The sequence below is a fragment of the Microbacterium sp. SORGH_AS_0969 genome, from assembly GCF_030818255.1.
In the GTDB taxonomy this organism is placed as follows: Bacteria; Actinomycetota; Actinomycetes; order Actinomycetales; family Microbacteriaceae; genus Microbacterium.
Genome location: NZ_JAUTAG010000001.1, coordinates 3709721 through 3939785 on the forward strand (window position 1 = coordinate 3709721; position 230065 = coordinate 3939785).

204 protein-coding genes, 1 tRNA gene and 9 pseudogenes (1 of these 214 only partly in view) are annotated in these 230065 nt (G+C 69.9%); 76 read left to right on the forward strand and 138 right to left on the reverse strand.

The features are described from left to right. Together QE388_RS17430 and QE388_RS17435 are read right to left on the reverse strand one after the other, a co-directional pair. A protein-coding gene (locus tag QE388_RS17430) for a 1-acyl-sn-glycerol-3-phosphate acyltransferase (protein ID WP_058596022.1) crosses the window boundary here: on the reverse strand, positions 1–125 show its 5' portion. Its footprint begins 589 nt before the window's first position; 125 of the gene's 714 nt are visible here — the first part of the coding sequence; it begins with the start codon at positions 123–125; the stop codon falls past the left edge of the window. 2 nt (positions 126–127) lie between these two features. After that, entirely contained in the window at positions 128–1063 is a 936-nt protein-coding gene (locus QE388_RS17435; protein ID WP_307386762.1) for an ROK family glucokinase, read from the reverse strand. 155 nt (positions 1064–1218) lie between these two features. Here QE388_RS17435 and QE388_RS17440 point away from each other — a divergent pair, with 155 nt between their 5' ends. Then, positions 1219–3045, forward strand: a complete 1827-nt coding sequence (locus tag QE388_RS17440) for a long-chain fatty acid--CoA ligase (protein ID WP_307386764.1) — start codon at positions 1219–1221, stop codon at positions 3043–3045. Positions 3046–3188: 143 nt separating this feature from the next. Here QE388_RS17440 and QE388_RS17445 read toward each other — a convergent pair whose 3' ends face one another. The 3 genes and pseudogenes from QE388_RS17445 to QE388_RS17455 form a co-directional block, all read right to left on the reverse strand. Then, complete coding sequence (locus tag QE388_RS17445; protein WP_058596025.1) at positions 3189–3680, reverse strand: peptide deformylase; 492 nt, start codon at positions 3678–3680, stop codon at positions 3189–3191. Then, positions 3677–6292 (reverse strand): MinD/ParA family protein, encoded by a 2616-nt coding sequence (locus QE388_RS17450; protein ID WP_307386766.1) that lies wholly within the window; start codon positions 6290–6292, stop codon positions 3677–3679. The genes QE388_RS17445 and QE388_RS17450 overlap by 4 nt, the downstream gene beginning before the upstream one ends. 46 nt (positions 6293–6338) lie before the next feature. Next, positions 6339–9747, reverse strand: a pseudogene (locus QE388_RS17455) (pyruvate carboxylase). Between the two features lie 68 nt (positions 9748–9815). Here QE388_RS17455 and QE388_RS17460 point away from each other — a divergent pair. Beyond that, on the forward strand, positions 9816–10628 hold the full coding sequence (locus QE388_RS17460; RefSeq protein ID WP_275798199.1) for a ParA family protein: 813 nt from the start codon (positions 9816–9818) through the stop codon (positions 10626–10628). A 285-nt stretch (positions 10629–10913) separates the two neighbouring features. Here QE388_RS17460 and QE388_RS17465 read toward each other — a convergent pair whose 3' ends face one another. The 3 genes from QE388_RS17465 to QE388_RS17475 form a co-directional block, all read right to left on the reverse strand. Continuing rightward, positions 10914–11459, reverse strand: a complete 546-nt coding sequence (locus QE388_RS17465) for a MerR family transcriptional regulator (RefSeq protein WP_013583216.1) — start codon at positions 11457–11459, stop codon at positions 10914–10916. Positions 11460–11555: 96 nt separating this feature from the next. Continuing rightward, positions 11556–12242, reverse strand: coding sequence for a MerR family transcriptional regulator (locus QE388_RS17470; protein ID WP_275798195.1), 687 nt, complete (start codon positions 12240–12242; stop codon positions 11556–11558). Then, the gene (locus tag QE388_RS17475; RefSeq protein ID WP_058596047.1) at positions 12242–12736 is read right to left on the reverse strand and encodes an FHA domain-containing protein; all 495 of its coding nucleotides are present in this window, start codon (positions 12734–12736) and stop codon (positions 12242–12244) included. Before QE388_RS17475 ends, QE388_RS17470 begins: the two co-directional genes overlap by 1 nt. 356 nt (positions 12737–13092) lie before the next feature. On the opposite strand from QE388_RS17475, the gene QE388_RS17480 reads away from it, so the two are divergent. The 6 genes from QE388_RS17480 (at position 13093) to QE388_RS17505 (ending at position 20785) form a co-directional block, all read left to right on the forward strand. Beyond that, complete coding sequence (locus QE388_RS17480) at positions 13093–13740, forward strand: copper resistance CopC family protein (RefSeq protein WP_307386768.1); 648 nt, start codon at positions 13093–13095, stop codon at positions 13738–13740. Positions 13741–13749: 9 nt separating this feature from the next. Next, positions 13750–15147, forward strand: coding sequence for a dihydrolipoyl dehydrogenase (gene lpdA / locus QE388_RS17485; protein WP_307386770.1), 1398 nt, complete (start codon positions 13750–13752; stop codon positions 15145–15147). A gap of 416 nt (positions 15148–15563) precedes the next feature. Next, the gene (locus tag QE388_RS17490) at positions 15564–17195 is read left to right on the forward strand and encodes a DUF6119 family protein (protein WP_307386772.1); all 1632 of its coding nucleotides are present in this window, start codon (positions 15564–15566) and stop codon (positions 17193–17195) included. A 10-nt stretch (positions 17196–17205) separates the two neighbouring features. After that, positions 17206–18378, forward strand: coding sequence for a hypothetical protein (locus QE388_RS17495; protein ID WP_307386774.1), 1173 nt, complete (start codon positions 17206–17208; stop codon positions 18376–18378). Beyond that, positions 18375–18815, forward strand: coding sequence for a hypothetical protein (locus QE388_RS17500; protein WP_307386776.1), 441 nt, complete (start codon positions 18375–18377; stop codon positions 18813–18815). Before QE388_RS17495 ends, QE388_RS17500 begins: the two co-directional genes overlap by 4 nt. Before the next feature lie 152 nt (positions 18816–18967). Further along, positions 18968–20785, forward strand: a complete 1818-nt coding sequence (locus QE388_RS17505; protein WP_307386778.1) for an ATP-dependent endonuclease — start codon at positions 18968–18970, stop codon at positions 20783–20785. 339 nt (positions 20786–21124) lie between these two features. On the opposite strand, the gene QE388_RS17510 is transcribed toward QE388_RS17505, so the two are convergent. The 5 genes from QE388_RS17510 to QE388_RS17530 form a co-directional block, all read right to left on the reverse strand. Next, positions 21125–21343, reverse strand: coding sequence for a hypothetical protein (locus QE388_RS17510; protein WP_307386780.1), 219 nt, complete (start codon positions 21341–21343; stop codon positions 21125–21127). Positions 21344–21381: 38 nt separating this feature from the next. Then, on the reverse strand, positions 21382–22308 hold the full coding sequence (locus QE388_RS17515) for an Abi family protein (RefSeq protein WP_307386782.1): 927 nt from the start codon (positions 22306–22308) through the stop codon (positions 21382–21384). 118 nt (positions 22309–22426) lie between these two features. Continuing rightward, positions 22427–23203, reverse strand: a complete 777-nt coding sequence (locus QE388_RS17520; protein ID WP_307386784.1) for a YfbU family protein — start codon at positions 23201–23203, stop codon at positions 22427–22429. A gap of 405 nt (positions 23204–23608) precedes the next feature. Further along, the gene (locus tag QE388_RS17525) at positions 23609–24253 is read right to left on the reverse strand and encodes a CYTH domain-containing protein (RefSeq protein WP_307386786.1); all 645 of its coding nucleotides are present in this window, start codon (positions 24251–24253) and stop codon (positions 23609–23611) included. Then, positions 24250–24477, reverse strand: a complete 228-nt coding sequence (locus tag QE388_RS17530) for a hypothetical protein (protein ID WP_058596033.1) — start codon at positions 24475–24477, stop codon at positions 24250–24252. The genes QE388_RS17525 and QE388_RS17530 overlap by 4 nt, the downstream gene beginning before the upstream one ends. Before the next feature lie 68 nt (positions 24478–24545). Here QE388_RS17530 and QE388_RS17535 point away from each other — a divergent pair, with 68 nt between their 5' ends. Further along, the gene (locus tag QE388_RS17535; RefSeq protein ID WP_307386788.1) at positions 24546–25301 is read left to right on the forward strand and encodes a glutamine amidotransferase; all 756 of its coding nucleotides are present in this window, start codon (positions 24546–24548) and stop codon (positions 25299–25301) included. A gap of 166 nt (positions 25302–25467) precedes the next feature. Here QE388_RS17535 and QE388_RS17540 read toward each other — a convergent pair whose 3' ends face one another. From QE388_RS17540 to QE388_RS17565, 6 genes are all read right to left on the reverse strand, one after another. Then, positions 25468–26181: an NAD(P)H-hydrate epimerase gene (locus QE388_RS17540; protein WP_307386790.1), complete on the reverse strand. Its 714-nt coding sequence runs from the start codon at positions 26179–26181 to the stop codon at positions 25468–25470. Continuing rightward, positions 26174–27238, reverse strand: coding sequence for a YhjD/YihY/BrkB family envelope integrity protein (locus QE388_RS17545; RefSeq protein ID WP_275798182.1), 1065 nt, complete (start codon positions 27236–27238; stop codon positions 26174–26176). The genes QE388_RS17540 and QE388_RS17545 overlap by 8 nt, the downstream gene beginning before the upstream one ends. Before the next feature lie 96 nt (positions 27239–27334). Next, positions 27335–27793, reverse strand: a complete 459-nt coding sequence (locus tag QE388_RS17550) for an A24 family peptidase (RefSeq protein WP_275798180.1) — start codon at positions 27791–27793, stop codon at positions 27335–27337. An 8-nt stretch (positions 27794–27801) separates the two neighbouring features. Next, the gene (locus QE388_RS17555; RefSeq protein WP_275798179.1) at positions 27802–28098 is read right to left on the reverse strand and encodes a DUF1905 domain-containing protein; all 297 of its coding nucleotides are present in this window, start codon (positions 28096–28098) and stop codon (positions 27802–27804) included. 27 nt (positions 28099–28125) lie between these two features. Continuing rightward, entirely contained in the window at positions 28126–28548 is a 423-nt protein-coding gene (locus tag QE388_RS17560) for a DUF2809 domain-containing protein (RefSeq protein ID WP_275798177.1), read from the reverse strand. Beyond that, the gene (locus QE388_RS17565; protein WP_275798175.1) at positions 28545–29111 is read right to left on the reverse strand and encodes a mismatch-specific DNA-glycosylase; all 567 of its coding nucleotides are present in this window, start codon (positions 29109–29111) and stop codon (positions 28545–28547) included. The genes QE388_RS17560 and QE388_RS17565 overlap by 4 nt, the downstream gene beginning before the upstream one ends. Before the next feature lie 57 nt (positions 29112–29168). Here QE388_RS17565 and QE388_RS17570 point away from each other — a divergent pair, with 57 nt between their 5' ends. Then, positions 29169–29966, forward strand: a complete 798-nt coding sequence (locus QE388_RS17570; RefSeq protein ID WP_307386794.1) for an alpha/beta fold hydrolase — start codon at positions 29169–29171, stop codon at positions 29964–29966. A gap of 69 nt (positions 29967–30035) precedes the next feature. On the opposite strand, the gene QE388_RS17575 is transcribed toward QE388_RS17570, so the two are convergent. From QE388_RS17575 to QE388_RS17585, 3 genes are all read right to left on the reverse strand, one after another. Continuing rightward, a complete protein-coding gene (locus tag QE388_RS17575) occupies positions 30036–32093 on the reverse strand; it encodes a glycosyltransferase family 39 protein (protein ID WP_307386796.1) in 2058 nt (685 codons plus the stop codon). 152 nt (positions 32094–32245) lie between these two features. Continuing rightward, a complete protein-coding gene (locus QE388_RS17580; protein WP_307386798.1) occupies positions 32246–33937 on the reverse strand; it encodes a cellulase family glycosylhydrolase in 1692 nt (563 codons plus the stop codon). A gap of 44 nt (positions 33938–33981) precedes the next feature. Then, complete coding sequence (locus QE388_RS17585) at positions 33982–35601, reverse strand: PucR family transcriptional regulator (RefSeq protein WP_307386799.1); 1620 nt, start codon at positions 35599–35601, stop codon at positions 33982–33984. Between the two features lie 96 nt (positions 35602–35697). Here QE388_RS17585 and QE388_RS17590 point away from each other — a divergent pair, with 96 nt between their 5' ends. The 7 genes and pseudogenes from QE388_RS17590 (at position 35698) to QE388_RS17620 (ending at position 44400) form a co-directional block, all read left to right on the forward strand. Beyond that, positions 35698–37185: a CoA-acylating methylmalonate-semialdehyde dehydrogenase gene (locus QE388_RS17590; RefSeq protein WP_275798167.1), complete on the forward strand. Its 1488-nt coding sequence runs from the start codon at positions 35698–35700 to the stop codon at positions 37183–37185. 18 nt (positions 37186–37203) lie between these two features. Beyond that, complete coding sequence (locus QE388_RS17595; RefSeq protein WP_307386801.1) at positions 37204–38565, forward strand: aspartate aminotransferase family protein; 1362 nt, start codon at positions 37204–37206, stop codon at positions 38563–38565. Beyond that, positions 38562–39986 (forward strand): aminobutyraldehyde dehydrogenase, encoded by a 1425-nt coding sequence (locus tag QE388_RS17600; RefSeq protein ID WP_307386802.1) that lies wholly within the window; start codon positions 38562–38564, stop codon positions 39984–39986. The genes QE388_RS17595 and QE388_RS17600 overlap by 4 nt, the downstream gene beginning before the upstream one ends. A 148-nt stretch (positions 39987–40134) precedes the next feature. Then, complete coding sequence (locus QE388_RS17605; protein ID WP_013583237.1) at positions 40135–40605, forward strand: Lrp/AsnC family transcriptional regulator; 471 nt, start codon at positions 40135–40137, stop codon at positions 40603–40605. Next, the gene (locus QE388_RS17610) at positions 40602–41996 is read left to right on the forward strand and encodes an aspartate aminotransferase family protein (RefSeq protein WP_307386805.1); all 1395 of its coding nucleotides are present in this window, start codon (positions 40602–40604) and stop codon (positions 41994–41996) included. Before QE388_RS17605 ends, QE388_RS17610 begins: the two co-directional genes overlap by 4 nt. Before the next feature lie 281 nt (positions 41997–42277). Further along, positions 42278–43633: pseudogene (locus tag QE388_RS17615) on the forward strand (APC family permease); the annotation flags it as partial. 218 nt (positions 43634–43851) lie between these two features. Further along, a complete protein-coding gene (locus tag QE388_RS17620) occupies positions 43852–44400 on the forward strand; it encodes a hypothetical protein (RefSeq protein WP_307386808.1) in 549 nt (182 codons plus the stop codon). A 78-nt stretch (positions 44401–44478) separates the two neighbouring features. Here QE388_RS17620 and QE388_RS17625 read toward each other — a convergent pair whose 3' ends face one another. The 5 genes from QE388_RS17625 to QE388_RS17645 all read right to left on the reverse strand — a co-directional run bounded on the left by QE388_RS17625 (position 44479) and on the right by QE388_RS17645 (position 50365). Continuing rightward, the gene (locus QE388_RS17625) at positions 44479–45072 is read right to left on the reverse strand and encodes a helix-turn-helix domain-containing protein (protein WP_058598183.1); all 594 of its coding nucleotides are present in this window, start codon (positions 45070–45072) and stop codon (positions 44479–44481) included. Between the two features lie 61 nt (positions 45073–45133). Beyond that, positions 45134–46759: an ABC transporter ATP-binding protein gene (locus QE388_RS17630; RefSeq protein ID WP_307386810.1), complete on the reverse strand. Its 1626-nt coding sequence runs from the start codon at positions 46757–46759 to the stop codon at positions 45134–45136. Positions 46760–46807: 48 nt separating this feature from the next. Then, positions 46808–47785 carry an ABC transporter permease gene (locus QE388_RS17635; protein ID WP_307386812.1) on the reverse strand — a complete coding sequence of 326 codons (978 nt, stop codon included), beginning with the start codon at positions 47783–47785 and terminating at the stop codon, positions 46808–46810. Next, on the reverse strand, positions 47782–48747 hold the full coding sequence (locus tag QE388_RS17640; protein WP_275800161.1) for an ABC transporter permease: 966 nt from the start codon (positions 48745–48747) through the stop codon (positions 47782–47784). The genes QE388_RS17635 and QE388_RS17640 overlap by 4 nt, the downstream gene beginning before the upstream one ends. Positions 48748–48835: 88 nt before the next feature. Then, the gene (locus QE388_RS17645) at positions 48836–50365 is read right to left on the reverse strand and encodes an ABC transporter substrate-binding protein (protein ID WP_307386814.1); all 1530 of its coding nucleotides are present in this window, start codon (positions 50363–50365) and stop codon (positions 48836–48838) included. Positions 50366–50525: 160 nt separating this feature from the next. On the opposite strand from QE388_RS17645, the gene QE388_RS17650 reads away from it, so the two are divergent. From QE388_RS17650 to QE388_RS17670, 5 genes are all read left to right on the forward strand, one after another. After that, positions 50526–51149, forward strand: coding sequence for a DUF1028 domain-containing protein (locus QE388_RS17650; protein ID WP_307386816.1), 624 nt, complete (start codon positions 50526–50528; stop codon positions 51147–51149). A 99-nt stretch (positions 51150–51248) separates the two neighbouring features. Then, on the forward strand, positions 51249–53225 hold the full coding sequence (locus tag QE388_RS17655; protein ID WP_307386818.1) for a glycosyltransferase family 39 protein: 1977 nt from the start codon (positions 51249–51251) through the stop codon (positions 53223–53225). A gap of 52 nt (positions 53226–53277) precedes the next feature. Continuing rightward, positions 53278–54756: a DUF3375 domain-containing protein gene (locus tag QE388_RS17660; protein ID WP_307386820.1), complete on the forward strand. Its 1479-nt coding sequence runs from the start codon at positions 53278–53280 to the stop codon at positions 54754–54756. Then, on the forward strand, positions 54749–55513 hold the full coding sequence (locus QE388_RS17665; protein WP_373426629.1) for a DUF4194 domain-containing protein: 765 nt from the start codon (positions 54749–54751) through the stop codon (positions 55511–55513). The genes QE388_RS17660 and QE388_RS17665 overlap by 8 nt, the downstream gene beginning before the upstream one ends. Next, positions 55510–58860 carry an ATP-binding protein gene (locus QE388_RS17670; RefSeq protein WP_307386822.1) on the forward strand — a complete coding sequence of 1117 codons (3351 nt, stop codon included), beginning with the start codon at positions 55510–55512 and terminating at the stop codon, positions 58858–58860. Before QE388_RS17665 ends, QE388_RS17670 begins: the two co-directional genes overlap by 4 nt. Before the next feature lie 52 nt (positions 58861–58912). Here the strand turns inward: QE388_RS17670 and QE388_RS17675 are convergent, their stop codons facing one another. Further along, positions 58913–59599 carry a hypothetical protein gene (locus QE388_RS17675; protein ID WP_307386824.1) on the reverse strand — a complete coding sequence of 229 codons (687 nt, stop codon included), beginning with the start codon at positions 59597–59599 and terminating at the stop codon, positions 58913–58915. A gap of 78 nt (positions 59600–59677) precedes the next feature. Here QE388_RS17675 and QE388_RS17680 point away from each other — a divergent pair, with 78 nt between their 5' ends. From QE388_RS17680 to QE388_RS17695, 4 genes are read left to right on the forward strand one after another with little or no spacing between them, the layout of a single operon-like run. Then, on the forward strand, positions 59678–61129 hold the full coding sequence (locus QE388_RS17680) for a DUF3375 domain-containing protein (protein ID WP_307386827.1): 1452 nt from the start codon (positions 59678–59680) through the stop codon (positions 61127–61129). Beyond that, positions 61126–61818 carry a DUF4194 domain-containing protein gene (locus QE388_RS17685; protein WP_275800147.1) on the forward strand — a complete coding sequence of 231 codons (693 nt, stop codon included), beginning with the start codon at positions 61126–61128 and terminating at the stop codon, positions 61816–61818. Before QE388_RS17680 ends, QE388_RS17685 begins: the two co-directional genes overlap by 4 nt. Before the next feature lie 5 nt (positions 61819–61823). Next, positions 61824–65165, forward strand: coding sequence for an ATP-binding protein (locus QE388_RS17690; RefSeq protein WP_307387177.1), 3342 nt, complete (start codon positions 61824–61826; stop codon positions 65163–65165). Beyond that, positions 65162–66295, forward strand: coding sequence for a Wadjet anti-phage system protein JetD domain-containing protein (locus QE388_RS17695; RefSeq protein WP_275800145.1), 1134 nt, complete (start codon positions 65162–65164; stop codon positions 66293–66295). The genes QE388_RS17690 and QE388_RS17695 overlap by 4 nt, the downstream gene beginning before the upstream one ends. Positions 66296–66657: 362 nt before the next feature. Here the strand turns inward: QE388_RS17695 and QE388_RS17700 are convergent, their stop codons facing one another. Then, entirely contained in the window at positions 66658–68484 is a 1827-nt protein-coding gene (locus tag QE388_RS17700; protein WP_307386830.1) for an HNH endonuclease signature motif containing protein, read from the reverse strand. A gap of 259 nt (positions 68485–68743) precedes the next feature. Between QE388_RS17700 and QE388_RS17705 the strand changes: the two genes are divergently transcribed. Next, complete coding sequence (locus tag QE388_RS17705; protein WP_307386832.1) at positions 68744–69136, forward strand: DUF3021 domain-containing protein; 393 nt, start codon at positions 68744–68746, stop codon at positions 69134–69136. A 34-nt stretch (positions 69137–69170) separates the two neighbouring features. Here QE388_RS17705 and QE388_RS17710 read toward each other — a convergent pair whose 3' ends face one another. Next, positions 69171–69494 carry a hypothetical protein gene (locus QE388_RS17710; protein ID WP_307386833.1) on the reverse strand — a complete coding sequence of 108 codons (324 nt, stop codon included), beginning with the start codon at positions 69492–69494 and terminating at the stop codon, positions 69171–69173. Between the two features lie 19 nt (positions 69495–69513). Between QE388_RS17710 and QE388_RS17715 the strand changes: the two genes are divergently transcribed. From QE388_RS17715 to QE388_RS17730, 4 genes are all read left to right on the forward strand, one after another. Beyond that, positions 69514–70977, forward strand: a complete 1464-nt coding sequence (locus QE388_RS17715; protein WP_307386835.1) for a PLP-dependent aminotransferase family protein — start codon at positions 69514–69516, stop codon at positions 70975–70977. Between the two features lie 213 nt (positions 70978–71190). After that, positions 71191–72951, forward strand: coding sequence for a Na+/H+ antiporter (locus QE388_RS17720; protein WP_275800136.1), 1761 nt, complete (start codon positions 71191–71193; stop codon positions 72949–72951). Positions 72952–73347: 396 nt separating this feature from the next. After that, on the forward strand, positions 73348–74394 hold the full coding sequence (locus QE388_RS17725; RefSeq protein WP_275800135.1) for an alpha/beta hydrolase: 1047 nt from the start codon (positions 73348–73350) through the stop codon (positions 74392–74394). 79 nt (positions 74395–74473) lie between these two features. Continuing rightward, the gene (locus tag QE388_RS17730) at positions 74474–75421 is read left to right on the forward strand and encodes a hypothetical protein (RefSeq protein ID WP_275800134.1); all 948 of its coding nucleotides are present in this window, start codon (positions 74474–74476) and stop codon (positions 75419–75421) included. Here the strand turns inward: QE388_RS17730 and QE388_RS17735 are convergent. From QE388_RS17735 to QE388_RS17755, 5 genes are all read right to left on the reverse strand, one after another. Next, positions 75363–76394, reverse strand: a complete 1032-nt coding sequence (locus tag QE388_RS17735) for a branched-chain amino acid ABC transporter permease (RefSeq protein ID WP_307386839.1) — start codon at positions 76392–76394, stop codon at positions 75363–75365. The two genes, QE388_RS17730 and QE388_RS17735, sit on opposite strands and share 59 nt — an antisense overlap. Then, a complete protein-coding gene (locus QE388_RS17740) occupies positions 76391–77245 on the reverse strand; it encodes a branched-chain amino acid ABC transporter permease (protein WP_058594834.1) in 855 nt (284 codons plus the stop codon). The genes QE388_RS17735 and QE388_RS17740 overlap by 4 nt, the downstream gene beginning before the upstream one ends. A 76-nt stretch (positions 77246–77321) precedes the next feature. Beyond that, positions 77322–77999: an ABC transporter ATP-binding protein gene (locus tag QE388_RS17745; RefSeq protein ID WP_307386841.1), complete on the reverse strand. Its 678-nt coding sequence runs from the start codon at positions 77997–77999 to the stop codon at positions 77322–77324. Then, positions 77996–78838, reverse strand: coding sequence for an ABC transporter ATP-binding protein (locus QE388_RS17750; RefSeq protein ID WP_307386843.1), 843 nt, complete (start codon positions 78836–78838; stop codon positions 77996–77998). Before QE388_RS17750 ends, QE388_RS17745 begins: the two co-directional genes overlap by 4 nt. After that, positions 78835–80031, reverse strand: a complete 1197-nt coding sequence (locus QE388_RS17755) for an ABC transporter substrate-binding protein (RefSeq protein WP_307386844.1) — start codon at positions 80029–80031, stop codon at positions 78835–78837. Before QE388_RS17755 ends, QE388_RS17750 begins: the two co-directional genes overlap by 4 nt. Positions 80032–80216: 185 nt before the next feature. On the opposite strand from QE388_RS17755, the gene QE388_RS17760 reads away from it, so the two are divergent. From QE388_RS17760 to QE388_RS17800, 9 genes are all read left to right on the forward strand, one after another. Continuing rightward, on the forward strand, positions 80217–82451 hold the full coding sequence (locus QE388_RS17760; protein WP_307386846.1) for a LuxR C-terminal-related transcriptional regulator: 2235 nt from the start codon (positions 80217–80219) through the stop codon (positions 82449–82451). A 302-nt stretch (positions 82452–82753) separates the two neighbouring features. Continuing rightward, the gene (locus QE388_RS17765; protein ID WP_307386848.1) at positions 82754–83470 is read left to right on the forward strand and encodes an alpha/beta hydrolase; all 717 of its coding nucleotides are present in this window, start codon (positions 82754–82756) and stop codon (positions 83468–83470) included. After that, a complete protein-coding gene (locus tag QE388_RS17770; protein WP_307386849.1) occupies positions 83467–84933 on the forward strand; it encodes an aldehyde dehydrogenase in 1467 nt (488 codons plus the stop codon). Before QE388_RS17765 ends, QE388_RS17770 begins: the two co-directional genes overlap by 4 nt. Next, a complete protein-coding gene (locus tag QE388_RS17775) occupies positions 84930–86054 on the forward strand; it encodes an NAD(P)-dependent alcohol dehydrogenase (RefSeq protein WP_307386850.1) in 1125 nt (374 codons plus the stop codon). Before QE388_RS17770 ends, QE388_RS17775 begins: the two co-directional genes overlap by 4 nt. Before the next feature lie 186 nt (positions 86055–86240). Beyond that, complete coding sequence (locus tag QE388_RS17780) at positions 86241–87170, forward strand: iron-siderophore ABC transporter substrate-binding protein (protein ID WP_307386852.1); 930 nt, start codon at positions 86241–86243, stop codon at positions 87168–87170. Then, positions 87167–88213: an iron ABC transporter permease gene (locus QE388_RS17785; protein WP_307386853.1), complete on the forward strand. Its 1047-nt coding sequence runs from the start codon at positions 87167–87169 to the stop codon at positions 88211–88213. Before QE388_RS17780 ends, QE388_RS17785 begins: the two co-directional genes overlap by 4 nt. Next, a complete protein-coding gene (locus QE388_RS17790; protein WP_307386855.1) occupies positions 88210–89244 on the forward strand; it encodes an iron chelate uptake ABC transporter family permease subunit in 1035 nt (344 codons plus the stop codon). Before QE388_RS17785 ends, QE388_RS17790 begins: the two co-directional genes overlap by 4 nt. After that, positions 89237–90070, forward strand: a complete 834-nt coding sequence (locus QE388_RS17795) for an ABC transporter ATP-binding protein (protein ID WP_307386857.1) — start codon at positions 89237–89239, stop codon at positions 90068–90070. Before QE388_RS17790 ends, QE388_RS17795 begins: the two co-directional genes overlap by 8 nt. Continuing rightward, positions 90067–91017 carry a siderophore-interacting protein gene (locus tag QE388_RS17800; RefSeq protein WP_307386859.1) on the forward strand — a complete coding sequence of 317 codons (951 nt, stop codon included), beginning with the start codon at positions 90067–90069 and terminating at the stop codon, positions 91015–91017. Before QE388_RS17795 ends, QE388_RS17800 begins: the two co-directional genes overlap by 4 nt. A gap of 165 nt (positions 91018–91182) precedes the next feature. On the opposite strand, the gene QE388_RS17805 is transcribed toward QE388_RS17800, so the two are convergent. The 4 genes from QE388_RS17805 to poxB form a co-directional block, all read right to left on the reverse strand. Then, positions 91183–93060: an amidase family protein gene (locus QE388_RS17805; RefSeq protein WP_307386861.1), complete on the reverse strand. Its 1878-nt coding sequence runs from the start codon at positions 93058–93060 to the stop codon at positions 91183–91185. Next, complete coding sequence (locus tag QE388_RS17810; RefSeq protein WP_307386862.1) at positions 93057–94181, reverse strand: cohesin domain-containing protein; 1125 nt, start codon at positions 94179–94181, stop codon at positions 93057–93059. Before QE388_RS17810 ends, QE388_RS17805 begins: the two co-directional genes overlap by 4 nt. A gap of 117 nt (positions 94182–94298) precedes the next feature. Further along, positions 94299–94952, reverse strand: coding sequence for a hypothetical protein (locus QE388_RS17815; protein WP_307386864.1), 654 nt, complete (start codon positions 94950–94952; stop codon positions 94299–94301). 191 nt (positions 94953–95143) lie between these two features. Continuing rightward, positions 95144–96868, reverse strand: a complete 1725-nt coding sequence (gene poxB / locus QE388_RS17820; protein WP_307386866.1) for a ubiquinone-dependent pyruvate dehydrogenase — start codon at positions 96866–96868, stop codon at positions 95144–95146. A gap of 102 nt (positions 96869–96970) precedes the next feature. Here poxB and QE388_RS17825 point away from each other — a divergent pair, with 102 nt between their 5' ends. Continuing rightward, the gene (locus QE388_RS17825) at positions 96971–97870 is read left to right on the forward strand and encodes a hypothetical protein (RefSeq protein WP_307386868.1); all 900 of its coding nucleotides are present in this window, start codon (positions 96971–96973) and stop codon (positions 97868–97870) included. Here the strand turns inward: QE388_RS17825 and QE388_RS17830 are convergent. Both QE388_RS17830 and QE388_RS17835 read right to left on the reverse strand, forming a co-directional pair. Then, positions 97867–98391, reverse strand: a complete 525-nt coding sequence (locus QE388_RS17830; RefSeq protein ID WP_307386870.1) for a helix-turn-helix transcriptional regulator — start codon at positions 98389–98391, stop codon at positions 97867–97869. The genes QE388_RS17825 and QE388_RS17830 overlap by 4 nt on opposite strands. An 83-nt stretch (positions 98392–98474) precedes the next feature. After that, positions 98475–98804, reverse strand: a pseudogene (locus QE388_RS17835) (AraC family ligand binding domain-containing protein); the annotation flags it as partial. Here QE388_RS17835 and QE388_RS17840 point away from each other — a divergent pair. After that, on the forward strand, positions 98692–99126 hold the full coding sequence (locus QE388_RS17840; protein ID WP_307386872.1) for a DUF2000 family protein: 435 nt from the start codon (positions 98692–98694) through the stop codon (positions 99124–99126). The pseudogene QE388_RS17835 and the gene QE388_RS17840 sit on opposite strands and share 113 nt — an antisense overlap. 53 nt (positions 99127–99179) lie before the next feature. Here QE388_RS17840 and QE388_RS17845 read toward each other — a convergent pair whose 3' ends face one another. Further along, positions 99180–99845 (reverse strand): response regulator transcription factor, encoded by a 666-nt coding sequence (locus tag QE388_RS17845; RefSeq protein WP_307386873.1) that lies wholly within the window; start codon positions 99843–99845, stop codon positions 99180–99182. Continuing rightward, positions 99842–101101 (reverse strand): sensor histidine kinase, encoded by a 1260-nt coding sequence (locus QE388_RS17850; protein WP_307386874.1) that lies wholly within the window; start codon positions 101099–101101, stop codon positions 99842–99844. The genes QE388_RS17845 and QE388_RS17850 overlap by 4 nt, the downstream gene beginning before the upstream one ends. Before the next feature lie 132 nt (positions 101102–101233). Between QE388_RS17850 and QE388_RS17855 the strand changes: the two genes are divergently transcribed. Further along, a complete protein-coding gene (locus QE388_RS17855) occupies positions 101234–101941 on the forward strand; it encodes an ABC transporter ATP-binding protein (protein ID WP_275800108.1) in 708 nt (235 codons plus the stop codon). Continuing rightward, positions 101938–103233 carry an ABC transporter permease gene (locus tag QE388_RS17860; RefSeq protein WP_307386877.1) on the forward strand — a complete coding sequence of 432 codons (1296 nt, stop codon included), beginning with the start codon at positions 101938–101940 and terminating at the stop codon, positions 103231–103233. Before QE388_RS17855 ends, QE388_RS17860 begins: the two co-directional genes overlap by 4 nt. A 70-nt stretch (positions 103234–103303) precedes the next feature. Here QE388_RS17860 and QE388_RS17865 read toward each other — a convergent pair whose 3' ends face one another. Both QE388_RS17865 and QE388_RS17870 read right to left on the reverse strand, forming a co-directional pair. Next, on the reverse strand, positions 103304–103657 hold the full coding sequence (locus QE388_RS17865; RefSeq protein WP_275800106.1) for a YnfA family protein: 354 nt from the start codon (positions 103655–103657) through the stop codon (positions 103304–103306). Between the two features lie 7 nt (positions 103658–103664). Then, positions 103665–104654: a hypothetical protein gene (locus QE388_RS17870; RefSeq protein WP_307386879.1), complete on the reverse strand. Its 990-nt coding sequence runs from the start codon at positions 104652–104654 to the stop codon at positions 103665–103667. Between the two features lie 89 nt (positions 104655–104743). Between QE388_RS17870 and QE388_RS17875 the strand changes: the two genes are divergently transcribed. Continuing rightward, a complete protein-coding gene (locus QE388_RS17875; RefSeq protein WP_275800104.1) occupies positions 104744–105766 on the forward strand; it encodes a putative zinc-binding metallopeptidase in 1023 nt (340 codons plus the stop codon). A gap of 30 nt (positions 105767–105796) precedes the next feature. Here the strand turns inward: QE388_RS17875 and QE388_RS17880 are convergent, their stop codons facing one another. The 4 genes from QE388_RS17880 to QE388_RS17895 form a co-directional block, all read right to left on the reverse strand. Further along, positions 105797–106453, reverse strand: a complete 657-nt coding sequence (locus QE388_RS17880; protein WP_307386881.1) for a response regulator transcription factor — start codon at positions 106451–106453, stop codon at positions 105797–105799. After that, a complete protein-coding gene (locus QE388_RS17885) occupies positions 106450–107607 on the reverse strand; it encodes a sensor histidine kinase (protein ID WP_307386883.1) in 1158 nt (385 codons plus the stop codon). The genes QE388_RS17880 and QE388_RS17885 overlap by 4 nt, the downstream gene beginning before the upstream one ends. 7 nt (positions 107608–107614) lie before the next feature. Beyond that, a complete protein-coding gene (locus tag QE388_RS17890) occupies positions 107615–108145 on the reverse strand; it encodes a hypothetical protein (protein ID WP_307386885.1) in 531 nt (176 codons plus the stop codon). A 71-nt stretch (positions 108146–108216) separates the two neighbouring features. Continuing rightward, positions 108217–108885 (reverse strand): FadR/GntR family transcriptional regulator, encoded by a 669-nt coding sequence (locus QE388_RS17895; protein WP_307386887.1) that lies wholly within the window; start codon positions 108883–108885, stop codon positions 108217–108219. A 165-nt stretch (positions 108886–109050) separates the two neighbouring features. Here QE388_RS17895 and QE388_RS17900 point away from each other — a divergent pair, with 165 nt between their 5' ends. After that, the gene (locus tag QE388_RS17900) at positions 109051–110751 is read left to right on the forward strand and encodes a 2-isopropylmalate synthase (protein WP_307386888.1); all 1701 of its coding nucleotides are present in this window, start codon (positions 109051–109053) and stop codon (positions 110749–110751) included. 22 nt (positions 110752–110773) lie between these two features. After that, positions 110774–113494, forward strand: a complete 2721-nt coding sequence (locus QE388_RS17905; RefSeq protein WP_307386890.1) for a hypothetical protein — start codon at positions 110774–110776, stop codon at positions 113492–113494. Between the two features lie 64 nt (positions 113495–113558). Here the strand turns inward: QE388_RS17905 and QE388_RS17910 are convergent, their stop codons facing one another. Next, entirely contained in the window at positions 113559–114530 is a 972-nt protein-coding gene (locus QE388_RS17910) for an acyltransferase family protein (RefSeq protein ID WP_307386892.1), read from the reverse strand. A 218-nt stretch (positions 114531–114748) separates the two neighbouring features. Next, the gene (locus QE388_RS17915) at positions 114749–115156 is read right to left on the reverse strand and encodes a MarR family transcriptional regulator (RefSeq protein WP_307386894.1); all 408 of its coding nucleotides are present in this window, start codon (positions 115154–115156) and stop codon (positions 114749–114751) included. A gap of 223 nt (positions 115157–115379) precedes the next feature. On the opposite strand from QE388_RS17915, the gene QE388_RS17920 reads away from it, so the two are divergent. Next, positions 115380–115994 (forward strand): hypothetical protein, encoded by a 615-nt coding sequence (locus QE388_RS17920; protein WP_307386896.1) that lies wholly within the window; start codon positions 115380–115382, stop codon positions 115992–115994. A 157-nt stretch (positions 115995–116151) separates the two neighbouring features. Continuing rightward, positions 116152–117048, forward strand: coding sequence for a signal peptidase I (locus QE388_RS17925; protein ID WP_307387179.1), 897 nt, complete (start codon positions 116152–116154; stop codon positions 117046–117048). A 21-nt stretch (positions 117049–117069) separates the two neighbouring features. Here QE388_RS17925 and QE388_RS17930 read toward each other — a convergent pair whose 3' ends face one another. The 5 genes from QE388_RS17930 to QE388_RS17950 all read right to left on the reverse strand — a co-directional run bounded on the left by QE388_RS17930 (position 117070) and on the right by QE388_RS17950 (position 120491). Continuing rightward, on the reverse strand, positions 117070–117249 hold the full coding sequence (locus QE388_RS17930; RefSeq protein WP_275798581.1) for a chemotaxis protein CheY: 180 nt from the start codon (positions 117247–117249) through the stop codon (positions 117070–117072). Positions 117250–117655: 406 nt separating this feature from the next. After that, positions 117656–118003 (reverse strand): nuclear transport factor 2 family protein, encoded by a 348-nt coding sequence (locus QE388_RS17935; RefSeq protein ID WP_275798579.1) that lies wholly within the window; start codon positions 118001–118003, stop codon positions 117656–117658. Further along, positions 118000–118902 (reverse strand): SDR family oxidoreductase, encoded by a 903-nt coding sequence (locus QE388_RS17940; protein ID WP_307386899.1) that lies wholly within the window; start codon positions 118900–118902, stop codon positions 118000–118002. Before QE388_RS17940 ends, QE388_RS17935 begins: the two co-directional genes overlap by 4 nt. Positions 118903–118997: 95 nt before the next feature. Continuing rightward, positions 118998–119738, reverse strand: a complete 741-nt coding sequence (locus tag QE388_RS17945; RefSeq protein ID WP_307386901.1) for an SDR family oxidoreductase — start codon at positions 119736–119738, stop codon at positions 118998–119000. 78 nt (positions 119739–119816) lie between these two features. Further along, complete coding sequence (locus QE388_RS17950; RefSeq protein ID WP_307386903.1) at positions 119817–120491, reverse strand: TetR/AcrR family transcriptional regulator; 675 nt, start codon at positions 120489–120491, stop codon at positions 119817–119819. 393 nt (positions 120492–120884) lie between these two features. Between QE388_RS17950 and QE388_RS17955 the strand changes: the two genes are divergently transcribed. After that, a complete protein-coding gene (locus tag QE388_RS17955) occupies positions 120885–121562 on the forward strand; it encodes a TetR/AcrR family transcriptional regulator (RefSeq protein WP_307386905.1) in 678 nt (225 codons plus the stop codon). Positions 121563–121770: 208 nt separating this feature from the next. Then, positions 121771–122910: pseudogene (locus QE388_RS17960) on the forward strand (MMPL family transporter); the annotation flags it as partial. Positions 122911–122961: 51 nt separating this feature from the next. On the opposite strand, the gene QE388_RS17965 reads toward QE388_RS17960, so the two are convergent. The 8 genes from QE388_RS17965 to QE388_RS18000 form a co-directional block, all read right to left on the reverse strand. Further along, entirely contained in the window at positions 122962–124368 is a 1407-nt protein-coding gene (locus tag QE388_RS17965; RefSeq protein ID WP_307386906.1) for a DUF2079 domain-containing protein, read from the reverse strand. Then, the gene (locus QE388_RS17970; protein ID WP_275798571.1) at positions 124365–126386 is read right to left on the reverse strand and encodes an ATP-binding cassette domain-containing protein; all 2022 of its coding nucleotides are present in this window, start codon (positions 126384–126386) and stop codon (positions 124365–124367) included. The genes QE388_RS17965 and QE388_RS17970 overlap by 4 nt, the downstream gene beginning before the upstream one ends. After that, positions 126367–127566 (reverse strand): peptidoglycan-binding domain-containing protein, encoded by a 1200-nt coding sequence (locus QE388_RS17975; RefSeq protein WP_307386908.1) that lies wholly within the window; start codon positions 127564–127566, stop codon positions 126367–126369. Before QE388_RS17975 ends, QE388_RS17970 begins: the two co-directional genes overlap by 20 nt. A 117-nt stretch (positions 127567–127683) precedes the next feature. Continuing rightward, positions 127684–128607 carry a hypothetical protein gene (locus QE388_RS17980; protein WP_275798567.1) on the reverse strand — a complete coding sequence of 308 codons (924 nt, stop codon included), beginning with the start codon at positions 128605–128607 and terminating at the stop codon, positions 127684–127686. A 116-nt stretch (positions 128608–128723) separates the two neighbouring features. Beyond that, entirely contained in the window at positions 128724–129869 is a 1146-nt protein-coding gene (locus QE388_RS17985) for a hypothetical protein (RefSeq protein ID WP_275798565.1), read from the reverse strand. After that, positions 129844–130446 (reverse strand): RNA polymerase sigma factor, encoded by a 603-nt coding sequence (locus QE388_RS17990; RefSeq protein ID WP_307386910.1) that lies wholly within the window; start codon positions 130444–130446, stop codon positions 129844–129846. The genes QE388_RS17985 and QE388_RS17990 overlap by 26 nt, the downstream gene beginning before the upstream one ends. 354 nt (positions 130447–130800) lie before the next feature. Continuing rightward, entirely contained in the window at positions 130801–130959 is a 159-nt protein-coding gene (locus QE388_RS17995; RefSeq protein ID WP_275798562.1) for a hypothetical protein, read from the reverse strand. A gap of 130 nt (positions 130960–131089) precedes the next feature. Next, positions 131090–131163, reverse strand: a tRNA-Pro gene (locus tag QE388_RS18000). A gap of 243 nt (positions 131164–131406) precedes the next feature. On the opposite strand from QE388_RS18000, the gene QE388_RS18005 reads away from it, so the two are divergent. Beyond that, entirely contained in the window at positions 131407–131985 is a 579-nt protein-coding gene (locus QE388_RS18005) for a GNAT family N-acetyltransferase (RefSeq protein ID WP_275797285.1), read from the forward strand. 42 nt (positions 131986–132027) lie between these two features. Then, entirely contained in the window at positions 132028–132411 is a 384-nt protein-coding gene (locus tag QE388_RS18010; RefSeq protein WP_307386912.1) for an RNA-binding S4 domain-containing protein, read from the forward strand. A gap of 178 nt (positions 132412–132589) precedes the next feature. Here QE388_RS18010 and QE388_RS18015 read toward each other — a convergent pair whose 3' ends face one another. From QE388_RS18015 to infC, 30 genes and pseudogenes are all read right to left on the reverse strand, one after another. Next, entirely contained in the window at positions 132590–133492 is a 903-nt protein-coding gene (locus QE388_RS18015; RefSeq protein ID WP_307386913.1) for an NUDIX domain-containing protein, read from the reverse strand. A gap of 610 nt (positions 133493–134102) precedes the next feature. Beyond that, on the reverse strand, positions 134103–134237 hold the full coding sequence (locus QE388_RS18020) for a DUF805 domain-containing protein (RefSeq protein WP_307386915.1): 135 nt from the start codon (positions 134235–134237) through the stop codon (positions 134103–134105). A 94-nt stretch (positions 134238–134331) separates the two neighbouring features. Beyond that, positions 134332–134547 (reverse strand): annotated as a pseudogene (locus QE388_RS18025) (DUF805 domain-containing protein); the annotation flags it as partial. 175 nt (positions 134548–134722) lie between these two features. Further along, positions 134723–136246 (reverse strand): ribosome biogenesis GTPase Der, encoded by a 1524-nt coding sequence (gene der, locus QE388_RS18030; RefSeq protein ID WP_058594874.1) that lies wholly within the window; start codon positions 136244–136246, stop codon positions 134723–134725. Continuing rightward, positions 136236–136973, reverse strand: a complete 738-nt coding sequence (cmk, locus tag QE388_RS18035) for a (d)CMP kinase (RefSeq protein ID WP_307386918.1) — start codon at positions 136971–136973, stop codon at positions 136236–136238. Before cmk ends, der begins: the two co-directional genes overlap by 11 nt. Further along, positions 136966–138099, reverse strand: coding sequence for a prephenate dehydrogenase (locus QE388_RS18040; RefSeq protein WP_058594876.1), 1134 nt, complete (start codon positions 138097–138099; stop codon positions 136966–136968). The genes cmk and QE388_RS18040 overlap by 8 nt, the downstream gene beginning before the upstream one ends. Before the next feature lie 52 nt (positions 138100–138151). After that, complete coding sequence (locus tag QE388_RS18045) at positions 138152–138955, reverse strand: pseudouridine synthase (protein WP_307386919.1); 804 nt, start codon at positions 138953–138955, stop codon at positions 138152–138154. Beyond that, positions 138952–139557, reverse strand: a complete 606-nt coding sequence (gene scpB / locus QE388_RS18050) for an SMC-Scp complex subunit ScpB (RefSeq protein WP_307386921.1) — start codon at positions 139555–139557, stop codon at positions 138952–138954. The genes QE388_RS18045 and scpB overlap by 4 nt, the downstream gene beginning before the upstream one ends. Continuing rightward, positions 139547–140509, reverse strand: coding sequence for a ScpA family protein (locus tag QE388_RS18055; protein WP_307386923.1), 963 nt, complete (start codon positions 140507–140509; stop codon positions 139547–139549). Before QE388_RS18055 ends, scpB begins: the two co-directional genes overlap by 11 nt. Then, entirely contained in the window at positions 140493–141395 is a 903-nt protein-coding gene (locus tag QE388_RS18060; RefSeq protein ID WP_307386925.1) for a ParA family protein, read from the reverse strand. Before QE388_RS18060 ends, QE388_RS18055 begins: the two co-directional genes overlap by 17 nt. Positions 141396–141610: 215 nt before the next feature. Further along, a complete protein-coding gene (locus tag QE388_RS18065; protein ID WP_307386927.1) occupies positions 141611–142390 on the reverse strand; it encodes a DUF4184 family protein in 780 nt (259 codons plus the stop codon). A gap of 1 nt (position 142391) precedes the next feature. Beyond that, on the reverse strand, positions 142392–143705 hold the full coding sequence (gene tyrS / locus QE388_RS18070) for a tyrosine--tRNA ligase (protein WP_275797733.1): 1314 nt from the start codon (positions 143703–143705) through the stop codon (positions 142392–142394). 90 nt (positions 143706–143795) lie between these two features. Beyond that, entirely contained in the window at positions 143796–144299 is a 504-nt protein-coding gene (locus QE388_RS18075; protein WP_275797731.1) for a Pycsar system effector family protein, read from the reverse strand. Positions 144300–144376: 77 nt separating this feature from the next. Further along, the gene (argH, locus tag QE388_RS18080) at positions 144377–145807 is read right to left on the reverse strand and encodes an argininosuccinate lyase (protein ID WP_307386929.1); all 1431 of its coding nucleotides are present in this window, start codon (positions 145805–145807) and stop codon (positions 144377–144379) included. Positions 145808–145865: 58 nt separating this feature from the next. Continuing rightward, positions 145866–146987, reverse strand: a complete 1122-nt coding sequence (locus tag QE388_RS18085; protein ID WP_307386931.1) for a heparan-alpha-glucosaminide N-acetyltransferase domain-containing protein — start codon at positions 146985–146987, stop codon at positions 145866–145868. Beyond that, positions 146966–147889 (reverse strand): ornithine carbamoyltransferase, encoded by a 924-nt coding sequence (gene argF, locus QE388_RS18090; protein ID WP_307386933.1) that lies wholly within the window; start codon positions 147887–147889, stop codon positions 146966–146968. Before argF ends, QE388_RS18085 begins: the two co-directional genes overlap by 22 nt. Next, complete coding sequence (locus QE388_RS18095; RefSeq protein ID WP_307386935.1) at positions 147886–149103, reverse strand: acetylornithine transaminase; 1218 nt, start codon at positions 149101–149103, stop codon at positions 147886–147888. Before QE388_RS18095 ends, argF begins: the two co-directional genes overlap by 4 nt. Continuing rightward, a complete protein-coding gene (argB, locus tag QE388_RS18100) occupies positions 149100–150002 on the reverse strand; it encodes an acetylglutamate kinase (RefSeq protein WP_058594888.1) in 903 nt (300 codons plus the stop codon). The genes QE388_RS18095 and argB overlap by 4 nt, the downstream gene beginning before the upstream one ends. After that, on the reverse strand, positions 149999–151156 hold the full coding sequence (gene argJ, locus QE388_RS18105; protein ID WP_275797721.1) for a bifunctional glutamate N-acetyltransferase/amino-acid acetyltransferase ArgJ: 1158 nt from the start codon (positions 151154–151156) through the stop codon (positions 149999–150001). Before argJ ends, argB begins: the two co-directional genes overlap by 4 nt. Continuing rightward, positions 151153–152202, reverse strand: coding sequence for an N-acetyl-gamma-glutamyl-phosphate reductase (argC, locus tag QE388_RS18110; protein WP_307386937.1), 1050 nt, complete (start codon positions 152200–152202; stop codon positions 151153–151155). The genes argJ and argC overlap by 4 nt, the downstream gene beginning before the upstream one ends. 510 nt (positions 152203–152712) lie before the next feature. Next, a pseudogene (gene pheT / locus QE388_RS18115) lies at positions 152713–155224 on the reverse strand (phenylalanine--tRNA ligase subunit beta). Further along, positions 155224–156264, reverse strand: coding sequence for a phenylalanine--tRNA ligase subunit alpha (pheS, locus tag QE388_RS18120; RefSeq protein WP_307386939.1), 1041 nt, complete (start codon positions 156262–156264; stop codon positions 155224–155226). The pseudogene pheT and the gene pheS overlap by 1 nt, the downstream one beginning before the upstream one ends. Positions 156265–156313: 49 nt before the next feature. Then, the gene (locus QE388_RS18125; RefSeq protein WP_307386941.1) at positions 156314–157228 is read right to left on the reverse strand and encodes an amino acid ABC transporter permease; all 915 of its coding nucleotides are present in this window, start codon (positions 157226–157228) and stop codon (positions 156314–156316) included. Beyond that, positions 157225–157875 (reverse strand): amino acid ABC transporter permease, encoded by a 651-nt coding sequence (locus QE388_RS18130; protein ID WP_275797748.1) that lies wholly within the window; start codon positions 157873–157875, stop codon positions 157225–157227. The genes QE388_RS18125 and QE388_RS18130 overlap by 4 nt, the downstream gene beginning before the upstream one ends. Positions 157876–157957: 82 nt before the next feature. Further along, entirely contained in the window at positions 157958–158878 is a 921-nt protein-coding gene (locus tag QE388_RS18135) for a glutamate ABC transporter substrate-binding protein (RefSeq protein WP_307386944.1), read from the reverse strand. 125 nt (positions 158879–159003) lie between these two features. Next, the gene (locus tag QE388_RS18140) at positions 159004–159765 is read right to left on the reverse strand and encodes an amino acid ABC transporter ATP-binding protein (RefSeq protein WP_307386946.1); all 762 of its coding nucleotides are present in this window, start codon (positions 159763–159765) and stop codon (positions 159004–159006) included. Positions 159766–159853: 88 nt separating this feature from the next. Continuing rightward, the gene (locus QE388_RS18145) at positions 159854–160651 is read right to left on the reverse strand and encodes an RNA methyltransferase (RefSeq protein ID WP_275799187.1); all 798 of its coding nucleotides are present in this window, start codon (positions 160649–160651) and stop codon (positions 159854–159856) included. A 103-nt stretch (positions 160652–160754) separates the two neighbouring features. Then, a complete protein-coding gene (gene rplT / locus QE388_RS18150; RefSeq protein WP_013583374.1) occupies positions 160755–161138 on the reverse strand; it encodes a 50S ribosomal protein L20 in 384 nt (127 codons plus the stop codon). A 29-nt stretch (positions 161139–161167) separates the two neighbouring features. Beyond that, positions 161168–161362, reverse strand: a complete 195-nt coding sequence (gene rpmI / locus QE388_RS18155; protein ID WP_058232311.1) for a 50S ribosomal protein L35 — start codon at positions 161360–161362, stop codon at positions 161168–161170. A 48-nt stretch (positions 161363–161410) separates the two neighbouring features. Further along, entirely contained in the window at positions 161411–162076 is a 666-nt protein-coding gene (gene infC, locus QE388_RS18160; protein WP_108317775.1) for a translation initiation factor IF-3, read from the reverse strand. A 207-nt stretch (positions 162077–162283) separates the two neighbouring features. On the opposite strand from infC, the gene QE388_RS18165 reads away from it, so the two are divergent. After that, positions 162284–162709 (forward strand): DUF1844 domain-containing protein, encoded by a 426-nt coding sequence (locus QE388_RS18165; protein WP_373426630.1) that lies wholly within the window; start codon positions 162284–162286, stop codon positions 162707–162709. Positions 162710–163090: 381 nt separating this feature from the next. On the opposite strand, the gene QE388_RS18170 is transcribed toward QE388_RS18165, so the two are convergent. The 6 genes from QE388_RS18170 to QE388_RS18195 are packed head-to-tail and all read right to left on the reverse strand — an operon-like array spanning position 163091 to position 167419. Then, entirely contained in the window at positions 163091–163909 is an 819-nt protein-coding gene (locus QE388_RS18170; protein ID WP_275799183.1) for an SseB family protein, read from the reverse strand. Next, the gene (priA, locus tag QE388_RS18175; RefSeq protein ID WP_058615273.1) at positions 163893–164639 is read right to left on the reverse strand and encodes a bifunctional 1-(5-phosphoribosyl)-5-((5-phosphoribosylamino)methylideneamino)imidazole-4-carboxamide isomerase/phosphoribosylanthranilate isomerase PriA; all 747 of its coding nucleotides are present in this window, start codon (positions 164637–164639) and stop codon (positions 163893–163895) included. Before priA ends, QE388_RS18170 begins: the two co-directional genes overlap by 17 nt. Positions 164640–164685: 46 nt before the next feature. After that, complete coding sequence (gene hisH, locus QE388_RS18180) at positions 164686–165336, reverse strand: imidazole glycerol phosphate synthase subunit HisH (protein ID WP_058615274.1); 651 nt, start codon at positions 165334–165336, stop codon at positions 164686–164688. Beyond that, on the reverse strand, positions 165333–165947 hold the full coding sequence (gene hisB / locus QE388_RS18185) for an imidazoleglycerol-phosphate dehydratase HisB (protein ID WP_058594902.1): 615 nt from the start codon (positions 165945–165947) through the stop codon (positions 165333–165335). The genes hisH and hisB overlap by 4 nt, the downstream gene beginning before the upstream one ends. Further along, positions 165944–167029: a histidinol-phosphate transaminase gene (locus QE388_RS18190; RefSeq protein WP_307386953.1), complete on the reverse strand. Its 1086-nt coding sequence runs from the start codon at positions 167027–167029 to the stop codon at positions 165944–165946. Before QE388_RS18190 ends, hisB begins: the two co-directional genes overlap by 4 nt. Before the next feature lie 39 nt (positions 167030–167068). Next, positions 167069–167419: a LysM peptidoglycan-binding domain-containing protein gene (locus QE388_RS18195; protein WP_307386955.1), complete on the reverse strand. Its 351-nt coding sequence runs from the start codon at positions 167417–167419 to the stop codon at positions 167069–167071. Between the two features lie 258 nt (positions 167420–167677). On the opposite strand from QE388_RS18195, the gene lexA reads away from it, so the two are divergent. The 5 genes from lexA (at position 167678) to QE388_RS18220 (ending at position 172488) form a co-directional block, all read left to right on the forward strand. Then, the gene (gene lexA, locus QE388_RS18200) at positions 167678–168367 is read left to right on the forward strand and encodes a transcriptional repressor LexA (protein ID WP_013583385.1); all 690 of its coding nucleotides are present in this window, start codon (positions 167678–167680) and stop codon (positions 168365–168367) included. Between the two features lie 83 nt (positions 168368–168450). Further along, the gene (locus QE388_RS18205) at positions 168451–169494 is read left to right on the forward strand and encodes a hypothetical protein (RefSeq protein WP_307386957.1); all 1044 of its coding nucleotides are present in this window, start codon (positions 168451–168453) and stop codon (positions 169492–169494) included. Positions 169495–169521: 27 nt separating this feature from the next. Continuing rightward, positions 169522–170550, forward strand: a complete 1029-nt coding sequence (locus QE388_RS18210; RefSeq protein WP_275798646.1) for a hypothetical protein — start codon at positions 169522–169524, stop codon at positions 170548–170550. A 44-nt stretch (positions 170551–170594) separates the two neighbouring features. After that, positions 170595–171299, forward strand: coding sequence for a hypothetical protein (locus QE388_RS18215; protein WP_307386959.1), 705 nt, complete (start codon positions 170595–170597; stop codon positions 171297–171299). 94 nt (positions 171300–171393) lie between these two features. Continuing rightward, positions 171394–172488: a S9 family peptidase gene (locus QE388_RS18220; RefSeq protein ID WP_307386960.1), complete on the forward strand. Its 1095-nt coding sequence runs from the start codon at positions 171394–171396 to the stop codon at positions 172486–172488. Between the two features lie 224 nt (positions 172489–172712). Here the strand turns inward: QE388_RS18220 and hflX are convergent, their stop codons facing one another. Further along, complete coding sequence (gene hflX, locus QE388_RS18225) at positions 172713–174230, reverse strand: GTPase HflX (RefSeq protein WP_275798650.1); 1518 nt, start codon at positions 174228–174230, stop codon at positions 172713–172715. A gap of 88 nt (positions 174231–174318) precedes the next feature. On the opposite strand from hflX, the gene QE388_RS18230 reads away from it, so the two are divergent. Then, complete coding sequence (locus tag QE388_RS18230) at positions 174319–174963, forward strand: class I SAM-dependent methyltransferase (protein ID WP_275798652.1); 645 nt, start codon at positions 174319–174321, stop codon at positions 174961–174963. 148 nt (positions 174964–175111) lie between these two features. On the opposite strand, the gene dapF is transcribed toward QE388_RS18230, so the two are convergent. The 4 genes from dapF to miaB are packed head-to-tail and all read right to left on the reverse strand — an operon-like array spanning position 175112 to position 178945. Next, positions 175112–175966 (reverse strand): diaminopimelate epimerase, encoded by an 855-nt coding sequence (gene dapF, locus QE388_RS18235; RefSeq protein WP_275798654.1) that lies wholly within the window; start codon positions 175964–175966, stop codon positions 175112–175114. Between the two features lie 56 nt (positions 175967–176022). Continuing rightward, positions 176023–176475 (reverse strand): GNAT family acetyltransferase, encoded by a 453-nt coding sequence (locus tag QE388_RS18240; RefSeq protein ID WP_275798655.1) that lies wholly within the window; start codon positions 176473–176475, stop codon positions 176023–176025. Continuing rightward, positions 176472–177401 carry a tRNA (adenosine(37)-N6)-dimethylallyltransferase MiaA gene (gene miaA / locus QE388_RS18245; RefSeq protein WP_307386963.1) on the reverse strand — a complete coding sequence of 310 codons (930 nt, stop codon included), beginning with the start codon at positions 177399–177401 and terminating at the stop codon, positions 176472–176474. The genes QE388_RS18240 and miaA overlap by 4 nt, the downstream gene beginning before the upstream one ends. Continuing rightward, on the reverse strand, positions 177398–178945 hold the full coding sequence (miaB, locus tag QE388_RS18250) for a tRNA (N6-isopentenyl adenosine(37)-C2)-methylthiotransferase MiaB (protein ID WP_307386965.1): 1548 nt from the start codon (positions 178943–178945) through the stop codon (positions 177398–177400). Before miaB ends, miaA begins: the two co-directional genes overlap by 4 nt. 178 nt (positions 178946–179123) lie before the next feature. On the opposite strand from miaB, the gene QE388_RS18255 reads away from it, so the two are divergent. Further along, positions 179124–181712: a helix-turn-helix transcriptional regulator gene (locus tag QE388_RS18255; RefSeq protein ID WP_307386967.1), complete on the forward strand. Its 2589-nt coding sequence runs from the start codon at positions 179124–179126 to the stop codon at positions 181710–181712. A 318-nt stretch (positions 181713–182030) separates the two neighbouring features. Here the strand turns inward: QE388_RS18255 and QE388_RS18260 are convergent, their stop codons facing one another. The 11 genes from QE388_RS18260 to QE388_RS18310 all read right to left on the reverse strand — a co-directional run bounded on the left by QE388_RS18260 (position 182031) and on the right by QE388_RS18310 (position 193136). Beyond that, the gene (locus QE388_RS18260; RefSeq protein WP_307386969.1) at positions 182031–182888 is read right to left on the reverse strand and encodes a regulatory protein RecX; all 858 of its coding nucleotides are present in this window, start codon (positions 182886–182888) and stop codon (positions 182031–182033) included. After that, positions 182888–183943, reverse strand: a complete 1056-nt coding sequence (recA, locus tag QE388_RS18265) for a recombinase RecA (protein ID WP_058594916.1) — start codon at positions 183941–183943, stop codon at positions 182888–182890. Before recA ends, QE388_RS18260 begins: the two co-directional genes overlap by 1 nt. A 323-nt stretch (positions 183944–184266) precedes the next feature. Next, the gene (locus QE388_RS18270; RefSeq protein ID WP_275796363.1) at positions 184267–184491 is read right to left on the reverse strand and encodes a DUF3046 domain-containing protein; all 225 of its coding nucleotides are present in this window, start codon (positions 184489–184491) and stop codon (positions 184267–184269) included. 18 nt (positions 184492–184509) lie between these two features. After that, the gene (locus QE388_RS18275) at positions 184510–184818 is read right to left on the reverse strand and encodes a helix-turn-helix domain-containing protein (RefSeq protein WP_058594918.1); all 309 of its coding nucleotides are present in this window, start codon (positions 184816–184818) and stop codon (positions 184510–184512) included. 151 nt (positions 184819–184969) lie between these two features. Then, complete coding sequence (locus tag QE388_RS18280) at positions 184970–185497, reverse strand: CinA family protein (RefSeq protein WP_275796365.1); 528 nt, start codon at positions 185495–185497, stop codon at positions 184970–184972. Further along, entirely contained in the window at positions 185494–186081 is a 588-nt protein-coding gene (gene pgsA / locus QE388_RS18285; RefSeq protein ID WP_307386970.1) for a CDP-diacylglycerol--glycerol-3-phosphate 3-phosphatidyltransferase, read from the reverse strand. Before pgsA ends, QE388_RS18280 begins: the two co-directional genes overlap by 4 nt. Continuing rightward, the gene (locus QE388_RS18290; RefSeq protein WP_307386972.1) at positions 186081–188813 is read right to left on the reverse strand and encodes a DNA translocase FtsK; all 2733 of its coding nucleotides are present in this window, start codon (positions 188811–188813) and stop codon (positions 186081–186083) included. The genes pgsA and QE388_RS18290 overlap by 1 nt, the downstream gene beginning before the upstream one ends. 50 nt (positions 188814–188863) lie before the next feature. Beyond that, complete coding sequence (locus tag QE388_RS18295; protein WP_275796371.1) at positions 188864–189355, reverse strand: GNAT family N-acetyltransferase; 492 nt, start codon at positions 189353–189355, stop codon at positions 188864–188866. A 62-nt stretch (positions 189356–189417) separates the two neighbouring features. Next, positions 189418–191094, reverse strand: coding sequence for a ribonuclease J (locus QE388_RS18300; RefSeq protein WP_275796373.1), 1677 nt, complete (start codon positions 191092–191094; stop codon positions 189418–189420). Between the two features lie 107 nt (positions 191095–191201). Next, a complete protein-coding gene (gene dapA, locus QE388_RS18305; RefSeq protein WP_275796375.1) occupies positions 191202–192179 on the reverse strand; it encodes a 4-hydroxy-tetrahydrodipicolinate synthase in 978 nt (325 codons plus the stop codon). A gap of 108 nt (positions 192180–192287) precedes the next feature. Then, positions 192288–193136: an endonuclease domain-containing protein gene (locus QE388_RS18310; RefSeq protein WP_307386975.1), complete on the reverse strand. Its 849-nt coding sequence runs from the start codon at positions 193134–193136 to the stop codon at positions 192288–192290. 213 nt (positions 193137–193349) lie between these two features. On the opposite strand from QE388_RS18310, the gene QE388_RS18315 reads away from it, so the two are divergent. Beyond that, on the forward strand, positions 193350–193886 hold the full coding sequence (locus QE388_RS18315) for an NUDIX hydrolase (RefSeq protein ID WP_307386977.1): 537 nt from the start codon (positions 193350–193352) through the stop codon (positions 193884–193886). Between the two features lie 6 nt (positions 193887–193892). Here the strand turns inward: QE388_RS18315 and QE388_RS18320 are convergent, their stop codons facing one another. The 3 genes from QE388_RS18320 to QE388_RS18330 are packed head-to-tail and all read right to left on the reverse strand — an operon-like array spanning position 193893 to position 195953. Further along, positions 193893–194645 (reverse strand): SDR family oxidoreductase, encoded by a 753-nt coding sequence (locus tag QE388_RS18320; RefSeq protein WP_307386979.1) that lies wholly within the window; start codon positions 194643–194645, stop codon positions 193893–193895. 1 nt (position 194646) lies between these two features. Beyond that, complete coding sequence (locus QE388_RS18325; protein WP_307386981.1) at positions 194647–195147, reverse strand: dihydrofolate reductase; 501 nt, start codon at positions 195145–195147, stop codon at positions 194647–194649. Continuing rightward, entirely contained in the window at positions 195144–195953 is an 810-nt protein-coding gene (locus QE388_RS18330) for a thymidylate synthase (protein WP_307386983.1), read from the reverse strand. Before QE388_RS18330 ends, QE388_RS18325 begins: the two co-directional genes overlap by 4 nt. A gap of 155 nt (positions 195954–196108) precedes the next feature. On the opposite strand from QE388_RS18330, the gene QE388_RS18335 reads away from it, so the two are divergent. The 4 genes and pseudogenes from QE388_RS18335 (at position 196109) to QE388_RS18350 (ending at position 198503) form a co-directional block, all read left to right on the forward strand. After that, the gene (locus QE388_RS18335; RefSeq protein WP_307386985.1) at positions 196109–196546 is read left to right on the forward strand and encodes a thioredoxin family protein; all 438 of its coding nucleotides are present in this window, start codon (positions 196109–196111) and stop codon (positions 196544–196546) included. Beyond that, a pseudogene (locus QE388_RS18340) lies at positions 196539–197037 on the forward strand (DUF4395 domain-containing protein). Before QE388_RS18335 ends, QE388_RS18340 begins: the two are co-directional and overlap by 8 nt. A 133-nt stretch (positions 197038–197170) precedes the next feature. Next, the gene (locus QE388_RS18345) at positions 197171–197596 is read left to right on the forward strand and encodes an OsmC family peroxiredoxin (RefSeq protein WP_058594930.1); all 426 of its coding nucleotides are present in this window, start codon (positions 197171–197173) and stop codon (positions 197594–197596) included. Then, complete coding sequence (locus QE388_RS18350; protein WP_307386987.1) at positions 197589–198503, forward strand: TIGR01777 family oxidoreductase; 915 nt, start codon at positions 197589–197591, stop codon at positions 198501–198503. Before QE388_RS18345 ends, QE388_RS18350 begins: the two co-directional genes overlap by 8 nt. A gap of 10 nt (positions 198504–198513) precedes the next feature. Here the strand turns inward: QE388_RS18350 and QE388_RS18355 are convergent, their stop codons facing one another. Further along, positions 198514–198966, reverse strand: a complete 453-nt coding sequence (locus tag QE388_RS18355) for a hypothetical protein (RefSeq protein ID WP_307386989.1) — start codon at positions 198964–198966, stop codon at positions 198514–198516. Next, the gene (gene dapB / locus QE388_RS18360) at positions 198963–199775 is read right to left on the reverse strand and encodes a 4-hydroxy-tetrahydrodipicolinate reductase (RefSeq protein WP_275796390.1); all 813 of its coding nucleotides are present in this window, start codon (positions 199773–199775) and stop codon (positions 198963–198965) included. Before dapB ends, QE388_RS18355 begins: the two co-directional genes overlap by 4 nt. A gap of 156 nt (positions 199776–199931) precedes the next feature. Here dapB and QE388_RS18365 point away from each other — a divergent pair, with 156 nt between their 5' ends. Continuing rightward, positions 199932–200567: a class I SAM-dependent methyltransferase gene (locus tag QE388_RS18365; protein WP_307386992.1), complete on the forward strand. Its 636-nt coding sequence runs from the start codon at positions 199932–199934 to the stop codon at positions 200565–200567. Between the two features lie 24 nt (positions 200568–200591). On the opposite strand, the gene QE388_RS18370 is transcribed toward QE388_RS18365, so the two are convergent. The 3 genes from QE388_RS18370 to QE388_RS18380 form a co-directional block, all read right to left on the reverse strand. Beyond that, a complete protein-coding gene (locus QE388_RS18370; protein WP_058594935.1) occupies positions 200592–201194 on the reverse strand; it encodes a histidine phosphatase family protein in 603 nt (200 codons plus the stop codon). Between the two features lie 90 nt (positions 201195–201284). Further along, positions 201285–202310 carry an aldo/keto reductase gene (locus QE388_RS18375; protein WP_275796393.1) on the reverse strand — a complete coding sequence of 342 codons (1026 nt, stop codon included), beginning with the start codon at positions 202308–202310 and terminating at the stop codon, positions 201285–201287. Positions 202311–202509: 199 nt separating this feature from the next. Continuing rightward, entirely contained in the window at positions 202510–204807 is a 2298-nt protein-coding gene (locus QE388_RS18380) for a polyribonucleotide nucleotidyltransferase (RefSeq protein ID WP_058594937.1), read from the reverse strand. Between the two features lie 304 nt (positions 204808–205111). On the opposite strand from QE388_RS18380, the gene QE388_RS18385 reads away from it, so the two are divergent. Then, a complete protein-coding gene (locus QE388_RS18385; protein WP_307386995.1) occupies positions 205112–206371 on the forward strand; it encodes a hypothetical protein in 1260 nt (419 codons plus the stop codon). A 140-nt stretch (positions 206372–206511) separates the two neighbouring features. Here QE388_RS18385 and QE388_RS18390 read toward each other — a convergent pair whose 3' ends face one another. Next, complete coding sequence (locus tag QE388_RS18390; RefSeq protein ID WP_275796399.1) at positions 206512–208476, reverse strand: glycosyltransferase; 1965 nt, start codon at positions 208474–208476, stop codon at positions 206512–206514. A gap of 133 nt (positions 208477–208609) precedes the next feature. On the opposite strand from QE388_RS18390, the gene QE388_RS18395 reads away from it, so the two are divergent. Beyond that, the gene (locus QE388_RS18395) at positions 208610–209248 is read left to right on the forward strand and encodes a DedA family protein (RefSeq protein ID WP_307386996.1); all 639 of its coding nucleotides are present in this window, start codon (positions 208610–208612) and stop codon (positions 209246–209248) included. Between the two features lie 13 nt (positions 209249–209261). Here the strand turns inward: QE388_RS18395 and QE388_RS18400 are convergent, their stop codons facing one another. The 3 genes from QE388_RS18400 to QE388_RS18410 all read right to left on the reverse strand — a co-directional run bounded on the left by QE388_RS18400 (position 209262) and on the right by QE388_RS18410 (position 212822). Then, on the reverse strand, positions 209262–210962 hold the full coding sequence (locus QE388_RS18400) for a VWA domain-containing protein (protein ID WP_307386998.1): 1701 nt from the start codon (positions 210960–210962) through the stop codon (positions 209262–209264). 121 nt (positions 210963–211083) lie between these two features. Further along, a complete protein-coding gene (locus QE388_RS18405; protein ID WP_275796405.1) occupies positions 211084–212019 on the reverse strand; it encodes an ATP-binding protein in 936 nt (311 codons plus the stop codon). 41 nt (positions 212020–212060) lie between these two features. After that, a complete protein-coding gene (locus QE388_RS18410; RefSeq protein WP_275796407.1) occupies positions 212061–212822 on the reverse strand; it encodes a fructosamine kinase family protein in 762 nt (253 codons plus the stop codon). A gap of 46 nt (positions 212823–212868) precedes the next feature. Between QE388_RS18410 and QE388_RS18415 the strand changes: the two genes are divergently transcribed. Continuing rightward, positions 212869–213651, forward strand: coding sequence for a DNA/RNA non-specific endonuclease (locus tag QE388_RS18415; RefSeq protein WP_307386999.1), 783 nt, complete (start codon positions 212869–212871; stop codon positions 213649–213651). A 236-nt stretch (positions 213652–213887) separates the two neighbouring features. Here the strand turns inward: QE388_RS18415 and QE388_RS18420 are convergent, their stop codons facing one another. From QE388_RS18420 to QE388_RS18430, 3 genes are all read right to left on the reverse strand, one after another. Then, positions 213888–214490: a bifunctional 2-polyprenyl-6-hydroxyphenol methylase/3-demethylubiquinol 3-O-methyltransferase UbiG gene (locus tag QE388_RS18420; protein ID WP_275798737.1), complete on the reverse strand. Its 603-nt coding sequence runs from the start codon at positions 214488–214490 to the stop codon at positions 213888–213890. Positions 214491–214678: 188 nt separating this feature from the next. After that, positions 214679–215323 (reverse strand): CE1759 family FMN reductase, encoded by a 645-nt coding sequence (locus tag QE388_RS18425; protein WP_307387001.1) that lies wholly within the window; start codon positions 215321–215323, stop codon positions 214679–214681. A gap of 1 nt (position 215324) precedes the next feature. Further along, entirely contained in the window at positions 215325–216530 is a 1206-nt protein-coding gene (locus QE388_RS18430; RefSeq protein WP_373426652.1) for an LLM class flavin-dependent oxidoreductase, read from the reverse strand. Between the two features lie 161 nt (positions 216531–216691). Between QE388_RS18430 and QE388_RS18435 the strand changes: the two genes are divergently transcribed. Then, complete coding sequence (locus tag QE388_RS18435; protein WP_307387005.1) at positions 216692–217777, forward strand: acyltransferase family protein; 1086 nt, start codon at positions 216692–216694, stop codon at positions 217775–217777. 306 nt (positions 217778–218083) lie between these two features. Here the strand turns inward: QE388_RS18435 and efeB are convergent, their stop codons facing one another. The 3 genes and pseudogenes from efeB to efeU form a co-directional block, all read right to left on the reverse strand. Continuing rightward, the gene (gene efeB / locus QE388_RS18440) at positions 218084–219418 is read right to left on the reverse strand and encodes an iron uptake transporter deferrochelatase/peroxidase subunit (protein WP_307387007.1); all 1335 of its coding nucleotides are present in this window, start codon (positions 219416–219418) and stop codon (positions 218084–218086) included. 2 nt (positions 219419–219420) lie between these two features. Further along, positions 219421–220652 (reverse strand): annotated as a pseudogene (gene efeO, locus QE388_RS18445) (iron uptake system protein EfeO). Beyond that, the gene (gene efeU / locus QE388_RS18450; protein WP_307387009.1) at positions 220649–221755 is read right to left on the reverse strand and encodes an iron uptake transporter permease EfeU; all 1107 of its coding nucleotides are present in this window, start codon (positions 221753–221755) and stop codon (positions 220649–220651) included. Before efeU ends, efeO begins: the two are co-directional and overlap by 4 nt. Positions 221756–222042: 287 nt before the next feature. On the opposite strand from efeU, the gene QE388_RS18455 reads away from it, so the two are divergent. Beyond that, complete coding sequence (locus QE388_RS18455) at positions 222043–223059, forward strand: isopenicillin N synthase family oxygenase (protein WP_307387010.1); 1017 nt, start codon at positions 222043–222045, stop codon at positions 223057–223059. Positions 223060–223300: 241 nt separating this feature from the next. Here QE388_RS18455 and rpsO read toward each other — a convergent pair whose 3' ends face one another. Further along, a complete protein-coding gene (gene rpsO / locus QE388_RS18460) occupies positions 223301–223570 on the reverse strand; it encodes a 30S ribosomal protein S15 (RefSeq protein WP_013583433.1) in 270 nt (89 codons plus the stop codon). Between the two features lie 281 nt (positions 223571–223851). On the opposite strand from rpsO, the gene QE388_RS18465 reads away from it, so the two are divergent. From QE388_RS18465 to QE388_RS18475, 3 genes and pseudogenes are all read left to right on the forward strand, one after another. After that, on the forward strand, positions 223852–224073 hold the full coding sequence (locus QE388_RS18465; RefSeq protein WP_307387011.1) for a DUF167 domain-containing protein: 222 nt from the start codon (positions 223852–223854) through the stop codon (positions 224071–224073). Further along, positions 224070–225375 (forward strand): annotated as a pseudogene (locus QE388_RS18470) (MFS transporter). Before QE388_RS18465 ends, QE388_RS18470 begins: the two are co-directional and overlap by 4 nt. Before the next feature lie 213 nt (positions 225376–225588). Further along, a complete protein-coding gene (locus tag QE388_RS18475) occupies positions 225589–226506 on the forward strand; it encodes a DMT family transporter (RefSeq protein ID WP_307387013.1) in 918 nt (305 codons plus the stop codon). 67 nt (positions 226507–226573) lie between these two features. Here the strand turns inward: QE388_RS18475 and QE388_RS18480 are convergent, their stop codons facing one another. The 3 genes from QE388_RS18480 to QE388_RS18490 form a co-directional block, all read right to left on the reverse strand. After that, complete coding sequence (locus QE388_RS18480; protein WP_307387015.1) at positions 226574–227134, reverse strand: YceI family protein; 561 nt, start codon at positions 227132–227134, stop codon at positions 226574–226576. Between the two features lie 141 nt (positions 227135–227275). Continuing rightward, complete coding sequence (locus QE388_RS18485; protein ID WP_013583439.1) at positions 227276–227641, reverse strand: FKBP-type peptidyl-prolyl cis-trans isomerase; 366 nt, start codon at positions 227639–227641, stop codon at positions 227276–227278. Positions 227642–227841: 200 nt separating this feature from the next. Further along, positions 227842–229002, reverse strand: coding sequence for a PrsW family intramembrane metalloprotease (locus QE388_RS18490; RefSeq protein ID WP_307387016.1), 1161 nt, complete (start codon positions 229000–229002; stop codon positions 227842–227844). An 83-nt stretch (positions 229003–229085) separates the two neighbouring features. Between QE388_RS18490 and QE388_RS18495 the strand changes: the two genes are divergently transcribed. Continuing rightward, positions 229086–229952: a fumarylacetoacetate hydrolase family protein gene (locus QE388_RS18495; protein WP_307387017.1), complete on the forward strand. Its 867-nt coding sequence runs from the start codon at positions 229086–229088 to the stop codon at positions 229950–229952. Positions 229953–230065: the final 113 nt, after the last annotated feature.

A 230065-nucleotide genomic window follows, 5' to 3' on the forward strand; every position in this document is an offset into this window, starting at 1 on the left:
AGGTGGTTGCTCGCCAGGATCGCCGCGCCCTCGCGCGGGATGTTCCGCCGACCCACGAGCCACGGACGGAACACGGCCTTGATGACCGGTCCGATCACGACGTACTTCATGAGCCAGTAGAACATCGTCAGCGCTCCTTGCCCGCCAGGTCTGCGACGCCGATGAGGCCGGCGTCATTGCCCAGTCGCGCGATCGTGAACTCGGCCACCGGACGTTCACCGTACCCCGGGAGCGAGGTCTCGTACGCGAGCTTCACGGGTGCGAGAAGATCTTCCCCGAGCTGCGCCACGCCGCCGCCGATCACGAACAGTTCCGGATCGAGCACGGCCTGGAATCCTCCGCAGGCCTCGCCGAGCGCGGTGGCGACGCGGCGCAGGGCTTCGAGGGCCCCGGGGTCGCCCGCGAGCACCAACCGCGAGATGGCGGTACCAGGGATGGCACCCTTCTCGTCGCGCACGGCGGCCAGGGCAGCGCCGACACCACCCTCGTCGGCGATGGCGTTCGCTTCGCGCTGCAGGGCGCGGCCGGACGCGTACTGCTCGAGGCATCCGTTCTGTCCGCACCCGCACGGGTGGCCGCCGCGGATGAAGCGCATGTGACCGAGCTCGGCGCCGATGCCGTGACCGCCGCGGAACAGTTCGCCGTCGGTGACGACCGCCCCGCCGACGCCGGTGCCCATGGTCAGCATGACCATGTCGCGGACGCCTCGGCCCGCCCCGAAGCGATACTCGCCCCAGCCGGCCGCGTTGGCGTCGTTCTCGATGGTGACCGGGGCGTGGAGGCGATCCTCGAGGCGGGCGCGCAGCGGTTCGTTGCGCCAGTCGATGTTGGGGGCGTAGATGACGGTGCTGCGGTCCGAGCTGATGAAACCGGCAGCCGCGACACCGATCGCGTGGATCTCGTGGGTCCGGCGCAGGTGCTCGGCCATGTCGACGACGGCATCCACCAGTGCGGCGGGATCGATGGGGGTGTCCACCCGGAGCTTCTCGACGATCGTTCCGTCGTCGGCGACGACGCCGCCCGCGATCTTGGTACCCCCGATGTCGATGCCGACGTTCTGCACCGTGCTCCCCTCCGGCCTGCCACCCGGCGCGGCCCGGAGAAGTCTAGCCACCCCGTGGAACACATGCCGGACCGGGCGTCTGCCGCGGACCGGCGAAACCGTCCGGATAGACTCGATGCACCGATCGACATTTTTCCGGTACCGAAGGAGTTGCCGTGATCCAGTTCGACCTTCCCCCCGTCGTCGAAGCAGACCCGGATGCCAACGCGTCCGACCTGCTGGCCGACCGTGTCCGGGCGACCCCCGACCGGCCGCTGTTCGCCGTGCCCGATGCCGACGGATGGCGCGACATCACCGCCGCGGAATTCGAGCGGCAGGTCATCGCGCTGGCCAAGGGCTTCGTCGCGGCGGGAGTCCAGCCCGGCGAGAAGGTGGCGTTCATCGCGCGCACCACGTACGACTGGACGCTCGTCGACTTCGCGCTGTTCTACGCCGGAGCGATCATGGTGCCGGTCTACGAGACGAGCTCGCCGTCGCAGATCTCGTGGATCGTCTCGGACTCGGGAGCGATCGCCGCCGTGGTGGAGTCGGCCGAGCACGCCGCACGGCTCGACGAGGTGCGCAGCGACCTCCCGCTCGTGCGCGAGGTCTGGGAGATGCACACGGGTGCGCTCGACGCCCTGGTCGCGAACGGCACCCACATCACCGACGAAGAGATCGAGCGCCGCCGCCACCTCGCCAAGGCGTCCGACGTGGCGACTTTGATCTACACCTCCGGATCGACCGGTCGCCCCAAGGGCTGCGTCCTCGTGCACAGCAACTTCGTGGAGCTCGCGCGCAACTCGGCCAAGGCCCTGCACGAGGTCGTCGAGACGCCCGGGGCCTCGACCCTGCTGTTCATCACGACCGCGCACGTGTTCGCGCGCTTCATCTCGCTGCTGAACGTGCACGCGGGTGTCAAGACCGGGCATCAGCCCGACACGAAGCAGCTCCTTCCCGCGCTCGGCACGTTCAAGCCCACGTTCCTCCTCGCCGTCCCGCGCGTCTTCGAGAAGGTGTACAACTCGGCCGAGCAGAAGGCCGAAGCAGGCGGCAAGGGCAAGATCTTCCGCGCCGCCGCCGACGCCGCGATCGAGCATTCGCAACGTCTGCAGGACGGGAAGTCCATCCCGCTGCTGCTCAAGATCAAATTCGCCCTGTTCGACAAGCTCGTCTACTCGAAGCTTCGGGATGCCATGGGCGGACGCGTCGTGTACGCGGTGTCGGGGTCGGCTCCTCTGGGGCCCCGTCTCGGTCACTTCTTCCGCAGCCTCGGCGTCGTGATCCTCGAGGGGTACGGCCTCACCGAGACGACGGCCCCAGCGACGGTCAACCTCGCCACCAAATCGAAGATCGGCACCGTCGGTCCCGTCCTGCCGGGTGTCGGCATCCGTCTCGCCGACGACGGCGAGATCCAGGTGCGCGGGGTGAACGTGTTCCGCGAGTACTGGCAGAACCCCGAAGCCACGGCCGAGGCCTTCGACGGCGAATGGTTCAAGACGGGCGACATCGGTGCGTTCGACAGCGACGGCTTCCTCGCCATCACCGGACGCAAGAAGGAGATCATCGTCACCGCCGGCGGCAAGAACGTCGCCCCCGCGGCCCTCGAGGACCCCATCCGCGCCAACCCGATCGTCGGTCAGGTCGTCGTGGTCGGCGACCACAAGCCGTTCATCTCGGCCCTGGTGACGCTCGACCCCGAGATGCTGCCGACGTGGCTCGCGAACAACGGGCTGCCGGCCGACATGTCACTCGCGGACGCGGCGACCAACGAGAAGGTGCGCGCCGAGGTGCAGGGCGCGATCGACCGCGCGAACACGCGCGTCTCGCGCGCGGAGTCGATCCGCAAGTTCACGATCCTGCCCACCGAGTGGACCGAAGCCAGCGGGCATCTCACCCCCAAGATGAGCATCAAGCGCAATGTCATCGTGAAGGACTACGCCGACGCCATCGAAGACATCTACGCGGTGCCGATCAACACCACCAACGTCTCGCTGCCCTGAGGCGACGACGAACGGCCCGGTCCCCACGTGGGGCCGGGCCGTTTCGCTGCGCCGAGAACAGGGGATGCCGCGGGAACAGGGGAGTCCGCGACGAAACGGCCTGTCCCCGTGGCATCCCCTGCTCTCATGACAGGGTCGACCGGTCAGAACCAGTCGCTCTCGCGGATCTGGCGCATGGCTTCACGCCGTGTCTCGGCGGGAAGACGCGAGAGGTACAGCATGCCGTCGAGGTGGTCGGTCTCGTGCTGGAGCGCTTGCGCCAGCAAGCCCTCGCCCTCGAGCACGACCTCGTTGCCGTCGAGATCGATGCCGACGACCTTCGCCCACGGGTAGCGCGTCGCCTCGTGCCAGAGCCCCGGGACGGAGAGGCATCCCTCCCCCACGAGCTGCGGCTCGCCGCGGGTCTCGACTAGCACGGGGTTCAGCACGTAACCGATGTCGCCGTCGATGTTGTAGCTGAACGCGCGCAGCCCCACACCGATCTGCGGGGCGGCGACTCCGGCGCGCCCAGGGGGCTCGACGGTGTCGAGGAGGTCGCGGACGAGCGCATGGATGCCGTCGTCGATCGTCTCGATCGTCGCGCTCGGCGCGCGCAGGACCGGATCGCCGAACAGGCGGATGGGCCGAACGGTCATGCTGCCGCCACCGGGGCGCGCAGGCCCTCCACGACGGCCGCGGCCAGTTCGCGGGCGGCCAGACGGGTCTCGGGCTGAAGATCGCGGAACGAGATCGCACTGCCGGCCGCGATCCGGGGGTCGTACGGCATCCGGATGACCGTCTGCACGCGCGTGCGGAAGTGCGCTTCGAGCTCGCTTTCGCGCACGAGCGGCGTGCCGGGTCGAGCGGAGTTCAGGACCACGACGGCCGAGCGCACGCGATCCGCGTAGCCGTTGGTCTCGAGCCAGGTCAGGGTCTCGGAGGCCAGCCGCGCCTCGTCGACCGACAGTCCGGCCACGACGACGAGGGAGTCCGCGCGCTCGAGCGTCGCCTCCATCACCGAGTGGACGATGCCCGTGCCGGTGTCGGTCAGCACGATCGAGTAGTAGTGCGCGGCGACGTCGGCGACCTGACGGTAGTCGTCGTCGCTGAAAGCCTCGGACACCCGAGGATCGGAATCGGATGCCAGGACGTCGAGGCGCGTGGCATCCCGAGCCACGATCGACGACACGTCGTGGTAGCCGTCGACCTCGTCGTGCGCGCGCACGAGATCTCGCACCGTGCGGCCGTTCGGTCGGCCCACGCGGTCCGCGAGCGTCCCGCGGTCGGGGTTGGCGTCGACGGCGATGACACGGTCGTCTCTCGCGTCGGCGAGCGCCATTCCCAGGAGCGAGGTGACCGTGGTCTTGCCCACGCCGCCCTTGCGGGAGAGGACCGGAACGAAGCGGGCGCCTCCCGCAAGCGGTGCGGCGATGCGACGGTCGAGCTCTTTGCGCTCGCGGGCGCGGCGGCCGTCACCGAGGTTGATGCGGTGACCGGACATCGAATACACGAGTTGCTGCCACAACCCCTCGGGCTCGGGCCGGGCGACCTGACGCGGGTCGAGGAGACGGTCGGCGGTGAGCAGATCGGGGCTCTCTCGCGCGTCGTCGATCGAGCTCAGCCGCTTCGACGCGAGCGTCAGGTCGGAACCCGGGGTCCGGACGCGCTCGGTCGCGTGCGCGCGGTCGACGCGGGCCGCCTCATCTGCCTGGTGGATCTCACGCCGGGTGAGGGGCACGGTGCCGATCGTTCCCGTCGCCGCGCGCTCCGCACGGGTGCGGGGGACGGAGCCGGTCGTGATCGGGACCGCGCTGGTCGTGGGGGTCGCACCGGTGGCCGGAGCCGCGGCGGGCGCGGTCTCCGCGCTCGGGACGGCACCGGAAGCCTGCTCGGCGTCGAGATCATCGCGCTCCGGGGAGTCGGCCGCGACCGCTCGCGCGGCGTCGGCCTCCGGAACCGCGTTCGCCTCGGTTGGGCTCGCGTCGGACTCGCTCATGTCGACCTCGTTCCGTTCGGGCTCATCCGTGGCGGGTTCGTCAGTCTCGGACTCGGCGGTCTCGAGCTCGGGGTTCTCGAAATCGGGGTTCTCGAGCTCGGGGTTCTCGAGCTCGGGGTTCTCGAGCTCGGGGTTCTCGAGCTCATCCGCCGCTGGCTCGACGTCGACGACCTCCGCGTCGTCGTGCTCACGTTCACCCCGCTCCGGCTCAGCCGGATCGAGGTCCGAGTGCTCGTGTTCGAGGTGCTCCGGTTCGAGGTGCTCCGGTTCGAGGTGCTCCGGTTCGAGGTGCTCGGGTTCGAGGTCGTCCTCGTCCCCGGCGTTGAAGCCGTCGGCGTGGGCGGCCTCGATGGACTCCGCCTCCGCGAACTCCACCCCTGCCGGCTCGGTCTCCGCGCGATCGGTCTCCGTGCTGTCGGAGTTCTCCGCCTCCGGAGCCTCCGACTCGGCCGGCTCCTGCTCGGCGGGCTCCCGCGCGACGAACTCCTCGTCGGAAGCGTCCTCGGCGGCGAGATCATCAGCGAGATCCTCGGCGAGCTCTTCGACGGTGGCATTCTCGACGGCGAGGTCATCGACAAAGAGGTCGTCCGAGGCGACATCGTCGGAGGCGAGGTCGTCGGAGGCGTCCTCCGGGGCGAACTCCCCCTCGGGCTGAGATCCCGCGTCCTCCGGCTCGAACACGTCGGTCGACAGCACGAGCTGCTGCGGGTCGGGCGTCGGGTCGAACGCGTCGGTCGACAGGATCACCTGCGGTTCGACGCGCTCGTCATCGAACGCCGGAACGAACACCTCGTCGCGCGGGGCGGACGCGACAGGCTCGTCGGACTCCTCCGTCGGCGACTCAGCGACGATCTCGGCGTCGTGCACCTCGAGGTCGTCGTCGTTCTCGGCATCCGCGTCGTCATGGGGTTCGAGGATGATGTCACCGGTCGCGAGATGCTCCACGTGCGCGTCGTCGTGCTCCGACGGCCGCGGGTCGACCTGCGGCTCGGGAACGTGGGTGAGAGCGGGCGCCTCAGCCCCGCTGTCGAGGGTGAACGGGGAGCCGATGTTCTCGAACATGCGGATCTCGGCTTCGTCGACCGGCACCTCATCTTCGACCACATCGTCGTCGATGTCGTCTTCGTCGGAGGTCACGGGCAGGTCGACACTGACCTGCGCGATGTGTCCGCCGAGGATGGTGATGCTGGCTGTGTCGAGATTCCCGCTCTCGTCGAGGACGCCGTGCTCGGCGTTCTCGTCGGGGTTCGCGTCGGTGCGGTCGGGGGTCACTGCAGTCTCCAAACGGGAAGAGGGCGCGAAAGCGCCCCCTCCCAGGTTACTGCGCGGGGCGGATTACCAGCAAAAGGTCTCCCGCTTCCACCTGCTGTGTGCTAGCGATCGCAACCCGCTCGACGACCCCGTCGACGGGCGAGGTGATCGCGGCCTCCATCTTCATCGCCTCGATGGATGCCACGGCCTGACCGGCCGCGACACGGTCGCCCGGAGCCGCCTTCAGCGTCACCACGCCCGAGAACGGGGCGGCGACCTGACCGGGATTGGAGGTGTCGGCCTTCTCGGCCTGACGGGCCTCGACGTCGATCGATCGGTCCCGGACGAACACGGGGCGGAGCTGTCCGTTCAGGGTCGTCATGACGGTGCGCAGGCCCTTGTCGTCGGCTTCGCCCACCGCCTCGAGCCCCACGAACAGCTGGACGCCGCGCTCGATCTCGACCGTGTGCTCGCCGCCCGCGCGCAGCCCGTAGAGGTAGTCGGCGGTGTCGAGCACGCTGAGGTCGCCGTAGGCGTCGCGGGTTTCCTCGAACGTGCGGGTGGGCCCCGGGAACAGGAGCCGGTTCAGGCGCGCGCGCCGCTCGGCGGACTCCCCCGCCAGGGCCGTCGCGTCGTCGTCGGTGAGCGGGGTCACCCCGATCTTCGCGTCTCGCCCGGCGAGCACCTTCGAGCGGAACGGCTCGGGCCAGCCCCCGGGGAGGTCGCCCAGCTCCCCCGCCATGAACGACACGACCGAGTCGGGCACGTCGTACTTCTGCGGGTTCTGCTCGAAGTCCGCCGGGTCGGCCTTGACCGCCGCGAGATGCAGCGCGAGGTCGCCCACCACCTTCGACGACGGCGTGACCTTGGGCACCCGGCCGAGGATGCGGTCCGCGGCCGCGTACATGTCCTCGATGAGTTCGAAGTCGTCGGCCAAGCCGAGGGCGATCGCCTGCTGCCGCAGGTTCGACAACTGCCCGCCCGGGATCTCGTGCCGGTACACGCGACCGGTGGGACCCGCGAGGCCCGACTCGAACGGACGGTACAGGTGGCGGACGGCCTCCCAGTACGGCTCGAGGTCGCTGACCGCGGACAGGTCGAGCCCGGTGTCCCGCTCGGTGTGGGCGAGGGCTGCGACAAGGGCGGACAGCGACGGTTGGCTCGTGGTGCCCGCCATGGGTGCGGCGGCCGCGTCGACGGCATCCGCCCCCGCCGCCGAGGCGGCCAGCAGGGTCGCGAGCTGTCCTCCCGCGGTGTCGTGCGTGTGCACGTGTACCGGCAGGTCGAAGCGCTCGCGCAGCGCCGACACGAGCTTCGCCGCCGCGGCCGGGCGGAGCAGACCCGCCATGTCTTTGATCGCGAGGATGTGCGCTCCCGCGTCGACGATCTGCTCGGCCAGGGCCAGGTAGTAGTCGAGCGTGTACAGCTTCTCGGCCGGATCGAGCAGGTCGCCGGTGTAGCAGACGGCCACCTCGGCGACCGCGGTGCCGGTGTTCAGCACCGCGTCGATCGCGGGACGCATCTGCGAGACGTCGTTGAGGGCGTCGAAGATGCGAAAGATGTCGACTCCGGATGCCGCCGCCTCGGCAACGAAGGCATCCGTCACCTCCGTCGGGTACGGGGTGTAGCCGACCGTGTTGCGGCCGCGGAGGAGCATCTGGAGCGCGACGTTCGGCAGGGCTTCGCGCAGCGCGTCGAGCCGCTCCCACGGGTCTTCGCCGAGGAAGCGCAGAGCGACGTCGTAGGTCGCCCCTCCCCACGCCTCGACCGAGAGCAGACCGGGTGTCATGCGGGCGACGTACGGCGCCACGCGCACGAGATCGCGGGTACGGACGCGGGTCGCGAGCAGCGACTGGTGGGCGTCGCGGAAGGTGGTCTCGGTGACCGCGAGGGCGGTCTGCTCGCGCAGGGCCTTCGCGAAGCCCGCAGGACCGAGCTCCTGCAGGCGCTGGCGCGATCCCGCGGGGGCCGGAGCCACGAGGTCGATCGCGGGGAGCTTGGCACCCGGGTCGACGGAGAGCGGGTTCTCACCGTTCGGACGGTTGACGGTCGTGTCGACGAGCCACGACAGGATCTTGGTGCCGCGGTCCTTCGACTCGCGCCCGCGCAGCAGCTCGGGACGCTCGTCGATGAACGAGGTGCTGAGGTCGCCGGCGACGAAGGCCGGATCGTCGAGGACGGCCTGCAGGAACGGGATGTTCGTCGAGACGCCGCGGATCCGGAACTCCGCCAGCGCGCGGCGGGCTCGGGCGACCGCCGCGGGGAAGTCGCGCCCACGGCACGACAGCTTCGACAGCATCGAATCGAAGTGCGGGCTGACCTGCGAGCCCGCGGCCGTCGTGCCGCCGTCGAGGCGGATGCCGGCACCACCGGGCGAGCGGTACGTGGTGATCTTGCCCGTGTCGGGGCGGAAGCCCTGCGTCGGGTCCTCCGTCGTGATGCGGCATTGGAGGGCAGCGCCACGCAGGTGGATGTCGCCCTGCTCGAGGTGCAGGTCGGCGAGCGTCGCCCCCGCGGCGATGCGCATCTGCGACTGCACGAGGTCGACGTCGGTAACCTCCTCGGTCACCGTGTGCTCGACCTGGATGCGGGGGTTCATCTCGATGAAGACCACCTCTCCCGCTCGGGGTCCCGCGGTCTCGAGGAGGAACTCGACCGTTCCCGCGTTCTGGTAGCCGATCGACCGCGCGAAGGCGACCGCGTAGCGGTGCAGATCCTGACGGATCGCGTCGTCGAGGTTCGGAGCCGGCGCGATCTCAATGACCTTCTGGTGGCGCCGCTGCACCGAGCAGTCGCGCTCGAAGAGGTGGACCGTCTCGCCCGTGGCATCCGCGAGGATCTGCACCTCGACGTGACGCGGGCGCTGCACGGCCTGCTCGAGGAACATGCGCGGGTCGCCGAACGCGCTCTGGGCCTCCCGCATCGCCTCGGCGAGGGCCGGGGCGAGTTCGCCGAGCGTCTCGACGCGACGCATGCCGCGGCCTCCCCCCGCCGGCGACGGCCTTGGCGAAGAGCGGGAACCCGATCTCTTCCGCCTGCGCCAGCAGCGCGTCGATGTCGTCGGAGGCCGGCGTCGAGCGGAGCACCGGGACGCCCGCGGCGATCGCGTGCTCCTTCGCGGTGACCTTGTTGCCCGCCATGGAGAGCACCTTCGCAGGTGGGCCGATGAACGTGATGCCGTGCGCGGCCGCCTTCTCGGCGAGCTCCGGGTTCTCGGACAGGAAGCCGTAGCCGGGGTAGATGGCATCCGCTCCGCACTCCCGAGCGACCCGGATGATCTCGTCGACGTCGAGGTACGCGCGGACGGGGTGACCGCGCTCACCGATCTGGTAAGCCTCGTCGGCCTTCAGGCGGTGCAGCGAGGCGCGATCCTCGTACGAATAGACCGCGACCGTGCGCGCACCGACCTCGTAGGCGGCGCGGAACGCGCGGATCGCGATCTCCCCGCGATTGGCGACCAGGATCTTCGAGAACATGCGCACCTCACGTCAAGCTGGGGGAGCTGAATGTGCTCACAGCCTAGGGGACGGTAACGTAGACCCTCGTGCACGTACTCTCCGTCAGCTCTTTGAAAGGCGGGGTCGGCAAGACGACCGTGACGCTCGGGCTGGCTTCCGCCGCCTTCGCACGTGGCGTTCGCACTCTTGTCGTCGACCTCGACCCCCAGTCCGACGTGTCGACCGGCATGGACATCTCGGTCGCCGGCCGGCTCAACATCGCCGATGTCTTGGCGAACCCGAAAGAGAAGGTCGTCCGCCAGGCCATCACCACCAGCGGGTGGGCGAAGGTCCACCCGGGCACGATCGACGTTCTCATCGGCAGCCCCTCGGCGATCAACTTCGACGGCCCGCATCCGAGCGTCCGCGACGTGTGGAAGCTCGAGGAGGCCCTCGCCACCATCGAGAGCGAGTACGACCTCGTCCTCATCGACTGCGCTCCCTCCCTCAATGCCCTCACGCGCACCGCGTGGGCGGCGAGCGACCGCGTCATCGTCGTGACCGAACCGGGTCTGTTCTCCGTCGCCGCCGCCGACCGCGCCCTGCGCGCGATCGAAGAGATCCGTCGCGGCCTCTCGCCCCGCCTGCAGCCCCTCGGCGTGGTCGTCAACCGCGTGCGCCCGCAGTCGATCGAGCACCAGTTCCGCATCAAGGAGCTGCGCGACATGTTCGGCCCGCTGGTGCTCAACCCGCAGCTGCCCGAGCGAACCTCGCTCCAGCAGGCGCAGGGTGCCGCGAAGCCGCTTCACGTGTGGCCCGGAGACTCGGCGCAAGAGCTCGCCGCCGACTTCGACGCACTGCTGGACCGGATCGTCCGCACCGGTCGCATCCCGGTCGAGGGCGACGCCTCGCAGGCCTGACTCACGCTTCTCTCAGACGCCGCTCCGCTGCCCCGCAGTCGGGCGGCGTCTTCCGTTCGCGCCCGAGCCCCTGGCGCGGGCCCGGGTCCCTGAGCCTGTCGAAGGGCCGCCATCCGTTTCAAGCGCGCGGCAGACCCAGGTCCCTGAGCCTGTCGAAGGGCCCGAGGCCCGTCGCGGTACCGGTGGCTTCGACAAGCTCAGCCACCTCCGCTCCCCCACCCCGGGACGCTTCACAAAGGAGAACCCCGGATGCCACGGCACCCGGGGTTCGAGAAATCGTCGGTGTCAGGCCGTGCGTGCGGCGCGACGCGCGGCGAGTTCGTCGACCGTGTCGGCGGACGCGGCCTCGAAGTCGACGAGAGTCGACTCGACCTCGCGCAGGACCTTGCCGACGGCGATACCGAAGACGCCCTGACCGCGGCTGACGAGGTCGATGACCTCGTCGTTCGAGGTGCACAGGTACACCGAGGCGCCGTCGCTCATGAGCGTCGTTCCGGCGAGGTCGCGGATGCCCGCGGCACGGAGCTGGTCGACGGCCGTGCGGATCTGCTGGAGCGAGATGCCGGTGTCGAGGAGGCGCTTGACGAGCTTGAGCACGAGGATGTCGCGGAAGCCGTAGAGACGCTGCGATCCGGAACCGCTCGCTCCGCGGACGGTGGGAACGACGAGCTCGGTACGAGCCCAGTAGTCGAGCTGACGGTACGTGATGCCGGCGGCGCGAGCGGCGACCGCTCCGCGGTATCCGGTGTCGTCGTCCATCTCGGGCAGACCGTCGGTGAAGAGGAGCTCGGTGGCGAACCGGGGTTCACCGACTGTGTCGCCAGCGGTCATGCTCGCGTCCCTCCTCATCGGCTCGATATCCCCACGCTAGATCAGCCATGCGCCCGCGGCAATGACATCCGGTCGGAGCGCTTCGGCGTGTCGCGCTCAGGACAGCATCCGGTCGATCGCGTCGCGCACGAAGAGGCTCCGCACCTCGTCGAGACGCGCGGCGAGTTCGGGCGCGAGTTCGCTCGCACGGGCCCGGGATGCCGCGTCGGGGCGTCGCAGGAGCGCGGACAGCGCGGACTCGACGAGGGCGGCCTCACGCTCGGCGCTCTGGCGCAGAGAACGCACGTGGCGCGGCTCGATGCCGTGCCGATCGAGCGCGACGAGGGTACGCAGGAGCGAGACCGTCTGCTCGGGATACGACTCGGCGGCCGTGATCACGCCGGTGCTGATCGCGTCGTTGAGAAGCTGCGGGCCGGCTCCTGCCGTCGCGAGCAGCTCGTCGCGGCGATAGCGGCGGGGCGTCGCGGTCATCGACGGCATCGAGGTCGGCGGCGCGGGGTTTCGCCCGGCGTCGAGGTCGGCGAGATAGTCGCGGATCACCGCGAGGGGAAGGTAGTGATCGCGCTGGAGCGTCAGCGCCATGCGGAGCCGCTCGAGGTCGGCCGCGGAGAACTTGCGATAGCCCGACTCGGTCCGCGTGGGCGACACGATGCCCTGCACCTCGAGGAAGCGCAGCTTGCTCGAGGTGAGCGCCGGGAAGTCCGGCGTGAGGCGCGCCAGCACCTGGCCGATGCTCAGCAGCCCCGAGGCCGCCGGACGACCGCGGGCGGGGGCTGCCGCCATCAGTTGTCTGCCGGCGGCAGATCGACGGGCGAGACGAAGAAGTTGAGACGGAACTTGCCGATGCGCACCTCGGCGCCGTTGGCGAGCACCGAGCGGTCGACGCGCTCACCGTTGACGTAGCTGCCGTTCAGCGACCGCTGGTCGACGATCTCGAACGAGGTGCCCGAACGCGTGATCTCGGCGTGACGGCGCGAGACCGTGACGTCGTCGAAGAAGATGTCGGCCTCGGGGTGACGCCCGACCGTCGTGACGTCGGTGTCGAGCAGGTAGCGTGCACCGGTCGTCGGGCCCGAGCGGACGATGAGGAGAGCGACGCGCGACGGCAGGGCGTCGATCGCCTCCAGTTCGGCCTCGTTGAGGTCGGCACCGAAGGGGACGAAGGACAGATCGGCGTCGTGGCCGAACGTCTGCGTCGTGTCGTGCGACCGCTCCGACGCGGGGGCGTCGGCCGCGCGACGGATGTCGTCGCGCTCGAATCTGCGTGTCTCGTCCACGGCTTCTCCTTCTTCTTCACCATCACCGATCGATCCGACGTGAACGGTCGAATCGACCTCGCGCGGTCGTGGTGGGGGCTTCGTCTGTGCTGTTGTCTCGACACCGAGCATCGCTGTTCGGGTTGTGCCGATCGCCCGACGGGACACTCGAACCTACCGATCACACGTCCGCCGTGTCGAGTCCGTTGCCCCGCTCCGCCCTGACGCACCGTGAAACGATGCGCGCCGAGGCTGAACGCGGACAGTCGAACAACACCAATTCTTTCACCTCGCCACCCTCTCGTCGTCCCCCGCGCGTCCGTCACGTCTGGGAACGCGCGCGAGCCCCGTGTCTTGCCTGTCGTTAGGGTCGAAGAGTGACATCTTCCGCACCCCGCCATCGCGTGTCCGCCTTCTTCGCGAGCCTGCTGGTCGCTCTCGTCGCCCTTCTCGTGCTCCCGGCGAGCCCCGCGTTCGCCCACGACGAGCTGGTGTCGACCGACCCGCCCGCCGACGCGGTGCTCGACGCGCTTCCGGAACAGATCACGTTCACCTACAGCGCCGACATCCTCACCGAACAGGGCACGGCGGTCGTCGAGGTCACCGACGCCTCCGGCGCCTCGCTCACGGAAGGCACGCCGGTCGTCTCGGGCACCGACGTGACGCAGACGCTGGCGGGCTCGGCATCCGGTGCCGTCACCGTGAAGTGGCGCGTCGTCTCGAGCGACGGCCACCCGATCGACGGCACCTTCTCGTTCACCGTGAACGCGGCGACCCCCACACCGACGGCGACCACGTCGACGCCCACCGCGACCCCGACCGAGTCGGCGACGACGGCCCCGGCGACGGCGACCCCGGATGCCACGGCGACACCGTCCGAGACCACGTCGAGCGCGTCTCCCCTGCCGTGGATCCTCCTCGTGGTGGCGCTCGTGATCGTCGCCGGAGCGATCGTGTGGCTCTTCGTCGCGAGAGGGCGGGGCGGGTCGTCGGGAGGCGGTTCCACGGGCACCGCCGGACGATAGGATTTCCTCATGCCTCATTACGATCTGGTCATTCTTGGTGCGGGTCCCGGCGGGTACGTGGCTGCGGTGCGCGGCGCGCAGCTCGGGCTGTCGGTCGCGATCGTCGAAGAGAAGTACTGGGGCGGTGTGTGCCTGAACGTGGGCTGCATCCCCTCCAAGGCGCTGCTGCGCAACGCCGACCTCGCGCACACCTTCCACGCGAAGGCCGACCTGTTCGGCATCTCGGGTGATGTCACCTTCGACTTCGGCAAGGCCTTCGACCGCTCGCGGTCGGTGGCGGCCGGCCACGTCAAGGGCATCCACTACCTGATGAAGAAGAACAAGGTCACCGAGTACGAGGGCCGCGGATACTTCGCCGCCGACCACACGCTCGACGTGACCCTGACCGACGGCTCCAAGGAGCAGGTCACCTTCGACAACGTGATCATCGCCACCGGGTCGACCGTCCGCCTCCTTCCCGGCGTCACCCTGAGCGAGAACGTCGTGACCTACGAGGAGCAGATCCTCAACCGCGAACTCCCCGCCTCGATCGTCATCGTCGGCGCCGGCGCGATCGGCATGGAGTTCGCCTACGTCATGACGAACTACGGCGTGAAGGTCACGATCATCGAGTTCCTCGACCGCGCCCTCCCCAACGAGGACGCCGAGGTCTCGAAGGAGATCCAGAAGCAGTACAAGGGCTACGGCGTCGACATCCTCACCTCGACCAAGGTCGAGTCGGTCACCGACCACGGCGACAAGGTCACCGTCGCGTACACCGCGAAGGACGGCTCGCAGGGCTCCATCGACGCCGACCGCGTGCTCATGTCGATCGGTTTCGCCCCCAAGGTCGAGGGCTTCGGCCTCGAGAACACGGGTGTGAAGCTGACCGAGCGCGGCGCGATCGACATCGACGACCACATGCGCACCAACGTGCCGCACATCTACTCGATCGGCGACGTCACCGCGAAGCTGCAGCTCGCCCACGTCGCCGAGGCGCAGGGCGTCGTCGCCGCCGAGACCATCGCGGGTGCCGAGACCCAGACCCTCGGCGACTACCGCAACATGCCGCGCGCCACCTTCTGCAACCCGCAGGTCGCCTCCTTCGGCCTCACGGAGCAGCAGGCGCGCGACGCCGGCCACGACATCAAGGTCGCGAAGTTCCCCTTCTCGGCCAACGGCAAGGCGAACGGCCTCGGCGAGCCCGTGGGCTTCGTCAAGCTCATCGCCGACGCCGAGACGCTCGAGCTCATCGGCGGCCACCTCATCGGTCCGGATGTCTCCGAGCTCCTGCCTGAGCTGACCCTCGCACAGAAGTGGGACCTCACCGCTCTCGAAGCGGCCCGCAACGTGCACACCCACCCGACGCTGTCGGAGGGCCTTCAGGAGGCGTTCCACGGTCTCGTGGGGCACATGATCAACCTCTGAGATACAGCAAGTTCTTGTGACCCATCAGGCCTCCGGTTTCGGCCCTTGACCAGGAATTGTTTGAAGCGGAGGCCAGAGTAGAATCTGAGAACTACGCTCTAAGCTACGCTCTGGATTCCACCTTTCGATCCGCGGAGCGGCGCGAAAATGACCCCCGAGGCAGTGCCTCGGGGGTCATTTTTTCTCGCGACGCTGCCCTGTGACTTCTGAGTGCTACCGTGTCGCCACTCTCGGTTTCTATCTCGGACCTCGACCGAGCTGCTATCTGCGCGGCTTTTCAGACCGAGCGCCAGACGATCCCACGGGCTCAGATGACGCGGTCATACTGGAGCCGTGGGCCGCGCTTGATGCGCGACTCGCCCTGCTCGAGTCGCGTGGTTCCGCGATGGCCGGCATACCCCGTGATAGCAAGGGATATGGTCCAGCTCGCCGCGACGAAGCGCACGACTCTCTACAGGATGCTCGAGGGAGGCACGCTCGAGACGGCGCTGACCGAATCCCGACGAGAATCTGATGACGATTTCACCGTCACAGACCTCGTGATCGAGAAGCGTCCCGCCCGGCTGGTCGCGGGATCGATCACCACGAGGGCGAAGTGGGCGACGGACCTGAAGCTCCTCACCGGTCAGTCGGTATCGCTCTCGAACAGCTCCCCAGGTGCCGCGCTCTTGATCCAAGATGCAGGCGAGGTGGTCTGGGCTGTCACGTGGGGAACTGGTTTCCACTTCCTGGATTCAGAGCAGATCGACTTCGGTTTCGGAGCCGGGATCGTCGCCCGTTCCGCGCTTCCCGCTGAGGTGAAGTCACTGACGAAAACGATTCTTGATCACCGCGCCCGCGTCGATCGCAGCTCTATGCCGAACGGCAGCACCATTCGGGACCTTGGCGTCGACGGGTACGGCGAGGTCGTCACCCGAATCGAAGCTAAGGCCGTCATCGCCGACCTTACCGTCGGAGATAAGGTGATCCAGCTCCGAGCCGCTGACTCCTTGAATGTCCCCCTCGCCAAATCACCCGAGCGGCTGATGGCCGACCTCGAAGTGCTCCATGAACTCTCCCTACGTCAAATCCTCCCGGGTCTTGAGAGCCTCGAACAACTGATCGCGCTCAAGCCGAAGGACAGTCGAGTGCCGGCGTTGGATCAGAAGCTTGTTGAAGCACTCAAGGTGAACGGATCCCATCGCCTCGGTATCGCTTGGCCACATGAACGCCTCGACGTCTACGGGCCCGTGATGAGCGTCAAGGTCACCGGCTTCGGAGACCGTGAACGGCGCGTTTCAGAGCAGGCACCAGAAATCAGCGACGTCCTCGCCTGGTTCGCTGAAATCCCCGCCGAAGAGGTTCTTGACCGCCTGAAGGCCGTCCGGGTTGAGCTACACAGTGAGGCCGACCCCCAAGGGCACACGCTCGCGGCTACCCCCGTACCCCTCCGCCGCTGGCTCGCTTTCGAGGTCGAGGACGGTAACCAGCGCTTCTGCCTGCACGACGGCAGTTGGTATCGGATGGATGACCAGTACCTTGCGCGGATCGACGCACGGGTGAATGAGATCCTCGCCGAGCCGGCATCACTGCAGCTGCCACCGTGGGGCTCGGAGTATGAGGACAAGTACAACCAGAAGACAGCCAAGGCGCTGGCGGGCTACTGCCTGGATCGCAAGCTGATCACAACTCCCCTGCACTCGCGAGGCGGTATTGAGCCGTGCGATGTGTTCGTTCCGCCAGGCATCTTGATTCATGTCAAGCGCGGCCGAAGCTCTGCAGATTTGAGTCACCTTCTCGCGCAGGGTCTCGTCTCCACCGACGCCCTTGCCCGCGACGAGAACGCGCGTGCCGCATGGCGCGCGCGGATCGAAGAGGAAAGCGGCGGCACGGTCAAGAACGCCGAGCTCAAAGAAGTGGTCCTGGCGATCGGCAGTGAGCACCCCGTCACTGTCGACACGCTGTTCACGTTCACCAAGGTCAACCTCGTGAAGCAGTTCGATGCGCTTCGCTACCTGGGAGTTCAGGTGCACGTAACAACCGTGAGCCCCCCCACGGCACATCCGTGAGGGGTTAGACATGGATGTGCTGCTCTACGGCGAACGTATTCCGATCGATCGAGCGGTCTTTGTCGAGCTGCTCGAGAACTCCGTCGTAAGCGGTCGGGCTCCGTATTATCGTGCGCTCGAACGGGACGAGATCAGTTACACCGAACTCTTGGAACTCGCACGGAAAGCAGAGGTGCCGCACCCGCTGTTCTTCGCCCCGCTCGCACTCGTCCAGACCCAGGTCCGGACGAAGACCGAGAAGCTGCTACAGGGCGTCGCTCCCGACACGTTCACGGTCAACACGAGGACCGCGATCAAGCTCCGGGACGTAGAGCTCATCATCAAGGACCTTCTCCGAAAGCAGTCACTCGCGAAGAAGCATGACCCCTCTCTTGTCAAGAACAAGGTTGTCGGACTCCTGCGGCGACCTAGCGCGACCGTGCGTGAGGATGCGGACAGGCTCGTCGCCGCGCTCGGCCTCGATATCGATGAGCTCCGACGTGCAAGGACGAAGGAAATCGCGCTCGAAATGCTCATCGAGCGCGTGGAAGCCAACCAGGTCCTCGTCTCACGCAGCGTGCGCGGCTACATGCCGCAGATCCTCGACGGCGTGCACTTCAGCGGCATGACTGTCCGGGATCCGAAGGTGCCGTACATCTTTCTCACCGGCGGCGACCACGGCGACTTCCAAGAGCCCCCGGGCCGGCAAATCTTCACCCTGATGCTCATGGTTGTGCTGGTCGCGCGCGGAATCTTCGCTCCCGTGACCTACGACGCGAACAGCAACGCACCGAACGCCGGTCGCGAGTACGACATCGTCGGCGAGATCCTCATGCCCTCCCACGAACTTCAAGCCGTCAACCTCGATAACCTCGACGCCGTGAAGTCCGCGGCGGAAGTTTTCAAGGTCACTCCGAGCGCTATGGCAGTGCGCGGAATGCGCCTCGGAAAGCTCAGTGTCGAAGGTAGCCTCGACTACCTCGGAGAACTCGAAACCGAGTTCCGAGCCCGCCCGAAGCCGGGCCCACGCAGCCGCCCGAAGCCCGTGAACGCGATTCGGAAATACAGCGGCCGCGCTCTCACGGCACGGATGCTCCGCGCTGTCGAGGAACGGCGGCTCTCAGAACGCGAGTTCTGCCGTGTTGTCTGCCTAAACCGTCTCTCCCCTAGCGACCTCGGCGAACTGAAGGCAGCGCTCCGATGAACGAAGAGCTATACCTCCTCGACAATAACGTCCTCTCACACCTAACCCAGGCACAGCGCGCGAGCGCATTCTTTCACGAACGCTGCTTCCTCCCTTCTGAGATCGTCCACGAAGCCGAGGGCTATCCTGACGCTGCCTCGTTCAAGGACGTCGAGTATCCAACGACAGCGAACGTCCTGAAGCATCTCGGCGCGGTGATGGCAAGCGTCTCAGCCGACGACACGGCACTCGTGAACCTCTATGCGAACAAGGGCGCTGCCGACCCTATGCTCATTGCTTGCGCTCTCGACGGCATCGAGGAAGCGGCCACGCTCCTTTGGGGACCGACCTGGGTAGTCGTGTCGAATGACAACGCGGTGCGCGCGAAAGCCGCCGAGTTCCGCGTCGAGTCCCGCACTAGGGAGGAGTTCCAAGCCTGGACAGCGGGTGAATGGTAGATGGTCGACGGTAACGAGATCAGAGGTAGCACTTGGCGGCGGTTCGCTCTCTGCTCCGTTGCTCGACGCCTTAGACGGGCATCGTGCCGCAACCTGCCTGCGCCACGCACGGAAAATGGCGAATGTCCTGGTCTCATCGATAGGTTGAGGCAGTGCACATAGACCGAGTAGACGTCGAGCGATTCCTCGGATTCGAGCACCTGAGTATCGAAGTCGATCCTCAATTGCAGCTCATCGCCGGGCCCAACAACGCTGGCAAATCCTCGCTTCTACGCATTCTCGAGACATTCTTCTCCGATCCGGGCAAGGACGACCTGCAGCGACTGAAGCCTCTGCACGAGTATTACGTCCATGGCGGTCCGCGGATGATGTCGAGCATCCAGGTGCAGTTCACCGGACTCGACGAGAACGAGGCCGAGTACTTCGCGGACGCCGTCACGAAGGGCGTCTTCGCGATCAAGATCTTGTGCTCGCGCGCTGGGAACATCACTTACCAGACGAGCCGCAAGTCCACCCGCGCACGCGAATTCTACGAGCGGGTACTGGAGTCGTTCAGCTTCGTGAAGATCCCATCCGTCCGCGTCAGCGAAGCCGACCAGAGCGAGCGCGACCAGTCGCTGGTGCGGCTCTACGAGACGCTCGAGGGCGTCCTCGTGCGGTCGGGCGGCTCGAGGCGGACGCAGCTTCAGAAGGACTTCGAGGACGTGATCGCACCGGTGGAGACGCTCGTCCACAAAGTGCTGAGCGAATCCGTCGAAGCCGTGGCCTCGGAGCTCCCGTTCCGCGAACGCGAGCTCGGGATCAAGCTGCCCGACTCCCGTCATGCCCTGCGGGGAATGCTGCAGCAGGCAGTCATCACGAGCCGCGACGAGATCGAGGTGTCGATCGCGGAGCGCGGCACTGGCTTCCAATCCGCGATGGTGCTCGGCATCCTTCGCTACGTCGCGTCGCGCAGCAAGCAGTCGTCGGGAAAGGTCGTGTTTGTCATCGAGGAACCTGAAGCGTTCCTCCATCCGCAGACGCAGCGTGCGATGGCGAAGATTCTCCGGGACATCTCCAAGGACGCGCAGCTCCTCGTGACCACCCACAGCCCAGTGCTGGTGGACTCCTTCTCTGTCAGCCGGATTGTCCGGATGCCATTGAGCCCGAGCGGGATGACGTACTCCGCCAAGCGCCGAGACTTCTCCGCCGCCGACGAAGGCCGCCTCACTCGGTACTGCGATGCGACCAACAGCGAGCTCGTGTTCGCGAACGCCGTCGTCATCGTCGAGGGGTACGGCGACAAGCTGGTGATCGACTACCTGCTGGAACGGATCACCGGATGCTCCGGCGGCCACTACGCGATGGGCATCGCCGTCATCGAGGCGTCGAGCATCGACACGATCCCGCATCTCCTTCATCTCGCGCAGATATTCGGCGTCCGCGCGTACGTCGTCACCGACAAGGACGGCGTCCACAAGGCCGGCGGGAACGGGAAGCGGAAGCTGCTCGAGATGTTGAAGGCGAAGGAGCGCAGGCCGACCCAGGACGAGCTGCGGACGATCCACCAGTTGGCAGACGAGAACGTCACGAGCCTGACGGCTGCCCTGACCCAGCAACACGAGTTGAACACTGCGCTCCAGCCGTGGGACGCGTTCGTACTGTCGTCGGATCTGGAGGGTCTCCTTCTCGACACGATCGGACAACAGGGCCTCGCGGCGATGCTCGGGCCGATCGGCGAGAAGCAGATCGACAAGGCGATGTCGGAGCGCTTCGCGACCGGCGCTCAGGGGAAGGAAGACCTGGCGTCCTGGATGGGTTCCAAGGGCTGGAACTCCACCCGCAAAGTCTCAGCGAAGGCCAAGCCGCACCTACCCGTTGTGCTGCTCCGGGAGCATCTGAGTTCGCGTTCCTCGGTGCCCCGGGCGCTCCGCCCGCTGGACGACTGGCTGCGCGGCATCGTCTCCGAGCAGGAGCGGTCGCCACTCTGAACCGAGCAGGCCGACTGCACGCCGTACCGGAGGAGCGCACGATCCTCGCGGCACACGTGCTCTCCGCTGCGAAGCGATGTGTAGTCGGGCCCTCTGAGACTTTCGGGAACCGTCCAGGAGCTCTTGATCATCGCGGGTCTGACCGACATCCTCGCCCGGCTCGTACTTGAGGCGATAGCGAATCCGCGCCCCGGCATGGAAGGCAACGAGCGTCACACGTAGGACGTGCTCGATTAAGGTCTTGAGCGCGACGTCGGCGTGCAGCAGATCCGACACCTTTAGTAACGCGCCGCCGGGCAGCGTGATAGACGTGTATTCGGTGACCGGGCGTTTGGAGGTTCAAATCCGATCCCCGCTGATGATCTGACGCAAACGACGGCGAACGTCGTCCTCATATTGGATTTCACCGTGCGCCTCCGTGCAAACCGACAGTCCCTCGCAGTGCCCTCGCGTCTTGCCAACGGCCCACTCGCGGTAGGCGTCAAGGTCGGCCAACATGATCTGAGCGAGCTGCTGCTCGGTGAAGCCGAGGACGCAAGCAGGGTCCGGAAGCGCCATGACACCATCCTCTCGCGACGTTGCCACGGCCGCACTTTCTACATGGCCCACAGTCGACTCGCGATCTGCCAGTCGCGCCCTGCACCCAGATGCGATAGAGGAAGCAGCGTCACGTGCGGATAGGTCTGCACCACAGCCGGCAGCATCCGCATCCTGCCGAGGTCAAGTCGGTCAAGAAGGAACTGGATGAGCGTCAGCTGACCGAATGTACGATTCCATTCGGTCGTCGCCGAGTCAAGGTCAGGATAGACGCCGACTCTGGGTAGCTTCGGCGTCAACGTGTGGACACGGTTGAAGAGCCGACCGTGATGAGCGCACGTGTTCCGTACGAGGTTCAGCGACTTCAACCAGCTCGTCAGCTGCGGAGCGCGAAGTCCGCACGCATCAGCGACCGCGTCTTGAACGCTTCGTGGCGCGTAACCGTAGAGGTAGGTCAGCGATCCCCAGTCCAACAACTCAACGGCAGCCCACACGGGAAGCGTTCCACCGTACTTGAGATGATGATGCGCGACGAAGTCCTCGCGCGACTGTCCGAGTTCCGCTTCGTAGTTCCTGCGCCAACGGCTGTACGAATCGCTCTGATCTCCAGCACGGTTGCGCGCGGTCGGGCCGAGGAGCGTCGGCTCGAGATGCGCGCGCGGATCAATCCGTCCTAGCTCATGGCCCAGCAACGCGCGGATCGCGAGCTCGATCGGCGCAAGCACCGAGAAGGTCGCAGCACGAAGTCGAGCGTCAAAGTCGTAGAGAGCGACAACGTCCTCCAACCGAGTACCGGGGTAGAAGTCATCACCGCGACCATCCGGGGTCTTCTGCCGAAACGGATACCAGTAGCCACTTAGGCGGTAATAGTTGATCCGCTGGAGGACCCCGGCGGCAACGTCATGGTCGCCAACGTCCATGCCACGTTCCGCGAGTAGCGCAACCTGATCCTCGTAGCTTCGGTACGCCTTCACCTCGTCGTGCATGCCGACCGTCCATGCAAAATGAAGACCGGCCCTGGACCTACCGAGGTAGGCGGAACCGGTCGTGATGGTGCAAGAATACCACGACGCGATGCAGAGACGCCTCCCCCAGATGTCACAGTCAGTCCTCCGCTTTCCGGCGGTTCGACGGGTGCGTCTGCGCCTCCTTGATCTGCACGAGTTCGTCATGCGACAGCAGGTAGCTGTCTCGCCGATAGCCGCGCTCCCGACCGTCCATGATGCGCCGGTACTCCGCCAGCATCCGGTCATACACCCCGAGCATGCGCGCGTGGGAGTTCCCGTTGTCGTGCCGCTCGAGCTGAGGTCGGAGTTCCTCCCACTTACGCTCGTCGCTCATGAGGAACCGAACGTAGCTCGCCATATGCCCTTCGAGGGCATCGTTATGGTCGAAGCCTGCGAACTCAAGATCCTCGCGGAGCTCGTCATCGATCGGCGTACCCGCTTCCGCGAGATGCTCGACGCTGTAGGTGATGATCCGAAACATATCGAGGACATCGACGACGCGCTCGCAATCGCGCTTCGACAGTTCCGTGCTGAAGCCTGCTGTCGTGAACCAGTACTGCCCGGTGTAGCCCTCCTCGAGGATCTTCGCGCGCATGATCTGGTAGTCGAAGTCACAATCCTCGTCATGGCCGTTCTCCGGCACCACGTGCGCCAGGATGCGATGAATCCCCGCGAGGACCTGCCGCTCAAACAGATTCATTGACTCCGGCGCAGGCTCATCTCCATGCTCGACAGTCGCCGCCGTCCCCACCGGAATGATCGCAGCCATAAGCAGGTCCCGAACATACTCACTGATGGTCACCCCCTCGTCATCCGCCTTGCCCTTCAGGATGTCGCGAACGTAGTCCTCGACCCTGATGTTCAAAACAGCCATAACCCCTCCCGTAAGCTCGTATGACACTTACTATACGCGCGTCATACATATTCATCTACCCAGCCTCCCTCGCGCGTCCTTCTGGTCCTGCGAGGGGTCCTCGGCGGGCTCAGAAAACTACGCGCTGGACTACGCTCTAGCCCAGTAATCCCGAGTGATCTGCAGCAATCCCCAGTCATCTCGACGCGTCATCTCCGAGGAACCGAGACAGGGCCGAGAACCGCGGAATCTCGCGGATGCCCCAAGACGTCCGCGTCGTTCCGCGGTACTCACGGATGACGTGCGGATAGGGCACGGACACAAGGACCACAGAAGATCAACTTCTGATCGCCGACACGAAAAGGCCCGTCCGGTTCTCCCGGCGGGCCTTTTCGTTTTCGTTGCCCCGGATGGGGGCTCGGGTTCTCAGTGGCCGAGCGTGCGGGCCAACTTGGATCCGGATGCCGCGGGGCGACCTCCCGAGGCGAACACCGCCGCGTCGACCGCGGCGAAGAACGCCGCGCGACCGTCGTCGTCGGACGGCCCGGCGGGGCCGAGCTCGACCTCCCACTCACGCCACGCGGATTCGACGCCACGACGCTCGTCCGTCGCACGGACGCGATCATCGACGAACTCGGCGACCTCTCCCCCGTCGGCGTCGAGGAGCGCATACGCCGTGCGGTGATTCCGCACCCGCGCGAGCGGCGTGAACGGCGGCGCGGCGATCGAGGCGACGGCATCCTGAACCGCCGGAGGCACGACCGGCTCGGCGTCGGGATCGACGTCGGCACCGAGGGGCCACTGCGTCTCGGTGCGTCCCCCGGCCCGCGCGGGACCCTTCACGTGCCACCCGGCGTCGGGACCTCCGAAGCGCCGCCGCACCGCGACGCCCGCGCGAGCGAGATCGGCCGCGGGGGTGTCGAGATACCGCGCGTCGAGGTCACGCGGCTCGGGCTCGCCGACGCGCGCGACGCCGGGAAGCTCCGACCAGTCGGGAAGCGGGGTGGTCTCGTCGACGTCGTACTTCGACTCGACCTCGACGCTCGAGGCCCCGTGGGAGCCTGCGCTCAATCGTCGCGCCCGTCGACGTCGGGGTTGATGTCTTCGGTCTCTTCGACGAAGGCGAAGACGGCCTGGGTGGGACCGTCGGACTCGCCCGTGTGCTCGAGGCCACCCTCGCGGCGGTAGACCAGCTGGCCCTCGCTGTAGGGCATGATCAGCGTGTCGTCGGACTCGTTCTCGAGCGGGAGCACCTGCCCGTCGAGCGGGCCTCCGGTCAGTCGTGCAATAGCCATGTCGTCAGCGTAGACCGCCCCTCCGACACCGCCGGGCACCTTGACAGGGCTGGCCTAGAATCGCTCGGGTGACGACGACGGACCTGCCCGGGGAGCGACCGTTCGTCCTGCTCGCCACCCGCGCCGAAGACCGCCCGGCCGACGAGGAGTACGCCCTCTTCCTGCGCTACACCGGTCTCCCGCCCGAGCGGCTGCTGCGCGTCCGTCTGGAGCGCGACGCCATGCCCGACCTCGACCTCGACGAGATCTCGGGCATCCTCGTCGGCGGCAGCCCGTTCAACGCGTCGGACCCTCTCGAGAAGAAGTCGGCGGTCCAACGTCGGGTCGAGGCCGAGATGGCCGCGCTCGTCGACGACGTGGTCGCGCGCGATCTCCCCTTCCTGGGCGCGTGCTACGGCGTGGGGACGCTGGGGACCTACCTGGATGCCGACATCGACGGCACCTACGCGGAACCGATCAGCGTGGTCGACGTGACCCTGACCGACGCCGGTCGCGCGGATCCCCTCGCCGCCGGGATGCCCCGGACCTTCGCGGCGTTCGTCGGCCACAAGGAGGCCATCACGACGCTGCCGTCGCGGGCGACCCTGCTGGCATCGTCGCCGACGTGCCCGGTGCAGATGTTCCGGGTGGGCGAGAACGTCTACGCGACGCAGTTCCACCCCGAGCTCGACGTCGACGGGATCGTCACGCGCATCCACGCGTACGCCGCGTTCGGATACTTCGCCGCCGACGAGCTCGACCTCACGCTCGCGGCGGTGCGGCGCGCTCCCGTCCACGCTCCGTCGCGCCTGCTCCGCACGTTCGTGGAGCGCTACGCGCGCTGACGGGCGTCCGGGTGGTGGTCCCGGGAGGATGTTCTCACCGGGTGCGGTGGCAGGACGGCCAGTCAGGGGCCATGAGACTGCATCGCGCTGACACCCCCCCTGCACGATGTCGCCGAGATGTCAGCTGCGTGCAGTCTCGCGGCGTGGAGTGAGCGCCGGGCGCGCGTCAGGCCCGCGTGCGCGGGTCCTCCCGGACCACCTCGATCGCGGCGGTCACGGCGGGGTGCGCACGCCGCAGATAGGGCTCGAGACCGAGGTCGACGAGGTGCACGCGGCCGGCGAGCCCGGGTCCGCGCCCGCGCACGAGGCCGGCCTTGAGGGCACCGAACGTGACCGTGACATCGGCGGGGAGGACGATGGCATCCGCGGTCCCGTCGTCGGGGTCGAGCCCGCTCGGCACGTCGACGGCGACGACCCGCGGGCGGTCCGGAAGCGCGAGGAGGCGCTCGACGAGGGCGCGGGCGCTCCCCCGCAGCCGCCGGTCGGCGAGACGCCCGATGCCCAGGATGCCGTCGAGGACGAGGGCGTACTCATCCACGTGGGTGGAGGCCTCCGACACGGAGACGACGCGCGCCCCGGCGGCCACCGCCGTGTCGAGTGCTTCGCGGTGGACGCGGTTGCGGACGAGGACGACGTCGACGCGGTCCGCCGCCTGAAGGAGGTCAGCGGCGGCGAAGAGCGCATCTCCCCCGTTGTCTCCCGCGCCCGCGAGGACGAGGACCGCACCCGGGGCGACACGGAGTTCGGCGATCGCGACGTCGGCGAGAGCCCGGGCCGCCCAGCGCATGAGGGGACGTCCCTCAGCCAGAAGAGGGGCCTCGGCAGCACGGACGGCGTCGGCGGTGTAAGCCGCGACCCGCGCGGGCGCGGACTCAGCCACGGGATGCCGCCCGCTCGGCGTCGTCTTCACGATCCGCCGCGGCGGGGTCGTTCTTCGCGAGCGTCTCGCGTTCCTTGGCCTCCGCCTCGCGGGCGGCCTCCAACTCGCCCGTGGCGGCCTGCACCGCTTTCTCGGCTCGGCGGACGCGGAACTGGATCAACGTGGTCGCGCCGTACTTCGCTCGGACCCGGTCGTGGTCTTCTTCGGTGGCGACGGTGATCCAGGCTCCGGCGATGAGGATGACCTGACTCGAGAGGTTGAGCCACAGCAGGAGCGCGATGAGCGAGGCGAACGTGGTCAGCAGCGGGTTGTTGCCCGCCCCGCCGACGAACAGACCCGACAGCTGCTGCAGCACGACCAGGCCGACGCCTCCGAGCAGCGCCCCTCGCCACAGCGTGCGGCGACGGGTCTTCACGCCCGCCAGCACGGCGAAAGCGACCGCCACCGCGGCGGTGTCGAGCGCCAAGACGACGATCGTCGAGAGCGCCCACGTCAACACGGCGGTCACCCACGAGTCGGCGGAGATGCCGAGGAGGCCGCGCACGAAGGTGAGACCGGCCGTCGCGAGGAACGTCACGAGGGCGGCCCCCACGAGCGCGATGCCGATGCCGACGGCGACGGCGAGATTACGCACGATGACGAGGACGGGCAGAGTGTCATCGGTGGTCACTCCCGCGATCTGGCGGAGGGCCGTGCGCAGGGAGCCGATCGCGCCGATCGCCGCGCCGAGCAGACCGATCGTCGCGATCACACCCGCGATGGTGAACTCCGTCGGCGCTTTGATCGCGCTGACGTCGAGCAGCCCGTCGGTGCCCACCAGCCCGGGCACGACGTTGTTCACCGACCGCTCGAGCGCCGCGAGGCCCTCGGGGTTCCCCGAGAGCCAGATCGCGGCGGCCGAGAAGCCGAGCAACACCGCGGCGAACAGGCTGAAGAGGGTGCGATAGGTGACGCTGTCGGCGAGCGTGGGCCCCCGCGCGCCCGAATAGACGAGGAAGGCGCGCACGAGGCGGAGCGACAGAGCCCACGCGGTGACGCGACGGATGAGGTCGGCCATGGCCCCAGCGTAACGAGGCGAACCACCTTGCTCATCGGGGGTTGACCGCCGCGCCCGACGCCGACAAACCTCGCTCCCGCCCGCCGATCTTCGCCCTCACAGCCCCGCGATCACCCGCCACCACGCGCCGAACAGCAGGAACGGCCCGAACGCGATCGACCGACCTCGCGCTCCGGCGAGGAGAACTCCGGCGGCGCCGATCCCACCCGCGAGGAAGGCGAGGGCGATTCCGGATGCCACGGCCTCGAGGCCGTGCCACCCGAGCACCGCCCCGCAGAGGGCCGCCAGCTTGACGTCTCCCCCGCCGAATGCCGCCGGCCGCGCGAGGTGCATCGCGAGACATCCCGCGAACGCGCTGAGGGCGCCGGCGGCGATCCCCACAAGTCGTGCGGGCTCGCCGATCGCGACCGCGGCCCCGCCCAGCAACACCACCACCGCGGCGCCGCCCGGCACCAGGATCGCGTCGGGGAGGCGTCGGGTCCGCGCGTCGACCATCGCGAGCACCACGCTGAGACCGGCGAACACCGACAGAGCGGCGACCAGAGGCCATGGCATCCGGTGCCTCAGGCGTCGAGCACGAGAAGGTCGACGAGGACGATGTCGCCGGGAGAGATGCCCTCGGCGTCGCGCACGGCGCGTTTGAGGGGAAGCACGTAGACCCCGTCGGCCTGGGGGAAGATCGACGTGCGGAAGACCGAGTCGCCGATCGTCGCGTCGACGCGGACACCGCCGAAGCCTCGGCGGAAGGTCTGCGTCTCGCGGATGTCGTCGCTCAGGTCGGGCGGAAGGGCCACGAAGTACCAGTCGCTGTCGGTGCGGGCCTCCCACCGGTAGACATCGCCCTCGAAACGCACGATCATGTGGTTCTCCTTCCGTCGCTGGTCACCCTACGGGGAACCTCCGACGCCGGCTCGGCGGTCTCCCCTGTGCAGGAGGAGTGCGCTCGCGCCCGCGTCGATCGTCAGCGCGATGGCGGCGGCGAGCAGGTACACCGCCAGGTCGCGAGGGTCGAAGCCGCTCCCGAGAACGAGCGCCGCGGGCGGGAATCGCCCGGCAAGATCCGCCGGCACCCCGGTGAGCTGAAGGAACTCGACGCCCACGCTCCAGGCGGCCGCCACCACCCCGAGGAGGCCTCGACGAGCGCCCGGCCACACCAGCACCAACGCGGTGTAGACGGCCACGGCGTACAGCGCGTCTCCGGAGATGTCGGACAGGTCGGAGTCGGGAAGTCCGCGCGCGACCACCAGCCCCAGGGCGACGACCACGACGAGCGCCACCGCCGCCGCGGACCGTCGTCGCCCGAGTGTCACGCGAGAACCCCCGCCGCGCGCGCGGGCTCGGCGTACGCGCGCGCGAGGGTCGCGACGGTGTCGTGGGCGTTCAGACCGCTCGGGTTGGGCAGGACCCACGTGGGAACTCCGGCGATCTCGTCGTCCTGCCGCCCCGCGACGGCTCTCGGGCGCTGGAAGCCCTCGCGGTACGCCGTCAGCCCGACCACCGCGATCGCACGCGGACGCCACGCGGCCACCCGCTCCGTCAGCGCCGCCGCGCCCGCTCGCAGTTCCTCGCGCGACAGCTCGTCGGCGCGCGCCGTCGCCCGGGCGACGAGGTTCGACACGCCGAGCCCGGCGCCGAGGATCATGCTCCGGTCCGCGTCGCTCAGCGGCTCCGCGTACCGCGGGAGGCGCGGCAGGATCCCCGCCTCGACGAGCGCCGGCCAGAAGCGATTGCCCGGCCGCGAGAAGGGTGTGCCGGTCGCCGCCGTCCACAGGCCCGGGTTGATCCCGACGAAGAGCAGCCGGACCCCGGGCTCGACGAGGTCGGGGATCGTGGCATCCCGGAACGACTCCAGCTCGGCGCGCGTGTACCCCATGAGACCACTATGACCACTACTTCGGTCACGACCGGCTCATCTGCCAGGATCGGAGGAATGGATGCCGTGCCCGCGCTCACCGAGGTCCCCGCGCCGCAGTTCGTCATCGTCGGCGACAACGTCCGGCTGGCGACGTACACGTGGGGCGACCCCGACGCGGACGCCGTGCTGTGCGTCCACGGCTTCGGGTCGAGCACGCGCGACAACTGGGTCAACACGGGGTGGGTGCGCGACCTCTTGCGCGCCGGATTCCGTGTCGTCGCCGTGGATCAGCGCGGCCACGGTGCGAGCGACAAGCCGCACGACGCCGCGTCGTACACGATGCCGACGCTGGTGAGCGACCTCGTCGCGGTCCTCGACACCTACCTGCTCGACTCGGTTCGCTACCTCGGCTATTCACTCGGTGGCCGGGTGGGGTGGCAGCTGGCCGTCGACGCGCCCGAGCACGTCGAGCGGGCGGTGCTCGGTGGCATCCCGGACGGTCGTCCGCTGGCGCGGTTGAAGGTCGACCAGGCACGCGCGTTCCTCGACCACGGCACGCCGGTGGAGGATGCCACCACCCTGCGCTACGTCTCGCTCGCCGAACGCGTACCCGGCAACGACCTGCGGGCCCTCGTCGCGATCGCGGAGGGGATGCGGCTCGGCGAGACCGACCCCGACCCCGCGTCGCCGCCGCAGCAACCGGTGCTCATCGCGACCGGCACCGAGGATCCGATCCACGATCAGTCGCAGCACCTCGCCTCCCTCCTGCCGCACGGCGAGTTCGCCGACATCCCCGGCCGTCATCACGTGAATGCGCCGGGGGCACGGACCTTCCGCGAGGCCGGGGTGGAGTTCCTCTCGCGCGAAAGCTGACGCGCCGTCGCGCCCGCGAAGCGCGGGAGCGATCGCCCCCGGTCGCCCCAGCAGGAGCGTGCCCGCTCGTCACCCGCAGTCGTACACCGTGCCGGGTGCGGACGCGTCGACCGTGCAGTTCTGCTCTACCCACTGGCGGATCTGCGCCGAGGCCGTGTCGCTGCTCGCCGAGCGGGCGGAGCCGGCCGCGCCTCCGCCGGCGGCGCTTCCCGTTCCGCCGAAGCCTGTCCCCCCGAATCCCGTCGCGCCGCCGCCCGCCCCGCGGTCCTCGCCGCCGATGACGTAGCGGAGCTCGCCGGACTGAACGAGCGAGATGAACCTGTCGAGCGTCGGGACGTCGTCGCTACCGTTGAACCCCCCGATCGGAAGGATCGACGCACCGTCGGTCGCGAGGATGAGGGATGCCGCCTGCTGGGCACCGAAGGTGGCCGCGACGTAGGTCGATCCCGTGTCGCGCGCCTCCAGCCACGCGACGAGCTCGCTGTCGGCGCCTTGGGTCATGCCCTGCCGGCCGCCGGCGCCGGGCATGGTGCCGTTTCGTCCGCTCCCCGGCGCGGTGCCCGAGCCACCCGGCGCGAAGCCGGACCGGGGACCGCTCTGACCGCCGCCCCGGCCGCCGGCCTGCGCACCGCCCGGGAACGAGCCGCCGTCGGTGCGGGTGCCCGTTCCCTGTCCGCCGGGTCCCCGACCCGTTCCGCCGAAGCCCCCGGCCGACATCTCGGATACCCCGCCGGCGACGGGGTTGATCGAACTCGGGTGGGCGATCGTGACCGCCGACCACACGGTCGGCGTGAGCAGGAGCCCCACGATCATCGCTACCGCGGTGATCACGCGCGCGCGGTGGCGCGAGAGGAGCAGCACGATGGCCGCCGCGGCGGCCGCGGCCTGAGCCAGCGACACGGGGACGCTGTAGCCGCCGTACGAGAAGCCGACGATCACCGCGGTGAGCCCCGCGACTCCGACGATCGCGATCTGCGGCCAGACTGTGCCCGTCCGATGAGCGGCGGTGAGCGCGACGGCGACGACGAGAGCGAGCGGAACAGCGAGGGCCGCCGTGTAGAACTGGTGCATTCCGGCCACGGTCGAGAACATCGCCGCGAAGGTGAGCGTCCAGATCGTCAGCAGGACGGTGAGCGGCCGCGGGAAGCGGAGGATCCAGAGCACCACGATGCCGATCAGCGCTGCCGGTATCAACCAGGCGATCTGCCCGGCCAATTGCGCGTTGAACAAGCGCAGGATGCCCGGGTCGCCGGAGAAGGGCGGCGTGAAGGACTCGTAGGTCGTGCTGTCGGCCGTCGCGCCGAAGCGCCCCAGGCCGTTGTACCCGAAGACCATCTCCCACGGGTTGTCGCCGATCGTGCTGCCGATGTAGGGCCGGCTGCCGGAGGGGATGAGCGAGACGATCGCCACCCACCAGAGCGACGTCGCGAGGCTGACCGCTCCCGCGACGACGAGGTGCACGAGGCGCCGCCCCCACGCCTGACGGGTGCAGAGGTAGGCCGCCGCGAGCGCGGGCCAGACCGCCCACGCCTCGAGCATGTAGAACTGGAACGACAGGCCGATGAAGGCTCCCGCAGCGACCAGCCACCCGACGCTCTTCGTCTGGACCGCCCGCACCGACGCCCACGCCGTCAACGACAGGCCGAGGACGAAGAATGACTCGGGCTGATTGGACCGCGAGACGGCGACGAGGATCGGGGTGACGGCGACGATCGCCCCGGCGAGAAGACCCGCGCGGATCCCCGCGAGGCGCCTGGCCGTGACGGCGGTGATGAGCGCGGCGGCCGTGGCGGCGAGCGCGTTGGGCAGGATGACCGTCCACGCCGAGTACCCGAAGACCCGCACGAACAGCGCGGGGATCCAGAACGAGCCGGGGATCTTGTCGAGGGTGACCGTGCCCGCGGGGTCCACGGCGCCGAAGAAGAAGTTCGACCATGACCGGCTCATGGACAGCGCGATCGACGCGTAGTACTCGGAGGGTGCGCCCGCCCATACCTGCCATCCGCTGAGGAAGAGTGCGAGGGCCCCGACCCCGATCACGCCCCACATCCAGGTCCGCCGGCGAGGGGCGGGCGGAGCCTCGGCCTCGCGGGGCGGGGCAGAGATCGAGTCGAGGGTGGCGGTCATGTCGGGATGGTAGGCAGGCGTTCACTCACGGTTGCTTCAGCGCACCTATGAGCCAGGCGTGTATCAGGCCGCGGCGGCTGAACCGGCGTCGCCGTCTCCGTGCTCCCGTCCGCACGCCCGTCCGTGCGCGACGCGCCGCCGGACGGGGACGGTCACGAAGCGGCGACCGACAGCTTCGGCGACGACGGCGCTTTCGTCGCCACGGCCTGAAGCCCCACGCGCACCGTCTGCCCCGGCGCGAGGGTCGACGCCCAGTCGGCACTCTGGCACGTGACCGTCGTGCCGGAGAGGCGGCAGCTCATGCCCCAGGCGTTCGACACCGAGGTCGTCCCGGGAGCCTCGAACGAGACCTGCCAGCGCGAGACGGGGCCCGTCGCCGTCACCTCGACCTCGGCGACGTAGCCCTCGCCCCACGCGCTCTGCGGGAGCCACGACGCCGTGATGCGTGCCGGCCGGGGCGAGGCGGATGCCGGAGGCTGGGGGCTCGAGGTCGGCTTCGGCGTGGTCGTGGGCTTCGGCGTGGCCGTGGGCTTCGGCGTCGCGGTCGGCTTCGGGGTCGACGTCGGCTTCGGCGTGACCGTCGGCTTCGGCGTCGCAGTCGGCTTCGGCGTCGCGGTCGGCTTCGGGGTCGACGTCGGCTTCGGCGTGACCGTCGGCTTCGGCGTCGACGTCGGTTTCGGGGTGGACGCGGGCGACGGGGTCAGAATGGGCCGGAGTGCGGCGAGCTTGGCCGTCTGCCACGTCCGCCAGTCGTCGGTGACGAGGCCGCCGGTGTCGCCGCTGTTCGGGTTGAACGACCAGTAGGCGTAGCTCATCTTCGTCTTGGCGAGATAAGCGACGAGGGTCTTCAGCCAGGCCCGATCGCTCTCGGTCTCGAGTTTCGTGCCGAACTCACCGAGCAGCACCGGCGCGATGTTCTGGCGCACGAGGTAACCCCAGTTGGCATCCCAGATCCCCTCGAGATTGTCGGGGTAGTTCGGTGCCGAGAACCACGGCTGCTGGTGCACCGTGGCCGGGTAGTCGTGCGGGGAGTACACGACGCGGTTCTTCACCGAGAGCGTGACCGGGGCCGAGCGGACGTCCTTGAGACCGCCGCCCCACCAGGTCGCCGTGCCGTCGCCCTGGTTCTCGACGCCCTCCACGATGATCAGCAGCTTCGGGTTGACCGACAGGACGGCGTTGCCGGCCCGCGTGGCCGCGGCGCGCCAGCCGCGGGACGCGTCGCCGCAGTTCCAGCAGGCCGGACCGTGCGGCTCGTTGTGCAGGTCGGCGCCGATCACGGCGGGCTCGTTCTTGTAGCGCGCCGCGAGCATCTTCCAGTCGTCGATCCAGCGCTTCTCGCTGTACTGAGAGGTGTACCAGAGCTCGCTCTGTGCGCCCGAGTCGGGGCGGTGACGATCGAGGATCACCGACAGGCCGTGCGCCTTCGCCCGGGCGATGACGGTGTCCATGAGCTTCAACGGCGACAGCGAGACCAGTCCGGGATTGACCGCCGCGTTGATGGAGTTCGAGCTCTTCGCCGCGAGGCACTCGTTCGAGAACGGAAGTCGGATGGTGTTGAAACCCATCGCCGCGATGGCATCCAGTCCCTCGTCGAGCGAGATCGACCAGAGCCCGTGCGGGGCGCAGGTGGACGTCTCCATCCCGAACCACGCCGTCGCCTTGATCACGTAGGGCGAACCGGAGGCCGTGACGATCGTCGACCCCTTGGTCGACAGCCACCCGGGCACCGACGCCGCGGTCGCCGACGGCACGACGGCACCCGCGATCATCATCGTCGCCGCCGCCGCGACGGCGGCGAGTCGCGCTCCCGCGCGCCGCCACCGCATGGTCGTCTTCCGCACCCTTGGCCCCCGCCTTTCCGGCACATCCTATGTCGTCCCGAGGGTCACGAGGCGTGCGCGCGATGCACGGCGACGGCGAGGTGGAGGGCGGCGAGCACCTCACCGTCGTCGAGGCGCACTCCGAGGATCTCTTCGAGGGCGTCGAGACGCTGGTAGAAGACCGACCGCGACACGTGCGCCGCGGTCGCCGCCGCCGTGCGATTGCCGGGGTGGGCCACCACCGCGGCGAGGGCGTCGAGGAGATCGTCCCGTCGCGCGGCGGGAAGGTCGAGGAGGGGCGCGAGCATCGACTCGGCGTGGGCGAGCAGGCGATGGTCGCCCCGCAGCGCCGCCACGAACCGTCGAAGCGGATGCCGCCGCACCCACATCACGCCCGACTCGCCCATCTCCCCCGACTCGGCGAGGTCGAGAGCCTCGTGCGCCGAATCGAGCGTCCGGACGAGCATGTCCTCGGGGGCGGCCGGATCGACCCGCGGTCCCACGACCAGGCGCACCCGACCGCCGGTGCGCAGTGCCGCGAGGAAGCGGTCGACCGTCGCCCCCGCGAGAGTGGTCGTGGACGGGAGGGCCAGGAGCACCGGCATCCATCCCTCGGCCGGCTCGTCGGCGCGGCGTGGGGTGCCGCAGAGGGCGCGCGCGCAGACCTCGGCCGCCGCGGCTTCGATGGTGGCTGCGCCGGCCCCGCTCACGGCGAGGCCCAGCATCGCCATCCCCTCCGACAGCAGCCCGGCAGCCGAGAGTCGCACCGCGGCCTCGGGGAGGGATCCGTAGCGGTCGGCGACGAGATCGTCGACGAGGCGGCGGCGCCCGAGATGCACCCAGTCCTCGCCCGCGGGGTCGGCGAGCCGCCCCAGAGCGAGAGCGGTGGCCCCCTGCTCGAGCACCGCGAGGCGTCCGGCCGGGTGGGCGGGACCCGCCAGGGCGACGAGCGAACCCCAGCGCGTGCCGCGCGCCTGCACGGGAACGATGGTGCGGGAATCGTCGGGAACGCGTCCGGACAGCCGCGAGCGTTCCTGCCACCCCTCGAGAACGACGTGGTCGGCGCCCGCGAGGTCGGCGACGACCACCTCGTGCGCGAGCGACTCGAGGATCACCGGAGCGCGCAGGGTGCGCGCGAGGCGCTCCACCACGTAATCGGCGGGCGCACCGCGGAGGGCGAGGTCGGTGAACAGGCTCCGCACCTCGTCGCGGGCGCGGAGGGCCGCCGTCTGATCGTCGATGATCCGTCGGTGCACCTGCTCGGTGACGGCGACGAACTTGACCTCGCGGTGCAGGGCGATGAGCACGAGACCGGCGGAGCGCGCCGCGTCCACGACGACCGCCGGCACGTAGCGATAGTGCGCCCCCAACTCGATGACGATGCCCACCAACCCTGCCGCCGCGAAATCCGCGACGAGGGCGCGCAGGTCGTCGGGGTGCTCGGGCCACGCGGAGGCCGTGGTGAGCAGCAGCTCTCCCCCGTCCAGCAGGCGACCGACTCCGGGGCTGTCCGAGACGTGCACCCAGCGGACCCGTGAGCCGAGGGCCTCTTCTCCGGCCAGCACCTCCGGCATCCCCTGGGCGAGACCCGGCATGTCCAGAGCCTCGGCGAGCGTCGGGAGACCGGAGTCCTCGACGACCGGACGATTTGTCCGATGGATCTCGGATTCGCGACGATCAGACACGTGCGTTCCCTCCACGGCACCCGAAGAATCAATCTCACACACCCTAATGCGCGCCCGGTCGGAGTGTCCGGGATCGCTCAGCCGAGGAGGATACGCATGACCCTGATCCGCCACCACATCGCCGGAGCCGCGCACGGTACCGACGCACGGACGGGAAACGTCTTCGACCCCGCGACCGGTCAGGTGCAGGCGCGCGTCGCGTTCGCCACCACCGCCGAGGTCGACGAGGCCATCGCCGCCGCGAAGGCGGCGCTCCCCGCGTGGCGGGCGACGAGTCTGATCAAGCGCGCCGACGTGTTCTTCCGCCTCCGCCACCTCCTCGTCGAGCGCACCGACGAGCTCGCGGCGATCATCACCGCCGAACACGGCAAAGTGCTCTCGGATGCCAAGGGCGAGATCAGCCGCGGCATCGAGAACGTCGAGTTCGCCGCCGGTCTCGTGCACCTGCTCAAGGGCGAGCACGCCGAGCAGGTCAGCCGCGGCGTCGACGTGCACTCGGTGAAGCAGCCGGTGGGCGTGGTGGCGGCCATCACCCCGTTCAACTTCCCGGTCATGGTGCCGCTGTGGATGACGGCATCCGCCATCGCCTGCGGCAACACGGTCGTGCTGAAGCCGAGCGAGAAGGACCCGTCGGCGTCGCTGTTCCTCGCGAAGCTGTTCGAGGAGGCCGGGCTTCCCGCCGGTGTGCTGAACGTCGTGCACGGCGACAAGGTCGCCGTCGACGCGCTCCTGGACTCCCCCGACGTCCGCGCCGTGAGCTTCGTCGGCTCCACGCCGATCGCGAAGTCCATCTACTCGCGCGCCGCCGAGAACGGCAAGCGCGTGCAGGCCCTCGGCGGCGCGAAGAACCACATGGTCGTCATGCCCGACGCCGACCTCGACTCCGCCGCCGACGCCGCCGTCTCGGCCGCCTACGGCTCCGCCGGCGAGCGCTGCATGGCCGTGTCGGTGCTGGTCGCGGTGGGCGACGACGTCGCCGACTCGCTGGTGGAGAAGGTGGCATCCCGCATCGAGGGCCTCAAGATCGGACCCGGGACGGATGCCGCGAGCGAGATGGGTCCGCTCATCACGCGCGAGCAGCGCGACAAGGTCGCCTCGTACGTCACGGGAGCGGCGGCCGAGGGCGCCGAGGTCGTCGTCGACGGAACGACGCAGCAGTTCGAGGGCGACGGCTTCTTCATCGGCGTCTCGCTCGTGGACCGCGTGGCCCCCGGCATGAAGGTGTACGACGACGAGATCTTCGGACCCGTGCTCTCGGTGGTGCGCGTCAAGACGTACGACGAGGCCGTGGAGCTCATCAACTCCAGCCCCTTCGCCAACGGCACCGCCGTCTTCACGCGCGACGGCGGCACCGCCCGCCAGTTCGAGTTCGACATCGAGGTCGGTATGGTCGGCGTGAACGTGCCGATCCCGGTTCCGGTCGGGGCGTTCTCGTTCGGCGGCTGGCGCAACTCGCTCTTCGGCGACTCACACATCTACGGGCCGGAATCGATCCACTTCTACACCCGCAGCAAGGTCGTGACAACGCGCTGGCCCGACCCGAGCGAGAGCCAGATCAGCCTCGGGTTCCCGAGCAACCACTGAGCGCGGAAAGGTACAGCCATGACCCTCACCTCCCCCGACCTCGACACCGACGCCCGGGTCCGCGCGAACGACCGCGGCCACGTCTTCCACTCCTGGAGCGCCCAGGCGCTCATCGACCCGCTGCCGGTCGCGGGAGGTTCGGGCGCGACGTTCTGGGACTACGCCGGCAACAGCTACCTCGACTTCTCGTCGCAGCTGGTGAACCTCAACCTCGGGCACCAGCATCCCGATCTCGTCGCCGCGATCCAGCGGCAGGCGGGCGAGCTCGCCACCATCCAGCCCGCGATGGCGAACGACGTGCGCGGCGAACTCGCCCGGCGCATCGCCGAGGTCGCCCCCGAGGGCATGTCGAAGGTCTTCTTCACCAACGGCGGGGCGGATGCCAACGAGAACGCGGTCCGCATGGCGCGGCTGGTCACGGGCAAGCGCAAGGTGCTCGCGATGTACCGCAGCTACCACGGCAACACCTCCACCGCGATCACCCTGACCGGTGACCCGCGCCGCTGGGCGAACGAGCCCGCCGACGCCTCGGTCGTGCACTTCTTCGGTCCGTACGCCTACCGCTCCGCGTTTCACGCGGCGGACGAGGCCGAGGAGACGGCCCGGGCACTGGAGCACCTCGAGCAGACGATCATCCTCGAGGGGGCGTCGACGATCGGCGCGATCATCCTCGAGACCGTGGTCGGCACGAACGGTGTGCTCGTGCCGCCGCCGGGTTACCTGCCCGGCGTCCGCGCCCTGTGCGACAAGTACGGCATCGTCTACATCGCCGACGAGGTCATGGTCGGCTTCGGGCGCATCGGCGAGTGGTTCGCGGTCGACGCGTTCGACGTGGTCCCCGACCTCATCACCTTCGCCAAGGGCGTGAACTCGGGCTACGTCCCGCTCGGTGGCGTCGTCATCTCCGACGCGATCGCGGCGCACTTCGACACCGTGGCCTTCCCCGGCGGCCTCACCTACTCGGGTCACCCGCTCGCGTGCGCGCCCGGCGTGGCCACGTTCGAGGTGTTCCGGCGCGACGGGATCCTCGAGCGGGTGCGGGACCTCGGCGAACGCGTCGTCGAACCGCGTCTGCGGGCCATGGCCGAACGGCATCCGTCCGTCGGAGAGGTTCGCGGGCGCGGGCTCTTCTGGGCGATCGAACTCGTGCGCGATCGCGAGACGCGTGAGCCGCTCGTCCCCTTCAACGCGGCGGGGCCCTCGGCGGCGCCCATGACGGCGTTCGCGGCGGCGTGCAAGAAGGCGGGCCTCTGGCCGTTCACGCACTTCAACCGCGTGCACGTCGCCCCTCCCCTCGTCATCACGGAGGAGGAGCTGGTCCGCGGCCTCGACATCATCGACGAGGCGCTCACGGTGGCCGACGAGGCAGCGGCATCGTGAGAGTGCTCCACAACGTGATCGGCGGCGAGTCGGTCGCATCCGAGGGCACCCTGCTCGACCTCATCAGCCCGGTCACGGGCGAGGTCTACGCGCAGGCCCCGGTCTCGACGGACGAGGAGGTGGATGCCGCCGTCGCCGCCGCCGCGGCCGCGTTCCCGGCGTGGAAGCGCGCGACGCCGGCCCAACGTCAGCTCGCGCTGTTCCGCCTCGCGGACGCTCTCGAGGCCCGCGCGGAGGAGTTCGCCGATCTCGAGTCGGAGGACACCGGGAAGCCGCGCGCCACCCTCGTCGCCGACGAGATCGTGCAGTCGGTCGACCAGCTGCGCTTCTTCGCGGGTGCCGCTCGCGAGCTGAACGGTCGAGCCGCAGCGGAGTACGCCGAGGGATTCACCTCGTACGTGCGGCGCGAGCCGATCGGCGTCGTGGCGCAGGTGACGCCGTGGAACTATCCGCTGAACATGGCCGTATGGAAGATCGGCCCCGCGATCGCCGCCGGCAACACGGTGGTGCTCAAGCCCAGCGAGACGACCCCGCAGACCACGGTGCTGCTGGCCGAGATCGCCGCGGAGATCCTGCCGCCGGGGGTCTTCAACGTCGTCCTCGGCGACCGCGACACCGGCCGGGCGCTCGTCGAGCATCCGACGCCGCAGCTCGTCGCGATCACCGGGTCCGTCCGCGCCGGGATGCAGGTCGCGGCCTCGGCCGCACAGGGCCTCAAGCGCGTGCACCTCGAGCTCGGCGGCAAGGCGCCCGCGATCGTCTTTCCGGACGCCGACCTCGAGGCCGCGGCATCCGGAATCGCCGAGGCCGCGTTCTTCAACGCCGGACAGGACTGCACGGCGGCCACGCGCCTGCTCGTGCACTCGTCGCTGCACGATGCGTTCGTGGAGCGCCTCGTCGCGTATGTCGAGCAGAACGTCCGCGTCGGAGCCCCGGACGATCCGGACGCGTTCTTCGGGCCGGTGAACAACCCCGACCAGCTGGCGCGCGTGGAGGGCTTCATCGATCGACTCCCCGCGCACGCGCGGGTCGCGACCGGCGGTACGCGCGTCGGCAACACCGGATGCTTCTTCGCGCCGACCGTCGTCACGGGTCTTCGTCAGGACGACGAACTCGTGCAGCAGGAGGTCTTCGGGCCTGTTCTCGCGGTGCAGTCGTTCGAGACCGAGGAGGAGGCTCTCGAGCTCGCGAACGGCGTGCCGTACGCCCTCGCCGCCTCGGTCTGGACGCGCGACAACGGCCGTTCGCTGCGGTTGAGTCGCGACCTCGACTTCGGGTGCGTCTGGATCAACGCGCACATCCCGTTCGTCTCGGACATGCCGCACGGCGGGTTCAAGCACTCCGGATACGGCAAAGACCTGTCGATCTACGGCTTCGAGGACTACACGCGTCTCAAGCACGTCATGGCGAGCTTGGCGTAGGGGCGCACGGGGTCGGGCGGATTCGCCCGGCCCCTTTTGCGTACCCGCGCGCGGCGGCTCCGCACGACGGTTTCCGTTGTGTTTCCGCGCTTTAAATTCCGAATTCATCATTGATATCCCCCTCGTCCCGCTGATACCGTCGCCCATCATGAGTTCCGCGACTGATCGCAGCGTCACCCTCGACCGCGTGTCGAAGGCGATCGTCGAGCAGTTGCAGGAAGACGGGCGGCGTTCCTACGCCGAGATCGGCAAAGCCGTCGGTCTCAGCGAGACCGCCACGCGACAGCGCGTGCAGAAGCTGCAGGATGCCGGCATCCTGCAGATCGTCGCCGTCACCGATCCGCTGCAACTCGGCTTCGCCCGCCAGGCGATGATCGGCGTGCGGGTGTCGGGAGACACCCGCGTCGTCGCGGCCGAGATGGCGGAACTGCCGGGCGTGACCTACGTGGTCTCCACCGCAGGGTCGTTCGATCTGCTCGTCGAGGTCGTCTGCGAGAGCGACGACGACCTCATCGATCTGCTGAACGACCGCGTCCGCGCCCTGCCCGACGTCGTCTCGACCGAGACGTTCGTCTACCTCAAGCTCCACCGACAGCTCTACAACTGGGGAACACGATGACCCTTCTCGACACCGACCACGACGCGGCCCTCCAGGCGAAGGCCCGCGACCATCTCTGGATGCACTTCTCCCGTCAGTCGGTGATGACCGACGGGCCCGGCGTGCCGATCATCGTCAAGGGCGAGGGTCACCACATCTTCGACTCCACCGGCAAGCGCTACATCGACGGGCTCGCGGGCCTGTTCGTCGTCAACGCCGGGCACGGACGCCGCCGCATCGCGCAGGCGGCGGCGAAGCAGGCCGAGGAGCTCGCGTTCTTCCCGCTCTGGTCGTACGCGCACCCCGCCGCGATCGAGCTCGCCGAGCGACTGGCGAACCTCGCCCCGGGCGACCTCAACCACGTCTTCTTCTCCACCGGCGGCGGCGAGGCGGTCGAGACCGCGTTCAAGCTCGCCAAGCAGTACTGGAAGACGCAGGGCAAGCCCACCAAGCACAAGGTCATCTCGCGCGCGATCGCCTACCACGGCACGACCCAGGGAGCCCTCGCGATCACCGGGCTGCCGGTGATGAAGCACATGTTCGAGCCGGTCACCCCCGGCGGCTTCCGGGTGTCGAACACGAACTACTACCGCGCCGAGGAGTCCGGTTTCGGCGGCGGGACCCCCGAGGAGTTCGGCCTGTGGGCCGCGGACCGCATCGAGCAGATGATCCAGTTCGAGGGGCCCGAGACCGTCGCCGCGGTCTTCCTCGAGCCCGTGCAGAACGCGGGCGGATGCTTCCCCGCCCCGGCCGGCTACTTCCAGCGGGTGCGCGAGATCTGCGACAGATACGACGTGCTGCTCGTCTCCGACGAGGTCATCTGCGCCTTCGGCCGCCTGGGCCACTACTTCGGCGCCTCGGCGTACGACTACCAGCCCGACATGATCACGTTCGCCAAGGCCGTGACCAGCGGATACTCCCCTCTCGGCGGCACGATCATCAGCGACCGGATCTACGAGCCCTTCGCCCACGGCGACGCCTCGTTCCCGCACGGCTACACCTTCGGCGGGCACCCCGTCTCGGCCGCAGTGGCGCTCGAGAACCTCGACGTGTTCGAGGAAGAGGGGCTGCTGGAGAACGTGCGGACGAACTCGCCGCTGTTCCGCTCCACGCTCGAGCAGCTGCTCGACCTGCCCATCGTCGGCGACGTGCGCGGCGACGGCTACTTCTTCGGCATCGAACTCGTCAAGGACAAGGCGACGAAAGAGACCTTCGACGACGACGAGTCCGAACGGCTGCTGCGCGGCTTCCTGTCGAAGGCCCTGTTCGACGCGGGCCTGTACTGCCGCGCCGACGACCGGGGCGACCCCGTCATCCAGCTCGCCCCTCCTCTGACCCTCGGCCCCGCCGAGTTCACCGAGATCGAGCAGATCCTCCGCTCGGTCCTCACCGAGGCGTCGAACCGCCTCTGACCCCGACAGGGATGCCGACGCCACCCCTGTCGGCATCCCCTCCGCTCCGGCGGCAGCACCCCGCCGCACACCCCCGACGACACCGACCCACGCTTCCCCGGCACCACCCTCGCCGACACCCCCGCTCCCACCCCGAGCGGTGCTCCCGATGCTGTACCCGACACCATCTCCGGTCACGACCGCGTCGTGACCCGCACCCTCTTGGAGGAGCCACGAACGACAACCTCGGTGCCGCGACGGCACCCGCGAACTCGGGCGCGAAGCTCGCCCGCACCCTCGGTCTCTGGTCGATCGTCGGCCTGGGCCTGGGCTACATGACCCCGACCGTCGTCTTCGACACCTTCGGCCTCGTCGCCGAGAAGACGAACAACGTCGTGCCCGCCGCGTACGCGGTGGCGCTCGTCGTGCTCGTGTTCACCGCGATCAGCTACGGGAAGATGGTCCGCGTCATCCCCAGCGCCGGCTCCGCGTACACGTACGCGCGCGAGTCGATCCACCCCGGCGTCGGCTTCGTCGTCGGCTGGACCGCACTCATCGACTACATGCTGCTGCCCATGGTGAACGCGCTGATCCTGCGCAGTTACATGGAGGCGCTGTTCCCCGACGTCCCGGGCTGGATCTGGGTCGTCGTGTTCACCGCCGGCGTGACCGGCGTCATCTACCTCACGATGCGCGGCACCTCGAACGTCAACATGATCCTGCTGGTGTTCTCGATCCTCGTGATGACGGTCTTCGTGGTCATGGTGTTCGTGCAGCTCGTCGGCGGCGCGGGAGCCGGCACCGCGGTTTCGCTCGCTCCCTTCGCCCACAGCGAGGTGCAGTTCGGCGCAGTCCTGGCCGGAGCGACCGTCGTCTGCTTCTCGTTCATCGGGTTCGACGCGGTGTCGATGTATTCGGAGGAAGCGAAGACGCCGAGGATCATGCCCCGCGCGATCCTGCTCACGCTCATCGCGGGTGGCGTCATCTTCCTCGTCGCGGCGTACTTCACCCAGTTGCGCTTCCCCGACTCGACCGCTTTCCCGCAGGAGGCGATCGAGGACAGCACCCTGCCCGAGATCGGCGTGCAGGTCGGTGGCCCCGTGCTGCAGGCCGTGCTGACCGCGGCCGGGTTCGCGGCGACGCTCGCGTCGTGGCTGGCCTCGCACGCGTCGGTCTCGCGCATGCTCATGGTGATGGGCCGCAACAACGTGCTCCCCCGCCGGATCTTCGGGTTCATCAACCCCAAGACGCACACCCCCACGGTCTCGATCGTCATCGTGGGCGTGGTGAGCCTGCTGGCGATCGCGTTCACGCTCGAGCAGATCGCGGCGTACATCAACTATGGCGCCCTGGTCGCGTTCTCGTTCGTGAACATCTCGGTCATCGCGTGGTTCGCGATCCGCAAGGGCCTGCGCAAGACGCCCGGCGACGTCATCCGATACATCGTGATGCCCGGTATCGGTCTGCTGCTGACGGCCCTGCTGTGGGTGAACCTGGACATGCATGCCCTCATCGGCGGTCTCATCTGGACCGCTCTCGGCGTCGTGTACCTCGTGATCCTCACGCGCGGCTTCCGTCGTCCGATCGCCTCGTTCGACGAGAACCAGCCGGTCACCGGGGTCAACAAGACGCTCCCCGGTCCGCATTCGGAGATCTGAAGCCAGGGCCTGACAACCGCGCTGGCAACCGCGTCGGCCGCGACATCCCTCACACGGGGTGTCGCGGCCGACGCTGTTCCGCGCTCCGGAGATCCCGCCCGCCCGAGGCGCGGTGCGCGCCGCAGCACGGTCGACCGGAGAGTCGGTTCCGGAACGCGGGACGCGGGCGAGGGGCCGGCGACCCGCCGCGGGCCTGCGCCCGAGGGTACGCTGCGTCGATGCGCATGATCGACGGCTCCCACCGGACCACGTGGACCATCGACGTCGGCGGGCTCAGCCGTGACGCTTTGATCGAGCGACTCGACGCCCACGGCATCCATCGCAATCCCTTTGCGGAAACCCTCCTCGCGGATGCCGTCTTCGACGACGCCGCGCGCGAGACGGTCACGGTGGTCGAGAGATCCGTCGCCGACCTGGGATTTCCGGACGGCGCGACCCTGCCGCAGGTCTTCGACGCAGCCGCCCGGCACGGTCTCGGGCTCTGTCCGCCGGGCGCCGCGCCGTACCTGCGCCTGGCCACCCTCGATCAGGCGAGCGCTCCCGACAGCATCCTGAGTACCGGCCGCGCACCGACGGGTTCCGTGAACGTCGCCTCCCCCGTGCTGCGCGCCGACCACGACTACCCCAAGGGCTTCTACCTGCGCGTCATCGGGGGGTCCCCTGGCTTCGCGGGTACCGCTGCGACGACGAGCACGTGCTGTCGCCGGGCGATCGCTTCGCGTTCCGGGTGCCCGCGGGCGAGCCAAACTCCTGAGTTCTGTGCCTGAGCAGTGCGCCGGAGCCCGTGGAGAGGGCAGCGCGCACGATATCTCAGGAGTTTCGCACGCCCGGGCGGGCGCACGAGCTCACCGCTCGAACGGGGTGACCGCGCCCAGCACCACCGTCTCGGCGTCGTGGCCGTTCGCCCACCAGTGCGGCTCGGAACAGCCGTAGGTGACGGTGTCGCCCGCGTGGAGTTCGACCCGGCGGTCGGCCTGACAGACCACGAGCACGCCGGACTCGACCGTGACCGTCTCGGTGCCGATGTGGCGGAACGGACTCGCCTCGTTCGAGAACCCGACGGGCAGCGTCGAGCGGATCAGCTGCAGCATCGACTCCCCGCGCGGCGTCAGGAGCTCGCGGACGGCGCGCTGCGAGGCCGGGGCGTCGACGGCGACCGGCATGATGTGACGCTTCGCGCGGGTGACCACGGCCAGCGGCACGGCCGGTTCGTCGAGAAGCTGGGCGACCGGGATGCCGAGAGCCCCGGCGAGCCGTTGAAGCGACTGCAGCGAGGGGTTGCCGAGTCCGCGCTCGAGCTGGCTGACCAGGCCGAAGCTCACGCCGGCCTTCTCGGACAGAGCCTGAACGCTCAGGCCGAGGCGCTTGCGGGCATCTCGCACCGCGGCCCCGAGGGTCTCGACGGTGCGCTGCTCATCGGCATCCGTGGCTCTGGTCATGACCGTGTCAGCGTATCGAGATCAGGGCTGATCGGCGCCGTACCCTCGGGTCTCCCGCGCGTCACGCGCGCGCCCTCGGGCCGTCGGGCGGCACCGCGGCGAGGAGCGCGCGCGTGTACTCCTCACGGGGGTGCGCGAACAGCTCGGGCGCGGGCGCCGCTTCGACGACCCGGCCGCCGCGCAGCACCACGACGTCGTGACTCATCTGCTGCACGATCGCGAGGTCGTGCGCGATGAAGAGATACGTCAGCCCCTGCTCGACCTGCAGCCGCCGCAGGAGCGCGAGCACGCGCGCCTGCACCGACACATCGAGGGATGCCGTCGCCTCGTCGAGGATGACCAGCTCGGGCTCGAGCGCGAGAGCGCGCGCGATGGACACGCGCTGACGCTGCCCGCCGGACAGCTCGTGCGGGAAGCGCGCCGCGAAGGCGGGATCGAGGTCGACGAGCTCGAGCAGCTCTCGCACGCGCGCGGAGCGCGACGCGGCCGTCCCTCCGCCGAGGCGATGCACGCGCAGGGGTTCCGCGATCGCGTCGGCGATCGTGCGACGCGGATCGATCGAGGCGAAGGGGTCCTGGAAGACCATCGCGATGCGCCGACGCTCGCGACGCGGGGCGCGCAGCGCGTCGCGCACGCCCTCGCCGGTGGCATCCGCCAGGGTCGCCGTCCCCGCGTGGGGGGCGACGAGTCCGGTGAGCGCGTTCGCGATCGTCGACTTGCCCGAGCCCGACTCGCCCACGAGCGCGAGGGTCGTCCCACGGCGCACGGTGAACGAGACGTCGTCGACCGCGTGAACCGTGCGGCGGCCCGCGGGGGTCTGCACGGCGAAGCGCACGTCGAGATTCTCGACGGCGAGGAGCGGCCGCGCCGAGGGCTCGGGCGCGGGTCCCGCACCGGCGACCACGCGGGGTCGTGCCCCGAGCAGCTCTCGCGTGTAGGCGTGTTGCGGATCGGCATACACGTCGGCGAGGGGGCGCTGCTCGACGGCCTCGCCGTGGCGCAGCACGATCACGTCGTCGGCCACCTGCCCGATGACCCCGAGGTCGTGGCTGATCCACACGACCGCGGTGCCGCGATCGCGCTGCAACTGCTGCACGAGGTCGATGATCTGCGCCTGCGTGGTCACGTCGAGAGCCGTCGTGGGCTCGTCGGCGACCAGCAGGGCGGGATCGCACGCGAGCGCGATCGCGATCATGACGCGCTGGCGCTGCCCGCCCGAGAACTGGTGCGGATACGCCTCCACCCGCGACGCCGGATCCGGGATGCCGACGGCCTCGAGCAGCGAGATCGCCCGGGTGTGCGCGGCCCGGCGGGTGAGTCCGCGATGCGCCTCGAGCGACTCCGCGATCTGCCGGCCCGCCGTGAGGAAGGGGTTCAACGACGTCGAGGGGTCTTGGAAGACAAAGCCGACGGCGTCGCCGTGCACCGACCGGAGGGTGCGGTCGGTCGCTCCGACGAGTTCGACGCCTGGGGCATCCGGACTCGTCCGCAGAATGCTCGAGCCGGACACGCGGCGCCCCGGGGCGTCGATGAGCCCGGTCGCGGCGAGGACGGTCATGGACTTGCCCGAGCCCGACTCGCCGACGATGCCGAGCGTCTGCTCGCGCTCGACCGAGAAGTCGAGTCCCCGAACGATGGGGTTCTCGCCGATCGACACGCGGAGGTCGCGGACGCTGAGAACGGTCATCGCGAGCCCCCCTGAGCGGTGTGTGTCTCGCCGATCGCGACCCGCAGATCACGCACATTCAGAACGGTCATCGCGGATCTCCTGAGTGGTCGGGGCCGGGTCGGCGAGAGGGAGTTTCCTGCGCCGCCGCTCCCCGTGGCGCGCCTCGATGATCGTGCGCTGGCGCGGGTCGAGGCCGTCGCGCAGCCCGTCGCCGAGCAGGTTGAAGGCCAGGGCCGTCACGAAGATCGCCGCACCCGGGAACACGCTCATCCACCACGCCTGCGAGAGGAAGCCCTGCGCGGTGAACAGCATCCCTCCCCACGACGGCGCCGGCGGCTGGATGCCGAGCCCGAGGAACGACAGGGCGGCCTCGGACAGGATCGCGAACGCCAGGGAGAGCGAGGTCTGCACCACGATCGGCCCGCCGATGTTCGGCAGCACATGGCGGACGAGGATGACGGGAGCCGGGGTGCCCATCGTGCGCGACACCTGGACGAACGGCGAGGTCCGCAACGACAGCGTGCTCGCGCGGGCGACGCGGGCGAAGATCGGCGTGTAGACGACACCGATCGCGATGGTCGTCGTGAGCATGCCCGGCTCGAAGATCGCGATGATCGCGAGGGCCAGGAGCAGCACCGGGAAGGCGAACATCACGTCGACCACGCGCATGAGGGTCGCGTCGACCCAGCCGCCGGCGTAACCGGCCACGACACCGAGCGCGAGACCGAGCACGAGAGCGATGACCACCGCGATCGCCGCGATCGTGAGCGAGGTGGACCCCGCGAGCAGCACGCGCGAGAAGACGTCGCGGCCGAGCTCGTCGGTGCCGAACCAGTGGGCGGCGCTCGGCGGGGTCAGGGCGTTCGCCACGTCGATCTGGTTGACGCCGTACGGCGCGATCCACGGGGCGAGCACGGACGCCGCGACCACGACGGTCAGCACGACCGCGGCGGCCACGGTGAGCGGATTGGATGCCAGAAGGCGCCACGAGCGGACGCGCGGGCGCCCGACGGCGGGGGCGACGGGGGGTTCGGTGACACTCATGCGGCTCGGATCCTCGGGTCGACGACGGCGTAGAGCACGTCCACGATCAGGTTGACGACGATGAACATGACGGCCACGAGGAGCACCGCGCCCTGGATGAGCGGGTAGTCGCGCGCGGCGACGGCGTCGTACACGAGCCGGCCGAGACCGGGCCACGCGAAGACGACCTCGACCACGATGACGCCGCCGAGGATGGTCGCGAGCTGGATGCCGGCGATGGTGAGCACCGGGACGAGGGCCCCGCGCACGATGTGGCGCGAGACGACGACTCGACGGGGAAGGCCTTTCGAGACCGCGGTGCGGATGTAGCCCGAGGAGGCGACGTCGATCACGGCCGCGCGGATGTAGCGCGTCATGATGGCGCCCGCGACGAGGCCGACGGTGACGCCCGGCAGGGTCACCTGCCGGAGCCACCCGGCCGGGTCGTCCGCGAAAGCGACGTAGCCGCTGGCGGGGAGGAGGCCCAGCGTGACGGAGAACAGCGAGATGAGCAGCATCCCGAGCCAGAAGTCGGGGATCGAGACGCCGAACTGGCTGCTGAGGCGCACGATGACGTCGCTCACGCGTCCCTCGCGCAGCGCGGAGGAGATGCCGGCGGGGATCGAGATGATCAGGGCGACGACGAGTCCGACGAGCGCGAGGGAAATCGTCGCCGGGAGGCGCTGCAGGAGCGTCGTCGTCACGGGCTGCCCGTTGCGGAAGCTCACACCGAGGTCGCCCGTGACGGCGTGCGCGAGATAGGAGAAGAACTGCTCGGGGAGCGAACGGTCCAAGCCCGAGGCGGCGCGCAGCGCCTCGTACGCCTCGGGCGTGTAGCGGGTGCCGAGGGCGAGACGCACGGGGTCGCCGGGAACGAGGTGCACGAGCGCGAAAACGACGATGAGGACGCCGAGCAGCACGATGGCCGACGAGAGCAGACGTGCGCCGAGGAAGCGCACCAGCTGGGCGGGGGCGACCCTCATGAAAACCTCCTTGCTCGGCGCCGGGCGGCGACGGCGGTCTGGGGCGTGACCGCGGGGGCACCGGCATCCGGCACCCCCGCGGCGTGCATCACTTGTCGACGCTCGTGCCGGCGAAGCGGATCGCCCGGTCGGCGCGGGTCTCGTACCCCGAGACCTTCGGCGACCACAGCTGCGTCACCGAGGGGTTGTAGAGGTAGATGTAGCTGGCCTTGTCGGCGATGATCGTCGCGGCCTGCGCGTAGAGGTCCTTGCGCTTGTCCTTGTCGGTCTCGACGCGGCCCGCGTCGAGCAGCTTGTCGACCTCGGGGTCCGAGAACTTCTGCACGTTGCTGGCACCGCCGGTGTGGTGCTGCGAGTAGTAGAAGTCGTCGGGGTCGATGTTGCCGAGCCAGCCCATCATGAGCATGTCGAAGTTGCCGGAGTTCTGCTCGTCGAGCCAGGTCGAGAAGTCGGGCTGACGGATCGAGACCTGGATGCCGAGCGGCTCGAGGTTCGCGGCGATGATCTGCGCGGCCGTGATCGTCTCGGGGTAGTCGCTGGTGGCGAGCAGGTCGAGGGTGCCACCGGTGAAGCCGGCCTCCGCCATCAGCGCCTTCGCCTTGTCGATGTCGGTGGAGTACTGGTCGTACTCGGTGTACCAGAAGCTCTGCTTCGGGATGGCGAGCTGGTTCTTCTCGGCGGTGCCGTAGCTGACGGCCTGGACGATGGCATCCCGATCGATGGCGTAGGCGATCGCCTGGCGCACCCGGACGTCGTTCCACGGGGCCTTGGCCTCGTTGAGCGCGAGGTACCAGTAGTCGCTCGACGGCGTCTGGCCGAGGGTGACCGAGCTGTCGCTCGAGAGCTGCTCGACCTGCTGCGGGGGCACGACGTCGGTCCAGTCGATGTCACCGGCCTTCAGGGATGCCAGGGCCGTGGCGGGCTCGGAGATGAAGCGGTACTCCACTCCCCCGAGCTTCGGCGCGCCGCCCCAGTAGTCGGGGTTGGCCTTCAGGGTGATGTGGTCGCCGGCGACGTAGTCGCTGACCGAGAACGGTCCGGTTCCGACGGGCTTGGTGGTGATGTCGCCGGATTCGACGTTGCTCTTCTCGACGATCGCCATTCCCTTGAAGCCGCCGAGGTTCGACAGGAGGTTCGGGGTGGGCTGCGAGACGGTGATCACGACCGTCTTGTCGTCGGGGGCGCTGACGTCGCTGACGGTCGAGAACTTCCACGCGTTGGCGAGCTTCTCGTCGATGATGCGGCGGTACGAGTACACGACGTCTTCGCTGGTGAGGTCCGAGCCGTCCTGGAATTTCACGCCGTCGCGCAGGGTGAACGTCCAGGTGAGCTGGTCGTCGCTGGTCTCCCAGCTCTCGGCGAGCGCGGGCTGCATCTCGAGGTTGGCGTCGGGCTGGACGAGCGTGTCGTAGACGTTCTCGAGCACCTCGAACGCGAAGTACGACGTCGTCTTCTGAGGGTCGAGCTGGTCGGGCTCGCCACCGATCGCGGCGACGAGGGTCTGACCGGATGCGGAACCGGAGTCGCCGAGGTCGACGCTCTGGCCCGCGGAACAACCGGCGAGGGCGAGGACCGCGGCGAGCGCGCCGGCGATGCCGAGAGTGGTGCGCGATGTCATGTGATTGCCAATCGGGTGGGCGGGTCATCATTTAGATGATGTTTCGATCAGTATGTGCAAGCATGGGGGCGGGCACAAGCCCGGGGCGGCCTCGAAACACGATCTTCACAAAGCCGCTCCGACCCGACCGCCCGCCCTTCGTCGACCCCCGGGAGCGCACATGACCTTCACCGTCCTCGCCCGTGACACCCGTCGCGGCCTGATCGGTGCCGCGACGGCCAGTCGCTCCCTCGCCGTGGGGGCGTCGGTGATCGCCGTGGATCCGGCCGTCGGAGTCGCGGCCAGCCAGGCCTGGACCAACCGCTCGCTGCGGGGGCGCCTGCTGACCGCGATGAGAGAGGGGCGCACGGCCGTCGAAGCCGTGGCATCCGTCCCCTCCTGGGATGACGGACACGCCCTCCGGCAGGTCGCGGCTCTCGCGTGGGACGCGCCCGGGGCGGCTCGCTCGGGTGAGTCGATCACGGCCTGGGCGGGGCAGGCGAGGGCGACGGATGCCGTGTTCGTCGGCAATCTGCTGACCGGGCCCGAGGTTCTCCAGGCGATGAACGATGCCTGGGTCCGCGGTGAAGGCGACTTCGCGGACCGACTGATCGAGGTGCTCCGGGCCGGGGAGGCCGCCGGTGGCGACGCGCGCGGCCGGCAGAGCTGCGCGCTCCTGATCGCATCGCCCGAGGACACCGTCCTCGACCTCCGCGTCGACGACCACGACGAACCGCTCGCCGAGCTGGCGCGGCTGCGGACCCTGTCGATGATCCCCGTCGAAATTCCGAGCGCTGCCCGCTGAGCGGGATCACGCGGACCTGGACATCTCCACCCGCACATCACGGCGAGCTCATAGCCCGCTGCTATGCCGACACGGATACGCGGGGCGATGCTGTGGGGCGTGACCGAACCCCTCCCGCTCGCGCGCTGGTGGCGCGAACCCCTCTGGGCGAAGGGCGTGCTGGCCGCGATCCTCGCCGGCAGTGCCCTGTTGATGACCTGGAACCTCGCCCGCGGCGGCGACTTCGCCTTCTACGAGGCCGCGGCCCGATCGATGTCGGAGTCGTGGCGCGCCCTGCTGTTCGGCGCTTTCGACCCGGCAGGGACGGTCACGCTCGACAAGCTCGCGGGCTTCGCCGTGCCCCAGGCCATCGCGATCCACCTCTTCGGCATGTCGACCTCGGCCGTCGCGCTCCCCCAGGCGATCGAGGGTCTGGTCACCGTGATGGCCTGCGCGGTGATGGGCCTGCGCTGGGGAGGGACGGGAGCGGGACTCGTCGCCGCTCTCGCGGCCGCGTCGACGCCGATCTTCGTGTCGATGTTCGGCCACCCGATGGAGGACGGCCTGCTCACGATGGCGCTCGCGGTGGCCCTGGTGTGGTGGCAGCGCGCGATGCTCACCGCGCGGTGGTGGCCGCTCGTGATCGCGGCGGTCTTCGTCGGGGTGGGGTTCCAGGCCAAGATGATGTCGGCCTGGTTCGTCCTTCCCGCCCTCGTGGTGGGGACCGTCATCGCGACGCCCACGATCCGGCGGGGACTGGCCCGCGCCTCAGCGCTGGTCGGCGCGAGCGTGCTGGCCTCGATCGCGTGGATCGCCGCAATCGCCCTCACCCCGGCCGGAGCGCGCCCCTACATCGACGGCTCGACCGACAACGACGTCTTCGCGATGGTCTTCGGATACAACGGCCTCGACCGCTTCGTTCCGGGTGCCGTGCCGGGCTCGGTCGGCGGCCCGACCGGAGGCGGGCTCGGCGAGGGTCTCAGCGCGCTCGGTCGCGCGGTCAGCGCGCACGCGGGCGCCGCCGACGGGGGATCGTCTCCCACGAAGCTGCTCGAGATGCCGCTGGTGACGCAGATCGGCTGGCTGTATCCCGCGGCCCTGGTCGGTCTGGCTCTCGCTCTCTGGCGATTCTGGCCGCGGCGCGCGCGCCCCGGTGATCGAGCGCGCTTCGCGCTCGTCGTCGTCGCGGGTCTGTGGCTGACCACCTCGGCGGTGGTCCTGTCGGCCACGAGAGTGCCGCACACCGCCTACGTCGCGGCCCTCGGCGTGCCGCTCGTGCTGCTGACCGCGATGGCGTGGAGCGAGGGCGGCCGCCTGCTCCGCTCGCCGCGGCGCCGGGATCGACTGGTGCTTCCGGCACTCCTCGTCGCGCAGGGTGCCTGGTGGAGCGTGCTGGCCCGCGAGGCGCAGCTCCCCGAGGCCTTCGCGACGGGCGCGGGCGTCGTCCTCGTCGCCGGCGTGGTGCTGGGCGTGATCGGAGCGTGGCCGCGTCGCACCCGTCCGGCGCTCGCGCGCGCGCTTCCCGCCGTCCTCGCCCTGGCGCTGCTGTGCGCCCCGATCGCGGCGAGCCTGCAGGTGCTCGACGCGAACCGCGACGGGAGCGGCGGCGACGCGTACGTCGGGATCGCCCCGCGCTCCGACCACGCCACGGAGCCGTTCGCGATCTCGCCGCCGGCGTTCTGGGGCGGCACCCCGCAGATCTCGTCGGCGGTGGCGCAGCTCGCGGCCGCCGCGCGCGCGGACGGCGGCGGCGCCGACGGCGCGCCGCTCCTCGTGAGCGACAGCTGGTCCGTGTCGGCGCAGATCATCGACGCCACGGGTGCCAGCGTTCTGACCGACGGCGGATACTCCGGTCGCGTGCCCGTGTTCACGGCATCCGCTCTCCAGTCGATGGAGCGGTCGGGTCACGTCCACCTGTTCGCCGTGTCGTCGGGGGCGTCGAAGAGGGATCCGGTCCGCGAGGTGGCGACGGAGCCCGGATGCCACGAGGTCAAGGCGTGGCAGCTGGGCGACCCGGGCAAGGCGGGAGACACCGCGCACGGGTCGAGCAAGCCGGGGAGTGTCGCGCTGTATTCCTGCGGGGGCGGGGCGACGTGAGCTCCCGCCGGCGGGATCGGTCGCGAGTCTCCGCGCCGGTAGACTCCCCTCAGTGACCACCACCCGCACCGAAGCCGCGTACCTGCGCTCGGTGACGGCGTTCAAGAACCCGACGCTCGACCTCCTGCACGGGCGTTTCGCGCCCTTCGTCGTCGCCGTCCTGTCGGTCGTCTTCACCCCCGATCGTCCGGCCGTCGCCGTCGCCGACGCGCACGTCGAGGTCGCCGAGGCGATCGACGAGTTGCGCGCCGCGGGATACGACACCGACGACGACCGCCGGATCCCTGCCGGGTCGGCGCGCGACATCTGTCGCGGGTGGGTGCGCGTGGGGTGGCTGGGGCTGCAGATCGAGGACGACGTCGAGGTCTACCGCCTCTCGGCGCACGCGGTCGGGGCGCTCGAGATCGCCGGGCGCGCGGGCGGCGGCCGGGCGCGGGTGTCGCGCTCGCGCGTGCGCACCCTGCTCGACGCGGTCGAGCGGCTCGCGCGCGACGCCGAGAGCGATCCCGCTCGCCGCCGCGAAGCCCTGCTCGAAGAGCGGGCGGCCCTGGATGCCGAGATCGCCGCCCTCGACGAGGGCATCGTCGAGCCGCTCGACGACGACCATCTGCTCGAGGAAGCCGAGAACGTCATCCACCTCGCGCGCGAGCTCCCCGCGGACTTCTCGCGCGTCGCGGAGTCGATCGCCGCGATGCAGCGCGACGTCGTCGCCGAACTCCGCCGCGACGTGCGCCCGACGGGTGAGGTGCTGCGGGAGTACCTGGAACGCGGCCGGCAGGTGATGCAGGCGACCCCCGAGGGCCGCGCGTTCCAGGGCGCGCTCCGCCTGATCGGCGACCCCGAGAACATCGACGACCTGACCGACCAGCTCCACGCCGTGCTCGCGCAGCCCTTCTCGCGGCTCATGACCCCGGAACAGCGCGGAGAACTGGATGCCATCGCCCGCCGCGTCGAAGCGGGTGTGCAGGAGGTGCTCACGGCGCAACGGCGCGCCTCGCACGTCATCACCGCCCAGGTGCGCACCCACGACCCGACCATCCGCGACCGCCAGGTCGACGACCTGCTGCGCGGCGTGATGGCGGGGCTGCACCGCTGGAGCCAGACCCGCTCCCCCGGCCGCGTCGAGCCGGTCCGGACCCTCCCGCTCGCCGACGTCGGGCATCTGCGCCAGTCGATCAGCGACGTCCGGCCTCCCGGGGCGCCCGAGCCCCTGGCATCCGAGACCCCCGATGTCGAGTTCGTCGACGCCGACACGCGTGCGTGGGGCGGGCCGCACTACGCCGAGCTCGAGGAGTACGTCGCGCGCCTGGGCGACGGCTTCGACCTCGCCGACGCCTTCGAGGGCGCGGATGCCGAGACCCGGCGCCCCGTCGACCTCGTGGGTCTGCTCGAGATCGTGCACCGCCGTGGTCTGACCGAGACCGACGACGTCTCGATCGTCGAGGCCGTGCGCCCCGACGGAACGACCCGGCGTTTCGCGTTCGGGGCGGTCCGGGCAGGAAACAGGAGAGAACAGGATGCCGATGAGTGACGTGAGCACCTCGAACGCACCGACGGCGGCTGCGACCGACCGAGGCGGCGACGGCGAGTTCGAGGCATCCACTCCCGCCTTCATCGCCCCCGTCGCGATGGAGAACGACCCCGACGCGCTCTTCGCCGGCGACCGCGGCACGCTCGACGCCGACGTGCGGCGCGTGCTCGTGCGGATCCTGCAGCGCCGGTTCCTGCTCGCCGAGAGCTCGCCCACCGAGTGGAAGCTGCTGCTCGAGCACCAGCAGATGATCGAGTCGCGCCTGAACGACCTGTTCGTGCGGCTGGTCGTCGACCACGCGCGCGGCGTGGCGTACAAGGAGCAGGTGCGCAGCGACGAGGTCGACGTGCCGATCCTGCTGAAGGACGAGGCCTACTCGCGCGCCGAGACGCTCGTGCTCGTGTACCTGCGGACGGTGTTCCAGCGCGAGACGACCGCGGGCACGGCATCCGCCCGCGTCGATGTCGAAGAGGTCGAACAGACCGTGCTCACGTACTTCAGCGAGACCGACGGCACCCGCGCGAGCCAGCAGCGCGCGGTGCGCACGGCGATCGCGCGCCTGGATCGCGAGGGGATCATCGAGGAGGAGTCCGAGGGGCGCTACCGCATCGGATCTCTTATTGAGGTGGTGCTGAGCGCAGAGGTCTTGCGGGAGCTTCAGCGCTGGCTCGACGAGCAAACTCAGGATGCCGAGGCACCGGCGGTGCGCGAGCGCGAGGTCGTGGCATCCGGGGCTTCCGAAGGAGACTCACTGTGACCATGCTCGAGACCCTCTTCGGACTCATCCCGGCTGCGTCCCGCGGTCAGCAGTGGGTCGCCGAAGACCTGCAGCTGATCAACTGGGGCGGCTACGACGGCACGCACCGGGTGCGCTTCGCGCCGACCGCGACGCTGCTGTGCGGCGGGTCGGGGTCGGGCAAGTCGACGCTCATGGACGCGTACGTCGCGCTCATGATGCCGCACACGACTCCCTTCAACGGCGCGTCGAACGGGGCTGTTGTGGGGCGTCCGCGCGGGCAGGAGCAGCGCAACATCCTGTCGTACGGGCGCGGGAAGCTCGACGAGTCGCGCACCGACGAGGGCACGAAGGTGCGGGTGCTGCGCGGCGACGGCGTCGACACGTGGACCGCGATCGCGATGACGTGGGCCGACCACGACGGCGCCCGGTTCACGGCGGTGCGCGCGTGGTACATCCCGGCGGCGGCGCGGACGCTCGACGACGCCGTGAAGGTGCGCGCGACCGTGCACGGCGCGTTCGACCTGCGTCAGCTCGAGCGAGCGGCGCAGAGCCACCTGTCGGATGCCGCGGTGCGGGCGACGGGACTCGACACCCTCGCGACCGACCGCGAGTTCTCGGCGCGGTTGCACGCCGTGCTCGGGATCGGCGCGGCGGGCGCGGGGACGAAGGCGATGAGCCTGCTCGCGCGTATTCAGGCGGGGCAGCAGATCACCACCGTCGACGACCTGTACAAGCGCATGGTGCTCGAAGAGCCCGAGACCCTCGCGGTCGCGGAGGCGGTCGTGTCGCACTTCGACGGACTCGAGTCGACGCGCACCCGCATGCTCGAGGCACGCCAGCAGGTGCGCGCGCTGCAGCCGATCCGCGGGATGAAGACGCGGATCGACGAGGCGGCGGAGCGGTTGCGCCTCATCGAGGCGCTCGGCCGGTTCAGCGACCCGGAGTCGCGCGCGTCGTTGTGGCGCGCGCAGCGGCGGGTCGACCTGCTCGGCGCGGTCGAAGACGAGCTGCGCGAGCGCACGCACGCCACCGATGCGCTGGTGCGCGAGCGGCAGGCGCTGGCCGACGCGGCCGAGGCCGAGCGCGAGGGGCTCGGCGACGTGCTGCGCGCGGCAGGCGGCGACCGGTTGGAGGCCGCCCAGCGGGAGCTCCGCGGTCTCGAGCGCCGCCTCGCCGGGATGAAGCGCGATCGTGAGCGGTTCGAGGCGGCACTGGCCGTGCTGTCGGTCGAGGTCACGACCGAGAAGCAGTTCACCGCCCTCGTCGACGAAGCCCGCCGCACCCTCGGAGACGCGGATGCCAAGAGCGCTGTGCGCGAGGCATTCGTCGCCGCCAGCAGCGCGCACACGGACGCTCGCCAGAAGCTCGCGGCGCTCGAGGCCGAGCACCGGCGCACGCAGACCCGCGACGACAACATCCCCCCGCGACTGCACGAGGCGCGCGAAGCACTGGCGGAGGCGGCGGGTCTCACCGCGGCCGAACTGCCCTTCGTCGCCGAGCTCGTCGACGTCCGCACCGAGTTCGAGCCGTGGCGCGGGGCGTTCACGCTGGCCCTCGGCGGTTTCGCGACGACCCTTCTCGTGGATGCCGCGCACCTGGCATCCTTCCGCTCCGCGATCGACGGCGTGCGCCTCTCGGAGCGTCTGCGGTTCGAGGGCGTGTCGACCGGGATGCCCGAGCCCACGGGTCTCGACCCCGCGACGCTCCCCGGGCGCCTGGAGTACCGCCGCTCCCCCTTCACGGGCTGGCTGCAGGACCGGCTCGAACAGCAGTTCGCGTTCGTGTGCGTGGACAGCGCCTCCGAGCTCACCGGGCATCGCATGGCGTTGACGATCTCGGGGCAGACGAGCCAGGGCGCTCGCGGGGCTCACGGTGGGTCTTCCCGCCACAGCATCCTCGGGTTCTCGAGCCGCGTGCGCCTCACCGAGCTGGGCGAGCAGATCGTCACCGTCCGCCGCGAGCTCACGGCCGCGAAAGCCGCGGTCGACGAGGCCGCCGCCGCGCTCGATGCGTTCGACGAGCGGCGGAGCGCTCTCGAGAAGATCGCGGACCTGTCGTGGGACCAGGTGGACGTGGCATCCGTCGAGCGCGACCTGGAGCGCTGGAACGAGACGATCGTCGAGATCACCGCCGGAAACCCGCGCATCGCCGAGCTGCAGGAGCAGATCTCGGGCGCGAAGGCCCGCGTCGCGCGACTGCGGGAGGAGATCGGCGGAGCAAAGACCGAGCAGCAGGCGCTCGCGGCGCGGTGGGCGGAGATCACGGACGATGTGGACAGCGCTCATGAGCGGCTCGAACGCGCAGAGGACGCCGAGATGGAGCTGTCGGCGGACGAAGCCGCGTACCTCGACGGGTTGTTCGTCGCCCCGTCGAACGATGCCTCGCCGTCGCAACTGCTCGCGCGCTTCGACGCCGCGCTGGAGTCCGCGTCGAAGCGTCTCCTCGAAGAACAGCGCACCGCGCAGGAGACCCTCGCGGATCAGCGCGAGAGCCTCCGGCGCACTCTCACCGCGTTCACCGACCGGTGGCCGAGTCCGAACCTGCTCGCCGATCCCGACGAGTCGCTCGGTGATTTCGAGCGGATCCTCGCCGACCTCGAGGCGAGCGGTCTGCACGAGCTCGAAGCGGAGTGGCGCGACTCGCTGCTGCGCCTGTCGGGCAACGACCTGACGAACCTCGATTCGGCGCTGACGCGCGCCCTGCGCGAGATCCGCGAACGCATCGCCCCGATCAACGACATCATGCAGGACCTGCCGTTCTACGACGACGAGCACCGGCTGCAGATCGTGCCGCGCGAGAACCAGTCGGAAGTCCGTCGCCGGTTCCGTCGCGAGCTGCGCGACGTGCGGGCCGCGATCGACGCCGCGTCATCGGACGAGGAGCGTGAGGCCGTGTACGGGCGGATGGCGCGACTGATCAACCGCATCCGGCCCACGGCTCCCGATTTCGCCGACCTCGTCGACGTGCGGAACCACGTGCGCGTGAGCGCCGAACGCTTCCGCGCCGACACGGGCGAGCACGTCGCCCTGTACGACCACATCGGCGAGAAGTCCGGTGGGGAGTCGCAGGAGCTCATCGCGTTCATCGTCGGCGCGGCCCTGCGGTACCAGCTCGGGGATGCCGGGGCCGAGCGCCCGCGGTATGCCCCGGTGTTCCTCGACGAGGCGCTCATCAAAGCCGACGCGCACTTCACCAAGCGTGCGATCGGCGCGTGGCGGGGCCTCGGGTTCCAGCTCGTCATCGGCGCGCCCAACGACAAGTACAGCGCGATCGAGCCGCACGTGGACGTCGAGTACGACATCCTCAAGGACACGCGGGGGCGGTCGTGGGCGAAGGCGAAGGTGGGGGTGGCGGCGGACGCGTGACGCTCGGGCCGGGCCTGCGGTCGCGGCCGAGAACGCGGGTCTGCCGGCGTGCTCACATCGTCATGAGCGTCGCCAGCGAGAGCAGATACCCCACGAGCAGCGAGACCACCCACGCCGTCGCGGCCGCGAAGTGCCAGTTCTGGCGTTCCTGCATTTCGAGACGGCGCGGGTCGTCCGCGGGCAAACTCCGAAGCGCTCGCTGGGTGAAGATGAACGCGGGGGCCGCAAGCGCGAGGATCACGACCGTCGCGATGAGCTGGAGAAGAAGCCCGTTCTCGCGCGGGCCGATTGCGACGCTCGCTCCGGCCGATGCGACGGCGCTCACGATATCGAGGGGGCCGCTCAGGGCGATGATGCCGATGGCGCCGACGACGACGATCACGGAACGGACGACCGCCTCCCCAGCCGTCGGCGCGGGGGAAGCACCCCCGCCCTGACGGCTCCACAGCTCGCGCCGGAGCCGTCGAAGGGCAAGGGGCCACACGATGACGCCGGTGATCGCGGCGAGGATCCACGCCAGCACCTGGGTCGACGACATCTCGAACCCCCACGCGTCGACGAGGAAGACGCCGCCGATCCACGCGAACAGTGCGGCCGGGATGCCGATGAAGACCACGAGGAGGGTGATGAGCAGCCGGGTGCGGCCCGGGAGCTGGTCGGGTCCGATGGCCCCGGTGCGGGCGGGGCGGGAATGGCCGGAAGGATGTGCCGCGCGCTGGGTGTCGCGCTCGAAGCTCATAGGGAAAGGGTAGCCAGTCGCTCTCGAGGGCAACCTCGTGGGAAGAGCCATGTCGGCGGTCTGATGAAGAATGTCCTCATGTCCGCCGTCGTCTCAACCCTCGAGCTCGCGCCATTGATGAAGCGCGACGTGGCGTGGCAACTCATCCGCGCCGACCTCGCGCCCGTGATCGCCGGCCTGCTCGGCACCCATCTCGGAGGACAGACGCGCCGGGTCGACGCCGAAGAGCTCTACGAGCGGCTCGACGACGATCTCGAACAGCTGCGTATGCACGGCCTGAGCCTGCCGCTCAGCGGACAGGGGTATTGCGCGCAGTGGCGAGCCGCCGGTTTCCTCCTTCGTCGCCCCGCAGTCGATGCGCGCGGCGAGACCCTCGAGCTGTCACCCGATGCCATTGCGGCGGTGCGCTTCCTTCAGGGACGCGCTGCTCCCCGATCCGCCGCAACGGAGTCACGGCTGGCGAGCATCGCCGCGCAAGTTCGCCGTCTTGCCATCGACACCGATCCCGACGCGGCTGCACGTATTTCGCTGCTCGAAGATGAGAAGGACGCGATCGACCGGCGCATCGCCGCCCTGCGCTCCGGCGACGACAGCACCCTCGATACCGACCGTGCGCTCGAGCGCACCCGCGACCTGTTGGCGCAGGCGGCCGACGTGCCCGACGACTTCGCCCGTGTGCGCACTGAGTTCGAGACGCTCAACACATCTCTTCGGGCACGGGTCGTCGAATCCGACGGTTCACAGGCGGCCGTGATCGACGAGGTCTTTCTCGGCATCGACCACATTGCCGACTCCGACGCCGGGCGCAGTTTCGCCGCCTTCTCGCGTCTCGTGCTCGACCCCGCGTTGAGCGCCGCGTTCGAATCCGACGTCCGCCGCGTCCTGGAGCGCGACTTCGCGCAACAGCTCACCCGCGACGAGCGGCACACCCTTCGCACTTTCCTCACGACGCTGAAAGCGCGTAGCGCCGAGATCCACGACGTCATCACGCTGTTCGCTCGTGCGCTCAGACGATACGTCCAGTCACAGGACTACCAGCGCGACCGCGTGCTGCGAGGGATGCTTCGAGAGGCGATGCACGCCGGCGTCGCCGCGTCCGCTGGGATCAAGCCGTGGCATCACACGCGCTTGCACCTCGATCTGTCGGCCGTCACGCTGTCGAGCGCCGCGACCGTCGATCTTCACGATCCGGCCGAGTTCACTGCCATCGACGTCATCGAGCACCACTCGGCCGAGATCGCCGACCTCGAGGAGTTGCGCGCGCTCGCCCGCGAGACCGAGATCGACTTCGACGAGCTGACACGTCACGTCAACGACGTGCTGGCAGAGAGCGATTCCTGCACCGTCGCCCAGGTTCTCGCGCGCTTTCCCGCCTCGCAAGGCGTCGGGAGCGTGGTCGGCCTCCTTTCTCTCGCCGCCGAGCAGGGAACCGTCGACAAGACCTATGAGGCGCTCACGTGGCGCGGCCTCGACGGAGTGGACCGCACAGCCGTCGTCGCGACGCATCGATTCACAGGGAGGCTCGTATGAGCACAACGGACATCGAAGACGCCGCCGAGACGGCGCCGTCCGTGGAGGTGTGGCCAGGCGACCCCGGTGAGTTGCCCGAGCGCACCCGGCGGGTGCTCCTTCGGCTGATCCGCGGCCCGTACCTCTCCGGCGCCCGAGAACCGCAGCTCTGGTCCGTCCTTCTCAGCGATGAGAGCGTGTTGCGTTCTCGCGTTGCCGAACTGTTCCTCGAACTCGTCATCGACCGCGACAACGAGTTCGCCTTCGTGCGCAACGCACCCGCCGAAGACGCTCCGAAGGCCGTCCGGTCGGAGCGGCTCACCTTTCTCGACACGGCGATGCTGCTGATACTCCGACAAACGCTGCTGAGCGAAGAGGGCCGAGGACGAGTCATCGTCGGGCAGAGCGAGATCTTCGAACAGTTGACGGTGTATCGCACACCCGACCGGGACGAGAAAGACTTCCTCAGCCGACTCAACTCGTCGTGGCACAAGATGCAGAACAAGCTGCGCGTGCTGCATCCGGTCGGCACCGACCGAGCCGAGATCTCACCGGTGCTCCGACTGATCGTCGATGCCGATCAGGTTCGCGCCATCACGGCAGAGTACCAACGGATCGCGGACGAAGACGGCTCAACCATCAGCCAACCCGACCGGGACGACATCGAGTCCGGCGACGCTGTCGATGAGGCTGAGGAGACAGACGAGTGACGACGATGACCTTCCCCGACGAGATAGCCGAAGATACGGAACCGACCGATCAATGGCGCTTGTCACGCGTCGAACTCGTCAACTGGGGCACCCTTCGCGGATTCGTCACGATCGACGTCGCGCGCCGAGGACATCTCTTCACCGGCGCGTCAGGATCGGGAAAGTCGTCGTTGCTGGATGCCATTGCCACCGTGCTCACCCCCGACAAATGGCTCCGGCTGAACGCTGCCGCCCAAGACGGGAACTCTCGTCTGAGCGACCGCAGTCTCATGAGCTACGTTCGCGGAGCGTGGACGAAGGAAGCACACGACAGCGCGGATCGCGCCACCACCACCTACCTCCGGCCGCGCGCCACCTGGAGCGGCATCCTGCTCCGATACGAGAACCCCGCCAGCGACCCTGTCACCCTCGCACGTGTGTTCCACGCGCCGGGTGCGAGAATTGAAGCGGGGGCTCTCAAAGACGCTCGACTCTTCATACGTGACGATGTCGACCTCATGGCGCTGAAGCCGCACGTCGAAGCAGGAATCGATGCACGACGCATGGCGAAAGCGTTCCCCGAAGCGCTCATCACGACGGGTGGGCGGCATGGGCGCTTCCACGATCGCATCGTGCGGCAGTTCGGCTTTCGCAGCGACGCCACGTTGCACCTTCTCCACAAGACCCAGTCAGCCAAGAACCTCGGCACGCTGGATGCCCTCTTCCGCGGATTCATGTTGGATGCGCCAGAGACATTCGCTCGCGCCGACAATGCGGTCGAACAGTTCGTCGAACTTGATCGAGCGCACGCGCACGTCGTCGATCTTCGCCGACAGGCGGATGCACTGCGCCGCATTGACGAGACCATCACCGCGTACGACTCCGCATCGGCGGAGGTCGCCCGCGCGGTGGGTCTGCTCGACGCCGTCGAACCGCACACCTCCGCGCTCAAGCTCCGGCTTGCTCGCGAGGCTCTGGGACCCGCGCGCGCGGGTCTGGCGCGTGTCGTTGCATCCCTCGGGGACGCCAAGAGGGAGCGCGACCTCGCGGCCGATGCCCTGGCTTCCGCTGACGCACGTGTGCGCGAGGAAGGGGGGACTCGGGTCGAGGTGCTTCAGATGCGCCTTGACGCTGCGATTCACCACGAACGAACCGTGGAGCGTCAACGTTCGCTCCTCGAAAGCGACCTCGCGCAGATCGGCGCTCCGGTTCCCGAAGACGCGGGGCAGTTCGCCGAACTGATCTCGGTCGCCGCGAGCGAAGCCGATCACAACATCCCCGCGGTCGCGCACGAGGTTCGGGATGCCGCCAGCGAGGCACGTAAAGCGCTCGCCCGGATCGACGACCAGCTCGCCGCACTCCGCGAGAATCGCAGCAATATCGACCCCCGGCTTCTCGGCGCGCGCAGATATCTCGCGCACACGCTCGGGGTGCCCGAGTCGAGTCTGCCGTTCGTGGCTGAGCTCGTGTCAGTGGCGCCCGAGCACGCGGCCTGGCGCGGCGCCATCGAACGCGCCCTGGCGCCAGTTGCGACCACGATGCTCGTCGGCGACGAACGGCTGGCCGAGGTGCGACGAGCGGTGAACACGAGGTACCTCGGCGTGCGTCTCGTCATCGAAGCCGTACCGCCGTCCGTCGAGGAACCCCGCCGTCCGCGGGAACCGAGGTCGCTCGTCCACCGAGTCGTCGTCGCTGACACCGCGTTTCGCACCTTCGTGCTCCGCCGCATCGTCACCGACTTCGACTACGCGTGCGTCGACCACCCCGACGATCTCGACGGCGTGCAGCTCGGTGTGACCATCGTCGGTCTACTCAAACGCTCGTCTCGTCGGTATGAGAAAGACGATCGCTCCTCCGTCGACGATCCCGCGCGCTGGGTGCTCGGCGGAGACACCGAGGCACGGCTCGATGCGCTGCTGAGCCAGCGCCGCGACGCGACAGAGGCGATGAAGACGGCGACAGCCGCAGACGCTCGCGCCGACGCCGCGCGTGAGGCCGCTCTCGCTCGACGCGAGGTCTTCCGCCGAGTGAGCGGCCACGCGTGGGAACACATCGATGTCGCGGGAGCTGCCGCGCTCGCGGCTGCTCGCCGGGCGGAGCTCGACGCCCTGACGGCGGCCTCGTCCTCGCTGAGCGCGGCGCAGGAGACGCGAGATCGAGAAGCGGCGCGACTCGAGACGGCGACGGCCGAGTTCGAAAGGCTGCTCCGCGCCGAGGGCAGCGCGCGCGATGCGCTCGATCGGCTGGAGGGCCAGCTCGCCGATCTCGAACGCTCGTCTCCTCCACCCGTAGACGAGAAGTCAACCGGCGTTCTCGACGAGCGGTTTCGAGCGGCGCGGCGATCGCTCACGCTGGACACGATTGATGAGGTCGCCCGCGCTGTGCAGACCGCACTCGCTCGAGAGAAGGACGCCGCGACGCGACGCGAGAGCGATGCGGCGGCATCCTTCGCCGGGCGGGCGGCCCAGTTTCACGCGAAGTGGGCTGCAGCGGCCGCGGAGCTCACGACCGAGATCGGTGATCGGTACGGCTACCGGGAACTTCTGGAAGGGATTCTCGCCCGCGGACTGCCCGAGAAGGAAGGCGAGTTCCGGCGTCTGCTCCGCGAGAGAACCCGTGATGTCGTCGCTCACCTTCTCGCTGATCTCCGCGATGCGCCGGGACTCGTGCGGGAGCGGACCCTCCCCGTCAATGCCTCCCTCGGACGCTCTCCCTTCGAGGGAACCGACCGTTTTCTCGAGATCGACGTGCGAACGAGTCGCACACCCGAGGTCGAGGAGTTCCTCGCCGATCTTCGCCGCGTCGTCGAGGGCAACTGGGCCGACGAGTCGACCACGGGAGCCGAGGAGCGATTCGCCGTTCTGCAGCGTGTGATCGGTCGCCTCGGTTCCAAGGACCGCGTGGACCTCGACTGGCGTGCCCGGGTGCTGGACACCCGGTTGCACGTCTCCTTCCTCGCCCGCGAGAAAGATCCGACTGGTCGCGTCGTTCGTGTGTACGACTCTGCGGAGGGGCTCTCCGGCGGGCAGAGGCAGAAGCTCGTCATCTTCTGCCTCGCTGCGGCCCTTCGGTATCAGCTCACGGACGACGAGTCCGATGTTCCGCGATTCGGCTCGATCGTTCTCGATGAGGCCTTCGACAAAGCCGACAGCCGGTACACCCGCAATGCGATGAATGTTTTCCGCGCGTTCGGCTTCCATATGATTCTCGCGACTCCGCAGAAGCTTCTGCAGACGCTCGAACCATACGTCGGGGCGATCACCGCCGTCTCGAATCCGGAACGCAACAGCACACGCCTGGCGAATGTCGTCTTCAACGAGGCCCCCCAGGGCGGGACGGCCATCGCCGAAGAGGGTGACCGGCCATGACCTCTCCCGTGTCGGTATCCGGTGCCCGCGATCGAGCTCGCCGACTGTACGACCGTGACGCGCGCGACTGGGCAGCGACCGGGCGCGCCGACGTCGTTCTCGACATGCCGTTGCATCCGCCGACCGAGCGGGCCGCGCTCGCCGATCTCGATTCAGCGCGGCTCTGGGTAGACGACTGGCGGCAATGCGAGAGGTCGTCGACGGTCACCGTGTCGTGGAGCACGCGCGTATGGTCGCGCGTGGGCTCACAGTCGGTTCCTGATCGGCTTCGGGTCGAAGGACCGAGCGCGATCGCGATGTTCGCTGGGAGGAAGAGCGACTGGACACGACTGTCCGGGCGTCTCGGAGTACTGCGTGATCTCGTCGGATCCGCGTCCGCCTCGACACTCAGGTCACACGCACGCGACATCGATTCGCTGGACGACGCAGACTTCGCGCGGTTGACGGATGTCGTGACGTGGCTGCGCCTGCATCCCGTGTCCGGACGACGCGTACGGGAACTGCCGATCCGAGGCATTCATACGAAATGGATCGAGAGGCGCCGATCGCTTCTCGAAGCGCTCCACCGCTCCGGAACCGGGGAGAGCGGACTCGGTCTGCACGAGCCGGAGCCACTCGTGCGCATGAGAGTTCTCGACCCCACGCTCGCCGTCGGCGGACTCACCGATGTCTCGGCTCCGGTCAGTGATCTCGCCAAGCTCGATCTGCGGCCCGAACGGATCTTCGTGTTCGAGAACCTGGCGACGGTGCTGGCGATGCCGCCCGTCGCCGGCGCGGTCGTCCTTCACGGCGGGGGCCACCGTGTCGAGCCCGTCGCCCACCTACCGTGGGCTCGCACGGTGACGTACTGGGGTGACCTCGATTCGCACGGGTTCGCCATTTTGCATCGGCTACGTGCGCACGGGGTGACAGCGACGTCGATACTGATGGACACCGACACCCTGCTGGCTCACCAGGACATGTGGGGTTCCGATGCCGAACCGAACGTCTCGGTTCTCTCGCTCCTTACCCCCGACGAGAGCTCGACACTACGCATTCTCAGCAGCGCCGGCAACGTCCGACTCGAGCAAGAGAGAATCCCCTGGGACTACGCCATTGAGGCCCTGACCAACGGCCCGTCACGTTCGTAACAAGCATTTGGGAGAGCCTGAGCGAGCGGGTTTGGCTTCGTCTTTCTGGAGGCTCCACCCTCGGGCGACGGAAGGCACCCGATGGCTGCAGTCATGTGCGTGACGGCGAGGCCTGACTCGCTCGCTCCCGCATCAACAAGCGAGGAATGACGGCGTTCTCTATGTCGACCGGCAACCGGGCACGCGTCGGCGTGATACCGCCGCGTGGAACGTCAGCGCGCTGAGGAGTCGACGAGGCGAGCAAACGTGGCGATTTAAGGTCCGAATTACTGTTCTCTCGCCGCCGGGTGGCAAGGCGAAGGACCTCAGAACCAGCCCTCGTCCTACGGGATGCCGTCGGCCCACTTGCACGCATCGGACCATCAGAAGGGCGGCGGGTCTTCGGCGACCTCGGCACCCAGCGGAGACGTCCACCGCATCTCGCCCGTGTCGGGGTCGCGGGACGGGGCCCACCGCGACTCGTGCCGCAGACGATGGTGATGTCGGCACTCGGGGGCGAGATTCTCGTCGTCGGTCGCGCCGCCCTCGCTCCACGCGGTCAGGTGATCGAGGTCGCAGTCGCGAGCGGGCCGACCGCACCCGGGGAACACACACGTCGGCGAGGTGACGCCCAACCATCTCCGCAACGCGGTGGGAACGCGATACGTCGATCGGTCGAGCGCGACCGGTGCACCCGTGAGCGGGTGGGTGAGAACGCGTACCCACGAGCTCGCCTCGCCGGCGAGGCGACGAGCGGTGTCGAGGTCGATCGGGCCGTAGCCGTCGAGCGTCGCGGGCTCGGCGCCCGCGCCGAGCAGCGTGAGCGCGGGAACGGTCACGACGACGCCGGGCCGACGATCCGGGCGCGCGATGGGTGGGAACGTCGTCGTCGGTGAGCCGTGGACGGACGCGGAGCGAACTGCGCTGGGTGTCGAGATGCGGGAGACCGTGGGAGCGTCCGCGGCAGGCGCAGAACCACCGGCGGACAGAGAACCACCGGCAGACGGGGCACCCGCCGTGGTCGGGGCACCGGCCGTGAGCAGATCCGCGACAGCGTCCGCGCGCAGCTGCGCGAGAGTGCGCTCTTCGTCGGGCGCGACGCGAAGGTGACGCGCGATACGGTCGACACGCGTCAGAGCGTCGTAGGCCCGATCCGCCGGGAGCAGGGCAGTCAAGGTCGCCATGCCGTCGAGCTCGGGACTCACCCACACCCCGCGATCGCGAGCCGCCCGGCGATGACGGGCCTCGATCGACTCGCTGTGCACCCGCTCTCGAAGCGCTCGAGCCGCAGCCGTGAAGCGCGCGGGCGGAAGCCGGAGCGCACGATCGAGAGCGCCCTCGTCGAACGCGCGCCACGATTCGTGATGCTCGGGCGGGGTCGACGTGGTGCCGTCGGCCGCGTCCGCGGTCTCGTCGGGGAGCATCGTGACGCCTTCGAGGAGCCCGTCACCTGCACCTCCGTCACCAGGATCTCCGCCAGGGGGTGCACCGTCGCTGGAGAAACGGTCGCCTTGGTGCAACGGATCGCCCGGGCCCTCGGCATCCGGAACCTGCACATCAGCGCCGGTCGACGACGCGTCGCAGGGTTCTGCGGGCAGCGACGTCGCCAACCGGGCCGCCTCAACCGCGTGCCGCTCGGAGAGCAGGCCGTCTGAGAAGGCGTTCCACACCTCGGGGCATCGGGTCTGAAGCATCTCGGCGTGGGCCGCTCGCGTGCGAACGGTCTGCTCGGACAGCCGGAGGCGCGTAGCGATCTCGGCGACGGCGGCACGCTCCGCCATGTCGCGCCGGTCGCGACGCACGGCGGCGACCGAGCGCCGCCGGGGGTCGCTCCACTCGAGGTCGAGCGTCGGGTCGGGACCGACCCACGGAACCGGATCTTGCCGCGCCGCTCGCGAGAGCGTGGCGATCAGACGGTACTCCGCGGCCGTAGCGCGGTGGCGTTGGCGGGCCTGGCGCTTCAGTTCGTCGAGGAGCTCGGTGGGGCTGAGGTCGTCCCGCCCCGCGTCCGATCCGCGGTCGAGACCGTCGAGGTCGCCCGATCCTGTGGTCCGGACCGCACCGGAAAAGGGATCAGGATCGAACAGACCCTGTTCGATCGCCCACGCGGAGTGAGCGTCGGCGAGCAGGTCGTCGTCGCTCGGCCACGGCACGCCCCACGGCGAGACGACCGAGCTCGGCCGGTCGTTTGCGGGTGCCGTGACGTCCATGATGCAACGCTAGCGAGGGGGTCCGACATCGGCCGGGCGCCCGGATTCGAGCGCGCCCGAGGTCGTCGAAGGAGCGGATGCCGACGGCTCGCGCTCCGAGCATCACGCACGAAGCGGATGCCGACAACAAGCCAAACCCCACCACCCACGCCGCACCGACACCGAACATCGATGCCGCTGACACACCCCACCCCGGTCACACCGCGCCGCGCGGGGCTCCCACCGCGGGGCCGGATCCCTCGTTCCCTCAGCTGGCCCCATGAAACTGCTCGGCGCTGTGCTCCTCCGAGCGGGTATCCCCCTCGTCACCATGACCACGATCGGCATCGCACTCCTCGCCCAGGGGAAGCCCGACGACGGACGCGCGACGCTCGCGGTCGGCGTCATCGCGGCCGCCGTGTCGGGGGCGTCCGTGATCTACCAGGTCGAGACGTGGAGCATGCGCACGCAGACCCTCGTGCATTTCCTGGTCATGACCGTGACGGTGCTGCCCGCGCTGCTGCTGAGCGGGTGGTTCCCGCTCGACACCGGGTGGCACTACCTCGGCGTGGTCGCGGTGTTCTTCGGGACCGGCATCCTGCTCTGGGCGTTCTTCTTCGTGCTTTTCACGAAGATCCTGCCGAGGCGCCGCACCCCGCCGGCGTCCACCTAGACGGGAGCCCGTGCCGGCGCTTCGCCCGCGCGCCTCACGCGGGAACGAGAACCTCCCCCTCGGCCACGGCAGACGTCTCACGGTCGCGAACCGCGAGCACCTCGCCCAGCACCCGCTCCCCCACGCTCGGGTCCGCCGCCACCCGCGCGGCCAGCGCCCGCACATGCACGACGACGCGAGTCGCCGCGAGCGCCGAACAGGGGTGCAGCGCGCGGTCCACGGCATCCAGAATCCCGAGGAGACGCTCGTCGTGGCACCGGTCGTCCGACGCGGCGATCCACTCGAGCACGTCGGCGATGGTCCAATCCGGGGTCAGTGGACTGACAAATGCGGATTCGGGAGAGTCGAAGCGGGTCATTGGCCCACAATCGGGGTTTATGACCCTCGTTGACAGAGCCACTTCCGGTCTGGTGGACCATCGCACAGCCATTGTCTCGGCGGAGCGCCTGGCGGTTCGGCTCGGGCGCTGGGCGACGACCGACGCGACCCTGAGCGCCAGCCTCGCCGAGGCGATCGCTCGCCTGGTCCGCGAGGGTGAGCTCCGCGGCGGCGACCGCCTTCCGTCCGAGCGGACGCTCGCCGCCACCATCGCCGTCTCACGCGGAACCGTGGTCAGCGCCTACGCGCGCCTGTACGACGAGGGCATCCTCGACCGTCGCCAGGGCAGCGGAACGCGCGTCGCCGGCGCCGCTCCCCTCGCCGCGCGCCAAGCAGCCGGGCGCGGCGAGGCGCTCTACGCGACCCTGCCGTCGAGTATCAACCTGCTGCGTGCGGTGCCCGCGATCTCGCCGCGCGCGGTCGGCATCGTCCAGCGTCATCGACCCGTGCTCGACGCCACGACCGTCGAGGCCGACCCCGCGGGGCTCCCGGATCTGCGCGCCGCGATCGCCCTCGCGATGACCGAAGACGGGACCCCGACGACACCGGCGCAGGTGCTTGTGACGCACGGGGGGCAACAGGCCCTCAGCCTGCTCGTCGACGAGGTCGTCTCCCCCGGCGACACCGTGCTCACCGAGGAGGTCGCCTGGCCCGGACTCACGGATGCCGTACGCCGACGCGGCGGCCACGTCCACGGCATCCGGCTCACTCCCGACGGGATCGACGTCGAGGCGCTCGAGATGGCGATCGTGGTGCGTCGCCCCGTGCTCATCGCCCTGAACCCCCACAACCACAACCCGACCGGGATGCAGACGAGTCCGGCCGTCCGTCAGCGGGTCGCCGACCTCGCCGCCGATCACGGCGTGACCGTGGTCGAGGACCGGGTGCTCGCGCACGTGTCGTTCGACGGCATCACGCCGCCGTCGCTGGCGGCCCTCCGGCCCGACGCACCGATCATCGTCGTCGAATCACTGTCGAAGTGGGCGTGGGAGGGGCTGCGGGTCGGATGGCTGCGCGCAGACCCGGTGCTCGTGCGGCGACTGCGCGGCCTCCGCCAGAGCACCGATCTCTCGACCAGTGTTCCCGCGCAGATGCTGGCCCTCGACCTGCTCGCCGAGGCTCCCGCCCTGCGCCGCGACGTCGCGACGGTGCACCGTGACGCCGCCGTCACGACGGGGCGGCTGCTCCAGGCGCATCTCCCCGACTGGCGGTGGCGACCTCCGCGCGGCGGACTGTGCATCTGGGCGCAGCTGCCCGCGGGCTCCGCGGCGGCCTTCTCCCGCCACGCGGCCGGGTTCGGGGTCTCGGTCGCGGGATCGGCGCAGTTCACCTCGGATATGGATGCCGACGACCACATCCGCCTCCCGGTGACCCCGGAAGCGCACGTGCTCGAGGCCGGCCTGCAACGGCTCGGCGAGGCATGGCGGGCGTACGGGGCGTCGCTGTCGCGGGAGGTCTCCTGAGGGCGTCTCCGAAACGGCCGTGGACGTCACCGAGCGTCCGCGGGGAGAACGCCTTCGTGGGCGGTGACGGGAAATCTTCTGCACGCGGGCCCCGTCCCGTCCTGCACAGGAGGCCCGGACGCGATGCTGTCCGCAGCTCGCGAAAAGAGCGACGGGAATGTCCTGGCCCCTCTCTACGCTGTCTGCTGAAGGGCACGGCGGAAGGCGGTAACAATGCAAGGACTCGAGGTCACGGTCCTGCTCGGACTCGCGATGCTGGTGGGGACGATCCTCGCGCCGCGTCTACGGGTGGCGACGCCGCTCGTCCTCCTCGTCATCGGGCTCGCGCTGGGGTTCATCCCCGAGCTGCGCGCGATCGAGCTCCCGCCCGAGACCGTGCTGCTGCTCTTCCTTCCCGTCATGCTGTTCCGCGAGGCGTGGACCACGTCACTGCGCTCGGTTCGCCGATCGTTGCGGTACATCATCCCGATGAGCACGCTGCTGGTGGTGGCATCCGCCTTCGCCGTCGCGGGTGTCGCGACCTGGATGGGCGTGCCGTGGGAGGCCGCGCTCGTCATCGGCGCGGCGGTCGCGCCGCCCGACGCGACGGCGGTCGCCGCCCTCGGGCGGCTGCTCCCTCAGAAGACCTTCATGAAGCTGAAGGCCGAGAGCCTCACCAATGACGGCACGGCCCTCGTCCTGTACGCGATCGCGGTGTCACTGCTGCTCGGCGGCCAGGTCACCCCGTGGTCGATCACCGGAATGGTGCTGCTGTCGTACCTCGGCGGCGCGGCCGCGGGCATCGCCGTCGCCGCTCTGGCCTACTTCGCCCTGCGGCGCATGCAGTCCACTCTCACCATCAACCTCACGATGCTGCTCGTGCCGTTCGTGTCGTTCCTGGTCGCGGAGCTGATCGACGCGTCCGGGGTGCTCGCGGTCGTCTTCGCGGGCCTCATCGTGGCCTGGGTCTCGCCCCGGATCACCACGGCGATGTCTCGTCGAGCCGCGGATGCCACGTGGCCCTTCGGCGTCTACCTGCTCAACGGTGCGCTGTTCGTGTTGATCGGCCTCGAGGTCCAGCTCGTCCTGCACGAGATCTCGCCCTCCGAGATCGGCATCCTGTCGCTGATCACGGTGGCGGCCTGGATCGCGCTCTTCCTCGTGCGCTATCTGTTCCAGTGGCTGTTCAGCCCCTTCTCGCGCCCCGCGGCCGGGTCGACGCGTTCGCTCCGACACCGTTCCCGGATGGTCAGCACCGTCGCCGGCTTCCGTGGCGCCGTCTCGCTCGCGATCGCACTCTCGGTGCCCATCACGACCGAGAGCGGCGCGCCGGTCGCCGGACGCGACGCGGTGGTGTTCGTCACGGCGGGGGTCATCGTCCTCACACTCCTTGTGCAGGGGCCCCTGCTTCCCGTGGTCATCCGCTGGGCGAAGCTCCCGAACGACGATGCCGCGATCGAAGAGTACGAGCTCGCCGAGCGCGCGATCTCGGGAGCGGCGCTCGCCGCCCTCGACGACCTCGCCGTCGAGCACGGCATCAGCGATCGGGTGCGTGACCGCGCTCGCCGCGAGGGATACGAGCGCCTCGAGCTCGCCAACGCCCGCGCCGTCGCCCGCCAGCGCGCGATCGAGGAGCGCGATCTGGCCGAGCTCGACGCCTCTCTCGACTCCTCGGTCGACGACGACGGCGGCGGTTCGACCTCGTCGACGATGGGACCGGTTCCTCCCGCCGGCACCGACGACGAAGGGCGACGCACCCTCGGCGGGCTCGAGATGATCGCCGTGAGCGACGACATCGACGTGACCCAGCGCTCCCCGCTCATCCGGCACAAGGAGGCGACCCGGCTGCGCCTGGCGATCCTCGACCGCAAGCGAGAGGTGCTCCTGCGGCTGCGACGCGAAGGCACGATCGACGACCTCGTCGCGCGGAAGATCCTCGCCAACCTCGACCTCGAAGAGATCCGCACGCGCGGGATCGAGAAGGCGAGCGACTGAGCGGGATGCCGTGGGTCGGGAGTCCGCCGGTGATCGCGGGCGCCCCGGGGGCGCATCGGGGCGGGGCGTGCGGGCGGGCCGGGACGGCACGTGCGGCCGGGGCGCGTACGGGCGGGGCGCGTACGGGCGGGGCGCGTGCGGGCGGGGCGCGTACGGGCGGGGCGCGTGCGGGCGGGGCGCGTGCGGGCGGGGCGCGTACGGGCGGGGCGCGTGCGGGCGGGGCGCGTACGGGCGGGCCGGGGACTCACCGGCGGCGCTCGGCATCCGGACACCCGCATACCCGCCACCTGTCGGCCCGCCCCCGGTGATCTTCCGCCGCGTGGCGGGGCACCGGGCGCACCGCCGCGCGCACAATCGAGACGGACGCGACGAGGCGTCCCCGACGAAGGAGTCATCATGACCCGCGAATCGCATCCCGAGGAATCGGCTGCCGGCGTCATCACTGCCACCGACGGCCACCTGGCCACCCTCGCCGTCGACGGCATCCCGAACCGCCCTCCCTTCGATCCCGAACTCGAGACGATGCTGGGGGTGATCTCGCAGATGGTGCCCCCGACGCTGACCGCCGAGATGGTGCCGGTGATGCGCTCGGCGAGCGTGCCGGGGATGCCGACCCGCGACGAGATCCTCGACACCGCCGACCTGCAGTCCCGCGACGTGACCATCCCCGGCTACGAGGGCGCGGAGATCGTCGTCTCGATCGTCGAGGCGAAAGGACGCACCGGACACGGCCCCGGGATCTTCCACACGCACGGCGGCGGCATGATCTTCGGCGATCGTTTCACCGGCGTCGAGGGCTTCGCCGAATGGCTGCACCGCTACAACGCCGTCATGGTGACCGTCGAGTACCGACTGGCACCCGAGTTCCCCGACCCGTATCCGGTCGAGGACTGCTATGCGGGACTCGTCTGGACGGCCGCGCACGCGGAGGAGCTCGGCATCGAGCACGAGCGGCTCCTCATCGCGGGCGGCAGCGCCGGCGGCGGGCTCGCAGCGGGGGTCGCCCTGCTCGCGCGCGACCGGCGGGGACCCCACCTCATCGGCCAGATGCTGATGTATCCGATGCTCGACGACCGCGACGCGACCGTCTCGACGCATCAGATCCAGGGCGTGGGCGTGTGGGATCGCGCGAGCAACCTGCTCGGGTGGAACGCGCTCCTCGGCGAGCGTCGCGGCACCGACGGGGTGTCGATCTACGCGGCTCCCGCACGGGCGACCGACCTGTCGGACCTCCCTCCCGCGTTCATCGACTGCGGCAGCGCGGAGGTGTTCCGCGACGAGGACGTCGCCTATGCGTCGGCCATCTGGGCGGCGGGAGGCCGGGCCGAACTGCACGTCTGGCCCGGGGGCTTCCACGCCTTCGAGGGATTCGCCCCGCAGGCGGCCCTCTCCCACGACGCCGTCGAGGCGCGGGACCGGTGGATCCGTCGGCTGCTGGGGTGAGGCGGACGCGCGGGCGGCGGGGCGATCCCGCGCCCTATGCTGTGTGCGACACGGCCGCGCGGGACGAAGGAGTGACGCCATGCAGGAACTCGCGGGACGCCTGAGAGTCCTCGATCCCGCGGCGAGCGAGTCGGTGAAGATCATCGACTACTTCGACTCCCTCATCGCCGGCGGCGCGGGCGTGGAGTCGGTGGTCCGGGCGGCCGCGATCCTCGGCGGGACGACCGCGGGAGCCCGCGTGCGCGGTCGCCTGCTCGGCATCGACGCCGACGGCGCGCGGATCACCCCGACCCCGCCCGCGTCCCTGTCGGACACGGACGCCCCGTGCGTCTGGCTCCAGCGCGACACCGGGTCGGCCGTCAACGACGCGATGATCGTCGATCGCGCGCAGGTCGCCCTCGCGATCATCACCGCCCGCGCCGACCCGACCACCGGCGCGGTCGAGCGCGTGATCGACGCCGGCGTCTCGCGCGTGGATCGCGAAGCGGCCGCGCATCGCCTCCGCCTCGACGGGGAGGTCCGCGTCGTGGCCGCGCCGCCCCACTCGCGGCACGTGACCACGGCCTCCACCGTGCTCGCCACCGCGGAGGGCGCGGTCTGGATCGGCCTCGGCGAGGTCGTCCCGCCCGAGGGGCCCGTGGGCACGAGTGTCGCGCGCGATCTCGACGACCTCCCCCGCGCCTGCGCCGACGCCCGCCTCGCCCTGCGGCTGGCCGACGACAGGCATCGCGTGGTCGATGCGGGCGAGCTCGGCGTTCTCGTCGAGCTCGCCCGCGCGTTCCATCCGTCGGGTCCACGGCATCCGGATCTCGCCGCGCTCGACGCCCTCGACGCCCGGACGCTCGAGGCGCTCGATGTGGTCGTCGACAGCGAGAGCATCCGCGCCGCGGCGACCCGGCTCTCGCTGCACCACAGCAGCCTGCAGTCCCGGCACGAGAGCTGGACCCGGCAGCTCGGCTACGACCCGCTCACCCCGCGCGGTCGTGCGCGGTTCCTCGCGGCGCGGATGCTACAGCGGTTGGGGTGAGGGGAGCCCGCGCTCCCGCCGGTACCCCGTGGCGCCGCGCCCGCAGCCCCGCGAGCGTCGGCACGATCCCCCGCGGCACGAACAGCAGGAAGACCACCAGCACGATCCCGTACCCGGCGTACTGCAGGATCGGCCCGGCCGCCGCCGGCATCCCGGGCGTCGCGCTCAGCGCGCTCAGCACCTGCAGCCACAGACTCAGCGCGAGGGTCCCCACGACCCCGCCCCACACCGACCCGAGACCTCCCACGACCGCCATCACGACGTACCCGAACGAGACGAACGGCGGGTAGGTGTCCTGGCTGACGTACGGGGTGAAGAACGCTCCCAGCGCCCCCGCGAACCCCGCGAATCCGCCCGCCACCGCGAACACGGTGAGCTTGCTGCGCAGGATCGGCACCCCGCTCGACGCGGCCGCCGACTCGCTCCCGGCGAGCGCACGGATCCCCCGACCGAAGCGCGACCGGACGAGGTTGTGGCAGACCAGCAGCGCCGCGGCGAGCGCGGCCAGCGCGACGTACGAGTACACGCGCTGATCGGTGACGACGAGACCCCCGACCGAGAGCGGAGGGATGCCGAAGATCCCGACGCCCGCGCCGAACAGGGGCGCTGTGGCCATGACCGTCTGGATGATCAGCAGCACCGCGAGCGAGCCGAACGCGAGGTAGTGCCCGCGCAACCGCAGCAGTGGCCAGCCCACGAGAGCGGCGACGAGCGCCCCGAGCACGGGAGCGGCGACGAGCGCGACGAGGGGCGGGATGCCGAGGGTCACCGTCCCGACCGCGACGGTGAGTCCGCCCACGGCGACGAAAGCGCCCTGGCCGAGCGAGGCCTGACCGGCGTAGCCCATGAACAGAGACAGCCCCGTGACGACGAGCGCGGTCAGCGCGGTCTGCACGAAGAACGTCTGGTCGGTCAGCAGCAGCGGAGCGATGGCGGCGGCGATCGCGGCCAGCGCGATGACGATGCGGGTCATTTCGCCTCCTCGGCGGTGAACGAACGCGACCGGGCGATCATGATGACGAGCATCATGATGAGCGCGATCTGGGTCTGGTACGAGCCGTTCGCGTAGCCCGCGACGAGCTGCCCGGTCACCCCCAGGACGAGGGCGCCGACGAACGTCATCCACGGGCTCCGGAGCCCCCCGAACACGGCGGCGGCGAGCGCGCTGAGCACGAACGGCAGGTCGGAGGTCACCGACACCGCCGTGGTGGGCGCGATCAGCACCCCGGCGAGACCGCCGAGCACTCCCGCGATCGTGAACGACAGCAGGCCCATCACGCGGGTGTCGATCCCGACGAGTCGGGCCGCCCGGGGATTGGATGCCGCGGCCGTGAGCGCGCGACCGATGTCGGTGCGCGTGAACAGCAGACTCATCGCGGCGAGCGTCACGACGGCCACCGCGAGGGTCAGCAGCCGCTGCGTCTCGATCTCGGCACCGAACAGCCGGACAGTGCCCGAGATCCCCGCGGGCGAGACGGGGTTCTGCCCCCAGACGGCGATGATGACGGCAGCGGCGACCAGCGACATCCCCAGCGTGATCAGCAGCGACGTCATCGGGTGCGTGCCGGGCTTGCCGATCGCGACGGCCCCCACGACGAAGCCGATGAGACCGACGACGACCACCGCCGCGAGCTCGGAGAGTCCGGGCGGGAGCCCGAGCTGACGGAAGGTCTGCGAGAGGAACGCACCGAAGACGACGAAGGAGCCCTGCGCGAAGTTCAGCACGTGGGTCACGCGGTAGACGACGACGATGCCGCTGCCGACGAGAGCGAACGACCCCGCGAGGGCGAGACCGCTGAGCAGGTAGGTGGCGAGATCGCTCACGAGATCACATCCTGACGTGTGATCGGGGAGGAGAACGGGGCGGGGACGGCCCGCTCCCCCGTGCTGGGCGGGCGATTCATGGTCTGTTCTCCTGTTCGTCGAAACCGCCGAGATACGCGGCGCGCACCGCGGGAGCGGCGGCGAGCTGCGCCGTCGGCCCCTCGGCGACGATGCGCCCGGCATCCAGCACGTACGCCCGGGAGCAGAGGCCGAACGCGAGGCCCACCTCCTGCTCGATGAGCAGCACCGCGGTGCCGCGATCGGCGTTGAGGGCGGCGAGGTGCCGCACGAGGTCGGCCGCGATCAGCGGCGCGAGCCCGAGCGACAACTCGTCGACGACGAGCAGGTCGGGCTCGGCCATGAGCGCCCGCCCCACGGCGACCATCTGCTGCTGACCGCCCGAGAGCGTGTCAGCGCGCTGGCGGCGGAGGCGCTGCAGGTCGGGCAGCAGTTCGTACACGGCATCCGTCCGCCGAGACCGCCGCCGCCACGCGCCGAGGCGCAGGTTGTCGTCGACGCTGAGGTCTCCGAACATCTGGCGTCCCTCGGGTACCTGAGCGACCGTCCCCGACACGCGGACGCTTCCGGATGCCGGACGCACGAGACCGCTGACGGCGTTGACGAGCGAGGTCTTTCCCGCGCCGTTCGGCCCGACCAACGCGACGAGCTCGCCCGCGTCGACACGCAGCGAGACGCCGTCCAGAGCCGTCGCCGAGCCATAGCGCACGACGAGGTCGTTCACCTCGAGCATCATGCTGCGGCCTCGCTGCCCAGGTAGGCGGCGATCACCGCGGGGTCGCGGCGGATCTCTTCCGGCGTCCCCTCCGCGATCAGGCGGCCCAGGTCCAACACGGCGATCCGGTCGGCCAGGGCCGTGACCATCGCCACGTCGTGCTCGATGAGCAGGATCGTCGTGCCGTCGCCGTGCAGCTCGCGGATGAGACCGCGGAGGTCGTCACGCTCGTCGGCGCGCAGGCCCGAGGCCGGCTCGTCCAGGAGCAGCACCCGCGGGCGCGCGGTCAGGGCTCGCGCGACCTGCAGTCGGCGCTGCTGCCCGAGCGGGAGCTGCTCGGCACCCCGACCCGCCCAGTCGGCGAGTCCGACGCGGGCGAGGGACTCCTCGGCATCCGCCCTGATCTCCCTCTCCTCGCGGCGGTGACGGGGCGAACGCACGGCGGCATCGAGAGCCCCCGACCGGGTGCGGGCGTGCGCTCCGACGGCGACGTTCTCGAGCACGGTCATGCCCGGGAAGAGGCGCGCGCCCTGGAAGACGATCGCGATGCCGCGCCGGGCGCGACGGTGCGGGGGCAGGCGATCGACGCGTTCGCCATCGAGGCGGATGACGCCCTCCTGGGCGCGCACGTGTCCGCTGATCAGACCGAACAGGGTGGACTTGCCGGCCCCGTTCGGTCCGATCACGCCGCGGAGCTCGCCCGGAGCGATCCGGAACGAGATGTCGCGGTTGGCGTAGACCCCGCCGAACCGGCGGGAGAGGCCCGCCAGCTCGAGTCCGGCGGAGGTGTTCTCGGCGGAGGAGTTCTCGACGGACCCGTGGGTCGTCGAGCCGACTCCGGTGGGTGTGGGCGTGCTCACTGCGGGAGCTCGGTCGCGAACTGCTTCGTCGCGGCCTCGGTCGGGACCCATTTGCCGCCCTTCGCCTCGAAGATCGCGAGCGAGGTCGCATCGAGTCCCATGTGGTCGGTGGGGCTGTACGTGTAGCGCCCGTTCGAGGTCAGCAGGTCGGTCTTCTCGAGAGCGTCGCGGATCTTCTGCCGATCGGTCGAGTCGGCCGCGTCGATCGCGGCGGCGAGGAGCTCGACGCCCGATGCCCCACCGAACGCGAACTCGGGCGGGTACGCCCCGTTGTTGGCATCCATCCAGGGCTTCGCGACCGCCATGACCTTGGTCTTGTACGCGCCCTCGGGCAACGCGTCGCCGCCCAGGGCGATGGTCGCCGCGGCCTTCACGCCTTCGGCGGCGTCTCCCGCGGGCTGGAGGTACAGGTCCGATGCCTCGGCGCCGGTGAAGTAGGTCGCGATGCCCTTGCCCGCGATCTGCTTCGTGATGATCACGGGAGCGGGGCCCGCGCCCCAGACGACGAACGCGTCGGGCTTCGCCGAGACGACCTTCGTGATGAGCGGGGTGAAGTCGGTCGCGGTCTGGTCGTACGACTCGTCGAGTACGACGTCGATCCCGGCCTCTTTCGCGTACTCCGCCGTGGCCTTGTCGCCGTTGCCGCCGTACAGGTCACCGCCGGTGTAGCCGATCGCGAGGGTCTTCACCCCCTGGCTGACCCAGTAGTCGACGAGCGCCCGCGCGTACACCGCCGGGATGGGCGGCGACGTGAACGCGTACGGGTTGCTGCCGTCGGCGAAGGCGTCGACCGGTCCGAGGGCGATCGTCGGGATCTTCGCGGACTGCGCGGTGCTGCCCACGGCGGTCGCGGCCGAGACGAAGCTGCTCGCGAGCATCGCCGAGTACGAGGGATCGGATGCCAACTGGTTGAACTGCTTGACCGATTCGGTCACGTCGGCCTTGTCGTCGACGACCGTCAGCTCGACCTGGCGCCCGTCGATGCCGCCGGCGGCGTTGAGATCGGCGACGACGCGCTCGGCCGCTTCCTTGTCGCCCTGACCGAGGGCCGAGAGGAAGCCGGTGAGCGGCACGACCATGCCGATCTTGACGGGTCCGGACCCGTTGCCCGAGGCGGTGGAGCCCCCTCCCGAACAGGCGGTGAGGGCGAGGACGAGAGCGGCTGTGGCGACCATGGGGACGGTTCTGCGCATGGACTTCTCCTGGTTCGTCGTTGAACACATCGTTGGACGAGAGGACCCGATGGGCCCGGCGCCATTGTTCGGGGGACGACGACGGTCCCGTCTATCCGTGAAATCACGTAATCCGCGCGGAAAGCATTCCGGTGAATCGACCGCCGACCGATAATGAGAGCTCCCGGACGCAAGGAAGCTCCCCCGTGATCAGAGAGCCGCGCAGCGAATTCGTCGGGCGTCGGCGCGAATTGGACGCCCTCGCCGACGCGCTCGAACGCACGCGCCTCATCACGCTCACCGGTGTCGGCGGGGTGGGCAAGACACGTCTCGCCGTGCGACTCGCCAACGCGCACGCGCGACGCACGTCGACGAACGTCTACTTCGTCGGTCTCGACGCGGTGAGCGATCCACGGCGGGTGGTCGCCGCGATCGCGCAGTCCCTGCCCTTCGGCGATCTGTCGGCCCGCGAGCCGCTCGAGTTCATCGTCGACGTGCTGAGCGATGAGACCGCCCTCCTCGTGCTCGACAACTGCGAGCACGTCATCGACGCCGCCGCCTCCGTCGCCGACGAGCTCCTCGACGCGCTGCCGAACGTGACGATCGTGGCCACGAGCCGTCGGCGCCTCGACGTCGACGGGGAGCAGGTCTTCCCTGTCCCTCCGCTGGGGACCGAGACCGCGGGAGACGAGCCCGCCGAAGCGGTGGAGCTCTTGGTGGCGCGCGCCCGCGCCGCGGACGCGGGATTCCGCCTCTCACCCGCCGACCACGCCGTCGCCGCCCAGCTGTGTCAGGCGCTCGACGGACTGCCGCTCGCGATCGAACTCGCCGCCGGACGCCTGCGCACCCTCTCCGTCGCGGATCTCGCCCGTCGCCTGTCGCAGCGTTTCACCCTGTTGCGAGCGGGGTCCCGGGCCCCGGTCTCCCGTCAACGGACCCTCCGTGCGGTCGTCGACTGGAGCCACGAGCTGTGCACACCGCCCGAGCGCGCGCTCTGGGCGGCGCTGAGCGTGTTCGCGGGCCCGTTCGACCTCCCCGCGGCGGCGGCCGTCGCGGGCGGCGACGAAGCCGCGACCGTCGAGACCCTCGAGCAGTTGATCGACCAGTCGCTCGTCGAAGCCGACCGTGAGACCGGCCGGTTCCACCTCCTCGAGACGATCCGCGGCTACGGGCGCGACCGCGCCGAGGAGTCGGGGGAACAACCCGATCTCGTGCGCCGGCACCTCGAGTACTACCGCGGGCTCGCGCGCCTCGCGCGCACGCACTGGTACGGGCCGGCTCAGCGGCGGATCCTGGCCGGTCAACGTGCCGACCGCGCCGAACTGGATGCCGCCCTGCGCACGGCCGCGGCGAGCGACACCGACATCGCGCTCGAGCTGTTCTCCGACCTCCGCTACCACTGGGCGGTGGGGGGATTCCTCTCGGAGGGGCGGCGATGGAGCCGCCGGCTCCTGCGTCTCGTCGGCGGCTCTGCGTCGCGGCGGACGCCCGCCCTGCTCGTGGCGACCTGGATCTGCGTCCTCCAGGGCGCGCTCGACGAGGCGCGAACCCACCTCGACGAAGCGCGGGGGCTCCTGCCGTCACTGTCTCCGACCGAACAGGAGCAGTGCGAGGTGGAGCTTCGCCGATTGAGCGGGACGCGCGCGCTCTTCGCGGGCGAAAGCGACCTCGCGCGCGAGGAGTTGAGCCGGTCGATCCGGCTCGCCCGCTCGATCGGCCGACCCGAAGAGGCGCTGCTCGCGCAGTTCCAGCTGACCGTCGCCCTCGTGCAGGGCGAGCTCCCCGACACTCTCGGTCCCGCGCGCGAGGCGCTGCGCCACGCCACCGAGATCGGCGAGCGATGGATCCGATCGCTCTCCCTGTGGGCCATCGGCCTCGCTCTCTATGCCGACGGCGAGCTCGACGACGCCGAGCGCCATGCGCGCGAGGCACTCGCGATGGAGGAGGGGATCGACGACCCCGTCGGCGACTGCCTCGTGCTGGAGCTGCTGAGCTGGATCGACGCCGCGCGGTCCCCCACCGAACGCACGGCCGTCCTTCTGGGGGCCGCGCGGGCCTGGTGGCGCCGCATCGACTCGGGTATCGCCGTGCACGGGCCCCAGATGCTCGCGCAGCACGACCGCTGCGTCGCGGTCGTGCGCCAGCGGCTCGGCGAAGAGGCCTTCCAGCGGCTCTCGGCGGTCGGCGAACGACTGTCGCCCGCCGAGGCCGCCGCCTTCGCCGGAGCTCCCGGGCGACCGGCCGCGGGCCTGAGCGCCCGCGAGAGCGAGGTGGCCGCCGGCATCCACGAGGGCCTCAGCAATCGCGAGATCGCCGAACGGCTGGTGCTGAGCGTGCGGACGGTCGACACGCACGTGCAAAGAATTCTCGGCAAGCTCGGCTTCACCTCGCGCGCGCAGATCGCGGCCTGGTATCAGTCGACGCTGGTGAGCGTGCCGTAGAGCGCCGTAGCGCGCCCGGAGGCTTCGACGAGCTCAGCCACCTCCGCCGCACCCCACGTCCTCCAGCCCGCACCCCAGGTCCCCGGAGCCCGCAATCCAGGTCCCTGAGCCTGTCGAAGGGACCGGAGGCTTCGACACGCTCAGCCACCTCCGCCGCGACGGAGGCCGCAACCCAGGTCCCTGAGCCTGTCGAAGGGACCGGAAGCCCCGCGTTCGGTAGTCCTACGGATACCGCCCCGCCCGAGCGCGACGGACACTGGCGAAGACGACGCCGAGGTCGTCCCCGTCCGAGGAGCGCACGCATGACCCCTTCCCCTCCCCGCATCCTTCTGGTCCACGGCGCCTGGGCCGGGCCCTGGGTGTTCGACCGTCTCGCCGCCGAGCTGAGCGCACGCGGCTTCGCCGTCGACACGGTGACCCTGCCGAGCATCGGCAGCACGGCCGACCTGTACGCCGACGCGGCCGCGATCACGGCCGCCCTCGACGCGGCCGACGGCCCCGTCACCCTGATCGCGCATTCCTATGGCGGGATCCCCACCACCCAGGCCGGCGACCACCCGTCGGTCGAGCGCATCGTCTACGTCGCCGCCTTCGCCCTCGACGAGGGCGAGACCCTCCAGCAGGCGGTCGGCGGTGGCATCCCGGACTTCTGGGGGATCGCCGACGGCATGGTCTCGATGGGACGCACGCGCGAGGAGCGCATCGCGATGATCGCCGCCGACCTTCCCGCGGGCATCCCCGACACGGTCGCGGCCGAGCTCGCCGACACGTTCCGGCCGCAGTCGCTCACCGCCTTCACCTCGCCCGTAACGCGCGTCGCCTGGCGCGCGAAGCCGACGACCTACGTGCTCACCGAGCGCGACGAGCTCGTGCCGCCCGCCTTCCAGGAGCACCTCGTCGCGCGCAGCGGCGCCCAGGTCGTGCGCGTCGACACCGGCCACACGCCCTTCGAAGACGACCCGGTGTGGTTCGCGGGCGTTCTGGCCGACATCGTGACCCCCGCGGAGGTGGCGCGATGAGCCTCACGGTCACGACCGCGCCCGGCCGCCTCTTCATCGACGGACGGTGGACGGATGCCGCGGACGGCGGCCGCATGGACGTCATCGCCCCGTCCACCGGCGAGAAGATCACCGACGTCGCGCGCGGCACGACCGCTGACGTCGACGCCGCCGTCGCCGCCGCCCGACGCGCCTTCGACGAGGGCCCCTGGCCGCGGATGTCGAGCCGCGAACGAGCCCGCATCCTCCAGCGGGCCTACGCGCTCATGCGGGAGCGCAGCGAAGAGCTCGCGCACGCCGAGAGCCTCGACGTCGGCAAGCCCATCACCTTCGCCCGCGTCGTCGACGTCAACAACGCCGCCGAGCTGTACGAGTACTACGCCGCTCTCGGCCATCGCCTCGACGGCGACGTCCGCGAGATCACCGCCGACGCCCACGCCTACGTGCGTACCGAGCCGCTCGGCGTGGTCGCCGCGATCACGCCGTTCAACTTCCCGCTGATCCTGTCGAGCACGAAGATCGCCCCCGCCCTCGTGGCGGGGAACACCGTGGTCCACAAGCCCGCGAGCGACACCCCGCTGAGCGCCCTGCTCATGGCGGAGCTGCTGCGCGACGCCGGCGTGCCCGACGGCGTCTTCAACGTCGTCACGGGCCCGGGGTCGACGCTCGGCGACCACCTCGTCTCGCACCCCGACGTCGACAAGGTCGCGTTCACCGGATCGACCGAGATCGGCGCGCACGCGGCGGCCCTCGCCGGTCGGTCGCTCAAGCCGTTCACCGCCGAGCTCGGCGGGAACGCGGCGAACATCCTCTTCGCCGACGCCGACCTCGACCGCGCGATCCACACCGTGATATCGGCGTTCGTGTTCAATGCGGGGCAGTTCTGCATGGCCGGCCCCCGGCTGCTGGTCGAGCGTCCGATCTACGGTGTCGTGCTCGGCATCCTGAAAGACGCCGTACCGCACGTGCCCTTCGGCGACATCGACGACCCGGTGACCGTGATCGGCCCGGTCGCGAGCCGCACGCAGCTCGACAAGGTCGCGGCGATGGTCGATCGGGCACGTGCCGCGGGCGCGCGCGTCGTGACGGGCGGCCACGCGGTCGAGCGAGACGGCGGGTTCTACTACGCGCCCACCGTTCTCGCCGACCTCGACCCCGCGGCCGAGGTCGTCGTGGACGAGGTGTTCGGCCCGGTCCTCACCGTGCAGCCCTTCGACACCGAGGACGAGGCCGTCGCGCTCGCGAACGGCACGCGGTACGGCCTGGCGAGCGGCATCCAGACCGGTGATCTCGCCCGCGCCCACCGGATCGCCGCGCGCCTGCGCGCCGGCATCACCTGGGTGAACGGCTGGGCGATCCTCGACCCCGCTGTGCCCTTCGGCGGGGTGAAGGCTTCAGGGTGGGGACGCGAGGGCGGCCCGGAAGCGCTGCAGTCGTACCAGAAGGCCCATTCGATCGTGTTCGACCTGGGCGGCGCGCAGTGATCGCGGGGCGCGCGGCCATCGTCGAAGAGAGCCGAGACGGCGCCGCTCCGGCGACGCGGACGATCTCGGTCGCCGACGTCGAGTACGCCGAGCCCGGGCACGGCGAAGTGCTCGTGCGGCTCACCGCGACCGGGCTCTGCCACACCGATCTCGGGGTGCTGGCCGGTGGCATCCCGTTCCCCACCCCGGGGATCATCGGGCACGAGGGGGCCGGGCGCGTCGAGCGCGTCGGGCCGGGCGTGCGCGGGGTGGGCCCCGGGGATGCCGTGCTCCTGAGCTTCACCTCGTGCGGCGCGTGCGACGCCTGCGTCGGCGCCCACCCGGCGTATTGCGAGACGTGGCTGCCGCGGAACCTGCTCGGCGGTCTCCGCGACGGCGACTCGGGCGGAGTCACGCGCGACGGGGAGCCGGTCGCCGCGCACTTCTTCGGGCAGTCGTCGTTCGGCACCCACGCGATCGCCGATGAACGCTCGCTCGTGCGCGTCGCCGACGACGCCGACCTCGCGGCGCTCGCCCCGCTCGGCTGCGGCGTGCTGACGGGCTTCGGATCGATGTGGAACGTGCTCGATCCGGGGACCGCGGATGTCGTCGCCGTGTACGGAGCCGGAGCGGTCGGCCTGTCCGCCGTGATGGCCGCGGCGCTCCGCGCGCCGGCGCACCTCATCGCGATCGACCGGGTGGCTTCGCGTCTCGACCTCGCGCGCGAGCTGGGCGCGACCGCCACCATCGACGCGGCGCACGAGGACGTCGCCGCGCGTCTGGCCGAGCTGACCGGCGGACGCGGCGTCACGCTGAGCTTCGACACCACGGGCCACCCGGGGGTCGCCCGGACCGCCCTCGACGCCGCCGCCGCACGCGGCACGGTGCTGGTGTGCGGGGCTCCGCCTCCCGGCACCGAGATCGCGGTCGACATCCAGGGCATCCTGACCGGCAAGATCCTGCGCGGCGTCACGATGGGCGACGCCGACCCGCGCGAGCTCATCCCGCGACTCGTCGCGCTGCACGCCGAGGGGCGCCTGCCGCTGGAGAAGCTCGAGCGGCGATACCCCCTCGACGACATCGCCCGAGCGATCGACGACATGCACCACGGGCGGACGGTGAAGCCCGTCATCGTGTACTGAGCACCGGATGCCGTGCGCCCTGCGATCCCACCGATCGCCCTCGCGCACGGCATCCGTGTGCCGCGGTGATCGCAGCGTTTCCGCGAGTCCGGGCGGGGCCGCGTGTCGCGATCGGGTGCGCTTGGTAAGGTAACCCTTGCCTAAGCTTCAGCTTTCGGCCTCCCCCACCCGAAAGGACATCTCGCCATGCCCGCACGCCGTTCCTCCCGGCGCTTCGCCCTCCTCGCCGCGGCGACCGGTCTCGCCCTCGCCCTCTCCGGCTGCGCGGGCGGCGCGAGCGCTTCTCCCGCCGAGAGCTCCGCCTCGACCCACGATGTGGCTCACGCGCGTGGGACCACCTCCGTCAGCACGGCTCCGCAGCGCGTCGTCACGCTCGAGCCGCTCGAACTCGACACCGCGGTGGCCGTCGGGATCACCCCCGTCGGCGCGGCCGTGGCGAACATGGTCAACGGCGTGCCGAGCTACCTCGGCGTCGAGGGCGTTACACCCGTCGGCACGGTGAGCGAGCCCGACCTCGAGGCCATCGCCGCGCTCAAGCCCGACCTCATCCTCGGCACCGAGTCCCGCCACTCCGCGCTGTACGACCAGCTCAGCGCGATCGCTCCGACGGTGTTCATCGCCACGCAGGCCGATCCGTGGCGCGACAACGCCGCCCTGATCGGCGAGGCGCTCGGCCGCGAGGACGACGTGACGAAGGCCGTGGATGCCGTCGACCAGCGCTGCGACGAGATCAAGGGCGCGCACGACCTCGCCGGGAAGACCGCCGAGATGATCCGCCCGCGCGACGAGACGACGCTGAGCCTCTACGGCCCGGTCTCGTTCGCCGGGAGCCTGCTCGAGTGCGTCGGCTACACGATCCCCGATCACGAGTGGGAGGACGGCCTGCAGGCCGACATCTCGCCCGAGAACATCGCGAGCGCGACCGCCGACGCCGTCTTCGTCACTACGACCGACGTGAACGACCCGTCGACCGTCCCCGCGGCGATCGCGCAGAACGCCGCGGCATTCCCCGTCGTCACCCTCGTCGACACGAGCACGTGGGTCGCGGGGGTCGGACCGAAGGGCGCGCAGTCGGTGCTCGACGACATCGAGACCTTCCTCGCATCGGGGAAATGACCTCGGTCGTCCCCCCACGGGTGCCGGACACCGCACCCCGATCCCCACGAATCGGTCGGACCGCCGCCGGCACGGTCGTGCTGGTAGCGGTCCTCGCCGTCGCGATCGCCCTGTCGCTCATGATCGGCGCGAACCCCCTGCCCTGGCACACGGTGTGGGCGTCGCTCTCCGGCGCGGGCACACCCGACACCGACTTCGTGGTGCAGGGGCTCCGCGTGCCCCGCACCATCGCCGGCATCGTCGCCGGGGCCGCCCTCGGCGTCGCCGGGGCCCTCATGCAGTCGTTCTCGCGCAACCCGCTCGCCGACCCCGGCATCCTCGGCGTCAACGCGGGAGCCGCGTTCGCCGTCGCAGTGACGGTGGCACTGTTCGGCATCCAGAGCTCTCTCCTGCTCGTCTGGCCCGCTTTCCTCGGCGCGCTCGTCGTCACGGTCGCCGTCGCGCTCGTCGGTTCATCGGGGCGGGGACCGGCCGACCCGATCCGCCTGACCCTCGCGGGGGTGGCGGTGGGTGCGGTGCTCTCGGGCATCACCTCCGGAATGATGCTGAGCAACCCCGACGCCTTCGACCTCATGCGCGGGTGGAACGCCGGTTCGCTCCTCGGGCGCGGTCTCGACGTCGTCCTCCCCGTGGTCCCTTTCATCGCGGTGGGGCTCGCGCTGGCATTCGTCCTCGGCCGAGCACTCAACGCGCTCGCTCTCGGCGACGACCTCGCCCGCGCCCAGGGCATTCCCGTCGGCGCCGTGCGGGTGGCATCCATCGCCGCGATCACCGTGCTCGCGGGAGCGGCGACCGCCCTGGTCGGACCCCTGTCGTTCGTCGGGCTCATGGTGCCGCACGTCGTGCGGTGGATCGTCGGGCCCGACCAGCGCCGCATCCTCCCCCTCAGCGCTCTCGCGGCGCCGATCGTCGTGCTGCTCGCCGACGTGCTGGGCCGCGTGATCATCGCCCCGGCCGAGGTACCCGCCGGGATCGTGACCGCGTTCGTCGGCGCTCCCGTGCTCATCGCGCTCGCGCGCCGACGGAGAGCGAGCGCGCTGTGACGGCCGTCGACGTGGGGTACCGCCGGGTGGTCCTCGGCGCGCTGCCGGTGCGGCTGCGGAGCATCGCCGTCGGTGTCGCGGTGCTCGTCGCCGTCGTCGTGCTCGCGGTGCTCTCGCTCGGCTGGGGCACGTATCCCGTGGCTCCGGATGCCGTCGTCCGCGCGCTCCTCGGAGCGGGCGACGCCCTCGACACCACCGTGGTCGTGAGCTGGCGCCTCCCCCGCGTCCTCGCCGCGATCACCCTGGGCGCCCTGCTCGCGATCGCCGGGGCCCTGTTCCAGACGGTCACGCGCAATCCGCTCGCGAGCCCCGACATCCTCGGGCTCTCGAACGGCGCCTTCACCGGCATGCTGCTGACGCTCGTGCTCGTCTCGACGTCGTGGCCGGCGCGGGCGGCGGGCGCGCTGATCGGTTGCCTCGCGGCATCCGTCGTCATCTGGTTCCTGTCGTACCGCGGTGGCGTGCAGGGCTTCCGGCTCATCGTCGTGGGCATCGGCGTCTCGGCCATGCTCGCCTCGCTCAACACCTGGATGCTGCTGCAGATCGAACTCGAGACGGCGATGTTCGCGTCGGCGTGGGGGCACGGGTCGCTCAACGGCGTCACCGGTGACGCGCTCGGCGGGGTGCTGCTGTGCGCGGCGCCGTTCGCGCTCGCGGCCTTCGCGCTGGTGCCCGCGCTCCGTCAGCTGGAGCTGGGCGACGACATGGCCGCCGCGTCCGGCGTGCGCCCCCACCTGGTGCGCAGCCTCGCTCTGCTCGCCGGTGTGGTGCTCGTGGCCGCGGCGACGGCTGTGGCGGGACCCATCGCGTTCGTCGCCCTCGCCGCCCCGCAGATCGCGCGCCGGCTCGCACGCACGCCGTCGCTCTCGCTCTCGCTGTCGGCCCTCGTGGGCGCCCTGCTGCTGCTGGGCTCCGACGCCATCGCGCAGCACGTGCTGCCGGTGACCCTCCCCGTGGGCGTCGTCACCGTCTCGGTCGGCGGCGCGTACCTCATCGTCATGATCGTTACGGAGATCCGCCGCCGTGTCTGACCCCTCCCGCCTCGAAGCGCGCTCCGTCTCGCTCGCGTACGACGGCGCCACCGTCGTCCCCGAGCTGACCGTCGCGATCCCACCCGGGTCGTTCACGGTAATCATCGGCCCGAACGCGTGCGGCAAGTCGACGCTGCTGCGCGGGCTCTCGCGCCTCCTCTCCCCCGCCGCCGGCACCGTCGTGCTCGACGGACGCGACATCTCGACCTACCCCGCGAAGGAGGTCGCGCGCCGTCTCGGCCTCCTCCCGCAGAGCGCGCTCGCTCCCGACGGCATCACGGTCGCCGACCTCGTCGGTCGCGGCCGCTACCCGCACCAGTCGCTGCTGCGGCAGTGGTCGAGCGCCGACGAGGCGGCGGTGAAGGAGGCCCTGGATGCCACGGGCACGACCGACCTGTCGGCCCGCCCCGTCGACGCGCTCTCGGGCGGGCAGCGTCAGCGCGTCTGGGTCGCGATGGTGCTCGCGCAGCAGACCGACCTCCTGCTGCTCGACGAACCCACCACCTACCTCGACGTCGCGCACCAGGTCGAGCTCATGGAGCTGTTCGCCGAGCTGAACGCCCGCGGGCGCACCGTCGTCGCCGTGCTGCACGACCTCAACCACGCCGCCCGGTACGCGAGCCACATCATCGCGATGCGCGACGGCCGCATCGTCGCCGAGGGAGCCCCGCGCGAGGTCATCACGAGCGAACGCGTCGAGGAAGTCTACGGCCTGCCGAACGTCGTGATCGACGACCCGGTGACGGGCGGTCCGCTGGTGGTGCCGCTGCGCGGCGGGGCGTTCGCCGCGCGGGCCGCCGCGGCGGCGACGGGGCTCGACGCGTGAGCGGGGAGCGGATGCCGGGAGTCGCGGCGGACGCGGCGGCGGGGGCTTCCCGCTCGGGCGGCGACCGGATGCCGTCGGGCGCCGGGACGAGAGGGGTCCCCGCGGCTTCCACGGGCCCCGACGACGCGGCATCCGCTGCTCCCCGCCCGTGGGAATACAGCGCCTTCCCCGTGACTGTGGCCCGACGCGAGATGCTCTCCCCGAACTTCGTGCGACTCACCTTCTCGGGCGACGCGCTGCAGCACTTCGCGCCGTGGGGCCTCGATCAACGCATCAAGCTCGTCCTGCCCCTGCCGGGCGGAGGGCTCGCCGAGTTCGGCCTTCTCGACGACCCCACGCCGCACCCGTCGGACTGGTACACGCGGTGGAAGGCGCTGCCGCCGGACGAACGCAACGTCCTGCGCACGTACACGCCCGCCGCGATCCGCCCCGAGGCAGGCGAGATCGACGTGGACATCTACCTGCACTCCCCCGACGGCCCCGCCTCGCGATGGGCGCGCGGCGCGCGCGTGGGAGAGACGCTCGTGATCACGGGCCCCGACGTCCGCAACGGATGGACGGGATACGGCATCCATTGGCAGCCGCCCGAGCAGTACACCTCGTTCCTGCTGGTCGCGGACGAGACGGCGATCCCCGCCGTACGCGGCATCGCGGCGTCGCTGCCACCCGCCGCACGCGGCATCGCGATCGTCGAGATCGGCGACCACGCCGACGACCTCACCGTCGCGGGCCTGAGCCCTCAGGTCGACGTGCGCGTCGTCGGGCGCGGCGAGACCGAGGCCGCCGTGCGCGCGTGGGCCACGCCCGACGTCGCCGTCGCGTGGCTCGCCGGAGAATCGGGCGTCGTCACGGCCTCGCGACGCGTGCTGGTCCGCGAGCTCGGCGTGCCGCGCGAGCGCGTCGCCTTCCTCGGCTACTGGCGCGAGGGCGGAGCGCTGGTGGACTGAAGCGCGGCGGGCCGTGCGAAACTCCTGAGTTTCCGCGTCCTCGAGCGGACAAGCAGCCCCTTGTCGCTCCCGCGAGCCGGTTTCTCCGGAGTTTCGCACAGCGCAACCGCACCACCGGCGCGCGCGGAAGAACGCTCGCGTCACCGCAGAGCGTCGGCGCTCGGGTCAGGGCTCGGTCGGCAGATCGGGGAACAGCGAGGGCGCCTGCCTGTGGTGGGTCTGCTGCTCGTACGCGTACGCGAAGCCGATCAGGCGGTCCTCGGCATAGGGCGCGCCGAGGAACTCGAGACCGCGGTGGATCCCCAGGATCGTCCCCTCTGGCAGGTCGACGTCGGTGGCCCCCATGGGCACCGAGATCGCCGGGTAGCCGCTGGCCGCGCTGATGAGATTGTTGAAGCCCGAGAGGAGGTCGGGGGCGCCGGTGCTCGGATAGATGAGCGCGTCGAGGTCGTTCTCCCGCATGAGCTGGTCGATTCGATCCTGGACCGCCTTCTGCCCCGCACGGAAGGGGCCGTAGGCCGCCTCGCGCTCCTCCGTGGTCGTCGAGGCGAACTCTCGCACGACCTCCGCCGGCCAGCTCGAGAGCGGATGCCCCGCCGCTTCGGCATCGGTGACCTTCTGCGCCAGGTCGGCGAATGTGTAGCCGGGTCGGTAGTAGGTGTCGAGGTACACGTCGACTCCGTGGGTGAAGGTCTTGCTCCCGTGGATGTCCTCCATCCGGCCGCCAGCGACCGGGTCGAACGAGGCGATGTCGACGACCGTGGCGCCGGCGGCCTCCAGGTCGGCACGCGCCGCGGCGACGAGCTGGAAGTCCCCGGTCTGCGCGTCCGTGGGTCCTCGGTCCACGAGGTAGCCGACGCGGACGCCCTGAAGAGCGTTCGGATCGAGGCTGCTCGCGTACGAGACGGGCTTGCGGAACGCCTCCGGAGCGATCGCGTGCTCGCCGGGCGAAGCCTCCGCCAGCGCGTCGAGCGACAGCGCGGCATCCGAGACCGTGCGTGTCATGGGACCGATGGTGTCCCGGTACTCGTCGAGGGGAAGGACCCCCTCGCGACTGACGAGCCCGACGGTCGGACGGATGCCGACGAGGGCGTTGTACGACGAGGGGACTCGTACCGAGCCGCCGGTGTCGGTGCCGAGCCCCACCGCTCCGAGGTTGGCCGAGACCGAAGCACCGGTGCCGCCGCTCGACCCGCCCGGGGGCAGATCGAAACCGTAGGCGTTCTTGGTGTTGCCGTACGAGCTGTTCGACACGACGGTCGACATCGCGAACTCCGACAGGTTGGCCTTCGCGATCACGATCGCCCCCATCGCCTTCAGCCGCGTGATGGCCTCGGCGTCCGTCGAGGTCACGTTGTCGGCCAGGCAGGCGCACCCCGCGGTGGTGGCGAGCCCAGCCAGGTTGATGTTGTCTTTCGCGATGACCGGGATGCCGTGCAGGATGCTGCGCGGCCCGGTCGCTGCCCGCTCCGCGTCGAGAGCCGCAGCCTCGGCCATGGCCGTCGGGTTCGTCGCGATGATGGACTCGAGCGCCGCGTCCGGGTCGCGGGGGTCGAGCCCGGCCGTGCGGTCGTAGGCGGCGATGCGGCGCAGATACTGCGCCGTCAGCTCCTGGGAGGTGAGCGTCCCGGCCGTCATCGCCTTCTGGATCGCGACGACGTCGGTCTCCTGCAGCTCGAAGGGGTCGTCGTCGTAGATGAACTGCTTCGAGAGCGCGGCGACGTCGGTCACCGTGATCGCACCGTCCTGATCAGCGTCCGCCGCGGCGACGGCATCCCATCCGGGATCACCGGCCTTCCGCCCGACGGCGGTCATCAGCACGGTCAGGTCGTCGCGGTCGACCTTCGCGTCGCCAGTGAGTTCGCCGCGCTGGTAGGCGGGAGCCGCATAGCTGACCGAGTCGGTCTCGGCGTGCGCCGGCGCGACCGCCCCGAACACCAGCGCCGCCGCGGTGACGGCGGCCACCCCGGAAACGAGCATCGTCCTTCTCACGAGTGTTCCCTTCACCACGATCGGGGCGGGGGCGAAGCGGAGAGCGTTCATCCCCGACCCCCGTCATCGCCTGCGGCGCGATGGAACCGTCGCCTCATGAGCACGATCGCGGCCGCGCCGAGCAGGACGACGACCGCGATGAGCGCCCACACCAGCGCGGACGTCGAGTCCGCGGACACCGGCGCGGCGTCGGCGGTCGCCTCGTTCGTGACACCGGCGGCTCCGACGGAGGGGCTGGCCGAACTCCGCGGGGCGGATGCCGCTTCGTCCGCCGCGCGGATCGTGATCGGGAGCGTCGTCACCGCGAGCCCCCGCGAGAGGACGACGATCTCGTGCTGCCCGGTGGGGGCGGTCTCGGGGATCGTCGCCGCCAGGACGAACGATCCGGTCTCATCCGCGGTGACCTCACCCAGGCGGATCGAGTCGGAGTCCAGTCCGACACGGTACGCGGCATCGGGGGTGAGTCCGCGGGCGGTCAGGGTGATCGTCTCGCCGACCCGCGGGGTGAGCGATGACGCCGTGATCCTCGGCGATGTCGCGGTCGGGGCCGCGGACGACTGCGGAGCCGAGCCGCGGAACGTCCTGTCCCCGCCGCGCGACACGCCCGAGCCCTGCCCCGTCACCGAGATGGTCGGCGGTGCGCCCGGCGCGGACGGCTCCGGCGCCGACGACGAGGGGGCGACCGTGTAGCCCAGGCCGATGGCGGGCGTGAGCGTCGTGCCGACCAGGGCGGAGTCGATGATCGTGACCTCGTCGATGCGGAGGAGTGCTTCTCCCGGCCCCGTGGCCACGAAGCCCAGCGACCCCAGGGGAACGTCGCCCGTTCGGCCGCTCGAGGTTCCCAGACGCGTCACGGTGAAGTCGATCGCCCCCTCGACGCCCGACACGCTGAACATGCCCGGGAAGTCCGACGTCACCGCGGCGGGGTCGAGAACGACACGGTCGGCGTCGTAGGTGACGCGCACCGTCGCGGCGTAGAGGTCGGCTGCCCCGGTCACTCCCAGGTCGAGTGCGACCGGATCCCCCGACGCGCCGCCCGTGTCGGACAGCGTCGCCGTCAGCGACGGGGAGGACTCAGCAGCGATCGCGGCGGGTGTCGCGGAGCCGAGGAGCGCGGTCGCCGCGATCGTCGACAGCAGGAGGACGAGCCAGCGGCTTCGGAGTCGCGGCATGCAATGGGCCTCACGGTCGGCGGGAAAGCGCGTCGGTTTCGCCGACTTCGCCCACCATACTGTGAATAGCCTGACGGTTCGTTCTGTCTGCGCTGAGTCGTCTCCGACTCGCCGCGGTCAGCGCATCAAGTCCAGCACCGATAGTCCGGCGCCGACGGCCCACCCCTCGGTGAGGGCGGCGAGTTCGGGGACGTCCTGCAGCGCGACTCCCCCGCCGGTGATGACCACGACGGTGCCGTCGCGCACGACCTGCACGCTCGTGATGTTCACCTGCGCGGCCGGATCGTACTGTCCGCCCGCCGTGAGCGCCCAGGCGTCGTCGGCAGCGAGCCGAGGGTCGTCGATCGTCCAGCCGAGATCGTCGTAGTCCTTCTCGACGTAGCTCGGGTCGCGCATGATGCCGATGCTGATCCCGCCGTAGTTGTTGAGATCGAGCGACTGCTGCGCCGTCTGCGGCGTCATCCAGGTGCACGCCAACTCGTGCCCGCTCGAGCCGTCCCTCTCACCGTTCTCTGACCCGGGCACCTCGACGAGCTCGGCCACCTCCGGGCCGAGGGCGGATTTCACCTCGTCGCAGGTGGGGTAGCTCCCGGATGCCGGGGAGGTCGTGGCATCCGTCCCGTCCGGCGCCTCGGTCGCGGCGCCGTCGTCGATCGCCTGCGGGGCCGGCTCGTCGGGCGAATCGTCGCCGGGAGCGACACCGGTGCAGCCCGCCAGAGCGGTCGCGATGAGGGTGAGGGCGATGAGGGGAGCCGAGCGTCGGCGGATCATGGGGTGGTCTCCATTCGGGGGGACAATGTCGACCGCGACATTCTGGCAGAACCCTGGCGGCGAGCGCGTGACAGGCGGGAGACAGGATGCCGTCGCCCCTCGTTGAGAACAGGACGCACGCTCGGAACAGGCCGGCGCGCGCCGCATCGATCCTGTTCTCGCGCCTTCCCCTGATGTGACGTGCGCTCCGGTCAGAACAGCTGCCGGAAGTTCGTCGCGGCGAGGTCGATCAGCTCGTCGCCGCGCCCCGAGAGCACCGTGCGGATCGCGTAGAGGGTGAAGCCCTTGGCCTGCTCGAGGGTGACGGACGGCGGCATGGACAGCTCCTGCCGCGCGGTCTTCACCGAGACCAGCGCGGGCCCATCGTGCGCGAGAGCGGCGGACAGCGCGCCCTCGAGATCGTCCGCGTCGTCCACGCGGAAGCCCTTGAGCCCGATCGCTTCGGCAACAGCCGCGAAGTCGGGGTTCTTCAGGTCGGTGCCGAAGGTGACGAAGCCCGCGGCCTTCATCTCGAGCTCGACGAAGTTCAACGAGGAGTTGTCGAAGACGACGACCTTCACGGGCAGCTCGTTCTGCACGATCGTGATGAGCTCGCCGAGGAGCATCGCGAGGCCGCCGTCACCGGCGAGGGCGATGACCTGCCGGTCGGGGAACGCCGACTGCGCTCCGATCGCGTGCGAGACGGCGTTGGCCATCGTGCCGTGCGAGAACGACCCGATCAGGCGACGATCGCGCGTCATCGTGAGGTAGCGCGCGGCCCACACCACGGGCGAGCCGACGTCGGGGATGAAGACGGCGTCGTCCTCGGCGAGGCGGTCGAGCGTCCGCGCGACGAACTGCGGGTGCAGCGGCTTTCCGCGACCCGTCGGCACGGCGAGGTCGTCGAGCTTCGCGCGCGTCTTGCGGTAGTGCTCGCGCGCGTCGTCGGCGTGCCGCGAGGACTTCCCCTCGGTCAGCAGCGGCAGCAGCGCCTGGACCGTGTCGCGGACGGTGCCGACCAGGCCGATGTCGACCGGATGCCGCCGGCCCAGCTGCGCACCCCGGATGTCGACCTGGATGTGCGTGGCGTGCTGAGGGTAGAACTGCGGGTACGGGAAGTCGGTGCCGAGCATGAGCACCACGTCGGCGTCTTCCATCGCGCGGTAGCCCGACGAGAAGCCGAGGAGTCCGGTCATCCCGACGTCGTACGGGTTCTCCCATTCGATGTGCTCCTTGCCGCGCAGGGCGTGCACGACGGGCGCCCGCAGACGCTCGGCGAGTTCGACGACCTCGTCGTGCGCCCCCGCGACGCCCGCGCCCGCGAGGATCGTGACCTTCTGGGCGGCGTTGAGCACCTCGGCCGTGCGTCGAAGCTCCTCTTCAGAGGGAAGGATGCGAGGGGTCGCGCGCTCGATCGCGACGACCCGCTCGTTCTTGGCCTTCGCCAGCAGCACGTCTCCGGGGATGACGAGCACCGCGACCCCGCGCTTCTCGATCGCCTCGCGCATCGCGATCTCGAGCAGGCGCGGCATCTGCACGGGGTCGGCGACGTACTCGACGTAGACGGAGCACTCGCGGAACAACTCCTGCGGGTGCGTCTCCTGGAAGTAGTTCGTGCCGATCTCGGCCGTCGGGATGTGCGCGGCGATCGCCAGGACCGGAACCCTCGAGCGGTTGGCGTCGTAGAGACCGTTGATGAGGTGGAGGTTTCCCGGCCCGCAGCTACCCGCGCACACCGTGAGCTCGCCGGTCAACTCGGCCTCGGCCGCGGCCGCGAAAGCCGCTCCCTCCTCGTGCCGCACGTGCTGCCACCGGATCACGCCGTCTCGGCGGATGGCATCCGTGAAGCCGTTCAGCGAATCGCCGGGGAGGCCATAGACCCGTTCGATGTTGTGGCGGCGGAGGGAGGCGACGATGTTCTCAGCGACGGTGGTCACGGGAGTCCTTTCGACGAACGTGCGGTACCCCTCACGCTACGCCCGTCCGCGAGCGGGGAGAGGGACCCACCGAGGGCCACGGATCGATGCTGAGATGGACCCATGAGCGTCCCGCTGGCTCCGTACCCCCTGCCGTCCGGCTGGAACCTTCGCCCGGCGCGGCCGCGGTCGCGGCTCATCACCAACGTGCTCGTCGTGTGCTGTCTCGCGCTCTCGGCTGCGCTGTGGGGCGCCGTCGTCGGCGAGCAGACCGTCCTCGGGACGATCCTCGCGCTGCTGCTCCTCGGGTTCCTCGCGGTGGTCGCCGTCGGGGGCGAGCGTGCGGGCGGCGAGCGCGCGCTGCCCGAGTTCGTGAACGCGCTCGCGCTCACGCGCGCCGAGACGCGACCCGCCGACTCGTGGGTGTCGTTCTTCCGGCAGCGCGCCCCTTCGCTGTGGTCGTGCCTGTGGCTGCTCGGGGGCGGCCTGGTGACGACGGCGGCGTGCGGCATCCTGATCGTCCGCTGCATCGTGGAAGGCGGCCAGGTGCTGCTCGTTCTCGTCTTCCTCGTGCCGCTGACGCTGGCCGCGGTGATCGTCGCTCTCGCCGGCGCGAACTCGCTCGCGGTGCGCGGGCGTGCACGGTGGTTCGCGCGGCGTCCGCGCGGCCTGGTGGTGGGCCGCTCCGGCGTCACGCTGTACTCGTTCGATCGCGGCGAGTTCGACCGCTCCTGGCCGTGGGACGCGATCGTCGATGTCGTACCGGGCGGGCTCGTCGACGCACGGCGCGGGAACACGGTGCCCGAGCTGAAGCTCCACGCCGCGGACGCCGGCGGCGCGGTGGAGAAACACCACGTCCCCGTCGACTCGCTCGCGTCGCACGCGTGGCTCGTCTACGTCGTGCTCCGGTTCTGGAGAGAGCATCCCGAGCTGCGCGACGAGCTCGACACGAGCGCGGGCCAGGACCGCATGGCGTCGTGGATGGCGGGGTTGACCGAGGCGGCGGACGCGCGCCGCGTCTAGGCCGCGCGGATCGCGCCCGGCGTCACACCCCACACGCGGCGGAAGTGCCGAGCGAGGTGCGCCTGGTCGTGGAAGCCGGTGCGGGCCGCGACATCGGCCGGCCGGCATCCCTCCCCCAGCAGACGACGTGCGGCGTCGACCCGGCGGCCGACGAGGTAGCGGTGCGGAGCGATGCCGTACGTGGCAGAGAACACCCGGACGAGGTGGCTGGGGTGGGCGCCGAGCTCTGCCGCGGCCTCGGCGATGGTGAACGACTCGGTGTAGCGGTCGTCGAGCATCGCGCGCAGGTGCCGGGCGAGCGGCGCGTCTCGGCGCGCCGGTGCCGATGACCCAGCGTGCGCGAGCACGGCGTCGCGGACGGTGAGCAGCCAATGCTCCGCGGCCATCTCGTCGCCGGGATGGGCGAGAGCCGCGTGCACGCGCTGCGCGGCGGTCTGCGCCGGGGCCTTCGTGAGCGTGGGGCGATCCGCGATCCGCGCGGCGACGCCGTCGTCGAGCCAGTCGCCCCGGAGATACAGCACCTGCTTGCGGTAGCCCGAGCCGTCGACCGCCGGACGACCGTGTGCGCGATCCCGGGCGGCAGCAGGGTCAGCGCCGTCGGCGTCGCCTGATGCTCGGCGCGGTCGAGGGAGTAGGTCACGGCACCGCGATCGACGAGCATCACGGCCCAGTCGTCGTGCGTGTGCGGCGGGTAGCGGTGCGCGAAGCTCGCGTGGTACACCTCGCGCAGCATCGGGACGTCGGGATGCCACGCCCGCACCCGATCACCCATGCAAGAAACGTACAAGACACCCCCGACGCCGCGGGACGAGGGTGGAGTCATGACCGATGCCTCTCCCGCTCCCCTGTTCGACACGAAGGTGGTCGTGGTGCTCGCCGACGACCTCGCCCCCTGGCAGGAGCTCAACGTCACGGCCTTCGTGATGAGCGGCATCGCCACGAGCGCCCCCGACCTCGTCGGCGAGTCGTATCGCGACGCCGACCGCACGACCTACTCGCCGATGCTCCGTCAACCCGTCATGGTGATGACCGCGGATGCCGAGACCCTCGCCCGCGCTCGGGCGAAGGCCGCGGCGCGCGAAGACGTCGCCCTGGCCCTGTACACGCGCGAGCTCTTCTCGACCTCGCACGACGCGGCAAACCGCGCCGCGGTCGCCGCCGTGCCGGCCGCGGACCTCGATCTCGTGGGCATCGCGCTCCGGGGGCCGCGCAACGCCGTCGACCGGATCACGAAGGGGGCGCGCTTCCACGCCTGAGGCGCGGGTCCGTCCCTGGAGCCCTCGCCGAGCGCGCTCCGCGGGCCGAGCCGTCACCGCCCCGGCGCGAGCAACCCGCTTTCGTATGCCGCGATCACGAGCTGGGCGCGGTCGTGCGCGCCGAGCTTCAGCATCGTGTTCTTCACGTGCGTCTTCGCGGTGTGCGGCGAGATGTACAGGTGCGCAGCGATCTCGTCGTTGGAGCGCCCGCGCGCGACGTGCAGCAGCACCTCGCGCTCGCGTTCGGTGAGACCCTCCAGCGAGACGGGGGCCGGCACGTCCGGCGACCCCGTGGTTCGCACGTACTTCTCGATCAGCGCGCGGGTCGCGGCGGGCGAGAGCAGCGCCCCGCCCTCGTCGACCGACAGCACCGCCCGAACGATGTCGTCGGGTTCGGCGCCCTTGCCGATGAAGCCGCTCGCTCCGGCGCGCAGGGCGGCGACGACGTAGTCGTCCTCCTCGAAGGTCGTGAGGATCAGCACCCGGGTCTCGGCGAGCGCCGGATCGGCGCAGACGAGCGCGGTCAGCTCGATGCCGTCGCGGCGCGGCATCCGGATGTCCGACACCACGACGTCGGGGCGGAGCCTCCGCGCGAGGTCGAGGCCGGCGTCGCCGTCCGCCGCCTCGCCGACGACCGAGATCCCCTCGGCCGCATCCAGGAGGTCGCGCACGGCCGTGCGGATGAGCGCTTGGTCGTCGACGACGATCACGGTCGTCATGACGCGCGCTCCCCGGTGGGTGTCGGCCGCGGCGCGGGCTTCCCCTGGTTCGCGGAGAGCGGTCCCGGGCGCGCGGGCAGCGGCAGCCGCGCGGCGAGCCGGAAGCCGCCGGGAGCGAGACCCGCCTCGAGAGTGCCGCGCACCGCGTCGACGCGCTCGCGAAGCCCCACGAGTCCGAAGCCCGACGGGGGAAGTTCCCGGTCGCCGGCGTCGGGCACCTGCTCGACCGGATTCGTCACGACGATCTCCAGCTCGTCACGGTCGCGACGCAGCAGCACGTGCGCACGGCGAGTCGTGCCGTGCTTGAGCGCGTTCGTGAGTCCCTCCTGCACGACGCGATAGGCCACGATGTCGACGCCGAGCGGGATGCCGGCGGCCTCGGCATCCGTCCCGATCTCGTCGCGCACCACGACGTCCCACCCGGCGACGCGCACGGACTCGACGATCTCGGGCACCCGCGCGAGCCCCGGCTGGACGCGGACGGGAGCGTCGTCGGGTGCACGCAGGACGCTCATCATCGTGCCGATCTCGCCGAGCACGTCGCGCGAGGCGGTGCGGATCGTGGCGAGAGCCTCACGCGCGCGGTCGGGGCGCGTCTCGAGCATCGAGGTGGCGACGCCCGCGTTCAGGCTGATCACCGAGATGCGGTGCGCGACGGCGTCGTGCAGGTCGCGGGCGATGCGCAGGCGTTCCTCGGTGACGCGGCGCCGCGCCTCGGACTCGCGCGTCTCCTCGGCACGGCGCGCCCTCTCGACGACGGCTTCGACGTACGCGCGGCGCGAGCGCGCCGCATCGCCCACCGCCCCGGCGAGCGAGAGCGAGAGAGCCACCTGGAGCACTCGGGTGTCCATACCCGACACGAGCGAGACGATCACGCCCGTCGAGAGCACGACGACCACGGCGGCGGCCGTCGCGATGATCGACGAGCGACGCGGGGTGCGGTGCGCCACGCCGTAGGTCGCGACGACCATGGCCACCGCGCCGCCCGGAGAGAGGGTGCCGAGCGTCAGGGCGGCGGCCCATGCGGCGACGCACACGGCGAGCACCGTCCGCGGCCACCGACGACGGAAAGGCAGGGCGAGCGCGGGCGACAGTACGAGGGCTAACGCGAGCGGGCTCGAGGGCCGCATCTCGGCGAAGGGAAGGGGCGCGAACGCGGGACCCGCGACGAGCAGGACGACGAACGCGTCGATCAGCCACGGGCGACCGGCCCAGGGCCAGCGCGGCACCGCATCGCTCGTCTCGTCGGCCCTCACCGCTCCAGTCTCGCGCGTCCCGACGCCCCCGGCCATCGCCCGACGGGGGCATCCGCGAATCCCCCACGCGGGGTAGACGGTCACCCCACCCGTGGGACGCGCGGCGCCCCACCCGCGAGCGAGGGTGAGGGCATGGCATCCGACCCACCTCCCCCACTCCTCTCGGTCACCGATCTGCACAAGTCCTACGGACGCGGCTCCGCGCGCTTCGACGCCCTCCGCGGCGTGAACCTCGACATCCATCGCGGCGAGAGCATCGCGATCGTCGGCAAGAGCGGATCCGGCAAATCGACCCTCATGCACCTGCTCGCCCTCATGGACGCCCCGTCCCGGGGCACCGTGCGCCTGGACGGAGTGGATGCCACGACCCTGCGCGGTCGTCGACTCAACCGCACGCGCAACCAGACGTTCGGGTTCGTGTTCCAGCAGTTCTTCCTCACCCCCAGCGCCTCGGTTTTCGACAACGTCGTGCTGCCGCTGAAGATCGCAGGGGTGGGCCGTGCCGAGCGCGCGCGGCGCGGGAGAGCGGCGCTCGCCGAGCTCGACATGGCCGACAAGGCGCGCAACAAAGCCACCGCTCTCTCGGGCGGACAGAAGCAGCGCGCGGTGATCGCCCGCGCCCTCGTGAACGATCCGCGAGTGATCTTCGCGGACGAGCCCACCGGCAACCTCGACACGGCCACCGGCGCCGTCGTCGAAGACATCCTCTTCCGTCTGAATCGCGAGCACGGCATCACGCTCATCGTCGTCACGCACGACGAAGACCTCGCCGCGCGCTGCGATCGACGTGTGCAGATCCGCGACGGCCTGATCGTCGCCGACGAACGGAGCGCCGCATGAGAACCGTCGACCTCGTCTCCACCGCCGTCGCGAACACGTTCCGCTCGAAGACGCGCACGATCCTCACGGTGCTCGCGATCTTCGTCGGTGCCTTCACCCTCACCATCACGAACGGTCTGGGCACGGGCATCAATGCGTTCATCGACAGCACGGTCGCCTCGATGGGCGCCTCCGACGTGCTGACCGTGACGAAGACCACCACGGCGACCTCGACCGGGCCGCAGAAGTACGATCCGGATGCCGTCGCCTCGGCGTCGCAGCCCGGAGGTCGCCCCGGCGGCACGACGGAGGTGACCGCGCTCACCGACCAGGACATCACGACGATCTCGCAGATCGCGGGCGTCGAGAAGGTCGTTCCCGTGACGTCGGTGTCGATCGACTACGTCGAGGCACCGGGCGGCGACCCGTACGTGGCACAGGTCGGCAGCCTCGTCGCCGGTCAGACCCCGCGGATCGCCGACGGGTCAGCACCCGACGACGGCTCCGACGCGCTGCAGGTCGCCCTCCCGTCGGCGCTGGTGACACCCCTCGGCTTCGCGACCGCCACGGACGCGGTGGGGGCGACCGTGACGATCGCGGTGACCGACCCGGTGCGCACGCAGCATCTCGTCGAGGTGACCGTGACCGGTGTGACCGAAGACGCGTTCGGCGGCACGACCTCGCTCACCACGAACACCGCCCTCGAGAAGGAGCTGTTCACGCTGCAGAACACCGGGGTCCCCGCCGACCAGCTCGACCGGTACGCCTCGGCGAGCGTGACGGTGTCGTCGGCGACGACCGCGCAGGTCGACGAGGTCAAGACCGCGCTGAGCGACGCCGGCTACACGGGGACCACCGTGGCCGATCAGCTCGGCACGTTCGAGTCGGTGATCAACGGCATCGTCCTGGTGCTGAACGCGTTCGCGATCATCGCGCTGCTGGCGGCGAGCTTCGGCATCGTCAACACCCTGCTCATGTCGGTGCAGGAACGCACCCGGGAGATCGGCCTCATGAAGGCGATGGGAATGGGCAGCGGGCGGATCTTCTCGCTCTTCAGCCTCGAGGCGATCTTCATCGGATTCCTCGGCAGCGCGCTGGGCGCGGTCATCGCGATCGGCGTCGGCACGGCGGTGAGCGCGCAGCTCGCGGCGAACCTGTTCAGCGACCTGCCGGGACTGCAGCTCATCGCGTTCGACCCGGTGTCGATCCTCGTGACGACCCTCGTGGTGATGGGGATCGCGTTCCTCGCGGGGACGCTTCCGGCGGCGCGGGCCGCGCGGGCCGATCCCGTGGAGTCGCTGCGCTACGAGTGACGGCGAAGCGGGCGGCGGATCTCCGGGTCTGCCGCCCGTCGGTCGCGGAGGGCCGGGGTCACGGCATCCCTCACGAGATCTCTCCCGCCGTCGACTGGCCGGGGGCGAACATGATGATCGCCGCGCCGACGAGGGCGATCGCCGAGCCGACGTAGTCCCAGGTCGTGGGGCGGAAGCCGTCGACGACGATCCCCCACGCGAGCGAGCCGGCGATGAACACTCCCCCGTACGCGGCGAGGACGCGGCCGAAGTTCGCCTCCGGCTGCAGGGCCGCGAAGAACCCGTAGGCCCCGAGCGCGATGATGCCCAGCAGAGCGAACCACCAGCCCCGGTTCTCGCGGACGGCCTGCCAGATGAGCCAGGCTCCGCCGATCTCGGCCAGGGCGGCGACGGCGAAGAGGATGACGATCCGGGCGGTGGTCATTCCGCCATTATCCGGGTGAGCGCTCGAGGGTCGCCTCGCCCGCCCGGGCCCGCTTGCCCTCCACCACCGTCAGCCCCGCCCCCTCCAGCGCGTGGCGCAGCCGTCGCGGGGGCTCGGGTACCGTCGCCGCCGTCCCCTTCGGCTGGCGCGCCATGCCCACCAGCAGCACGAGTCCCGGTCCCTCGACCGGGCGCACGACGATCCGCGTCGGCGGGTTGCGCGACGACACGGTCAGGCTCCGGATGCCATCGGTCCCGGCATCCATCAACGTGACGCCGTCGATGGTCCGCACCCGCACGCGCTCCGCGCTGAGGCACAGCTCCACCGTGGTCGTGCGCGCTCGCGCGAGAGCGCCGACCACCAGGTACACGGGCAACCCCACCGCCCATCCGAGCAGGAGGAGCATCGCCATCGGGCCGAGCCTCTGCGCGAGGTCGGCGAAGACGAGCACGAACGTCGCCATCGCTCCGGCCGCCAGCACGCCGAGCACCGCGCCGACCGCGAGGTACGTCGAGCGTCGGAGCGGCACGACGGGGAGCCGGAGCGTCCACTCGCCACCCGCGCGCTCCCATTCGGGCTCGACGAGCTGAGCGGCCCGCTTGTCCAAGGTCGCCTGGACGGCCGCGGTCACTCGCCCGACCAACGAGAGCCAGATCCACCCCGCGAAGGGCGCCATCGCGAACGAGAGGGTCGAGCGCACGGTCGGCGGTACCGCCACGGGCCAGTCCCCCGGCTGCACGACCAGGAAGACCGCGAACCCGGCGACGATCCCCAGCGCGAGATGCACCGCCACCGACACCGCACGCGTCCGCAGGAACGCGAGCGCGTACAAAAGCGTCTGCGCCAGCGCCCATCCCGCAACGAGCGAGAGCAGGAAGCCCCCGAACTCCTGACCGAGGCCGAACAGCACCACCGCCCCCGCGAAGCAGACGACCGCCCACGGGAACGGATGCCACAGCACCCGTCGCGCGAGGGATCCGGCCGGGGTGGGGGTCACGGGAGTCCTTCCGGTGGGCGACCTCACGATTCTAGGAAGACCGCGCAACCCCATCCCGCAGGGCGGAGCGTCCGTGTCAGGCTCGAGGGGTGAAATCCTTCCGATGCCGCGTGTGCGGGAACGCCCTCTGGTTCGAGAACTCCATCTGCGTGTCGTGCCACACCCCGCTCGGCTTCTCGCGCGACGAGGTCGAGATCGTTCCCGTCGACGAGAACGGTCGGTACGTCGACGCGGACGGACGAGCCTGGCACGTGTGCCGGAACCTGAACCTGTCGGGCTGCACGTGGCTCGCGCCGGTCGAGGGGGGCCAGTGCTCGGCCTGCGATCTCACGCGCGTGCGCCCGAACGACGCCGACGCCAAGGGCCTCTCGCAGTACCCCGTCGCCGAACGTGCGAAGCGCTGGCTGCTCGTCGAGCTCGACCGTCTCGGCTTCCCCGTCGTCGGCAAGGCCGAGGACCCCGAGCGCGGCCTCTGCTTCGACCTGCTGTCGAGCGTCGCCGAGGACGTCACGATCGGGCACGCCGACGGGGTGATCACGATCGACCTCGCCGAGAGCGACGACGCCTACCGCGTCCGGGTGCAGGAGCAGTTGGGCGAGGCGTACCGCACGATGCTCGGCCACTTCCGGCACGAGAGCGGACACTACTTCGAGTGGATCCTCGTCGAGGGGACCGACCGCCTCGCCGAGGCCCGCGCCCTCTTCGGCGACGAGACCGCCGACTACCAGGCCGAGATCGACCGCCACTACTCCGAGGGGCCGCCGGCCGACTGGCCCGAGCGTTACATCTCCACCTATGCGACCATGCACCCCTACGAGGACTTCGCCGAGACCTGGGCGCATTACCTCCACATCACCGACACGGTCGAGACGGCCGCCGTCAACGGTCTCCTGCACGTCGACTCGTCGGCATCCGGCCCCTTCCGCACCCTGGTGACGGAGGTCTGGATGCCGCTCGCGAGCGCCCTCAACATGGTCAACCGGTCGATGGGCAAGGACGACCTCTACCCTTTCCTCCTGCCGGATCCGGTGCTCGACAAGCTCGATTTCGTCGCGTCGCTGCGCGAGAGCGGGAGCAGCGAATCACGCCGCGGCGACGGGGAGGCCCCGTAACGAGGTCGTCCTCTCGAGCTCGGCCAGGCGTCAGCCTCGGGCCAGCGCCACCGCGGCGCGACGGTCTCGCACGCCGAGTTTGGCGAACAGCGCGTTCACGTGCGTCTTCACGGTCGACACCTCGACGAAGAGGCGCTCCGCGATCTCGGCGTTCGTGCGCCCCTCGACAAGGAGGGCGAACACGTCGATCTCGCGCCGCGTCAGCCGGGGGAAGCGCGCGGCGAGCTCCTCCCCCGGAGACGCCGGGGGCCGCGGACGGATCAGGGAGTCCACGATGGTCGCGCCCACCTCGGCGCTGAAGGTCGCCTGCCCGCGGGCGACCGATCGCACCGCCGCCGCCAGTTCGGCGCGACCGGCATCCTTCGTGAGATATCCCCTGGCCCCCGCGGTCAGCGCGGCGACGATGGACTCGTCGTCGGCGAACGTGGTCAGCACCAGCACCGCGGCGCTCGGAACATCGACGGCGAGCCGGGCGGTGGCCGCAACGCCGTCCAGGCGCGGCATCCGGAGATCCATGAGGACGACGTCGGGATGCCGTTGCACGGCCAGCGCGACGGCCTCTTCGCCGTCCGCGGCGGTGCCGACGACCTCCACGTCGGGCAGGAGCGCGAGAACCGTCGCGAGTCCATCCCGAACGATCGCCTGATCGTCCGCGACGAGCACGCGGATCGGGGGCTCATCGCTCACGCGAGCACCTCCTCGACCGCGACGACGAAGGATCCCGCCTCGGGCCCGGCCGTCACCGTCCCGCCGAGTGCGAGGGCGTCCACGCGTTCCCGCATACCTCGGAGCCCGAAACCCGGCGCGGCGCTCGGCGTGGGTGGCGGCGACGATGGCAAGGGGTTCTCGATGCGGAGGCGCACCACGCCGGGTCGCCAGGCGAGACGCGCGGTGACCGCGCACCCCGGGGCATGGCGTCGCACATTGCTGAGCGCTTCCTGCAGGGCGCGGTGCAGGGCGTCCGCCTGGGCCCGGTCGAGGGGCGCGGGGTCGCCCGAGCGCTCCCAGGCGATCTCGCCCCCGAGCGCGCGATGCATATCGACCAGCTCGTCGAGGCGACGGTCGAGGACGATCGATGCGACCGGGTCGCGGTCGGCGGCTTCGGCTTCGACTCCCGGTTGCCGTGGTCGGCGCAGCGCGGCGACGGCGCGACGCGCCTCGCCGAGACCGGATGCCGCCAGCTCGCGCGCCGAGGCCACCCGGCGGTGGGCGGACGATGCGTCTCCCGCCTCGAGGAGCGCCTCGGCGGCATCCAACTGCACGACCAGCCCACCGAGCGTGTGCGCCAGGACGTCGTGGAGATCGCGCGCGAGCGCGTTGCGCCCGGCCTCCTCACGAAGGGCGCGCTCGCGTTCCGCGAGGAGCGCTTCGCGCCGTCGGGCCTGCGCACCCTGTCGACGGCTGAAGCCGGCGAGCGCTCCCACCAGCACCGCGGCGACCATCCCCGCGAGAGCCGACACCGACGTCGGCCACAGGACGGCGCCCGCCGCGACCAGTGCCACACCGCCACACGCCGTGACCGCCGCCGCGACGACCGACACCGCTTGGTCGGCGACGAGCACCATGGCGCACACGGCAGCGGGAATCAGCGAGTTGGCTCCGGTCGATGTACCCGCGAGGGTGCCCGCGCCGATGGCGCACAGCGCGGCGACGCGTGCGGTCCGCGCCGCAGCTGATCGCTGCACGAAGACGAGGGCGGTCCGTACGAGCCACGCCGCGAGAGCGAGGAGCGCCAGGACCAGGGCCCACATCGGGCGCGGTGCGCTGAACAGACCCCAGGTGCACAGCGCCGCACCGAAGACGGTCAGCGCCGCCCCGAAGGCGGTCGGGTGGGGAGTCACGGCACCATCATCGCGCGGTGATGCGCGGAGGGCGCGCACCGCCGACGGGAAGGTGCCCGAGGCGGGCACCGAGGACGAGGTTTCGAGCGGCGCGGTTCGCGGCGAAGACGAGCAGGATGACACCGGTGCCGGTGACCCCGTGGGCGCCCATCGCCGTGGCCGCGACGTCGATCCCGACACGGACGAGCAGAAGGGCGGCCCAGAGGGCGAGCCCCCACCACCCGGTGCGGGATTCGACGACAGCTCCCTCGCCGCGACGGCCGGTGACGCGTTGCTCCAGCGGGCGGAAGTGCGCGAGGGCACCCATCCACGCGCCGACGCCAAGGGCGAGGACGAGTTCGATCACGAGGACGGCGACATCGAGGCCGCCGATCGCGAGGTCTCCCCGCGCCAGATTGACGACGCCGAGGACCGCGAGGATGAGCGGGGTGCGCCACAATTTCGCCGGGGAAACCGGACGCCACGTGGTCTGTCGGTACCCGAGCCAGCCGACGAGCAGGACGATGAGGACGATGTCCGCGAGCGTTTCGAGGTTCATGCTTCGAGACTCGTCTCCGCGCGCTCGCGCGACTTCCTCCGCCGGGGTGGAGAAAGGGTGGAGATCGCCCGTCAGGCGAACCCCGTCTTCAACGCGTCGAGGTGCGCGCGGGTCGCGGCGGCGGCGATCTCGGGACGACGGTCGCCGATCGCCGCGACGACGTCGGCGTGGGCGTCGTGGTCACGGCCCTCGTCCGCGACGGGGCGCAGGCGCAGCATGTCGACCATCGCTCGGCGCACGCGCGGGACGAAGCCGTCGAACATCTCGGTGAGCACGTCGTTGTGCGCCGCGACGACGATCGCGCGGTGCAGCACCATGTCGGCATCCACGTGTTCCTCGACGCTCTGCCCTGGCGCCGTGCGCTCCGCCAGTGCGCGTTTGATGGCACGCAGGTCGGACGGGGTGCGTCGCACGGCCGCGAGCGCGGCCGCCTCGACCTCGATCGCCGTCCGCGCCTCGAGGACCGTGACGATATCGGCGCGGCGGAGCACCTGCTCCCAGTCCTCGGGCACGTCGACAGCGGTGACGTACACGCCCGATCCGTGTCGCGAGTCGAGCACGCCGCGACCCGCGAGCTGCCGGATCGCCTCGCGCACGGTGGAGCGCCCCACGCCCAGCTGCGGCGCGAGGGTCGTCTCGCCCGGGAGCTTGGCACCCAGCGCCCACTCCCCCGCCCGGATGCGCGCCAGCAGCACGTCGGCAGCCTGGTCGGCCAGGGGTACGCGTTTCAGGTCCGGCATCCTGACTCCTCAACTTGTCTGAGGACTTATGCTACCGTCTCCCCATGTCCTTCCGCGGATTCCTCCTTCTTCGTCGCCACGACGGGGCCTGACCAGACCGGCTCCCCGTCGTGGAGCCGGACGCTGCGCCGGTCGCCCCCGCGACACCCCGAGGAACCGAGAAACATGACCACCTGGAACAGGCAGCGCCCCTCGCGCATGCCCTCTCACCGCTACACCGACGTCTACTCGCGCGTCGACGTCCCCCTGGCCGACGCCGAACGGCAGTGGCCGACGCGCCGCATCACCGAGGCACCGCTGTGGGTCCCCGTCGACCTGCGCGACGGCAACCAAGCGCTCTCCGAACCCATGGACCCCGAGCGCAAGCGCCTCTTCTTCGACCTCATGGTCCGGATGGGCTACACCGAGATCGAGGTGGGCTACCCCTCCGCCTCACAGACCGACTTCGACTTCGTCCGGCTCATCGCCGAGAGCGACATCGCTCCCGACGACGTCACGATCGTCGTCTTCACCCCGGCGCGCCGCGACCTCATCGAACGCACGGTCGCCTCGATCAGCGGCATCCGGAACGAGGTGGTCATCCACCTGTACACCGCGACGGCTCCGACCTGGCGCGAGACCGTGCTCGGCAAGGATCGCGACGAGCTGCGCGAGCTCATCCTCGCCGGGGGCCGCGACGTCTGGGAGCTCGCGGGGCACCTTCCGAACGTGCGGTTCGAGTTCTCGCCCGAAGTGTTCACCCTGACCGAGCCCGACTACGTCCTCGAGATCTGCGACGCGATGACGGAGCTGTGGGATGCCACGCCCGAGCGTCCCGTCATCCTGAATCTGCCGGCCACGGTGGAGGTCGCCACCCCGAACGTGTACGCGGACCAGATCGAGTACATGCACACCCACCTCGCCCGTCGGGATGCCGTGATCCTCTCCGTGCATCCGCACAACGACCGCGGCAAGGGCGTCGCGTGCGCCGAACTGGCCGTGCTCGCCGGCGCACAGCGGGTGGAGGGTTGCATCTTCGGCAACGGGGAGCGCACCGGCAACGTCGACCTCGCGACCCTCGCGCTGAACCTGCACGCGCAGGGCGTGGATCCGATGGTCGACTTCTCCGACATCGACGGAATCCGCCGGGTCGTGGAGCACTGCAACAGACTCGAGCTCTCGCCCCGGCATCCGTATGTCGGAGACCTCGTGCACACCGCCTTCAGCGGAACGCATCAGGATGCCATCCGCAAGGGCTTCGCCGAACACCGCGACCGGGCCCTCGCCGAGGGCCGCGACGAGCGCGAGATCGCGTGGCGCGTGCCCTACCTGCCGATCGACCCGGCGGACATCGGTCGCACGTACGACGCCGTGATCCGCGTCAACTCCCAGTCCGGCAAGGGCGGTATCGCGTACCTGCTCGAGACGACCTACGGTCTGGAGCTCCCCCGCCGCCTGCAGATCGACCTGTCGCGCCAGGTGCAGCGGCACACCGACCGCACGGGCGACGAGGCCACGGCCGACGACATCTGGGTGATCTTCGCCGAGGCGTACCTGTCCGGCCCCGACGAAGCCGTGCGGGTGACGTCGCTGCGGGTCGACGCAGGCGCGGAGGTGGCGGTCGAGGTCGACGGCATCGAGTATCGCGGTGTCTCCGAGACGGGCCCGGTCGATGCGGTCGTCGGCGCTCTGGACCGCGGCGGCATCGCGCTCGAGATCCTGTCGCTGCACCAGAGCTCACTGCGGGCGGGAGCGGATGCCGAGGCCCTCACGCTTCTCGAGTACCGCGGCCCCGACGGCCCCGCGTGGGTCGCGGGGCGGAACGGCTCCGTGCTCACCGCCTCGGTGGACGCAGTGGTGCGGGCCGCGAACGCGAGATCGCGATGACCGTCCCGCCTAGCATCGACATATGGGGGACGAAGGTCGACACAAGAACGCCCTGTACCGCACGAGATGGATGGTGCCCGTCGTCGCGATCGCGCTCGCGGCGCTGTCCGCGGGGCTCGCCCAGGTGGCGCAGGCGCACATCCTCGCCCGGCCCGACAAGCCGATCACCTTCCTCGTCGAGGGCGACCTCCCGTTCGGCATCACCCAGGAGACCGTGGATGCCGCGGCCCGAGGCCGCGCCCTGAGCTACGAGCCGTTCACGGTGCTGGTCGTCGAGCGCGACCTCACCTGGGACGAGTACGAGAACGGCGAGCTCCCGCGCGGCGCCGACGTGATGGTGTCGGTGGTGATCGATCCCAACGATCCCGACCTCGTCCTGCCCGACGTCTCTCGCGCCTCGGTGGCGAAACGCCTCGAGGGAGACGGATGGAACCCGAACTACTCGGCGGCCGTCGACATCCGCGAGGCCTTCCTCAACAACGTGACGCAGGGCCAGGGGCCGGGCGCCGTCGTCGGCGCGGCGCTGACGGCGGCGTCACGGGCTTTCGACGGCGGCCCCCGGTCGCCCGCGCTCTGGGTCTCGCTCGGGGCGCTGCCCCTGCTCGTCGGACTGTTCCTGATGGTGCTCTGGGCGCGCTACCTGGCGCGTGAACGGAACCGCCGGAGAACCTTCTCGCGCGCCCGGCTCGAGCTCGCCCGCGTCGTGCTCGAGCTCGACATCCTCGAGGCGCACGTCGACATCGCCGGCGCCGAGCTCGATCGGGGCACCGACAGCCGCGGCCGCACCATCGCGAAGGACGTGAAGGGAAGACTGCAGAAGGACTGGTCGGCGATCCGCAAAGAGAGCCTGAAGCTCGCCCACGAGGAGCAGGTCCTCACGCGCGAGCTGCTCGACCCGTCGACCCGCGTGCACGAGCGCGGTGCCCCCGAGAAACCGCTCGACCTCGCGACCTTCGCGACGCGCACGGCGGCTCTGCGCCGTCGCGCCGATGCGCTCGTCGCCGCCTCGTCGCTGCGCGTCGGGCACGCCGCGGGCGGCACGATTCTCGGACACATCGCCCTGACCTCGACGCTCGCCGTCGACGACATCCTCGCCCGCCCCGAGTTCCTCTCGGAGAAGGAGATCGAAACGCTCGGCCGCCAGCGGCGCGACCTGCTCGCTCTCGTCCGCGAAGCCGACACGACGTTCGGCGATGAGAACGGACCCGAGGTCGTCGTGCGCCACGTCGAGCTGATGAAGCGGTGGCGCGAGGCCGAACGCCGCCTCTCCGTCACGCTGGCCAGGATCGAGAACCGTCTCGAGAAGAAGGTGCCGCGCGGCACGACCTCGCACATCGCCGCCGGGGCTTTGGACCGGCGTCTCGAGGATCGGGCGCGCATCGCCACGGGAGGCGCCGCCGAGACCCTCGACGAGCTCCGTGCCTCCCTCGACCTGACCCCGCGCAAGGGCCTCCCGCCGGCGCACCATGCCGAACGGATCCTGCTCATCGGCGACGCGATCGACGCCGCGAAGAGGGGCGCCACTCCTCCGCGGCGGTCGGGGTCCGGCATCCGGGTCGACAAGCTCGCACCGGACTTCGTCCCCCTCGCCGTCGCCGGCATCCCCTTGATCGCCGCCCTCATCGCCGGCTTCACGGCGACGTCGGCAATGGAGCGCAGCGACGCCACCTACGGACGCGAGCTGACCGGCGACGTCCCTCTCGCCAGTCTCGAGGTCGTCGGTGACCCCACCCTCCTGCCGACCTACAACAACGCCGAGGATGCCGAGCGCGAAGACCCCAACATCGACACGCTGTCGCTGGAGGTCGTTCGGGATGCCATGGAGCGCACGGCCCAGCGCAGCGACGACGACGCACTGCTTCCGGAGCGAATCGATCTGGTCGTGCCCCTCCTCCCGATCGACGACTACGTCACGGTGCGCCCGAACCCCGAGGTCGAGGGAGGTGTGAAGCTCGACTACTTCGAGCTGCTGGAGGCCTACGCCCGCATCAAGGAAGAGGTCGAGGCCGAGGTGCCCGGAACGCTCGACCCGGCGACGGGCGACGTGCGAGCCGGACACGCGATCCTTCCTTTCTGGATCCAGGACGACGGCTCGTACGGGGTCGGCCTCCCCCTGACCGGGACACTCAGCACCGGGACGGAGAGCCGGCTCGGGGCGTACGACTTCCTCGCGACGGAGCCCCGTTTCACGAATGAACCCGGCGAGGACTGGGCGAATCCCGCGGGCTGGGTCGTGGCATCCGAGATGATCAAACTCGGCCGCCAGCTGGAGTACAACGACCTCCGCGTGAGCTCCCTCTCCCCCGCGACGCTGTTCTGGGTCGTCGCCCTCGCGACGTGGACCGGCGTTCAGACCCTCGCGATGATCGTGTGGTCACTCGCCCAGCTGCTCCTGCGCGGGGTCGGATCCCGCCGGACGCGCGCTCAGCTGCGAGAGCTGCGCGGCAAGCTCAACACGCTCGCGATGGGTCTCGATCTGTCGAGACTGGATGCCGTCGCCGTCCTGGGAACGGCCGATGGTCACCGGGGACGAGCGGCCGAGGCCGACCAGCAGCTCTACGAGACGGTCCTGTTCACCGCCTGGCGCGAGGTGCAGGCGCTCGAGGCCCTGCCCCGCCGCGAGCAGCGGGGCCCGGAGTGGCGGCAGCGCGTCGAGCGGATGAGTGCCGTGATCGATGCGCTCGCCGTGCGCGAGGCAGGGGTCGCGGAGCGGGCACTGGTGTTGGTGCGGTCGTACAGCTGAGAACGGGCCGGAGAGTCACCGCTTCCTCACTCCCCTTCTTCTCCCTCACGCGACTTCTTCTCCCTCACGCGACGCGAGGTCGCCGCCGCGGTGCCCGGAACAGCCACGCGACGGGCGACGTGGACGAGTGCCGTGCCAGCACGGAGGACGTGAGGAGTCCGACCACCAGGTTGGCGACGACGAGCCACAGCCCCAGCGGCACGGGGAGCATCGTCGCGATCTGGCCGACCGCCACCATCGCCGGAAAGTGCGCGAGATAGAAGACGATCGAGTTGCGCCCCATCCAGGCGACCGAGCGGCCCACGGTCGTCGAGATGAGGCTGGGCGCGACGCGGCTTGCGACGATCGCGGTGAGGAAGATCATCGCGAAGACAGCGGGTGCGGTGATGATCGAGAACTGGAAGAAGTGCCTGTCGCTCACGGCACTCAGCGTCACGGAGGCGGTCGTGAACACCAGGGCCACACCGGATAGGGCGAGAATCCACGCGGCCCGAGCGCGCAGAATGCGCGGCATGACGCCGGCGAGAAAGTATCCCCCGAAGAAGAACACGGCGAAGAATGCCACCCTCCCGAGCATCGAATCACCTTCGACCGCCGAGATGACCGCGGCCGGCAGGATCACGATCGGCCACGCCAGCCTCGTCGCGAGGGGTGCGACGACGACATACGCGAGGAGGAAGAAGATGAACCAGAGATATCCCGTGGCGATCCACGACCGCGCGGAGAGGATCGAGCCATCGGGGAACGGAAAGGTCAACAGGTAGAGCGCGGACCACACGAGATACGGCCACAACAGAGTGCGAGCCTTGCCTCGGTAGTAGTCGCGGAGATCCTTTCGACGTCCTCGCGTGAGCAGCATGCCCGACAGAAACATGAGCGTGGGCATCCGCCACGGCAAGAAGATCTCGTTGACGAGGAACAGCCAGACGGGCATTTCCCATCCGAGATAGGCCGGGAGGGACGAGGCGTGCCAGAGCAAGAGGAGCACGACCACCACCCCGCGGAGGAGGTCCACCCAGCCGATGCGCTCAGTCACGATTCATTTCATCGTGGAGATGCTCGCCTCATCGGAAGGGCGAGTCGCCCCCGGCGCCGCGCGCGTTTCGCGCTCCGCTCGAGATCGCCGCACCGGCACCAACAATCACCAGGGTCACCGACCGCGAGGAGACAACACCGGCTCGCTCCGAGGTCCGGAGCGAGCGCGCCGGATTTCACCCCGCCCCCGCTCATCGCGGTGGGCGCGATCACCACCCGTCAGAACGAGGCGGCTTCGCGCAGCCCCTCCCCGATCTGCGTCACCGCGGCGAGGATCGCGTCCTGATCGGAGTAGCCGAACAACCCCGAGAGCGCTCGGCCGTACAACCCGCGCAGCTGATCGACCACCTCGCGTCCACCGTCATCGAGCTGCAGAAGGGTGCTCCGCCGATCGCGAGGATTCGGCGCGCGACGGATGAGGTGCCGGGACTCCAACCGTTCGATCACCGCGCTCGCGAGGCTGCTGCCGGCCTGAAGGAATCGGGCGAGATCTTTCGGCGTCTGCGGCGGGCCGTCGACACCGAGGAATTTCAAGGCACGGAGATCGATCGGGTTGAGGTCGTGCTCCAGCGCAAGACACTGAAGAAGGTGCGCATTCTCGACCTGCATGCGGTACCACGCCGACACGATTGCTTCGGAACTCGCGGAGGGTGACGATTCCCTTCCGGGATTCTGCGCATACCCCATTCAGAAAGAATAGTCCAAACTATGTCTCACATTTTGAGTTACTAGTTTTACGTTCTTATAGTTCCGCTAGGCACTTTCCGGAGCGCCACGCGATCGAAGAACTACCCCGTCCGCCGCACGTGCTTTCTCCTCATTCGTCCTCCCCGTTCCAGGAGCCCTTCTCATGCGCAGAACCGCTACCATCCCTTCGCGTCGTCTCGGCAAGATCGCGACGATCGCCGTCATCCCCCTCTCCCTCATCGCCGCCGGCGCGCTGGTCTCCACCGCGTCGTACTCCGCCTTCTCGGCGACGACCTCGAACCCGTCCAACAACTGGTCGGCAGGTTCGGTGGGGCTCACCAACAGCTCACCCAACAGCGCGGCGTTCGACGCGACGAACCTCAAGCCGGGATCGACGGGCACCACCTGTGTCGCCGTCACCTCCACCGGTACCCTGCCGGCCGCCGTCAAGCTGTACGCGACGAACGCGTCCCAGAGCCAGGGCATCGGCGACTGGCTGAATCTGACGGTGACCCAGGGCACCGGCGGCGGCAACGGCAGCTGCAACGACTTCTCGCCGATCTCGTCCGGCGCGTCCGTCTACGACAACACCCTCAGCTCGTTCGTGAACGGCGCCACGGACTACGGCAGCGGCGTGGGAAACTGGGCGCCCGCGGGCGGCAGCTCCCCCGAGACGCGCACTTTCCAGATCACGTACGCGCTCTCGACGAACGCCCCGTCGTCGATCATGGGCGCGACCGCCAACGTCAACTTCACCTGGGAAGCGCAAAATCAGTGAGCTGAGGAGTCGCTCCACCGACGGCGCGGGCGGGTTCTTCACGACGGAGCCCGCCCGCCCGTCGTGGACCTGGCTCCGCTTCTGCGCGGTCATCTCCGCGCGAGCCGCGCTCGCCGTCGTCTTCGGCCTGACGTTCTGGGCCGTCGCGCCTCTCGCGATCGGATGGCAGACGACCACGGTCATGACCGGCTCGATGCAACCCGCCATCCAGCCGGGCGACCTCGTCGTCAGCCGCCCCATCGACCCCGCCGAACTGCGCCCCGGTCAGGTCGTCCTCGTCGACGACCCGGACCACTCCGAACGCCTCCGACTGCACCGCCTCCGGGCCATCGACGGCGCCGAGCTCACGACCAAAGGCGACGCCAACCCCGAGGCCGACTCGTCTCCGGTGGCCCGCGCCGACGTCCTCGGCATCGGCGCCCTCCGCGTCCCCTGGATCGGCATCCCGATCCAGCAGGCGCACGACGGAGATGTCGTCGCCCTCGCCACGACGGTCCTCGGACTCATCGTCGTCATCGCGATAGCTCTCGCTCCCCCGACCGCGCGGAACGACGGGGATCCTCCCGCGCCGCGCTCCGAGGTGCGCGACAGCCGACGGTCACAGGATGCCGATACGCGCCGCGCCAGGTCGCGGACGGTGGCCTTCGTCGCGGCGTTCACGGTTGCCGCCGTCGCCGCGGCTTCGCCGGCCCACGCGGCATCCTTCTCCGATCGCACGCATACGCTCGGGTCGGTCCGCGCGGCGACGGCTCAAGCGCCGTCGGATTTGACCTGCGAGAACAACTTCGACGGCTCCGTCACCGTCGGCTGGAGCTACGACGCCGAGACGCCCTCCAGCTTCGAGGTCCTCGTCGATGGCCGCGGCTCCATCGCCACCCTCGGGCCCGAAGCCCGCTCCGTCCAACTCCGGGCGAATACCCCGTTCTCGTTCGGTCGGACCTCCGTCGTCCGCGTCCGCACGAACCTCACGCCGACCTGGGGCGCGACGAGCTCGGACTCGCGCAGCGTGACGACCGTGACGATCCTGTGGGTCGGCGTGGCGCGCTGCGCCTGAGCACCGGCCTTCCCGCGGCAGTCATCCGCCGCGCAGCTGCTCCACGAGCTCCCGGTGGACGGGGTGAAGGAACAGCACCGAAGCGCCCGGCCGGACCGCGTGGTGGAAGCTCTCCGGAGCGATGGCGGCGGTGAAGCGCACGTCGATGCTCGGTTGCTCGACGAGGAGCCTCCGCACTCGTTCCGAAACCCGCTCTGGCACCCGCCCCAAATTAGCCGCGGCTTCGTTTCGGGCGCAATGTTCCGGCGCCCCGCGGCCTCAGACCGTCGCCACATCGACGCGCGGACATCGAGCCTGTCCGGCCGGAAAGGCACGGAAACGACAAGAGGCCCGAACCCCCGCAATCCTGCGGAAGTTCGGGCCTCGACTGTCGGGATGACAGGATTTGAACCTGCGACCCCTTGACCCCCAGGTAGACGGTTCAACCTGAATCCTTCATTTTTCGGGCGTCCCCGTCCCGCAGAAGGCCTCATTTCACGTCATGGATTGCATGGTTTGCATGCATCAGGTCCCGACCAGGTCCCGGCTCTTGGTAGCCGACCGCAGATCCATCGGGGCTTCACCTGGGGCTTATGAAAGGCTCACCGCGCTCCCACCCGCGGATGCGTCAGGGGCTGATGACGAGGCTGTGGATGCGTCCGTCTGCGAGGGTGAAGGTCATGGGCCCGGTGCCGTTGTAGCCGTTGCCGGACACCGCGAGCGTCACGACGTAGACGTGCCCGACGTCGGCTTCCGCCACCTTCACGAGCTCGAAGTGTGCCTGGACGCCGATGTTGTCGGTGTCGTTCCATGCGGCGATGCCGTCTCGGCCGTGGAACTGGCGTCCCCAGTCGTCGAGGGTGGCATCGGTGGTGAAGGCGTCGAGGAACCGGGCGGTGTCGGCGGTGTTGGTGGCGTCGATGAACTGCGCGATCGTCTCGGGGAGGCCACTGGTCGTGGTCTTGGCCGTGGTCATGCCGTGGCCTGCGGGGTGAGGAGCTCGTCGATGCCGATGCGGTGGTAGAACTCGGCGCGGATGCGGTCGTAGACGACCGAGACGACCTCGCTGCCGTCCTTGCTGGGGTCGACGTGCACCCGGAACGGGCGCTCGGCGGCGGGGAGGCCGATGACGCGGACGATCTCGTCGGCGACCTCGGTGACCTCGCGTCCTTCGGGGAAGATCGATGCGAGGGCGCCCGCCATGTTCTCCCGCAGCTGTCCGTAGAGCGCGTCGTATTCGGCCGCGCGGGCAGTGTCGGCGGGGGTGCCGGAGTTCGCGAAGTGGTTGGTGCCGCTGGTGTAGGCGCCGGGGACGACGATGGTGGTGTCGATGCCGAACTTGATCAGCTCCGCCGCGTAGCTCTCGGCGAGGGTGTCCATACCGGCCTTCGGAGCGAAGTACGGGGCGAGGAAGGGCGGGTGCCCGCCGCGGGCGGAGCTGGAGGCGACCCACACGAGGTGCCCGGATCCCTGTGCGCGCAGGACGGGGAGGGCGGCGCGGTTGACGCGCTGGGTGGAGAGCACGTTGATGTCGTACTGCTGGGCGAGCTGCTCGGGGGTGAACGCCTCGAGCGGGCCGAGGACCATGTGCCCGGCGTTGTGGATGACTACGTCGAGGCGGTCCTGCTCGGCGACGATCCGGGCGATCGCGGTGTCGACGGAGTCCTGGTCCTGCACGTCCATCTCGATGCCGCGGATGTCGATCCCCTCCGTGGCGGAGAGCGCGGCGAGCTCGGCCACGCGGGGCGCGTTGCGACCGGCGGTCTCGCGCATGCCGGCGTAGACGGTGTGCCCGGCGCGGGCGAGGGCCCTGGCGGTGAGGTGGCCGAAGCCCGAGGAGGCGCCGGTGATGACGATGATGCGTGAAGAGGTCATGATGACTGCTTTCTGGCGGGAGCCGCCCACATGCGCGGGCCGCTCCCGCCGGGGAGGGAGCGTTCGGCGAAGGCCGGCCGGCGGTGGGATGGGGGTCAGGCGAGTCCGCCGTTGGTGAAGATGGTCTGCCCGTTCACCCACCGGGCGGGGCCGGCGAGGAACGCGACGGTCTCGGCGATGTCATCGGGCTGACCGAGGCGCTCCAGAGGGGCGGCCCTGGACAGCCCCGCGATCTGCTCCTCGGTCTTGCCGTCGAGGAACAGCGGCGTCGCTGTCGGGCCGGGAGCGACGGCGTTGACGGTGATGTCCTTCCCGCGCAGCTCGCGCGCCAGGATCAGGGTGAGTCCTTCGACGGCGGCCTTGCTGGCCACATAGGGGCCGTACGTGGGGAACTGGGTACGGGTGACGGTCGTGGAGAAGTTGATGATCGCCCCACCCTCGCGCACCCGGCGGGCTGCCTGCTGCGAGACGACGAACGTGCCGCGCACGTTCGTGCGCATCAGCCGGTCGAACGCGTCGAGGTCGTACTCCGCGATCGGTGCCAGGATCATGATCCCGGCGGTGTTCACGACCACGTCGATCCCGCCGAAGACCTGCGCGACCTCGTCGAACAGGGCGGAGACGGCGTGCTCGTCGGCGACATCCGCACCGACGGCGATCGCCCGTCCCCCCGCGTCCGTGATCTCGGTGACGAGGGCGTCGGCCTTGGTCTTGTTGCCCGCGTAGTGCACGGCGACGGCGTATCCGTCGGCCGCGAGGCGCTGGGCGACGGCCTTGCCGATCCCACCGGAACCACCGGTGACGAGGGCGATGCGAGGGGTGCTCTTCGTATTCATGTGTGGGTATCTCCTTGTTTTCAGGGTCGACGGACACCGCTCACGCGGATGCGTGGACGGGGAGAGGAAGGGGGCGGGTCAGGAGGTGCGGATGCGTTCAAGCCATTCGGCCAGCAGCGCCGCCTCCGCAGAGGTGAACACCGCGGCGTCGGTGAGTCCCGCCAGCAGTGTGGTGGCGGCGACCCGCTGTGCCTGACCGGCGTCCGGGACATCCTCTGTGAGGATCGCGCGCAGGGTCGCCTCGCGCATCTGAGTCGAGGCGGACAGGTCGGGATACTGCTCCGGACGCAGGATCAGCGACAGCGCGATCCCGCTGTTGGCGGCCATCACAATCCGCGCCGCCTCCCCCACCTCCAACCGGAGCCTCCCCTGCGCCGCGACGCGCTCCAGCACCCCGCGCAGGAGGATCATGGCCTCGCCGGCCGCGGCCGGCCGTGACGACAGCGAGCTGGCGAACACCAGACGGTAGGCATGGGGGTTGGCCAGGGCGAAGGCGACGTGGTTGTCCCACCCGTCACGCAGATCCCGCACCGGGTCATCCGACACGGCCGCCGCGCGCTTCGGACCGAGGTACTGCTCCCACACCCGGTCGGCCACGGCCGCCAGGAGACCGTCCTTGTCACCGAACATCCGGTACAACACCGGCTGTCCGACGCCCGCGGCCTCACACACCGCACGCGTCGACACATCGCCGGTCTCGGAGACAGAGAGCAACTCCACCGCACAATCGAGGATCACCGATCTCGAACTCATGTAATCGACGATAACACGACGATGTTATCAGCACAATGAATTTTTCGTATCGGTGATTTGCTCCACTCTCGGTGCGAGAGGATGCGTACTCTTACGGCGCCCGGCCCTACATAGCGACACCCGACTGCCCCTCCAAGGCCGGCCAGTGCCGACGACGTTTGGGAGCTGGCCTCCGACGCACGACAGATGATCCGTTGCGGTCAGCTTGGTCGGGAGATTCGTCGGTGATGACGGCGCGGATACTAGGCATTCTTTCGATGCTCTCGGCCACGGGCCTGCAGCTCGCATCGTTCAGCGCGAGCAGATCCGGTGTCACGCACGATCCGGACGTCCGCTCCCCCGCTCTCAGTAGATCAATTTGCACTTTGTGCATATTGCACTTAGTGCAAGCAAGTGACTTCTCCTTCAGATTCCCTCGACGGCCGATCCGTGGTGAAAGCCAAACGACGACGCGCGATCCTGGATACCGCCAGATGGATGATCAGCGAAGCGGGGATCGCCGGGTTCGATGTGGATGCACTTGCGCAACGTGCGGGAGTGTCGCGTCGGACGGTGTTCAATCACTTCGCCTCGATCGACGACATCGTGACGACCTCCTGTGCTGAGGCCTGGTCATCGATCATCGACCGATTCCGCGAGGTCATGCTGGCTCAGCCTGCAGGAGCTGGAGGGCCCGCTCACGCCTTCGACAATGTCGCGACGGCTCTGCGGGCAGCCGATGCTCCCGGCATCATCTCTTACCTCTGGAAGGCGCTCGGCGGATTCGACGCGATCGATCCTCGGCCGCAGCAGATCTTCCAAGGCGCGTTCTCCCGAACGACCACCGAGCTCTCCCGCGAGCTCGCAGAACGTGACGGCACTATCGACCAGCTGGACGCTGAGTTGATCGTGGCATCGCTGATGAGCGGAACCTCTGCGGTCGCCTATCACTGGATCGCCGCCACTAACGCGGCGACGAGTGCCGAGGCCCGCGCGCTTTGGGCGGAGCTCTTAGAGCGCGTGATCGACAACGCGCGCCGGGGCTACTCCCCGCCCGCATCCACCATGAAGTTACGAGTGAATTTTGGCTGAACTGCTGTATCGTCTTGGTCGTTTCTCGGCCCGCCACGCCTGGACCGTCCTGTTGTCTTGGCTGGCCATCCTCGCGCTGGCAGTCGGTGCATTCCTGATCGCAGGCGGGACTTTGTCTTCCAGCGTCCCGATCCCGGGAACCGAGACCGCTCGGGTGACGGACAAGCTCACGGAATCCTTCCCGAGCGCGAGCGGTGGCACCGGCAGCATGGTGTTCCATACCGAGGACGGCAGCGAGTTCTCCAGCGAGCAGAAGCGAACGATCAGCGAGCTCTTGGAGAGTGCCGGCGGCCTTGCGGGCGTCGACACCACGACCGACCCGTTCCAGACCGCCCGTGAGATCTCCGATCAAGAGCAACAGATCACGGACGGGGAGGAACAGATCAGCGACGGTCGCGATCAGCTGTCGTCGGCACAGGAGCAGCTCGACGCCGCAGCCGAGCAACTCGACGCCGCACAGACCCCGCTGGACACGGAACTCCAGCGCGCACAGCAGGCCGGCGACCTTCCCGATGCAGTACAGGCGCAGTTCGATACCCAACAGCAGCAGATCGATGCGCAACGCACCGAGCTCGACACGCAGCAGACGGATCTCTCCGAGCAGCTCTCCGACCTGGACGAACAAGCAAAGACCCTGGATCTCTCGTCCCGCCTGCTGGAGATGTCGGCGAGGTCCGGCACGGTGCCTGAGGACGACACGACCGCGCTGGCAACGGTGGTCTTCGATGCCGCGCAAGACGATGTGACCCCGGAAACGAAGGCCGCGGTCACCGACCACATCAGCGGCGGCCTCCCGGATGGCGTCTCGGTGGAGTTCGCGACCGAGCTGGACTCCAGCAGCACGGAGATCTTCGGGGCCGGTGAGATCGTCGGCCTGGCGGTCGCTGCGCTCACCTTGCTGATCATGCTCGGCACCGTGATCGCCGCGGCGCTGCCGCTGGTGACCGCGATCGTCGGCGTCGGGATCGGCGTGACCGCATCGTTGGCGATGTCCGGCGTGGTCGAGATGATCTCCCTCACCCCCGTGCTCGGAGTCATGCTGGGCTTGGCCGTGGGCATCGACTACGCCCTGTTCATCCTGAACCGTCACCGCCGCCAGCTCCTCGAGGGGACAGAGCTTCACGAGTCGATCGGGCTCGCCAACGGCACCTCGGGCAACGCCGTGGTCTTCGCCGGTTCCACCGTCCTGATCGCGCTCCTCGCCCTGAACGTCACCGGGATCGGGTTCCTCGGGATGATGGGGACCGTCGGGGCGATCTGCGTCGCCATCGCGATCCTCCTCGCCATCACCGCTGCCCCGGCCCTCCTCGCCCTGCTTGGCACCCGGGTATTGACGCGCAAGAACCGTGCCCGAAGCCGACATTGCATAACGCAATCGGAGCATTATTCGCAAGTCGGATCAGTGCAGAGCGCTTTTGCAAGCGAGTTGGTAGTCCTCGACGTGCTCGATGATCGCGTAGTGAGCCGTGGGATGGAGACGACGGCCGACACTGAGAACATCGCCCCATTCGTTTGGGGTGCCGCCGGCAGCGCGATCGATCAGAATGCAGTCGGCCGCGGGATTGGGGTTGCCGATCCAGTAGACGTCGTGGTCGTCGACGACGTAGTTCATGAGTCCGATGTCGCTCTCGACGCTTGCCCCGTCGGGGATGCTCTTGAGGATTTTGGCCGCGGCATCAGCGCGATCCACCGGTTTCCACGCGTCGGCGGTGATCATATCGGCCAGGGGTTGCTGCGGGAGCAGCATCATCGAGACGGTGATCGCGACGGCCGCGCCGTGCCGAGCGTAGGAGCGCAGCCAAGCCCATTCGCTGGAGGATGCACGCTGGATGCCGTCGATGACGACGGCGAACGCGATGGGCATGAGCACGGCGCTGTAGTGCCAGGTTGGCCCCCAGTAACCAGGGTTGGTCGACAAGAGCCGCCAGGCGAGCGTCGGAAGAAGGATGAGGGCGAGCGGTGATCGTAGGAGGAATCCGGCGGTGGTGACGAGCACGAGTGTGAGAGTGTGGCCCTTCGCTGGGTCGAACCAGCTCTCGGCGTCGGCCAGGAGCCCGGTGGGGTTGGCGTTCGCGGCGTAGGCCCAGGCACCGTTGGGGTTGAGCGCCGGCAGGACGAAAAGCATCGCTATGGCAGACCATCCCACCCCCCACACGGCCAGCCACAGGTACCGCCGGTTGCGGGAGAGACGAGCGACGAGCAGGCCGATCACCATCACGGTGAGACCGAGGTCCTCCTTCACAAAGACCAGCGGCACCGCCCACATCGCCGCAGCCTGCCATCGCCGCTCCAAGATGGCGCTCAGCGCGCAGGTAAGAAGAGGGACAGCAAGCGCGATCTCATGAAACTGTGCCTCAGCGGCGTACTGCAGCCCCCAGCTCAACCCGAACGCCACTCCCAGCAGCATTCCGCCGACACGTGTGCCCAGTCGGCGGGACGATACTGCTGTCAGCATTCCCGCGGAGACTCCGAAGCAGACAGCCTGGATCACCAGCAGCGTGAACGCGTGCGGAAAGATCGCGAACACCGGTGTGAGCAGGACCAGCAGCGGATGGAAGTGGTCACCAAGGAGATTGAATCCGTCGCCTTTGATGTTCACGATCGGCGGCTGGAACCGCGCGTAGCTCTGCAGCAACTGCGTGAAGATACCGAGGTCCCACGACTTCACCACGATTCGGTTCCACTGCCACGCCGCGAACATCACGTACGCCGCCGTCACGACCGCGGCGACGCTGATCGGGGCAATCCACTCGACTTTCGGGCGCGGGCTCGCCGGTGGCGCGGAGGTGAGCGTATCCAAGCTCATTGGCGCAGGGTGTCGGAGGGGCGGATCTTGGCGGCGCGGGCGGCGGCCATGACTCCGCCGAGGATGCCGATCAGCGTGCCGGCAACGACAGCGAGGGGGCCAAGGCGGAGATCGAACACGGGTGTCCACTTCTGGATGAGTGTGATGACGAGGATTGCGAGGATGCCGATGGCGAGCCCGAGTATTCCGCCCGCCGCGCCGATATAGGCGGACTCTCCTGCAAGCAGCCAAGCGACGTGACTGCTGCGGGCTCCCAGTGCCTTGCGCATGCCTATCTCGCCGCGGCGGGCTGTGACGGCGAGCAGCATTGCGTTGGAGAGCGCGGCGATAGCAACGACGATCGCGAGGATCGAGAAAGCAATGAGGGTGGCCTGTACGCCCTGTTCGACGGTGACCCGCAGTCCGGTGGCGTCGGTGGGCGCTTGGACGGTCACCGTCTCGGGGGCGTAGGAGTTTATGGCGATGGGTGTTTGTCGGGCGACCTGCTGTGCCGCGCCGGCGGAGGTGAGCAGCACTGCGCTGATCGTCTTTGGGCTGTCGAGCCCGGGCGCGTTGTCGGCGAGGAGTATCTCGCCTTTCAGGAGCGGCAGTCTCGGGGATTGCTCGATGATCCCCGCGACTTGGAATGCGCGGTGGTTGATGGTGACGATCGGTCCGCTATCGAGCGGGCTGAGTTCGAGGAGTGTGGCGAGCTGTGACCCGATGAACACCTCGTTCGGCGCGAGGGGACCTGGGGTCCGCCATGCCGGCTGCCGAATCGTGAGGCGGGCCGCGGCTTCGATGTCTCCGGCGTAGGTGTGTGGCTGGATCGCGCGGCCTTCGGACACTCCGGTGACGGTGACCGGGTCGAAGTCCGCGAGGGCAGCGGCCGCATCGACACCGGCGAGCTTCTCTGTCCGCTCAGGCACGTCGGCGAGGGCAGCGGCGCTCGAGTGTGGATCGTTGTCCCAGGTCGCGGTGACCTCACGGTTGAGCTGCGCGTCGAAGGCCGAGGAGACCTGCGCGCCCGCGGAGGTGGAGATGCCCAGCGTCGTCAGAGTCAGCGCGACGGCGATCGACACGGCCAGGCCGAGCGCGACTGTCTGTGCGGGACGTGACCGCACCGACCGCCACGCATCGCGGAGGACATCGCGCGTCCGCAATCGTGGACGGGCGGGCCTCTGTCCGGTTTCGTCCTCTTCTGTCGCGTCCTTGTGTGCACCGTCCAGCAGCACGGTGAAGGACGAGGTGGGCGAACTTGAGGCGACGGGACGCACGTCTGCGACAGCTTGCGTAGGTGCGGGGACCACCGCGGTCGATGTGTGCGGGAGTTGCCTGTGCCGAGTGTCGGAGACGAGCCGTCCATCTTGGATGTGCAGCTGCCGGTGCGCGGCGGCGGCGACGTCTTCGGAGTGGGTCACGACGATCACGGTCGTGCCGGCTCGGTTCAGCGCGTGTAGTTCGGAGATGATGGTCTGCGCGTTCTCGCTGTCGAGATTGCCGGTCGGCTCGTCGGCGAAAATGATCCGAGCACTCGATGCGATCGCACGGGCAATAGCCACTCGCTGCTGCTGCCCACCGGATAGGTGAGATGCTCGCTCTTCCGCTCTGTCCGCGAGGCCCACCCGTTCCAGTGCGGATGTCGCGGGGGCGTTGCGCGCTATGACGCCCCGATACATCAGCCCGAGTTCCACGCTGTCCCGCACCGGTCTGCTCTGAAGCAGATGGAAAGACTGGAAGATGAACGCGAACTCCGTGCTGCGGATGCGCGACGACTCAGTTCCCTCCCGCGGGGGCACCGGCACCCCATCGAGTAAGTACTCACCCTCGTCGGGGAAGTCGAGCAGTCCGAGCATGTTCAGCAGAGTCGACTTCCCACCCCCGGAAGGTCCCACGATCGCGACGAACTCGCCCTGCTCAATCTGCAGATTCACATCGTCCAGAGCGACGACGTCCGGCGCCCGCGGGGACGAGTACCGCCGCGAAAGGTGCCGGATCTCCAGAAGCGGTACCGATTCGTCACCCGACCCGGACATCATCACCCTCAACTAACGCCGCCTTGTCATCCGGAGTCACCGCCGTCATCCCCCGTAGGGAACCATCCACGGTCAAGGGCACCTCAACGAGAGACCCGTCATCCTGCCGCTTCACGACAACACCTTGCTTCTCGCCGCGCCCCACGACCGCTGCGGTGGGCACGATGAGGGACTCCCCCGCAACGACCGCGTCCTGCACCGTGACCGTGACTGCCTCCCCACGGTGAGAGGCCAACACGGATGCGTCTTTCTCGAATGACACCTCGAGCACGCTCGGTTGCGGCGTCCCGTCGTCGGCGGCCGGACGATTCTCGACCCGCGCGAGGACGCCGTCTACCTTGTCGGTGCCGGCGACGACGGTCACCGGATCGCCGGGAGCGAGTCCCGTCGTATCGGCTGTAGGCGCCTCGGCACGGACGATGAGCTCGGTCGCACCGAGAGTTATGTCGGTGGTCTTCCCCGCGACGTGCGTGCCGACCGCGAGCGCTGTGACGACCGTTGCGGGAAGGGACGGCACGGCCAGCAGCTCACTGAGAGGCACGAAAGCATCGAGCACGGGTTTCGGTGCCGGATTCGATGTCCCCCCAGCAGTCTCCGAACCCGAGGACTGAGATGGTGCTACAGGATCGGACGAGCCCCTTGTCCCGGATGCATCGGCGCTCGTGGTGTCAGTGCCGGTTTCCGATCGCTGCTTGGTCGGAGCCTCGTACCCGGCATCGCGGTACCAGTGCGCCACCGCACGCGCCGTGTCGCCACCGTACTTGCCGTCCGCGCTGCCGAGGTAGCCGCGACCGACGAGAGCCTCCTGGAGCACGCGGACGTCTGCCCCGTCGTCACCGAAGCCGATGTCACGAAAGAAGTCGAACGGCGAAGCGACGAGGAAGACCGGTCGCGTGTTCACTTCTGTCAGCACATCACCCGAGCCGACCGTGCCGCCGGCGGTGACCGCTCTGCCCGTGACGATACTGCGCATCGCCTCAGCCCCGGCCGGGAGCGTAAACCCGACCTCATCGCTATACGCGATCGTCCCGGAGTACGAACGAGTGTCGGCAAGGACGCCTGTCGTGACCGCAGCGAATACTGGTTGCGGCGCTGGAGCGGCGGCGTTTGCTTCCCGTTGCTCGGGAGACTCGAAGACGGTAGCGAGCACCCAGGTTGCGACTACCAAGGCCACCACAGCCATGACCGCACCTCCGATGAGCAGCGTCCGTCTCCACCGAAGTACACCTGGGCCTTTGGAACGTGTTGCGCTTTCCGCTCTAGGGATAACGTTCGTGGTCGATGCTTTCATCGCCACGTATCAGGCCTTCGGTGCGTTCGCGGCGATGATCTCTTTCACTGCGGCCTGACGGGCTTGGACTGCGTCCCGGATGGCATCGAGCTTCGTTCGCTCACGCTCGATCGCCGTCTCCTGCAACTCCCATTCTTTTTCGTACATCGCGGCGGAGAACCCGCTCGAATCCAGGCAGGTAGCGTGTGCGACGGCGACATCGAGTTCACGTGCGGACGGTTCGACTGTCTTCACCGGGGGCACCGCGCCGAGTTCGCCCTGCAGCTCCAGACTTGGGAACTCGTTCGGGTTCTCTGGAAGCTGCCCCAATCCCTGCGGTTCCATACACGACCGCCATCGGCCGGCAGCCTCCTGCACCGCGGAATCTTGGAAGGCCTGTTCCTGAATCTGGGCGATGAGCGCGTTGACGAACATCGTGTCCTCACTGCTGACGAGGGGATGCTCCGCGCGGATGCCATCAAGGCACGTATCGAAAGCGTCCTGGAACCCCGGCTCCGTTGGCTGATAGGTGAGGAACGTCTCCCACAGTTGAGCGCTCTTCGACGGGGCGAGGTTCGTCCGGAAACCGTACTTCTTGGCGATCTCGAGATTGAACAATCGACGGCCCGTCGGATTGAACACCGGAGACGTTGGCTCATCGATGTCCTGCCACGGCACGGGCCACGCGATGTTCTTCTGGCTGAGGCAGGATGCGAGAAGGAGTTGCTCCGCGTAGTTGTCGAGGTTGCTGAACTCTGGCACGAACTCATCCAGAGGCAGCGCCCACCCGGCGATGTTCTTTACGCCCGACTGTGACGAGTTCGGTGCAGCAGAGGCCTCCGTCGCCCCACCTTGCCAGGCCGCGTTCGGGTCGGTGAGACCGGAAGCGGTCGGCTCTGACGAGCACCCGGCGAGCACCGCCGCGCTGACGAGCACCGACAGCAGAATCATCATCGTGCGGGGTCGGGCTTGCTTCTGCCTCTGTCGAAAGGACATCTGTGTTCCTACTTTCTCTTGGGTGACGCAGCGTCGGCTACTCGCGAATGGCGACTGTCGGATCGATCTGGGCATCAGGGGGTAGGGGCACCGTCGACGACAGTGATCGTGATCTGCGAAGAGGTCCATGGCACGCCGGAGGGGAGGAGAGCTGTCGACCGGTGAGGGTAGGTTTCCCGGATTCCGACGACCTGGCCGCTGCTCGTGTCGATGTCGAGCTCCGAAACCAGAAGGTCTCCGAACTCGCCACCACTATCGAGCGGTGTCGGCAGTGCGAGAGTGGCGATGGTTCCGGTCGTGGCGGCGACCTCGACATTGCTGAGCAGGCCGAGAGCGCGGAGAGATGCTGCACGGAGGTCACTGGGCATGAGGTTGGTGCCCAGCCCCTGACCGATGGCCTGGAACACGTACCAGTCGTCCGAAGAGGTGGTGAGGTGATCTCGATACCAGGCGAGCAGCTGCGCCGGGTCTCTGGGCATGTCGTCGTAATACAGACGGAACCGGTCGTAGAACTCATCGTCCATCGATGTGGGCAGAGTCGTGTTGTCGCCCGACTCGTTAGGGGAAGGCGTCACCTTGGGTGTGCTGTCGTAAAGCCCCCTCGGAAGGATCGTGATGCCGTCAGGATCCTCGTCGCGGCCGGGAGCGTCCGTCGCCATCTGGTCGTAGGCATCCCTGCTGCGCGGGTCCCCCCACACATTGATCACCTCGTTCTTGGCCCGGTCATCCAGGATCCAGTCCTGGGCACGGTTGGCAGGCACATACAGGTCCCGGATCCCGCGCGCACGGACGGCGCCCTCGGCGTCAAGGAGTGTCGACCGGGTGAAACCCGCTACGGGGTCTGACGTCGCCGCATCGGCGTCCCACAGGGACACTCGTTCGTACGTTTCGCGGATCCTCAGATACTGACCCGGTCCGATCGTGGGGTCAGCACCGGTAATCACCACGTCGGCGGCAGCGTTGAGAACTTCGGCAGCGGCGGACGGCGGCTGCACGACGATAGGAGCCGCCGTGCCGACGATGACGATGGCCGCTGCGGCGGCCGCAACAGCCAGGCCACCCAATCCGGCGACACCACTCCACCCCCAGCGGGAGTGGACGCGGTGTCTCCCACGCCCATCCAGCCCTGCCACCACACGAGTACGCGACCGGGCAATGCGCGCCGGCGCTGTGGAATCCGGCGTGTTCTCAATGTCACGCACCAGCTCGAACATTTCCATCGTCGGTGTCCCTTCCCTTCCATCTCAGCTGGGCAGCGGACGCACCTGAGGCCGCGAGTTTGTGTCGGATGCGATGAAGTCGGGACCACACCGTGCCCACGGGTACGTTCAGCGCCTGCGCGATCTGCTCGGGCGTCAGACCCGACCATGCGTGCAGGAGCAGCGTGTCGCGCTCCTTTCGCGACAAGGCAGCGATCCGGGGCGCGAGAGCACGGATAGCGGCCGCCGCGTCCAACCGTCCGGTGGCCTCCTCGATCCCGCCGCCCGTGGTCATCTCTCCCCGCCCCGCAGCCGCTTCTACCGCGCGCCAGTGACGTGCTTCCGCGACCCGGTGCTTCGCCGCGACCCGGGCGGCGATCCCCAACAGCCACGGGCGCGCCGACTCCCACGCATGATCAAACGTCGCCCGCCGCCGAAAGGCGATCAGGAAGGTGTCGCTCAGCGCATCCTCGGCAGCATCAGCTCCGAGCCGTCGCCGCAGGAACGACTCCACCGCGCCCGCATGCCGATCGAAGACCTCAGCGAACGCGTGGGGAGATCGCTCGGCGCGTCTGAGGATCTCGCTGTCGCTGCTCACATTAGATATTCCTGTTCCACGCGCGGCCCCTTCAAAGTTTTTTCCAACGGCGGCCGTCGCCGGAGCAGACGGACCGACACTGAGTAGTCGCTTACCGGCCCTGACTCGGAAGCGCTGAGTCCGTGCACAGCGCAATCGCATGAGGGTGAGGCCTGACGAGAATGAGCGAAACGTCGCGTCGAACGCCCTCCGCCGGACGTGTGCGCGAAGGCATCGCGACGCCCAACTCCCCTGTCGAAGTCGTTCGACTTACGCGCTCGTCCCCGGCGTCCGCACGTTTGCCTCCGGCCCACTGCTCACCAATTCCTGGCAGCATCGCCCCAAGCTTGAGCGAGCAGATTTGCAGCACGACTGTCAACGGAGGTCGCCGACTGCTACCGCCACGCCAGCGACGAAGTCCGACGAAGACTCAACCAGGCTATCTTCAGACAAGTCTTCATCGATCACGACGAAGTCACCGATCACAATCTCCACAGCCCGCTCGGCGACCTTCTCACCGTCCAGACCGTCCATCACGCGAGCCGCATCGGCGTCACCGGCAGCTCACTTCACCAGCTAGCGGAGAAGTCCTGGGAGCCGGTATCCGCCGACGATCCAACAACGACGATGGGCCGGAATCCCGCAGGATTCCGGCCCATTTCTGTCGGGATGACAGGATTTGAACCTGCGACCCCTTGACCCCCAGTCAAGTGCGCTACCAAGCTGCGCCACATCCCGTCGCCCGCGAGCGGGCAACTCCCCTATATTAGCCGCTCCGCGACCGTGCCGCGAACCGGCCGCAGCCCGGGCGTGTGCGCATGCCCGCGAAGTGTGAAGCCAACCGCACCCCGGCGTGTGGGCAGAGCCCGGCGATGCAGGAACAAGCCGCCTCGGGCGGTGCGCGCGGGGCCGACCCGCTCCCAGAGGCCGAGCGCCCGGCAATCCCTTGCCGGTGTCGGACCCCCTCGCTACGGTCGCCGCATGAGCATCGAGATCCTCCCCGCGACCGGTGACCGCTTCGACGACGCCGAGGTCGCTCTCGACAGCGGCGACGGCCCGGAATGCCAGTGCCAGTGGTGGCTCCTCCCCAACGGCCCGTGGAAAGAGGCATCCGTCGCCGAACGCACCGAGCTCTTCCGCGCCGAATTCAGCGACGGCCGCCCGCCCGGACTCATCGCATATGTCGACGGCGAACCCGCTGGTTGGGTGCGGGTAGGACCCCGCACCGCCCAACCGCGCCTCGCCCGAACCCGCGACGTCACGGCCTCGACCACGGAGCCGCTCGACGCCGACGATGTGTGGGCCGTCTCGTGCTTCGTCGTCCGCACAGAACACCGCGGCAGGGGTCTCACCGGCCAGCTCCTGGATGCCGCCGTCTCCGCCGCCCGCGACGGCGGGGCGCGCGTCGTCGAGGGGTACCCGCTCGATCCGAACGCCGCGAAGCGGTCGTCGAACCAGCTCTTCCGCGGCACCGTCTCGGTCTTCGAGGCCGCCGGCTTCGACGTCGTCGATCGCCCCAAACCCGACCGCGCCCTCGTCGCGCTCACGCTGCACGACTGAGCGCCCGTCCTACGATGGAGGTTCGCCGACGAAGGACCTGACATGACGGATGCCACGCCCACCGCGCGCGTCGACGCCTGGCTGTGGGCGGTCCGGGTCTACAAGACGCGCTCCGCGGCCACCACCGCGTGCCGCGCCGGTCACGTCCGCGTCAACGGCGAACGCGCGAAGGCCGCGCAGCCGGTTCGGCCCGGCGACGAACTCCGCGTGCGGATCCAAGGGTTCGACCGCATCCTCGTCGTCAAGAAGACGATCTCGAAGCGCGTCGGGGCCGCCCTCGTCACCGAGGCCCTCGACGACCGCACTCCCCCACCCCCACCGCGCGAGAGCATGCCGTTCGTTCCCGTACGCGACCGCGGCGCGGGCCGCCCGACCAAGCGCGATCGCCGCGACATCGAGAAGCTGCGCGGCCGCGACCTCGACTGATCAGTGGAGCGACCGGTGGCTTCGACAAGCTCAGCCAGCTCGCCAGGTCCCCGATCCCATGCACGGGACCGAAACCCCCACCTCAGCCACCCCAGGTCCCTGAGCCCGTCGAAGGGACCGAGACCCCCACGTCGTCAGGCGGCTCCGACGAGCCCAGCCACCCCGGTTCCGTCGCGCTTCAGCCGAGCTGATCCAGCAACCACCGCGTCCCGCGCACCGACGCCCCCAGCGCCTGCACGCGTTCCGCCAATCCGCGGTCGCTCGTCACCACGATCACCGGGTCCCACGACCCGACGAGCTTCGACGTCACGCGCACGATCTCGTCATCGCCCGACCCGCTGGCCCGCCACACCGCGACCAGTTCGTGGTCGACGTCCGTCGCACGCGCCTCGCCCTCCAGCACCGCCGCAACGAACGGGAACCAGCGCGTGGCGGAAAGGCCGAGGGACTCGGCATCCATTCCCTCGGACGCGAGCGCCGAGAGGCGGGTGAGCAGTCGCCCGGCCGCGCCGGCGCGGTCCTTCCACCAGCCGTCGGGCACCGACCCCACGACGTTCGCGACATCGACCACCACCGCGGGGCGCACGGAAAGCGCCGCGCGCAACGCCGGCCACGCCGCGGCGAAGCCCGGGTGCAGCGGACGCGAGGCGACCTCGTCGACCGGCACCCACTCGAGCGCCACGCTCTCGGGATCGCTGATGACGGGCTCGAAAGGCGCGGTGACGTCGGCGACGAGGGTCGTGTACGTCCAGATACCGAGATCGAGCACGCTCTCGAAACGTGCCTGCACGGCGTCCTCGGGGACGCCGGCCTCTTCGCCCGACTCGCGCAACGCTCCGTCGCGCGCCGACTCGTTCTCGTGGCGCGCCCCGCCGGGGAGAGCCCAGGTGTCGCCGAAGTGACTCCACGACACGCGGTGCTGCAGCAGCACGCCCCGCTCGGCGTCGAGGGCGAGCAGACCGGCAGCCCCGAAGCGCCCCCAGTACCTCTCCCCCGTCGGCGCGACGACCCACGCATCCCCGGGGTCGCGGGGACCGTGCGGGCGCCGCGGTTCACCCGGCGCGGGAGGCTCGATCGTCATCTCGTCCAGCCTGGCACACCTCGGCGCGCCCGGGTCAGCCGGACGACTCATGGCGCCGCACTCCCGCGCCGAGCCACCCCCGAGCCGTCACGCGGATCCGGATGCCGACACGCCGACCCCACGGCATCCGGAACGGCGTGTCCCCCACCGACTCCGCCTAACGGCCCACCAACCGCCGCCACCGCAACGCCCCCGGCTCCGCCCGACGGCCCGCCGAACCACCCGCGCCCGAGCCGTCCCGCGGATCCGGATGCCGACACGCCGACCCCACGGCATCCGGAACGGCGTGTCCCCCACCGACTCCGCCCGACGGCCCGCCCCGCACCACCACCGCAACGCCCCCGGCTCCGCCCGACGGCCCGCCGAACCGCCCACCCCCGAGCCGTCACGCGGATCCGGATGCCGACACGCCGACCCCACGTCACCGGAAACGGCGTGTCCCCCACCGACTCCGCCCGACGGCCCACCCCGCACCACCACCGCAACGCCCACCGACACCCGACAACCCACCGCAGCCCAACGGCCCGCCCCGCACCACGGGCCCCACGGCACCGGAACAGCCGCGTGCCCCGACCCCCGCAATCGGGGCCGGGGCACGCGAAGACAAAGGTCAGCGGTCGAACCGCGCACCCTCGGGCTTCGAGCCCAGCAGCGTGAAGACGAACAGGATGATCGGCCCGACGAGCGGCACGAAGTAGATGAACGCCCAGAAGCCGCTGCGGTTGGTGTCGTGCAGGCGGCGCACGAGAACCGCGATGTGCGGGACCGATCGTCGCCAGGCCCCAGATCACCGACAGCACGACGAAGATCACACCGATCCCACCGGCGAGCTGCACCTCGCCGTACGGGCCCGTGGTGACCCCGCCCGTCACGGCCGCGAGCACGTTGAGCACGAGGACGACGAGGCCGTTCGCGAGGATCCACCACCAGTACTCGCTGCGGCTCGCGCGACCGGTGAACGTCGCGTACTTCTTGAAGATGCGGCGCACGGCCGCACCGAACGGCGCTCCGTAGTACGGCTGATCGAGTGCCGGTTCGGCCTGCAGATTGGTCATGGAGATCCCCCTTGTCAGCGGCCGACGTGCCGCACGCGGGCGGACCCTGTAGCCCACCGCTGATGCAGCGTATCCATTCCTGGGAGGTTTCTGTGAGAGATCGCGTGTTTGTTTCGCGAACAATGACAGAACGCCCCGGCCACCGCAACGGCAACCGGGGCGCTCTCGAGGCGAATCAGCGCTGGCGCTTCTCGCGGATGCGCATGTTCAGCACGATCGGCGTGCCCTCGAAACCGTAGATTTCGCGCAGGCGCCGCTGGATGAACCGGCGGTAGCCCGGGTCGAGGAACCCGGTCGTGAACAGCACGAATGTCGGCGGACGCGTCGCCGCCTGCGTGCCGAACAGGATGCGGGGCTGCTTGCCGCCGCGGAGCGGGTGCGGGTGCTCGGCGACGAGCTCCGACAGGAACGCGTTGAACTTGCCGGTGGGGATGCGGGTGTCCCACGACTCCAGCGCCGTCTCGAGCGCGGGCACGAGCTTGTCGAGGTGACGGCCGGTGCGGGCCGAGATGTTCACGCGCGGAGCCCACGCGACGTGCGCCAGGTCCTGCTCGATCTCGCGCTCGAGGTAGCGGCGACGGTCCTGGTTCTCCATGTCGTCGTCGTTGAGTCGGTCCCACTTGTTGAACGCCAGCACGAGCGCACGACCCGACTCGAGCACGAGGTCGATGATGTTGAGGTCCTGCACGCTGATCGGCTGCGAGACGTCGAGCACGACGACGGCCACCTCGGACTTCTCCAGCGCCGTCGAGGTGCGAAGCGACGCGTAGAAGTCGGCGCCCTGCGACAGGTGCACGCGGCGACGGATGCCGGCGGTGTCGACGAGCGTCCAGAGCTTGCCGCCGAGCTCGACGACCTCGTCCACCGGGTCACGTGTGGTGCCCGCGAGCTCGTTCACGACGACGCGCTCCTCACCCGCGGCCTTGTTCAGCAGCGACGACTTGCCGACGTTCGGGCGACCGAGGATCGCGACGCGGCGCGGCCCGCCGATCTCGTACTTCGCGACGGCCGAGACGTCGGGAAGCACCTTCATGAGCTCGTCGAGCAGGTCGGCGACACCGCGACCGTGGATCGCCGAAACGGGGTGCGGCTCACCGAGACCGAGGTTCCACAGGGCCGTGGCCTCGGGCTCCTGGCGGGCGTCGTCGACCTTGTTGGCGATGAGGAAGACGGGCTTCTTGCTCTTGCGCAGCAGCTTCACGACGTGCTCGTCGGTCGAGGTCGCCCCCACTGTGGCATCCACGACGAAGAGCACGACGTCGGCGAGGTCGATCGCGACCTCGGCCTGCGCGGCGACCGAACGGTCGATGCCCTTCGCGTCGGGCTCCCACCCGCCGGTGTCGACGAGCGAGAAGCGGCGGTCGAGCCACTCGGCCTTGTACGTGACGCGGTCGCGGGTGACACCGGGAGTGTCTTCGACGACGGCTTCGCGGCGCCCGAGGATGCGGTTCACGAGCGCCGACTTGCCGACGTTCGGGCGGCCGACGATCGCGACCACCGGCAGCGCCGGCAGGAACTCGATCGCTCCCTCGCCCGAGGCGAGACCGGCGAGCAGTGCCGCATCGTCCTCGTCGAGGTCGAAGTCCTCCAGGCCCGCGCGCAGTGCCTCGGCCCGCTGTTCGGCGAGGACCTCGTCCAACTCGGCCATCTTCTCGGCGAGCTGGTCGGGCCCGCCCTCGTACTCGTCTTCAACGCCCATCGCGGGCTCCCATCGTGGAGTCGACGACGCTCAGCACGGCATCGACGGTCTGTTCGAAATCGAGGTGGGTCGAATCGACGACCTCGACGCCGGGCGCGGCGGTGAGGAAGTCGACGACCGTGGAATCCGCCGCGTCGCGCTTGTGCAGCGCGGCGGCGACGGCCGCGGCATCCTGTGTCGTGAGCTCGGCGCTGCGCCGGGCGGCGCGCACCTCGGGTGCGGCGGTCAGAAGAATCCGCACCGGCGCATCGGGGAAGACGACGGTGGTGATGTCGCGTCCCTCGACGACGACACCCGGAAGAGCGGCGGATGCCACGAGCCGACGGAACAGCTCGTTCACGGCGTGCCGCACGGGGGCGACACGCGCGACCCCGCTCACGGCGTCGGTGACCCGGGGCTCGCGGATCGCGGTGGTCACGTCGACGGAACCGACGCGCACCCAGCGGTCGGTCGTGTCGAGCGAGATGGCGTAGTCGAAGTCGCCGAAGACCTCGAGGACGGCCGTGGCGTCGGAGGTGTCGACGCCGTGCTCGAGCGCGTGCCACGCGAGGGCCCGGTAGGCGGCGCCGGTGTCGAGGAAGCCGTAGCCGAGACGCGCGGCCGCGGCCTTCGACACGCTCGACTTGCCGCTTCCGGCGGGGCCGTCGATCGCGACGACGACGGGGGCTCCGGCCGAGGAGCCCTCGACAGGGGCGCCGAAGGCGGGCTTGAGGAGGGATTCAGTCATGGGTGGTGCTCGCAATCCGCCAACCGCGCTGCTGGAGCCCGTCGACCGCCCGGCGGACCGCGTCGGGGACGACGCTGATCTCCGCCAGACCGAACGGTGCTCCGGGCGAGTGCTCGAGGCGTAGGTCTTCGACGTTGACGTCGAGGTCGCCGAGTTCGCCGAAGAGGCGACCCAGCTGGCCGGAGGTGTCGTCGACCATGACGACGAAGGTATCGAAACGGCGGTTCTGGCCGTGCTTGCCGGGCAGGCGCTCCACGCCCTCATTACCGCGGCGGATGGTGTCGGCGATCGCGCGCCGCGCACCGGGCACGTCGGGGTCGCGCAGCGCCTCGGCGACCTCGGACAGGTCGGCGGCGAGCTGGTCGAGCACCTCGACCACGGGTGCCGCGTTCGCGCCGAGGATCTGCACCCACAGTTCGGGAGCGGATGCCGCGATGCGCGTCGTGTCGCGCACGCCCTGGCCCGCGAGGCGCAGGGATCCGTCGGGCGCCTCGACGAAACGACCGGCGAGCAGGCTCGCGACCAGCTGGGGCACGTGCGACATGAGCGCGACGGACTCGTCGTGCTCCTCGGGCGTCATCTCGATGAGCGTCGCGCCGAGATCGAGCGCGAGCCCCTCGACGAGCGACAGGTCGTGCGCGGAGGTCTCGGCATCCCGGCACACGACCCACGGACGTCCGATGAAGATGTCGGCGCGGGCCGAGATCGCTCCCCCGCGCTCGCGCCCCGCCATCGGGTGCGAGCCGATGTAGTGGGTCAGGTCGACGCCGCGCTCGCGGAGCGTCCGCAGCGGCTCGAGCTTCACGCTCGCGACGTCGGTGACGACGGCATCCGGGAACGCCTCCAGCTCACGCTGCACGACATCGGCGATCACGTCGGGCGGCGTGGCGACCACGATGAGCGACGGCCGGTCGTCGGGGCGCTCGGCGCGGCCGGCGCCGTAGTCGATCGCGAGGCGCAGCTGCGAGGGAGAGGCGTCGACGAGCACGACGTCGACCCCGCGCGCGGTGAGCGCGTGACCGATGCTCGCACCGAGCAGGCCCGAGCCGACGACGCGGACGGTGCCGCTCGTGCGGGTCGCCAAAGGCCCGGCCGCGCGCGCGGACGTTCCGTTCGGTTCGCTCATCGGGTCTCCTGCCCTGGGCGGCGCCCCTCGCACCGCGAGACGCCCCGGAGGCTCACTCCGCGGGAGTGTCGCCGTCCCGACGGGACAGCGTGAGCAGGGCGCCGCGTTCTACTGTAGTCAACTCGCGCGCCTTGCCCACCGGGAGTGTTCCCAGGTGCAGGGGCCCGAACTGCCGACGCACCAGCTCGACGACGGGGTGGCCGACCTCGGCCATCATCCGCCGGACGATGCGGTTCTTGCCCGAGTGCAGCGTCAGCTCCACGAGGCTCTCGCCGCGCGAGGCGTCGAGCAGCCGCGCCTTGTCGGCCGCGATCCGCCCATCCTCGAGCTCGACGCCCTTGATGAGTCGCTGGATCGTCTGGGGCAGCACCTGCCCCTCGACCTTCGCGATGTAGACCTTCGTCACGCCGAACGAGGGGTGTGCGAGCACGTGGGCGAGGTCGCCGTCGTTGGTCAGGACGAGAAGGCCCGAGGTGTCGGCATCCAGTCGTCCGACGTTGAACAGACGCTCGTCCCAGTCCTTCGTGTAGCGCCGCAGGTCGGGGCGCCCGCGGTCGTCGCTCATGGAGCTGACGACGCCCGTGGGCTTGTTCAGGATGACGTAGCGCTTCGACGCGTCGAGCTGGATCGCCGTGCCGTCGACGTCGACGAGATCGGCCTCGGGGTCGATGCGCGAGCCGAGCTCGGTCACCACCTGCCCGTTGACCCGTACGCGGCCCGCGACGATCATCTCTTCCGAGACGCGCCGCGAGGCCACACCCGCATTCGCGAGCACCTTCTGCAGCCGCACACCTTCTTCGCCCCCGCCCGCTGAGCGCGAGCCCCCGGTCGCTGAGCCTGTCGAAGCGTCAGTCATTTCAGAACCTCTCCGTCGAATCCGTCGGCGCCGTCGTCGAGCAACGGCGAGATGTGGGGCAGCTCGTCGAGCGAGTTGATGCCCAGATTGACCAGCAGCTGGTCGGTCGTCCCATAGTGGATCGCCCCCGTGTCGGGGTCGGTGAACACCTCGGTGATGAGCCCGCGGGCGAGCAGCGTCCGGACGACCGAGTCCACGTTGACGGCACGGATGGATGCCACCTGCCCGCGCGTCACGGGCTGCTTGTACGCGATGACGGCCAGGGTCTCGAGCGCCGCCTGCGACAGCCGCGAGGGCGCCTGGGTGTTCACGAACTCGCCCACGACGTCGTCGTACTCCTCGCGGACGTACAACCGCCATCCGCCGCCGACCTCGCGCAGCTCGAAGCCACGGACCGGCCCACCGATCTCGCCGTTGTAGTCCGCGACGAGCGCCTCGACCGCCTGTCGCACGGCCGGCACGGGCGCGCCCACCGCGGCGGCAAGGCTCACGAGGCTCTGCGGCTCGTCGACGACGAGCAGGATCGCCTCCAGACGACGGGCGACGGATGCCGGATCGCTCGGGCGCGGAGCCGGGATCGGGGCCTGCGGGTCAGCGGTCATAGTCGGCTCCCAGGGCGGCGAGGTTCTCTTCCGACCACCTCTCGGCGGTCCAGCGCAGCGTCAGCTCCCCCAGCGGCTCGAGCTGCTCGAACGACAGCGCCGCGTGGCGGTACAGCTCGAGGATCGAGAGGAACCGCGCGACGACGACGCCGGTCTCGGTGACGCCGGCGACGAGGTCGCGGAAGTTCAGGGTGCCCGCCGAACGGAGCAGCGTCACGACGATCGCGGCCTGCTCGCGGATGCTCACGAGCGGCGCGTGCAGGTGGTCGAGCCCGACGGTGGGGATCTGCTTGGGCGCCATCGCGACGACGGCGAGGGCCGCGAAGTCGTCGAGGCTGAGCGTCCACACGAGCTCCGGCACGGCTGCGCGGTACTTCTCGTCGAGCCGCACGTCGCGGGTGTGCCGGCGATCCTCGCGCTGCAGGCACCGCGCGAACCACGTCGACACCTCTTTGAACGCCCGGTACTGGAGGAGTCGAGCGAACAACAGGTCGCGCGCTTCGAGCAGCGCCACGGACTCGGCATCAACGAGTTCGCCCTGCGGCAGCAGCCCGACGATCTTCATGTCGAGCAGCGTCGCCGCGACCACGAGGAACTCGGATGCCTCATCGAGGTCCTGCTCGGGACCGAGGTCGCGGAGGTACGCGATGAACTCGTCGGTCACACGGCTGAGGGCGACCTCGGTGATGTCGAGCTCGGCGCGCGAGATGAGCGTGAGGAGCAGGTCGAACGGTCCGTCGAAGACGGGGAGGGTGACGCGGAAGCCGGCCGCGTCGGTTTCGGTCCCTTCGACAGGCTCAGGGACCTCGGTCGGGGGCTCAGGGACCTCGGTCGGGGGCTCAGAAACCTCGGCCCCGCGCTCTCGCGCTGCCTCAGCGAGGTGGCTGAGCTCGTCGAAGCCACCGGGGGCGGATGCCGCCGCGACGCGGGTGTCGTCAGGCGACGGCGCCACGCGCGACCAGCTCCCGCGCCAACCGCAGGTAGGCCTGGGCGGCGGCGTGCTCGGGCGCGAACTCCGTGATCGGCATGCCCGAGACCGAGGCATCCGGGAACTTCACCGTGCGACCGATGACCGTCTCGAGGACGTCGTCGCCGAATGCCTCGACGACACGCTCGAGCACCTCGCGCGAGTGCAGCGTGCGGGGGTCGTACATCGTGGCCAGCACGCCGTCGAGCTGGATCGCCGGGTTCAGCCGGTCGCGCACCTTGTCGATGGTCTCGACCAGCAGCGCGACACCGCGCAGGGCGAAGAACTCGCACTCGAGCGGGATGAGCACGCCGTGTGCGGCGGTGAGCGCGTTCACGGTGAGCAGGCCCAGCGAGGGCTGGCAGTCGATGAGGATGACGTCGTAGTCGGCCGCGACCTTGCGCAGTACGCGCGCGAGGATCGTCTCGCGCGCGACCTCGTTGACGAGGTGCACCTCGGCGGCCGACAGGTCGATGTTGGCCGGCAGCACGTCGAGGCCCTCGACACGCGTGTCGACGATGACCTCGCGCGGGTCGCGCTTGGTGTCGAGCAGCAGGTCGTAGATCGTCGGCACGTCATGGGTCTGGATGCCGAGACCCGCCGACAGCGCTCCCTGGGGGTCGAAGTCGATCGCGAGCACGCGGCGGCCGTAGCCGGCGAGCGAGGCGGCGAGGTTGATGGTCGTCGTCGTCTTGCCGACGCCGCCCTTCTGGTTGCACAGCGCGATGATGCGCGCGGGACCATGGCTGTCGAGAGCCGGCGGGGTGGGAAACCCCTGGTAGGGACGACCGGTGGGTCCGAGGATGACCTCGTCTGCGCCCGTCTTGCTGCCCTTCGTGCTCGCCGACACCGAGTCTCCCGCCTTCGTCATAACGTCGTCGAGTCTAGCCGCCGCCCGTCGCCCCGCCCCGCGTGACCCGCGGACACCGCCCGGCGCGGAGGCTTCGACAGGCTCAGCCACCACCCCTCGGGTCACTGAGCCGCGTCCCGACCGAGGCCCCGAGCCACGTCGCGACCGAGGCCCCGAGCCGCGTCCCGACCGAGGTCCCTGAGCCTGTCGAAGGGACCGGCACCACCCGCGCAGCCTCAGGCGCGGACGCGCCGCCGCACCTGCACGAACACCGCGAGAGCGAGCGTCGCCACGCCCCACACGGCGGCCACCTTCACGAGCACGCCGTAGATCAGGTGGGTCGGGGTGTACTCCGCCCCGAACCCTCCCTCGACCGCGAGCGCCACGAGTGTCGCCCCGACCAGCGCGACCGGAAGCGAGAGCCACCACACCGCGCGCACGGCATCCGGAAGCACCCGGCTCACCGGACGCACCGACCGACGCGAAAGCCACCACAACCCGAAGACCGCCAGCCCGGCCAGCCCGAACGCCCCCGAGCCGTACTGCAGCCACTTCACGCCCAGGAGCGGCCCCCACTGCTGCTCGAGCGCGGGGAACAGGGCATCGCCCGCTCGCCCCTCGTGCGTGAAGAAGTCCCACGCGATGTGCGTGACCACCCCGAGCGCGAGCGAGACGACGAGCCACAGGATGCCGCTGACTCCCCCGCGCACGGTCTCGCGCGCGGCCGTGGGGGCACCGGCATCCCATCCGTCGGGCAGGCGCTCGGCGATGCGCCGCGGCAGCAGCTCGCGCGTCGCGGGGCGCAGGACGCACCGCCACACGAGAAGCAGCACGAACGCCAGGACGACCGTCACCGGGAGCCACGCGAGGTCGTGCGTCACGGAGTACGGGGGCACGATTCCGCGCAGGAACAGCGGAAGGTCGGGGGTCATCGCGCCGATCGCGATCGCCGCCGACACCAGCGGCGTCCGCACGAAGGGAAGGGCGACGACTGCGTGGCTGACGGTGAACGGCATGTCAGCTGAGGAAGAGTCCCGCGAGCGTCTTCTTGCCGCGGCGCAGCACCGAGACGCCGCCGGGGAGAGTCCCCTGCACCACGGCGTCGTCGCTCGTCACCTTCTCGCCGTCCAGCGAGACGCCGCCCTGTGCGATCGCGCGGCGCGCGTCGCTGAGGCTCGACGACAATTCGGTGGCAGTCAGCGCCTCGACGACGGTGGTTCCGCGGGCGATCGTCGCGTTCGGCAGTTCCTCGAGTGCCGTGCGGAGCACGGCGGCATCCAAAGCCTTCACGTCGCCCTGGCCGAACAGCGCCTCGGTCGCGGCGATGACGGCTTCGGTCGCCTCCGCTCCGTGCACGGTCGTGACAACCTCGCGTGCGAGGCGCTTCTGCGCGGCGCGGCGGAACGGCTCGCTCTCGACGAGTCCCGCGTACTCTTCGATCTCGGTGCGCGTGAGGAACGTGAACACCTTGAGGCGCTCGATCACGTCGCGGTCGTCGGTGTTGAGCCAGAACTGGTACATGGCCCACGGGCTGCACATGTCGGCATCCAGCCAGATGGCGTTGCCCTCGCTCTTGCCGAACTTCGTGCCGTCGCTGTTGGTGATGAGGGGGGTGCCGATGGCGTGGACCGACGCGCCCTCGACCTTGCGGACCAGGTCGGTGCCGCTGGTGAGGTTGCCCCACTGGTCGCTGCCGCCGGTCTGCAGCACGCAGCCGTACTGGCGGTACAGCTCGAGGTAGTCGAGTCCCTGCAGGATCTGGTAGCTGAACTCGGTGTAGCTGATGCCGGCCTCGGAGTTCAGGCGCGCGCTGACGGCGTCTTTCTTCAGCATCGTGCCGACGCGGAAGTGCTTACCGATCTCACGCAGGAAGTCGATCGCGCTCAGGGGCGCCGTCCAATCGAGGTTGTTCACCATGCGGGCGGCACTGTCGCCCTCGAAGCTCAGGAAGCGCTCGACCTGGGCTCGCAGGCGCGACACCCACTCGGCCACCGTCTCGCGCGTGTTGAGCGTGCGCTCGGCCGTGGGGCGGGGGTCGCCGACCAGACCGGTCGAGCCGCCGACGAGCCCGAGCGGGCGGTGTCCGGCGAGCTGCAGGCGACGCATGGTGAGCAGCTGCACGAGGTTGCCCAGGTGCAGGCTCGGCGCGGTCGGGTCGAAGCCGCAGTAGAAGACGATCGGGTCGCCGCCGAGGAGCTCGCGCAGCTCGGTCTCGTCGGTCGACACGTGGATGAGTCCGCGATAGACCAGCTCGTCCCAGACATTGTCGAAAGTCGGGTCATTGGCGGGCTGGAGGGCGCTCACGGGCGCCGCATCGATCGGTGCAGACACCCGTTCAGGCTACCAGCGGGGGTATCGGACCCCGGATGCCAGGGCGCGACCGCGACCGCAGGGAAACGCCGCCGCGCCCTCATCATCGCCTCACCCAAACATCTGATGCCCCGCCACGACGGCGAGGAGGAGTCCCGCGGCCATCAGACACAACGTCGCCCCACTGCTCAATGCGAACTTCCGGTCCGCGATAACGGCATTGATCTGGATCTGGCGAGCAAGGTTGACGCTCAGGTCAACGCCGTCTTTCAGAACACTAGCCGTATAGGCATCCGGACCCTCGTACTCTTTCGCGATGGCTCGAAAGTAGATGTGTTCCGTCGCACGCCCGGGTCGGTAGGGTCGACGCGGGAGAAGAGCGGCGAGGGCGAGTACCCCCGAAGCGGCGATCAGGAGCCCGCAAAGGGCCGAGAAGAAGACAACCCATGCGGGGTCGGCTCTGTCCGACACAACGAACAGCCCACCCCCCGCCACCCCCGCGAAAGCGATCAACGTGGTCAGCTTCGTGTCGGCGTGCCGAATCAACGCGTTGACGTTCTCGAGTTGCCGCCAAAGGACTTCCAGACGCGGCAGGTCTGTCGCTCGACGCCTCACACGGGCACCACGGGAGTCCGATAGATCACCTGATAAGGCTATGGCTTATCGTTCGGATTTGATAAGCCAAAAGCTGATCAGTCGATCAGCGTGCGCGCGGCCGACTGAGCCCGCGACACGAGCTCTTCGCGCTGCTCACGCACGCGCTCGGGAGCCGTCCCACCGACACCGGTGCGGCTCGACACCGACCCCTCGATGGTCAGCACCTCGCGCACCGCGGGCGTGAGCGACGGAGAGACGGATGCCAACAGGGCGTCGTCGGCGTCTTCGAGACCGATCTCGCGCTCCTCGCACGCGCGCACCAGCGCGCCCGAGATCTCGTGCGCGTCGCGGAACGCCACGCCCTGACGGACGAGCCACTCGGCCACGTCGGTGGCGAGCGAGAAGCCCTGCGGGGCGAGCTCCGCCATGCGGTCGGTGTGGAAGCGGAGGGTCGCGATCATGCCCGAGAACGCCGGCAGCACGAGCTCGAGCGTGCGCACCGAGTCGAAGACCGGCTCTTTGTCTTCCTGCAGGTCGCGGTTGTACGCCAGCGGCAGACCCTTCAGCGTGGCGAGCAGACCCGAGAGGTTGCCGATCAGACGGCCGGCCTTGCCGCGCGCGAGCTCGGCGATGTCGGGGTTCTTCTTCTGCGGCATGATGCTCGAGCCCGTGGAGTAGGAGTCGTCGAGCGTGACGAAGCCGAACTCGCGGGTGTTCCAGAGGATGACGTCTTCGGCCAGACGCGAGAGGTCGACGCCGATCATCGCGGTGATGAACGCGAACTCGGCCACGACGTCGCGCGAGGCGGTGCCGTCGAGCGAGTTCTCGGCCGGGCGCGCGAGGCCCAGTCGGTCGGCCACGAGCTGCGGGTCGAGCCCCAGGGTCGCACCGGCGAGCGCTCCCCCGCCGTAGGGCGAGACCGAGGCTCGCACCGACCAGTCGCGCAGGCGTTCGATGCCGCGCGTGAACGCCCAACCGTAGGCCTGCAGGTGATGGGCGAGGAGAACGGGCTGCGCGTGCTGGAGGTGCGTGCGCCCGGGCATGATGGCTCCGGCGTTCGCCTCGGCCTGGGCCACGAGAGCGTCGATCAGGCGCAGGACCTCGCGGGTCAGGGTGCGCGCGTGGTCGAGCAGGTAGAGACGAACGAGCGTCGCGATCTGGTCGTTGCGGCTGCGGCCGGCGCGCAGCTTGCCGCCGAGCGCGGGCCCGACCGTCTCGATGAGCACGCGCTCGAGAGCACCGTGGACGTCCTCGTCGCCGGGGGCGGCGACCAGCGTGCCGTCCTTCACGCGGGCGGCGAGCTCGTCGAGTCCCGCGTGCATGGCCGCGGCCTCGGCCGCGTCGAGGTACCCGGCGGCCTCGAGGGCCGCGGCGTGCGCGTGCGAGCCGGCGATGTCGTAAAGGGCGAGGTCCCAATCGAAGTGCGTCGAACGGCTGAGCGCCGCCAGCTCGGGAGAGGGTCCGCCCGAGAAACGGGCGCCCCACAGGGCTCCCTCGTTCGTCGCCTGGCCGGTCTCGCTGCTCATGCCCCCAGCCTACCGAGGGCCGCCGACAGCACCGAGCCCGCCCAGCGAGGCCCGACTCTCAGCGCTCGCTCGGCACCGCGGCATCCCGTCCCACGACGAGACGCACGATCGCGTCGACGAGCGCTTCGAGCGGTCCCCGGCCGACCGTCAGCACCCACGCGGTGCACCCGACGATCAGACCGAGGGTCAGCGGACCGAAGAGCTCGAGCGCGCGGATCCCCCACAGATCCGAGGTGTCGCCGAGCACGGCCAGAGCGACGACGGCCCACACCAGCAGCTGCACGACGTAGGCGGTCAGCGGCATCGAGCCGACGGCGCGGAGCGGGACCGCGACCCAGCGCAGCGGCGTGCGGCACAGCAACAGACACAGCCCGATCACCGCGATCGCGAAGCCGCCCGAGCCGATCACCTCGCCGAGCCCCGCCGAGTGGTCCTCGGCGGTCAGGACCGTCGAGAGATAGGCGTTCCCCGCCACGAGGGGCGCCGTCGCGAGGGCGAGCCCGTATCCCGCCAGCGTGAGCGCGGAGCCCGAGAGCACGATCAGCGCCTGCTCGGGCAGCAGCCGGAGGTCCAGGCGTCCGAGGCCCATCCCGGCGAGCAGGAAGGCGATCCACACGGGGAAGGGGTAGTGCCACCCGAGAGCCGCTGCCAGCTCGTCGCCCCCGCGACCCGACCAGATCGGCGCGGCGTCGAGCACGGGCTGGATCCACGGCATGACGAGCGCCAGCGCTCCCGCGGTGAGGAAGAGCGCCCGAGAGCGCATCCCGAGGAACGGCAGCGACAGCACGAACAGCAGGGCGTATGCGGGCAGGATCACGTAAACCGGCACGCCCGTCATCACGAGCAGGATGCCGATGACCCACAGCAACGCGCCCCTCATCGCCAGTCGCGCCGAGGCGCGGGTGCGGCGGTACCCCTGGACCGGTCGCGTCCCGCCGGTGACGAGCGAGATCGACACGCCCGCGAGGACCGCGAACAGGATCGAGGAACGCCCGTTGACGATGTCGAGCCACGACGAGGGGTCTCCCGCGACGAAGTCCTCGGTGTCGAGCAGATGCGCGGCCAGCATGCCCACGACCGCGAGGCCCCGGGCGAGGTCGACGCCGGCCAGCCGGCCCGGCCCGTCGAAACGGGTCCAGAGCCGGCGTGGCCGGGACGTCAGTTCTGGCGCAGAAGCCACACCAACAGCGCCTTCTGGGCGTGGAGCCGGTTCTCGGCCTCGTCCCACACAACGCTCTGGGGGCCGTCGATGACCTCGGCGTCGACCTCGTAGCCGCGGTCGGCGGGAAGGCAGTGGATGAAGATCGCCTCGTCGTCGGCGAGGGCCATGAGCTCGCTCGTGACCTTGAATCCGCCCAGATCGCGGATCCGCGCGAGCTTCTCCTCTTCCTTGCCCATCGACACCCACGTGTCGGTGACGATGACGTCGGCCCCGGATGCCGCGGCCTCGGGGTCGTCGCTGAGGGTGATCGATCCGCCGGTCTCGGCGGCGATCCGCTCGGCATCCGCGATCACGTCGGCGCGCGGCGCGTAGTCCGTGGGAGCCGCGACGCGGACGTGCATGCCCGCGGTGACGCCCGCGAGCACGTACGAGTGGGCCATGTTGCTCTGGCCGTCGCCGAAGAACGACAGCGTGAGCCCCTTCAGCTCGCCCTTGTGCTCGCGGATCGTGAGCAGGTCGGCGAGGAGCTGGCAGGGGTGGAAGTCGTCGCTGAGGGCGTTGACGACCGGGACGCGCGTTCCGCGCGCCATCTCTTCGAGCCCCGCCTGCGCGTAGGTGCGCCACACGATCGCGGCGACCTGACGCTCCAGCACTCGGGCGGTGTCGGAGGGCGTCTCCTTGCCGCCGAGCTGGCTGTTCGCGGTCGAGATGATCAGCGGCGACCCGCCGAGATCGGCGATACCGACGGCGAACGAGACGCGCGTGCGGGTCGAGGACTTGTCGAAGATCACCGCGACGGTCTGCGGGCCCGCGAGCGGCTTCTGCGCCCAGCGGTCCTTCTTCAGCTCGATCGCGAGGTCGAGGATCTCGGCCTGTTCGGCCGGGGTCAGGTCGTCGTCGCGCAGCAGGTGGCGGGTCACGCGGGAGCTCCTTCGAGGATCAGGGCATCGGAGACGGTGGAGAGCGCGGCCGCGAACAGCTCGAGGAACTGCGCGATCTCGGCATCCCCGATCGTGAGGGGCGGCGCGATGCGGATGGTGTCGTCGTTGGCGGCATTCACGACGAGCCCGTGCTGCTGGGCCGCGGCGACCACGGCCTTGGCGACGGGGCTCGTGAGGCCGATGCCGAGCAGCAGGCCCCGGCCGCGGACGCCCGCGACGAGCGGCGAGCCGAGCGCGGCGATGCCGTCGCGGATCTCCCCCTCGCGGCGGGCGGCGTTCTCGACGAGACCGGATGCCTCGATCTCCTGCAGCACCGCTCCCCCGACCGCGGTGCCCAGGGCGTTGCCGCCGAAGGTCGAGCCGTGCGTGCCGGGGAAGAACAGGTCGCTGGCCGCACCGAACGTGATGAGCGCGCCGATCGGGAAACCGCCGCCGATGCCCTTCGCGACGGTGATCGCGTCGGGCACGATACCGGCGTGCTGGAACCCGAACCAGGCGCCGGTGCGCCCGGCACCGGTCTGGATCTCGTCGATGATCAGCAGAGCGCCGTGGCGCGCGGTGATCTCGCGCGCGGCCTGCAGGTACCCCTCGGGGAGCTCGACGACGCCCGCCTCGCCCTGGATCGGCTCGACCAGCAGAGCGGCGACACGCTCGTCGACCGCGGCCTCGAGGGCCTCGATCGTGGCGTCGATGTGCTCGACGCCGGGGACCATCGGCAGGAAGTCGGCCTGCAGCGCGGGCTTGCCGGTGAGGGCGAGCGAGCCCATGGTGCGGCCGTGGAAGCCGCCCTTGAGCGTCAGGATGCGCGTGCGGTCGGTGCCGCGGCCGTGCAGGCGCGCGAGCTTGAACGCCGCCTCGTTGGCCTCGGCCCCGGAGTTACCGAAGTACACGCGGCCCGACTCTCCCGTGCCGGCGAGCCGCTTCAGGCGCGCGGCCATCGCGAGCTGCGGCGGCGTGGCGAAGTAGTTCGAGACGTGCGCGAGGGTCGACGCCTGCGCGGTGATCGCCTCGACGAACACCGGGTGCGCGTGACCGAGGGCGTTGACCGCGATACCGGCGAGGAAGTCGAGATACTTCGTCCCGTCGGCGTCCCAGAAGTAGGCGCCCTCGCCGCGCACGAACATCGCCATGCGGTCGCCGAAGCTCCGGACGAGGTCGCGTCCGGCGTCTTCCTGCCAGGTTGCCGTGGTCATGCGACCACCTCCGTTCCGATTCCCTTGCTGGTGAACAGTTCGACGAGCACCGAGTGCGGCACGCGTCCGTCGATGATGGCCGCGGTGGGCACTCCCCCGTCGACGGCGTCGAGGCACGCCTGCATCTTCGGGATCATGCCCGACTCGAGCTTCGGCACCATCGCGCGCAGCTCCGTCGAGGTGAGGTGCGACACGAGCGAGTCGCGGTTCGGCCAGTCGGCGTAGAGCCCGGGCACGTCGGTGAGGACGACGAGCTTCTTCGCGTTCAACGCGACCGCGAGCGCCGCGGCCGCGGCATCCGCGTTCACGTTCAGCGAGTTGCCGGGGTGGTCGAGATCGGGCGCGATGCTCGAGACGATCGGCACGCGGCCCGCGGCCAGGTGGTCGAGCACGGGCTGCGGGTCGACCGTGACGACGTCGCCGACGCGGCCCAGGTCGTGCTCGACCCCGTCCACGACCACGCCGCGGCGACGACCGCCGAACAGGCCGGCGTCCTCTCCGCTGAGACCGGTCGCGAGAGGTCCGTGCGCGTTGACCTTCGCCACGAGCTGCGGGTTGATCTGTCCGGTGAGCACCATCCGGACCACGCCGATGGCCTCGGTCGAGGTGACGCGATAGCCGCCGCGGAACTCGCTCGGGATCTCGAGGCGATTCAGCATCGACGAGATCTGCGGACCGCCGCCGTGCACGACGACGGGCTTCACGCCCACGTAGCGCAGGTACGCGATGTCGGCGGCGAAGGCGTCCTGCAGCTCGTCGCTGACCATGGCGTTTCCGCCGTACTTCACCACGACGACCTGGTCGCGGTACTTGCGCACCCACGGCAGCGATTCGACGAGCGTGACCGCCCGATCGCTGGCTTCGGCGGGATCGGTGTCTTGGAGGTCGACGTGGGTCATGAGGAGTAGGCGCTGTTCTCGTGGACGTAATCGTGCGTGAGGTCGTTGGTGCGGATCGTGGCCGCGGCCTCGCCGACGCGCAGGTCGACGACGAGGTCGGTCGCGCGGGGGGTCAGGTCGACGTCCTCACGCGGACGGTCCGGACCGCCGGCGGTGCACACGCGCACGCCGTTCATCCAGACGTCGACGTCGTACGGGTCGAAGGCGGCGTCGGTCGTCCCGATCGCGGCGAGCACCCGACCCCAGTTCGGGTCGTTGCCGAAGACCGCGGCCTTGAAGAGGTTGTTCCGGGCGATCGAGCGGCCCACCACGACGGCGTCGTCCTCGCTCGCGGCGTTCACGACCCGGATGGTGATGTCATGGCTGGCGCCCTCGGCATCGCCTTGCAGCTGTGCCGCGAGATCGTCGCATACCGCGGTGAGAGCCTCGGCGAACTCCTCGGCGGGAACCCGGATGCCACTGGCCCCGCTCGCCATCAAAGTGACCTGGTCGTTCGTCGACATGCAGCCGTCCGAGTCGAGCCGGTCGAAACTCACGCGCGTCGCGGCGCGGAGCGCCGCGTCCGCCTCGGCCGCGTCGAGGACGACGTCGGTGGTGATCACGACGAGCATGGTCGCCAGGCCCGGCGCCAGCATCCCCGCGCCCTTCGCCATCGCGCCGATCGACCACCCCTCGCCCACGTGCACGGCCCGCTTGGGCTTCGAGTCGGTGGTCATGATCGCGAGCGACGCGTCCTCGCCGCCCTCGGGCGAGAGCGTCGCGATCCCCTGGTCGACGCCCGCGAGAACCTTCGCGCGGAAGACCTCGTCACCGGTGCCGATGAGGCCGGTCGAGCACACGAGCACATCGCCCGCGCCGACACCGAGCAGCTCGGCCGCGCGCTCGGCGGTCTGGTGCGTGGTCTGGAAGCCGAACGACCCGGTGAAGCAGTTCGCTCCGCCCGAGTTGAGCACGATGGCCTCGACGACGCCGTCCTTCACGACCTGCTCCGACCACAGGATCGGGTTGGCCTTCGCCCGGTTCGAGGTGAAGACCGCGGCGCCCACCTTGAGAGGGCCACGGTTGACCACGACGGCGACATCGCGCGCATGCGTCGACTTGAGGCCGACGGCGACTCCGGCCGCCTCGAATCCGGCGGGGGCGGTCACGCTCACGGGGCGACTCCGTTCAGGGGAAGGGCCGTGGTCTCGGCGAGACCCAGGGCGATGTTCATGGACTGCACGGCGGCTCCGGCCGTGCCCTTGACGAGATTGTCGACCGCGGCGACCGAGATCACACGGTTCGCCGCCCGATCGATCGCGAGCCCGATCGAGGCGACGTTGGCGCCGAGCACGTCGGCCGTCCGCGGGAAGACGCCCTCCGGAAGGAGCTCGACGAAGGGCTCATCGGCGTAGGCGTTCTCCCACGCGGCGCGGATCTCGGCATCCGTCGCCCCTTCCCGAATGGGTGCCGACGAGGTCGCGAGGATCCCCCGCGCCATGGGGACGAGGACCGGGGTGAACGAGATCCGGATGCCGTCGGCCACCGCTCCGGCCGCGGCGAGCGCCTGCCGGATCTCGGGGATGTGCCGGTGCGTCCCGCCCACCGCGTAGGGATTGGCGGTGCCGAGGATCTCGCTGGCGAGGAGGTTCGTCTTCGCGGCCTTCCCCGCCCCGCTCGGCCCGACGGCGAGGACCGAGACGATGTCGCCCGGGTCGATGACACCCGCGGCGACGCCCGGCGCGAGCGAGAGCGCCACGGTGGACGCGTTGCAGCCCGGGGCCGCGATACGCGTCACGCCGCGCAGGTTGTCGCGCTGCTTGCCGCCCGCGACGGGCAGCTCCGGCACGCCGTACGCCCACGGCTCGGCGTGCGTGCCGCCGTAGAACGCGGCCCAATCGTCCGACGAGGTGAGGCGGTGGTCGGCCCCCGCGTCGATCACGAGCGGGGTGTCCGCGAGGGCGTCGGTGTACTGCGCGGACTGGCCGTGCGGCAGCGCGAGGAAGACGACGTCATGGCCCGCGAGAATCTCGGGGGTCGTCACCTGCAGCTCGAGGTGCGCGAGCGACCGGAGGTGGGGCTGGTGGGCGAGAAGCGGCTGACCCGCGCTGGAGTGCGCGGTGACGGTGCGGATCTCGACATCGGGATGATCGGCGAGGAGGCGGAGGATCTCGCCGCCCGCATAGCCGGAAGCGCCGGAGACGGCGACCGAGAGGGTCATGTATCTACCTTAGGAGTCGGGGCGGGTGCTGAAATTCAGCGCGTACCGGGGCGGCGACGCCCGCAAGCCCGACAACCGGCGGGCTACGAGGTCGCCGAAACTCGGCGTGCGACCCGACGTCGGCGCAGCGCAGCGGTGCTCACGGAGAGCTCCGAGCTGAACGCGGCGATCGACGACATCTGGCGAGGGTATCGGCCCGGTCGGGGCCAGGGCAAATCACGTGCGGATGCGGGTCCGCGCGGGCTCCGCTGGGAGAACGGCATGCAATCCCCCTCTTGTCCCCCATTTGGGGGACAAGAGGGGGATATGCTGTGAGTCCTGCCCTCATCGCTGGTTGCTTCCGACTGCCCCCTATACCGGCGGTGAGGGCAGGCCCACGTCGCAGGTGAACCTGCGCATCGTTCAGCATAAGCGCGCCTCGACGCGCGAACGGACGGCCGCGTACGCGAGGGGCGGGATGCCACGGCCTCCGCCGCGGACACCCCGCCCCGTCGTCGGTCTCGACGTCTGTCAGTCGCGGATCGTCGCCCCGAACCGCTCGGCGGCCACCGCGACCCCCCGCGAGCTTGGCCTCGGTGGCCTCCGCCGCGGTGAGGGTGCGATCGTCGGCACGGAAGCGCAGCGCGAAGGTCAGGCTCTTCGTTCCCTCGGCCAGGCCCGGACCCCGGTAGTCGTCGACCAGACGCGTGCCCTCGAGGAGCGGAGCGCCCCCCTCGAGCAGCGCGGCACGGACGGCGCCGGCCGCGACGTCGACGGGGACCACGAGCGACACGTCCTGCGTCGCCGCCGGGAAGCCCGACAGGGAGGCCGCGACGACGCGCGACTGAGCGAGATCGAGCATCGCGTCGAGGTCCAGCTCGGCGACCAGCACGCGCCCCGGCAGGTCGGCGTCCGCCGAGACCGTGGGCAGGACCTCTCCGACGTAGCCGATGTCGACACCGCCGGCCAGCACACGCGCGGTGCGCCCGGGGTGAAGGGCCGCGCGCTGCGCCTGGACGAGCTCGATGTCGAGCCCGGCCGCGCCGGCCAGCACGCGCACGGCGTCGACCGCGTCGGCGAGGTCGGCCGCGACGGCCGCCTGGCCGGGTTGCTTCGCGACGGTGTGTCCCGTCAGCAGGACGGCGACGTGCCGCCGCTGCGGAGGGATCGAGGCATCCAGAGCCGTCAGCGTCGCGGCGTCCGGACGCACCGCGAGCGGCGGGACAGACGGAGTGCCGTACTGCACGCCGGGTTTCGGGAGGAACACCGTGCCGATCTCGAACAGCGCCAGGTCGACGATGCCGCGCGAGACGTTGCGGTGCGCGACCTGCAGCATCGCCGGGACGAGCGACCGGCGCAGGAACGGCGCGAGGCCGTCGAGCGGGTTCGCGAGCTTGACGCTCGGCAGCTTCTCTCCCGAGGGCGAGCCGTGGAGGGCGTTCTGCTCCTCGGTCGTGAAGGGGAACGACGGCGTCTCGACGAAACCGGCGGCCGCGAGGGCGTTCGCCACGCGGCGACGCCCCTGCTGCGCGGACGTGAGGCCGCGACCCGAGGGCGGCGTGGGCAGCACCGACGGGATGCGGTCGTAGCCCTCGATGCGCGCCACCTCTTCGGCCAGCGTCCACTTGTCGGAGAGGTCGTGGCGCCACGAGGGAGCCGTCACCGACCAGCCGCCGTCGCGCTCGTCGACCGTGCACCCGATGAGCCGCAGCGCCGACACGATCTCGTCGTCGGTGTACTCGACACCGATCAGGCCCGACACGAAGCCCGCGGGGAGGGTGATCGGGTCACGGCGGTAGGGCGCGCCGAGCGCCCCCCCGAGCTCGGTATCGAGCGTGCCGCCCGCGAGCTCGACCATCAGCGAGGCCACACGCTCGGCCGCGACGTAGGGAACGAGCGGGTCGACACCGCGCTCGAAACGCCGCGAAGCTTCGGAGGGCAGCTTGTGCCGACGCGCGGTGCGGGCGATCGAGACCTGGTCGAAGGTCGCGGCCTCGATGAGCACGTTGCGGGTCGCGTCGCTCATCTCGGTCGGGCCGCCGCCCATGACGCCGGCGAGACCGATCGGTCCCGATTCGTCGGTGATGAGGAGGTCTTCCGCACTGAGGGTGCGCACCTGCCCGTCGAGCGTCTCGAGCTTCTCGCCCTCTTCAGCGCGGCGCACCGTGATGCCGCCCTGCAGACGGTCGAGGTCGTAGCCGTGGATCGGCTGGCCGAGCTCGAGCATGACGTAGTTGGTGATGTCGATCAGCACACCGAGCGAGCGGATGCCGGCGAGCGACAGACGCGTGATCATCCACGGCGGCGTCGGACGCGACGGGTCGACGTCGCGCACGATGCGGGCGACGAACTCGGTCGCGCCCTGACGTCCGCGGATCGGCGCGCGGTCGTCCACCGCGATCGGGAAGCCCGAGGGAATCCGCGCGACGGCGTCGTCGTGCCCCGTCCCCGGGTCGCGGAAGTCCGCGCCGGTGGCGTGCGAGTACTCGCGCGCCACCCCGCGCAACGACAGCGCGTACCCGCGGTCGGGCGTCACGTTGATCTCGACGGCGATGTCGTCCAGACCCAGCAGGGCGATGGCATCCGTCCCCACCGGCGCGTCGATCCCGAGGTCGACCAGACGCAGGATGCCGCTGTGCTCGCTGCCGAGCCCCAGCTCCTTCGCCGAGGCGATCATGCCGTCGGACACGTGGCCGTACGTCTTGCGTGCGGCGATCGGGAACGGCCCGGGCAGCACCGAGCCGGGAAGGGTCACCACGACCTTGTCGCCGGGGAAGAAGTTGCCCGCGCCGCAGACGATGCCGCGCACCCCGCCGTGCTCGTCGCCCACGTCGACCTGGCACCAGCGGATGGTCTTGCCGTTCAACTGCGGCTCGGGCGTGAACTCGATCACTTCGCCGACGACGATGGGGCCTGCGAGCTCGAAGCGGTGAACGTCTTCTTCTTCGAAGCCGACGGAGACCAGAGCCGCGAGGACATCGTCGGCCGTGGCATCCGCGGGCACGTCGACGTACTCGCGCAACCAGGAGAGCGGGACGCGCATCAGACCACCATTCCGAACTGCTCGCTGAAACGGACATCGCCCTCGGCCATGTCGCGCATGTCTTGCACGTCGCTGCGGAACATGAGCGTGCGCTCGATGCCCATGCCGAACGCGAAGCCCGAGTACTCCTCGGGATCGATGCCGGCGGCGCGCAGGACGTTGGGGTTCACCATGCCGCAGCCGCCCCACTCGATCCAGCGCGCCCCGCCCTTGAAGGTGGGGTGCCACAGGTCGAGCTCGGCGCTCGGCTCGGTGAAGGGGAAGAAGTTGGCGCGGAAACGCGTCTTCGCCTCGGGGCCGAACAGCACGCGCGCGGCGTGGTCGAGCGTGCCCTTGAGGTGGGCCATCGTGATGCCCTTGTCGATGACGAGCCCCTCGAACTGCGTGAAGACGGGGAGGTGCGTCGCGTCGAACTCGTCGGTGCGGTAGACGCGGCCCGGGGACAGCACATAGATCGGAATGTCGCGCTCGAGCATCGAACGCATCTGCACGGGTGACGTCTGGGTACGCAACACCAGGTGCCGCGCGACCGGATCGACGTAGAAGGTGTCCTGCATCGTGCGCGCCGGGTGATCGGGGTCGACGTTCAGCGCGTCGAAGTTGAACCACTCGTGCTCGAGCTCGGGCCCCTCGGCGATCTCCCACCCCATGCCGACGAAGATGTCGGAGACCTGCTCCTGCAGGAGCGAGATCGGATGCCGTGCCCCGACGCGCGCGCGCTGCGGCAGCGCGGTGACGTCGATGCGCTCGGCCTCGAGCTTCGCGGCCGTCTCGGCCTCGGCGAGCGCGGTCTCACGGGCGGCGAGCGCCTGGTTGACCTGGCCGCGGGCCTGGCCGACGAGCTTGCCGAACGCGGCCTTCTGGTCGGGGGCGACGTGGCGCATCTGGGCGTTCAGCCGCGCCAGGGCGGACTGCTCACCGGTGTGCGCGGAGCGGGCGGCTTTCAGGTCGGCCGTGGTCGCGGCCGCGGCGATGGCCGCGAGCGCGGCATCGACGGCGGAGGCGACGGCCTCGGGGGTGATCTCGGGTGCGTCGGACACGAGATGAGAGTCTACCGACGGGCGGGGACACTCCCCCGCCCGTCGATGCTCAGAGCCCGGAGGCGTCGTACTTGCCGAGGCCGCGCTGCGCGACGATCAGCTCGGTGTCGGTTCCGGTCTGCCCGGGAGGCTCGGCGCCGGCGACGCGCGTCGCCTTGGGCGAGCGGCGCAGACCGATCTCGACGCGGTGGGCGGCGTACGACAGCGCGAGGCACATGGCGACGTAGATGACACTGGCCACCATCGCGGCGGGGATGAGCGGCGACCCGTACTCGCCGTTCGACCCGAGCTGACGCGCGAAGTAGAGCAGCTCGGGATAGGTGATGATGAAGCCGAGCGCAGTGTCCTTCAGCGTGACGACCAGCTGCGCGATGATCACGGGCAGCATGGCGCGAATGGCCTGAGGCAGCAGGACGAGCCGCATGACTCCGGCCTTGCGGAGACCGATGGCGTAACCGGCCTCGCTCTGTCCGCGCGGGAGCGACTCGACACCGGCACGGATGACCTCGGAGAGCACCGAGCCGTTGTAGGCGATGAGCGCGATCACGACGGCCCAGTACGGCGACACCTTCAGCCCGATGACGGGCAGACCGTAATAGAGCAGCAGCATGAAGATCAGCACCGGGACAGCCCGGAGCAGTTCGACCATCCAGCCGACCGGCATCCGGACCCAGGCGTGATCGGACATGCGCCCGATCGCGAGGATGAACCCGAGCACGACGGCGCCGACCGCGGCAGCCGCGAAGGCCGCGAGGGTGGCGAGCGTCGCCTCGCCGAAACGCACCCAGATCGCCGTGTAGGTGAAGACGTTCCACTTGGTGGCCGAGAACTGGCCGGTGTCGAGGAAGCGCCAGACGACGAAGCCGATGACGGCGACGACGAGCAGCAGAGTGGCCGCACCGAGGATGCGGTTGCGCATCCGGGCGCGGGGGCCCGGAAGGTCGTAGAGGACGGAGGAGCTCATCGGGCGACCTTCCACTTCTTCTCGGCGGCGCGCTGCAGGGCCGAGAGCACGAGCACCAGGAGGACGAAGACGGCCATGACCAGGATGATCGTCATGAGCTGGTTCTCGCCGTTCTCACTCATCACGGCGCGGATGTTGCCGAGGTTGACCACCGAGAAGCCGGACGCGACGGTGGTGTTCTTCAACAGGGCGATGAAGACGCTCATCATCGGCGGGATGACCGAACGCGTCGCCTGCGGGAGGACGACGAGCGACATGACCTGGCCGAAACCGAGGCCGAGGGCGCGGGCGGCTTCGGCCTGTCCGACGGGGACGGTGTTGATGCCGGAGCGGATCGTCTCGGCGACGTACGTCGCCGTGTAGATGCCGAGGCCGCAGACGGCGAGGGCGAGGAAGCTCCCGCGCGGCACCTCGATCAGCAGCGGGACACAGAAGGCGAAGAAGAACAGCACGAGCGTCAGCGGGGTGTTGCGGATCCAGTTCACGTAGACCGCACCCACGGCGCGGGCGATCGGAATCGGCGACACCCGCATCGCCCCGACGATGAAGCCCAACACGAGAGCGATCAGACCGCCGCCCAGGAAGAGCACGACGGTCCCCCACAGCGCCTGCGCCCACAGGTCGGGGTAGTCGAAGATCTGATTCACCGAAGGGTGTCCGTTCTGTTTTCGTCGTTCGATCGAGCGGAGTGCGTGCGGGCGGCGATCACTCGCCGCCCGCACGAGGGGCTCAGCTGACGGGGTCGACCGCCGGCTGCTCGCCCTTGACGCCCGAGGCGCCGAGGTTCTTCTCGAAGATGGCCTCCCAGGTGGAGCCGCCGTCGGTGAACATGGTGTTCACGAACTCCTGGAACGCGGTGTCGCCCTTGGCGAGGCCGACACCGTAGCGCTCCTCGCTGAAGGGCTCGCCCGCGATCTTGAGGTTGTCGGGGTCCTGAGCGGCGTAGCCAAGAAGGATGGCCTCGTCGGTCGTCACCGCGTCGACCTCGCCGTTCTTCAGCTTCTCGACGCACTGCGAGTAGGTGTCGAACTCGACGACCTTGGCGGGTGTCTCTTCGCGGATGCGCTGGATCGGCGTCGAGCCGGTGACCGAGCACACCGTGGTGTCGGCGGTCAGCGAGTCCTTGCCGGTGATGGTGTCGTTGTCGGCGGCGACGAGCAGGCCCTGGCCCGTGAGGAAGTAGGGCCCGGCGAAGGCGATCTGCTCCTTGCGCTTGTCGGTGATCGAGTAGGTGCCGACGTAGTAGTCGATGTCACCGTTGATGATCGCCTGCTCGCGGTTCGCCGAGGCGATCGCCTTGTACTCGACCTTGGCACTGTCGGCCGGGTCGTATCCGAGCGACGCGGCGATCCACCGCGCGATGTCGACATCGAAGCCCTTGCGCTCGCCCGTGACGGGGTCGAGGTAGCCGAGGCCGGGCTGGTCTTCCTTGACGCCGATGACGACCTTGTCGGCCGCCTTGATCTTGTCGAACGTCGGGCTGTTCTCGATGGTGACGTCGGTGGCGACCGCGCCGTAGACCGGGGCGTCGCTGCTGCCGCCGTCGGATCCGGCATCGGGCGAGCCGGGGGTGCCGCTGTTGCAAGCCGTCAGGGCGAGCAGGCTCGCGGCGAGGACGCCGAGGCCCGTGAGAGTACGAGTTCTAGGCATGTGATGTCTCCTTGGTTACGTGTGCTGTGCGGAAAGGGGTCGGTGACGGCGCGTTCGGGTCGGCCGGGGGGAAAAAGGTGACACGAGTTGGGGCGAGAGAACCTCCTTGTTCGTCGCCTTTTCGATCAGTGCGTGATGAGCTTCGAGAGGAAGTCCTTCGCACGGTCGGACTGCGGGTTCGTGAAGAACTGCTCGGGAGCCGCCTGCTCTACGATCTGCCCGTCGGCCATGAAGACCACCCGGTTCGCGGCCTTTCGCGCGAAGCCCATCTCGTGGGTCACGACGATCATGGTCATGCCGTCCTTGGCGAGACCGACCATGACGTCGAGCACTTCGTTGATCATCTCGGGGTCCAGGGCCGAGGTCGGCTCGTCGAACAGCATGACCTTCGGCTTCATCGCCAGTGCTCGAGCGATCGCGACACGCTGCTGCTGACCGCCCGACAGCTGGGCGGGGAGCTTGTCGGCCTGGTGACCGACGCCCACGCGTTCCAGGAGTGCCCGCGCCTCTTTCTCGGCATCCGCCTTCTTGAGCTTGCGGACCTTGATGGGACCGAGCGTGACGTTCTCAAGGATCGTCAGGTGCGAGAAGAGGTTGAACGACTGGAAGACCATGCCGACATCGGCACGCAGCTTCGCGAGCGCCTTGCCCTCTTCGGGCAGGCGCGCACCGTCGATGGTGATCGACCCGCTCGTGATCGTCTCGAGGCGGTTGATCGTGCGGCAGAGCGTCGACTTACCCGATCCGGAGGGACCGATGACGACGACGACCTCACCGCGGTCGACAGTGAGATTGATGTCTTTCAGCGCCTGAAACTGGCCGTAGTGCTTCTGCACATCGGAGACGACGACAAGGGGCTCAGGGCCCGCCGGGGGAACGGATGCCATGCGTTCACCCTATGAGGATGATGTGCGTCCGACCAGCCTCTGGCGCACGCCTTAACCGTTCTGTAACAGCCGGGAACGTCCCGCGGGGTCACCGCGCGCGCTGAGCGAAGGCGGTCTCGTACAGGCACACGCTCGCGGCCGTCGCGAGGTTCAGAGACTCGGCACGGCCGTAGATCGGCAGGCGCAACGACAGGTCCGCGTGAGCGAGCGCCGTGTCGTCCAGTCCCCGCGCCTCGTTGCCGAACAGCCATGCCGTCGGCTCCGACAGGAGGTCTCGGGATGCCAGGAAGTCGTCGCCGTCGACATCGGCGGCGACCACGCGCAACCCGGCCTCGTGCGCTCGCGCCACGACGTCGGCGAGATCGAGGTCGACCGCGACGGGAAGGTGGAACAGCGAACCGGTGGTCGATCGCACGACCTTCGGGTTGTACGGATCGACGGTGCGTCCCGTGAGGACGACGGCATCGGCACCGGCGGCGTCCGCGGCGCGGATGATCGTGCCGAGATTGCCGGGATCGCGCACCTCCTCGCAGATCGCGATGAGGCGCGGGTTGCCCGCGAGCACGTCCTTCAACGCCGTCGGAGTCTGCCGGGCCACCGCGACGATGCCCTGGGGCGTGACCGTGTCGGCCATGGCATCCAGGACCGCCTCGGTCGTGTACTGCAGGTCGACGCCCGCTCGCTCGGCGGCATCGCGCACATCGGTGTGCTTCTCGAGAGCCGTCGGGGTCGCGTAGAGCTCGAGCATGGTCTCGGGAGCCCACGCGAGGGCTTCGCGCGCGGCCTGCGGACCCTCGAGGAGGAAGAGGCCGGTCTCTTGACGGGCGGCGCGCTTGCTGAGCTTGGCCACGGCGCGCACCCGCGGCGAACGGGGGTTCTCAAGCACGTCCTCAGTGTATGACGTGGGCGGCATAGACCCCCGGATGCCGCGCGGAAACGACGAACGGGCGCCCTCCGCAGAGGACGCCCGTTCGGTGCGAGGACGCGTCTTACGCGGTCTTCGGAGCGTTGACGTCGCTGGGCAGCGCCGCCTTCGCGGTCTGAACCAGCGAGGCGAACACGGCGGGCTCGTTCACGGCGAGCTCGGCGAGCATACGACGGTCGACCTGGACACCCGCGAGGCCGAGGCCCTGGATGAAGCGGTTGTACGTGAGGCCGTTCTGGCGGGACGCAGCGTTGATGCGCTGGATCCACAGACGACGGAAGTCGCCCTTGCGCTTGCGACGGTCACGGTACGCGTACACCAGGGAGTGGGTGACCTGCTCCTTGGCCTTGCGGTACAGGCGCGAACGCTGACCGCGGTAACCGGAGGCGCGCTCGAGGATGACGCGACGCTTCTTGTGGGCGTTTACTGCCCGCTTGACTCTAGCCATTTCTGTTTCTTCCTAACGTGCGTCGGCGCTCAGAGACCGAGGAGCTTCTTGGCGACCTTCGAGTCACCGGCGGCCAGGACCTGCTCCTGGTTCAGGCGGCGGGTGCGCTTCGAGGCCTTGCCTTCGAGGTTGTGGCGCATGCCGGCCTGCTGCTTCATGAGCTTGCCGCTACCGGTCAGCTTGAAGCGCTTCTTGGCGCCCGAGTGGGTCTTCTGCTTCGGCATCTGTCTTCCTTCGTTGGTGTTCCCGGCGAAGCGGGAGTCTGGGGAGCTTTACTCGGCGGGGGCCGAGGTGGGCGTTTCTTCCGGGGCCGAGTCGCCGCGAGCAGCGCTGCGCGCCGCCTCACGGTTCGCCGCGCGCTGCGCGTTCTGCTCGGTCTTGACCTCGGACTTGTTCTTGTGAGGAGCGACCACCATCACCATGTTGCGGCCGTCGATCGTGGGGTTGGACTCGACGGTGCCGAACTCGGCGACATCTTCCGCGAACTTGCGGAGCAGGCGCACACCCTGCTCGGGACGCGACTGCTCGCGACCGCGGAACAGGATCATCGCCTTCACCTTGTCGCCCGCCTGGAGGAAACCCTCGGCGCGCTTGAGCTTGGTGATGTAGTCGTGAGCCTCGATCTTGAGGCGGAACCGGACCTCTTTGAGGACCGTGTTCGCCTGGTTACGGCGCGTTTCCTTGGCCTTCTGAGCGGCTTCGTACTTGAACTTGCCGTAGTCCATGATCTTGACCACGGGAGGCTTCGAGCTCGGCGCAACCTCGACCAGGTCGAGGTCCGCTTCCTGGGCCAGGCGCAGCGCAGCTTCGATTCGGACGATGCCGACCTGCTCGCCGTTGGGTCCGACGAGACGGACCTCCGGGACTCGGATGCGCTCGTTGGTGCGGGGATCGCTGATGCGGAACTCCTCTTGTGTGCGGGTGGTGGCCGCCGCGATCCGGTGGAATCGCGGGCGAAGAGGAGTACACACGCCACCCGGCACGGTGCTGTCAGCACCGGCTTCTGCACCCAGTCGACCCCGTGCAAAACGGAGCGGAGTGCGGGAACCCGGTAGCCTGGAGCGGCAAGCGCGGGTGGGATGTGATCCTCTTTCGTACGGAGTGAGACACTCCGAAGCCCGCCATAGTCTAGCAGAGAGATTCCCGTGGACACGATCCCCTCCGAACAGCCCGCCGACGACCACACCGCGCACCGCCACGGAGCCGAGGACGAGCGTCTCGCCCGCTGGGAGGAGCAGGAGCGCGCGGCGTCCTCTGCCACCCGCGACATCGCCGACGTGCCCGCCGTCGAGGTCATCACGACCGCCGCCGTCCACCTCATGAGCGCCGCCGCCGTGAAGACCGGCCTGGCCGACGATCCGACGCAGCAGCTCGACCTCGACGAGGCCCGCAAGCTCATCAACGCCCTCGCCGGCCTCATCACCGCCGGCGCCCCCGAGATCAGCGACATGCACGCGCGGTCGCTCCGCGACGGCCTTCGGTCACTGCAGCTCGCGTTCCGTGAGGCGTCGACCATCCAGGACCCGATCGGTAAGGGGCCGGGCGAGAAGTGGACGGGTCCCGTCACGTAGGTCGCTCGTTCTGGGGAGGTACCGGACTCCGGGATGCCATTCTCCCGAGGCAAGAGCAGGGCCCCTACCCCGATTGCCTCGGGAGAATGGCATCCCTTCGCCCTGCGCCACCGCAGGACAGTTCCTCCGTGACACCCGCGGGGGTATAGGGGGGGCACCCCTTCGCCTGTGCCGCGGGACGACTCCTCCGCGACACCCGCGAGGTACGGAATGGCATCCCTTCGCCCTGCGCCACCGCAGGACAGCTCCTCCCTGACATCCGCGGGAAGAGGGGCGGCTCGGTGGACCGTGGGGTGGTCTGCCGGAGCCGAGGTCCCTGAGCCTGTCGAAGGGACCGGGACCGCGGAGGGCGACCCTCACACCGTCGGATTGCTATGCGGGTCAGGCGTCGGAGCTGCGGTGCAACTTGACCGTGAGGGAGTCGACGAGCACGGCGATGCGATCGTCGGCCGACCAGCGGCGCGCGATGCGCGCCAGCACGGCATCCAGCTCCTCCTGTTCGAGGCCCGACATCAGCTGCAGATGCACCACCAGCTCGGGGCCGCGCAGGCGGCCCGTCGGATCGCCCGATTCGACCGCGAGATCGAGCACAGCGAGCTCCCCCGAGATGCTCTCCTGCAGTCCGGTGAAGATCGTCGGCGACGTGTGCGCCGGCTCCCACGGCTCGCCCTGCGCGATGGCCCAGACCGCGGGGCGGCGCAGGACGAACTCCGTTTCGGAGGCCGGGTCGACCACGATGAGCTCGGTGTCCTCGGACGCCGCGGCCAGGGCCGTGCGGCGGCCGTCCGCGGGGACGGGGCGGGCCGTGGCATCCCATGTCTGAAGAGCCGCGACGGACGTGAACACGGGTAGCACCTTGCGACCGTCGGGAGCCGCCACCGTCACGATCGACAGCTCTTGGGTCTTGTCGACCTCGAGTCCGTGCGCCCCGACGCCGTGATCGCCTTTCTCGGCGACGAGGGGGATCAGCAGGCGCGCTTCGCGGTAGGCGTCGACCACCGCGCGTGCGTCGCCCTCCCCCGCGCGGAACGCGAGCAGGGCCGCCAACAACGCGGGGTCGGCCGAGCCGTCGTCTCCCGAGTGGGGATTGGCCTGGAAGCTGCGCCCCTCCCATGGGACACCGGCCGAATCCGCGTGGGCGCCGTGCGCGTGGGCACCGTGCGCGTGGGCGCCGTGCGGATCGTCAGTGTCCGGCGACATCCAGTGCCTCGGCCAGCGTGAACTGGCCCGCGTAGAGCGCCTTGCCGACGATCGCGCCCTCGACGCCCAGCGGCACGAGCTCGCGGAGCGCCGCGATGTCGTCGAGGCTCGACACGCCGCCCGAAGCGACGATCGGCTTCGGCGTGCGCTGCGTCATCTCGCGCAGCAGCTCGATGTTGGGGCCGCGGAGCGTGCCGTCCTTTGTGACGTCGGTGACCACGTAGCGGCTGCAGCCGGCGTCCTCGAGGCGGTCGAGGACGGTCCAGAGGTCGCCGCCGTCGCGGGTCCAGCCGCGCGCCGCGAGCGTGGTCCCGCGGACGTCGAGACCGACGGCGATCGCTTCGCCGTAGCGGTTGATGACGTCGGCTGCCCACTCGGGGTTCTCGAGCGCCGCGGTGCCGAGGTTGATGCGGCTCGCGCCGCTCTCGAGTGCCGCTTCGAGCGAACGGTCGTCGCGGATGCCGCCGGAGAGCTCGACCTGCACACCCTTGACCTGCTTGATGACCTTGCGCATGACGTTCGCGTTGCTGCCTCGACCGAAAGCCGCGTCGAGGTCGACGAGGTGGATCCACTGCGCGCCCTGGCGTGCGAAGTCCGCCGCGGCGTCGACGGGGTCGCCGTAGCTGGTCTCGGTACCGGCCTCTCCCTGGGTGAGGCGGACGGCCTTGCCGTCGGCGACATCGACCGCCGGAAGCAGCACAAGTTCGGGCGTGGACGCGAAATCGTTCATGGCTCCTCGGGCCCGTCGGCGCATCTCGCCGAGCCTGGGCACGAGGTCACACAGTAGTCGTGCGCAGCCCGTCGATCCAATTGGCGAGGAGCCGGATGCCGGCCTCGCCCGACTTCTCGGGATGGAACTGCGTCGCCGACAGCGGCCCGTTCTCGACCGCCGCGAGGAACGGCGCTCCGTACGTGCACCAGGTCAGGACGGGCTCGGGGAACGGCGGGGTGACCTCGAGCGACCACTCCTGCGCTGCGTAGGAGTGCACGAAGTAGAAGCGCTCGTTCTCGATCCCGTCGAACAGGCGGGAACCGGCTCCGGATGCCACGGTGTTCCACCCCATGTGCGGGAGCACCGGGGCCTCGAGCTCGGCCACGGTACCCGGCCACTCCCCCAGGCCCTCGGTGTCGGCCCCGCGCTCGATGCCGCGCTCGAACATGACCTGCATGCCCACGCAGATACCGAGCACCGGGCGACCGCCGGCGAGACGGCGGTCGATGATCTCGCCGCCGCGGCTCTCGTTCAGCGCGCCCATCACGGCGCTGTACGCGCCGACACCAGGGACGAGCAAACCGTCGGCATCCAGGAGCAGAGAGCGGTCGGAGGTCAGTCGCGCATCGGCACCGGCCTCGATCAGGGCTTTGACAGCGGAGTGGACGTTGCCGGAACCGTAGTCGAGGACAGCGACGAGCGGCCTGGATGTCACAGTGCTCCCTTGGTGCTCGGGATGCCGTCGACCAGCGGGTCGAGCGCCTTCGCCTGGCGGAACGCGCGCGCGAGTGCCTTGTACTCGGCCTCGGCGATGTGGTGCGGATCACGCCCCCCGAGGACGCGCACGTGCACCGTGAGACCCGCGTGGATCGAGATCGCCTCGAACGAGTGCCGAACCAGCGAGCCCGTGAAGTGACCACCGATCAGGTGGTGCTCGAAGCCCGCGGGCTCACCCGTGTGCACGAGGTAGGGGCGGCCACTGATGTCGACGACCGCCTGAGCGAGCGCCTCGTCCAGGGGGACCAGGGCGTCGCCGTACCGCGCGATGCCCGACTTGTCGCCGAGTGCCTGACGGATCGCCTGACCGAGCACGATCGAGGTGTCTTCGACGGTGTGGTGTGCGTCGATGTGCGTGTCGCCGGTGGCGCGCACGCGGAGGTCGGTCAGCGAGTGCTTGGCGAACGCCGTCAGCATGTGATCGAAGAACGGGACCGTGGTCTGGATGTCACTGGCACCGCGTCCGTCGAGGTCGAGCTCGAGCTCGATGTGCGACTCGCTCGTCTCGCGTGTGAGAGAAGCGGTGCGGGGCGTGGCGGGGCCGGTCATGACCGCGATCCTACCGAGGCGAGGGCATCGAGGAACGCGGTGGTCTCGTCGGCCGTGCCCGCCGTGACGCGCAGGTGGTGCGCGATGCCGACGTCGCGGATGAGGACGCCGCGGTCGTACAACGCCTTCCAGGTGGCGGCGGGGTCGTCGACACCGCCGAAGAGCACGAAGTTGGTCCACGATTCGTGCGCCGAGTAGCCGAGCGCCGACACCGTGGCCGAGATCCGGTCGCGTTGAGCGACGATCTCGTCGACCATCGACAGCATGGTGTCGGCGTGGCCGAGCGCCGCCGTCGCCGCGGCCTGGGTGAGGGCGCTCAGGTGGTACGGGAGCCGCACGAGGCGCAGGGCGTCGACGAAGGCCGGATCGGCGGCGAGGTAACCCACGCGTGCACCGGCGAAGGCGAAGGCCTTGCTCATCGTGCGCGAGATGACGAGTCGAGGACGGCCGGGCAGCAGAGTGACGGCGGACGGCTCGTCGCGGGGCGCGAACTCCTGGTACGCCTCATCGACGATGACGATCCCGTCGGTCGCGTCGTAGACCGCCTCGACGACGTCCAGTCGAAGCGGCGTCCCCGTGGGGTTGTTCGGCGCGCACAGGAACACGATGTCGGGACGCTGCTCCCGCACCTGGGCCGTGGCCGACTCGGGGCTGAGCGTGAAGTCGTGCGCGCGCTCTCCCGCGATCCAGCGCGCCCCGGTCGCGCGCGTGAGGATCGGGTACATCGAGTAGGTCGGCGCGAAGCCCATGGCCGTCCGTCCGGGCCCGCCGAAGGCTTGCAGGATGTGTTGAAGCACCTCGTTCGAGCCGTTGGCCGCCCAGATCTGTTCGGGCGTCAAGCCGTGACCGAGGTAGCCGGCGAAGGCCTCACGGAGCCCGGTGAACTCCCGGTCGGGATACCGGTTGACGTCACGCAGCGCCCGGGCGACGGCATCCAGGATGTCGTCGGCCACTTCCGCCGGAACGGGGTGCGTGTTCTCGTTCACGTTGAGGGCCACGGGCAGAGCCGCTTGCGGAGCGCCGTAGGGCGTCATCCCGCGGAGATCATCGCGAAGAGGGAGGTCGTCGAGGCGCACAGTCACCCCACCAATGGTAGGCCGCCGCGACGATCAGCCGACGCCTCAGGGCGCGGCGAGGTACTCGGTGGGGATGGCGATGCGCTGGCCCGCCGAGACCGCTCCGCCATCGAGGGCGTTCAGGCGCGAAATCTGCGCCACGACATCGCGGGGATCAGCCTCGGGAGCCACGTCTTCGGCGATCGACCAGAGGGTCTCGCCGCTCATCACGGTGATCTCGGCGAACGAGCCGCTCGGGGCACCGCTCTCGCTCGACGCGAGCGCGGACCCGCCGCCGACGACGGCGATGGCGAGAGCGACCACCACGGGAAGCGCGGCGAGGAACGCCACGACACGGCGACCACGTGCGGTCAGACGCAGGCGAGTGGTGGGGGCGGTGATGGTGATGCTGCTCATGGTGTGCTCCTTGGTGGGGAGAGATTCGCACCCCACCCTCGGCCGGGAGGGCGGTGGTGCGAATCTGTATTCCGAATCTATCTTCGATACTTTCGAGTGTCAACACCGGCTGTGATCGCAGACGAATCGAACGCGACACGCGTGAGGCTCCGTGTCATTCGGGTCGTCCACCGGATACGGTTTCGACACGGAGACCTCATCACCAACCTCCGACATTCGAATTTCCGCCGCAGAATGCGCGGCGCGAGGGGAGCTCAGATGACCGACGCGACGACCGCCGCCGGCCGCGAACGGCCGCAGACCCGGCGGCGCAAGAACCTCAGCGACAAGCAGCTCGCGATCCTCGAGGTGATCCAGCGCTCCATCGCGCGGCACGGCTACCCGCCGAGCATGCGCGAGATCGGCGACGCGGTCGGACTGAAGTCGCTCTCGAGCGTCACCCACCAGCTGAATCAGCTCGAGCTCAGCGGCTACCTGCGCCGCGACCCGGGCAAGACGCGCGCGATGGAGGTGCTCATCGACCTGCCCGGTGCCGCCGCCGAGAACCCGGCCGACACCGCGCCGGCGCTCGGTGACGCGGCCCTCGTCCCTCTCGTCGGACGCATCGCCGCCGGGGTTCCCATCACGGCCGACCAGCAGGTGGAGGAGATCTTCCCCCTCCCCCGCCAGCTCGTGGGCAAGGGGGAGCTCTTCATGCTCAAGGTGTCGGGGGACTCGATGATCGACGCCGCGATCTGCGACGGCGACTGGGTGGTCGTGCGCTCGCAGGCGACCGCCGAGAACGGCGAGATCGTCGCGGCGATGCTCGACGGCGAGGCGACGGTCAAGACCTTCCGCCGCCGTGACGGCCACACGTGGCTCCTCCCCCGCAACAGCGCGTTCGAGCCAATCTTGGGCGACGAAGCCGTCGTCCTCGGCCGTGTCGTGGCGGTGCTGCGCGCGGTCTGACAGCCTCCGTCAGCGCCTCCCGGTGGCGAGTCCGGTGCGCCGTGATGCCTCCGCGGCAAGGCCCGACCCGCCACAATGACGCCATGCCTGACGGACACCTCTCCCTCGCGCCGATCCTCGGCAGCGCCACACCGAACACCCGGCTGAGGATCCGTGCCGTCGCATCCGTCGTTCTACTGGCTTTCGCGGTCCTCACGGTGCCTCTGGCCCTCGTCGCGGCGTGGGCGCGACTTCAGCTCGTCGACGAGGATGCCTTCGCGGCGACGCTCACCCCCCTGGCCGCCGACCCACGAGTGCAGAGCCTCGTGATCGACGAGGCGACGAGCGCCATCACGGCATCCCTGGACGCGTCCGTGCCCGACGCCGCGGCGCCACCGGCTGCGGCGCGGGCGCTGGAGCTGCTCGGCCGCCCGACCGCGGCGGCGGCGCGTTCGCTCACGGAGCGCGCCGTGACGGAAGTGGTCCACTCGGACCGCTTCTCGAGCGTCTGGCCCGCGGTGGTGCACACCTCCCACCGCGCTCTCGTGTTCGGAGCGACGTCGGACGGCGGCGGCATCATCGTGCTGACTCCGGACGGCCTCGGGGTACAGGTCGGCGGGGTGGTGTCGGCGATCACCGACGAACTGAGTCTGCAGGGCTCCCCCGTGGCGGCTCTCATCCCCAGGGTCGACCACGTGGTCATCGTCGGCGACGGCGCGCCGTTGCGCATGTTGCGCCCCGGCTACGCCCTCGCCACCGCGGCGGGCGTGCTGCTACCCGCCTTGGCGGTCGTCCTCCTCGCGGGCGGGGCCCTCGTCGAACAGAGACGGGGACGTGCGATCATCGGCACCGGACTGGCGATCGTCGTCGGTTCCGGAGTCCTTCTGATCGGTGCGGCTGTGGCGCCCACCGTCGTCGCCAGGACGGCCGCCGCCGGCGGTCTCGATCCCGCGGGCGTCGCCGCCATCGTCCGCCAACTGTTGACGTCACTCGTCGGGTCGTCCGGCGTGGTCTTCGGCGCGGGGGCCCTCCTCCTCGCGGTGGGCGTCATCGTCGCACGGCGCACGGGCCGAACAGCTGCGCATCCGAAGCCGACGCCCGGCGATCTTGCGGCGACGACGGATGGCCGCATCCGGCCGTTACCATGACCGAAAGCGCAATCGGAAGCGAGCCCCGTGTCTACCAACCCCGCCCCTGGCGACCCTTCTTCCGCCGAGGGTGATGCCCCGGCACCCACCGCCCTCGGTGCCGCCGAGCCGGCACCGGCACCCACCGAGACACGCGCTCCCGGCGAGGACCACCCGCCCGCCCCCCGGTCGCGGCCCCGCCGGAGCACCGTCATCCTCGGTTCGGGCCTCGCACTGCTCGTCGTCGCCGCAAGTGCGGGGTTCTTCTGGCTCAGCGCGCAACTCGCCGCATCCCAGCAGCAGATCCTGGACCAACAGCAGCAGATAAACGACCAGCAGCGTGAGCTCGAGGAGCAGCGGGCGCAGCTCGATCGCAAGGAGCAGTTCGGCGCGGCCATGCAGGAGCTCTACGCGACGATCGATCCGCTCGTGGGCCTCCCGTACGCGTCGCTCGTGTCCTGGAGCGAGGTCGAGGGGTTCGCCCACAGCGCCTGGGCGCACCGCGAGAGCGTCGTGACGATGGAACGTGACATCACCGACGTCAAGATGTTCACGACGAAGCTGGCCAACCGCGTGGAGGCCGCGCGCTCCGTGGGCTCGACGAACGCGACGGGGAGCCCGTGGGAAGCCGCGCTCGACTCGCTCGGTCACGGGTGGGTGACCATGGCGTACGACGAGAGCAACCGCCCGTGCGGCCTCGAGGCGATGGCCTGCGTCTCGAGCGCGGATCCCTTCGTCGTCCACGTCAGCAGCGACACCCGCAACACCTCGACACTGACGGACTGGATGCGCACCGGGGTCGCGTACCACGAGTACTCGCACGTGCTGCAGTTCACCAACCCCGAAGCCACGGCATCCGCGCTCACCGCCTTCGGAGGGAATGCGGAGACGATGGCGGACTGCTACGCGCTGACCTTCCTCGACGGATGGACGTTGGACCACGTGGTGCCCATCGACAGCTCCTCCTACTGGGAAGTGAGCGTGGGCTACGGCTACACGTGCGATGATGCGCAGCGCCAGGTCATCCGCGACTGGGTGGGAAGTCTGGGCCTGCAGAAGCGCACCGTCTCGCAGTGAGGACGGGCGAGACGGGTGTCGGCGCCCCTCCTTAGAGTGGATGCATGGCAGACACCCTCCCCTACGGTTCCTGGCCGTCACCGATCACGCCCGAGTCGGTGGCGCAGTCCTCGCCGCGTATCGACGGCGCACGGCTGGTGGCTGACGAGGTGTGGTGGGGCGAGTCCGTGCCCGCCGAAGCGGGGCGCGTCGCGGTGAAACGGCGCCGCGCCGACGGAACCATCGAGACCGTGCTCCCCGCTCCCGCCAACGCCCGCTCGGCGGTGCACGAGTACGGCGGAGGCGCGTGGACGGCATCCGACGACGGCGAGCTGTTCTACGTCGAGAAGACCGACCAGCGCGTGTACGCGCTCCGACCGGGCGGCACGGCGCGCCCCCTCACCCCCGCCGACGAGGCCGTGCGTCACGGCGGCCTCCGGTTCGAGCACGGCGTCCTCCTCGCCGTGCGCGAGACCCACGGTTCCGACCGCGTCCCCGCGCGCGCGATCGTCCGCATCGCCGTCGATGGCGAGGGGGCCGGCGAGGTCCTCGCCGCCGGGAGCGACTTCCTCGCCCAGCCCGCGCTGTCGCCCGACGGACGACGCCTCGCCTGGGTAGCGTGGAACCACCCCGACATGCCGTGGGACGCCACGATCATCCGCGTCGCCGACCTCGACACGGGCACGGTGCGCGACATCGCCGGGGGCGCGAACCGCGCTCCTCCTGCAACCGGTCTGGATCGGCGACGACGAACTGCTCTACGCCGATGACCCCGACGGTCGGTGGAACCTGTTCCGCCACCCCCTCGACGGCGACGCCCAGGCGGTCGCCCCCGCCGACGCCGACACCGGCGGTGGGCTCTGGGTGCTCGGGACACGGTGGTTCGGCGCCACCGACGACGGCCGCATCGTCGCCGTGCGGACCGACGGCGGCGACGAGGTCGTCGAGATCGCCCCGTCCGGGGTCCGTCCGCTGGAGGTCCCCGCCGTGTCGGGCGCCGCGGTCGACGACGCACGCGGTACGCGGGTGCTGGTGTCGGGGTCCGACGCGGGCGGCCGCTCGGGTCTCTGGCTCGTCGACCTCGCCGCCGGCAGCGTCGATCTCGTCACGGGCGGAGCGGGCTCATGGGGAGACAAATGGATGCCGACGGCCCGCGCCCTCGAAACCGAGGGGCCGCACGGTACCGTGCACGCCTTCGCCTACGCGCCGACCAATCCCGAGGTCACTGCCCCGGACGACGAGCGCCCGCCGTACGTCGTTCTCGTGCACGGGGGTCCCACCTCGCACGTCGGACCGGCTCCCTCGGCGAAGACGGCGTTCTTCACAAGCCGCGGGATCGGCGTCCTCGACGTGAACTACGGAGGTTCCACCGGTTACGGCCGCGCCTATCGGGATCGTCTGAAGGGGCAGTGGGGTGTCGTCGACGTCGATGATGTCGCGGCCGCAGCGTCCGCTCTCGCCGACGCGGGACTCGCCGACCCTGATCGCCTCGCCATCGCCGGCGGCTCGGCCGGGGGCTGGACCGTGCTCGCCGCGGTGACGAACACCGACGTGTTCTCGGCCGGCATCTCCCGCTACGGCGTGGGTGACGCACGCGCGCTGGCGGAAGACACCCACGATTTCGAGGCGCGCTACCTCGACGGGCTCATCGGCGCTCTCCCCGACGCCGAGAACGTCTACATCGAACGATCCCCGCTCACCCATCCCGAGCGGTTCCGTGTTCCCTTGCTCATCCTGCAGGGCTCAGAAGACCGGGTCGTCCCTCCCTCGCAGGCCGAGGCGATCCGAGACGCCCTGGCGGCCCACAGCGTGCCGTACGCGTACGTGCTCTACGAGGGCGAGGGACACGGTTTCCGCCGCGCGGAGACCGTGATCGACTCGCTCGAGCGCGAACTCGGGTTCCTGGGCGCCGTGTTCGGTTTCGAGACACCGGGGGTCCCCGCACTCGATCTCGGCTGAGACCACCGGGGCTCGCCGGCATCCCCGCCGGGCATCGCACCTCGACGTGCCGGAAGGCTCAGCCGTCCCGACGGGCGCGGGACTCGACCGCGAAGAGCAGCGGGTCGGGTGATGACACCTTCGAAGCGTGGCACGTCCCGCGGGCGCGCGCGGCCCCGATGCTCCACCGTCGAGAGGCCCCGTGAGGGCCGGGACCCCCGCGCCGAAGCACGGGGATCCCGGGGTCAGGCCGCGTACGGCTCGAGTTCGGCCGCCAGTCGCGCACCCACGTGCGCGTGCAGGAAGGTTCCGGTCTCGCGGTGCTCCTGCGCCACGATCAAGCCGCTCTCGTGCACCGCCGACACGAGGTCGCCGCGGTCGTACGGAACGACGGCCTGCACCTCGACGGCGGGAAGCGGGAGGGCCTCCTCGATCGCGGCGCGAAGCTCATCGATGCCCTCTCCCGTGCGCGACGAGACGAAGTGCGCTCTCGGGGCGAGCCCGCGCAGCACGAGGCGATCATCGTCGCTGACGAGGTCGGCCTTGTTGAACACGACGATCTCGTGGCCGAAGTCGGCCTCGACGTCGCCCATCACGTCACGAACCGTCGCGAGCTGCGCGGCCGGGTCGGGGTGCGAGGCGTCCACGACGTGCAGGATCACGTCGGCGTCGCCCACCTCTTCCAGCGTCGAGCGGAAGGCCTCGACGAGCTGGTGCGGCAGGTTGCGCACGAAACCGACCGTGTCGGTCAGCGTGTACACGCGACCGTCGGTCGTCTCGGAGCGGCGGACCGTGGCATCCAGGGTGGCGAACAGCGCGTTCTCGACGAGCACACCGGCGCTCGTGAGGCGGTTGAGCAGGCTCGACTTGCCGGCGTTGGTGTACCCGGCGATGGCGACGGACGGGATCGTGTGGCGCTTGCGCTCGGCACGCTTGGCCGCCCGCGCGGGAGCGAAGTCGCGCAGCTGCTTGCGCAGCAGCGCCATCTTGGTGCGGATGCGACGGCGATCGAGCTCGATCTTCGTCTCACCCGGACCGCGCGATCCCATGCCCGCGCCGCCGGCGCCGACCTGTCCACCGGCCTGCCGAGACATCGACTCACCCCACCCGCGCAGGCGCGGAAGCAGGTACTCGAGCTGAGCGAGCTCGACCTGGGCCTTACCCTCTCGGCTCTTCGCGTGCTGGCTGAAGATGTCGAGGATGACCGTCGTGCGGTCGATGACCTTGACCTTCACCACGTCTTCGAGCGCGCGGCGCTGACTGGGCGCCAGTTCGGTGTCGGCGATGACGGTGTCGGCGCCCACGGCGGCGACGATGTCGCGCAGCTCCTCGGCTTTTCCTCGACCGACGTACGTCGCCGGATCGGGATGCGGTCGGCGCTGGAGCACACCGTCGAGCACGACCGCGCCGGCCGTCTCGGCGAGCGCGGCCAGTTCGCGGAGGGAGTTCTCGGCATCCGCCTGATACCCCTGCGGGTGGACGCCGACGAGCACCACGTTCTCGAGCCGCAGTTGGCGGTACTCGACCTCGGTGACGTCTTCGAGCTCGGTCGACAGGCCGGGAACACGACGCAGCGCGGCGCGCTCCTCGCGATCCCATTGATCGCCGTCGGTGTTGCCCCCGTACGCCGTTGCGGCGTCCTGCAGGGCCTGTGCTGCACCGAAGACCCGGACCCCGCGGTGCGCTTCGGCGCGCGACAGCACGCGGTCCACCGGGTCCACCGGGGCCGCGTCCGTGCTCGGGGGTGTGGTCTGTTCGGTCATGTGTTCCTTTCGTGGGCGGGCTCTCCCGCTCGTTCTCGCACTTTAGTCGTCCCCGGCGTCGGAGAGCCGGGTCCGTTACTCTGTCGGAATGGGCAGCGAGCACTATTTCAGCGCGTCGCCATCGAGTCCCGAACAGCTCCGCCGCATCCGTGTGACGCTTGCCGGTCGTGACCTCGAGGTCGTCACGGCAGGCGGAGTCTTCAGTCCCGACCATGTGGATGCCGGGACCTCGGTGCTCCTCGCCAACACGCCACCCCCTCCCGCCGGTGGGCACTTCCTCGACCTGGGGTGCGGGTGGGGTCCGATCTCGCTGTCGCTCGCGCTCGCGTCACCGCACGCGACCGTGTGGGCGGTCGACGTCAACGAGCGTGCTCTCGATCTCGTGAGGCGCAATGCCGAGTCACTCGGCCTCACGAACATCAACGCCGTGCGTCCCGAGGATGTTCCCGAGGACGTCTCGTTCCGCACCATCCGCTCGAATCCGCCGATCCGCGTGGGCAAGAGCGAGCTGCACAACATGCTCGAACACTGGATTCCGCGCCTGTCCGAGCGGTCGGACGGGTGGTTCGTCGTGCAGCGCAACCTGGGTTCGGACTCGCTGCAGCGGTGGCTCGCCGCGACCTTCGCGCCGGGCTACAGCGTTCAGCGTGCGGCGACCGGACGCGGCTTCCGCGTGCTGCGCGTGCGCCGCCACGGCTCGCCGCCGAGCGAGCCGATCGACGTCATCGCCTGACGCGGCGTCTGTCGGCGCGGCCGGATGCCGCGGCGATCGGCCGCGACCCGAGACCTCGCCCGGTGTCGCGACGCGGTCTCGCGACGCGGTCTCGCAACGCGGTGCCGCCACGCGGTCTCCGCGAGCGCGGAACGCCCGCGCGCTGCGCTCAGGCCAGCGCGACCTCACCCGTGAAGACCAGTGACGCGGGACCCGAGAGGAACACGTGCCCCCCGGCCACCCGGACGCCCAGGGTGCCACCCGGAGTGTCGACCGTCCAGACGTCGGGCGCGGCCGAGCCTGCCCAGTGCCGCACGGCGAGCGCGGCCGCGGCGACCCCGGTGCCGCAGCTCAGCGTCTCGCCGACGCCCCGCTCGAACACGCGAAGACGGATCGCTCCGACGCCCTCCTGGACGAGCGGATCGGCGGGGACGACGAACTCGACGTTCGCTCCGTGGCGCGGGGCCGGGTCGAGCACGGGTTGGTAGGTGAGGTCCAACGCCTCGAGCTCGGCATCCGATGCCACCGCCACCACCACGTGCGGGTTGCCGACGTCGATGCCCACACCGGGACGCGCGACGGGAAGTCCCTTCGCACGGACGAGGGTGTCGTCGGCCTCGATCGCGAAAGCGCCGAGATCGACCTCGTAACCGCGTTCGCTGCGCGTGAGGGTCTTCACGCCCGCGCGCGTGCCGATGCGCAATCCCCCGTCGAGGGTCGCGAGCCCCGTGTCGCTCAGGTACCGGGCGAAGACCCGCGTGCCGTTGCCGCACATCTCGGCCTTGGACCCGTCGGCGTTGCGGTAGTCCATGAACCACTCGACACCGGATGCCACCGCCTCCGCGCCCTCGTCGATCGCGGCCGCGCGGACGACGCGCAGCAGGCCATCGGCTCCGATGCCGAAGTGGCGGTCGCACAGCACCGCGACCTGCTCGTCGCGCAGCTCGAGTTCGCCGTCGGGGTCGGAGATGATCACGAAGTCGTTGCCCGTGCCGTGGCCCTTGGTGAACGCGATGGTCGACATGACTCCAGTCTAGGGACGCGGCTCTCTGGGACGCGGCTTTCTGGGACGCGGCAGAGTCACGCCGTCGGCGCGGGCGGACCGCCCGGACCGTCGACGATGAGCCGCTTGCCCGTGGCCCAGGTGTCGAAGGGCTCGTATCCCAGGGCGTGGTAGAACCCCCGGGCGCCGCTGTTGTCGGGCCGCACCATGAGCTGCACCTTCGGGCACCCCATCGCCTCAAGCAGACGCTCCGCCTCGGCGACCAGCGCCGCCCCGAGGCGCTGACCCCGGTGCGTACCGGCCGTGGCGAGGTAGTACAGCCACCCGCGATGCCCGTCGTACCCGGCCATGACGCTCCCCACGACCGCATCCCCGTCGACCGCGACGAGGAAGAGCTCGGGCTGGACGGTGAGCTTGCGCCGGATGTCAGCGTGCGGATCGTTCCAGGGCCGGGTCAGACCGGCTTCCTCCCACAGCGCGACGACGGCGTCCTCGTCGGCGATGTCGAACGCGCGGATCTCGACGGTCACGATCGTTCCTCTCGGTCGGCGGCCAGGGCCGTGGCATCCACGGTTCGGGCGTCGACCCACCACGCGCCGTCGTAACGGCGGAACCACGACACCTGGCGACGGGCATAGCGGCGGGTGAGCGCCTGCGTCTCGGCGATCGCCTCGTCGCGGGTGAGATCACCGCGCAGCTGAGCGAGGGCCTGGGCGTAACCGATCGCGCGCCCGGCGGTCACTCCTCGCTCGAGGCCTTCCGCTCGCAGCGCCTCGACCTCATCGACGAGACCCGCGGCCCACATCCCCTCGACGCGCGCATCGAGGAGCGCCACGAGCTCCTCGCGGACGATCGAGGTGGCGACGATGCGGGTCTCCGGATGCCAGAACTCCGGCGCCTCCGGAAGAGCACCGCCGTGCGTCTCACCGCCCTGAGCGAGCACCTCGAGTGCACGCACGACACGGCGTCCGTTGCGGGGATCGATGCGCTCGGCGGCGACCGGATCCGCTTCGCGCAAGCGCGCATAGAGGACTCCGGAACCGTGACGTTCCAGCTCGTCCTCGAGCGCGGCGCGGAGGGCCTCGTCGCGCGGGGGGAAGCGGAAGTCCCACAGCACCCCCGAGACGTACAGGCCCGATCCCCCCACGAGAATCGCGTCGGCACCACAGGTGTGAATCTCGCGGATCGCCGCGCGCGCGGCATCCTGGTACCACGCCACCGCGGCCTCGTCGGTCACCGCGAGCGCGTCGAAGAGATGATGCGGGATGCCACGGCGCTCCGCCTGGGGAAGCTTGGCGGTACCGATGTCCATGCCGCGATACAGCTGCATCGCGTCGGCGTTGACGATCTCGGCCGGACGGCCACGGGCCGCGAGAGCCTCCGCGAGATCGAGAGAGAGCCCCGTCTTGCCGGTCCCGGTGGCACCGACGACGGCCCACAGGGCCGGGGCGGTCACACGCCGACGCGAAGGGTGGGAAGGCCCAGCGACACCGCGCGCGGGGCTCCGCTTTCGCCCGCGGGCGTCGGCACCCCGCACGACTCGGCCTGCGAACGATCCCACGCGTCGCCGGCACGCGTGCGACGGATCCTCAGCGGGGCGCCGTCGGGTGCGTCGGCGAGGAGATGGAAGGGCGCGGCGTGCGTCACCGTGACCGACACGACGTCGCCGGGACGAGGAACGGGCGAGCCCGCGGGCAGCTCGAAGTGCACGAGCCGATTGTCTTCGGCGCGGCCGGTCAGGCGGTGCGTCTCGGCGTCTTTCTTCCCCTCGCCCGTGGAGACGAGCACCTCGAGGGTGCGGCCGAGCTGCTTCTGGTTCTCTTCGGCGCTGATGCGATCCTGCAGGGCGATGAGACGCTCGTAGCGCTCCTGCACGACGGCCTTCGGCACCTGGTCGGCCATGGTCGCCGCCGGTGTGCCCTCGCGGATCGAGTACTGGAAGGTGAACGCACTGGAGAAGCGCGCCGCCTCGACGACCCGCAGGGTCTCTTGGAAGTCTTCTTCGGTCTCGCCGGGGAAACCCACGATGATGTCCGTGGTGATCGCGGCGTGCGGGATGCGCTCCCGCACGCGGTCCAGGATGCCGAGGAACTTCTCGCTGCGGTACGAGCGCCTCATGGCCTTGAGAATGCGGTCGGAACCGGACTGCAGGGGCATGTGCAGCTGCGGCATGACCGCCGGGGTCTCGGCCATCGCGGCGATGACGTCGTCGGTGAAGGCAGCCGGGTGAGGGCTCGTGAAGCGGATGCGCTCGAGCCCCTCGATCTCGCCCGCGGCACGCAGGAGCTTGCCGAACGCGAGGCGGTCACCGAACTCCACGCCGTAGGAGTTCACGTTCTGGCCGAGCAGTGTGACCTCGATCGCACCGTCATCGACGAGCAGGCGGATCTCGTTCAGGATGTCACCGGGGCGGCGGTCCTTCTCTTTGCCGCGCAGGCTCGGCACGATGCAGAACGTGCACGTGTTGTTGCATCCGACCGAGATCGAGACCCAGCCGCTGTGGACGGAGTCGCGCTTGGTGGGCAGGGTGGAGGGGAAGATCTCGAGGGACTCGAGGATCTCGAGCTCGGCTTCGCCGTTGTGGCGTGCACGCTCGAGCATGCCGGGGAGCGACCCCATGTTGTGGGTGCCGAACACGACGTCGACCCAGGGGGCCTTCTGCTGCACGGCGTCCTTGTCCATCTGGGCGAGGCACCCGCCGACGGCGATCTGCATGCCCGCGTGGGCGTCCTTGCGCGACTTCAAGTGGCCCAGCGTGCCGTACAACTTGCCCGCCGCATTGTCACGGACGGCGCAGGTGTTGATGACGACCACGTCGCCTTCTGATCCGGCTTCGGCCCTGACGTAGCCGGCGCTCTCGAGCGAGCCGGAGAGGCGCTCGGAGTCGTGCACGTTCATCTGGCAGCCGAAGGTGCGGACTTCGTACGTGCGCGGTCCGTCGCTGCCCTGCGCGGCGGGGGACGGCGCGATCAGCGTCGGGGTCGAAACGGGGGTGGTCATGATGGGAGCAAGTCTAAACGCCGCGACTCCCCCACAGCCGTGACGGCCCGCCTCGCGAATCGGGCGCAACTCTGCGTTCGCGGGACGGACGGGAAAACGGTGCCTCGATAGCGTGGGCTCGACGCGGGTCGCCTCGCGTCCGTCCGTGTGTGCGCGGACGCGCCCTGAAGGAGAAGTCGTGCGGGAAGGCCGATCGTGGACGTGGTCCGAGCCCCTCATCGGGGCTGACCGCGACGCGACGGCACTGGCCGGATCTCTGCTCGCGGGGACGTCGGTCATCGTGGCCGGTGCGCGCGGAAGCGGCCGCAGCCACCTCTTGCGCGCGGTCGCCGGCGACCTCGCCGCACACGGAGTCGCCGCCGCCGTCGTCCGCCCCTCGACCGTGCTCTCGGACGTGCCCTTCGGCGCGCTCGACGCCGTCGGCGACCCGCGCATCGTCGAACTGAGACGCGGGCGTGTGCCGGACGGTGGCGTCGTCGTCCTTGTGGACGATGTGCACACTCTCGACGTCGATTCCGCGCGATTCCTCGCCCGCTGCGTGGCGGACGGTCGTGTCACCCTGCTCGCGACGCTCCTCATTCCCCGCGCCCGGGCTCGGCGCGTCGACCTCGATGCCTCTGGTGTCGGTCAGACCATGCTGAGTCTGTGGCTCGACGGGCTCGCCGAGCGTCTGGACCTCTCGGAACTCACCCCGACCGACAGCGAGCAGCTGCTCGCGGTGCTGCCGGGAGCCTCGACTCTGGATGCCACGATCTGCGGCGCCATCCTCTGGCGCGCGGACGGCTCTCGAACGCTGCTCCGCGAACTCGTCGCCGAAGCGGTGGGCGCGGTCGCCGCGGGTCGGGACCCCTTCGCCGCCATCCGCGACACCCCACCTCACAGCCGTCTGTCCGTCGCCCTGAAGCTTCACACCGGGGATCTCGCCGAGGGCGACCAGGAGTGCCTCGCATTCCTCAATCGGCTGCCTCACGTCGAGTTCTCGGTCGCCACGCGGTTCGTGTCCCCGACGAGGCTCGAAGCTCTCATCACCGCAGGACTGGTGCACTCGGACCGGAGCCCGGCCCGACGATTGACCGCGAATGAGGCGATCGCGCGCGAAGCGGAGCGACAACTAGGCACAGCGCGCATCGACGCACTCGTTGCGGCAGCCGGATCCCGCATGCTCGATGACGAGGCCGAATGGTGGTGCGCCCCCCTGGCCGTGTCGATCGCCGAACGCTGGCACCGCGGTGACGACGCCGCCGTGACGGAGGTGACGCGATCGCCCGCGCTTCGCGCGCGGATCGCGCTCGATGCCGCGCGCGAAGCGAACGATCGCGGTGACGCCGCACACGCCGCCGCGCACGCGGCACGAGGACTCCGATCGCTCGACTCCCCCGAGCTGCGCTTGGAGGCCGCCTTCGCCGTCGCCCTGCTCGGAACGGGAACAGACGCCGACGCGATCGACGACATCGATCCCGGCGATCTCGACGAGGAGGGCCGGAGACGTCTCGCGCGCCTCCGAACCGTCGTCGCGGACCGGGGACTCGCGTTGCCGCTGTACGCCGCGACGAAGGGCGATGCGGATGCCGAGATCGAACGGCACCTCGACGATTCGGCGCGCGCCGGGGCGGACTTCGAATGGTCTCGCGCCGCGCACTCCGCCGAGAAGGCCCTCGCGCTGTCGCCCGAACGGAGCGCTACCCACCTGCGCGCGCTTCTGAGCGCCGGCATGGCGGAGACGTTCCGCGGTCGGTGGAGTCGCGCGCGAGAGCACTTCGACGACGTCTTGCGCGTTCTCGACGCGCGCCAGCGACCCTCAGATGTGAGCGCGACGCATCGGCTCAGCGCGATCCTCGTCATGCTTGCGAGCCATCAGCTCGCCGGTGCCGACGGCGGTCCGGTCTCCGCGCGACTCAGCGGCGAGAGGACGGCGGCCGCGCGGGAACACGACGTCGTCGCCCTTCTCCTCGCCGGTATCGCGGCATCCATTTCCCACACCAACCTCGGACGACCGGCCGACGCCCTGCGCGAATGGGAGGCCGTGCGCTCCAAGTCGGCAGGCTCGCTCTCCGGACCCGACGCCGACCTGGCTGAGCTCGGTCTCGCCGAGGCCCTCGCCGCAAGCGGTCGCGTCACTGAGGCACGCGTGCTGCTGTCGCGGATCGAGACGGGCGACGAGCTGCACGTCCGTCACGCTCGCGCGGCTGTGGAGACCACGGTGCTCATGGCCGAAGGTCGCGCGGATGAGGCACGAGCCACCGCGCGAATCGCCGCCGCTTTGTCGGCCGAGCGCGAGGTGCCCCCTGTCCGGATGCGCGATCTGTTCCGACTGCTCGTGCTGGGTGACATCGCGACGTCGGAGACCGCCGAGCTTCGCACGCTTCTGCAAACGACCGATCTCCCCCTCGCCACCGACCTGACCCGTCGGCTCGAGGCGTGGGAGCACGGCGAGGTGCACGACGTCGCGGAAGGGCTGCGCCTGCACCCCTTCTGGTCCGCGGAGGAAGGCGGCCACGGCACGGTGCTCGGGACGATCTCGAGGTTCCCCATCCCGGCGCTGTCCGCGGACCCCTCGCCGCTTCGCGACCTGACGCGGCGGGAGCGCGAGATCGCTCTGCTCGTCGAGCAGGGACACACGAACCGCGAGATCGCCGCGATCCTCTACCTGTCGGTGCGAACGATCGAATCGCACGTGTACCAGGCACGGACGAAGATCGGCGCCGCCACCCGCGGCGAGCTCGGGCGTCTCGTGGCGCAGTGGGAGAACCAGCAGTCCCGCGCGTGAGACGGCGCTCGACCTCTCGAGGACCCGAACGATCGCCGCGTCCGTCGCGACTTCACGTCCCGGCTCCACGTCACGACTGCGCGTCTCGACCCCACGTCCGGCCCCGCGACCCGGCACCTCGTCCCGGCCCCGCGACCCGGCACCTCGTCCCGGCCCCGCGACCCGGCACCTCGTCCCGGCCGCGCGTCCCGGCCGCGCGTCCCGGCTCCACGTCCGGTCCCTCGTCCCGGCCCCACGTCACGACTGCACCTCCCGACCCCTCTTCTCGGCTCCCCGTTGCCGGGAGAGTGTGGGGCGAGGCGCCGCCGCGGAATCGGCTTACTCGTCAGGGGTGAAGCGGACCCCCGAGCTCGGTCGGGACGGACGCGAACGCCCCACCCCCACCTCGCGCAGCGCCTGACGCGCAGCACTCAGCGCTACCGACGACGGGTAGCCTCGACGCGCGAGCTGGCCCGCCAGCCGACGGAGCGCAGCATCATCGTCTTTGCCGCCGACGCTTCGTGCCTTGCTCCGCGCGAAGTCGAGAGCGCGCTCGGCGTCGTCGTCGGGCATCTCCGCGATGGCAGCGTCCGCGATGTCACGAGGGATTCCGCGCTTCATCAGCGTGGTCGCCACCGCCCGACGGCCCTCACCTCGACGCTCGACAGCCGAGAGCACGAGCTGCTCGGCGAACACCGCGTCGTTGAGGTAGCCGAGGTCGATGAAACGCTCGATCAGGTCGGTGATCACGACCTCGTCGGCGCCCGGCACTTCACGGACGGCGGTCCGGGCCTCCGAGATCGACAGTGACCGAGATCGCAGCTTGCGCAGGAGGAGCGCCTCGGCACGTTCGCGTACGTCGTCGCCTTGCGGATCGTCGCGTCCTCCGCTGTCGACATGGTCGACGTCGGGCTCGACCGGATGGCCCGCGAGACGGAGACCGAATCGCGAGACGGTGTCCCGCGCGGGAGCGGAGCTGGAATTCGCGTGACCTCCCGCCGGGTGAGCGGATGAACGGCTGCCACCGAAGAGCGGGATCACGGGCGCGAGAGACTCGTCCCCGTGATCCTCGGGGGCACCGAGACCGCCGGGCGCGTAGGCCGCGCCGTCCGCGCCGGGGCCACCGGTCGTCGGGCCCGGGCCACCGTCGACGGACGAGAGTCCGCCGCGGCGACCCGGGCGCTGACCGTCGACCATCAGGCCGGGCGGCGGGCCGCGAGCTCGTCGGCCGCGGGCTCGGCCGACGCCGCCGGGGCACCACCGATGCCGAGCTTGTTCTTGATCTTTGACTCGATCTCGGCCGCGACGTCGGCATTCTTGATGAGGAAGTTGCGCGCGTTCTCTTTGCCCTGGCCGAGCTGCTCGCCCTCGTAGGTGTACCAGGCACCCGACTTCTTCACGATGCCGTGCTCGACACCGAAGTCGATCAGGCTGCCCTCGCGCGAGATCCCCACGCCGTACAGGATGTCGAATTCCGCCTGCTTGAAGGGGGGGGCCATCTTGTTCTTCACAACCTTGACGCGCGTACGGTTACCCACAGCTTCCGTGCCGTCCTTCAGCGTCTCGATACGGCGGATGTCGAGTCGCACCGACGCGTAGAACTTGAGCGCCTTACCTCCGGCCGTCGTCTCGGGGGAACCGAAGAAGACACCGATCTTCTCGCGCAGCTGGTTGATGAAGATGGCCGTGGTCTTGGTCGTGTTGAGTCCACCGGTCAGCTTGCGCAGCGCCTGCGACATCAGGCGCGCCTGCAGACCGACGTGCGAGTCACCCATCTCACCCTTGATCTCGGCCTCCGGCACGAGAGCGGCGACCGAGTCGATCACGACGAGGTCGATCGCGCCCGACCGGATCAGCATGTCGGCGATCTCGAGCGCCTGCTCACCGGTGTCGGGCTGCGACACGAGCAGGGCGTCGATGTCGACACCGAGCTTCTTCGCGTACTCGGGGTCGAGAGCGTGCTCGGCGTCGATGAACGCGGCGATACCGCCGGCGCGCTGCGCGTTGGCGATGGCATGAAGGGTGAGGGTGGTCTTACCGGACGACTCGGGTCCGTAGATCTCGATGATGCGGCCGCGGGGAAGACCGCCGATGCCGAGGGCCACGTCGAGGGCGACCGAACCGGTGGGGATGGTCTCGATCGGGGCGCGGTCGTCGCTGCCCAGTCGCATGACCGAGCCCTTTCCGAACTGCCGGTCGATCTGCGCAAGGGCCGACTCGAGGGCCTTTTCGCGCTCTGCGGGTGAGGGCATGACGTCTTCTTTCTGCTCGCGTTCCGTCGCCTATAGGCTGTCGCGCTCCGCACCGACGGTGAGGATGCCCGACAAGGCGTTCAGAGTGTCGTTCGACGTCGTCCACGTTAGAGAGGGCCTCCGACATTGGTGTCGAGAGAACCCCTCGATGGGGATGGATCGGCCGATCACTCCGATGTGAAGGAGCCTACGCTCCTATCGAACGAAAATTCGATGACACGCCGCAACATCGAACGCGAGTACCGAAACCGCGACCGCCGACGGAAGCGGCTGCACTTTCGCGGCAGGTGCGCCCGCGAGAGAGCTGTGCCCGATGTGTACCCCTAGCGGCGACGGGGGTCGAGCCGCCCCACGCCGTATCTCCGCTCGGGCGGCACATCCGTCTCGGCGCAAAGGGCGAGCCACACCTCGCGCGGGTCGACGCCCGCTGCGAGCGCCTCCGCAGGTGTTCGGCCACCGACCGCCGACAGCACGAGGTCGGTCATCAAAGAGCCACCGCGCGCGCCGAACTCATCGGCGACGGCACGGTCGAATTCGCTACGACGCATGCGGTCGGCTGGGACCGATCAGCGCAACGAGAGTTCGGGCTCGACCTCGGCGACGAGGTCGTCGGGAACGATGTCGGGGAAGGTCTGGAGCCCCTCGAGCACCGAAAGGCGGTCGCCGACCTCGCGCATGATCGACGAAATGGGAACGTCGAGCGCCTCGGCGACCGACGCGAGGATCTCGCTCGACGCTTCTTTCTGGCCGCGCTCCACCTCACTGAGGTAGCCGAGAGCCACGCTCGCGCGGCTGGCGACCTGGCGGAGGGTACGCCCCTTCTGCTGGCGGAGGTCACGCAGGACTTCGCCGATCTCTTGACGAACCAGGATCATTTCGGGCCCCTCCTCACTGCTGATTCCGACGCTGTCCGGAGTGGACAACCGTACAACACCATGTGGTCACCCTAATGCCGCGCGCTGGGCAGTGGATGGGAATCGCTGATCAAAACCCATCTCTGTCATCATTTGTTCCCGCTCGGCGCGGTCAGAGGGCCGCGAGCGTACGCCGCACCGCGATTCGGGCGGCTTCTCGACGGATCCGATCCCGATCCCCCGCGATGACGAGGGAGTCGACGCTGGTCCCCAGCGGGGTCGAGACGCCGATGTGCACCGTGCCCACCACGTGACCGTCCTGCGTCTCAGGACCCGCTACTCCGGTCGTCGCCACTCCGACGTCGGCGGGCACCCCGTCGCGCCCCAGAACGTCTCGGACGCCGCGCGCCATCTGCCGGGCGACGCGAGGATGCACGGCGCCGTGCGCGTCGAGAAGCGCCGCATCGACCCCGAGAACGCTCTGCTTCACGTCAGTCGCGTACGCCACGACTCCCCCGCGTACCACACGCGACGCCCCGGGGACGTCGACGAGTGACGACACGACGAGCCCACCCGTGAGCGACTCCGCGACCGCGATGGTCCAGCCGAGCTCGGCGAGGCGCTCGAGCAGCAACGCAGCGCTTCCCCGCGGATCCGTGATCAGCGTCTCGTCGAAGTCCTCGGGGATGCCGTGGCTCATCGCGACCTCCGTGCTGTGCGCGCTGCTCGAACCTCCGTCACGACGTAGTCGATCCCGGAGGCGATCGTGAGGATCACCGCGACCGTCATCGTCACCACTCCGGCCCACCACACGGTGGAGCGCCAGGCCGCGGCATCCGAGAGGCTGGCGAAGGGAAGGAGCGCGATCGAGAGCGCAACGGCCTGAGCCACGGTCTTGAGCTTGCCCATCCACGCCGCCGCGAGCACGTGGTCGCTGACGACCATGAAGCGGTAGACCGTGATTCCCACCTCGCGGACGAGGACGACGATGGTGACCCACCAGTCCAGCTCTCCGAGGATCGAGAGTCCCACGAACGCCACGCCCGTGAGCGCCTTGTCGGCGATCGGGTCGAGGAGCTTGCCGAGGTCGCTGACGATGTCGTACTTGCGGGCGATGTACCCGTCGATCCCATCCGTGGCGATCGCGACGATGAAGACGATGCCGGCCGCCCAGCGCAGCGCCCCGCCCGCCCCGCCGTCGGCGAGAAGCATCCACAGGAAGACCGGTGCGCACAGGATGCGCGCGATCGTGATCGCGTTCGGCAGCTGCGGGTGAACGGCCATCAGTCGCGGCCCGTCAGCTGCCAGGCGTCTTCCGACCCCTCATCGTCGTCGACCACCGGAACACCCTCGAACTGGGCTTCGATCGGGTCGGATCCGTAGCGATCGTCGGATGCCGCGGGCTCGGGAGCCTCGTCGCCTCGCAGACGCGCGAGAACCGCGGGGAGCTGCTCATTCGTCACGAGAACGTCTCGGGCCTTCGATCCTTCGGACGGCCCGACGATCTCGCGCGATTCGAGAAGGTCCATCAGCCGGCCCGCTTTCGCGAATCCGACGCGGAGCTTTCGCTGGAGCATCGACGTCGAGCCGAACTGGGTCGAGACGACAAGCTCGGCCGCCGCGAGCAGGAGTTCGAGGTCGTCGCCGATATCGGCATCGATCTCCTTCTTCTCGGCCGCAGCCTGGACATCGGAGCGATACTCCGGGCGCGCCTGCTGGGTGACGTGAGCGACGACCTTCTCGATCTCTTGCTCGCTGACCCATGCCCCCTGCACGCGCAGCGCCTTCGACGCCCCCATCGGCAGGAAGAGCCCGTCGCCCTGGCCGATGAGACGATCCGCGCCGGGCTGATCGAGGATCACGCGGGAGTCGGTGACGCTGGTCACCGCGAACGCAAGTCGCGAGGGGACGTTGGCCTTGATCAGGCCCGTCACGACGTCGACGGAGGGACGCTGGGTCGCCAGGACGAGGTGGATGCCGCTGGCTCGGGCGAGCTGGGTGATGCGGACGATAGAGTCCTCGACGTCGCGCGGCGCGACCATCATGAGGTCCGCGAGCTCGTCCACGACGACCAGCAGGTAGGGGTAGGGCTTGAGAACGCGCTCGCTCCCCGCGGGCAGCTGGATCTCACCGGCGACGACCGCCTTGTTGAAGTCGTCGATGTGGCGGAATCCGAACGACGCGAGGTCGTCGTACCGCATGTCCATCTCTTTCACGACCCACTGGAGAGCCTCGGCGGCCTTCTTGGGGTTCGTGATGATCGGGGTGATGAGGTGCGGAACACCGGCGTAGGAGGTGAGCTCCACGCGCTTCGGGTCGATGAGCACCATACGCACGTCCGACGGCTTCGCCCGCATGAGCAGGCTCGTGATCATCGAGTTGACGAAGCTCGACTTTCCCGAGCCGGTGGACCCCGCGACGAGAAGGTGGGGCATCTTCGCGAGGTTCGCGACGACGAAGCCACCACCGACGTCCTTGCCGACGCCGATCGTCATGGGGTGCGTCGACGAGGTCGCCGCATCGGAGCGCAGGATGTCGCCGAGCGTCACGATCTCGCGATCGGCGTTGGGGATCTCGACACCGATCGCGCTCTTGCCGGGGATCGGGGCGAGGATGCGCACCTCGTTGGAGGCGACGGCGTAGGCGATGTTGTTGGTCAGCGCGGTGATGCGTTCGACCTTGACGCCCGGTCCGACCTCGATCTCGTACTGCGTCACGGTCGGACCGCGAGAGAAGCCGGTCACCCGCGCGTCGACCTTGAACTGCTCCATGACGCTCTCGATCGCCTTCACGACGGCGTCATTGGCAGCGGAACGAGCCTTGGGGGGTGTGCCGGTGGCAAGGGCGGTGACGGCAGGGAGCCGGTAGTTGGCCGACGGTGGAGCACCGGCGTTGTCGCCCCCGAGACCGGAGATGCCGGGCATGTCGTCGTCGGGGAGATCGTCGACGGGCGAATCGTCGTGAAGACCGCGGCCACTCGCCGCCTTCGCCAGAGTGGCGGCGTCAAAGACCTCCGTCAGGGCGTCGGGGGTGGGGACAGGCGGCGACGGCGGACGTACGGGCGCGGTGACCTGCTCCGGAGCGACGACGGGCGATTCGAAGCCCCCTTGCGGCGTTCCCGGGGTGAGCAGCTCGGTGAGGTCGTTGGAGCCAAGGGACCCGTCGACGTCTTCTTCGCGACCGGACTTGTTCCGACGCCACCAGGGCAGTGACTTCTCGACCGGCTCGTCGTCGGAGTCATCAGCGGGGAGCGCCTTTGTCGTGGCCGTACCGTCGCGCGCCTCGAGTTCTGCCCGCTCTGCTCCGAACAGCCAGGCGTAAAGCTCGCCGAGGCGGCGTCCGATGCGGTTCGGCGGCGTCTTGGTCAGGATCAACACACTCAACACCGCGAGCAGCGACAGCGCGATGAATGCCCCAACTTCCGTTAGGAGCAGTGCGAGGGGTTCACCCACGATCCACCCGGCAATGCCGCCCGCGGGGCTCAGGACAGGCGGCCCGCCGTTGCTTGGCGCGGGACGCCCGCCCGCGACGTGGCAGAACCCGGCGAGAACGATGACGAAGAGCCCGAATCCTATTCCTACGCGGCCGTTGTCATGGACCGATGAGGGATGCCGAAACAGCCAGCCCGCGAGCAGCAACAACAGAACGGGAAGCACAAAAGCAACTCGTCCGAAGAGCATGCCGAAGCTGTAGGCGCTGATGAGAGCTGCCGCATCCGTACCGATGAAGAACCACTCGACCACCGCGCCGAGCGCAGCGAGCACCACCAGGAAGAACGGGAAACCGTCGCGCCGCTGATCGCGCTCGAGGTTCTCGAAGCCGAAGGCCCGGAACATCCCTCCCACGCCGTGGGCGACCGCCATCCAGGCGCGCACGACGATGGACGGCTTCTCGGGCTCATCGACATAGCGCTTTGGCGCGGGCGCCGAGCGCTTGGCCGCGGGCGCCGCGGCTTTGGATCGCGGCGTCCCCTTCGCGGGGGCGCGACCGCCGGAGGGGGACGAGGTACGAGCCATGGTTCCACGGTAGGCGGGACCACCGACATTCGGGCGTACCGACGCGGGCTTCAGCGCAGTCGCTTCACCATGACGTCACGCCCGATTCCTTTGCGCACCACGGCGAATCCCTCGGACCGATACAGCGAGACGGCGTAGTTGTCGCGCTCGACGCTGAGGCTGATACGGGCGTACCCCTGCGCCCGCGCGTGGTCGACGAGCCGCTGAAGGAGAGCGCGTCCGACCCCGTGCGCGCGCCAGACCGGCCGCACGCCGATGATGAGCTCAGGTACACCGGTTCCGACCCAGCCGAAGCCGGGCTCGTCGCGCGGCAGCATGCGGTACCACGCGGCTCCGATGGGTTCGCCTCCCGGCGATTCGGCGACGAAACCGGCGTCGCCGGGTCGCAGCCATCCCGCGATGTATCGGCGGTACTCGGCGCTGCTCAGGATCTCGTGACGCGGGCGCACCGCGCCGGCGCGCCAGGTCGCAGCCTCGACCGTCATGTCGGCGAGGAAGGCGCCGTCGGATGGGAGCGCCGCGCGGATCGGGAGAGCGGGCATGCCCGCATGATAGCGGGGAACGACGGAGCGCCACGGGCGAACCCGTGACGCTCCGGAGGGGATCAGGCCTCGATGATCAGCGGCACGATCATGGGGCGCCGACGCAACGACTGATTCACCCAACGCCCGATGGTACGGCGCACGACCTGCGACAGGGCGTGGTTGTCACGCACGCCGGACTGCGCGGCCTCGGTGAGGGCCGCCGCGATCTTGGGCTTGACGCTCTCGAAGACCGAGTCGTTCTCGGCGACGCCACGCGCGTGGATGTCGGGTCCGGACACGATCTTGCCGGTTGCCGAGTCGACGACCACGATCACCGAGATGAAGCCCTCTTCACCGAGGATGCGACGGTCCTTGAGATCGGCATCCGTGATGGCACCCACCGACGACCCGTCCACGTAGACGAAACCGATGTCGAGCTGACCGACGACCGTCGCGACGCCGTCGCGCAGGTCGACGACTGTCCCGTTCTCACCGAGGATCGTGTTCTGCTCGGGGATCCCGGTCTCCTGGGCCAGCTTCGCGTTGGCCATCAGATGCCGGTACTCGCCGTGCACGGGCAGCACGTTCTTGGGCTGGAGGATGTTGTAGCAGTACAGCAGCTCGCCCGCGGCGGCGTGACCCGACACGTGCACCTTGGCGTTGCCCTTGTGCACCACGGTCGCACCGAGCTTGGTGAGGCCGTCGATCACGCGGTAGATCGCGTTCTCGTTTCCGGGGATCTGGCTGGATGCCAGGATGATCGTGTCGCCCTCGCCCGGCTCGATCGCGTGGTCGAGGTTGGCCATGCGGCTGAGCACCGCCATCGGCTCGCCCTGCGAACCGGTCGACATGTAGACGATTCTGTCGTCGGGAAGGTCGCGAGCCTTCTTGTAGTCGATGAGCACGCCGTCGGGGACGTTCAGGTAGCCGAGATCGGCGGCGATGCCCATGTTGCGCACCATGCTGCGCCCGAGCAGCGCTACGCGACGACCGTTGGCGTGCGCGGCGTCAAGCACCTGCTGCACGCGGTGCACGTGGCTGGAGAAGCTCGCCACGACCACGCGGCGAGGCGCCTTGGCGATCACCTGGTCGAGCACGGGGCCGATGCCCCGCTCCGTCGGGGTGAAGCCGGGCACGTCGGCGTTCGTGGAGTCGACCAGGAAGAGATCGACGCCCTCTTCGCCGAGGCGGGCAAACGCGCGCAGGTCGGTGATGCGGCCGTCGAGCGGCAGCTGGTCCATCTTGAAGTCGCCGGTGGCCAGCGCGAGGCCCGCGGGCGTGCGGATCGCGACGGCCAAGGCATCCGGGATCGAGTGGTTCACCGCGATGAACTCGAGGTCGAAGGGACCCACCTGTTCGCGCTGGCCCTCCTCCACCGTCAGCGTGAACGGCCGGATGCGGTGCTCCTTGAGCTTCGCCTCGATCAGGGCGAGCGTGAGTCCCGAGCCGATGAGGGGGATGTCGGCCTTCAACTTCAGCAGGTACGGGACCGCGCCGATGTGGTCTTCGTGGCCGTGCGTGAGCACGACGCCGACGATGTCGTCGAGTCGGTGCTTGATGGGCTCGAAGTCCGGCAGGATCAGGTCGACGCCGGGCTGGTGCTCCTCGGGGAACAGCACGCCGCAGTCCACGACGAGGAGTTTGCCCTCGTACTCGAACACCGTCATGTTGCGTCCGACCTCGCCGAGTCCGCCGAGCGGGAAGACGCGGAGTGTGCCGGGGGCGAGCTCCGGCGGATCGTAAACGGTCGTGGGCATATGTGCCTCCTCGGATGCCACCGCGTGGCATCCCTCTTCTTTTCGGATGCCGGCCGGCGGCATCCTTCTTGTCACGTCCCCAGCCGCGGATCGGCGGACGCCGATGTCTATCGCGTCGTGCCGTGCACCTTCGGCAGGGCACCGCCGGCGGCCGCGTTGCGGTCAGGGCGGAAGTTGGAGAAGTCGGCGCCGGCCACGTTCTTCACGAGGGCCAGTTCGTCTTCGATGACGGCGGCTTCCCACTCTTCGGGGCCGACGAGGGGAAGGCGCACGCGCGGGCTGCCGATGCGGCCGAGGCCGTGCAGGATGTACTTCGCCGCGACCGTGCCGGGAACGTGCGTCATCACGGCGCGGACGAGCGGTTCGAGGCTCTGGTGCGCGGCGGTGGCCGACGCGAGATCGCCCGCGTTCACGGCATCCACGATCGTCCGGTAGGGCGTGGCGGTGATGTTCGCCGTCACACCGATGAGGCCGCTCGCACCGATCGAGAGGTGCGGGAGCACGTTCGCGTCGTCGCCGGAGAAGTACATGAGGTCGGTCTGGTTCAGGACCCGGCTGACCTCGCTGAAGTCGCCCTTGGCGTCTTTGATGGCGAGGATGTTCGGGTGCTTGGCGAGACGGAGGATCGTCTCGTACTTGATGGGCACACCCGTGCGGCCGGGGATGTCGTAGAGGATGACCGGCAGATCGGTCGCGTCGGCGACGAGGCGGAAGTGCGTCAGGATGCCGGCCTGCGTGGGCTTGTTGTAGTACGGCGTGACGATCATGATGCCGTCGGCGCCGGCCTTCTCGCTCGCTTTGTAGAGCTCGATCGCGTGCGCGGTCTCGTTCGAGCCGCCGCCCGTGATGATCTTGGCGCGTCCGGCCGAGACGCTCTTGCCGACCTCCACCAGACGCAGCTTCTCTGGGTCGGTGAGGGTCGAGGTCTCACCCGTGGTGCCGGTGACGACGATGCCGTCGGCTCCCGCGCTGATGACGTCGTCGATGTGCTTCTCGGTGGCGGGCCAATCGACTTCGCCGTCGGCGGTCATCGGGGTGATGAGCGCGACGAGCACCTGACCGAAGGGATTGCCGGAGTGCGTCATGCTCCCAGGGTATCGGTTCGCGACCCGCGGTCCTCAGCGTCCATCTGCATGATCGGTGTGACCAGAGTGAACACCGGGCGTCGAACGGCCCGTCATTCCCCGCCTCGGTCATGCATGTGGACCGCCACGCGCCTGTGCGCGCCGCGCCAGGATCGCCGCCTCCACCAGATGCCACTCGTGGAGCACGAGTGCGTAATCGAACCGCAGGGTCTCGAACCCCTGCGCCGCAGCGATCGCGTCACGTCGCAGATCCTTGTGCCGCATGACCACCCCGTCGTGGTTCGCACGGCCGTCGGTCTCCAGGATGATCCGCCCGTCGAGCAAGAAATCCACCACGCCGACGCCGGGGAGACGCACCTGGCTCTCGAGTCGAATGCCGAGGCGGCTCAGCCGCAGACGCAGGATCGACTCGAGACCGCTGTCGGCGTCGGGCCGAGCGAGGTCGACGAGCCTTCGCTGCCCGGCCCGCAGTCCGGCCCTCACCTCGGCGCGCTGCGCCCGATCGATCAGCCCTTTGCGCCACGCCGATTCGAAGGCGGCGAAGAAGACCTCGTCGCCGAGGCACGATGCCACTTGGACCAGAGCCTGCACGATCGAGACCACGCCGAACGCGGAGGTCCCGGCGTCGTGGTGGGTCACGCATCGGGATCCGGCATGCGGGTGGCGCCGACCCGAAGTCCCCAACCAGACGTGGAGGCGTGCCTCGTCGTCCCACAGCCAGACACCCAGGCAACGGAGCGCGGAGGCGCAGGCCACGGATCCGCCGTGCACCGCGGCCGCCTTGACGATCGGATCGGCATCGGGCAGGGCGAGAACCCCCTCGCGCAAGCGCTCCAAGGTGTCTCCGCGCACGAATCGGCGGATGTCGGCGACTGTCGCGCCATGAGCGAGCAGGTGGGCGCGGCGCATGACTCCCCCGGCTCGGGCCACGAGATCGACGGCGGTGGAGGTTCGCACGGATGCAGAGTGCAGGACGGCGAAGTCCGCGCGAGGCGATTTCGGGCGAATGTGGATAACTCGATGATGGGTGGGTCGGGCCGGCGTGGTTCAGATGCATGACCGGTGGGGCGTATGTGTCCTCACGCGACGGACAAGGGCGGAATCGGGCAGTCGCTCCGACATCTGGGCACGCGCGAAGGACGACCCCGCACGGACGCCTAGGGTGGCGGAATGAGCTGGACCACCCGCGCGACCCGCACCGTCTACGAGAACCCCTGGATCCACGTGCGCGAAGACCAGGTCACCGGCCCGCACGGCGACGGCATCTACGGCGTCGTCCGGATGCAGCACCCCGCCGTCTTCGTCATCGCGCTCGACGACGAGGATCGGATCTGCCTGGTGGAGCTCGAGCGTTACACGACGGGCCGTTCGATCGAGGTCCCGGCGGGAGGGTCCGACGGAGAGGATCCGCTCGTCGCCGCTCAGCGCGAGTTGCTCGAAGAGACCGGGGTGACGGCATCCGACTGGCAGTATCTGGGGCGTATGAACGCGCTCAACGGCATCGCGGACGCGCCCGAGCACGTCTACCTCGCGCGGGGGCTCTCGATGACGGATGCCGCTGCCTCGCAGCACGAGGAAGGCATCGACGCGGTGCGATGGATTCCATTCGCGGAGGCGCTGACGCTCGTCGCCGACGGTGAGATCACCGACGGCGAGACCATCGCGGCACTCGCTTTCGCCGGAATCCGGCTGGGGCGATTCCGCTAGCGGTACTCAGCGGCCGCGCGCCGCCGCGCGCACGACCACCGAATCGGGCAGCAGTCGTGACGCCGCGACGATGACCTTGTAGCGCCAGGAGGGAATCGACACCGCGCGACCGCGGGCCGCGTCTCGCAAGCCCTCGCGCACGACCGTCTCGGCATCGAGCCAGAGGCCGGGGGCGACCCCTTCCTGTCCCGGCGGTAGGCCGAGTCGCTCGTGGAAGTTCGTGTGGACGAAGCCCGGGCACACGGCGGTGACTGTGACGCCCCGCGGCCCGTACACGACGTTCGCCCACCGGCTGAACGAGATGAGCCACCCCTTGACCGCGCCGTAGGTTCCGCGCGGTACGAAACCGGCGACCGACGCGACGTTGACGATGCGCCCGCTCCCCCGCGCCAGCATGGGGCCGAGAGCTGCGTGCGTGAGACGCAGCGCAGCCTCGACGTGAAGCCGCAGATGTCGCACCTCGTCATCGACGGGGTTCTTCTCGAAGGCGAGGTCGAGGCCGAAACCCGCGTTGTTGACGAGCACGTCGACGCCGTCGGCCAGGCGGTCCTCGACGGCGGCGAGCGCGTCGGCCTCGAGGAGGTCCGCGACGAGAACCTCGACGCGGACGTCGAGACGGCCCCTGATCTCGGCCGAGAGCCCCTCCAGAGCCGTCCGGTCACGCGCCACGAGAACCAGGTCCGCTCCGCGCCCCGCGAGCTGGCGGGCGAACTCCGCCCCGAGTCCGGAGCTTGCTCCCGTGATGAGGGCGGTGGGCATGTCAGGCCTCCGGTCGACGATACGTCTCGAAGCGGTACCGGATGCCGCCCCTCGAGAGGTGCCACCCGGCTTCGGGGTCGGCGGCGTCGCGATGCCAGCCGTCGATCGACGGTGCGAAGGTGTCACCGTCGACGGAGACGTCGAGACGGGTCACCTCGACGACGTCGGCGCGGTCGATGGCGTCGGCGTACAGTCGCCCGCCGCCGATCACCCAGACCTCGTCGCTCCCGGCGAGGGCGAGCGCCTCGTCGAGGGAGGCGGCCTTCTCGGCCCCTTCGGTGCCCCAGGTATCGGATCGCGTCACGACGATGTTGCGTCGTCCGGGCAGGGGACGGAAGCGCGGTGGGAGCGACTCCCACGTGCGCCGTCCCATGATGACGTCGGACGACCCGGTCACGGCGCGGAAGTGCGCGAGGTCTTCGGGAACGTGCCAGGGCATTCCGCCATCGGCACCGATGACACCGCCGTGGGCCTCGGCCCAGACGAGCCCGACGGAGGTCATACCGCGACGGCCCCGCGGATGGCCGGGTGGTGCTGGTAGTCGTCGACGACGATGTCGTCGTAGGTGTACTCGAAAACCGACTCGGGGGTCCGAGCGAAGCGCAGCGTCGGGTACGGGTACGGCTCGCGCGTGAGCTGCTCCCGCACCTGCTCCCGGTGGTTGTCGTACACGTGGCAGTCGCCGCCGGTCCAGACGAACTCCCCGGGCTCGAGACCGGTCTGCTGCGCGACCATCAGCGTGAGCAGTGCGTAGGAGGCGATGTTGAAGGGGACGCCGAGGAACATGTCGGCGCTGCGCTGGTAGAGCTGGCACGACAGCTTGCCGTCGGCGACATAGAACTGGAAGAGCGCGTGGCACGGGGCGAGCGCCATCTCGGGGATGTCGGCGGGGTTCCACGCCGAGACGATCAGGCGCCGCGAGTCGGGATCACGACGGATCTGCTCGATCACTTGGGCGATCTGGTCGATCGTCCCCCCGTCGGCCGTCGGCCAGGAACGCCACTGCACCCCGTAGACCGGTCCGAGCTCGCCGTCGGCGTCGGCCCACTCGTCCCAGATGGTGACGCCGTTGTCCTTCAGCCACCCGACATTGGATTCTCCGCGCAGGAACCACAGCAGCTCGTACACGATCGACTTGAGGTGGACGCGCTTGGTCGTGATGAGGGGGAAGCCCTCGGCGAGGTCGAAGCGGATCTGTCGACCGAAGACGCTCGTGGTGCCGGTGCCGGTGCGATCCGACTTGTGCGTGCCCGTCTCGAGCACGTCGCGCAGCAGGTCTTCGTACGGGGTGGGGATGTCGGCGGTCACGGCCCTCACGATACCCGCGATGCGTTCCCCACCGGCATCCAGGGAGCGGTCGCGTGGACGGTTCGCGGTCCGTTTCGGCTGGGGAGGAGAGTGGGCGGCGTCACGTTCCGACTCATCAGCCCCGACGTCGGATACGGCGGCTAGCGTTGTCGATCGTGGACCTCGCTCTCGCACTCGTGATCGTCGCCGCTCTGCTCGCGGCCACCGTCGTGCTGGGCCTGGTGTGGCGTCGTGGACAGGGGCGAGCGCGCTCGGTCGACTCGGGCGAAACGATCGACCCTCGCGTGCTCGAGGCGGGCCCCCTCGGTGAGGCGGCCACCCTGGTGCACTTCAGCACCGAGATGTGCACGCGCTGCCCCGGTGTGCATCGCATGCTCTCCGCCGTGGCGGACGATCGCTCGGGAGTGCGCCACATCGACGTCGATCTGACCCACCGCCCGGATCTCGCGAAGCGATTCCGCGTCCTGCAGACACCGACGACCCTCCTCGTCGACGCGTCGGGGCAGACCGTCCGTCGTTTCGGGGGTCCGCCGGCACGCGCCGACGTCGAACGCGAACTCGACCTCCTCACGAAAGAGAACGCCCATGGCTGAACCCGCCCGCATCGATGCCCGCGGACCGCGCTTCGCGGCATCCATCACCGCGGTGCTCCTCCTCGTCGGCACGCTGCTGAGTCTGCTCGGCGTCTCGACGGGGCCCGAGGCGACCCTGGACCGCGCGACCGATCCGGGCTTCCTGGTGATCCTCGTCGTCGCGCTCCTCTTCGTCTGGGGCGTGGCCTCCCCGCGGACCGCCCCCCTGGGGCGTCCTCTACCGCAAGGTCGTTCAGCCGCGACTCGCGCCGCCCACCGAGTTCGAAGACCCGCGACCGCCGCGCTTCGCGCAGGGCGTCGGCCTCTTCGTCACGGCGGTCGGACTGATCCTCCACCTCGCGGGCGTGCCGTGGGCGCTCCCCATCGCCGCCGCCATGGCGTTCGTCGCCGCGTTTCTCAACGCCGTCTTCGGACTGTGCCTCGGATGCCAGCTCTACCTCGTGCTGCAGCGGGCGGGGATCGTGGGGCGTCGGGGTCCGGCATCCGCGTGATCGGTTCGCTAGGGATGGGCTGTCAAGACCTGAACGGTGTCGGTCGCCCTCGTTAGGCTGGCCGCGTCGCGGTCACCCGGACCGCGGACACCACGTCGCGGTCGCGAACCGCGCAGACACCACGGAGGTTCCCATGGCCGTCACGAGCGAAGCCGCCACCGCCTGGAAGGGCAGCCTGTTCGAGGGATCGGGTGAGGTCACGTTCACCTCCTCGGGCATCGGCACGTTCGACGTCAACTGGAAGGCGCGCAGCGAGGGTTCGAACTCGGTCACCACGCCCGAGGAACTCCTCGCCGGAGCGCACTCCGCGTGCTTCAGCATGGCGCTGTCGAACGCGCTGGCCGAGAACGGCACCCCGCCCGAGTCGGTCGACGCGACCGCGTCCGTCACCTTCAAGCCTGGCACCGGCATCACCGGCAGCCACCTGAATGTCAACGCCGTCGTCCCCGGCCTCGACGCCGCGACGTTCGAGAAGATCGCCAACGACGCCAAGGCGAACTGCCCCGTGTCGCAGGCGCTCGCCGGCATCGACATCACCCTCGAGGCGACGCTTGCCTGAGACTCCGGCCCGACGCGTCGTCCTCGCCGGCGCGTCGGGCCTCATCGGCAAAGCTCTCGCGGACTCGCTCCGCGCTGACGGCGTCGAGGTGACCTCACTCGTTCGGCACGAGCCCCGCGCCGCACACGAGGTGCAGTGGTTGCAGGATCCCGCTCCCCTGGACCCCGATGTCCTCGCCGGAGCCGACGCCGTGGTCTGCCTCAACGGCGCCTCGATCGGTCATTTCCCCTGGACGCCGTCCTACAAGAGCACGCTGCTGTGGTCGCGCATCACCCCGACGCGCACCCTCGCCACCGCGATCCGCGCGCTCGGCGAAGACGCTCCCGCCCTCATCAACGCCAGTGCGACGGGCTTCTACGGATCGCAGCCGGGAACACTTCTCACCGAGGACTCCCCGCACGGAGAGGGCTTCCTCGTCGACATCTGCATCGACTGGGAGGCCGCTGCGCGCGACGCCGGCAGCCGCGCACGCGTCGCCCTTCTCCGCACGGCTCCGATCGTCCATGAGCAGGGTGTCCTCAAGCCGTTGCTGCTTCTGACGAAGATCGGCGCGGCGGGTCCCATCGGCCGCGGAACGCAGGTGTGGCCCTGGATCACGCTCGACGACGAGGTACGCGCCATCCGGCACGTCATCGACTCCGACATCGACGGACCGGTCAATCTCACGGGACCGACGCGGGCGACGGCGAACGACCTGGGCTTCGCCCTCGCTCGCCGTATGAACCGCCCCTACGTGCTGCGCGCCCCGATCTGGGGCGTCAGGCTCGCGCTGGGCTCGGATGCGACGGAGGCGCTGCTCCTGACCGACGCCGACGTGCGGCCTCGAGTCCTCGAGGACAGCGGCTTCGCCTTCACGCACCGCACGGTCGAAGAGGCTGTGGCCTCCGCCGTTCCGGCACCGAACTGATCGACGCGCCTCAGACCGCGCGGCGCTCCGCGCTCTCGAGCCGGATCGCCGTGCGGATCGCCTCACGGGCCCGACGACGGTCACCCGCGGCGTCGTAGGCGAGGCCGAGACGGTATCGCGCTCGCCAGTCATCGGGATGCGCTTCCGCATCGGCGCGATACCGCGGGAAGAGCGCGTCGCCGTCTTCGCGCTCGATGCGCCCGCTGGGGCGGACCGGAAGGTCTTCGTCGGGGAGCCCGCCCTCGGCATCCAACCGCTCCCCCAGCCGTTGCGCCCGCACACCGAACCACAGCTCACGGCCGATGGCCCACAGGGCGAGGAGCGGCAGCACGATCAGAGCCACGCCCATCGTCACGCCGATCGGCTCTCCGCTTGCCAGCAGGACGATCGCGCGCTGCCCCGCGAGGAAGACGTAGAGCAGGAGCAACACCGTCATCAGAGCGACGGCGAGGCGGACTCTCATGCGCTCGTCGCGCCCGCCACCTGGCCCGAAACGTCGCCGTCGGCGATGGGCGCCTCGGCAGGAACCGGTCGCGTGCGCACGCCGATGTCGATGAAGCTGTCGAGACCGATCACGACGCCCGTCGCCTCACGGGCGGCCGCGAGCGCGATTCGGATCCCCGGGGCATAGGCGGTTGCCGGGTCGATCGTGTCGTGCACGATCGTGAGCGACTCACCGGGGCCGGACAGCACCGTCTCTTGACGGGCGATCACTCCCGGGCGACGCAGCGAGTGGATGGGCACGGATGCCACCCGCTGACCGCGAGCACGCTGGTCGACGTGCGGGGACTCGACGGGGCCGACCTCGGCGCGGGCGGCGGCGATGAGCTCGGCCGTGCGCACCGCGGTGCCGCTGGGGGAATCCACCTTCGTCTCGCGGTGGGCCTCGATGATCTCGATCGAGGGGAAGAACGGCGCAGCGGCAGCGGCCAACGCTGTTCCGATGACCGAACCCAGCGAGAAGTTGGGAATGAAGACGGCCCCGGTGCCACTGGCATCCACGAGAGGCCGGACGAGGGCGATGCGCTCGTTCGACCAGCCCGAGGTGCCCACGAGCACGTTGATGCCGCGCTCGATCGCCGCGCGGACGATGTCGATCGACACCGCGGGGGTCGACGCGTCGATGACGAGGTCGGCTCCGTCGAGCTCGCTCATGTCGGACTTCGACGTGAGTACCGCCGACACCTCGTACCCGTCCTCGGCGTCCACGACCTCGCGGATCACCCCGCCCAGCTTGCCGGTTCCGCCCACGATGGCCACGCGCGTCGTCATGGTTCCACCCTAGGCGGCGCGGCGAACCAGGTCGCCACGTTGTCCACAGGCGCGCCGCGCGCTCAGGTGCTCGATACCCACACTCGTGGCGCCCGGTAGCTCAAGCGCTTACCCGAGGGCCGTGGTCCCACGCCCGGGTCACGGCATGATGGCGGAGTGAGCGACACCGACCGCACCCGACGTTTCTATGACGTCGTCGCCGACAGCTACGCCGACCTTCTGCCCGACACCCGCGCGGAAGCACCCCTCGATCTCGGAATGATCGCCCATTTCGTCGCCGACCTCCCGACCGGTGAGAAAGTCGTCGTGGACGCGGGGTGCGGGACCGGGCGCATGCTCACCCACCTAGGGGCGCTCGGTGTGGCGCCGGTGGCGGGCGTCGACCTCTCCCCCGCCATGGTGTCGCACGCGCGCGCGGCACACCCCGCCGTGCCGATCGAGGTCGCCGAGCTGACGGCTCTGCCGTTTCCGGATGCCGGTGTCCGCGGCATCCTGTGCTGGTACGCCATCATCCACAGCGACGCCGACGATGTCGCGAGGATCTTCCGGGAGGCCCGTCGCGTGCTGGGTCCGGGCGGTGTCCTTCTCGTCGGCTTCCAGTCCGGCACCGGGGAACGACGGGTCGAGCGCGCATACGGCCACGACTTCGCGCTGACCGCGATCCTGCACGAGCCGACGGCGATCGCCGACGCCCTGACGGCGGCGGGATTCGAGGTCACCGCGGTGGCCGAACGCGCGGCGAGAGGCAGCGAGAAGCACGCACAGGGCCTCGTCCTCGCGCGGCGCCGCTGAGGTCGCGGGCAGACCGGGAGCCGGTCAGACCGGGAGCGGGTCGACGAGCCCGGTGCGAAGCTCGACCGGCAGGTGCGCCAGGTCGTTGTGCGAGAGGAGCGTCCACGGACGACCCTTCTTCTGCGCGATCACCGTGAGGCCGCAGTTCGCCTGATTGATGGTCATCCATCGCCAGTCGGGCGCCTGCAGCACCTCGCGCACGAACCACGAGATAACGAAATTGTGCGTGATGAGCAGCTCGTGTACCTCGCCGGTCCTGCGGGCCAGGAACTCGGCCGTGGCATCCGCCATCTGCGCGCGACCGGCCTCGATCTCGGCCTCGGTGACGGAACCGAAGAACGGCTCGTAAGCGGCCGGGGTCTCGGGCGTCATGCCCGTGGGCACGCAGTCGAACAGCAGAGCCGACGGCTCGGGCGAGACGGACGGAAGACGTTCGGCCACGGCGTGCGCGGTCTGCGCGGCGCGCTCCAGGGGCGAGTGCCACACGGCGTCGAGAGGAAGCCCCGACAGTCGATCCGCGATCAGAGCAGCCTGGCGCTGACCGCGCGGAGACAGGGGTCCGTCGGCGAGGCCGTGCTCGGCATCCTGATGCTCGCCGTGGCGCACCAGGTAGATGTAGTGCGTCACTCAGCTCACCTCGTCGTCAGTCCCACGGCCCCCCGCCGCACACCTCCCACCCTACGTCACGCTCGGAAGAGGCGCCCGGTCGGGCGCCCGTCACTCGGCGGCGCGGGCGATGTCGGACAGCTGCGCGCGGCTGAGGCGCACGCCCACCGCGCGCATGCATTCCACGACGTGGCGTGGCGCGAAGGCGTTCACGATCGGGGCGACGACGATCTTCTGCGCGAGGAGCCAGGCGAGGGCCACCGCCGCGTCCGGGATACCGAGCTCTGTGCCCACGGCATCCAGGGCTCGAAGCACTTTCGAGCCTCGGCGGTTGAGGTGCATCGCGAGCTGGGACCCGCGGACCGACCGTGACTGCTGGTCGCGCGTGCGGGTCTCTCCCGCGAGGAAGCCGTGCGCGAGGGGGTGAGAGGGGGTGACCGCGATGCCCTGCGCCGCGGCGATGAGCCGAAGGTCGCCGTCGAACTCGTCGCGGCGCAGCACGTTGTACGGCACGTCGAGGACCGTGATGCGGGGATACCCGGCCGACGAGAGGATGCGGGCCTCGACGAGCTGCGCGGCCGTGTAGCCGTGCGCGCCGATCGCGCGCACCTTTCCGGACTCGACGAGCCATTCGCTGGTGGCGAGGGTGTCCTCCAGCATCGCGGCGTCGCCACGGGCGGCGTCGAGAGAGAGCACGTCGATGCGGTCGGTGCCGAGTCGCTGCAGCGAGCCTTCGACGGCTCGCACGAGGTTGACCGAGTCCAGCCCGGGATTGTCGGGGTGGCGGCCGACGCGCACCGAGAGCACGACGTCGTCGCGCATGCGACGGGTCCGCATCCACTCACCGATGATGAACTCGCTCCGCCCGGCCGCGTAGCTGTCGGCCGTGTGCAGAGCGTTTCCGCCCAATTCGGCATACGCGTCGAGGATGTCGTGGCTCGATCGCGCGTCGACGTTCCACCCGAACTCGCCGCCACCGAGGAACAGCGGGAACACGTCGAAGCCGGTCTCGCCGAGAGGAACGCGCACGTGTGAGCCGAGGCCCGGGCCCTGCAGGGTGACCGGAGCGGAGGGGTGCGGCGGCCTGTCGCGCCGAAGGCGCGCGGACGGGACGTTCTCTACGCCCGAGCCGCTCATGATGGGGTCCCCCTCGAAGCGTCGGGGGATCGCCGTACGACGGCGTCCACGCCCCCCGACGCGTACTTCGAGGGTAGAGCCTCACCAGGAAGAGGCCGCGTATTCACCCGCCGCTCCGGTAAACATTGGATAACGCTTCACCAGAACGCACGGATGCCCGCCCCGCGGAAGCGGGACGGGCATCCGTCAGAGGAGTCGATCAGCCTTCGGCGGGAGCCTCGGGGCCCTCGCTCGCCGCGGCCGAGCTCTGCGTGTCGGCAGGCTCGGGCGTGGTGGCCTCCTCGTCGAGCACGGGCTCGAGCGAGAGCTTGCCGCGGTCGTCGATCTTCGTGATGCGCACGAGGATCTTGCGACCGACCGAGAGCACGTCCTCGACGTTCTCGACGCGCTTGCCGCCGGCGAGCTTGCGGACCTCGCTGACGTGCAGCAGGCCGTCCTTGCCGGGAAGCAGCGAGACGAACGCACCGAAGGTCGCGATCTTCACGACGGTTCCGAGGAACTGCTCGCCCACCTCGGGGTTGGTCGGGTTGGCGATCGCGTTCACCTGGGCGCGGGCAGCCTCGGCCGAGGGGCCGTCGGTCGCGCCGATGTAGACGGTGCCGTCGTCCTCGATCGAGATCTGGGCACCGGTCTCGTCCTGGATGGAGTTGATCGTCTTGCCCTTGGGCCCGATGAGCTCACCGATCTTGTCGACCGGGATCTGGACGCTGATGACGCGGGGCGCGGTGGGCGCCATCTCGTCGGGAGCGTCGATCGCGGCGTTCAGGACGTTGAGGATCGTCAGACGAGCCTCCTTCGCCTGGGTGAGGGCTGCGGCCAGCACCGACGACGGGATGCCGTCGAGCTTGGTGTCGAGCTGGATCGCCGTGATGAACTCGCTGGTACCGGCGACCTTGAAGTCCATGTCGCCGAGGGCGTCTTCGGCACCGAGGATGTCGGTCAGCGCGGCGTAGCGCGTCTGGCCGTCGACCTCGTCGGTGACCAGGCCCATGGCGATACCGGCGACGGGGGCGCGAAGGGGCACACCCGCGTTCAGCAGCGACAGGGTCGAGGCGCAGACCGAGCCCATCGACGTCGAGCCGTTGGAGCCGAGAGCCTCGGACACCTGGCGGATCGCGTAGGGGAACTCCTCACGGCTGGGCAGAACCGGAACGAGCGCACGCTCGGCGAGGAAGCCGTGGCCGATCTCGCGACGCTTCGGGCTGCCGACGCGGCCGGTCTCACCGGTCGAGTAGGGCGGGAAGTTGTAGTGGTGCAGGTAGCGCTTGCTCGTGATGGGCGAGAGCGAGTCGATCTGCTGCTCCATCTTGAGCATGTTCAGCGTGGTGACACCCAGGATCTGGGTCTCGCCGCGCTGGAAGATCGCGGAGCCGTGGACGCGCGGGATAACCTGCACCTCGGCGTCGAGCGGACGGATGTCGGCGAGGCCACGGCCGTCGATGCGGACGCCCTCACTGAGGATGCGACCGCGCACGATCTTCTTGGTGACCGACTTGTAGGCGGCCGAGAACTCCAGCGGCGCGCCGGCGGGAAGCTCCCCCGCCTCGACGGCGGCGATGAGCTCGCCCTTGACGCGGTCCTTGACGGCGTCGTCGGCGTTCTGTCGCTCCTGCTTGTCGGCGATCTGGTAGACGCCCACCAGGTCGTCGTACGAGCGGCCGGCGACGAAGTCGTAGACCTCGGAGCTGTACGCGGGGAAGACCGGGTAGGCCTGGATCTCCTTGGCAGCGGTGCGAGCGACCTCGTTCTGCGCGTCGACGAGCTGACGCAGGAACGGCTTCGCGGCCTCGAGGCCCTCGGCGACGACCTGCTCGTTCGGCTTGGTCGCGCCGCCCTTGATGAGGTTCCAGCTGCCCTCGGTGGCTTCGGCCTCCACCATCATGATGGCGACGTCGCCGTCGTCGAGCACGCGGCCCGCGACGATGAGGTCGAAGACGGCGTCCTCGAGCTGCTCGGCCTTGGGGAACGCGACCCACTGGTCGGCGTGCTCGCCGTGGCCGGGGATGAGCGCGAGACGCACACCGGCGATGGGGCCGGAGAACGGCAGACCCGAGATCTGGGTCGACATGGACGCCGCGTTGATGGCGAGGGCGTCATAGAACTCGCCCGGCGCGATCGAGAGCACGGTGACGACGATCTGGACCTCGTTGCGGAGGCCGTCCACGAACGACGGACGCAGCGGGCGGTCGATGAGGCGGCACACGAGGATGGCCTCGGTCGAGGGGCGACCCTCGCGACGGAAGAACGAGCCGGGGATCTTGCCCGCGGCGTACGAACGCTCTTCCACGTCGACGGTCAGCGGGAAGAAGTCGAAGCCTTCACGCGGGTGCTTGCCGGCGCTGGTGGCCGACAGGAGCATGGTCTCTTCGTCGAGGTAGGCGGCGACGGCGCCCTGGGCCTGCTGAGCGAGGCGACCGGTCTCGAAGCGAATGGTGCGGGTGCCGAACCGGCCGTTGTCGAGAACGGCTTCGGCGGCGGTGATTTCTGGACCTTCCAAGAGGTCCCTCCTTCTTTGTTTAGGCTCGCCGCCCCGTGTGGGCGACGAGCTGACATGCGAAGGAGCAGGAACAGGCAGAAAGGGCGCGTCGACTCATCGACCCGGAATTCCCGGCGACTGGCCACCAGTAGAAAACCACCCGGCGATCGCGACGGGGAGTCCACCACAGGGGACCAGCGTCTGCCGGCCTGCTCCGTGTGCTCATATGGAATTGAGCGGATGCCAAGACGGCACCCCGACAGAGCCTAGCAGCGCCGCGCGACTCCGGGTGGTTCCGACACGGCGCGGCGAATACAGTGGCCTCATGGGCCTCATCCGTCGCACCAGTCACACGCTCCTCGCGTGCGCGCTGATCGGCGCGGCGATCACCCCGGTGCCGGCCTGGGCGATCCCGCCGTCCTCCGCGCGGGTTCTGGCCGCCGCGGCCGACGACAGCGACCCCGCCGTCATCGAGGTGAAGAAAGAACTCGACGCCGCCGAGGCGTCCGCTGCCGAGGCATCCCGTCGCGCGCTGGACGCCTCTGCCGAAGCCGAGCGCACGCGCCTGCTCGCGCAGTCCACCGCCGAACGCGCCGCCGCCCTCGCGGCGCAGAGCTCGGCCGCCGACGCCGCGATGGCCTCGGCCCACGCGCGTGCCGGAGCCAGCGCGTCGCGCCTGTACCGCACCACGGGGAACGGACCGCTGGTCGCCCAGCTGCTCACGAGCGCGGACCCTGACTCGTTGCTGGATCGCCTGGGAATTCTCGATCGCGTCACGACGCTGACCACGCGCGACGCGGGAGAAGCGCGGAGCGCGGCCGATGTCGCCACCTCGCTGCGCGCGCAGGCAGAGGCGGCGCAGGCCGAGGCCGCGCGCCTCGCGGCGCAGTCCGCCACCGAGGCGGCAGCCGCACAGACGCAGGCCGACGCCGAGGCGCAGACGGTCACGGCGACGCAGGCACAGCTGGATGCCCTCTACGCACGACTCGCGGAGCTGCGTAGGACGACGGCCGAGCAGGAGCGCCAAGCGCGGCTGCGCGAGAAAGCCGAGCAGGACGCGCAGGAGCCCGGCGGAAACGGCGGCGGGAGCACCGGTGGCGGGAGCGGGAACGGTGGAAACACCGGGGGCGGCGGCGGTGGTGGCACCGGCGGGGGCGGCAACAACAATGACGGCGGGAACGGCGGCGGTAGCGGAGGCAACGGAAGCGGCGGCAACACAGGCGGCGGAAGCGGAGGCGGCACCACTCCTCCCCCGACGGCCCCGGCCGGCCCGATCATGAGCCCCGGCCAAGCACGTGACTACGCGCGAGGAGCGATCAACGGCTACGGATGGGGAGACGACCAGTTCTCGTGCCTCGTGTCGCTGTGGAATCGCGAGTCCGGTTGGCGCGCCGACGCCCTGAATCCGTGGAGTGGTGCCTATGGCATCCCTCAGGCTCTCCCGGGCGAGAAGATGGCATCCGCGGGTCCCGATTGGCGGACGAACGCGGCGACCCAGATCGCGTGGGGTCTGTCGTACATCAGCGCTCGCTACGGGACGCCGTGCGGAGCGTGGGGGCACTCCGAGCAGACCGGCTGGTACTGAGGCCCGTCCGCAGCCGCGCCCGTCCCTTCGACGAGCTCAGGGACCTTTCCTGACACCAGCCCGCCGGGCTCACCGAAACCCCCACACCGCATGGCACGCTCGACCCGAGGTGGCTGAGCCCGTCGAAGCCATCCGACGAACTACGACGTCCGCGCGCGCTCCCGGTCGCCGCGCGTCGGGAGCTCGACGTAGCCGGAGTGCTTCGCCGACAGGCCGTCACCGGCCGTGCGCCCGCGAACGCGCCGCCACACCCAGGGCAGCGCATCGCGCGTGATCCACCCTCCGCGCGCGGGCTCGTCGTCGGCGTGGAGGGCTTCGTCGAGGCCGAGCAGGGCGCGCGCGTCCGGCACTCCGAGCGCCTCGGCCGCCCGGTACGCCACGAGGCGGTGCCCCGCCGACCGCAGGTGCACGAGGTCGTCGGCCCAGAGCGGAAGCTCGCCGAGTTCGGCCACGGCCTCGAGATCGAGCAGGATCGCGCCCTGCTCGGCGGCGATACGGCGGAGCTCGACGTTGTAGGTCGAGAACCGCCGAGCGAACAACCGCGCGGCCGCGCGGTGCGGCAGGAAGGTCGTGACGAGGAGGACGTCCGCGCCCGTTCGCCTCACGGCGCGGACGGCCGACTCGACCTCGGCGACGATCGCGGGGATCACCGGGTGCGGGCCGACGAGATCGTTCGCTCCGATGAGGATCGACACCAGGTCGGGCTTCATCGCCAGCGCCGCGGGCACCTGCTCGTCGATCAGATGGCGGACGCGACGACTGCGCACGGCGAGGTTCGCGTACCGGAACGGTCCGTCCTCGCTCGTTCCCGCGAGCAGCTCGGCGAGGCGGTCGGCCCAACCGCGATACGCGCCCGACGGCATCCGCGACTGGTCGCAGAGTCCCTCGGTCAGCGAGTCGCCCAGGGCGACGAAGCGCGTCCACCGACCCCGGGTTCGGGATGCCACGGCCGCAGCCGGTCGTCGGGCTCCGCGCACGAGCAGGTTGTCGTCGATCGCGCGGAGCTCGCGCGCTTCGCGGTAGTGCCCGACGAGGTCGTTCGTCAGCGCCGCCCAGGTGCGCCCCGCGACCGCCTCTCGCGCCGCACGGGCGAAGGCCTGACGCTTGGCTTCGTCGCCGACGAGGTCGGCCACGCGAGCGCGGAGATCGTCCAGATCCCCCGGGCGGTACAGCCACCCGTCGACGCTCGAGCGGACGAGGTCCAGAGGCCCGCCGACGCCCGTCGCCACCACGGGGACGCCGCTCGCGAGAGCCTCCTGGATGGTCTGTCCGAACGTCTCGCTCTCCCCCGGGTGAACGAACACGTCGAAGCCCGCCATCACCCGTGCGAGCGTGTCGCCCGACAGGTGGCCGGTGAAGACGGCATCCGGAATCGCCTCGCGCAGCGAGGACCGAGCGGGGCCGTCGCCGACGATCACCAGGCGCGTGTTCGGCAGGTCCGCGAGAGCCCTCAGGTCGTCGACCTGCTTCTCGGGCGCGAGACGACCGACGTATCCGACGATGCGTTCACCGTTCGGCGCGACCTCGGCCCGCCACGCGTCGTCGCGGTGGGCGGGCGCGAAGCGCGTGGCATCCACTCCCCTGCCCCATCGCCGCAGGCGGTCGACGCCGAGACTCTCGAGCTGTCGCATCGACGCCGACGAGGGGGCGAGCGTGAGCGTCGCGCGACGGTGCAAGCGTGTGACGTGCCCCTCGACGAGCGCCGTGGCCTGCGGGAGACCGTACTTCTGCGCGTAGGCGACGACGTCGGTCTGGTAGACGGCGACGGTGGGGATGCGCAGCGCGTCGGCCGCGGCGAGCCCCTGCCAGCCGAGGACGAACGGGGATGCCAGGTGCACGACGTCGGGGTCGAAGTCACGCAGCAGCGCCCCCAGGCGAGCCGCGCGCGCGAACACCACGCGGACCTCGGGGTACGAGGGCAGCGGGACGGACCGCAGCAGCTCGGTGCGGGCGCCGTGCAGATCGGCTGTGACGTCGCCGGACTTCGGAGCGATCACCAGCGTCTCGTGCCCCGCCTCGGCGAGATGGCGCAGCACGTGCAGAACGGAACCGGTGACCCCGTTCATGTGCGGAAGGAAGGACTCGGCCAGCAGCGCGACTCTCACGAGACCAGGGTGAGGCGCATCGCGGCGTCTCGGGAGCGCTTCGCGCCCGACGTTCGCGATGTTCACCGAATGCTCCGCAGCGAGTCACCGGCGCGTGGGCGGGGCGTCTGGATCGACGGCGGAGAGTGACCGAATGGACGGGATCGACGGCTGGTTGCAGACGATCGCGGCGAGCCCCTGGGCCCTGCTCGGCATGGCGGCTCTCGTGTTCGCCGATGCGTTCCTGGTGGTGATCCCGGGCGAGGCGGCGGTCACCGCCTTCGGCGCTCTGGCCGTCTCGCACGGGACGCCGCCGCTGGCCGGGGTGATCCTCGTCGCCGGAGCGGCCGCGTTCGCCGGGGACGCCGGGTGCTACCTCGTGGGGCGGACGGTCGGGGTGGAACGCTGGGCGTGGATGCGCGGACCCCGCGTGGGAGCTGCCCTCGACTGGGCGCGGGCGCGGCTGGAAAGGAACGCCGCCGTGGTGCTGTTCACCGCGCGATTCGTGCCGTTCGCCCGTCTCGCCGTCAACCTCGCGGCGGGAGCGGCACGGGTCAACCCGGTGCGATACCTCGGCGTGGCGGCGCTGGCTGCGCTGGCGTGGGCGGCGTATCAGGCGGTCATCGGTGCGGTGGTCGCGGCGATCGTGCCGGGTGGACCGGTCGTCGCGGTCATCGTCTCGATCGTCGTGGCGGTGGGGATCGGCGTCGGCATCGACCTCGTGCTGGCGCGGCGCGCGAAGCGGCGGGGAGAACGGCGAAGGGTGGATGCCGGGAACCTGACGTCGGGGTGAGCGCGGGCTCGTCTCAATCGGCGGCGATCACGACGCCGGCGGCGCGGAACGGCGCGAGCGTACGCTCCAGCGGGGTGTATCCGCGTGCGTCGAGCGGGACGAACACGCAGCGCGCCGTGCGCGACGCGGCGCGATCGAGCTGAACGCGCAGGTCGCGAGCAGCCGTGCGCGGATCGGCTCTCCCGGCGAGATCGACGGTGGCCTGCCCGTCGCTGACGATCACCAGTCGGCAGCGCTCGCGCGGGGCATCGCCCAACTCGTCGAGCGCACGGCGCACGGCATCCGCGAGCGGGGTTCCGCCGCCTCCCCCGGCGCTGGCACGCTGCAGGGCCGCGCGGGCGCGCGAAACGCGGAGCGTGCGTTCCTGCACGACCGAGGCGCACGAGCCGGCCGCGAGCACGACGCTCACCTCTCCGCGATCGTGGGAAACGTGCGCGAGAGCGACGTCGGCGACGCGGCGCGCGTGAGCAGCCCCGGCGCTGCCCATCGACGACGACCCGTCGACCACGACGACCGTGTGCGCGGCGGTCGGCTCGGCGCGAAGCCGGCCGCGCAGATCGTCGCGGGTGACGGCGAACTCCTCGACGGCCCCCGTCATCGCGCGCCGTCGCAGGGCGCGGTGCAGCGTGGGAAGCATCGCGATGCGCCCGCCCGCGTGCTCGGGTGCCACGACTCGGCCGGGGCGGCCCCGACCGACGCCCGCGCGGTGCGGTCCGCGGCGGGCGCGACGGCCCGCGCGGACGCTCGCACGATCGAGGGCGTCGAGGAGCTCCGGCGCGGCGAGAGCGACGGCGCGAGGGGATGAGCCGGGGTCGGGCTCTGCATCGATCGCGAAGCCCGCGTCGGGCGCTTCCGCGGTCGGACCGTCGGGGGCCGGGCCCGCCGGTGTGGGGCTCGCGCCCCCGTCGAGCTCGGATGCCGGGCGATCGTCCCACGGCGAGACGGTCTCCTCGGACGCCGGCTCCAGCGCGTCCGCGTCGTCTCCTCCGCGGTCGCCGTCAGCGCGAGCGTCGGCCCCCGCGTCGGCCTCGCGCTCGGGAGAACCGGAATCCGCGGGATCCCCGGGGCCCTCCCCCGCGTCGGCCCCGTCGGCCGCACCGCCCACGTTCTCGCCATCCCCCTCGTCACCCGCGTCGCCGGCGTCGCCTGCGTCGCCGACGTCGCTCTCGACCGCCGCGCTCGCGTCCACGGCATCCGCCGCTTCGTCCCCCTCGTCATCCCCGCCTGCGAGAGGATCCGCCTCCCCCGCCTCCGGCCGCCCGCCCTCGGCGGATGCGCGCCCTCGCGGCTCGCCCACCCACGCCCTCACCAGCGCGACAGGATCGCCCTCCACGTCCGTCTCGACAAGAGCGGATGCCAGCGTGCACGCCGCGACATCGACGGCGCCGTCGTGCACGCCGTGTGCGGCCAGCGCGCGGACGACGCGCAGCCAGAGCCGCGTCTCGCTCTCCCCCGCGGGCCGTCGCCCCCGCGCCGGCTCCGCGCCGATATCGACGACCGCCGTGCAGCGACGCAGGACAGCGGGCGGCAGGGCGGCGGGATCGGTGCAGAGGGCGAGCGCGCGGGGGTTCCGCGGCGGAAGCTCGTCGATCTCGGCGTGGCGCGCGACCCACACCGCGTGCGGGCGCAGGGCACGGAAGACCTCCTCGGCGCGATGCGGGTCGCCGGTCAGCGCGAGGCCGAACGGCGCACCGGAGCGCCACGCGGCAATCACCGCGCGGACGCTGGGCGGCAGTGGTACCTCTCCGTCGAGCGCCGCGCGGACCTCGGCGGCGGCACCGGCTGGCAACGCGGGGGCGGAGACCGCCGCCCCGGCCCCTCTCCCCCGGCTCCGCTCAGGCAACCCGTCGACCCAGCACCGAGGACGCCGCGACGCGCACCCGGGACGCGGCAACGGCGATGGATTCGAGGGCGGTCCGCGGCGTGCGGTGCTGCAGGGCGGGAACGGCGACGGCTGCGAGATCGTGAACCGTCACGGCGGGGCGTCCGGCGAGGGACGCCGCGGCGCGAGCGGCACGGACGAGCACGAGCTCGGCGCGATGACCCACGGCGCGCGCATCGACGCAGATCCGCACCGCAGCCTCGAGCACGTCGTCGCCGAGCGCGATGTCGGCGCACCGCTCGCGGGCCGCACGGACGCGGACCGCCAAGCGTTCCTCGCGGTCGGCCCACTGGGCGGTGAACCCCTCGGGGTCCCGCTCGAACGCCAAGCGCCGACGCACGATCTCCCATCGCTGTTCGACGTCGCGGATCGTGGCGACCGGGGTCGACAGGCCGAACCGGTCTTCGAGCTGCGGCCGCAGCTCCCCTTCTTCGGGGTTGCCGCTCCCGACGAGCACGAACCGCGCCGGGTGAGTATGGCTGAGACCGTCGCGCTCGACGGTGTTCACCCCGGATGCGGCCACGTCGAGCAGGAGGTCGACGAGGTAGTCGTCGAGCAGATTGACCTCGTCGATGTACAGGATGCCGCCGTGCGCCGCCGCGAGCAGCCCCGGGGCGTAGGCGATCTCGCCGCGCAGCGCCTTGTCGATGTCGAGCGAGCCCAGGACGCGATCCTCGCTCGCCCCGAGTGGCAGGTCGACGACGGGCATCTCGAGTTCCTCCCGCGCGAGAAGCTGCGCGAGGCCCCGCACGGTCGTCGACTTTCCCGTCCCCCGGTCGCCGAGCGCGAGCACACCGCCGACGGCCGGGTCGACCGCGCACAGGGTGAGCGCGTGACGGAGTTCGTCTTGACCGACGACGGCGGTGAAGGGGAAGACGGGGGCGGTCATGGCATCCATCTTATTGAGAAGAGTTCTCAAGCAGGGTGTGCTTACGCGAGCGCGAGCGTCCGTTCCGCCGCGTCGACGAGGGCCCGACCGTACGAGGGACCGTGGCCCGCCGCGTGTACCGCCAGCGGGTGCAGCTGATGAACGGGCACGCGCTCGCGCCACCCGTCGCGCAGCGGTCGAGCGGCGTCGTAGGCCCCGAGGATCCGCTTGAGGAACGGGCAGCCGAACAGCGCGAGCATCGCCAGATCGGTCTCGCGGTGGCCGCCATGCGCCGCCGGGTCGATGAGCACGACACCCTCGGGCGACCACAGCACGTTTCCCGTCCACAGATCGCCGTGCAGGCGCGCGGGCGGCTCGTCGTCGTCGAAGGCGCCCGCCGCGATCGCCTCGCACGCGCGGCGGACGACCTCGGCTCCGGATGCCGAGAGGTTCCCGGCCGCGACCGCGATCGGCACGAACGGCTCGACGCGCTGGTGCGCGTAGAACGCACCCCAGGTCGCAGTCGGACGCGCGGGCTGCGAACGCCGACCGATGAAGATGTCGCCCTCGCACCCGGGCGGCGGAGAGCCGAACGCGTCGGCTCCGGCCGCGTGCGTCGCGGCGAGCGCGGCGCCGAAGGCCGTCGCGGCAGCGGCCGTCGGCGGGGCCTCGGCGATGCGCTCGAGGGCGATGCGGTCGCCGCAGACGTCGAGAACCCGCGCGATGCGCGCACCCTCGGCCGCGGCGAGCCACCGGAGTCCCGCGGCCTCCGCGGCGAAGAAGCCGGCGGGAGCGTCGGCTCGGGTCTTCACGAGCTGTTCCATCGCCCCAGTCTGTCGTGATGTCGGAAGTCCCCGGCACGATGGAGGCATGAGCGACGGCTACGACCCGGACTTCCTCGGCACCCCTCTCCCCCTGCCTGCGCCGGTCGCGCCGACGACGCGGCTCGACTATCCCCGCTTCTCGGTACTGCTCGACGAGCAACGCCGATTCGCCGCCGTCACGGGCGTCGTGATCGACGGCGCCTCCCTGCGCGAGCAGCCGCGCACGGGCGACTGGCGTCTCGATCCGCGTGTGGCCGCCGACGTGCAGGCCGGCCCCGAGATCTACAGCCGCAACGATCTCGACCGCGGGCACCTCGTGCGTCGACGCGATCCCGGCTGGGGCTCGGCGGACGAGGCTCGGGATGCCACCGAGGCCACGTTCTTCTACACGAACGCCGCCCCGCAAGCGGCCGGGTTCAACCAGTCGAAAGAGCTGTGGCTGGGGCTCGAGGACCACGTGCTCGCGTACGCCGAGACCATGGACCAGCGCCTCGCGGTGTTCACTGCCCCGGTCCTCGGCGAGACCGACCCGCCGTATCGCGGCATCCGCGTTCCGCTCCGCTTCTGGAAGATCGCCGCGTGGCGCGCCGGGGACGCGCTGGCGGCGGCCGGATTCGTGCTCGATCAGACCGAGCTCGTCGACACGCGGCAGGGGCTGACGGTGCCGCCGCTCGGGGCGTTCCGCACGTTCCAGGTTCCGATCGCCGCCATCGCGACCGAGGCGCGGATCGACGTAGGTCCGCTCGTCGCGGCCGACACGTTCGTGCGTCGGGGCCTGCGCCCGGTGGCCGCGCGGGAGCTCCGGAGCCTCGACGACATCGTGCTGTGAGCACGGGCGCCGCGCGCGGCTCCGGTGGCTGAGCTCGTCGAAGCCACCGCCGCCCCCCCCACGCCCCACCGAGCCCAGGTGGGGGAGCTCGTCGAAGCCACCGCCGCGACGAGACCCGGTCCCTTCGACAAGCTCAGGGACCTCGCGCCGACTCGGGAACCTCGCGCCGGCTCAGGGACCTCGCGCCGGCTCAGACACCACACTCTGGAGCGCGGCACTCTGAAGCGCGCGAGCGATCAGCGCGCGCGCACCGCATACAGCAGCGTGTCGATCGCGGCGGCCGCGTGCCCGTCGCGCAGCTCGGCATCCGCACTCGTCCGGGTGATGCGCTCGCACCGTTCGATGCGGAACCTCTCGTCGAGCGCGCCGCGCAGCAGCTCGGGCGTGTACAGGATCGCGGGATCGGACGGTCCGTGACCGCCCGCCGCGATGTTCTCGACGTCGTGGCCGATGACCACGAGCGCACCCCCGGGCTTCACCCACGTCGCCATCCGCGCGACGGCCGCCGCGCTGTCGGTCAGGTGCAGGTAGCACGACACGACGAGATCCACGGATGCCGCGGGCTCCCACTCGTGCACGTCTGCGCGCACCCACGCCACGGCGTCGCCACCGGGACGGGCCGCGGCGAGCGCGAGGCCCTCGCCCGAGAAGTCGACGCCGGTGCAGGTCCAACCTCGCTCGGCGAGCCACACGGCGGTGCGTCCGTCACCCGTCGCCACATCGATCGCCGTGGAGGGCGCGAGGCCCGCGAGGATCTCCCGTACGGCGGCGGGTGGCTCGGCGGCCCAGACTCCCCCGGCGGAGGCGCGGTAACGCTCGTCCCACTGCGCGGCATCCATTCGGCTCCCTTTCGTCGCCCCCACCCTAGAGTCACCGGCCCGAGCACAGCGGATTCAGACCCACGCAATGGAATCGGATGCCAGCGCCCGAGTGGTCCGATTCCGGTGCACCGATCCGATTCGACGCACATAGGCCCACGGCATGACGCCCCGCCGCCCACACGGGCGACGGGGCTTCGATCACGGGATCACTCGCCCGACAGACCGCCCAGCAGGTGGCCGAACGACCGGCCCTCGCCGAGGTACGACGAGGGATCGAACGGGTCGGCGTCGCGGACGGGCTCACGCGCGGCGATGGCATCCGCGAACTCACGGGCTCCGCGCTCGACGCGCGAACCGAGCGGGGCGACCTCGTCGGCGTTCGCACCCCAGTCGCTGGAGGCCGCGAACACGCCGGTCGGCACGGGATTGGCGTGCAGGTAGGTGAACAGCGGACGTATCGCGTAATCGATCGCGAGCGAGTGACGCGCGGTACCGGCGTTCGCGCCGATCAGCACCGGGGTGCCGGTGAGCGCCTGCGGGTCGAGCACGTCGATGAACGACTTGAACAACCCCGAGTAGCTCGTCGAGAAGATCGGCGTGACGGCGATGATGCCGTCGGCCGACACGACCGTGTTGATCATCTGCTCCAGCGGCGCCGGAGCGAAGCCGGTGAGCAGATTGTCGGTGAGGTCGTGTGCGTAGTCGCGCAGCTCGAACACGTCGCTGGTGGCGTCGATCCCGCGCTCGCGCAGCTCCGCCAGGGCGGCGTGGGCGAGCCGGTCACCGAGCATGCGCGTCGACGAGGGGGTCGACAGGCCCGCGGTCACGACCGCGATACGGCGAGCGGACATGTCAGGCACCCACCTTCGTCGCGGCCGCGCCGAAAGCGCTGCCCGAGCGAGGCGCGGCATCCTGGTACGGGCTGCCCGCGACCATGTTGTCGCCCCGGTTCGCACCGGGAACGGCCTGGCGCGGGGCGGCACCGGCGTAGATCTTCTCGACCAGATTGGCGTGCGTGGGCGCGTCGGGGACCTCGGCCGGACGGTTCACCTGCAGCTCCTTGCGCAGCACCGGGACGACCTCGGAGCCGAGGATGTCGAGCTGTTCGAGCACCGTCTTCGTCGGGAGACCGGCGTGGTCGATGAGGAACAGCTGGCGCTGGTAGTCGCCGAACGTCTCACGCATCGCGGCGTAGCGGTCGATGACCTGCTGCGGCGAGCCGACGGTCAGCGGGGTCATCTCGCTGAAGTCCTCGAGGCTCGGCCCGTGGCCGTAAACCGGGGCGTTGTCGAAGTAGGGGCGGAACTCCTTCACGGCATCCTGCGAGTTCGGCCGCATGAACACCTGCCCGCCGAGGCCGACGATCGCCTGCTGGGGCGTGCCGTGACCGTAGTGCGCGAAGCGCTCGCGGTACAGCGTGATGAGGCGCTGGTAGTGCTCCTTGGGCCAGAAGATGTTGTTCGCGAAGAAGCCGTTGCCGTAGTACGCGGCCTGCTCGGCGATCTCGGGCGTGCGGATCGAGCCGTGCCACACGAACGGCGGCACGCCGTCGAGCGGACGCGGGGTCGAGGTGAAGCCCTGCAGCGGCGTACGGAACTTGCCCTCCCAGTCGACGACGTCCTCGCGCCACAGCTTGTGCAGCAGGTCGTAGTTCTCGATGGTCAGCGGAAGGCCCTGACGGATGTCCTTGCCGAACCAGGGGTAGACCGGCCCGGTGTTGCCGCGGCCGAGCATGAGGTCGGCACGCCCGCCCGACACGTGCTGCAGCATCGCGAAGTCCTCGGCGATCTTCACCGGGTCGTTCGTGGTGATGAGCGTCGTCGAGGTCGTGAGGATGAGGCGCTCGGTCTGGGCGGCGATGTACGCGAGCGTCGTCGTGGGCGACGACGACCAGAACGGCGGGTTGTGGTGCTCCCCGAGGGCGAAGACGTCGAGTCCCACCTCTTCGGTGTGCTTGGCGATCGTGAGGGTGTCCTTGATGCGCTGAGCCTCGCTCGGCGTCTTGCCCGTGGTGGGGTCCTGGGTGATGTCGCTCACCGTCATGACGCCGAACTGCATTCCGGACCAGGTGTTCTCACTCATGATGCGCCTCCTATTTGTATGCATCTGAATATACATGGTTGAACGCACCACGCCGAGGTTTATTCCGCCGTACCTCATCGGCATCCGGAATCCACCCCCGTGGACCCACCCTCACGCCGCGATTATCGTCGCCGGGGATGACGGATGCCATGACCCCGCCCCACGCGACGTCTCTCGCGACAACCCGCACCCCGTTCTGGGACAACGCCCGCTTCGCCGCGATCGTGCTGGTCGTCTTCGGCCACGCGATCCAGCGCCTGACCTACGACTCGGATGCCGCGGAGGCGCTGTACCTGCTCGTCTACGCGTTCCATATGCCGCTGTTCGCTCTCGTGGCGGGCTACTTCTCGTCGTCGGCCGAGCCGACCCGCGCACGGATGGCGCGCCTGTTCACCGACCTCATCGCGCCGTACCTGATCTTCGAGACGCTGTGGACGATCACGCAGTTCCTCGTGACGGGGAGAACGAACCTCGATCCGGCGCAACCGTCGTGGACCCTGTGGTTCCTGCTCGCCCTCGCGTTGTTCCGGCTCGTGTTGCCGTACCTCGCGCTGCTCCGCGCACCCGTGGTGTGGGCCCTGGCGATCTCGGTCGTCGCCGGGTACCTGCCGAGCATCGACTCGACGTTCTCGGTGTCGCGCTTCCTCGGCCTCCTGCCGTTCTTCACCCTCGGGTGGTGGCTGCGCGAGCACGACGCGGTCGCGCGCGCGGGGCTGCTCGCCGCCCGACCGGTGTGGCTGCGCGTCGCCGCGGGTGCGGTGCTCGCCGGCGTCGGCGCACTCGCCCTCGTGTTCGTCGACACGTGGCGCGACGTGCGCCTGGGCACGTGGTTCTTCTTCGTCGATCCGTATGTCGACCTCGACGCCCCGCAGTGGTGGGCCGGCGGCATCCGGCTGGCGATCATCGCCCTGGCGCTCATCCTGATGACGGCGTTCCTGCTGCTCGTCCCCCGCGGCGAGACCCGCTGGACGCACCTCGGGCGCTACACGATGTACGTCTACCTGCTGCACACGTTCGTGCTCTATCCGTTCCGCCAGTCGGGCGTGCTGCGGGGACTCGAGCCGTCGTGGCTGTGGATCGCGGTGGTCGCCGTCGCGAGCGTGGTCATCGCGGTGGCCCTGTCGAGCCGCCCGATCCGGCGCCTCACGCGCCCGCTGGTGGAACCCCGGATGCCGTGGCTCTTCCGCGACCGCGAGCTCGGCGCGGGGCGCGGGGCGCGGTAGGCGCGTCGACGCCGACAGGCTCAGCCACCCCTCGAAGCCAGGTCCCTGAGCCTGTCGAAGGGACCGGACCCCACGCACACGCCCGGTGGCTTCGGCAGGCTCAGCCACCCCTCGAAGCCAGGTCCCTGAGCCTGTCGAAGGGACCGGACCCCACGCACACGCCCGGTGGCTTCGACAGGCTCAGCCACCCCTCGAAGCCAGGTCCCTGAGCCTGTCGAAGGGACCGGACCCCACGCACACGACCGATGGCTTCGGCAGGCTCAGCCACCTCACGGCGACACCCCGCCCGCGCCTGGGTTGAGCTCCCTACGCGCCGAGCAGCCCCGCCCCGATCGACGCGCCCGCGGCCGGAGCCGGGGGCACGGCCCACAGCCCCGAGCCGACGTGGCGGATGTACTCGCCCATGGCATCCGTGGACAGGGCCTTCTGCAGGGTGATGAATCGGTCGGGGCTCTTCTGGAACGACAGGAAAAACAGCCCGGCGTTGAGCCGACCGAGATCGGTCGTTCCGTCGACGAAGTTGTAGCCGCGGCGCAGGATCCGGATGCCCCCGTTGTTGTCGGGGTGCGCGAGGCTGACGTGGCTGCGGGGGTCGATCGCCGGTTTCCCGGTCGGACCGACCGCCGAGAAGTCGGGAGCGGTGAACTCGTCGCCGCCCGAGAGCGGCGCCCCCGCCCCCTTGTCGCGACCGACCACGCGATCCTGCTCCGCGAGACGCGTGCGGTCCCACGTCTCGATCAGCATCGCGATGCGTCGCGCGACGAGGTACGACCCGCCCGTAAGCCACGCCGGGCCCTCGGATGCCGAGACCCAGACGTTCTCCTCCAGTGCAGCCGTGTCGTCGGCGAGGATGTTCGCCGTGCCGTCCTTGAAGCCGAAGAGGTTTCTCGGGGTCGTCTGAGACGCGGTGGTCTTCGACGTGCGCCCGAAGCCGAGCTGCGACCAGCGGATCGTCGCGCGACCGAAAGCGATGCGGCTGAGGTTGCGGATCGCGTGGACGGCCACCTGCGGGTCGTCGGCGCACGCCTGGATGCACAGGTCGCCGTCGGAGCGCAGCGGGTCGAGGTCGTCGTTCAAGAACGCGGGGAGCCGTTCGAGTCCTGCCGGGCGCTGCCCCTCCAGCCCGAACCGGGCGTCGAAGAGCGAGGGCCCGAACCCGAAGGTGATCGTGAGGTTGCTCGCCGGCAGCCCGACGGCCTCCCCCGTGTCGTCCGGCGGCGCGTCGGGCGATCCGCCGAGCGCGCCGGTGGCGCTCACGTCGAGGCCCTGCATCATGCGGTTCGCGGCATACGTCCAGTCCGACAGCAACTCGGCCAGATCGTCGCGCGTGGTGCGCGCCATCATGTCGTAGGCCGCGAAGTGGAGGTGCTCCTGCACGGGGGTGGTGATCCCGGGCTGATGGATGCCAGACGCCGGGGCCGCGGCATCCATGATCCGTCGTGCCTGGTCCTGGCCGTACGCCGCACCCCCGACCAGGCCCGCGCCCGCGCCGACGACGAGGCTGGTCGCGCTCGCCCCGATGGCCAACCCGATCAGGTCGCGCCGGGACACACCCGCCGACGCGTCGGGGCCGGACGGCGACGCGGCTGCCGCCGGACCCGAGGATCCGACGGCAGCCGTGTTCTGTTCTTCGTCGCTCACACTCACTCCAGCACCGTGACCGTCAGCTGCGAGAGCGGCTCGGCCAGGGCGTTGATGAGGTCGGTGAACTGGCGCTTGTCCGCCTCGGTCAGCTGCGAGTAGGGGACGAAGCCCGCGTCGGCCGAACCATGTGCCGCGAGAGCAGCCTCGAGGTCGGCGTATCCCTTGTCGATGCGGGCGACGAGTTCAGCGCCCTTGTCGCCCTTCGACTCGGCGAAGTCGCGCACGAGCGAGAAGGCCATCTTCGACCCCTCGACGTTCGCCGCGAAGTCGTAGAGGTCGGTCCCCGACCACCAGTCCTCTTCACCGCTGATCTTGCCGCTCGCGACCTCGTCGAGCAGCGCGATCGCGCCGTTCGAGATGCCCGCGACGCCCTGCGCGTCGAGGGCCTGCGTGAACTCGTCGCCGTGGACGTAGTCGTACAGCTCCTGGACGTCGGAGACGAGCTTGTCGCCGTGCGTCTTGCGCTCGTCGGGGGTCGACGGGGTCCAGTCCTTCCAGGCGGGCGTCTCACCGTCGGCGTTCAACGCGTCCTGCGCGGGGACCCAGAGGTCCTTCTCGATGCGGTGGAACCCGGTCCAATCCAGCCCCTCGGCCACCGCGTCGACCTCGCGGTAGTCGATGCGGGGGTCGAGGTCGCCGAGCGCCTCGGCGATCGGCTCGATCCGCTCGTAGTATGCGCGGACGCGGGGGAACTGCTCCTTCGCGGCGGCGTCGTCTCCCGACTCGTACGCGGCCGTGAAGGTCTTCACGGCGGGGAGCAGCTGACCGACCTGGTCCTTGACGAACGCGGCGTAGAGGTCGACCGCCTGCTGCTTCTGCTCGGCATCCGGGCGCCCTCGACGGCAACGGCGTCGCCGGTGACCGAGAAGCTCGCCTTGCCGACGCCGTCGCCGACCATTCCGGGCTTGCAGAGGGTGAAGTAGTCACCGGGCTGAGCCACGACGGTGAGGTTGCGCGACGCGCCGGGGGCGATGTTCTCGACCTCACCCACGATACGGAGGCCGTCGGATGCCAGCAGGTAGAACTCCGTGACCTGGTCGCTCTTGTTGCTCACGTCGAACGCGACGGTGCCGCTGGGCGCCGAGGCGGACGAGACCGCGCAGCCGTCGTCGGTCGAGGTGACGGTCAGGGCTCCGGAGGCGGCCGCGTCGGTCTTGGCGACGCAGCCGGAGAGGACGAGGGCGGCCGCGCCGGCCACGGCCGCAGCCGCGAGGAGGCGAGTCGGGGTCATGATGCTCCATTCGGATGGGTGACGGATGCCGTGGCGTCGGGCACGCGAGCGGCGTCGGGAGTTCGTGGGGTGGCGGATGCCACAGGAGGGGGCACGGCCGAAGAGGTCGCGGACGCGGTGCCATCCGACGCGGGCGCGGCGGGCGCAGCGGCAGCGGACGCTGCGGCGTCGGAAGCGACGACTCCGGACGCGAGGACCTCACGCGCGACGGGCTTCGGCCGGCGGTTCGCGCGCACGCCGCGCACGAACAGCGGCACGACCACCGCCATGTAGATGGCCCAGGCGATGACCTGCAGCCACGTCATGGCCGGCATGAAACCGACCGTGGCCTGCAGGAGAGCCGCAAGCGGGCTCGTCGGCGCGATGACGTGGGAGATGTCGAAGGCCCAGCCGAAGGGAAAGCCCGCCCAGCCCGTCGCGGCGCCGCCGGTGACGGGGTCGATCGTGGCGCTGGCACCGAACGGGCCGGGCAGCGCTCCCCCTTCTTGCAGGTCGTGAATCGCGTAGGCGAGCACGCCGGCGGCCACCACGACGAGGAAGCCTCCTGTCCAGGTGAAGAAGCGCGCGAGGTTCAGGCGCAGCATTCCGCGTGCGATGAGCCAGCCCAGCACGACGGCGGCGACCAAGCCCAGCAGAGCACCGACCAGGGCAATGGCTTGCTCGCCGAAGGACTGCACCATTGCCCACAGCAGCAGCGTGGTCTCGACCCCCTCGCGCGCGACCGAGACGAAGCCGATCGCGACGAGCGCCCAGACCCCGCCGCGCAGGGCCTTGTCGACGCCACCCTCGAGCCCCGCTTTCAGCGTGCGCCCGGCTTTCTGCATCCAGAAGATCATCCAGGTGACCATCGCGACGGCGAGCAGCGACAGTCCCCCGCCGAGGAGCTCCTGGGCCTCGAAAGTGAGCATGTAGGCGCCGAAGGTGAAGATCGCGCCGACGGTCAGCGCCAGGGCGATCGCGAGGCCGACACCGGTCCACAGCTTGGGCAGAGCGTCACGACGGTCCAGGCGGGTGAGGTACGCGACGAGGATGCCGACGACGAGTGCCGCTTCGAGGCCTTCACGGAGGCCGATGAGGAACGTGGCGAAGAAGCTTGCGAGCACGGGCGGGATTCCGACTTTCGGTTTCGGGGTGGGCGCCGCGGCACTGCGGGAAGGTAAGGGCAGCCTCACCTGACCTGGAAACGATACGCAATTCCATGGCTAATTCGCACCCCGCCGATCGGCGGGGTTTGCGATCACGGACGTCACACACGCTCCACCCCCGTCTTTTCGCGGCGCCGAGGGGATGGCATCCTGTTCGATGGCCTCCGCGGATGCTGCATCCGGTGCGGACGGTAACCATCGGCAACATTCACACGATCCCGCGCGGATCGACCTAGCCTCGTCGCATGTCCGACCTGAATCTCCCCGTCCTCGACCTCTCGCTCCTCGATCAGGGGCCGGATGCCGCCGCTCGCTTCCGCGACGAGTTGCGGGCCGCGACCCATGACGTCGGCTTCTTCTACCTGACGGGCACCGGCGTCAGCCCCGAGCTGGAGGCGAAACTCCTGCAGGCGGCGAAGGACTTCTTCGCCCTGCCCGAGGCCGACAAGCTCGCGATCGAGAACGTCACGAGCCCCCACTTCCGCGGCTACACGCGGGTCGGCGGCGAGCGCACGCAGGGCCGCGTCGACTGGCGAGAGCAGATCGACATCGGACCTGAGCGCGCGGCGATCGACGACCCCGAGGGCCCGGGGCACAACCGACTGGTCGGCCCGAACCTCTGGCCGGCCGCGCAGCCCGAGCTGAAGGAGGTCGTCACCGAGTGGCACGACCACCTGACCGGCGTCGCCCGGAAGCTGCTGCGCGCGTGGGCCCTCGCCCTGGGCGCCGAGGAGCAGTACTTCGACCGCCACTTCGGCGACCCGCAGACCCTCATCAAGATCGTGCGCTACCCCGGCAAGGACGACCCGACGCCCCAGCAGGGCGTGGGCGCGCACAAGGACTCGGGCGTTCTGACCCTGCTGTGGGTCGAGCCCGGGAAGGGCGGTCTGCAGGTCGAGCGAGACGGCGAGTGGGTCGACGCTCCCCCGGTGCCCGGCGCGTTCGTGGTGAACATCGGCGAGCTGCTCGAGTACGCCACCCAGGGCTACCTCACGGCCACGAACCACCGCGTGATCTCGCCGACCTACCCCGACGAGCGCATCTCGGTGCCGTTCTTCTTCAACCCCGCCCTCGACGCGCGCCTGCCGATCATCGAGCTGCCCGAGGAATTGGCATCCGAGGTCCGCGGCGTCACGGACGACCCGACGAACCCCATCCACGCGACGTACGGCGAGAACGCCCTCAAGTCGCGCCTGCGCGCCCACCCCGACGTGGCCGAGCGCTGGCACGCTGACCTCCTGGCCGCGCGCGCCGCGTCCTGAGCCCGCCGCGCCGACGTCCGAGCTCGGTGCCCGAGTCCGTCGCCGTGGCCGCGGATCACGGCCCCGGCCACACGCATAAACGCGATCCACTCACAGAAACACGTGCACAGCGCGTTTATGTGAGCGGATCGCGTTTATGCGTGGCGGGGCGCCAGTCCACGGCATCCGGGAATGACGAAGGCCGCCCCACACCGTGGGGCGGCCTTCCAAGAATGTTTTGCGCGATTGAACGCTGGTGCGATTAGCGACGCAGACCGAGACGCTCGATGAGCGAGCGGTAACGGTTGATGTCGACGTCCTGCAGGTAACCCAGCAGGCGACGGCGCTGACCGACGAGCAGGAAGAGTCCACGGCGCGAGTGGTGGTCGTGCTTGTGGATCTTGAGGTGCTCGGTGAGGTCCTTGATGCGCTGCGTCATCATCGCGACCTGCACCTCGGGGGATCCGGTGTCACCGGGGTGCGTCGCGTACTCTTCGATGATCGCCTTCTTGACGTCTGCTTCCAGTGCCATAGGTGATCCCCTTCCTCTTCGTTGCGCGGCGCCCGACGCCTGATGCGTGGGCTCTCTTTATCCGCGGCCGATCGAACGGCAACCGCATGAGTCTACCAGCATCGGGATGCCGCCACCGCACCGCTCCGCACCCGGCGCCGCCGCACACTGCCCGTGGCTCAGATGCATGACGGGTGGGGCTGGTGGTGTCTCGACAGCGCCCCATGGAATCGCCTTCCCCACCGGTCATGCATCCGGACCACCACCGCCCCGATGTCGGAGGCCTGGCGTAGCCTCGATTCGTGCAGCTCACGGTCCGCGTCAAGCCCGGCAGTCGACGCGGTCCCCTCGTCGAAGACACCGCGGACGGTCTCGTCGTGCACGTGCGCGAGCGCGCGGTCGACGGGGCAGCGAACGCGGGCGTCGTGAAGGCCCTGGCCGCGCACTTCGGAGTCGCTCCCCGCGACGTCGAGATCCTGCGAGGGCACACGGCGCGCATCAAGCGCGTCGAGGTCCACGCGTGACCGCCCGCCGGAGCGCGTTCATCGACCTGCGCCCGCTGACGACATCCCCCGCCTTCGCCCGCCTGTGGATCGGGTCGACGCTCGCGGGCCTCGGCGGACAGCTCACCGTCGTGGCGGTCATGCTGCACGTGTTCGAGCTGACGCAGAGCACCTTCGCCGTGTCGATGATCGCTGTGGCGGGGCTGCTCCCGATGATCCTCGCCGGACTGTACGGCGGCATGCTCGCCGACGCGTTCGACCGGCGCACCGTGGCGCTCCTCGCGGCCGTGGTCACGTTCGTCTCGACCGCGCTGCTGGCGGCCCTCGCCTGGACGGGCCTCGAGACGGTCGGGTGGCTGTTCGTCCTGAGCGTCGTGAACTCCGCGGCGAACTCGATCGTCATGGCGACCAAGTCGGCGATCACCCCGCGGCTGATTCCGCGCGAGCTGCTGCCGGCGGCCGCAGCCCTGCAGGGCGTCACCGTCGGGATCATGGTCATGGCCGGCCCCGCGCTGGCCGGTGTTCTCGTCGCCGTCGCGGGCTATGCCTGGACGTACTCGCTCGACGTGCTGCTGATGACGTCGCTGTTCCTCGGGCTCTGGTCGCTTCCGCGCCTGCGTCCCGAGGGTGAGGTCGTACGCCCTGGTCTCGAATCCCTCCGCGACGGCGCCCGCTTCCTCCGCCGCGCCCCGAACATCCGCCCTGCAGTACATCCTCGACATCATCGCGATGACGTTCGGTCAGCCCGTGACGCTCTTCCCCGCGATCGGCGCCGTGCTCCTCGGCGGCGGAGCGATCACCACCGGGGTTCTCACCGCGGCCGTCGCCGCCGGTGCCTTCCTCTCTAGCCTCTTCTCCGGCCCCATCGGGCGCGTCCGCCGCCAAGGCCTCGGGATCGAGCGGGCCATCCAGGTCTACGGGCTGTCCATCGGACTGTTCGGCGTGGTTCTCGTCGCCGCCAGCCTCGGGTGGCTCCGTCCCGATGTCGTCGACGAGACCCATGCCGCGGTCGCGCTGATCGTTCTGGCGGCGGTCACGCTCGCCGTCTCCGGCGCGGCCGACAACGTCAGCGCGATCTACCGCTCGACGATGATGCAGGCGGCGGTCCCGGATGCCATGCGCGGACGACTCCAGGGCATCTTCATCGTCGTGGTGGCCGGTGGCCCCCGCGTCGGAGCGCTCTACGCCGGCACCCTCGCGACACTCACGGCGCTCTGGGTACCGCCCCTGTTCGGCGGCATCCTGATCCTCGCGCTCGTCGGCACGCTCGTGCGCTTCTCGCCGCGGTTCCGGCAGTACGACGCGCTCGACCCTCAGCCCTGAGCCGCGCCACGCATAAACGCCATCCGCGCACGGAAACACGGTGTGCTCGTGTTTCTGCGCGCCAGAAGCGTTTATGGGCGGGACCAGCCCGGCCGGCGGGGCCCGGCGCCGGGCGCACGCACCCGGCACCGCGTCTGCCGAATCTCAGCGGATTTCCGCCGTCGCACTCCCCGACGGCGCGCGGCGCTGCACCTCGGCCGTATCGTCGGGATCGTGGCATCCTCTTCCTCCCCGTCCCCCGTCTCGATCGCCGTGCAGTTCGTGCTCACCGGCATCGTGTGGGGCTCGAGCTTCCTCTTCATCGCGATCGCGCTCGACGGCATGACCCCGGCGCAGGTCGCGGGCGGTCGCCTGCTCTTCGGCGCTCTCGCACTGGCGGCGATCGTCGCGATCCGTCGCGAGCGCCTTCCGCGGGACGGTCGCGTCTGGGGCCACCTGAGCGTGCTCTCGCTCAGCTTCTGCGTCGTGCCGTTCCTGCTGTTCGCGTGGGCGGAGCAGCACGTGTCATCGGGGCTGGCAAGCATCTTCAACGCGACCACGCCGATCATGACCGCGATCATGGCGTGGGCGGTGTTCCGCGTCGAGAGCCTCAAGGTCGGCCAACTCGTCGGGATCGCGATCGGCATCCTCGGCGTCGTCGTCATCATCGCGCCCGGGGCGATCGCCGATGTCGGCGGCAGCACGATCGCACAGCTCGCCCTCCTCGGCGCGACGGCCTGCTACGGCTTCAGCCTCGCGTACATGCGCCGCTTCCTCGGTGACACGGGTCTCTCGGGCATCGCCTTCGCGTTCGGCTACATCGGCCCCGCCGCCGCGTTCATGGTGCTGTTGTCGCCGCTGATCCTCGCCGAACCGATGCACCTCACACTCCCGGTCGTGGGCAGCATCGTCGCTCTCGGCGTGCTCGGCACCGGGATCGCCTACGTCTGGAACCAGAACACCCTGCGCGCCTGGGGTCCCACCCGCGCCTCGACCGTGACCTACATCACCCCGGTGGTCGGGGTGGCTCTCGGCATCCTGATCCTCGGCGAGCGCATCTCGTGGAACGAGCCGGTGGGCGCGGCCGTGGTCTTCCTCGGCATTCTGCTCGTGCAGCAGCGGCTGCGCCTCTCGCGCCGCGCCCGCGTCTGACCTGTCCGAGACCGCGCCCGCGAACGACGAAGGCCCGGATGCCGTGGCATCCGGGCCTTCGAGGAGATCACGCCTGCAGAGCGAACTGCAGGTCGAGCTCGATGGTGACGTCCTTGCCGACGAGGACGCCGCCGGTCTCGAGGGCGGCGTTCCACGTCAGACCGAAGTCCTCGCGGTTGATGACCGTCTTGGCGGTCGCGCCGGCCTTGTAGTTGCCCCACGGGTCGGTGCCGAAGCCGCCGAAGTCGATGGAGAAGGTGGCGGGCTTGCTGACGCCGCGGATGGTGAGCTCGCCGTCGACGAGGAAGTCGCCGTCCTCGACGCGGACGCCGGTCGAGCGGAAGTCCATGGTCGGGTAGGTCTCGGTGTCGAAGAACTCGGCCGAGCGCAGGTGCTGGTCGCGGCCCTCGTCCTTGGTGTCGACGGAGGTCACGTCGACGGAGGCCTCGACGGTGGCCTCGAGCGGGTTCTCGGGGGCGACGAGGGTCGCGCTCTTCATGCCGAAGGTGCCGCGCACCTTGGAGATCATCATGTGACGGACGGTGAAGGTCACCTCGCTGTGCGAGGGGTCGAGCACCCAGGTGCCCGCCTTGTAACCGGGGATGTCGAGGGTCGTTGCGTCGGTCATGTCACTCCTAAAGGTCTGGGGAGCCGAATCGGCGTCCTGCGGGGTGGAAACTCCCATTCACACGAATGTATTCCACGATCGTGAAAAAAGACGAACCCGAGGGTGCCGCAGCCCCCTCGGGTTCGTGAACATCGGATGTCGTCAGCCGACCTTGAGCAGGTCGATGATGAAGATGAGGGTCTTGCCCCCGAGGAAGTGGCCGCCGGCGGGACCGTAGGCGAGGTGCGGGGGGATCACGAGCTCGCGGCGTCCGCCGACCTTCATACCCGGGATGCCGTCCTGCCAGCCCTGGATCAGGCCGCGGAGGGGGAACTGGATGCTCTCGCCCCGGCCCCACGACGAGTCGAACTCTTCGCCCGACTCGTACTCGACACCGGCGTAGTGCACGGTGACGGTGTCGCCGGGCTTGGCCTCGTCGCCGTCGCCGACGATGATGTCGCGGATGACGAGGTCGGAGGGGGCGGGGCCGCTGGGAGCGTCGAACTCCGGCTTGGTGCGATCAGTCATGGGTCCATCCAAGCACGCCCGGCCCCTTCGAAAAGCCCCTGGACAAAGACTCAGCGCCCGGTGCCGCGGCGATGCCTGCGTGTCTCCCGGGCGCTGAGTTGGCCTACATCGATGGTGCTCCGGCGTCGAGGCGCTGTCAAGACCCCGGTGCGGCGGACGCCGGCGCGGGGTACAGGAAGCAGCAACGGGTCACCCCCACCTCACGGCGCGAGCAACGCCGCGCGTGCCGCCGTCGTCCGCTCCAGCAGCTGACGCTCGGTCGCCACCGCGTGCGGATCCCGGCCCGAGAGCGCGCGCTGTCGCGCGGCCGCGAGGGCGGTGGCATCCACGATGAAGCTGTTCATGATGCCGGAGCGGTCGCCGCGCAGCGTGCGCGCCCAGGCCACCGCCGAGCGGCGTCCGGGGGCGGTGGCGAGCATCTCGACCTCTTGCGGGGTGAACCACCCGGCGTCGGCGTATTCGCCGAGGCGGGCGCGGGTGAGCCGGGACTCCTCACGGCGGAGCAGCAGGATGCCGACGATGAACGCCACGAACAACGGCACCTGCAGCGTGGCGTAGACCTCGAAGAAGTTGAAGAACGTCGCCGATCCGTTCCACACCGCGTGCAGCACGATCGCCCCGATCAGTCCGGGAACGGCGTAGCTCAGCGCCTGGCCCGTCCGCAGCGACCGCCGCGCCGCCAGCCCGAAGGCGAAGCCGGTGAGGCTGGTGAACATGACGTGAGCGAACGGCGACAGGACCGCGCGGAGGAAGAACGTCGTCGCGACCTCCCCCGGACCCCCCTCGAGGTATCCGATCGCGAAGTACTGCACGTTCTCGGTCAGCGCGAATCCCGCGCCGATGAGGGCGCCGTACACGATCCCGTCGACGGGTCCGTCGAAGAAGCGACGCGCGAAAGCGTAGAGGAGCAGCACGCCGAGACCCTTGGCGACCTCTTCGACGATCGGCGCCTGAACGACCGAGCTCACGGCATCCGGCAGTCCTCCCGTGACCACGGTCACCAGGAGGTCGACGCCCAGCGCGATCGCCACCGAAGCCACCGCGCCCCACGCGGCCGCAAAGATCAGCAGGCGGCGCGGCTCGGGTTCCCACCGGTCGATGTAGCGCACGACGAACCAGACGACGACGAACGGGATGACCGCCAGCACGAGCCCGATGAAGGATGCCGCGGGCCCGAGGAACCGCGTGAAGTACAGCACCAGCAACGCCAGCACCGGAACGAGCAGCGCCGCGACGATCCACAACGCGACTCCCCCTCCGCGCAGCCGTGGCGGAGCGGCCGAGACGGTGACGGGCGGGGTCGTCGAGATGCGGGCCGGCTGCCCGGGAGAGGGCTGAGAGAGCGGCGAGGGGTAGCTCATGCGACACAGCCTAGGGGCCGCCCGGAGACTCGATTCGAGGGTTGTGGAACCGGTCGACGCGGGGCGCCCGGTAGCGTGGAGGCATGCGTTTCGCCCACGTCCGTTCCCCGGAAGGGGCGGAGTCCCCTCGACTGGTCAGCGTCCACGCCGAAGAGTTCTCCTTCGTCGACGAGTTCTTCGACGGTGCACCCCGCACTCTCGAGCAGCTCATCTTCGGCGGCGACGAGCTCCTCGAGCGGGTTCGGGATGCCGCGCCCTCGGCGCCACGGCATCCGCTGTCCGGCGTCTCCTTCGCGTCGGCGGTGCTCGCTCCCCCGTCGATCCTGGCGGTCGGCTTGAACTACGCCGCGCACTCGGGCGAGCTGGGGTTGAAGACCGACGCGGGCCCGACCGTGTTCGTCCTGTGGCCAAACTCGCTGACCGCGCACGAGGCGACGACGTCGTGGTCCCGCGCGCTCAGCGAGGCGGTCGACTACGAGGCCGAGCTCGGCGTGATCATCGGCCGCCCGGGCCGCGACGTCGCCGAAGCCGACGCCCTCGACCACGTGTGGGGCTACACCGTGGTCAACGACATCACGGCGCGCAACATCCAGTTCTCGGAAGCCCAGTGGTCGCGCTGCAAGTCGTTCGACGGCTTCACTCCGACGGGTCCGTTCGTCGTGACGGCCGACGAGATCCCCGACCCGCAGGACCTGCACATCTGGACCGTCGTCGACGGGCACACGGTTCAGGATGCCAGCACCGGCCAGATGGTGCGATCGGTCGCGACGCTCATCCACAAGCTGTCCGAGTCGGCGACGCTCCTGCCCGGAACCCTCATCTCCACGGGTAGCCCCGGAGGTGCCGGATACTCCCGCGACCCGCAGATCTTCCTCCGCGACCGCTCGACCGTCACGGTCGGCATCGACGGCATCGGTGAGCTGACGACGCACTGCCGCATCCTGGACTGACGGCACGACACGCGAGAGGGGCGGGGCCTCGCGGTCCCGCCCCTCTCGCATTCGCTCACTCCTCGACGACGCTGTCCGCGGCGCGCTGGATCGGGATCGCCTGCGTGATGGGG

Coding starts and splice junctions, on each gene's coding strand:
- argH (WP_307386929.1), bottom strand. CDS start 145,807: ATGAGCAGCGAGACCGGCCAGGCGACGAACGAGGGAGCCCTGTGGGGC.
- QE388_RS18410 (WP_275796407.1), bottom strand. CDS start 212,822: ATGGAACAGCTCGTGAAGACCCGAGCCGACGCTCCCGCCGGCTTCTTC.
- der (WP_058594874.1), bottom strand. CDS start 136,246: ATGGGCGTTGAAGACGAGTACGAGGGCGGGCCCGACCAGCTCGCCGAG.
- QE388_RS17520 (WP_307386784.1), bottom strand. CDS start 23,203: ATGGCTGTTTTGAACATCAGGGTCGAGGACTACGTTCGCGACATCCTG.
- QE388_RS17865 (WP_275800106.1), bottom strand. CDS start 103,657: ATGACCACCGCCCGGATCGTCATCCTCTTCGCCGTCGCCGCCCTGGCC.
- QE388_RS17625 (WP_058598183.1), bottom strand. CDS start 45,072: ATGACCAGAGCCACGGATGCCGATGAGCAGCGCACCGTCGAGACCCTC.
- QE388_RS18455 (WP_307387010.1), top strand. CDS start 222,043: ATGTCCGACCTGAATCTCCCCGTCCTCGACCTCTCGCTCCTCGATCAG.
- QE388_RS17840 (WP_307386872.1), top strand. CDS start 98,692: ATGACCGATGCCTCTCCCGCTCCCCTGTTCGACACGAAGGTGGTCGTG.
- QE388_RS18195 (WP_307386955.1), bottom strand. CDS start 167,419: ATGAGCAGCATCACCATCACCGCCCCCACCACTCGCCTGCGTCTGACC.
- miaB (WP_307386965.1), bottom strand. CDS start 178,945: ATGACCACCCCCGTTTCGACCCCGACGCTGATCGCGCCGTCCCCCGCC.
- QE388_RS17780 (WP_307386852.1), top strand. CDS start 86,241: ATGCCCGCACGCCGTTCCTCCCGGCGCTTCGCCCTCCTCGCCGCGGCG.
- QE388_RS17640 (WP_275800161.1), bottom strand. CDS start 48,747: ATGAGGGTCGCCCCCGCCCAGCTGGTGCGCTTCCTCGGCGCACGTCTG.
- QE388_RS17950 (WP_307386903.1), bottom strand. CDS start 120,491: ATGAGTTCGAGATCGGTGATCCTCGATTGTGCGGTGGAGTTGCTCTCT.
- argC (WP_307386937.1), bottom strand. CDS start 152,202: ATGACCCTCTCGGTCGCCGTCTCCGGCGCTTCCGGCTATGCGGGCGGC.
- QE388_RS17980 (WP_275798567.1), bottom strand. CDS start 128,607: ATGATGATTCTGCTGTCGGTGCTCGTCAGCGCGGCGGTGCTCGCCGGG.
- QE388_RS17700 (WP_307386830.1), bottom strand. CDS start 68,484: ATGGACGTCACGGCACCCGCAAACGACCGGCCGAGCTCGGTCGTCTCG.
- QE388_RS17635 (WP_307386812.1), bottom strand. CDS start 47,785: ATGAGTGTCACCGAACCCCCCGTCGCCCCCGCCGTCGGGCGCCCGCGC.
- QE388_RS17490 (WP_307386772.1), top strand. CDS start 15,564: ATGGTCCAGCTCGCCGCGACGAAGCGCACGACTCTCTACAGGATGCTC.
- QE388_RS17555 (WP_275798179.1), bottom strand. CDS start 28,098: ATGATCGTGCGTTTCGAGGGCGATGTCTACCGGTGGGAGGCCCGCACC.
- dapF (WP_275798654.1), bottom strand. CDS start 175,966: ATGTCGACCATCGCGTTCACCAAGGGCCACGGCACGGGCAACGACTTC.
- QE388_RS17855 (WP_275800108.1), top strand. CDS start 101,234: ATGGCATCCGACCCACCTCCCCCACTCCTCTCGGTCACCGATCTGCAC.
- QE388_RS18010 (WP_307386912.1), top strand. CDS start 132,028: ATGACGGATGCCACGCCCACCGCGCGCGTCGACGCCTGGCTGTGGGCG.
- QE388_RS17565 (WP_275798175.1), bottom strand. CDS start 29,111: ATGGGGTACACGCGCGCCGAGCTGGAGTCGTTCCGGGATGCCACGATC.
- QE388_RS17690 (WP_307387177.1), top strand. CDS start 61,824: ATGACCTTCCCCGACGAGATAGCCGAAGATACGGAACCGACCGATCAA.
- QE388_RS17465 (WP_013583216.1), bottom strand. CDS start 11,459: ATGACCGCTGGCGACACAGTCGGTGAACCCCGGTTCGCCACCGAGCTC.
- QE388_RS17770 (WP_307386849.1), top strand. CDS start 83,467: ATGAGCCTCACGGTCACGACCGCGCCCGGCCGCCTCTTCATCGACGGA.
- QE388_RS18125 (WP_307386941.1), bottom strand. CDS start 157,228: ATGAGCTCCTCCGTCCTCTACGACCTTCCGGGCCCCCGCGCCCGGATG.
- hflX (WP_275798650.1), bottom strand. CDS start 174,230: ATGACCGAACAGACCACACCCCCGAGCACGGACGCGGCCCCGGTGGAC.
- QE388_RS17975 (WP_307386908.1), bottom strand. CDS start 127,566: ATGGCTGTGGTGGCCTTGGTAGTCGCAACCTGGGTGCTCGCTACCGTC.
- QE388_RS18170 (WP_275799183.1), bottom strand. CDS start 163,909: ATGTCGCCGGACACTGACGATCCGCACGGCGCCCACGCGCACGGTGCC.
- QE388_RS18140 (WP_307386946.1), bottom strand. CDS start 159,765: ATGGCATCCGTTCCCCCGGCGGGCCCTGAGCCCCTTGTCGTCGTCTCC.
- QE388_RS18290 (WP_307386972.1), bottom strand. CDS start 188,813: ATGGCTCGTACCTCGTCCCCCTCCGGCGGTCGCGCCCCCGCGAAGGGG.
- QE388_RS17895 (WP_307386887.1), bottom strand. CDS start 108,885: ATGCCGGACCTGAAACGCGTACCCCTGGCCGACCAGGCTGCCGACGTG.
- QE388_RS18275 (WP_058594918.1), bottom strand. CDS start 184,818: ATGATCCTGGTTCGTCAAGAGATCGGCGAAGTCCTGCGTGACCTCCGC.
- QE388_RS18230 (WP_275798652.1), top strand. CDS start 174,319: ATGGGCAGCGAGCACTATTTCAGCGCGTCGCCATCGAGTCCCGAACAG.
- QE388_RS17445 (WP_058596025.1), bottom strand. CDS start 3,680: ATGACCGTTCGGCCCATCCGCCTGTTCGGCGATCCGGTCCTGCGCGCG.
- dapA (WP_275796375.1), bottom strand. CDS start 192,179: ATGACGCACTCCGGCAATCCCTTCGGTCAGGTGCTCGTCGCGCTCATC.
- QE388_RS17710 (WP_307386833.1), bottom strand. CDS start 69,494: ATGACCCGCTTCGACTCTCCCGAATCCGCATTTGTCAGTCCACTGACC.
- QE388_RS18060 (WP_307386925.1), bottom strand. CDS start 141,395: ATGACGAAGGCGGGAGACTCGGTGTCGGCGAGCACGAAGGGCAGCAAG.
- QE388_RS18320 (WP_307386979.1), bottom strand. CDS start 194,645: ATGCCCACCGCCCTCATCACGGGAGCAAGCTCCGGACTCGGGGCGGAG.
- QE388_RS18015 (WP_307386913.1), bottom strand. CDS start 133,492: ATGACGATCGAGCCTCCCGCGCCGGGTGAACCGCGGCGCCCGCACGGT.
- pgsA (WP_307386970.1), bottom strand. CDS start 186,081: ATGGCCGTTCACCCGCAGCTGCCGAACGCGATCACGATCGCGCGCATC.
- QE388_RS17575 (WP_307386796.1), bottom strand. CDS start 32,093: ATGACCGCCACCCTCGACTCGATCTCTGCCCCGCCCCGCGAGGCCGAG.
- QE388_RS17825 (WP_307386868.1), top strand. CDS start 96,971: ATGAGCGTCCCGCTGGCTCCGTACCCCCTGCCGTCCGGCTGGAACCTT.
- QE388_RS17715 (WP_307386835.1), top strand. CDS start 69,514: ATGACCCTCGTTGACAGAGCCACTTCCGGTCTGGTGGACCATCGCACA.
- hisB (WP_058594902.1), bottom strand. CDS start 165,947: ATGACCGGCCCCGCCACGCCCCGCACCGCTTCTCTCACACGCGAGACG.
- QE388_RS17530 (WP_058596033.1), bottom strand. CDS start 24,477: ATGGCTATTGCACGACTGACCGGAGGCCCGCTCGACGGGCAGGTGCTC.
- QE388_RS17515 (WP_307386782.1), bottom strand. CDS start 22,308: ATGCACGACGAGGTGAAGGCGTACCGAAGCTACGAGGATCAGGTTGCG.
- QE388_RS17965 (WP_307386906.1), bottom strand. CDS start 124,368: ATGAGCTTGGATACGCTCACCTCCGCGCCACCGGCGAGCCCGCGCCCG.
- QE388_RS18430 (WP_373426652.1), bottom strand. CDS start 216,530: ATGCAGTTCGGCGTCATGACGGTGAGCGACATCACCCAGGACCCCACC.
- QE388_RS17550 (WP_275798180.1), bottom strand. CDS start 27,793: ATGCCATGGCCTCTGGTCGCCGCTCTGTCGGTGTTCGCCGGTCTCAGC.
- QE388_RS18260 (WP_307386969.1), bottom strand. CDS start 182,888: ATGGTCGACGGTCAGCGCCCGGGTCGCCGCGGCGGACTCTCGTCCGTC.
- QE388_RS17610 (WP_307386805.1), top strand. CDS start 40,602: ATGACCCTTCTCGACACCGACCACGACGCGGCCCTCCAGGCGAAGGCC.
- QE388_RS18415 (WP_307386999.1), top strand. CDS start 212,869: ATGAGCGACGGCTACGACCCGGACTTCCTCGGCACCCCTCTCCCCCTG.
- QE388_RS17665 (WP_373426629.1), top strand. CDS start 54,749: ATGAGTGACGTGAGCACCTCGAACGCACCGACGGCGGCTGCGACCGAC.
- dapB (WP_275796390.1), bottom strand. CDS start 199,775: ATGACGACGCGCGTGGCCATCGTGGGCGGAACCGGCAAGCTGGGCGGG.
- QE388_RS17720 (WP_275800136.1), top strand. CDS start 71,191: ATGCAAGGACTCGAGGTCACGGTCCTGCTCGGACTCGCGATGCTGGTG.
- rplT (WP_013583374.1), bottom strand. CDS start 161,138: ATGGCTAGAGTCAAGCGGGCAGTAAACGCCCACAAGAAGCGTCGCGTC.
- QE388_RS17970 (WP_275798571.1), bottom strand. CDS start 126,386: ATGATGTCCGGGTCGGGTGACGAATCGGTACCGCTTCTGGAGATCCGG.
- QE388_RS17995 (WP_275798562.1), bottom strand. CDS start 130,959: ATGGACGGTCTGGACGGTGAGAAGGTCGCCGAGCGGGCTGTGGAGATT.
- QE388_RS17730 (WP_275800134.1), top strand. CDS start 74,474: ATGCAGGAACTCGCGGGACGCCTGAGAGTCCTCGATCCCGCGGCGAGC.
- QE388_RS18345 (WP_058594930.1), top strand. CDS start 197,171: ATGGCCGTCACGAGCGAAGCCGCCACCGCCTGGAAGGGCAGCCTGTTC.
- QE388_RS18325 (WP_307386981.1), bottom strand. CDS start 195,147: ATGACCTCCGTCGGGCTCGTCTGGGCCGAGGCCCACGGCGGTGTCATC.
- QE388_RS17685 (WP_275800147.1), top strand. CDS start 61,126: ATGAGCACAACGGACATCGAAGACGCCGCCGAGACGGCGCCGTCCGTG.
- QE388_RS17920 (WP_307386896.1), top strand. CDS start 115,380: ATGCGCAGAACCGCTACCATCCCTTCGCGTCGTCTCGGCAAGATCGCG.
- QE388_RS17735 (WP_307386839.1), bottom strand. CDS start 76,394: ATGACCCGCATCGTCATCGCGCTGGCCGCGATCGCCGCCGCCATCGCT.
- QE388_RS18480 (WP_307387015.1), bottom strand. CDS start 227,134: ATGACCGACGCAACGACCCTCGACATCCCCGGTTACAAGGCGGGCACC.
- QE388_RS17940 (WP_307386899.1), bottom strand. CDS start 118,902: ATGACCTCTTCACGCATCATCGTCATCACCGGCGCCTCCTCGGGCTTC.
- QE388_RS17500 (WP_307386776.1), top strand. CDS start 18,375: ATGAACGAAGAGCTATACCTCCTCGACAATAACGTCCTCTCACACCTA.
- QE388_RS17785 (WP_307386853.1), top strand. CDS start 87,167: ATGACCTCGGTCGTCCCCCCACGGGTGCCGGACACCGCACCCCGATCC.
- QE388_RS17815 (WP_307386864.1), bottom strand. CDS start 94,952: ATGATCCGCCGACGCTCGGCTCCCCTCATCGCCCTCACCCTCATCGCG.
- QE388_RS18205 (WP_307386957.1), top strand. CDS start 168,451: ATGCCTGACGGACACCTCTCCCTCGCGCCGATCCTCGGCAGCGCCACA.
- QE388_RS17745 (WP_307386841.1), bottom strand. CDS start 77,999: ATGATGCTCGAGGTGAACGACCTCGTCGTGCGCTATGGCTCGGCGACG.
- QE388_RS17595 (WP_307386801.1), top strand. CDS start 37,204: ATGACCCTCACCTCCCCCGACCTCGACACCGACGCCCGGGTCCGCGCG.
- QE388_RS17695 (WP_275800145.1), top strand. CDS start 65,162: ATGACCTCTCCCGTGTCGGTATCCGGTGCCCGCGATCGAGCTCGCCGA.
- QE388_RS17905 (WP_307386890.1), top strand. CDS start 110,774: ATGGGGGACGAAGGTCGACACAAGAACGCCCTGTACCGCACGAGATGG.
- QE388_RS18355 (WP_307386989.1), bottom strand. CDS start 198,966: ATGAGAGTCCGCCTCGCCGTCGCTCTGATGACGGTGTTGCTCCTGCTC.
- QE388_RS18395 (WP_307386996.1), top strand. CDS start 208,610: ATGGACGGGATCGACGGCTGGTTGCAGACGATCGCGGCGAGCCCCTGG.
- QE388_RS17755 (WP_307386844.1), bottom strand. CDS start 80,031: ATGCGCAGAACCGTCCCCATGGTCGCCACAGCCGCTCTCGTCCTCGCC.
- QE388_RS18005 (WP_275797285.1), top strand. CDS start 131,407: ATGAGCATCGAGATCCTCCCCGCGACCGGTGACCGCTTCGACGACGCC.
- QE388_RS18385 (WP_307386995.1), top strand. CDS start 205,112: ATGGGCCTCATCCGTCGCACCAGTCACACGCTCCTCGCGTGCGCGCTG.
- QE388_RS17545 (WP_275798182.1), bottom strand. CDS start 27,238: ATGGCCGACCTCATCCGTCGCGTCACCGCGTGGGCTCTGTCGCTCCGC.
- QE388_RS18135 (WP_307386944.1), bottom strand. CDS start 158,878: ATGCCTAGAACTCGTACTCTCACGGGCCTCGGCGTCCTCGCCGCGAGC.
- rpsO (WP_013583433.1), bottom strand. CDS start 223,570: ATGGCACTGGAAGCAGACGTCAAGAAGGCGATCATCGAAGAGTACGCG.
- QE388_RS17890 (WP_307386885.1), bottom strand. CDS start 108,145: ATGAACCTCGAAACGCTCGCGGACATCGTCCTCATCGTCCTGCTCGTC.
- QE388_RS18215 (WP_307386959.1), top strand. CDS start 170,595: ATGGCAGACACCCTCCCCTACGGTTCCTGGCCGTCACCGATCACGCCC.
- QE388_RS17765 (WP_307386848.1), top strand. CDS start 82,754: ATGACCCCTTCCCCTCCCCGCATCCTTCTGGTCCACGGCGCCTGGGCC.
- QE388_RS17860 (WP_307386877.1), top strand. CDS start 101,938: ATGAGAACCGTCGACCTCGTCTCCACCGCCGTCGCGAACACGTTCCGC.
- scpB (WP_307386921.1), bottom strand. CDS start 139,557: ATGACCGCTGACCCGCAGGCCCCGATCCCGGCTCCGCGCCCGAGCGAT.
- QE388_RS17590 (WP_275798167.1), top strand. CDS start 35,698: ATGACCCTGATCCGCCACCACATCGCCGGAGCCGCGCACGGTACCGAC.
- QE388_RS17935 (WP_275798579.1), bottom strand. CDS start 118,003: ATGACCACGGCCAAGACCACGACCAGTGGCCTCCCCGAGACGATCGCG.
- QE388_RS17725 (WP_275800135.1), top strand. CDS start 73,348: ATGACCCGCGAATCGCATCCCGAGGAATCGGCTGCCGGCGTCATCACT.
- lpdA (WP_307386770.1), top strand. CDS start 13,750: ATGCCTCATTACGATCTGGTCATTCTTGGTGCGGGTCCCGGCGGGTAC.
- QE388_RS17900 (WP_307386888.1), top strand. CDS start 109,051: ATGACCACCTGGAACAGGCAGCGCCCCTCGCGCATGCCCTCTCACCGC.
- QE388_RS18045 (WP_307386919.1), bottom strand. CDS start 138,955: ATGACTGACGCTTCGACAGGCTCAGCGACCGGGGGCTCGCGCTCAGCG.
- QE388_RS18485 (WP_013583439.1), bottom strand. CDS start 227,641: ATGACTGATCGCACCAAGCCGGAGTTCGACGCTCCCAGCGGCCCCGCC.
- QE388_RS17510 (WP_307386780.1), bottom strand. CDS start 21,343: ATGGCGCTTCCGGACCCTGCTTGCGTCCTCGGCTTCACCGAGCAGCAG.
- QE388_RS18270 (WP_275796363.1), bottom strand. CDS start 184,491: ATGCGTCGTAGCGAATTCGACCGTGCCGTCGCCGATGAGTTCGGCGCG.
- QE388_RS17605 (WP_013583237.1), top strand. CDS start 40,135: ATGAGTTCCGCGACTGATCGCAGCGTCACCCTCGACCGCGTGTCGAAG.
- QE388_RS17705 (WP_307386832.1), top strand. CDS start 68,744: ATGAAACTGCTCGGCGCTGTGCTCCTCCGAGCGGGTATCCCCCTCGTC.
- QE388_RS17985 (WP_275798565.1), bottom strand. CDS start 129,869: ATGGAAATGTTCGAGCTGGTGCGTGACATTGAGAACACGCCGGATTCC.
- argB (WP_058594888.1), bottom strand. CDS start 150,002: ATGACCCACGTCGACCTCCAAGACACCGATCCCGCCGAAGCCAGCGAT.
- QE388_RS17945 (WP_307386901.1), bottom strand. CDS start 119,738: ATGAATACGAAGAGCACCCCTCGCATCGCCCTCGTCACCGGTGGTTCC.
- cmk (WP_307386918.1), bottom strand. CDS start 136,973: ATGACTGAATCCCTCCTCAAGCCCGCCTTCGGCGCCCCTGTCGAGGGC.
- QE388_RS18065 (WP_307386927.1), bottom strand. CDS start 142,390: ATGCCGTTCACCGTCAGCCACGCAGTCGTCGCCCTTCCCTTCGTGCGG.
- QE388_RS17620 (WP_307386808.1), top strand. CDS start 43,852: ATGCGCATGATCGACGGCTCCCACCGGACCACGTGGACCATCGACGTC.
- QE388_RS17630 (WP_307386810.1), bottom strand. CDS start 46,759: ATGACCGTTCTCAGCGTCCGCGACCTCCGCGTGTCGATCGGCGAGAAC.
- QE388_RS18405 (WP_275796405.1), bottom strand. CDS start 212,019: ATGACCGCCCCCGTCTTCCCCTTCACCGCCGTCGTCGGTCAAGACGAA.
- priA (WP_058615273.1), bottom strand. CDS start 164,639: ATGAACGATTTCGCGTCCACGCCCGAACTTGTGCTGCTTCCGGCGGTC.
- rpmI (WP_058232311.1), bottom strand. CDS start 161,362: ATGCCGAAGCAGAAGACCCACTCGGGCGCCAAGAAGCGCTTCAAGCTG.
- QE388_RS17495 (WP_307386774.1), top strand. CDS start 17,206: ATGGATGTGCTGCTCTACGGCGAACGTATTCCGATCGATCGAGCGGTC.
- QE388_RS17805 (WP_307386861.1), bottom strand. CDS start 93,060: ATGAACGCTCTCCGCTTCGCCCCCGCCCCGATCGTGGTGAAGGGAACA.
- QE388_RS17810 (WP_307386862.1), bottom strand. CDS start 94,181: ATGCCGCGACTCCGAAGCCGCTGGCTCGTCCTCCTGCTGTCGACGATC.
- QE388_RS18425 (WP_307387001.1), bottom strand. CDS start 215,323: ATGTCCGCTCGCCGTATCGCGGTCGTGACCGCGGGCCTGTCGACCCCC.
- QE388_RS18495 (WP_307387017.1), top strand. CDS start 229,086: ATGCGTTTCGCCCACGTCCGTTCCCCGGAAGGGGCGGAGTCCCCTCGA.
- QE388_RS18295 (WP_275796371.1), bottom strand. CDS start 189,355: ATGCCCGCTCTCCCGATCCGCGCGGCGCTCCCATCCGACGGCGCCTTC.
- QE388_RS18490 (WP_307387016.1), bottom strand. CDS start 229,002: ATGAGCTACCCCTCGCCGCTCTCTCAGCCCTCTCCCGGGCAGCCGGCC.
- QE388_RS18375 (WP_275796393.1), bottom strand. CDS start 202,310: ATGAGCGGCTCGGGCGTAGAGAACGTCCCGTCCGCGCGCCTTCGGCGC.
- QE388_RS18315 (WP_307386977.1), top strand. CDS start 193,350: ATGAGCTGGACCACCCGCGCGACCCGCACCGTCTACGAGAACCCCTGG.
- QE388_RS17675 (WP_307386824.1), bottom strand. CDS start 59,599: ATGAGCTTCGAGCGCGACACCCAGCGCGCGGCACATCCTTCCGGCCAT.
- QE388_RS18280 (WP_275796365.1), bottom strand. CDS start 185,497: ATGAGCCACGGCATCCCCGAGGACTTCGACGAGACGCTGATCACGGAT.
- recA (WP_058594916.1), bottom strand. CDS start 183,943: ATGCCCTCACCCGCAGAGCGCGAAAAGGCCCTCGAGTCGGCCCTTGCG.
- QE388_RS18040 (WP_058594876.1), bottom strand. CDS start 138,099: ATGAGCGAACCGAACGGAACGTCCGCGCGCGCGGCCGGGCCTTTGGCG.
- QE388_RS18095 (WP_307386935.1), bottom strand. CDS start 149,103: ATGACCACGGCAACCTGGCAGGAAGACGCCGGACGCGACCTCGTCCGG.
- QE388_RS18435 (WP_307387005.1), top strand. CDS start 216,692: ATGACGGATGCCATGACCCCGCCCCACGCGACGTCTCTCGCGACAACC.
- QE388_RS17470 (WP_275798195.1), bottom strand. CDS start 12,242: ATGGCGGCAGCCCCCGCCCGCGGTCGTCCGGCGGCCTCGGGGCTGCTG.
- QE388_RS18300 (WP_275796373.1), bottom strand. CDS start 191,094: ATGCCCACGACCGTTTACGATCCGCCGGAGCTCGCCCCCGGCACACTC.
- lexA (WP_013583385.1), top strand. CDS start 167,678: ATGACCGACGCGACGACCGCCGCCGGCCGCGAACGGCCGCAGACCCGG.
- QE388_RS17650 (WP_307386816.1), top strand. CDS start 50,526: ATGACCTTCACCGTCCTCGCCCGTGACACCCGTCGCGGCCTGATCGGT.
- QE388_RS18420 (WP_275798737.1), bottom strand. CDS start 214,490: ATGGATGCCGCGCAGTGGGACGAGCGTTACCGCGCCTCCGCCGGGGGA.
- QE388_RS17680 (WP_307386827.1), top strand. CDS start 59,678: ATGTCCGCCGTCGTCTCAACCCTCGAGCTCGCGCCATTGATGAAGCGC.
- QE388_RS17845 (WP_307386873.1), bottom strand. CDS start 99,845: ATGACGACCGTGATCGTCGTCGACGACCAAGCGCTCATCCGCACGGCC.
- QE388_RS17570 (WP_307386794.1), top strand. CDS start 29,169: ATGGATGCCGTGCCCGCGCTCACCGAGGTCCCCGCGCCGCAGTTCGTC.
- QE388_RS17645 (WP_307386814.1), bottom strand. CDS start 50,365: ATGACATCGCGCACCACTCTCGGCATCGCCGGCGCGCTCGCCGCGGTC.